This is a genomic window from Chryseobacterium sp. MEBOG06 (assembly GCF_021869765.1).
Taxonomy (GTDB): Bacteria; Bacteroidota; Bacteroidia; order Flavobacteriales; family Weeksellaceae; genus Chryseobacterium.
The window spans coordinates 1-230,686 of record NZ_CP084580.1 but is presented as its reverse complement, the minus strand read 5'-3'; the positions used below and the strand labels follow the sequence as shown (position 1 = coordinate 230,686).

Here is a 230,686-nt window from a genome sequence, read left to right as displayed (position 1 = left end):
GGAGGACATTCTGAAAGTGTAAATATCGAATTCGAAAATGAATTTGAACTTGATGAAGTAAGAAAAATTTTATCCGAAACGCCTGGTATCATCGTAATGGATGATGTAAAGAACAACCACTACCCTATGCCTTTATATTCGGAAGGAAAAGATGAAGTGTTCGTAGGAAGAATAAGACGGGATCTGTCACAGCCAAAAACGCTCAACCTTTGGATCGTAGCAGACAATCTGAGGAAAGGAGCAGCAACAAACGCTGTACAAATCGCAGAATATCTTGTAGCTAGCAACTTAGTATAAACTAACAAAATAAAAAAGAGTCTCAAAATTGAGATTCTTTTTTTTATCAAACTCATTATGAACAGCCAGAAAAATACCCACCAAGATAAAATAGGATTTCAGAAGCTTATTGCCATATTCGGAATCATCCTTTTCATCGGAAAGATTATTGCCTGGAAGCTTACCAACTCAGACGCTGTATTCTCCGATGCAATGGAAAGCATCGTGAATGTCATCAGTGCCTTCATGGGACTTTACTCTCTTCATCTTGCCGCCAAGCCTAAAGATGACGATCACCCATATGGCCATGGAAAAGTAGAATTTGTCACCTCTGGCATAGAAGGAGCCCTGATTGCTATTGCGGGTATTATGATCATCTATGAAGGTATTCACAGTCTTATTGTAGGAAAGACCCTTAGCAAAATTGATCTTGGAATTTGGATTATTGCAGCAACAGCAGTTATTAATTATCTGCTGGGATATATTTCTATTAAAAAAGGAGAAAAGGAAAACTCATTGGTGCTTATTTCCTCCGGAAAACATCTTCAGTCAGACACAGTCACAACACTTGGTGTTGTAGGTAGTTTAGTCATTGTATACTTTACAAAGATCTACTGGCTGGATTCAGTGGTTGCATTATTTTTTGGACTTTATATCATCTTTGTAGGCTATAAAATCGTTCGTAAATCATTAAGCGGTATTATGGATGAGCAGGATCCCGAAATATTAAACCAAGTAATCAGAATCCTTGAAGAAAATAGAAAAGCAGAGTGGATAGATGTACACAATATGAAAATCCAACAGTTTGGTTCTTCCCTTCATATTGATGCCCATATTACACTTCCATGGTACTATGATCTTCGTGATGCTCATGGAGAAATGGAAAAAGTAATCCTACTTCTTGCCAAGAATATAAAACGGACCATTGAGTTTAATTTTCATATGGATGACTGTAAGCCTATATCATGCTCTGTCTGCCAGATTGAAAAATGCCCTGTCCGGGAAAAAGATTTCATTAAACGTGTAGAATGGACTCCTGAAAATGTAACCAGTGTAGATAAACATACTGCAGAATAACTATAATGGCAGCAAATGGATAAAGGAGATTGAAAATAGTCACTCAATAAGATTATATCTTTTCTGAGGGGCCTTTGCTAATCATCTGCTTCCGATAATAAAACATTGGAATAATCAGTAAGAGGATCAAAGGCTGAATCACAAATCTTCTCATATAAAAAGAAAAAAGATATCCTACTTCAAATTTATCATAAACACAATACAGATAGATCGGCAGCGCAATTATAAAAACAATTGCTATCATAATGGCTCCCTGAATTGTCCAATCCTTACTTTTAAATAAGCCATAAATAATCAGGCAGGAGAAAAACAGATTCAAAAAGAATCTAAACAAATGCCCGCCAATTAGCTTCCCCCATTCAAACGGAGGAAATACTATATTTTGATTAGCTTCGTGAAAGTAATTAAGAAAAGGGTCGTAAAATAGGGTATTCTCCAGAATTCTGACCCCAACAAGCCCACAAATTCCGACGATCACCAGAAGCCAACTAAGAGTTTTCATGTTTTAAAGCAAAGAATTTAATCCACAACAGCCAAAGCAGTACAACACTTCCATAGATGATCGCGGGAAAAACAAAATCGTGGAACATTTTCCCATATTCTTTATGGTCTGACATGACAATATTCAATCCCATAATCCTTAGAATGTTCATTATATACAGTAAAATTAATCCTGCTCCTGCAAAAACAAATGTCTTGGCACCCTTATAGAAAGCACAAACAAAAGATACAAATAAAATCATTACAGAAACAGCGTTGCATCCTTCCACCATTCTCGTTACATATTGGGATTTTACATAAAACCAAACCTGTCCATTCTTAGCATCGTCATAAAGTTCTGTCGGATAGCCTATTGTATTTTGAAGTGCAGTTACCTGACTGGCTATCATCCGTGAAAAAGAATCCAGGCCGAAATCCTTCTCATTATTCAGATAAAACTGATACGCAAAAAGCAGAACCAGATAAATGATAATGAAACGAAGTAGAATACCTAAAACAGGTTTAAAATCCTTAAACATATTACAAAGATAAAAATTAGAGTGAAACAAATCTGATTTTGAGACAAGAATGCTTGCTATTAAATCTAAAAACAGGGAAATAATATAGAAGACAAATGCATTTATCTTTTGTTTTCTGTAAAAAACATTCAGTATATCTATTCAGATAATTATAAAAGAACTGATATTTCTAACTCCCGTTAAATTAGTATATTTGTTTTCATATTATGACTTCTGAAAATGCAAAACGATTTTTTGAAAACCAATTGGGTAAAAAATCGACCGAATTCATCACATTAGCTCAAAGCGGCTCTGCGAGGGTCAACTTTATGGCCTCAGCTGATACTGAAAAATACATCATCACCTACAACGAAAATATTCCGGAAAATGAAAGTTTTTTATATTATTCGGAAGTATTCTCTAAGGTAAATCTTAATACTCCAAAAATTCTTGCCGTTTCGGATGACCGAAAAATGTATATACAGGAGTTTCTGGGAGCACAGACACTTTCGGAGGTGATCACCAAAGAAGGCTTCTCTCCTTCTGTTAAATCTTTGGTCCAGCAAACATTAGAAAAGCTTTTTCAACTACAGATACATACACAAGGGAAAATAGATTATTCAAGGACATTTGAATATGAAAGTTATGACGAGCTTCCGGTAATTCATGACCTTTACTATTTTAAAAACTTTGTGGCAGACGTTCTGGAACTGGAATACAATAAATCTACTCTTCTGAAGGAATTCAAAAAAATTGCTGTACACATTGAAAATCTTGAACCTAAAGGAATTATGATCCGTGACTTTCAGGCAAGAAATATTATGGTAAATGAAGAAAATAAAGTTTCATTTATTGATTATCAGTCTGCGATGTATGGGCCTTTGTTATATGATGTGATTTCCTTTTTATTTCAGGCGAAGGCTAATTTTCCTGAAGATTTCAAAAATAAAATGCTTGAATTTTATATCACCCAGTTCGAAAGTACTGAAATGAGAGTTCAGCTAAAAAACTGCATCAAACCTATTCAGATGATGAGATTCTTACAGGTCCTGGGAGCTTATGGATTCAGAGGTTTGATCCAGAGAAAGCAGCATTTCATCGCAAGTTTAGAAAAAGGAATCCAGAATATTACACAGTTTGCTCTTTCCTGGGAAGAAATGAAAAATTATCCGGAACTGAATAAAGTAATTCAACAGCTGGCCGCTGAGAAAACAAAACAGAAAATTGAAAGAATAATAAAAATTTAAACCTTCAGATCTGTTCAGACCCAAACAATCACTTCAATATAATTAAACAGGCCTAAAAAGGTTCAACAAAAAATAAAAGATAAAATGCTGCACATAGACATACACAGTTTTTCATACAAGAAAGGAGGAATTCCTAAAGATCATTCAGGAAATGGCGGAGGTTTCGCTTTTGACTGCAGAGGAATTTTAAATCCCGGAAGAATTGAAGAATATAAAAAACAAACCGGAAATGATATTGGCGTTCAGGAATATCTTGAAACTAAAACAGAAATGCCTCAGTTTTTAGAACTGGTAAAATCTCTTATCTCGATTAATATTAATGATTATTTAGAGAGAGGATTTGAACATCTTCAGATTAATTTCGGATGTACAGGAGGCCAGCACAGGTCGGTATATTCTGCAATAAAAATTGCTGAGTTTATCAAAGAAAAGTATCCTGAAGGAACACAGGTAAGCCTTCACCACGACGAACAACCACAATTAAACACGGCTAATAATTAATAAATCAGTACTTTATTTACTGATCATTTATCAAACTGCCCATTACACACTACTTATTAGTCAACCAATTATGAAGGCTCTTATTTTCGCAGCAGGAAAAGGCACCCGCCTTAAACCATTTACAGACCACCATCCAAAAGCACTGGCAAAAGTAAATGAAATTCCACTTTTGGAAAGAAATATCAATTATCTGAAAAGCTTCGGAATAACAGATTTTGTTATCAATATTCATCATTTTGGAAGTCAAATAGTTGATTTTCTAAATAAAAATGATAATTTCGGTTGTAAGATAGAAATCTCCGATGAATCTAACGAGCTCCTTGAAACCGGAGGAGGCTTGATTTTTGCAAGAAAGTATCTTGATCACGGAGAAGATTTTATAATTATGAATGCTGATATTTTAACAGACCTAAATATCAATGCATTGGTAGAATATCATAAAAAGATAAAAGATTTTGCTACTTTAGCAGTTTCAGATAGGGAAAGTTCTAGAAAACTCCTTTTCAATGATGATTCTGTTTTAAGGGGCTGGCTGAATGTACAGACGGGTGAACAGCGTCTTGCTGAATTCAACAAGGGATTTAAAGCATTGGCATTCAGTGGAGTTCATTGCATCAACCCTATTATCTTTGAAAAAATAAAAAGAACAGGCAAATTTTCTATTATGGAAGAATATCTGGATCTGATGCAGACCGAGCATATACACGGTTTTAAACATGACAGTATTCTCATAGATGTCGGAAGGCCGGCATCCATAATAGAAGCAGAGAAACATTTTAAATAAATTTTGCAATGGAAATTGATGGGACCAGGGATGAAAGTTTAGTAAATCCGGAATTTGATATAAACGAAACAAAACTGCTTAACAGTTTCAGACAGAAGACCTGGGACGAAACGATTACCAAAGACAGCTGGATGGTCTTTAAGATCATGGCTGAATTTGTAGACGGCTACGAAAAACTGGCTAAGATAGGGCCTTGTGTTTCTATATTTGGTTCAGCACGTCTGCAGCCGGAGAATAAGTACTACAAAATGGCAGTAGAAATTGCCGAAAAAATAACAAAATTAGGCTTCGGAATTATTACCGGAGGTGGACCTGGTATTATGGAAGCCGGAAACAAAGGTGCTTTTAATGCAGAAGGGAAATCCATTGGTCTTAATATTGACCTCCCTTTTGAGCAGCACTTTAATCCTTATATCAATAAGTCCTACTCTATGAATTTTGATTACTTCTTCGTAAGAAAAGTAATGTTTGTAAAATATTCTCAGGGTTTTGTAGTAATGCCGGGAGGTTTCGGGACTTTGGATGAGCTGACAGAAGCAATGACCCTGATTCAGACCAACAAAATTGGCAAGTTTCCTATTGTATTGGTAGGAAGTGAATTTTGGGGTGGATTACTGGATTGGTTCAAAGCCACTCTGCTAAAAGAAGGAATGATTGCTGAAGATGATTTGGATCTTTATCGCGTGGTAGACACTGCTGATGAGGCAGTAGCGCATATTAAAGCTTTTTATGATAAGTATTCTGTGAATGTAAATTTCTAATTGGCATATTATTTGTGACTTATAACTAGCAAGTATGATTGTAAATCTATTAATTAAGATGAAAAAACTTTTATATATATCAGGAATTTTAACATTTTTTGTGTTAATGAGTTTTATGTATGCAGACTTTTTCTCTTCAATGACCAAAGTGGACTATATTGATGGAAGCAAGACGTTGAAGTTTACCACAAAAATGAATACAAGCCATATCTCTGATGCTATCAAAATCAACCCTAACACGGCAGGCTTTGAAGCAGAAGTTAAAAAATATGTGAACAATAATTTTGATGTATTTGTCAATGGTGCTCCCAAAACAATTACCTTCACAGGAAGCCAGGTCAGCGGAGAAACTGTATGGGTGTATTTTGAAACCGGTGGTGTTTCAGATATCAGCACCTTAAAAATTAAAAATACGATCCTTTTAAGTGCTTTTCCCAAGCAAATCAATCTGGTCAGCATTGGCTATAAAGGCAGCCAGAAAATGATGAACTTCCAAAGAGGAAAAGAAGTAAATGAGGTTTCTTTTTAAAAGAAAATTAGATTTAACCATTATAAATGGGTACCCTGAGAGCTTAGCTTTTAGGGTATTTTTTTTGCATAAAAGCCAACACTGGCTTAATAGACCAGTTTAAAAGGACCACCGTTTTATTTAAGTAAAAAAACTACTTGCTCTACTTATAGTATACACTCAGAAAAATTTATTCTTATCGTGAAAATGAAAGGTCTTCTTTCATTATAGAATTTACCTCTCAGCTTTTCCATTTGGTTTTAAATTAATTAGGTAAAAACCCGTAATGATACTTTTCAGCATTTACACTCTAATAATTTCATTTTCAGCAATGTACATTTGTATAGTAATTACAACCACAACCGTGAAGCTGAAATCACTACAATCACAGGGCGGAATCTGAAAAGCCAAATGAGTAAGAATATACCAAACTAAAAAACTAAATATCATAGACAACTCACAACTTAAAGCATCCAGCCAGGAAATAGATATCCTGATCGTAATTGACACAGATTATATAAGATCACATTATACTTCTCCAAGTACAGATCCCAATAATCCAACAGGAATTGATCACAATAGCCAGCATATGATTGCTTCAAATGCCAACGCTCTTTCTGGGCAGGGTTCTGCCGACCTAGACTTCAGTGCAAGAGCAGGAGATGTAGTTTCTTTCAGAGGAACTTCAATTTATCAGAATTCTGATGATGCTGTCATTATTTACAATATTAAATATTGGTCCGGAGAACAGGTTTTTAATAATTTTGTATATAATTCTGTGGAAAGAAAGGAGGCTGTTGTACCAGATGTGAAATCTCTAAACGGACTTCCTGCCACTAAAGCTGATATTACTTTCGCCAGTATTGATTCCAAAGTGAGAACTACAGGAAAAGAGAACTTCTATGTACAGTTTGCACTTTATATTTTAGATCCAAAAGATAGTAATAAGCAGATTTTATACGGCTACTTTTACTGGGATCCAACAATTACAGTTAATTAAAAGACGTAAATAATTAAACCACTTCATCAGCAGTGTTTTTTTGTTTTATTAATTTATTTTGAGCCTGACACAGATCTATTAGCCTCATATTCATAATGATATATAAAAATAAGCCGGCTTTATAGAGCCGGCTTATTTTTTTAAATTATCAGAGGTGAAATCCTGTATTACTCAATTTTGATATTATCAATCTGAATATCATAGTTTCCATTTGATCCTGTTTTTAAAGCAAACATAGTTTTTCCAGCGGTTACGTTAAGATCGGCAAGACCTGTAAGCGTAAGTTCTACTAATCTCCACTGTCCGTTTGTATTGATGGATCCAGTATATGAGTTAGCACTTTCTGAAATTAGTGTAGCACCTGTAGCAAATGTTCCTAAGTTGAATGAATAGAAAGTACCATTCGTTTTATATACGTTGAAAGAAAGTGATTTTCCTGTCGCTACACCTTTAATGTACATTGTAATTCTCTTTGGAACAGCAGGTATTCCGGTAGCAGCAACTGATGTAAATACATAGTCATTATTGGCAGGTGTACCTTTAATCTGAAGGGAGTTTGTACCGTTGTACCCCAGATTAATACCTTGAGATGCATAAGGCATAAGCCCAAAGCTATTTAAAGTAGATAGGAAAGATGGCCAGTTTTCAAAATCAGATCCTGCAAAAAGGTTAACGGCAGTAGCTGACGGAGCTTCTGGCTCTCCCGGGTTAAATCTTGCATTAGGGAAGTTCATATCACTAAGATTTCTGATATAAGCCTGCTCTGTAAACGTTGGAGTTGTTGGGTTACTTGGACTCGTATAACGGCTTAAAAGAAGAACGATATCACCACTTTTAGCATACGTAGGAGAAATCGGAGACTTCGCAAATGTTGCATAGTTACTGAAACGAAGATCTAGTCTACCCGCTTTTTTATCCGTAATATAACGGTCTCCTGTAGCACTTTCGTCACCAAAAGTTTTTCCCAGTTCTGCATCTTCGTACTGAACGTTTTTGATTTTTACAAGCTGGTTGATGTGTGCACCATTTTTAAGAGCATCTGCAATACTGTTAAACTCTAACGGCTTCATTACTGCTACTACAGGCTTCTGTCCATCACAAACTCTTGCCATGTAATTTGACACTTTGTTTGGATTGATTCTTCCTACAGAGTAACTAGGGTCATAAGAACCTACTTTGATATTTCCATTAGAAGCCTGAACGATAAGTCCTTTAAGGTTAATTCTAACCAGAGCTCCCGTTGGGAAGTCAAGATACTGGTTTCCACCGTCAATATCAATTTCAATACCTTGGGTAGGATTTTCAGGCTTATCCTGAAGGAACATCATTTTGTAAATGTTTCCTGATTCATCACTTGAAGAAACATAAGCTTCAACGATGAAATCATCTTTAATGATATCAGCTTCAGCTGGTTTTGGCTTAGCAATAGTTGCAAGTTCTGATAACTGGTGATTAGCTGCTGCAAACTTGTTTGTACATTGGATTGCCGGCACTTCATAATCATCGGATTTTACACAAGACGATAATGTCAGCATGGAAATGGCACTAAAAAAGGCCGCTTTAAAATATATATTTTTCATTGTTTTCAATTTTTAAATTTATTTTTTTAGAATCTGAACTGAAGGTTGACAAAATAAGATCTACCCTGATTATACCAATATTTAGGAGCGAATACCATGTTTCCGCTGTCGTAGTCATTAGCATAGTCTTTATAGTTAACGTTTCTTGTCTGCTCGAATCCTCCTGTAATGTAATTTCTATTGTTAAGAATGTTGTTTACAGAAGCAGACACCAATACGTAATACTTACCGATCATCCAGGATTTCCCTGCATTCACATTGAAGAAAAATGCTGAAGGCAGCTTAGTAGGAGTCAGCACTCTTGCTAATTCTTCCTCAGTTACATTATCATAAGGAACTCCAGGGGTGTTAGGATTCGTATAGAATCTTGCTGTTCTGGTTACCGGAGACGGATCTAAGAAAGAGTGCCCGAAGTAGTTCCAGGTTGCACCCACCCACCAGTATTTAGGGCTGCTATATCTAAGACCTAAAGTATACGCCTCCTGAGGAGTTCCTCCTTGTCTGTAATTTTTAAGAGTAGCCTCACCCATGTTGGTGTAAGATCTTGATACAATATTCCCGTTTCCATCCAGTTCTCTGAACGTTCCAACAGCGTCAGAAGCGAAATAAACCGTAGGATTATTAGTATAAGTATACTGTCCTACGCTTAACAATCCACTAGCCGTTAAAGTAGGGGTAACTTTCACCTGAGCTCCAAGTTCAATCCCCATATTTCTTTTGTTTGCTCCTGCAAGTACCTGCGTGATGAAAGCACCATCCTGAATAGGAGTCTGATCTCCGCTTTCAGTGAGTGTCGTCAACTTAACGCCTTGTGCAAAATATCTCTGTACACTTGTTTCATTCTGAGTATTAACAAGGTAACCTGTTAATCTAACTTTAAGAATCGGAGTAGAAATTACATAACTCAGATCATTAGCATCGATCACAACGTTTTTGATACCCGGAGTAGTAACACCACTTACTCTTGTATTGAAATAAATATCATTTAAGAACGGAGACTGTGAAAAGTATGCTCCATTATAAACCAAGAAGTTCCTACCATTGATTTTATAAGTAACCTGCCCTTTGATACCTGCATTCCAGAAGTTTTTGTCTTCTCCTTTTCCATAAGATGAAGGATATAGGTAATGTTGGAACTGCCCTTCTCTGCTGTTATTGGTATATCCGAATAATCCGGAAACAAAGACATCAAATTTCCCTGTTGCAAATTTAAATGCCGGGTTTATTTTAACTTCCTGTCTTCTGAAAATATAGCTATATCCAATTCTGTCACCTTCTCTCTTTGCAACAGAACCAACGTCTTCTTTCGTATTGTACTGCCCCCAAACATTTCCGGCAGTTGTGTTGGATGCAAACGGGTCCATATTCAGAGCAAAATCGGCCCCTAATAAATCGTTTACCTCTCTGTACTGCTCAGATCTGTAATTCTGATAAGATACGTTTAAAATAAAACGTGAAGTATCACTGAAGTTATAAGTATAGTGAGTAGATGCATTCCATACTTTATCATCTTTTACATCATCCACAAGATAGTAGGCAGCTCTTCTTCCGCCAAACACAGAACTGTATTCCACATTTCTGTTGGCATTATAAAGATTATCCCAGTTGATCTGTGTATATTTTTCGTCATTATTAGTCCATTTGTCTCTCCAGAAGCCGATATTTTCTGCCTGTGATGGAGCCGGATTATTATAATTCAACCAATAACTTGGCAAATTACGGTAATAGGTAGGTGATGGGTTATTGGCTCTGTACCAATCTAATCTTGAACTATATTCTTTTCCAAACTGGTAAGAAACTGAAGTCCATAACTGGGAATTTTTATTGATTTTCCAGAAATCCTGCAGCTGAAGCATGGGCTGGAAACCTCTTCTTACCCTTTCATTTCTTTTCTCTCCATCTTGCCATCCCCAATAGGAGTTGTAATGAACTCCTCTGAAATCATATACTTCCTGAGTATTTGGACTGGAAGAACTTCTCGCATATTTAGAACCAATAGCATTAAACGTCATGGTATGGCTGTCGCTGAATTTTTTCTCAACACCGATATAGCCACTGTATGCATCATAAGAAGTTCCATCCTGAATACCTTCCTGGGCCCATCTTCTTGCAATCATCCCAGTAAATGCCCATCCGTTTTTGTTCATCCCGGAAGAGAATCTGTAAGACAATCTGTTATTATAATTTCTGTTTGTCAGAGAGTAAGTCAGCTGACTTCCTTTTCTGTACTCACTTGCTTTAGTATTTTTATAAAACACACCTGTAGTTCCCCCAAAAGCATATTCAGAGGGAGCATGATTAGCAGAAATTTCCGGATAACGGGTAATTTCATTTAATCCACCCCATGTGCTGAAATCAACGTCTCCGTTGTCTGCAGCGGCCATAGAGACTCCATTAATCATATTTTCTCCGGTTCTGCTGTCAATTCCTCTTGGACGGAACCAGTACTGTCCAAGGTCAAAGCTTGCAATTCTGTTGAATATATCCTGAGAAGATTGAAGCAGCCCTACTGTTGCAGTTTGCTGTCCTCCATTATCACTCTCACCAGAGTCTTCTACAATAGCTAAGCCCTGATCTGCATTAGTTAATGCCGAATAAAGAGTAATTACTCCAAGATCTTTCTTTTTCTCATTAGTAATTACATCAAATTCTAAAATTTTAGTTTCAAAATTTGATTTTGTAACCATAATCTGATAATGTCCGGGCATCAAATCAGCAAATTGGAAGTATCCGATTTTGTCCGCCTTTACATCATTTCCTGCTCCTTTTAAATCCACGCTTGCCTGTTCAACAGGTTTCCCATCCGCATCCTTAAGATACGCAAACACTGTCGTCTGCGCAAAATAATAGGACGCAGGCAGCAAAGTGAATAAAGAGATTAATGATAGTTTTTTAATCATGAGTATATTTATTTTTAAATACTTTTCTTGTTAATTGTCAACAGTTTAAAAGTTGGGGGCACAAATTTAGTCAAAATTTACAATTCACAACTTTTTTAACATTATTTTTTCTTAACATTGCAAAATTTTAAGAATCATTATATAAAAAATGTTCAGATTATTGCAGATAAATTTACAAATATTTAAAATGCAGTGAATTAAAAAAAAGTAAATTTGCAAATTAAATAATATTAATAATAACTCTAAGAGATGAAGAGATTTTCGAGTCTGTTTGCCATCGTTTTTTCGATCATGGCATTCTCACAACAACAAGGAAAACTGAGAAAAGTAGCTACAGTTGGTTTTTTAAATGTAGAAAACCTGTGGGATACTATTCGTTCAGCAGATTATATTGACGGAACTAAAGATATCAAAAATCCAGCTTTCCACAGAAGTATTCCATTTGATTCTATCAAATTTCTGGATGCTGAAAAATACGACGGACCATGGAGCGATGGTGCTTTAATAGGGAAAAAAGTAGTTAGAGAACAAGGTGGTTCTGAAGAGTTTACTCCTAAAAGCCCAAAAAACTACGGATCAAAAATTTACAAAGCAAAATTGGCTAACGAAGCTAAAGTGATTTCTGAGATGGGAGCACAATATACCAAAACTGCTCCTGCAATTGTAGGTTTGATAGAGGTGGAAAACAGACAGGTTATTCAGGACCTGATCAACGAACCTGCTCTAAAGAAATATGATTACGGAATCATTCATTACAACTCTTATGACTACAGAGGAATTGATGTTGCCCTGATCTACCAGAAAAGAAGATTCACCCCTACCAATTCATTAAAGAAAGAACTAAAAATCTTTGGTGACAACGGAAGAAGAGAATATACAAGAGATATCCTTGTTGTAACAGGTTTTTTAGATAATGAGAAAGTTGCTTTTTTCATGAATCACTGGCCTTCAAGAAGAGGTGGTGAAGCAATCTCTTTACCAAAAAGAAATGCTGCGGCACTTTTACTTAAACAGCAGATGGACAGCGTAAGAGCAGCCGATCCAACTACAAAATTATTTGCTATGGGTGACTTCAATGATGATCCTATAAGCCCAAGTTTAAAAAATCATCTGAAAGCTCAGGCAAATCCTAAAGATTTAAGTGAAGAAACTCCTTATCTTAACTTAATGTATCCTTTATACAAAAAAGGAGTAGCTTCTTTAGCATACCAGGATGCTCCTAACTTGTTTGACCAGATCATTGTTTCTAAAAACTTAATGTCTGATCAGGTAACAAAAGAGTATTCAGTTTATAAGGCAGAAATTTTTGCTCCTGCTTATTTAGTCAATAAAGAAGGAAATTACAAAGGATACCCTTTCAGATCCTGGAACGGAGATCAGTTTACAGGCGGATACAGTGACCACTTCCCGGCATTTGTAGTTCTGCAGAAAGAACCATAAAAATTTAGGCACTCTTATTGGAGTGCTTTTTTTATGTAAATACATTGATCATGAAAAATATTTTTTTAATCGTATTGTTTGCACTGATCCCCTTAAGTTATTTTTCTCAGGATACTTCCCAGAAAAAAGATCAGGAACAGAACGAAATGAAACCTTCTAAAAACGAAGACGGGGAATGGGATCTTACAGTAATAGATACTCAGTTTGATTATTTCCTGAGCGCAGTTGCAAAACCCATCAGTCAATATTCTGAGTCTTATCTGAAGACAAAAAATGCATTTCTGGTGAACGAATGGAACAGCTATTACCATTCAGGAAGATATAGAAATATTATAGAATCAGGAATTGATTATGACCCCAGGGAAAATTACGGGATCAAATTTGAATACAAACTTTATCAGGTCTTCGCTTATGTAAACTGGAAATATGGTTTGAAAATGGCCGGACTTTCAGGAAGTGACAGCGTAAGATAGCCAATAACTTTAATCAATAAAAAAAGGCTCAGAATAAATCTGAACCTTTTCATTTTATAATAGCTGAAAATTATTTGTTGAATAATTCCTCTACTTTATCCCAGTTTACTACATCGAAGAATGCAGAAACATAGTCAGGTCTTCTGTTTTGGTAATTTAAATAGTAAGCGTGCTCCCAAACGTCTAATCCTAAAACCGGAGTACCTTTAACGTCTGCAACAGGCATTAATGGGTTATCCTGGTTTGGAGTAGAAGAAACAGATACAGAACCGTCCGCATTTTTTACCAACCAAGCCCATCCTGAACCGAATCTTGTTTTAGCAGCCTCAGAAAAATCAGTTTTGAATTTTTCAAGACCACCATAATTTTCGATAGCAGCTTTTACATTTCCTACAGGTTCTTTGCTACCTCCTGGAGTTAAAATATCCCAGAATAAAGAGTGATTGAAGTGACCTCCTCCGTTATTTCTCACTGCTGGCTTATCTGTTCCTGTCTGGCAGATCTCTTCGATCGTTTTCCCAGCAAGCTCAGTTCCTTCGATTGCTTTATTTAAATTGTCAATATACGCTTGGTGATGCTTTGTATAATGGATTTCCATAGTTTTAGCATCGATAGTAGGCTCTAATGCATCATATGCATATCCTAGTTTTGGTAATTCAAATGACATAATCTTTATTTTTAATGTTATACTTCAAAATTAGCCAATATTTAAGGGATTATCAAAGATTGTGGATTACTTTAATAAATCTTTAACATTGATATATTGATTTAGAATGAATTAAATTTTTTAAAATATTCGTATTTAATCTTCATTTAATCTCTGAAAAACTAAAAAGCACGGATCATACAGTATGATCCGTGCTTTTTAGTTAACAATAATTAAATTTATTTATTCATAGACATCAGGAATTCTTCATTATTAAGAGTTCCTTTGATATTCTTATTTACAAATTCCATAGCTTCAACAGGATTCATTTCAGAAAGGTATTTTCTAAAAATCCACATTCTCTGAGAAGTAACTTCATCCAGAAGGAGATCATCTCTACGTGTGCTGGAAGAAATCAGGTCAATAGCAGGATAAATTCTTCTGTTAGCAATTTTTCTGTCTAGCTGAAGTTCCATGTTACCTGTACCTTTGAATTCTTCAAAGATTACTTCATCCATTTTAGATCCGGTATCAATCAATGCAGTTGCAATGATCGTTAAAGATCCTCCACCTTCGATCTTTCTTGCTGCCCCGAAGAATCTTTTCGGCTTGTGAAGTGCATTGGCATCTACTCCACCGGAAAGAACTTTACCTGATGCAGGAGTCACTGTATTGTACGCTCTTGCCAATCTCGTAATAGAGTCTAATAAAATAACGACATCATGACCACATTCTACCATTCTCTGTGCTTTTGCAAGAACAAGGTTGGCAACTTTAACGTGTTTTTCTGCTGCTTCATCAAATGTAGAGGCAATAACCTCTGCATTCACACTTCTTTCCATATCAGTAACCTCTTCCGGACGTTCATCAATCAAAAGAACCATCATATATACTTCCGGGTGGTTGGCCGCAATAGAATTAGCGATGTCTTTAAGCAACATTGTTTTACCTGTTTTAGGCTGGGCAACAATCATTGCTCTTTGTCCTTTACCAATAGGTGCAAATAAATCCACAATTCTTGTAGAGATCGTAGATCCGTTTCCTGTCAAATTAAATTTTTCTTCAGGAAAAAGGGGGGTAAGATACTCAAAAGCAACACGGTCCTTGATGAATGCAAGGTCACGTCCGTTCACTTCTGTAGGTTTTAATAATGAAAAATATTTCTCACCTTCTTTTGGAAGTCTCACAATTCCTTTAACTGTATCTCCGGTTTTCAGACCATAATTTCTGATCTGCGCTGTAGACACATACACGTCATCAGGAGAAGAAATATAGCTAAAATCTGAAGAACGTAAAAATCCGTAGTTGTCCGGTAAGATTTCCAAAACACCTTCAATGCTAACCATTCCGTCGAAATTGAATTCTCTTTTATGGTCCTGGTGCTCCTCTACCTTTTCAGAATGCCTGTTTTGATTCTGGTTCTGATTTTGGTTTTGGTGCTGGTTTTGATGCGGATGCTGATTTTTATGTTGGTTTCCACTGTTCTGTGGATGGTTGTTCCCTTTTTGAGGCCTGTTAGCCTGTTGTTGCGCTTGTGGTTGCTGAGGGGGATTATTAGGCTTTTCTTCGGTCTGAGCAGACTCTTGGGGTTCTGTGTTTTTTGGAGCTTCTGTTCTTTCCTGGGCTACTTCTGTATTAGCTGTGTTGGTAGGAACTCTTTTTCTTTTCTTTTTTGCCTGAGCTGCAGCTGATGTTTCTTCTGCCACTACCACTGCTTCGGCTTTTTGCTCCTCGGGTTTAATTTCTTCAGAAACCGGTATCTTCTCTTCTGCTTTTTCCTCTTCTATAGGTTCTTCTGGAGCTTTTGTATTTGGTTTTGGCTTGGCTGCTGTTTTCTTGGGGGCAGCTTTTCTTGCCGGGGCTTTAGCAGGTTTTTCTGCTGGGGCCTCTTCAGTGGTTATACTGGTGGTTTCTGTGGCGTTGAAATAATCTTTTGCAACTTTAGGGTTAGAAGCCTGAAAGTCAAGAATAGCAAAGATTTTGTCATTTTCATTGCTGGTTCTTGCAACTTTAACGCCCAAATCTTTTAAGATTTTAGTCAGTTCCGTTACGGATTTTGACCTTAACGTTTCTATGTTAAACATATTTATGTAAAAATGTAATTAATTGTGAGTAAGAAAAGTAAGTCCGGTGACTTTGGTTTTCAAGTACATTGTATAATGCAAATCTACACTTATTTTTGAATTGTGCAAAATTTATGTTATTTTTGCCAGGAATTTAATATTCGATGCTACAGAGAATACAAAGTATATGGACCTTATTAGCAGTTTTAGCTGCTGTTTTCCTTTTTATAACGGGACAGGATGTTGTCATTTCCGACAGTATTCCTCTCCTTAATATTGCTTGCATAGTGCTTGTTATCACTGGCGCATTAAGTATTTTTAGTTTTAAAAACAGAAAAAGACAAATTTTGCTGAATACCATCAGCATCATTATAAACGCTTTGTTGATTGGTGTATTGGCGTACTGGTTACTAAACTTATCCGGAGGAATTCAATTTCCTGAGAAGGGTATTGAGCCGATTTTCCCATTGATCGCGATAATATGTCTGCTTATTGCAAACATATACATCCGTAAAGATGAGAGGCTCGTAAAATCTGTAGACAGACTTCGATAACCTTACAACGATTTTTTGAGTAAGAACAGCTTCTTTTTAGGAGCTGTTTTTTATTTTTATATGATCTCTGATTATCCATTTTTGCCGGCATAATCTCCACAGGTTAATTAATTTATGTAATTTCATGCAACTTTTAAACAAAAAGTACGACAGATCGTTCAACTCTTAATTAAAGACAATGAAAAAGCTCACTTACCTTACTTTATCTCTCTTCTCTATAGTATCCTCTGCACAGGAGGTTTCACAGGAAAGGGTAAAAACCATTCTTTCAACTCTGGCATCAGACGAAATGAAAGGCCGTGAAATAGGAACTCAGGAAAATGAAAACGCAGCTAACTATATTGCCAAGCTTTTTAAAGAAAACAAACTGGAATACTGTACGGGAAATTCTTACCTGATTCCCTTTGACTATAATGGAAAAACAGTTTACAATGTCTGTGGCGTAAAAAAAGGAAAAACGGACAAATATCTTGGCTTTTCCGGGCATTTTGATCATATCGGAACCAGCAATAAAACGGGTGATAATATTTATAACGGAGCAGATGACGATGCCAGCGGAATTACAACTTTAGTAGGAATTGCTGATTATTTTAAGAATAAAAAACCTGAATTCTCAATGGTTTTCATGGCATTCAATGGAGAAGAAAAAGGAATGCTGGGATCAAAAGCGATTTCAACAGATACCAATCTGGATCCTATCTATAACAAAATGACTGCTCTTTTCAATTTTGAAATGGTAGCTACAGAATCTCAATGGGGAAAAAACGCTTTGTATATGACAGGAGACGGATTTTCAGATTTGGATGAACTCTTTAACACGTATGCTGTAAACGGATTAAAAATAAACGCTGATCCCTATGCAAAGCAGCAGCTATTTTACCGTTCAGACAATGTAAGTTTTGTAAAAAAGAAAATTATTGCTCATTCATTTTCAACAGTTGACATGACAAAGGCTACTCATTATCACCATGAAAATGATGACATCAACATTGTGGACTTCAATAATATGACTCAGATCATCAATAATTTCGGGCAAACTTTGGATAAACTGAATCCCAAAAATTTCACTCCTAAATATAATGATCAGGTAAAATTTTAATTCATGATTATAGTAGTAAAACCGTCTCAATGGCGGTTTTTCATGCATTTATTATCGCTTAATGAGCCATCCCTTCAGTTATTGATAACAGGCTTATAGATTCCTTTCTGTTTTTATGATCAAAAAAGAATATAGAATTAAAAGAGAGGCATTTGTAACAAAAAAATATGTTTTGAAACATATCAATTAAAGTAAAACAGGATTAAGAACGTCTTATCTTTTAATTTTACGTAATTTTGCTATCCAATTTTTTCATTGAATGAACGAATATAAAAAAATCTTAAAGTTCGCGAGACCGCATCAAAAATACATCTACGGAAGTTTATTTTTCAATATCCTATATTCTGTATTTCAAATTGCCTCCTTAGGAACTATTTTACCCGTATTAGGGATGCTTTTTGGGACCATCAAACCTGAAAAATACGAGACTGCCCCTGTTTATTCAGGAGAGTTTCTTGATTTTTTCAGCTATATAAAAGATTATTTAAATTATTCTATTCAGAATTTAGTAGCTGAATATGGTACCCTGAAGGTTCTTGCATGGCTTTGTATCATAACGGCATTTATGTTTCTTTTAAGAAATATTTTCAGATATCTTGGTGCTTTCCTATTAATCAACTATCGTGTAGGCGTTACAAAGGATCTTCGTGGAGCAATGTATAGAAAAGTACTTTCTTTACCTGTTTCATTTTTTACTGACAGCAGAAAAGGAGATCTGATGTCCCGTATGTCGAATGATGTGGGAGAAGTTGAAGGCAATATTTTAGGAAGTTTAGTGGAGCTTATTAACGCTCCTTTCATGTTGATCAGTACCTTGGTCAGCTTATTCATCCTAAGTCCTGAGATGACCCTTTTCTCTCTATTGGTACTTCCGGTGATGGGAACAATGATTGCCTTAGTGGGGAAAAGCCTTAAAAAAGATTCTCATGAAGCACAAAATGAAATGGGAACCATCTTTTCTATAGTAGATGAAACACTGAAATCGTCGAAAGTCATTAAAATTTTCAATGCTGAAAAGATAATGGACAATCGTTTTATGAAGTCTATGAATAAGTGGATTTCAAGCTCAATCAGCTTAGGAAGAAAGAAGGAATTAGCCTCTCCGATGAGCGAATTTTTAGGTTCTATTACCTTTTTGATTATCGCATGGTATGGAGGAAAACAAATTATTGTTGAACAAAGTATCTCTCCAGCGGATTTCTTAGTGTTCTTAGGATTATTTTTCCAGATCCTGCCTCCGGCAAAAAGCTTATCCACTTCTATTTCCAACGTACAAAAAGGGGAAGCTTCTCTGAAAAGAGTACTGGAAATTCTGGATGCAGATGTAAAAATCGAAGAAATTGCAGAGCCTGTTTCTATTACGACCCTTAAAGATCATATTGAATTTAAAAATATCGGATTCTACTATGACAAATCCAATCTGATTCTTAAAAACTTTAATCTAACGATTCCTAAAGGAAAAACCGTTGCATTAGTTGGACAGAGTGGAAGTGGAAAAACAACTATAGCTAACCTTTTAGCAAGATTCTATGATGTTCCGGAAGGAGAAATTCTGATTGACGGAACAGATATCAAACATTTAAAATTAAAAGAATACCGACAGCTTCTCGGAATGGTGACGCAGGAGTCTGTTTTATTCAATGATTCTGTTTACAATAATATCCTGATGGGTAAACCGGATGCAACCAGGGAGGAAGTTATCACAGCGGCTAAAATTGCCAATGCAGATTCCTTTATTACCGGACTTTCTGAAGGGTATGACACCAATATTGGAGATGATGGAAATAAACTTTCCGGAGGACAAAAACAAAGGGTTTCTATTGCACGGGCAGTATTGAAAAACCCTCCAATCATGATTCTTGATGAAGCTACATCAGCCCTTGATACAGAATCTGAAAGATTTGTACAGGACGCTTTAGAAAAAATGATGGAAAACAGAACTTCTTTAGTAATTGCCCACCGACTTTCAACTATTCAAAAAGCAGACTGGATTGTCGTGATGGAAAAAGGAGATATCGTAGAGCAGGGAACCCATTATGACCTTATTGCTAAAAAAGGAATGTATAACAAGCTTGTTGAGCTTCAAAACTTTGACTAATTTTTTAATTTAATTAAAAATGAATCCTATACAAGAGTACTTCTACAGAATTAAAGAACCTGAAAGAAGTACTCTTTTATTTTTGCGCAAAAAGATCCTGGCATCCGATACTGAAAACATTACAGAAACCTTTAGCTTCGGGCTTCCTTTTATCAAGTATAAAAAGAAAATGCTGTGCTATTTCTATTACAGCAAAAAATACCAAAAGCATTACCTGAGTTTTTATCACGGTGACAAACTCGATTATCCTGAGCTGATCCAGGATGGCAGAAAGAAGTTTAAGATTCTTCTCATTGATATGGAAGAAGATCTTCCAGTAGAATTTATATTAAGCCTTACAGAAGAGATTAAAAGATATGTAAAATAAAAACTCCGGTACGAATAATCGTACCGGAGCCTTCTTTAAAAACCTTTTATCATTGTGTGTTTATTCCGTTGAATTCTGCCTTTTTAATTGCCCAGGCAAGAGCATTTGCGTAGAATATTGAGTTATATACATTCATTTTATAAGCAGTGGCACCATTTCCATAATTGGGTTTAGCAATTGGCTTATAGTTCGTATCTGCATAGAAAGGGCATATAGTATCTGAGGTATTTGGAGAAGCAACTGTTCCACACTGAGAGTTGTATCCGCCATCTCCTGCCCAGATGAAGTTTAGAGTGTTATGCTTAAATGCAGTTACACGGCCTACCGTTCCTGATGGTGAAGCAGTAGAGATATTGGTATCTCCTGAATATACCGTAATTTCGCTTGAAGGCAGGCCAGTTGCATACGTTGTAGAAGAAGCATCTTCTCCCCATTGCAATCCTCTTATATCTCCAAAAGGACCATTCAGGATTTCATCATTTGTCAGCGGTAGTTTATAGACAGCTCCCGCACTGTTTACACTTCCGGTGTTTACAGATCCGTCAAAAACATTTCTGAAAAGATTCTGCATTCCGCTGTTACTTTCAGAATAAGCAATGATGACACCCCCTTTTATCAGATAATTTTTTAGCACCTGTGCTTCCGCAGCATTCATTCCCCACGCATATCCTATTACAATAATATCTACAGGATTGGCTCCCGTTGTCCAACTTGTCAGCTGTGTAGCATTCGGGCTGTCTGTACCGTCTATAATCTGATCCCATCCTTCATATTTTACGATGCTGTTTGCCAATGTTCCAAAATTAGCGGCGGCTTTAGTCAGCATACCTGATGGAGAAGTCCCCGATACATTATATCCACATCCGTTTGGTGCTGTTCCAATGGCTAAAAGCTTTTTCTTTGGAACAACTACAATCACATTTACCGTACATGTGGTGGAAACTCCTCCCTTACTGTCCGAAGTAATGGTCATTGTTTTTAAAGTGGTTGAAGTAGGTGTACCCATCCCCTGCAAAGTGATATTCTGATTTCCCGTAGCAGTAAATGTACCTGAAGCATTAAAGGAAATTCCGTCAACCGTGTTGGTTGTAATGGTATAGCTACCCAATGCTGAAACATTTACAGGTAACGTAATGGTATTAGAAACTGCAAGAGTAGTTCCCACCTTATACACACCATTTACTGTTGCACTTCCGCAGCTCATTGTGTAAGTTGCTGCCGGGCTCAGCACAGAAATAGAAATTGCAGGACTACAGGTAACCACTGTTCCATTAGCTTCAAGTGCAATATTATCTGTCTGAATATTCAGAGGAATCCCCTGTCCTGGTATTTGTATGGTTTGTACTCCTGTATTGAGAAATACTCCTGTTCCGTAAAAGTTATATCCGTTTGTAGTCGTTCCGGAAATAGTATAATTACCAACTTTTGTTATATTGACAGCAATACTAAGGTAATTGGAATTGGTAAGTTCTTTACCTTTCACATAGCTCCCCATTGCTTTGGAAGAAGAACAGTCTACCGTAAAAACAGCCTTACCCATCTGCCCGCAGACACTTTTCCATTCATTATCTGCTAAGCTCCAGTAATTGAAGCAGTCTTCAGTAGTATTGTAAATCGTCAAACCATCATCTTTGGACTGATTGATTGTGATCGCATTTCGCTGCGCTTCGGTAAGCCTGGGAATCAGTACTCCTTTGTTGCTATTTCCTGAAACTACATCCAAAACGGAATTCGAATTGGGGAAAGTGGTATTAATACCTACAGCTCCGTTATTGGCCTGCGAATAAGATTTTCCAAAAGTAAAGAGCAGTGCTATCAGCAAAGCCCTGATCGGGAGGATTGTAAATTTTGTTTCCATCATTTATAAGTTATAATTGTTTAATGATTAAAATTTCAACATAAGTCATTTAACCATCACAAAGTTATCATTCACAGATAATTACAAATCAATTCCACCTACGCAATGCTACTCACGCGTAATAAAACTCACAAATGTTAATAATTACTTATTTAAAAAGGACAAATACAAAGATGGGCTGATCTTCAAATTTTAAAAATAGCTTTCCATTTGGTAACTGTATTTCTACTTATTTTAAAATGGCTGCTCAACTGTAGGTTGGTAAGTTTATTCTTTTTCTGATAGCTGAGAATTTTTAAGATTGATTCTTCATCATAAGAGCGAAGCCTTTGATTATTAAATCCGACTTCATATTCCGGCTGCCCAAAAACCATTTGATTAAAATTCACAACATCAATAGCCGAATGCAATCTTTCCAGCCGATGCTTAATGGTAATATCCATTAATTTCTCAGGAAACTTTTCCTTAAGAATATCCGTATAAATCTGTTTGTAATCCGGAATCATATTATATTTTTTTCATCCATTTGTATAAGGTCGTTTTGGGAATTTTGTACCGTAGAACAACTTCATTGGCCGTCATCTCACCATTTGCTATTTTCTCAAGTATAAAATCTTTTACCTCTTGCGTATAGACATTTTTCCTGAAGACCATTGTGTTTTTCTTTTCGCTGACTGTGTTATCAACTCTTGACGGAGGAGCATACAAAATAAGATGTCCGCTATAAAATCTGAAGAAATCAAATTTTAAAAGTTTACACCATTTCAACAGAATTTCAGTGTCAATGCTTTTCTCATTGTACATTTTTTCCACATCCTCTTCTGCTCTATCTAAAAATCTGCTGATTCTTTCTATCGGGATCTGATACTCTTCCACTTTGGATCTGATCAGACTGCCAATATGGATGTTTTTAATATTCATTGCATTATTTTCAGGTAAAATTATTGACCAACAGGCCAACAAATACCATAAAGCACTACTCAACACTACTTATAAGTATTAAAACTCAAAGTAGCCAAAATCTAAATTTTAATGAGAAAACTATTGATGTTTACTTCAGAAGAAATATTCAGTTTTTTTCGTATTCTGTATTTTTTACTTTCTACAGCACGGATACTGTTATTGGTACATTGTGCTATTTTCTTCGTATCAAAATCAAGTTTCATCAACGCACAGAAATACAGTTCTGAATGAATAAGATTTGGGTTTATTTTTAAAATATCCGGGATAAAGTGAGGAAAAAACACCTGAAATTTTTCAAAAAACATGGAAGAATTAGCTTCTGCAAGGTTCAAAATTTCCTGAATGTTTTCCTCTGAGAGATGATTGATCAGCATCTGATGTTTCATCAGTTCAGCATTCGTCTTTATCAGATCTTTAATGGTGGAATCCTTCTCTTTCCGATCCGTAATCAACCCTTTTATAAGCACATCTTTCTGAGCAATAAAAACGATATCCATCAGGAAAGATGCAATGGAAAACAAGATATTCAACAGCTTTATTGTTTTAAAGTCCTGTTTTTCTATAAATCTGCTTTTAGGCAGAAAGTCAAAATCAAAGTATAGGCAAACAATAAAATTAATGCTGATCATGAAAGTAATGAAGAAGATAGAAAATGCATCTTTTTTATAGTTCAAAAAGAATGGAACAGCAAATAAAAGACAAAAATAAAAATATTCTACCCCGGCATTTTTGTATGTATAAATATTAAAAAAACTCACAATAAAGGTAAGTAAAACAAAGATACTGATAATGGCAGTTTTCAATACTTTTCTGAACCGTTTCGTCTTTCCTTTTATGGCCATTAGAAACAACCAGAAAAAAGTAATCACAGTAAGAAATATGGAAACAAACATATCTCCAAAAAAAGTAATAATAAAGATGGAGTAAAACAGAAATATGAAAAAAAGTAAAAGCAGATAGCGGTTAATAAGATGCAGATAATTACTTTCAAAATCATCTATTGTCTCAGCTTCGTCATTGATCACCTTAAAGAAAAACTTATAAATCATCTTGTTATTGTTTTTTACTCTTTCACAAACTTAAGTTGGCATTTGTACTCCTGAAAGCATAAAGTTCCCAATATTAACAGCCTTTTATGCAAATAAAAACCTACAATAATGAAATATGTCAGTCTTTTTTTAGCATTATCATTATAAAGAATATGATTAAGGTGTTTTTCTAGTTACAATTTACTAAAAATCAATATTAAAATTATCAAATGAAATACAATTTTTGATAAAAATTAATAAGCTTTTACCTCACATCAATTAAAAGCATTAGCTTGTGTTTTTAAGCCGCAAAATTATCGATCCAAACAGGAAAAGCATCAACCTTCCCATACGCAATAGTACTCATGCGTAATTAAACTCAAAACAATCAAATGAACTCATATATCCATCAAACAAAAAAGAGAGCCTTTACAGCTCTCTTTGTACTTTTATCTATAATAAGAATTTTAATTTTCTTTCAATTTGGCAATCACATCCAAACCTCCTTTTGTAATATCTCCGATCTTACAGATGATCTCAGTATCTAAAGGCAGGAATATGTCCATTCTCGAACCGAATTTGATGAATCCGAACTCATGTCCCGCTTTTGCATTATCTCCTTCATTACAATAGAAAACAATCCTTCTTGCCACATATCCTGCAATCTGTCTGAAAACTACCTTATGATTGGTTAAAGTCTGAACAGCCATTGTTGTTCTTTCATTTTCTGTAGAAGACTTTTCGTGCCATGCTACAAGATACTTTCCAGGGTGATACTTTTTATAAATCACTTCACCTGAAACAGGATACCTGCAGATGTGAACATTCAGTGGAGACATGAAAATAGAAACCTGAATAGCTTTCCCTTTTATAAACTCGTCCTCTTCCACTTCTTTGATCATGACTACTTTTCCGTCCACCGGAGCGATCACATTTTCTTTGTGGTCAAGAATAGTACGGTTTGGCACTCTGAAAAACCAGAAGACTAAACAATAAATAACCAGCAAAGGTACGATGATCAACAGGGACCATATTTTAAGGAAATAAATTGCTAATGCTCCCAATATAATAAAAAGTATGGTCGCTACAGTAATAGTTCCTTTTGATTCTCTATGTAATTTCATGAGACTAAATAAATTTTTCTAAAATAAAGTACAAATATACGACAGGAACGCAGATAATAAAACTATCCAGTCTATCTAAAACTCCACCATGCCCCGGAATGATGTTTCCGCTGTCTTTTGCACCGAAATTTCTTTTCAGCTGGCTCTCTACCAAATCGCCTAATGGAGCAAAAGCTGCTACTAAAAACCCGACAAACATCCAGTTTCCTCTAAGCTCCGGCTGATAATGTTCTATGAAATAAGATAAAACCAGCGTTAAAACAACACCTCCAATATATCCTTCCCAGGTTTTTTTAGGCGAAATCTTGGGTGCCATCTTATGTTTACCAAAGAATTTACCTACCAGATAAGCAAAAGTATCACTACTCCATATCAGGATAAACAGAAAAAGAACTTCCAAAGTAAAAGTGTCATTATAACTGGAAAACTTAGGCAGGCCTAATGCAAAACTGAACGGCAGAGCCACGTAAATGACCGTAAAAATCAGCTTCCCGCTGTCGAAGTATAATTCGTTAGGATATTTGAATAAAGTAAGCACAGCAATCCCAATCAGGGCCAATGCTAATATTTCGCTCAACCTGAAGTCAAAAAAGAAATCATGATTGAAGTATCGTTTTGAAAAAATATAAAATATAAAAATAACCAATGGATATACTACCCATTTTTCATATCCGTTTCCGAATTTCATGATCTTTACACACTCCCAGGTACCTACAATAAGCAGAAGGCACATCAGTGCATGATAAAGATACTGCTGTTTGATAAGGCCGGGAGAGATATTATTGATCAGTTGTGCTCCCCAGGGAGTTGAACAAAGAATAATGATAGCAACATAGACTATACCGGAAATGGTTCTTTGAATGAGATTTTTGTCCAAAATTTAAAATTTAGAAGTGGGTGCTTAATCTTCAAGCAGTAATAAAAACAGTTTCACATTAGAATTGGAAGAACTGTCCATTTTAGACTGGCTTCCACTGATGGAAGTAAGGTTCTTGATATTTCCATTTCTTTTTATTTTCCCCATGGCATCGTTCAGATTGTTGACAATCTGAGAAACATTGGCAATGATGATTATTTTCTCCGGCAGCCTTGAAGAGTGATAGTGAAGAATATTGTTATGTGACAGCATGATCCTGCCATCATAAGCAATGAGATACTCACAAGTAATAAATGCAGCATCATTAGATGGCTGCAGTTCTGAAGTATAAGAAGTCTTCACAACGTTCAAAAAGTTCTGAAGTTCTTTATCCCAGCAAAAAAGATTGCCAATATTTTCTATTTTGACAATTTGATTTAAAGTCTGTAGAGCTTCCGCTTCATCTGCACAATAATTAAAAAATCCCCCCGAATGCGTAAATAATTGCGCAAACTTATAGTCAAGATCCGCATTTTTCAGCGAATCCCCAAGCTTCTCCAGGCTCTGTTTGTCTTCTTCCTCAGGCTGGTTGGTAAGTTTGCTTACAATCCTCTTGAATAAATTCAACTTAATCTATTTTTAGTCAACTTTATACAAAAATAGAAAATAAATTACAATAGAGTCCTAAATATCTGTTTAAATATGAAAAAACCTGACAATTTTGAAGTTGTCAGGTTTTATTAAAGTTATTTTTAAGAGTATTAAAGCTGTGTCGGGCTTTCTGGAGCCTGTATTTCGCTTTCTTCTTCTTTCTCTTTGATCTGAGGCATATCCAATGCTCCCGGAATATCTTTTACCGGAATTGTATTGGTAACTGGTCTCTCTGTCAATTCAGGATCCCATGCTCTCTTTCCGAATATTTCCTCCAGGTCTTCACGGAAGATTACTTCTTTTTCTAAAAGCTTATTGGCTAAAGCATCAAGTTTATCTTTATTTTCATCAAGAATTCTTACTGCTCTTTCATACTGATTTTCGATGATTGACTTAATCTCTACATCAATTTTAGTAGCGGTTTCCTCAGAATAAGGTTTTCCAAAAGAATATTCAGACTGGCCTGAGCTGTCGTAATAAGAGATGTTTCCGATATTCGGGCTTAAACCATAAATCGTAACCATTGCCTGTGCTCTCTTAGTAACCGTTTCCAGGTCAGAAAGTGCACCTGTAGAGATATTATTGAAGATCACCTGTTCTGCTGCTCTACCTCCTAAGGTAGCACACATTTCGTCCAGCATCTGTTCTGTCGTAGTAAGCTGTCTTTCTTCCGGAAGATACCATGCTGCACCTAAAGAACGTCCTCTTGGCACAATCGTTACTTTTAAAAGAGGTGATGCATGCTCTACCAACCAGGAGATTGTAGCGTGACCTGCCTCATGATAAGCAACTCTTTTCTTTTCAGATGGCTTGATGGCCATGTTTTTCTTTTCAAGACCTCCGATGATTCTGTCTACAGCATCCAGGAAATCCTGTTTTGTAACAGAGGTATGGTTATATCTTGCAGCAATAAGTGCTGCTTCATTACAAACGTTAGCAATATCTGCTCCACTGAATCCAGGGGTTTGTTTGGCCAAGAAATCTCTGTCAACATTATCGTCCAGCTTAATTTTTTTCAAGTGAACATCAAAAATTTCTTTTCTTTCATGTAATTCCGGAAGGTCTACATAAATGGAACGGTCAAAACGTCCTGCTCTCATCAAAGCCTTATCAAGGATATCTGCTCTGTTGGTGGCTGCCATAACAATTACGTTCACATCTGTTCCGAAGCCATCCATTTCCGTAAGAAGCTGGTTCAGGGTATTTTCTCTTTCGTCGTTTCCGCCTGAGAAGTTATTTTTCCCTCTTGCACGTCCGATAGCGTCTATCTCATCAATAAAGATAATTGCCGGAGATTTTGCTTTTGCCTGTGCAAAAAGGTCTCTTACTCTTGAGGCACCTACTCCTACAAACATCTCTACGAAATCAGAACCTGAAAGTGAGAAGAACGGAACTTTAGCTTCACCTGCAACAGCTTTTGCCAATAGAGTTTTACCTGTTCCCGGAGGGCCTACTAAAAGTACACCTTTAGGAATCTTACCTCCAAGTTTAGTGTATTTTTCAGAGTTTTTCAAGAAATCAACGACTTCCTGAACTTCTTCTTTAGCACCTTCCAGTCCTGCAACATCTTTAAATGTTACCTGAATTCTTTCTTTTTCGTCAAAAAGCTTTGCTTTAGATTTCCCGATAGAGAAGATTTGTCCTCCAGGGCCTCCTCCACCGCCCATCTTTCTGAAAAGAAGGAAGTAGAATAATCCTAAAATGGCGATCCAGATTAACGCAGACACTAAGATATCGGCAAACGGGCTTTTACCTGTTCCATAATCTTTAGAAGTCTTAATCACCGGATTTTCAGCTTTTATCTGCTCAAATTTCTGAAGGAAAAGTTGAAGGTCTCCATATTTTACAGAATAATCTGCTTTAGGAGCCATTTCGAATGCAGAAAGAGGGTTATTTTCTTTAGCGGTTTTGGCAACCGTTGCCGATTTGGCCTCTTTGGTAAGGAAAACATCAGCTTTCTCTATGTCTTTGTATATAATTATATTTTGGACTTTCCCCGCCTGCATTTCTCTAAAGAAACCATCTTCATCAATAGATTTTGCACTGTCACCTCCAAGGAAATTGGAGCCAAAGAATAGCAAAAGAGCTATGATTGCAATAGGAAAGAACCAGTTGAATCCTTTATTATTCATTTATACTTTTTAAAATTTTACAATTCATTTTCAATTTTGGTGATAACTGCGTCACCCCAAAGCTCTTCTATATCATAGTACTCACGTACATCTTTCTGAAATATATGAACTACCACGGAAACGTAATCCACAAGTACCCACATTGCATTTTCCGTTCCTTCAACGTGCCAAGGTCTGTCTTTTAAGTCGTTTCTAACTTTCTTCTCAACGCTTCCCGCTAATGCCGAAACCTGCGTATTTGAGTTACCACTACATATTACGAACGTTTCTGCCACGGAGTTTTCAATGTTGGAAAGATCAAAGATCATGATATCTTCACCTTTTACATCCTGGATAGCTTCAACGATTTTATCTATTAATGCTTGTTTTTCTGCTGTTTTATTCATTAAAAAAATACTATAATCTGCAAATTTATTGTTTTTTCTTTACTTTAACCTTACTTTTACCCCCTTAATGTCTTAAAGTTTTCTTAAATGAGCCAACTCTTCTATCTGAACGAATGTTCTTCTACTAATGACGAAATATCAAAGTTTTTACTTTATGAAAATTCAGATTTTATAGGATTGCATACTTTTAATCAAACTAAAGGCCGTGGTCAGTATGGAAATGTATGGACTCAGACTGCCGGAAAAAACCTAGCTTATACGCTGGCAGTGAATACTCAACACATTCTGTGCTCCGACTTTATATTCAATTATTATACCGCAATTATTGTCCGGGATTTCCTTGCCAAATTGGCTGATTCTGATGTAAGAATTAAATGGCCGAATGATATTATCCTTAAAGGTAAAAAAATCGTTGGAATTTTAATAGAAAAGAAAAAAATTAATCAAAATAATTATTTCATTATCGGAACCGGAATTAATATTTTACAGGATAAATTTGATGAAATATCAAATGCAGGGTCGCTTTTAACTCAAACTGGGGTACAATTTGACCTTGAGGAGGTCGCTTTCAATTTTCATACTTATCTGTCTGAAAAACTTAAAAATATACCATCTGATCAGGAAATACTGGAAGTCTTTAACAAAAGCCTCTTCCGCAAAAATGAAATCTCAGTTTTTGAAATCGGAAAACAAAGACAAAATGGCATCATCCGATATGCAGACGAAAAGGGTGAGCTCTGGATCGAACTCGAAAATGACGGATTACGCCCGTTTTATCATAAAGAAGTAAAACTCCTTTATTGATTATTGATTTGCTCTTTTGATATACAGGTATAGGGTAAGCGGAAGAAATACGAGGTTAGGCAGCCACATCGCTAATGCAGGAGGCAGACTCTTATTTTCTGATACTACTTTTAAGGCTTCAAATGAAAACACGAAGATAAAGGCCAGTGAAATTCCTATCGCCAAATTGACCCCAAGTCCTCCTCTTTTCTTTTGAGAGGATAGTGAAAGGGCTAAAAAGGTCAGTATAATAATAGAAACAGGCATTGACGTTCTTTGATGAAGTTCATTCAGATAAGAATTCAGGTTTCCGTTTCCTCTTGCTCTTTCTCTTTCAATAAATTTTAAAAGTTCGGGAGTGGTTTTATTTTGCCCTAAAAGCTCATTTGGAAAGAGTTCTTCGGGTGAATGTCCATAGTTTTTTCTAAGCTCTATGCCGTTATTCAGCTTTTCAGTATTGTCTTTATTGATTGTTTTTTCGAAAAAGTTATTTAAGACAAACTGTTTTTTAACATTATCCCAATATACATCACCGGCTTTCAGCTCATATACCATTCTTCTGTCTTTATCAAATTTCTGATAGACGAAGCTAGAGCCTCTTTTTTCTCTTTTATTCCATGAGTCAACAAAGATATATTCTGTTCTGCTCAACTGCGAAGAGGCAGGTGCCGTTCCCAAAATCTTTTCTTTATTGGCCGCATTATAGGTATAGGCTTCGAGTTCATTTTTCTTGATATTCGCCCAAGGAAGAACCATATGGTACACCAAAAGGGACATCAATGCAATTAAAATAGAAGTATATAAATAAGGTTTTGAAAACCTGTGAAAACTTGCTCCACTACTGATAATAGCTACAATTTCGGTATTATTCGCCATTCTGGATGTAAAATAAATCACCGAAATAAAGACCAGAATGGAAAGAAATGTCACCACAAGATTCACAATCCAAAAAGGATAGAAATGGATCAGAAAATAGGTGAGGTCAAGTTTTGCATCAATGGCCTTCGCATTTTCTATCCTTGGAATCTTCTGCTGAACATCGATAACAAGTACGACTATAGACAAAAGAACCAACATGAAACTGAAAGTTCCAAGGTACTTTTTGATGATATATTTGTCTACAATTTTAAGCATAATTCTCTTAAAGTCTTTGTCTAAGAACTGGTATTACAGAATTTTTCCACTCATAGAAGTCTCCTGCAAGAATGTGTTCTCTTGCAACTTTTACCAAATCAAGATAAAATGCAAGGTTATGGATTGAAGCAATCTGCTTTGCCAGGTATTCTTTTGATACAAATAAGTGGCGAAGATATGCTTTTGAATATTCACGGTCTACGAAGCTGGTTCCAAATTCGTCCAGAGGCGAAAAGTCGCGCTTCCATTTTTCATTTTTAAGGTTCATCACCCCCTGCCATGTGAAAAGCATTGCATTTCTTGCATTTCTTGTCGGCATTACACAATCCATCATATCGATTCCTAAACCGATGGATTCTAAAATATTCCATGGAGTACCAACTCCCATCAGGTATCTTGGTTTCTCTTTTGGAAGAATATCTGTCACTTCATCAGTGATTCTGTACATTTCTTCCTCAGGCTCTCCAACGGAAAGTCCTCCGATAGCATTTCCTTCAGCACCAGCTTCAGAAATTACTTCTGCAGAAATTTTTCTTAAATCAGAATATGTTGATCCCTGAACAATTGGGAAAAGTCTTTGCTTGTAGCCGTAAAGTTCAGGATTTTCATTCGTCCAGTCGATACATCTTTTCAGCCATCGGTGGGTAAGCTCCATCGATGATTTTGCCTGATTATATTCACACGGATATGGTGTACATTCATCAAAGGCCATGAAAATATCGGCTCCGATCTGTCTTTGGATCTCCATTGATCTTTCCGGAGAAAACATATGATAACTTCCATCGATATGAGATTTGAATCTCGCACCTTCTTCGGTCATTTTTCTGTTGCTTGCCAATGAAAAAACCTGAAAACCTCCGGAATCGGTAAGAATCGGAAGATCCCAGTTCATGAATTTATGTAATCCACCTGCAGCCTCCATCGTTTCCATACCGGGACGAAGGTAAAGGTGATAGGTATTTCCCAGAATAATCTGAGCTTTAATGTCTTCTTTTAATTCTCTCTGATGAACTGTTTTCACACTGGCTACAGTTCCCACAGGCATAAAAATAGGAGTTTGAATCTTCCCGTGATCTGTGGTAATCTCCCCTGCTCTTGCTTTTCCCTCAGAGGTTTTTTCTATATTAAAAAATTTCATCTCTATACTTTTTTAACCAGCTGTTTTACCTGCGTTTTTTGTAGAATAAGAAGTATTCTGCCTGATAATTACCTTACCATAGTTGGCATACTTCCATTCTGTTTTATTTTATCCTTTACGTATTTATCTGCTTTGGGATCTTTCTTCAATAATATTTCCTGTGCATCGTTGGCGATCCCTTCCATTTTTTCTTTAATCACGTAATATTTAAAGCTTTCTATAAAGTCTTCAGATTTCACATGATGAGATGTAAGAACCGCTCTTGTCCCAGCTTCCATATTTTTGTCCTGATACATAAAGATTGCCTGATCATTGATCGCAAGATCTGCCATAATATCAGCCATGGTCCCTTCATCGATCAGATTTTTAGGCTTATCAATATAATCACTGCATGAAACCAGTCCCAGCAAAACGAAAATGAAGATCAGTTTTTTCATCAGTTTATTTTTATATTTTTTAATAGTCTGAAGAGCTTCGCCTATCAATATTCCTCTGTATGAGAAGCATTGCCTATGCTGTGTTTCATAATCTATTGATAATGGATTTCCATTTTAAATTTAAAACTCCAAATACGGCTTCATGAATAATCCCTCCATTCATTTTGCTTTCTCCTAAAATTCTGTTGGTGAATATAATAGGTACTTCTACAATTTTGAAGTTCTTTTTATAAGCTCTGAATTTCATTTCTATCTGAAATCCATATCCTTTCAGCCTTACATTATCAAGGCCTATTTCTTCCAGTACTTTTCTTGAAAAGCATACAAACCCGGCTGTAGTATCATGAATAGGAAGCCCTAAAACAAATCTTACATATTTGGATGCAAAATAAGAAAGTAATACTCTTCCCATAGGCCAGTTGACCACATTCACTCCTTTTGAATATCTGGACCCGATGGCCATATCAGCATTCAGGCAGGCTTCAAAAAGTTTGGGAAGGTCATTAGGATTATGCGAAAAATCGGCATCCATCTCAAAGATGTAATCATAATTGTTTTCCAGCGCCCATTTAAATCCATGAATATATGCTTTCCCCAATCCATCTTTTGTATGTCTTACGGACAGGTGCAGATAGTGCGGATTTCTCTTCTGCAATTCCTTCACCAGCTCTCCCGTTCCATCCGGAGAAGTATCATCTACTACTAAAATATGAAAGTCGTCCTCCAATGCAAAAACCGCGGAAATAATATTTTCAATATTTTCCTTTTCGTTATAAGTTGGGATAATGACTAGTTTTTTCATTTCAGTTTGCAAAGATAGTTTATTTAACCTTTTTATTTTATACAAAATAATCTATAATTTTGCAAAAATATTTCTCACGGATTAAGGGAATGAAACAGAAACTTTTACTGAAAGAATCTGAATAGTACACAAAATCGGCGGGAGCATATATTTAAGTTACAATTTTCACAGATCAGGCAATAAGAAAATCTATGCCAGACTGTGCTTTTGAAATTAAATAAAAATTAAAAAAAAATAAATTTTGCCGTCATCACAAAACTTCATCAACCATGTAAGAATACCTGAGAACAATGACTGGGTAATCTTTATACTCGTAGGCTGTATATTTTTATATGTTTTTATGATGAACATTATAGAAAGGGATGCCAGTCTGAAAGATTTTCTGCTTCAGAAATATTTTGATGCAAGCAACAACCTTCCCAGCTGGATCATCACCTCGTGTGTAACGACTCTTACTTTGTCTGTTTTAGTTTCACAGTACATCCCGATAGTCCCTAAATACATTGCAGACCTCCAGCTTTTTGGATATCAGCTCAATAAATTTGGCTATACCCTTATTGCGATACTGTTCTTTTATCTGACAAAATCTACATTAGGTTTTCTATTTTACCAAAGTATAGGTGACGGAAAAAAATGGTCTATTTTTTATTTTACCTCCACTAAGTTTTATTTTATACTGTCATTTTTGCTGATAATCCTTTGTGTAGCGCACTATTATTTCCCTATAGACAGAAATAGGATCTTTCTATATTATTTCTGCTTTTTTGCTTTTGTGTTCATATTTAAAGTTTTTTTCTATTTATTTCACAAGAACAAGATTCTTCCAGAGAAATGGTATTATAAATTTTTGTATATTTGCACCCTCCAAATCGCACCATTATTATTGCTTTGGAAGTTGTTATTTTTTTAATAAATGTCAATGATGAGAATAAAGTCTATATTGGTTTCTCAACCAGCGCCTAGTGAGTCTTCTCCATATTTGGATATAGCGAAGAAGGAAAAAATAAAGATTGATTTCCGTCCATTTATCCACGTCGAAGGAGTTGACAATAAAGAACTTAGAACACAGAAGATTGATCTAACGCAGTACACAGGTATTATTTTTACCAGCAAGAATGCAATAGACCATTACTTCAGACTTGCAGAGGAACTTCGTTTTGCTGTTCCTGATACGATGAGATATATCTGCCAGTCGGAAGCAATTGCCAACTATCTTCAAAAGCATATTGTCTACAGAAAAAGAAAAATCAGTTTTGGGGAGAAAAACTTCTCGGATCTGCTGCCTCTTTTCAAAAAATTCCCAAGTGAAAAATATCTGTTGCCATCTTCAGATGTTTTAAGCCCGGATATTGTAAAAACTCTGGATTCTTCGAATGTAGAATGGACAAGAGCAATCATGTACCGTACTGTATGCAGTGATCTGACAGATATCAACATTCAGGATTATGATATGCTGATTTTCTTCAGCCCGCAAGGAATCAAGTCTCTACAACAAAACTTCCCAGACTTCAAACAGGATGAAACAAAGATCGGTGTTTTCGGAAACACAACTTTGGCTGCTGCTGAGGAAGCTGGATTAAAAGTAGACTTAATGGCTCCTACGAAGGAAACACCTTCCATGACAATGGCTCTTGAAAAGTTTATTAAAGCACTTCATAAATAGTCTTTACTATAAAAATACGATCAACCGTCTTTTCAATACAGAAAAGATGGTTTTTTTTTACCTAAATTTGAACAAGAATTAACATTGAATGAACTGTCTTTGCAAATCATATTTTTCAAAAGAAATAGACAAAGCATATCCTATTCAATAAAAAATTAAAATATACGGATGAAAGCCCCACAAGCAAAAAAAATAGAAAAAATATTAGAAACCCACGGCGACAGAAGAATTGACAATTACTTTTGGCTCAATGAAAGAGAAAACCCTGAAGTCATCAAATATCTTGAAGAAGAAAATGCTTACGAAGAATTCATCATGAAAGACACAGAAACTCTTCAGGAAAATCTTTTTGAGGAGATGAAGGCCCGCTATAAAAAAGATGACGAATCACTTCCTTACATCTTTAATGAATACTGGTACATCGTAAGATATGAAGAGGGTAAAGAATATCCAATCTTCTGCAGAAAGTATAAAAGCCTGGACAATCAGGAAGAAATTGTTCTTGATGTGAATATCTTAGCCGAGGGAGAGGAGTTCTTTGAAGTAGGAAGTGTGGCTGTAAGCCCTAATAATGAGCTGACGTCTTTTTCTTCAGATAATGTAGGAAGAAGAATTTACACGTTAAACTTTAAAAACTTAAAGACCGGAGAAATTCTTCCTGACACGATTCCGAACACTACAGGAAAAGCTGTATGGGCTAACGATAACAAGCATGTTTTCTATATCAGAAAAGATAAAAACCTTCGTGCATTCCAGGTATACAGACACCTACTGGGGACGGATTCATCTGAAGATATTCTTATTTTCCATGAAGAAGACGAGACTTTTGATGTCAACGTATTCAAAACAAAATCTTTACAGTATATTTTCATCGCAAGTTCAAGTACTATTTCTGATGAGCACCGCTTCATCCCTTCAAATAATGTATTCACAGACTGGACTATTATCCAGCCAAGAATAGATGATCTTGAATATTCTGTTGAACATTACGAGGATGAATTTTACATCATTACAAATGCCGATGATGCTACAAATTTTAAAATTGTAAAAACAAAGATCGCCAACTGCGGTATGGAAAACTGGGTAGATGTTATCCCTCACCGTGCCGAGGTTTTGCTGGAAGGTTTTGAAATTTTCAGAGATTATCTGGTTCTTGAAGAAAGAGAAAAAGGACTTCTTCAGATCAAAATCATTGATGAAAAAACACAGGACTCATATTACCTGCCATTCTCCGATCCTACCTATACCTGCTATATTGGGGTCAATCTTGAATTTGACACAGAAGTTTTACGTTATGGCTATACATCATTGACACAGCCAAGCTCAACTTACGAGTACAACATGAAGGAAAAAACGACAAAGCTCCTGAAACAGCAGGAAGTTTTGGGCGGAAACTTCTTCCCGGAAAACTATATTTCTGAAAGAATTTGGGCAGACTCCAGAGACGGAGAGACTAAAATCCCTATTTCTTTGGTATACCACAAAGACACCAAAAAAACCGCCGATACCCCACTCCTATTATATGGATATGGAAGTTACGGCCATACCGTAGATGCCAGTTTTTCCAATGTAAGATTGTCTATTCTGGACAGAGGATTTATCTACGCTATCGCCCACATACGCGGAGGAGAGTACCTGGGTAGAGAGTGGTATGAAGATGGAAAAATGCTTTATAAGAAAAATACATTCTTTGATTTCATTGATGCAGGAAAATACCTGATAAAGGAAAATTACACTTCGTCCAGACATATATACGCCATGGGCGGAAGTGCAGGAGGACTTTTGGTAGGAGCTGTAGTGAACTATGAGCCACAATTATTCCACGGAATAGTAGCACAGGTTCCTTTTGTAGATGTAGTTACCACAATGCTGGATGATACTATTCCTTTGACTACCGGAGAATATGATGAATGGGGAAATCCAAATGATAAAGAATATTATCATTATATGAAAGAATACTCTCCTTATGACAATGTAGAAGCTAAAGAGTATCCACATATGCTGATCACTACCGGGTTCCATGATTCTCAGGTACAGTATTGGGAACCTGCAAAATGGACAGCAAAGCTAAGAGAGGTAAAGACAGACGATAATATTTTAGTATTTAAAACAGATATGAGCTCCGGGCATGGAGGCGCAAGCGGAAGATTTGAATCTTTGAAAGAAGACGCATTGGAATTCGCATTTTTATTAAAATTAGAAAATCAAAAAGAATGATCAACGAAGCTGAATATTGGAAAAAAGTAGAACAATTCTTTGAAGAAAATTTCCAGACTGAAAAAAATCCGCCCATTGAAACTATATTATTTTTAATTGGACTTCAGGAACTGGGAAGTGGTCAACAAAAATATACGAAAGACGATAAATTAAATATTCTTCATATAGCGGTTTGCAGATTATTGGAACCGTTTGGCTATTATAAATTTACGCATTACGAAGATGGATGGCCACATTTCGAAAAAATAGAGGGCTTGCCTGAATTAAGACCCAATGAGCAGTCATTGCTTATGAAAAAGGCAATCATACAATATTTTCAGGACGAAGAACTGTTATAAAAATAAAGCTTGGATATTTTTCCAAGCTTTTTATATTTAAAAACACAGTTCAATTTGAATATTAAGCTGAACGGTTTAATCAATCTTATGGGTTAGGGTTATTTACTCAGAATCTCCTCCAGCTGATTCAGCCCCATGGTAAAACCTCCTTCAAATCCCATATCAAACAATTTTTTCATGACTTCCTGAGATTGATAATGAATATTGACGGTTACTTTTGTTCCTTCTTCCACCCCAGTAAAACCGACCAGCCACTTTGATGGTGGAAAATCTTCGTTCACAGTTCCTTTTTCATCACAAAAAGCACTCATCCAGTCGATACTCCTGTGCTCCATGATTTCTCCATATCTGAATTGGGCATATCCTCTGTCACCATTTGGTCCGACCATTGAATAAAGCCAGACTCCATCTTCTTTAAAATCCTGATTTATTGTTTCGCATCTCCAGGGTTTAGGGCCCCACCATTGATCCAGCAATTCGGATTTGGTAAAATAGTCCCATACTTTTGAAACATCAGCATCATAAATTTTCATGACATAAGTGCTCTTTGCGTCAAAATCTTTGTTAAAAATGATATTAGATTCCATAAGTAATTATTTTTAATAAAGTTACCATTTTATTTATTGAAAGGACTTTTCATATGACAAGTAAAAGATAATTCATAAATAATTGTTAAAAAACACTCTTTTAAGAGAAAAAAAACATTTATTTGGCTCGTTTTTTGTTTATGTAGTCTTAAAACAATTAATTTTAACATTCATTTTTCCAAAACATATATAATTAACTAATGAATAACAAATTCATCCCAATAATTTCGGTGTTTATGACGATCTCACTGATTGTCTTTGTGACGCTCCAATTTTATTGGTTGAAAGGCTATTACGGTGTCCTCGAGCAGGATTTTTCAAACAAAGTGTATGCTGTTTTGGAAAGTACGTCAAAAAGTGTTGAAGAGATTGAGGCCGATAAATATTTGAATAAGGATATTAAAGATTTCAGAAAAAATATTATTGCCAACAGCAAGCAGCCTTCATTAACGACTATTCAACAGGTAGAAGACTCCGGAACCCAGCGACAGATTATCTATTCTAAAAATATCATATCCAATACACAGCTTCCGATCTCTAAAAAAGGAGATTCTGTGAAGCTTACCACGTTGTATACCGATGAAGCCGCCTATAAAATAAAAAGAGATACCACGAACCGCGAACTTCTCACCACCGATATCAATCAGGATATTGAAACGGGTGATTATTCTATGAAAGAGTTTGTAAAGGTCTATGGTAAAAATCTTCCTATTACGAAAAGAGTAGATTCCCAAACCCTTGATTCCGTAATCACGAAGGAACTGAGAATAAGAGGAATCACTGCAAAGTTCGGATATGGAGTGCTTGATAAGAACAGTAAACTTACCAGCATTGCCAATAAAGCCTACAAAGAAAAAAAGACAGCAACACGTACAGCTACCCTCTTTTTACAGATAAAAAGAATACATTATACAGCCTAGCATTGGTTTTCCCGAAGAAAGAATATTCCCTCGCGATGAACAACTGGCCGATGCTTTTAGGGACCTTTCTTTCACTTCTTACCATTTTGGGTATTTATATCATCTCCATCAACTATATGATGAGACAGAAGAAGCTTGCTGAAGTGAAAACGGACTTCATCAACAATATGTCTCACGAATTCAAAACTCCTCTAGCCACTATTTCAGTAGCCACAGATTCTTTGGCCAATGATAAGATTGCGACCAATCCGGATAAGGTGAAATATTATTCAGAACTGATCAAACAGGAGAACCTAAGGATGAAGAAGCAGGTGGAGAATGTACTTAATATGTCTAAGCTTGAGAGAAATGAAGTTGAACTGTTCTTAAAAGAAACCAACGTAAGAGAACTGATCAAAAGAACAACAGAATCTTTCAATCTTATCGTGGAACAGAGAAAGGGATCGCTTACTCAAAAATTCAATGCGACTCATTATAATTTCAAGATTGATGAATTCCATATCTCAAATATGCTGGTTAACCTGCTGGATAATGCCAATAAATATTCTCCTGATGCACCGGAAATTCATGTAGAGACAAGAAATGAGGAACAATGGTATGTTATCGAAATTTCAGACAAAGGGATGGGAATGGATACTCAGAATAAGACTAAAATTTTCGAAAAATTCTTCAGAGAAGAAACCGGAAATATTCACAATGTAAAAGGACAGGGATTAGGCCTTTCCTACGTAAAGAAAATTGTAGAACTGCACAAAGGACAGATTATAGTAGAATCCAATAAGGGAAATGGAAGTAAGTTTACGATAAAGCTTCCAATGAGCTAGAAACATCAATAAAAGTAAAACCAAATATCAAAATATAAGAAGATAGAGTGAGAATGTTCATTCTTAATTGTAATCATTAATTAGTAAAAGTTATGAGCAACAGAATATTATTAGTAGAGGACGATCAGAGTTTCGGGGCGGTGCTTAAAGATTATTTGACAATCAATAATTTTGAAGTAACTCTTGCCACTGATGGAGAGCAGGGACTTAAAGAATTCACAGAAAATGAATTTGACATCTGCATTTTTGACGTAATGATGCCTAAAAAAGATGGGTTTTCATTGGCTGAAGACGTAAAAAAGATTGACAAAAATACACCAATTATATTCCTTACCGCAAGAAATATGAGGGAGGATATTTTGAAAGGATATCAACTGGGTGCTGATGATTATATCACAAAGCCTTTTGATACTGAACTTCTTTTATACAAGATCAAAGCTATTCTTCAAAGAAGCTCGACACTGGAAAATGAAGAACAGGAACAGTTTAAGATCAGCAATATTTTCTTTGACTCTATGCTGAGACAACTGAAAGTAGGTGATAAAGAATATAAACTGTCTCCGAAGGAAAATGAGCTGCTAAAACTTCTTTGCATCCACAGAAACGACTTTATGCCAAGAGATCTTGCCTTGAGAAAGATCTGGAAAAAAGAAAATTACTTTACCGCTAGAAGTATGGACGTTTATATTGCTAAGCTTCGTAAATTATTAAAAGATGACGAAGGGTTGGAAATTATCAACGTTCACGGAGAAGGATTTAGACTTTTGGTAAAAAATTAAGCCAAAAATCAAATTATAAATATAAAATTAGCAAAACAATTGAAAATGTTTTGCTAATTTTGTTTCATACCAATGGATATGAAGAATACATTTATAGGTTTGATCACCGTATCACTATTAGCAACATCTTGTAAAAAGGATGAAAAAGCAACTTATTTAAAAGAAGAAGCAGGCGTTACACAGCCTAATATAGCTTCAAACAGCACTTCTAAAACAGCATTAATGGAACAGGCCGGAATTCAGACAAATTCCAATCCGGCTCCTATGGCTACTGCACCGGGAATGAATCCTCCACACGGGCAGCCCGGCCACCGATGCGATATTCCAGTAGGACAGCCTCTAAACAGCCAGCCGGCTAATGCCACTCCAGCTGCTCAAAACATCAATGTAGGAGGAGGAACCAATACCATTCAGATTGATCCCAACTCAGTATCACCTGGTAAAATTGCCATTGATAACAACGGAAAACCGGTAAAAACAGCTCCGGGAATGAATCCTCCGCATGGACAGCCGGGACACCGATGTGATATTCCGGTAGGCCAGCCTTTAAACAGTAAACCCGCTCCGGCTCCACAGCCTGTCCAGAATGTGGTACAAACCACTCCAACTCCTTCCCCGGCACCCGCTGCTCAAAATCTTGCAATGGGTGAAAAACCAAAAGCTAACCCTGCACACGGAGAGCCTTGGCACAACTGCTCGGTAAAAGTTGGTGATCCTTTGCCATAAATTTCTTATTTTTGCACATATGAAGTTGTTTCACATACTTGCAATCGTGTTTTGCTTAGGGATTTTCTTGATTCCTAAGGATAGCTTCTATGCGCAAGGGATGCAGGAAACATGCTGTAAAGCAGAGTCTAAAAAGAGTGACTGCTGTAAAAATCATTCTTCCAAAAAAGACAACAGACATGATCAAAAAAAATCATGTAATGACGACTGCTGTTCATCATGTGTTGCCTGTTATACTTTTATTGAGACTCCGTTTTCAAAAAATCTACATCTGGAACTATCTTATTACAAAGCGAATAAGAATCCCCAGTTCCATTATTCAGATCCTTATCTTTCAGACCGTTTAAAGGAAATCTGGCAACCGCCTAAAATAGGTTAATTAAAACATTGTGAGTTCATTATAATGCTTAATGAACCATTTTTTAATTAATCTAAACTTTTAAACAAAATGAAATTACATATTTCCAGGTTGATACTTGGTGCATTATTCCTATTTACACAATTTATCTCTGCTCAAACACTTTCAAAAAACCAGTTCAAGGTAAAAGGGAACTGTGAAATGTGCAAAACAAGAATTGAAAGTGCCGCAAAAAATGCAGGCGCAAAAACAGCAGTTTACTCTATTGATCTTCAGACGTTAACCATAGAAACGGATAAGGTTTCTACTGATGATATTTTGAAGAAAGTAGCTGAAGCCGGGCATGATAATGAAAAATTTAAAGCCTCTGATAAAACCTATGAAGGTCTTCCGGGATGCTGCCATTACAATAGAGACCTACAAGAGTCTGCTCAGACAGAAACTCACCACCATGAGCATCAAATGAATGCGAAAAAAGAGAATGAGTTCTATGTAAGAGGAAACTGTGCTTCATGCAAAGCCAGAATAGAAAAGGCAGCAAAAGGAGCTGGTGCAGATGCAGCAGAATGGAATGCAGAGAAACAAACTGTTGTGTTGAATTTTGACCCGTCAAAAACTTCATCAGATAAAATTTTACGAGCTATCGCTGATGCAGGACACGACAATGAAAAATACAAAGCCTCTGACGCAGTGTATAACGGACTTCCGGGATGTTGCCTGTACGACAGAGACTTTACTTTTGGAGAAGCTAATCCAAAGGTTCATTATGAGGAAGGAACGCAACATGAAGACCACAAAGAGCATCAGACACTATCAGCTAAAGAAGATCACAAAAAGAATGAAAAAAGCATTGATGGTGTAGTAGTGACAGGTTCTAAAGCGGCAACAGCTTTAAGCAAGAAAGAAGCAGGACTTGTTTTTAATATTGATAAAAAAGAACTGCTAAAAGCGGCTTGTTGTAACCTTTCTGAAAGTTTTGAAACAAATGCAACAGTAGATGTTTCTTTCAGTAACGCTGTTACAGGGACTAAGCAGTTAAAAATGCTTGGTTTAGATCAAAAATACACGAGTTTAACCAAGGAACAGCTTCCTGAAATCAGAGGACTGGCTTCTGCATATGGTTTAAACTTTATTCCTGGAAGATGGATTGAAAGTATTCAGCTGACAAAGGGAGGAAGTACGGTAACGAATGGTTATGAAAGTATTACAGGACAGATTAACACGGAGCTTTTGAAAAATGCAAAAGAACCTGAGACTTCTCTGAACCTTTTTTCTGATTTTAACGGAAGAGCAGAAATCAATATTACCAACGTTGCCCCCATCAATGATAAATGGTCTCATACTTTTCTGCTGCACGGGAACGGAACTTTCGGTAATACGGATATGAATCATGATGGTTTTCTGGACAGACCGAAAGGAACCCAGATCAATGCAGCATATTTACTTAATTATAATGATCTTGAAAAATCAGGGTTCGGATCTCACTTTGGAATAAATTTTATCAGAGATGAAAGAACTGCGGGGCAGGTTGATTTTAATAAAAAACTGCCTCAGGATGATCAGACCGCTTATGGTGTAGGGATTGATATTTCAAGATTCCAGGTTTGGAATAAAACAGGCTATGTTTTTAAAGGAAAACCTTACCAGAGTATCGGATGGATGAACCAGTATGTCTACCACCAGCAGGACAGCTTTTTCGGATGGAGAAATTATGCGGGACAACAGCATACTTATTATTCCAATTTAATATTCGAAAGCATCATCGGAAATACCAACAACAAGTATAAAGTTGGTGCAAGTTTTTTATATGATGGTTATAAGGAAACTTATTTAACGGATGATCTGAGAAGGAATGAAATTGTGCCGGGTATTTTTGCGGAATATACTTTAACAGGGTTAAAATACACCTTGGTAGCAGGTTCCAGAGTAGATTTCCATAATCTGGCAGGAACTCAGTTTACACCGAGAGTTAATTTTAAATATGACTTCACACCTCAGACGATTTTAAGACTATCTGCGGGAAGAGGATTCAGAACGGCGAATGTATTTGCAGAAAGCCAGCAGTATTTTGCTTCCAACAGAACGATTACTATTTTACCGAACAATGGAAACATCTATGGATTAAAGCCAGAAATCGCATGGAACTACGGTGCAAGTTTACAGCAGGAATTTAAGCTGTTTGGAAGAAAATCCAGTATTATTGCAGACTTCTTCAGAACAGATTTCCAGGATCAGGTTTTAGTGGATCTGGACAAATCTCCACAACAGTTGACTTTTTACAATCTTGAAGGAAAATCATTTGCCAATTCATTTCAGACGCAATGGGATTTTATGCCTGTGAAAAACCTTGAAGTAAGGTTAGCTTATAAATATTATGATGTACAGGCTGATTATATCGGTGGAAGGAGAGAAGTTCCTTTCATGGCCAAGCACAGAGGTTTCGTTAATCTAGCCTATTCAACCAATAAAAATGATAAAGGCGGATTCTGGAGTTTTGATACTACTTTAAACTGGGTGGGCAAGCAAAGACTTCCTGATACGTCAAGCAACCCTCAGGAGTTTCAGCTTCCGGCATATTCTGAATCTTATGCCATTCTGAATGCACAGATCTCAAGAAACTTCAACAAAAAGATCAGAGCTTATCTGGGTGGAGAAAACCTGACTTCTTACTATCAGAAGAATGCGATTGTAGATTTTAAAAGACCTTTCAGCAATTATTTTGATGGCGGAATGGTATATGCTCCGATTATGAAAGCGAATTTCTATGTGGGTCTTGATGTGACTTTTTAAAAGATAAAAAACGGAAAATTTATATTATCTTTTTCGTTTTAAAGAGTTAGGCCTTATAGGTTTAGAAATATTCTTATTTTAAGCTTGTTTCTGAATACAAAAAAGCAGTATCAACATTGATACTGCTTTTTATTTTTATCTTCCAAAGTCATCCTGTACTCTTACGATATCATCTTCATCCGAAGGGTTAGACGCATCGGTGTGCTGCCAGATCTCTGCTACAATTCCCCACCCTGCAAGACCTATTAATCTGTGTCTTTCTCCTTGCTGAAGTTTCACCTGATCTTTCGGCTTATATTCTCCAACTTCGCCTTCTTCATCTGTATTGCTTCTTTTGATCCCTACAGTTCCTTCCACTACCTGCCAGATTTCTGCTCTTCTGTGGTGATACTGCCAGCTTAATCTTGCTTCCGGAGCTACGATAAGAATTTTCGGACTCAACTTCCCTCCTATTCTCAGATTCTCCACATCAATCCCATCAAAATATTGGTTGGCAAAATCCTGTGCCTGGTTTTCATCAATCACAAAAAAACCACCCCACGGTCTTGTATCATCTTTAGATGCGATTGTAAAACCCTGCTCCTGCAGCCTATTTTCAATTCTGTCGAATATTTCTTTCTTTTCTGTACTCATACAGTTTTGTATTTCTAAATTAAAATTATTTACTTGTTTCTTCTTTTGACATTGAATAAGGAAAATCTTTTTCCTGTGATCCTCTTTCTTTATTGGGCTTGTTATCCATTTTAAAATCCAGAACAGCTCCCTTAATCAGTTCTTTATGGCTAACCCAATTTTTGGAATAAGGCTGTTGGTTTACATTCAATGATTTTACATACAAATTGTCAGCATTATTTTCCGCAGCTTTTATTTCAATTTTCTTACCATTTTCAAGATGAATGGTAGCTTCTTTAAATAATGGCGCTCCTAATACATACTGATCCGTTGCCGGCGTTACCGGATAAAAGCCTAGTGCAGAGAAAATATACCACGCGGAAGTCTGCCCGTTATCTTCATCTCCACAATAACCGTCCGGAGTAGCATGATACAGTTTGTTCATTACTTCTCTTGCCCAGTATTGGGTTTTATAAGGAGCTCCTGCATAATTGTAAAGATAGATCATGTGTTGAATAGGCTGATTCCCGTGAGCATATTGTCCCATATTCATGATCTGCATTTCTCTGATCTCGTGGATCACTCCTCCGTAGTAACTGTCATCAAATACAGGAGGCAGTGAGAATACCTCATCCAGTTTTGCTTCAAATTTCTTTTCACCTCCCATCAGCTCTGCCAAACCGTTGATATCCTGGAACACTGACCATGTATAATGCCAGCTGTTTCCTTCTGTAAAGGCATCGCCCCATTTAAAAGGATTGAAAGGTTTCTGGAAATTACCGTCTTTATTTTTACCACGCATCAAGCCTGTTTCTCTATCGAACATATTTTTATAATTATACGCTCTTTTTTTGTAAATATCAATTTCTGAAGCCGGCTTCCCCAACGCTTTTCCCAATTGATAAATAGAGAAGTCATCGTAAGCATACTCTAATGTTCTGGCAGCATTCTCATTTATTTTTACATCATAAGGAACATAGCCCAGAGTATTGTAATATTCTACACCCTTACGGCCCACTGCTGTTATAGGGCCTTCATTATTGGCTCCATGTTTTACTGCCTGCCAAAGGGTTTCCACATCATATCCGCGAAGTCCTTTGATATAAGCGTCTGCGACTACTGATGCGGAATTGTTTCCAATCATAATATCAGAATATCCCGGGCTGCTCCATTCTGGTAAGAAACCTCCTTCTTTGTAAGCATTGGCCAGGCCTTCCTGCATTTCTACATTGATGCTTGGGTATACGAGGTTCAGGAAAGGATATAAAGCACGGAAAGTATCCCAAAAACCGGTTCCTGCAAACATTTTTCCGTCTGCAATCTTCCCGTTGTAGGGGCTCCAGTGTTTTACTCTGTTGTGAGCATCAATTTCGTATAGCTTTTGAGGGAAGAATAAAGTTCTGTACAGAGAGGAATAAAAGGTTCTCATCTGCTGATCTGTCCCTCCTTTTACTTCTATTTTCCCTAATGTTGTGTTCCAGATATTTCTGGCATCGGTTTTTACCTGTTCAAAATTTCTGTTTCCGATTTCTCTTTTAAGATTCAGCTCAGCTTGCTCAAAGCTGATAAATGAAGAGGCTACTTTTGCATAAACGGCTTCTTTATTTTTAAGCTTAAAACCTACCACAGCTCCTGTATGGTCGCTTGTAATTTCCAGCTGATCATTGATCAATTTATCATCCTTCCAGGTTTTGGTCAACTCGAAATCTTTATCAAACTGAACGATGAAGTAGTTTTTAAAGTTTTCGTATTTCCCTGTGGAATATCTTGTTGTATACCCCAGAATTTTTCTTTCTTTAGGTAAAATCTTAATGTAGGATCCTTTATTCAGGGCATCAATCACCACGTAGGCACTATCCGTTTTCGGAAAGTCGAATTTGAAAAAAGAAGCTCTTTCTGTAGGAGTGAATTCAGTGGTAACATTGATATCTGCCAGATAAACGCTATAGAAATAAGGGGTTGAAACCTCAGCTTTATGGCTGAACCAGCTCGCTCTGTCTTCTTCTTTAAATTTTAATTTCCCTACTCCCGGCATAATGGCAAATGCACCATAATCGTTCATCCAAGGGGAAGGCTGGTGGGTCTGCTTAAACCCTTTTATTTTATCTGCATCATAGGAATAAGCCCATCCGTCACCCATTTTACCGGTTTGCGGAGTCCAGATATTCATTCCCCAGGGAAGCCCAACTGCCGGATAGGTATTTCCGTTGGATAATGAGGGTTTGGACTGGGTTCCCATCAAAGGGTTCACATAATCTACGGGAGATACATTCTGACCGAAGGCCCAGGCCTGTAATAAAAGTAAGCAGGTAGAAAATATAAACTTCATTGTTTCGTTTCGTTTGTTAATTTATAAAAGCTTTTTTTAATGCATAGCTGGCCGCTCCCAGAATGGCGGCATCTTCAAATATGGCAGAAATTTTAACCTGCAAGTTAATATTATTCTTTGTTAAATTTTGAATAAATCTTGGCTCAAAATAAGGATAAGCTTTTGCAATATTACCGCCTATCACCAGAGCTTCGGGTTTATAATGATCAACATATTTTGTAATAAACTCAGAGAACGAATCTGCATATTCGTTGAATATCTGCATCTGTACTGCTTTTGGTTTATCCAATAAATCCTTGGTTCCTGAAATTTCCTCTCCGGTCAGTTCTTTATAACGACTCACAAACCAGCGTGTTGCCAGATAGTCTTCAGCGATGGATTCTTTAAAAGGAGAATCCCATAAATCTTCGTCTGTGGCAAATTCTCCATTGAAGAAAGTGGTTCCCAATCCTGTCCCGAGCGTTACTCCGAAAACGCTTTTGAAATGCTGTGCACAACCGCCAAATACTTCTCCTTCCATAAATGCCGCCGCATCATTCACAAAATGAATCTGATCCTCAGAAACAGCAAGTCTTTTTGCCAGTTCTTCTTTAATATTTACCTGATAGATATCGATGAATTTTCCTTGCTGCATCAGCGATATTCCGCTTTCATAATCGAAAGGTCCGGGCATTGCAATTCCTATTAAAAGATTCTTTTTTTCAAGATCATGGGCTGCTTTTTCAATGGCTGAAACCCAGGCAGAGAAGATAACCTCTTTACCATCAAAGGAATTAACATGCTCCCTTACATACGTTGAAGAAATTATCTCACGTTTTTCAGGATCAACCTGAGCCAGTGTGATGTGTGATCCTCCAATATCGATTCCTACTATATTCTGCATTATTTTATATTTTAAATTCAAGCTATTTTCTGTGACTGTAAAAACAGACCAACAGGAGTTCACTGCCTGTCCGTCTGTTTTGTATATCATCAGTCTTTATTAACGGTTTCGTGATCTGAGTTTTACTTCACAATAATCTTACCCGATGACACTGCTTTTTGATTGGCAGATGTGATTCTGTAAATATAAGTACCACTGATTAAATCCTGTGTATTCATCGTGTTATTATTTTGATTAATCGTTTGTTTTTTTACCAGTTTACCTGAAATATCATACAATAATACTTCAGCTGAAGAATAGATGGTGAAATGAATATCATTTCCTCTTTTCACCGGGTTCGGATAAGCACCATTGTTCTCTTTTCCTGATTCTATGTCTTTCACAGACAGAGAAGTCGTACAAGGTACATCTGTTGCCCAGTTGGCATCTGTCATATTAACCAAAGCTGCAAAATGAGTATTTGAAGTTGCATCCAGGGCTCCGTTACCACTTCCTTCATCCATTTTCCAGTTAGCTTCAAGATTTGGTGAATCAGGAGTTATATTACATTTATTATCAAGAATTTCCTGAGCAGTCAATGCTTTTTTCCATACTCTGAATTCATCCAGAGAACCATTGATGGTGCGTGAGTTATCATAATTTCTTCCCAGATAAAGAATCCCATTTGCTGTAAAGTTACCCGTAACAGGAGTACTTGCATCAAGATTACCGTTGACATAGATTTTCATGGCAGTTCCATCATAAGTTGCAGCAATATGATACCATGTATTCGTATTAAAGGCAGTATTGGTATTAAGTTTCACCTGAGCAGATCCAAAGCTTAAAATAAACTGAAGTTTGTTATTCACCAGGTTACCGTCTCCAAATCTAAGCATAGCCGAGTTGTTGTCTCCTACTTCAATACCCATTACAGATGAAATGTAAGGGAATCCTGATTTAAAGGCATTTACTTTTACCCAGCCTTCAAAAGTTACGGCATTTCCACTCAGGTTAAATTGTCCTGCATTAAGGTAATTGGTACTTCCGTTAAAGGAAAGAGATCTTGGGCCGGGGCTTGTAACAGGTACAAAACCACTATTGAACGCTCCTTCCCCTGAATAGGCACTTGTAGCTCCTCCGGTACAGGCAGCCTGTACTTTCCATACATAATTGGTATTCGGAGCCAGGTTTTGTAACGAGTAAGAGTTCGTGGTAATATTTGGAATTTCAGACCACGTTGTAGCGGCTGTCGTTTTGTATTGCAGAGTATAAGAAGACGCGGTTCCAGCATCCCATGACAATTGAGCGGAGTTTCCAAGATAACTTCCGGAAGTGAGCCCTGAAGGAGTGGTGCAACCATTTCCGGAGTTGAATCTTGGAGCAAAAATATAAGTGCTTGTTAATGTCGGTGAGCAGTTGGACTGTATTCTCCAGTCATAATCCGTATTCAGGGTAAGGTTATTCACAATAATACTATTTCCTGAATAATTGTTGGCTACATTAGTCCAAACCATTGAATTGGCTGGTTTATAATCAATATTATAAGATTGGGAAGCGTTGGAGATCCAATTCAGTTTAGCAGATGCTCCAGTCACATTGGAAACTTCCAACCCTAGTGGCGGATCACAAGCTTGTCCCTGAGACCATGAATAAAGCTGCCCGCTCAGGACTGTATTTTCATTGTAAAGGATATTGGAACCTGTGCTCAGGTAATTGGCAACGTTGGTTCCTCCTAAATCATACCACATAAAAACTCCGTAACCATCATTTTTTGTACTGGTAGCTAAGTTTGCCAAAGTAGTGGCTGACGTAGACCCTGAATTTGAATTTTGTATCCAGGTAGCAGCAGCTGAAATTTTGGTTTTATCTAGAGGGGGAACAACAGGTGCATTATAGGTACTATACATTGCATTCCATGTATAGTCGATATAATTTCCTGCCTGATCACCATTGTAACTTTGTCTTGTTGTTGCCGGGCCATAATAGTAGAATGTAATCAGCTTATCCGGCATTGCTGCTTTCAGTTCTTGTAAAAGCATTACAAAGGAGCTGTTATTAGCCTGACCTGTTCCATTATTGCCATAGCCTGCATATTCGTCATCCAGGTCTACCCCGTCCAATCCATAGGTATAGACGGTATTGGCAACCTGCAAAGCAAAATCTTTTGCTGCTTCACGGTTTGGAAAATTAGAAATTCCTGCCCCCTGGTGATTTCCCAAAAGATCTAATAATACTTTGATCCCTTTTTGCTGTAAAGGTTTCACATAGGTATTCACATCGTTCAGAACTTTAGTAACGTTGTTATTGTTTGAAATATAAGCTCTGCTTTTGGAAACATCATAATTAATATTAGCTGCAAAAATAATAGCTACATCAAAAAGCTGACGATTTGTATTCTGAAGTGTATAAGAACCTGCATTCAGCGGATTATTGTTGTTCACTTCCACATAGCATATTCCTAAAGGATTTAGCTGTTGTGCCTTAAGCAGCGGAGCCGACTGGAGCATCAGGGCCATTAAAGGGATAAAAAAGGATTTTTTTCTCATAGTATATTAATTTTATAGTAGAAAAAATCATTGGGACTACGCCCAATGACTTATTTTTTTATTTTACCATTAATTTTTCTGTTTGTTTCAGGCTTCCATCCTGAGATTCAAACCGAAGAATATAGTTTCCTGATGAAAGTCTGGTCAGTTCAAATGAATTATCACCCGCATTCAGTGCTCTTGTGTCTACTACTCTTCCATTAAAATCATAAACAGTCATTTTTCCTCTGCTATATTCATGTGGTACAGCAACTGTGAGGGATGAGGATTTACTTACCGGATTCGGATATAGCTTTATCTGATTCTTTACATTGATGTCTCCTGAATCGACAGTTTTCTGGCTTCCTGCATTTCTTGCCGATTTTAAAGTTCCGGTTGTACAAGGAAGATCTGTTCCCCAATTAGAAGCATCCACCCCGGTTAATGTTAAGGTTACTCCGTTTCCTGAAGTGTCCTGAACTGTAGAACCATTTCCTTCGTTAAATTTCCAGTACGCAGCAAGAGAGGAAGCCGGAACTGATACATTACAACTATTCTGGCTGATCTCCGCCTGACTTAATGCCCGTTTCCAGACTCTTACTTCATCTACTTTCCCATTGAAGTTTCTGGAAGTATTATACAGATATCCTACATTAAATGCTCCGTTGGAATTGATACTTCCTGTTTGTGCTTTGCTTGCGTCTAAAATACCATTGATATAAAGTTTCATCGCAGATCCATCGTAGGTTGCGGCAACGTGATACCATGTATTGGCATTCAAAGCTGTAGCTGAGGCCAGTTTTTGCTGTACATTGTTAATGCTTACCACAAACTGAAGTTTATTATTAGCCAGACCAGCATCTCCCAATCTTAAAAAGGCAGAATTACTGTCGCTGACCTCCGTTCCCATGATTGAAGAAATATAGGGAGATGCAGATTTAAAAGAAGAAGGTTTGATCCAGCCCTCAAAAGATAATGCCGAACCGCTAAGATTAATATTTCCGGCAGTGCCAGACTCGGTGCTTCCATCAAGAGCGAGTGCATAGGAGCCTGTAGGAGTTGTAGTCCCCAATCCGCTGTTAAATCTTGGAGCAAACATATAAGCACTTTTCACACTGCAGTTGGTTCTTATTCTCCAGTCATATTCCGTATTAGCGGTTAAACCTGAAACGGTTACTGAAGTAGAGTTTAGAGCTGATGCTGCATTTGTCCATGTTGTAGAGGAAGCCGGTTTATAATCGATATCATAAGTACTTGTTCCTACTGCCGACCAGTTTAGTTTTGTACTTGTTCCTGTAAGATTGCTTGTGTAGAGTCCGATTGGAGCATCACAATTTGTGCCCTGTGTCCACGATTGTAAAGTTCCGCTTAACACCGTTGGCTGTCCATATAACGTTTGTGTTCCCGCCGAAAGCTGTGTTGTCTCATTGGTTCCATGAAGATCATACCACATAAATACTCCATACCCGCCATTTTTTGTTTGTGTTGCCAAGCTTGTGGTTGTAGAATTGGAGGTATTTCCCATCCAAACGGCAGCTGGAGAAATCTGTGCTTTAGTGAGCGGAGGTACATTTGGGGCAGAGAACGTTCCATACGTCGCATTCCAGCTGTAATTGACATAATCTCCTACTCGGATTCCATTCCAGGAAAGTCTTGAAGCTGCGGGACCATAATAATAAAAAGATATTATTTTATCCGGCAACAGGGCTTTCAGTTCCTGTACTAGCATTACAAAAGAACTGTCATTAGGCTGCCCGGTCCCATTTTGCCCGTAATCGGAGTACTCATCATCAAAATCAATCCCATCCAAACCATAGGTATTCACTGTATTGGCAAGCTGTAATGCAAAGTCTCTTGCGGCTTCCCGGGTAGGAAAATTACAAATCCCCGCTCCCTGATGATTCCCTAAAATGGTTAGCACTACTTTCATTCCTTTTTGCTGGAGTGGTTTTATGTAGGTATCTGCATTGGTAAGAACCTTGGTTACATTATTATTTGAATAAAGATACGCTCTGCCTCGGCTGACATCATAATTGATATTGGCGGCAAAAATATTCACTACATTAAACAGATAGCTGTTCGATGTCTGCAGTTTGTACGCTCCTGCATTCAGAAGGTTGTTGTTATTCACTTCCACATAGCATATTCCTGTAGGATTAAGCTGTTGTGCGTTAATCAGAGAACCAGACTGAAGCATCATGGCAGTTAGTACAGTAAGGATGGATTTTTTTTTCATTGTATAATATTTTGGTGATGTTTTAGGTGTTAAAATTTCATACAGCAATCCCCTGACATTCTCCTTTTTGAAGAAAAATATCTCAAATAAACGGCGATATAAAAATGTTGACTATGTCAGCAGATCCGGATTTTCATTAAAGGTTTTCCATAATAGTTCTCCAAATAAGGTATTGGACCACGCAAACCATTCTCTGGTGAACTTTTTGTCATTGTCTTTATGGAAGGACTCATGCATAAAGCCTGTTCCGCCATGTGTCTTCTGCAAGGTATCTATGCACCATCTGATCTCACTCCTGTCTTTTGTAGTGAGCGCTTTCATAATGATACTCATTGGCCAGATCATATCAAGTCCAATATGCGGACCTCCTATCCCTTCTGCCAGCTTTCCTTTGAAAAAGAACGGGTTATTTTCTGACCACACAAATTTTCTTGTGTTCTGATAAACAGGGTCATCAGCTTTTACCGCGTCCAGATAAGGCAGTCCCAGCAAACTTGGACAGTTCGCATCATCCATCAGGTTATAGCTTCCGAAACCATTGACTTCAAAAGCATATATTTTTCCAAATTCAGGATGATTGTAAATTCCGTATTTTTTGATGGCTGCATCTACCTCATCAGCAAGGCTGTTGAGTTGCTGAGCCAATGTTTTTTCGTTTTTTATCTGGGAAACCATTTCAGCTGCCTGGCGTAAGCTTACCACTGCAAATAAATTGGAGGGAATCAGGAATCCATAGATTGTGGCATCATCACTTGGCCGGAACATAGAGCTGATCAATCCCACAGGTTTTGTCGGATAGCCATATCCTCCCATCGGAACTCCATCAGTAGCCCAGGCTGTTGTACGTTCAAATTTGTAAGGTCCCAGATCTTTTTTTCTCTGCTGTTCTGTGAAGGTCTGCAAAGTAAGTTTAATTCCCTGCAGCCAGTTGGCATCAAAAGGTTTTGTATCTCCTGTTGTTTTCCAGAAATGGTAGGCCAGGCGGATCGGATAGCACAATGAATCAATTTCCCATTTCCTTTCGTGGGTTCCCGGTTTCATATCCGTGTGGTCGTATTCCTGCCACTTACTTATCTTTTGATCATCATTATAAAATGCATTAGCATAAGGATCTTTCAGGATAAATGTTGTTTGCTTATGAATAACTCCTGAGATCAGTTTGTGAAGTTTCTCGTCTTTTTTGGAGAACTGCAGATAAGGAAAAACCTGCGCAGAACTGTCACGAAGCCACATCGCATCAATATCTCCAGTAATCACATAAGTATCCGGTATTCCATTATTTTCACTATAGAAAACAGTAGTATCCAATGTATTAGGAAAGCAGTTTTCAAAGAGCCAGCTTAGCTCTTTGTTTTTAACTTTCTTTTTAAAAGCTGCAATAGCACTTTCTACGGATTCACTGGCAAAATGTCTTTTGTCTTTTGGAACCCGGACAACTGGAAAATCCTCCAGGATCAGGTTTTTAGCAAAAACATTCTGAGTGAACAGCAGTCCGGCTCCTGCCAATGCACTTGTTTTAATAAAATTTCTCCTTTCCATTGATACTTTTGTTTCGTTTAATTTTTATTAGTCTTATTTCACAGGTTTACTTCCCATTACAAATCTCAGCTCTCCGCCGTTCATGATATCACTGTGGTTCAGTTCCCAGCTTTTGTATTCTTTTCCGTTCAGGAAGATTTTCTGTACATAGATGTTCTTGTCAGATACCTTATCTGCAATGACAGTGAACATTTTTCCGTTTTCCAATGTTAAAGAAGCTTTCGGAAATTGTGGGGCTCCGATGGCGTAAACAGGTTTCCCTGGTGTGACAGGATAGAATCCTAGCGATGAGAAAATATACCATGCTGACATCTGTCCGCAATCTTCGTTATTAACGATTCCGTCCGGCTTGGCTGCATACATATTGTCACGGATATATTTTACCATTTTTTGCGTTTTGTACGGGCTTCCCACATAGTTGTACAGATAAGGAACATGATGCCCCGGCTCGTCTCCGAATCCTAACGACCCGATGAATCCTGAAATATCTACATGCTGTTCTCCTTCCATATGCAATGCCTCTGTGAAGGTTTTATCCAGTTTTTCTTCAAAGCTTTTTTTTCCTCCGTACAGATTCATCATTTCATCAATCTGATGGGGAACAAAGAAATCATAGGCCCAGATATTTCCGGACACCCAGTGTGGCTGCAGTTTTTTCCAGTCGTTAAGGGCGAAATCTGCTAAGAATTTACCGTCTTTCTGTCTCGGCCAGAAGTGTTTATTTTCTTTATTGAAGCTATTCAGGAAGTTCATAGAGCGTTTTTTGTACACTTCAGATTCTTCTTTTTTGCCTAATTTTTCGGCTAACTGCTGAATACACCAGTCATCATATGCATATTCCAATGTTGCGGAAACTGAAGCTCCGTTCTCGGATGGGGTATACCCCAGCTTGATATAGTCATTAAGTCCTCCGCCACCATCACTACTGCTCATTTTATCTGTTAAAGAAGCATCTTTCATTGCCGCAAAGGCTTTTTCAGCATCAATACCGGGAACTCCTTTGGAAATAGCATCCCAGATTACTGAGGCGCTGTGATATCCCAGCATACAGAAATTATCATATCCGCATAGTTCCCAGATCGGCATATGATCTTTACGATCTGTATATCTACTGATCAGAGAATTGGCAAACTCTTTGGTGTGCTTCTGATCCATAATGGTAAGTAATGGATGCGTTGCCCTGAATCCGTCCCAGTAAGAATAGGTACTGTAGTTGGTGAACCATTTGGTATTCATATTTTCCTGAGCGGCTACATAATCACCATTGGCATCCATGTAAAGGTTAGGGGCAATGAAGGTATGGTAAACACCTGTGTAGAATATTTTTCTCTGGCTATCTGTTCCCCCAGTCACCTGGAATCTGCCGATAAGATCTCGCCAGGTTTGCCGTGCTGTTTCTCTGGCTTTTGCAAAATCTATATTTTTCGCTTCTGTATCAAAGTTTTCCTGTGCGTTTTCCGTGCTTACCGGAGATAGAGATACTTTTACTTCAATACTTTCGTTATCTTCTGTAGAAAACCTTACGAAAGCTTTAGCATCTTTAGCAAGAGCAATTTTTTCGTTATTTTTTGTTTTCCCTTCTGCATAAACTCCGTAAGATTTAAATGGCTTTGAAAATTCCATGACGAAGTAGGCAAATCTTTTTCCTCCCCAGCCGCCACTGTAGCAATATCCTTTTATTTTATTATTTCCTTCTATACTTACCAAAGTGTGATAAATATTTCCGAAGATTTTATTGGTAGGATCAATGATGATATTGGCTTCATCTGTTTTCGGGAAAGTATATTTATGAAATCCTACTCTTGGTGAGGCGGTCAATTCTGCTTTAATCCCGTAACTGTCAAGCATTACAGAATAATATCCCGGTGATGCCGTTTCTTTGTCATGAGTAAATTTTGAACGGTACCCTGTTTCCGGATTTTCTTCTGATCCGGGAACCATTTTTACCTGTCCTACCGTTGGCATTACCAGAATATCTCCAAGATCTGCCCATCCCGTTCCACTAAGGTGATTATGGCTGAATCCCATGATCGTTTTACTACTGTAGTGATATCCGGAGCACCAGTCCCAGTCGCCGCTTTTTGTATTCTGATCGGGGCTTAGCTGTATCATCCCAAATGGTGTAGTAGCCCCCGGAAATGTATGGCCATGTCCGCCTGTACCTATAAACGGGTCTACCCAGGATAAAACATCATTTTTATTTTGCTGAGCATTTGTTACCGAAATCAGAGTTGTAAAAAAGCAGATAAACAGGGATTTTTTCATGATAAAAGGTATCGAGGTTCTTTTTTATTTAAAAGTTGGTTTAAAAATATGAAAACCATAACAAAAATCCCAATAAACAGAGAGATTAAGCAGGTTTTCATATTTTTAAAACACTATGATCACATATTTAGATTGAATTCTTTTTCATAAAATCAATAATTTCTGAGATATACCCGAAGGCAATCGCTACTACAGTATCGGCTGCCCCATAATATACGGTTACTTTATCACCCTCCGTCAAGGCTGCGCAGGGGAAAACTACATTAGGAACATCCCCTGTCAGCTCATACAATTCAGCGGGAGCCAATAAGTAAGGTTTCGTTCTGTACAATACTTTTGTAGGATCTTCAAGGTCAAGCAAAGCAGCCCCCATTGAATATCTGAATCCTCTGCAGGTATTGATCACTCCATGATAGAAAAGCAGCCATCCTTCTTCTGTTTTGATAGGAACCGGCCCGCCGCCGATCTTGGTACACTGCCATGCACTGTCTTCAAAAGGTGTTACCTTCATCACACAACGGTGTTCTCCCCAGTACTTCATATCAGGGCTATAGCTGATATAGATATCCCCGAAAGGCGTATGTCCGTTATCACTAGGACGGCTCAGCATCGCATATTTACCATTAATTTTTTCCGGGAAAAGCACTCCGTTTCTGTTGAAAGGTAGAAATGCATTTTCACACTGAAAAAATTCTTTAAAATCAAATGTATACCCAATTCCGATGGTAGGTCCGTTATATCCGTTGCACCATGTAATCCAGTAGCGGTCTTCTATAAAAGTAACACGAGGATCATATTTATAGTCGGATTCAATCATATCGGTATTTCCTGCCTGCATTTCAATAGGATCATGATTGATCTCCCAATTAATTCCATCTGTACTGAAACCTGCGAAAATATTCATCTGCACCGCTTTGTTATCACAACGGAACACACCGGCAAATCCTTCTTCAAAAGGAATCACGGCACTGTTGAATATACTGTTGGATGTAGGTATCGCATATCTGTTAATGATCGGGTTTTCGGAAAACCTCCACATGATATCATTGCAATCTTCCGGGCGATCCTGCCAAGGGATCATTACTGATTGAGCTGTCATAAAGTATTTTTTACTTTTTATTTTAATTATTTACGAATTGATTGATTCTTTTTTCTGATTTTCTGAATAAGGGAAAGGAACTAATAAGGTCACCACAAATGCGGGGATCGTAGCAATCAGCACCCAGATAAAGAACACTTTGTATCCGATCCAGTCACTGATCATTCCACTGAACATTCCGGGAATCATTACCCCAAGATTCATAATTCCTGTTGCAAAGGCATAGTGCGCTGTTTTATGTTTTCCAGGTGCAATCTGCTGCATCATATAGAGCATCAGTCCTACAAAACCAAAACCATAACCGAAGTATTCTACTACCACCGCAATACCTACAGGCAGAAGATCAACAGGCTGATAATGGGCCAATAATGCATATACCACAAATGGAATATTGAATGCACAGCACAGCCATATCAAAGATTTCTTCAATCCTCTGGCCGAAATGAAATATCCAGCAAGAACAGATCCTAAGATAAATGCTGCTGAACCATAAGTACCATATACAAGTCCAATATCAGATGTAGATAGTCCTAATCCTCCTGAAGATCTTGGAGCTTTAAAAAACAAGGGAGCAATTTTGATGGCAAAACCCTCTGCAAAACGGTACAAAATAATAAACAGGACCGACCATAAAATATTCTTTTTAGTAAAAAATGAAGTGATGACCTCCAATAATTCTTTACGAATATTTCCAGCTGTTTTATCTTTTTTCTGATCTTCTTCTTTGTTCTCTTTAGGCAGAATCAGATAGTGGTAAATGGCTAATACAAAAAACAGTAATGCATAAATAATCATAATGATCATCCAGGCATGGGTTACTCCTTTCGTTTTTTCTAAAAAGCCTGCAAAATAGACTAATGCTCCACTACTGATAATCTTCGCCAGATTGTAAAACGCACCCTGCCATCCAATGTATTTTGCCTGTTCTTTATTGGTCAAAAAGCCAATATAAGTACCGTCTGCTACCACATCATGGGTAGCTCCGCAAAATGCCACCACAGCAAAAAGGGCAATACTGTATTTGAAAAAGTCGTTTAAAGGCAGACTTAATGCAATCAGTGCAAACAAAATTCCTATGGCAAACTGGGTAAAAACAACAAAGAATTTCTTGGTTTTATAGATCTCCAGAAAAGGACTCCAAAGGGGTTTTAACGTCCAGGAGAACAAAATAAGAGCGGTCCAGAATGTGATCTGCGAATCCGAAACCCCCATATCTTTATACATAATTCCTGAAACCGCATTAATGGTCACAAAGGGAACTCCCATTGCGAAATATAATGTGGATATCCAGAGAATAGGCTGAATCCGACGGGTTCCGGAGTTATTTTTTCCCATATTTAAAAATAAGATTCTAAAGAAAAAGAGAGCATCTCAAAAAGCTCATATCGGCTAATAAAACGAAACTATAAATTTTGGAGATTTTACGCTCCAGCCTCAATGAGTGAATGCAAATTTGAGATGCCTCTGTATTGTTGAGTGATTTTGATGTATTATTTTTTATCCCACCATAATTTGGTTCCACCGGTATCAGGTCCACTAAGAGTTTGTACAGCCTGTTGATAGTTATACAAGGATGTTTTAGTGTCAATAGTGAAAGGAATCCTTCTGATCATAGCTTCTGTACTGATCAGCCCGCCACTATCATTTTTTCTTACTTTAAAAAGAATAGGGTACCCGGTTCTTCTCTGTTCAGCCCACGCTTCAGGTCCATTTGGATAAAGGGATAACCATTTTTGGGTAATGATTCTTTCCAGTTTTCTTTCGTTAGAATCTCCGTCATTCCATGCAATGGTAATTGTACTTAATTGGGGATTTCCAGCATCTATGTTATTGGCTGCATTTTTTGGATCAACATAAGGAGCTTCCGTAGCTGTTGTATTGGCAAGATAAGTTCCAACCTCTGCACTTTTCCCCCATTCACCAAAAGATTGCTGAACTCCGGTTGTATAATTGATTTTAATATCACCTGCTCCGGTATATCCTCTCAACGCTGCTTCAGCTTTCAGGAACCATGTTTCTGCAGCTGTAAATAATTTCATTTTACCATCGGTTGCTGAAAAATAATCTCCAGCTGCTGATTTCGCCTGCGGTTGCGAGAATGCACCATACGTAGATTTTCCATTTAATAAATCAATTCCCTGGCGTACCCCTATGTATTTTCCCTGAACATCTGTATCTTTTGCGGGGATAGCATAGGCAGAAAGTCTTGGGTCATTATATCCGTTCATATAAGCCATCAAAGGAGCTCCTATCAAACAGTCTCCCCATGAGTAGATGATAAAGCTTAATTCAGACTGCCCTACACTGATCAATGCATTATCAGCATTATCAGTAATCAAACCTGCGGATGAACTCAATGCCTCTTCTGCATATTGTTTTGACTTTGCAGGATCTGCATAACTCATTCTCATAGCTAACCTCAGCTTCAATGAATTGGCCAGTTTTGCCCATTGAGTCATATTTCCTCCATACACCAAGTCAGCACTTTTTAATGAAGTTTTATCTTCTACATTCTGTGTTGCCGGGGTAGCCGCTATTTTCTGTAAATCTGTAATAGCTGAACTAAGATCAGCAATAAAATAATTGTAAGCATCCTGCTGGGAATCGAAATCAGTAACTCCGTTAGGATTAGGCTTTTCATATTTACTGTATACTAGAGGACCATGGTTGTCTGAAACTCTTGCTGCCGTAATCACTTTCAAAATCTTTTTAACGGCAAATGTTCCGGTAAAATCTATTCCCGCATAATTACCTTTAGCAGCATTATCAATGATGATAGAATAATTGAAAATATCCTGTTGTCTGGCAATAATCCTATTATTCCACCCGTCCATCATAGAATAGGTAAGGTTATTTACCCCGCCATTAAACTGAGTTGCCGTACTGAACATTCCACTGTACATATCGGCACTAAGGTTAGGATAAAGCTGATAATCCGACTGCAACCCCCTCTGTATGGATTTCATTGGGTTAACAATAGCGATAAAATCTGCGTAAAAATTTTCTGGTCCACCCAGTTTTTCCTGGTTATATTGTTCAAAGTCATTGGTACATCCTGATGCAGAAAACAGAACAGCAGCTCCGAATACCAATGTTTTAATAGTATTGATTTTCATTTTCTTAGTTGTAAAAGTTAGAAGTTCGCTTTTAATGATAATCCGATAGATCGGGTAACCGGTAGTCCGAATGAATCTACCCCTACTCCTCCAGGCGTGTTTCCTGATACCTGTTCAGGGTCAAACGGTGCTTTTTTATAGAAGAAAAATAAATTAGTCCCCACTAAACTTACCGTTGCATTTCTCATATATTTTGAATTGATATCAAAGGTATATGAAACAGAAGCCTGACGTAAACGTACTGTTGTAGCGCTATACAAATAAACTTCGTCAATTCCTTTTCCAAACCCTTCTGTAGTCCCAACTGCTTTATAGTAGTCTTTTGCGTTAGTAGTCCCGGTATAAGCTTGTCCTGCATTAGGAGTTCCCGGTGCATATACTGCATTTGGAATAGACACTCCTCCAGCATCTCTTGCATCAGCAGTAGCCTGACTTACTCCAAACAAATCATTGGCTTTCTCAGTAAGAGAAAGAACTTTACCTCCAAATTTACCATCAATAAGGAAAGAAATTCCAAGCTTACCAATGTTAAATGAGTTATTGAAACCCATAATAAACTTAGGGTTCGGGTTTCCAAGATAAGAAACAGTAGTTTCGCCTATTGGAGCCCCTTTCTCATTCACTAAAATACGTCCCTGATCATCTCTTTTAAACTTAATTCCGTAAAGATCTCCGAAAGATCCTCCCAATTTAAGTTTGGTATATTCTCCTCCTCCTGTCAATGAGAAAGGAAGTTCTTGAGAAATACTCAACTTTGTTGGGAATAGTTCAACAATCTTATTCTTATTTGCTGAAGCATTCACAGTAGCAGTCCATCCGAATTTTTCCGAATTGAAAACTTTATAAGATAAGGAAGACTCAAAACCTGTATTACGGATTTTCCCTGCATTTAAGTAGTATGACCCAGGAATCAATCCTCCTAAATATGACGGAATTGTAGTTTCCAATAACTGGTTACTTGTATTCGAGTTATAATAAGTGATATCAAAGCTTAATTTGTTATTCAACATTCTTAATTCAGTTCCCGCTTCAAAAGTTTTATTAAGCTCCGGTTTTGGGAGTAAATCTTCAAAGCCGGCACCTGTAGCAAAGGAGCTTTTAGGGTATACAAGCGTTCCTGCATCTACACCATAGGTATATCCTTTGTTGTATTCAACCATTGCATTGGATATATTCGTTGGCAATCCCAATCCTACTGTTGCATAAGATCCTCTTACTTTCCAGAAATTAATAGCTTCCGGAAGTTTGAAGACAGAAGATAATATAGCATTCACCCCTACAGACTCATAGTCAAACCCGGTTCTTCCCGTTAAAGCTAAAGTAGAATCCCAGTCGTTTCTGAAAGTCATATCCACATAGAACATATTCTTGTACCCTATGGAAGCACTTGCAAATACAGACTGCACCTGCTTTTTCATATTGGTATACGTATGATGATACCCGTCTCCCGGTGCTCTGTTTGTACTCCACTGAAGGTTATTCAATGTAAAAAGATTAGGATTTGCCAGATAGGCATTATCAATTTGCGTGATCTTATTTATTGTGGTATTAATACTTCCTCCTACGGTAAAATCTAATGAAATAGATTCACTTATTTTAGGGCTACCAATAAGCAAAACATCTCCATAGGTAGAAGAATTTTCGTAAATATTCTTAAGCATTCTGCCATTAACCCCATTCGCCAGTAAACTAGGGGCTGAAAAAGCAGCAATATCACGCTGGCTATCAGAAGTATTCCAGCTATAGTTCCCTCTCACTCTTGCAGACAACCATGGATTAATCTGATATGAAAGAGCAAGTGCACCATATGCATTCTTATTAGACACTGTAACAGGATTTCGATTTAGGATCCAATAAGGATTTTGTGTTACCGGATTTCCCTTAAAGCTTCCATCCGGATTTACTTCCCACCAATTCTGAGCTGGCAAAAATCTGGTTTTATCTAAATAGGAATAGTTATTAGCTCCATATTGATCAAAATCTACACCTCTAGGTAACCAGTACAAACTTGTCAAAGGAGAAAAAGACGCTCCCGGAGTCTGTCTGTTCTTACTTTCCTGTAAAGATCCAATAAAGTTGGCATCTAACGTTAATTTATCATCCAGAAACTTACTTGAATTTCTGAAAGAGATGTTGTATTGATCAAAGTAAGAAATAGGCACCACTCCTTTGTTGGTTGTATTCCCGATAGAGAAATAGTTGGTAGACTTTTCATTCCCTGACTGAAAAGAAAGGCTGTTTACCCACGTCGTTCCAGTCTGCAGAAAATCTTTAAGATAATCCTTAGATGAGCCTTTCGCTCCCCAGCTGTCTACAGCCTGTCCTGGCTGTGATCCTGCTACAGAGGGATCATAAGACAGATAACTATGTTGTAGCTTTGGAAGGCCATATGCTCTGTCCAGAGTAAGGCTGCTGCTATATGTAATCGAACTTTTTCCCGCACGTCCTTTTTTGGTAGTAATCAAAATTGCTCCATTTCCTCCTGCAGATCCATACAATGCAGAAGCAGAAGCCCCTTTCAGGAAATTCATGCTTTCAATATCATCAGGATTTATTGAGCTTAAGACATCTCCCGGATCCGGCATATTAGAATATTGTCCGATATCTGCTGATTTTCCCGTTCCGTTGATAATAGGAATTCCATCAATCACATAAAGTGGCTGTGTATTGTTTACAGATTTATTCCCTCTCATAATCACCCTTACAGAGCTTCCTACACCATTAGTTCTGTTGATCTGTACATTGGAAACTTTTCCGTTGATTGAATTTAATAGGTTTGGAGTTTTCACTTCTGTCAGCTCATCTCCGCCAATCTGCTGACTGGAGTACGTCAAAGAACGGGCCTGCCTTTTGATCCCCAAAGAGGTGACCACGACCTCCTGAATACTGGTTGTCTTTGCTGTGTCAGCCGTTTTTTTCTCCTGTGCATTAGCAGAAAGTGAAAAAACGAACAGAACCGGTATAACTGCTTTTCTCATAAGGTTTAGATATAGTTAGATTTAATTGAGAATCAATTACATTGCTTTATATTTAAATACGAAATTCTATTGTTTTTTTAGCAATATTTTATCGTTTACGCATTAAAATATTTAAAGTTTTCTTAAGATTTAATTCACATTGACAAATCTAAATTTTGTAACCAGTCTGATATAATACTATTTTATCATAAAACGATATTATTTTTTCAGCAACTTCAGACAAAACCAAACAACAGACTCAATATCAGCAAAATAAAACACCACCTAATCAATTAAAAAAAGAGGATTTATCTTCGTATTTTATCAAAATCAGACAAAATACTTTGCTTTAGATCTTAAAAATTAAAAGAAACCGGTGAAACCGGGATACAAATTGTAAAGAAATACTATTCAATTTTTTTAACCCCTTTAAATTGTTCTTTGAATTCTGTAGGAGTTGTTTTTTTGATAGACTTAAATACCTTATTGAAATTCGCAATATTATTAAAACCGGCCTCAAAAGCGATTTCAAAGACCGTAAGATTCTTTTCCATCAGCCAGCGTGCAGCATAGCTGATCCGAATTTCATTAAGGTAATTGATAAATGTTTTCCCCGTTCTCTTTTTTATAAAGCGGTTAAAGGTCACATTACTCATATTAACCAAAGAAGCAGCATCGTCCAACGTTATTTTATTCTCAAAATTCTTATGAACAAAATCATGAATAATCTTCATTTTATCATTATCACCAAAAGTTTCCAGCTCTATGCTGTAGGATGATAAAAGTGTCTTATTTTCTGCAACGGCCAGTTCATTCAAAATCTTCATAATTTCTATAAAAGATTCAAAACTGTTCATTTTTGACAGATTGAGAAATGAATCTTTTAGTTTTTCGGCCGTTTCTGTGGAAAAAAGAATCCCTCTGATCGAATCTTTCATCAGATTATTAATCGGTTTCAGGATGTTTTTCTGCATCATCGACTGATTAAAAAAATCCTGATTGAACTGAATCGTGATCTCATGGGTTTTTCTGTTCTTGCATTTATAATTGGCCCAGCAATGGGGCAGATTGGGGCCAACCAAGACCAGTTCTATGTTTCCGATCTCTCCCGTATGATCGCCTATCATCCTTCGGTATCCTTTTCCTTTGTAAACAAAATTAATTTCAATTTCAGGATGATAATGGTAAGGGAAATCAAATGATGCTTTGATCCTATCGAACACAAGAAAACTGTCCTCAGCAGATAGTGGAGTTATTTCTCTCAGAATATTTTCTAATTCACTCATGCAGGCAGTTTTGAAAAAGGGTTAAAAATAGAGGTTGCGGTACAAATCTTTGTAAAAATGATAAAATAATATCAATGTAAAAACATATTTTCGCTTTTTTTCATGCTATTTCAATAGGTATAGCATCATAAAATAGGATACCAATAATTTAATCTGTTTGAAATCATGCTTTTTTGTATCTTTATTCTAAAGTTAAAGTATGCCGCCACCTCTTATTTTTGAAGATCATTATAAAAGACTCGGGCTTGAAGTATTTTCAGAAGAAAATCTGGAAAACGTCAACGGAAATAAGTTTAGAACAGACGTTAAAATTTTTTTCATTCCTGCAGGTTACGAACTTACCGTTGATTTTAATCATTACAAAACAAAGAAACCCTCATTATTCTTTCTTACCAACCAGCACCTGAATATAGAAAAAGGAAAAGAAGAGTCAATACTTCTGTATTATAACCGTGATTTTTATTGTATTCAGATTCATGATAGAGAGGTTGCCTGTGACGGACTTCTCTTTCATAATGTATTCGAAATTCCATTTGTGGAACTCGACGATACAGAAACAAAGCTTATAAAAGAGCTTTTTCAAAATATTAAAATCGAACTTCAAGCGAAAGATTCTTCTGTGGAAGAAATGATCAGAACCTATGTAAAGCAGATGATCATCCGGGCAACAAGACAATGGAAAAAACAGAATCTGAACAATAAGATCACTAAAAGTTCAGGCACCGAACCCGATCTTTTCAGAGACTTCAGCAGATATCTGGAAATTCATTTCCGGGAAAAACATAATGTAGCAGATTATGCAGAACTCCTTCATATGGCTCCTAAAACATTAGCCCACAAATTCAGAAATTTAAACATTGATTCTCCGAACCAGCTTATTATTAACAGGATTTTATTAGAAGCTAAAAGATTATTGTTCTATACTGACAAACCTGTCAAAGAAGTAGCCTATGATCTCGGCTATGAGGATCCTGCTTATTTCAACAGGCTTTTCACCAGTAAAACAGGAAGTACTCCTGCTTATTTTAAAAAAAATTACTCTACGGGAAAAAAGTACAATATTTAAGTCTTTTCCTCTATTGAATAAAACCTGCCACAGATCTACCTTTGTATCATCAAAATCAAACAATATTAAAAAACAAACATTATGAGACGTAACGCAACAGCCGTTTGGAACGGAACTATCAAAGAAGGAAAAGGACACCTAACAACGCAAAGTACAACATTAAACCAGACTCAATACTCTTTCAACAGCCGTTTTGCTGACGGAGTGGGAACCAATCCCGAAGAGTTGCTTGCAGCAGCGCACGCAGGATGCTTTACTATGAAACTGGATGCAGAGCTTTCTCAGGCAGGTTATAATCCTGAAGAACTGAAAACAACTTCTGTTATCACTCTGGATCCTAATATTGGAAAAATCACAAAATCTGAATTGACTTTAATGGCTAAAGTTCCGGGAATTTCAGAAGAAGAGTTTCAGAAATTTGCTAAAATAGCAGAAGAAGGATGCCCTGTAAGTGCTGCTTTCAACTTTGAAATCACTCTGAATGCTACTTTAGAGCAATAAGGATTGTAAATAGTACACATTAAATCTGAGCAATAATAACCCTCAGATTTAATTTTCAAACAAAATATACCAATTGGTATATTTTCGTATATTTGCATTATAATTAAACACTTAAAATGTCAAAAGCGGAAAAAACAAAACAGTTCATTATTGAAAAAACAGCTACTTTGTTTAATACAAAGGGCTATATATCTACTTCGCTTTCAGACATTACTCAAGCAACGGGGCTGACGAAAGGAAGCATCTACGGTAATTTCGAAAATAAAGATCAGGTAGCCATTGAGGTGTATAAATACAATGCAAGCCAATTGAGCAAAATTATGAGCCGTTCGTTTGGAGATCAATATCCGGCCTCCGTAGATAAACTTCATGCTTTTGTTGATTTTTACAGAAAGAACTGGCGCTCTGTCTTTTCAAATGGGGGCTGCCCGCTGATGAATGCTGCTACCGAAGCAGATGACTCATTTCCAGTGCTCAAAAACCAGGTTAAAACATCTTTTGAAGCCTGGACTGGAAAAATAACGGCCGTCATTCAACAAGGTCAGCAAAACAAAGAACTGAATGAGAAGGTAAATGCTGATGAATATGCATCATTATTTGTGATGCTTATTGAAGGGGGAATCTTACTTTCCAAAACCATGGATGATGAGAAATTCCTGAATCAGGCTTTAGATAAAATCAGGAGTATGATTAACCAGGAACTCAATATTCTTCCATCATAAAATTCACCTTATGGAAACAAAAAAAGTGGCAATAATAGGATACAACAGAATTCCATTTGCCAGAATGAATACCGCTTATACAGAAAAAGGCAATCAGGATCTTCTACTGGCTGCACTGAATGGATTGATAGACCGCTATCAGCTCAAAGGAAAATTGCTTGGAGAAGTTGCAGGTGGAGCCGTGATTAAACATATTTCTGAAAGCAACCTCATCAGAGAAACGGTTATGAACACTTCTCTTGATTCCGCTACCCCTGCCTGTGATCTTCAACAGGCCTGTGATACAGGGATTGAAGCAGCAATCTATATTGGAAATAAAATTGCTTTGGGACAGATAGAAAGTGGTATAGCCTGCGGAGTAGAAGCCATGAGCAATATTCCTTTTGAGTCTTCACCACAATTAAGAAAGGCTTTATTAAAAGCCAATAAAGAAAAATCAGCCTTTGGAAAACTAAAACAACTCTTAGGCCCCAAACTGAAAGACTGGATGCCGGTCCCTTATAAAGGACAGGAGCCTAAAACAGGTCTGGTAATGGGTGAGCATACAGAGATTACAGCTAAATACTATAAGATTTCCAGAGAGGAACAGGATGAATTAGCTTTAAAAAGTCATCAAAACATGACAAAAGCTTATGATGAAGGATTTTTTGATGATATGATTACCCCTGCTTTCGGTTTGGATAAAGATAATAACCTCCGCCGTGACAGCAGTCTGGAAAAATTATCACAGCTAAAACCTGCCTTTGATAAGCAAAATGGAACTTTAACGGCAGGGAATTCCACTCCATTTACCGATGGAGCTTCAGCAGTTTTATTAGCCAGCGAGGAATGGGCAAAAGCCAACGACCTTCCTGTTTTAGCATATATCACTTTTTCAGAAGTCGCAGGAATAGAGTATGTCGAAAATAAACAAGATTTACTTCTTGCTCCGGTATTTGCGGCAGAAAGAATGTTAAAAAAAGCAGGAATGAATCTGGAAGATTTCGATTATTATGAAATTCATGAAGCATTTGCGGCACAGGTTTTAGCCACTATAAAAATCTGGGAAAATGATGATCTGGCAAAAAAATTCGGCTTGGAAAAAGCATTAGGAAAAATAGACCGGACTAAACTGAATGTAAAAGGAGGAAGCCTGGCAGCAGCCCACCCTTTCGCAGCAACAGGCGGAAGAGTGATTGCAACTCTTGCAAAACTTCTTCATGAAAAAGGAAATGGAAAAGGATTTATCTCCATATGTGCAGCGCGGGGACAGGGTATAACGATGATTTTAGAAAAATAAAAATTGAAAGTATGGATAGATTAACACAATTAAAACAATTCATCGGAAAAGAATTTGACCAGTCACCATCTCCTTTTATGAAATGGCTGAATCCTATTGTGCTTTCTGTAGAAGAAGGGCAGCTTGAGTTTCAATACACTGTAAGAGCTGAGTGGCTGAATCCGATTGGAAATCTTCACGGCGGAGTTACAGCAGCTATTATAGATGACGTTATCGGTGCCACCATGTTTTCTTTAAATGAAAATTCTTTCATCACCACTATAAATAATGTCATTGATTATTTTTCAACTGCAAAAGAAAATGATAATATTGTAGCTGAAACTAAAATCATTAAAAGAGGCAGGCAATTTGTAAACGCGCAATGCGAAATATGGAACGCTGACAAAACGCGCTTAATTGCAAGAGGGACCTCCAATTTATTCAAAATCAATAACTAAGTATGAAACGAGTTGTCATTACAGGTCTGGGCGCAGTGACGCCTTTGGGAAATAATGTCGAAGAATTTTGGCAAAACAGCATCAATGGAATGAGTGGGGCTAATAAAATAACCCATTTCGATACGGAAAAATTTAAAGTTCATTTTGCTTGTGAGGTTAAAAATTTTGATCCAAAAGTTCATTTAACACACAACGAAATCAAAAGAAGTGATCTATTTTCACAATATGCAATGTATTCAACTGCGGAAGCTTTAAAGGATTCCGGACTTGAACTTGAAAATATGGACCCTTTCGATACTGGTGTAATCTGGGGAACAGGACAGGGCGGAATGTGGACTTTCGAAAGCGAGGTAATGAATTTTGCTGCCGGTGACGGAACACCAAGATTCAATCCTTTTTTTGTACCGAAGTTCATCGCCAACATGGCATCAGGAATGATCTCTATGAAATATGGTCTTCAGGGGATCAACTATACAACGGTTTCAGCATGTGCAACCGGGAATACCGCGTTAATGGATGCTTTCAACTACATTCGTCTTGGAAAAGCTAAAGTAATTGTAAGCGGAGGTTCTGAAGCAGCCATTTCTCCGGCATCTATCGGTGGGTTTTCTATTATGAAAGCCATGTCTACGAGAAATGATGATTTTTCAACTGCAAGCCGCCCTTATGATGCCAACAGAGATGGTTTCGTAATGGGTGAAGGTGCAGGAACTTTGATTCTGGAAGAGTACGAACATGCCAGGGCAAGGGGTGCAAAAATCTATGCAGAATTGGTAGGAGCTGCGATGACAGCGGATGCTTATCACATGACAGCACCTCATCCTGACGGAGTGGGAGCAATCAAAGCAATGCAATTAGCGCTTAATGAAGCAGGAATTAACACAGATGATATTGATTATATTAATCCTCATGCTACCTCTACCCCACTTGGAGATCTGGTGGAACTGAACGGTATCAATAAATTATTTAAAGGAAGTAAAAACCTTGACATCAGTGCCACAAAATCCATGACAGGTCACTTACTAGGAGCAGCAGGTGCTGTTGAAGCAATTCTGTCCATCAAAGCCATTCAAAACGGAATTATTCCACCAACCATCAATCTTCATTCTATTGACGAGAATATTCCACAGGATATCAATATTGTATTTGGAGAAGCGAAGGAAAAAGACATTACCTATGCTTTAAGCAATGCCTTTGGGTTCGGAGGTCATAATGCAACCGTAATTTTCAAGAAGTTCAGCTAATCCTGAAATCAAAATAAATTGTAATCCTTGTGTTTTTTGCACAAGGATTTTTTATGTATAAAACTTTTTGTAAGTTAGTTCCATTACAAAATATTTTATGAAGAAACTTCTCTATGCATTATTAATTCTCATTTCAAATTTTATTTATTCTCAGAATAATTTTGAAATTGATCTCAGTTCAGATTCATACATTAATGACAGCCTCATGTTGGGTGCTCCAATGACGAGAAACGGATTTGGAGATCTTTATACATTCAAAATACAAACGAATGATAATATTTCTGATTTTGGTAAAAAGATCAAGATAGCTCATTCAATTTATTATTTTAAAATTCAAAAGAAAAATATTGTCAATGGTTTTATAGAATATCCTCAACCTGTAGCGTTTGGCTATATAGGAAAGAAAGGTGAGCCCATTTATAATACAAAAATATTTTTCTTAGAAAAAGGAAAATATAAAATTAATTTACCTCAACACATTAACAATCTAGAACTTAATATAGATTCACCGGCCAATAAAGAATATAAGGCTTTACAAAGATCATTGGAACAGTTTTATATAAAATCAAAAAGTCCTCACCATCGTGACAGTTTGATCAACATGAACAAGAAACAGGAATTTTTAGGAGAATATATCAGGAAAAAACCAAATTCATATGTCGCATTATGGGAGATTGTGAATGATTATACTCTTGAGGATTATCACCCTGCTTATTTGAAAAACTTAAATTTATTTTCAGCAAAATTTAAACAAAACAAATTATACAAAGGTGTTGAAGCTCGTTTAAAAGCAGAACAATCTACATCCATCGGACAAAAAATACCTGATATTTATTTTGACAAGCAGAATAAATTGACTTCGGAAGACTTTAAGAAATATAAATTAACCTTTATTGACTATTGGTCAACCACATGTGCTCCCTGTATAAAAAGTATGCCTGAACTTGTGAAGCTGTATCATGAATATAAAGATCAAAATGTAAATTTCATCACGATCACAGACGAACAAAAACCCAATAGAATGGAGATTGCAAAGAATATTTTAAAGAAAAACAATGCGAATTGGATGAATTTCTTTGATGCCAACAAAGACTTCCAAAAAAAAGTGAATGCTACAACCTATCCCCTCCACTTTATCATCGATGAAAACGGAAAAATAATTGCCCGAATCAGCAATAGTATTGAGGAAGCCAGAACTGTTATTAAAAAGTATTTAGAATAATTTCTTCAAAAGGAAAAGCAGCCAAAACTGGCTGCTTCAAACATAACGAATCTATATAATTCTCTTTTAAAAGAGAGTTGTATTAAAAATTACTGAGCATCCGGAACGAAAAGATCATCAGCATTTTCTGAAATCGGGATGTAAAGTCTCTCCCATTCTTTACTTTTCACCATATCCCAGCTGTGTCCGGATCCTTTAAGATCTTCGGCAAGAAGTACAACTCCAGGTTTAATCATAAAAGTGGACCCGTCTGTCACTTTGAATTTAATATTCCCTTTGATGGTAATTACATATTGTCTTCTGGGTGCAGGATGGGCGTTTTTCTCCCATTCTTCAGTTTTATTACTCATCCAGAAGGTCGTTGTATTCATGTGCTTAAGTGTTGGTATTTTTCCTTTCTCAAAAGTACATGACCCATCAGGGTTATTAATCAACCTTATAGCCGGAATAAACTCTGTGGAGACTTCCGGAGTTACACTCACATTTTTGTGGTTTTTATGTTGTGCATTCATAAATCCTACAGTACTTACTACTAAAACAAGGCTAAGCCCTTTCATGAAATTTTTCATTATAAATTTAATTCTTTATTTTTAATTATATACAGTATCATAAACCAACATTCTGTCAAAGAATGGTTTATATTTCTGAACCAGTGCCAGATGCTCGGGAAGTTTTCCGTAGGCTTCCAGTTCTTCCAGACTCTCAAATTCCATAGAGGCATTGTAGGTAAATGTGCTGTCTAAAACACTTCTCGGAGTGGATGCTGCTGGTTTTCCGTAGCGAAGATTTTTTTGGTAAGGAAGTTTTTTAAGGCCTTCAAAAAAATTCTCAAATTCTTTTACTTCTGATTCAGAAAGATCTTTTCTCAGCCAGAACAATAAATAATGGAAGTACATTTTTTTCTTTTTTATAGGGTTAAACATGGGTAAAGCAGAGGCCAGCATATTTCCCGAAACCAAAAGCAAGGCAGAAGCCTGAACGGATCGGAATAAAAATTTTCTTCTTTCCATAGTATCTTATTTTAATTAAAATCGATTCTGTATTTAAGGACAAACTGCCATTTTCTGTCAGAGACTACTGCATCATTGGAAGGGCCGTTAGCATAAACAGGTCTGTTCTGCGCATCAAAGGTTAATCTGGAGGACATTCCGTTCAGCAGAAGAGATATTCCCGCATCATAGACTACTGCATTATCATGAAGTCCTTTCAGGTCAGATAATTGTACTCCAACTGCCGGCTGTAACTGGAGATTTTTCTTCTCTTTATTTAAATAAGGAAGGGTTCCTCCCAATTGTACATAATAGGTATTTCCGGTTCCGATGACAGGCATTGCATTTCCTGCTCCGTTAAGGCTGGCCTGAGTAACATCTACAGAAGTTGCAGGGTTATTGGTTCCTACATACCGGATATAGTTTGGACCATAATCATTATGCATTGCCATTCCATAAGCACTTATTGATGTTCCGTTTTCTTTGTTCAGCGGGGCATCATAGAATAAATCTACTGCAAAGCTTTTCATATCATCATTCACCGTATTTTTTCCGGAATCCAGATGCCATAGTGCATTGTGGATATAATCAAATCCGGCTCCTAAACTCAATACATTCTTTTTGCCAACGTATGTTCCCGAATTAAAAGGGGTTGAAATATTCTCTTTATCCAAAAAAGCATATCTGAAATATCCTGAGAAATCTTTCCCCGGAGAATTTTTACTGAAAGCAGCCACATTATATTTAGGATCTGCAGTGGTCATCGTATAAGGATCTGCTACTACCAGACGGTAATCAAATTTTCCCAGCTGGCCCTTGATATAAGCACTGAGCTCTCTCACTGTATAGTCTGTAGCTCCGGCATTGGAAGTGGCATAAGCCGGAAGATCGTACAACAGCGTATTTAAAGGGCCCGTTGTAAACCTTGAAAGACCGCGCCATGTAGAGCGTCCAGCTCCGAAAGCAATTTTATCATTAAAGGAATATTCAGCATAAGCATCCAACAGATCAAAATAATTACTCGCTTTTGCATTGGCATTCACGTTGGTAGTTCCTCCCTGCAATACGAACATTAATTTCTCAGTAGGTTTGTAGGTCATTTTCACACGAACTCTGCGAAGCGAAAGATCAGACAGATCTGATTTAGCTTCATTATTCACAAGACTTCCAGGATTCAGCTGTGTATACCTGGCCCATAGTTCAGCGTACCCGCTCAGGGAAATATATCGTGAATGTTCATCATTGAAATAATGGGTCAATCCGGGATTATTAAAATCATTTTTCTTCTGAGCTTCTAATTTTCCCATGATTCCCAACAGGGAAAATAAAGCAAGTCCGGTTCTGAAAGAGGTAGTCTTCATATTTTTTCTATTCTTATCTTTTTGTTGATTTCAACGGGACAAAATTAGATCGGGAAAGCCTGCACTGGTATTAGAAATCTATTAGAAACCTTATAGAAAACTATTAAAAAGGTTAATCTTTTCTGATAAAATGAAAATATGAAATACCTTTGTACAGGGATTTAAGGCTAGCTGAAAATCAACCTTTTGAAAACAAATTCTGAATAAAAAAAGTCTTTACATCCTTAGTATTTGCTTATGAAAGTTTTAATAGTAGAAGATAATTCACGGGTTTCAAGTCTCTTAAAGAGAGGACTGGAAAGTCAGGAATATCAGGTTTATATTTCCGAAGATGCAGAAGACGCCATTGTTTTGTTGAATAAAATAACATTCGACCTGGCTATTACGGACATCATGCTTCCTAAAATGAATGGGATAGATCTCTGTAAACTGATTAAGCAAAATTACCCTGACTTACCCATTATTATGTTGACCGCTTTGGGAACAATTGATGAAAAAATTGAAGGATTTGATGCCGGAGCAGATGATTATATGGTAAAACCATTCGAAATAAGAGAGCTCTTTGTGAGAATAAAGGCTATTCTCCAGAGAAGGTCTAATAAAAATAAAGAAGCCTATCTGACGGAGCTGGAATATCATGATCTGAGAATTGACAAAAAATTCAACAGGGTTTTCAGGAGCGGAGCAGAGATTGAACTCACCCCCAAAGAGTTTAAGCTTTTGGTATTTCTGGTGAGCAACGCGGAAAGGATTCTTACCCGGGAGGAAATTGCTGAAAATGTCTGGGGAAATCATTTTGACACGGGAACCAATTATATAGATGTTTATATTGCCTATCTGCGAAAAAAAATTGATAAGAATTTTGACCAGAAACTTATTCATACCAAGCCGGGGGTAGGATTTATTTTCACTTCACAATTATGAAAATAGCAACCAGAACTGCATTGATCTACGCTGTACTTACAGCAGGCATCCTTTTTTTGTTTGCCTACGTTCTTTATTTTGTATCCGAAAAAAACCGGGAAGATGAGTTTAATGACCGTCTTGGATATAAAGTCATCTGGCGTTCGGAATTTATTTTTGATGCCCGAATCAACGATGAAAAAATCCGTGAGCTTCATCAGCGTAATCAGAAACTGCTGAATGAGGCAGATATCAGCGTTTATAACAGTAATAAAGAACTTACATTCACAGATATTCCCCCTTCAAAAAGCAATGAAAAGTATCTGGATAAAATGATCAGATCCAATAAAAACAAAATATTCTGGCAGCAGGGCGACCGTCAGTATATTGCTCTTCAGTTTGAATCAAACGGAGAGAAGTTTTACATCATAGGAAGTGCAGAGGATGTAACCGGAAAGGCTCATATTGCAGAGTTTAAAAAAGACATCATCATCATTTATATCAGTTGTATTGTTCTTATTTTTATTATTGGATTTCTGTTCTCCTATTATACCTTAAAACCATTAAAAGATATCATTGTTCAGATCCGTGATATCTCAGAACATAATTTGGATCAGCGACTGGATATTCCAAAAGCTAAGGATGAAATTTATGAACTGACTGAAACCTTCAATTCTACATTCAACAGACTTGAAAAATCTTTTAACAGCCATAAACAGTTTGTGACAACACTTTCTCACGAATTCAGAACTCCGCTCTCCACTTTAATTGCAGAACTTGAACTGGCCAAAGAACTGAATGTAACTCTGGATGATTACAAGCTTTCCATTGACAATGCTTTACAGGATGCCAATGATGCATCTGAGCTTTCATCAGCCCTTCTGGATTTTGCGCGGGCCAGCTATGATGTCTCACAAATCAGTCTTGTCAAGGTTCGTTTGGATGAAATTTTGGCAGAAGCCAAGCTAGCACTGCTTCAGAAAAATATAAATTATAAAATCGGAATCAATTATGTAGGGAATACTACGGATGAGGATGAGAACAATTATGACTTCCATGGAAATCCGTATCTCCTGCAGGTTGCTTTTTCTAATCTTATGGAAAATGCCTGCAAATATTCACGGGATAAAAGCTGTCATGTAGAAATAGAAACCAATGCTCAGTTTATAAAGATCAAGTTTATAGATTATGGGATTGGGATTTCGGAGAAAGACCTTTCCAATATTTTCGACCTCTTTTACCGGGGGGCTAATAAAAACTTTGAAAAAGGAAATGGTATAGGTCTTTCTATTGTAAAAAGAATTGTAGAAATTCATGAAGGAAAGATTTCCGTGCATTCAGAAATTTCAAAAGGGAGCTTATTTACTATAGAATTTTCTTCTAAAAAATAAAAAAAGCAGTCAAATCTGACTGCTCTTTTTTATGCTTTTAGCCATTCCGAGGAGGAAAGATAATTCTGATCAGGATAATAAATGAACAGACAGTTTCTTCCTTTAATTGTATTGATAATGGGCTGCGTAAGTTCTTTTGGTACCGCAGGACATCCCCAGCTTCTTCCGATTCTTTTGTGCATGGCGGCAAAATCATCGCTTACATAGTTGGCTCCATGCAGGACTATTGCCCTTCTGTATGCAGCATCATTAAATCCTTTATCCATTCCCAACAGTTTCAAAGAATATCCGTTGTCTCCCTGATAGGTTGCATCTGTGATATAAAATCCTAAGCTGCTCTGTAACGAACTTTCCCTGTTAGAAAAATTCGTCGCAAATTCTTCGCCTGTATTTTTACCGTGAGCAACCAATGAGTTGAACAGAACTTTTTTATCTTCAAGATCAATTATCCAAAGTCTTTTCATATTCGAAGACATAGAAAAATCGCAGATAGTCAATAAATGCGAATCCTGGTTAAGTAATCCTGCTTTTTTTAAATTTTCGAAACCCGTCAATGCTTTTGAGAACACTTCAAAATTCAATTCATGCTCCGGGTCAAAGGCAATTGATTGGTACAATGCTTCTGATGAAGATACAGCTCCTGCGCTCTTCTCAGATTTCGTGTCGTCAGCTACAGCTACTTTTTCAGTTTTTGTTTTGAAATTTTCATTCTTTACCACCGTTCTTGGAGAAAGATAGAATGAAGTCGTAACCATGTAAACAAGGCCTATTACGCTATAAAATCCTTTCATTCAATAATATATAAATCCAAATTAGTGGGGCAAAATTATAAAAACATAACTACCAGAGGGTTATAACTCTAAAAAGTTTAACGCTATTTAAGAAACTTTAACGGTAGTGCAGGCATCTGCCTGATTATAAATCTATTCCGCCTGTTCCCGATAACTCCTATTTACAGGTTGAAATATCATATAAAAATATTTGATCACAAAAATATTCAGTTCATTTCCGGATTCTTTCCAGTTCATAATATTTTAACTCATCTTTTTCCGCCAAATTCAGGCTATATATTAAGATGATACTTCGAAAGGCCGTTCCGGACAAATTTCCTTTCATCCGGAAATCCAGCTCTTTCAAAGAATATCTTATAAAAAATCTATTTCTGAGAATCAGAAATAAATTCCAGGCTCACAGAATTCATACAATATCTCAATCCTGTAGGTTTCGGGCCATCATCAAAAACGTGTCCCAGATGAGAATCACATCGCTTACAAAGCACTTCTACCCTCTCCATTCCATAAGCCTGATCTCTTTTATAATACACACCGTCTTTATCGGCTTCAAAGAAACTCGGCCATCCACAGCTGCTTGCAAATTTTGACGTTGAACGGAACAGGTGGTTTCCACAAACGGCACAATAATAGTCTCCTACCTCATCATATTCATTATATTTTCCGGTAAAAGCCCTTTCTGTGGCAGCTTCTCGGGCAATGGCGTACAGGTCCGGAGCCAGGATCTTTTTCCATTCTTCATTAGGGATATCCAGCTTGGCTGTATCTGTTCTGGAATAGTATGGATTGTTTTTTGCTTCTGTATTTTCCATAGGAATAGTTTTAATAGGTTAATATTTCTCTACGCAAGCGTCAGAACAATTAATATCGTTGAAACTAAAAATTACATTTCTTATGTAAGCTCCGCAAACCTTAACCCGAAAAGGCTCAAAAGTTTTTGTATCTTTTATGGGTTAAAAGCTCTTGTTAAGAATAACGGGTTTCGTAACCAAATTTAGTAAATTTGAGAATATGAATGACGAAGCAAAAAGAAAACAGCTCAGAAAATATAAAGCATTTGCTACAGGATTATTTGTTCTGATGGCCATTATTTTTATAGTGACCACTATTCTACAGAAGTCTAATAATTCTCATTGGATAGGCTATGTTCGGGCTTTTGCAGAAGCAGCTATGGTAGGTGCATTAGCAGACTGGTTTGCAGTAACCGCCCTATTCCGTCATCCCCTTGGCCTTCCGATCCCTCATACGAATCTGATTGAAAACAGCAAACAGAGATTAGGTGATAATCTTGGCAGTTTTGTAGTGGGCAACTTTCTTTCTCCTCAAAATATACGGCCCTACATTCAGAAGCTTAAGGTTTCCAACTTTGTGGGAGAATGGCTGGGTAAAGAGAAAAGTCAGGATATTTTGATTAAAAACCTTTCTGATATCGTTCTCGACATTCTCAATAAGCTGGACGACTCTACAGTAAGCCAGTTTATCAGCAAAAAAGTAGCTGAAATGACGGATGACATCAAGCTTAATAAAGTGGTAGGAAACGGAATTGGTTATATTCTGGAAAAGAACGACCATCAGAGGATCATTACCAATCTTTCCAAGCAGATCAAAGAATATATCATTGAAAATGATGAGATGATCAAGGACCGTGTAAAGAAGGGCAGTTACACGTTTATCCCTTCATTTGTAGATAACAAAATTGCAGATAAGATTGCAGAAGGTCTTTCTGATTTTTTCAAGGAGGTAGAAGAAGATCCGGAGCATAAAGTAAGAGAACTTATCACACAAAAAATTCATGAATTCTCTGTTGATCTGAAAGAAGATCCAAAATGGGAAGATGAGTTTAAAACCATCAAGAACGGATTTTTAAAAAATGACAAGCTGGACGAGTATTCCAATGACATCTGGGTTTCTATAAAAAAAACACTGATGAAAGAACTTCAGGAAGATCATTCGGCACTGAAAAATTATCTTTCCAAGAACCTGAATGAGTTTGCTCAAAATTTAAAGACCGATGAAAAACTTCAGAATAAAATAGATCATTGGGTTCGGGTAACCGCCTATAAATATATTCTTAAAAATACTCATCAGTTCGGGAATCTCATCAGTACCACTGTAGGAAACTGGCAGGGAAAAGAGCTGAGTGAAAAGCTGGAGCTGGAAGTAGGAAAAGATCTTCAGTTCATCCGGGTCAACGGAACCCTTGTAGGAGGTTTAGTAGGACTTATTATCTATACTGTTTCCCATTTTTTCCTTTGAAAAAGCTAAAACTATCCATCACACAATCATGAAAAAAGTTTTCTCTCTATTCTTTTTTTTAAGCTTTCTATTATTTCTCTGTCAGAAAGTTGAACTGAAAAAGGTAACCGACTCATCACAAGTATTCAAAGGAGAAATTGCAGGAACTCCTGTTACTATGCATCTTTATTTTGCAGGAATTGCAGACTGCAGCCTGTATCAATATTTTGTAGAAGGCTGGTATTACTATGATAAATATCAGAAGAAAATACCCCTGACGGGAGTATATAATTACGGCAATCTGTCATTATATAACTTTGGAACGAAGCAAAAGCAGAATTCCAAAATATTGAAAGAGCAAATCACATCACCACAGAAAGTAGAAAAAACAAACGAGATTTCGCAAGCACTACAGCCTAAAGAATATATACTGTTTGATCAGGATGCGACCAAAAAAAACACCCTTCCCGGTCAGTTTTATATGGATAAAAAAGTTCAGCCTGCTCAATTGTTTACCAGCAATAGTATGATCTACCGTTATAACAATTATATTATTCTCCCGAATAATAAAAAGATCAACACCTATGATTTTATTAATAAAGCAGGTGGAAACCAATTGATTTCTTATACATCAGGAGAAAATGGAAACCGCGTTCTGCTATATTTTGAACACACATCCAACCTGAATGCCTGTGGAAGATGTGGTGCAAGTGAAGGAGAGAAAGGCTACCGGGTTCTTTATTTTACAAAAGACTGGAATTATAAAAATTATCAGGAGTTCTTAACCGAAAGCTGTCTGGAATCTATCTATGACACAACAAAAACAAAATCTAAAGACAGAAAAACAATACAATATAAAGTAGGCAAATCGGATTCTTCTCCTGCCTATGCATTTACTGTAGATATAGAAAATGCATCTATTGTAAAATCAAAATAGATCCAAAGAAATTCCCGGGTTAGGTCAAATAATTTTAAGTCGAAGATTATTAAATGTAAAATGTCCCCCTATTCAGGAGGACAAAAAATGTTGCAGCTAGAGCTCATATTTTTTTGAGCTTCAGAAATATGTATGTATTCTTTTATCTTGGTAATCTGCTTGCTCTTTTCAAAAGTTCCTGATTGATCTCATTGATCAGTTCCGGACCTTCATAGATAAACCCCGTGTACAGCTGAATTAGGCTTGCACCGGCATCCAGTTTTTCAACAGCATCTTTCGCAGAATGTATTCCTCCCACTCCAATGATTGGGAAAGCTCTGTTGCTTTTCTCAGAAAGGTATTTGATCATTCTGGTACTTCTCTCACGGATAGGTTTTCCGCTTAATCCCCCATTTCCTATTTGTTCTAGAACTTCAGGAGAGGTTTTCAGGCCTTCTCTGTTGACAGAAGTATTGGAAACAATTACTCCGTCAATTTTTGTTTCTGCTATCAGATCCACAATTTCGTCTAACTGACTGTCATTAAGATCCGGAGCAATCTTCAGTAATATAGGTTTTTGTAGCGTTTTCGACTGATTTATTTTCTTCACTGCTGTAATCAGTTCACGCAGATATTCCACATCTTCAAGTTTAGCGTGGCTTCCAACATTCGGGCAGCTTACATTCAGTACAAAATAATCTACATGCGGATGAAGACCTTCAAAACAGTCTAAATAATCCTGGGTATAGTTTTCGGGAGTTGTATTGGTATTTTTTCCGATGTTTCCACCGATGATTATTTTTCCTTTGTTGGTTTTCAGTTTTTCAATAGCCGCTTCAAGACCATCGTTGTTGAACCCCATCCTGTTGATAATTCCACCGTCTTCTATTAAGCGGAATAATCTTTTTTTAGGGTTTCCGGCCTGAGCTTTTGGAGTTACCGTCCCGATTTCTACAAATCCGAAACCAAGATCTCCCAATTCGTTAAACAAAACAGCATTTTTATCGAAACCGGCAGCCAATCCTACAGGATTTTTAAATTTCAACCCGAAAACTTCTCTTTCCAGACGCTTGTCTTCAATAGGTTTTGGGAAAAACAATTTGGTAAGAAATCCAAAATTTTTAAGCATTGAAAATGTAAAATGATGAACTTCTTCAGGATCAAATTTGAAAAGAATTGGACGAATTATCGATTTGTACATTGAAAAAAAGTTTTACAAAATTACTCATTTTAAAATTAATCTTCGATTATCCTATGATATTTTAACATTTAATATATGGAAAAGTAATCAAAACCCATCCCGATCATTTAAACTGGTAAAATCAGTGAACTGTTTTTAAAGAAGATTTTATTTTATAGCTTTTCCCGCTTTTTATTACAATCTTTTTTTGCAAAAAAGGATTTTCATTACAATCGGGGCTAGGGTTAAAGTCCTTGATTATAGTATGGTGAAATAAACACAAACTCTGCCATTCTGCAGAAATCCTAACGCAAATCTCACTACCATTTTCTAATCCTACACTTAGACGCTTTCAGGATCATCAACTTTATGGCAAATAGGCACTTAAATCGAGCTTCAAAATATCACCTACTCTTTTGAATTCTTCGTTTACCGTTGCATTAAGCGTCATTTTTTCTTTGGTAACAGGATGATTAAAAACCAATTGGTGGGCATGAAGCATCAATTTACTCATATTAAAAGTCTCCAGCCACAGTTTATTTTGTTTATTACAGCCGTAAGGGCGACACCCCAAAATAGGATGTAAAATATGTTTAAAATGTTTTCTCAGCTGATGCATTCTACCCGTTTCCGGAATGGCCTCTACCAGACAATAGCGGGAAGTCTCATGTTTTCCAAAAGGCAGATCTATTTCCGAAGTCTGCAAACGATGGTAATAAGTAATTGCGTTTTGCTGAATTTCATCCTCGTTAATCAAATCATAGTCGATAGTTTCTTCTTCTTTCGTCCAGCCCCGAAGAATTGCCAAATATTTTTTTTCAACCTGCCGTGTTGCAAACTGATCATTCATGATTCTCAATGTGTCTTTATCTAATGTGAACAACAAAACACCCGAAGTTTTCCGGTCTAAACGATGTGCAGGATAAACATACTGTCCTATCTGGTCTCTCAGTTCCTGAATAGCATAGGTATCAGCTTCTCCCGCATAATAAGATTTATGAACTAATAATCCGCTCGGTTTATTAATGGCAATAATATGCTCATCACGATAAAGAATTTCTAACATGGTGCAAAAGTAGAAATTTTCAACCGATATAGCCCTGATTGAGCGGCATGTTTGAGCTCTTTCCTTGATTTTGGCGGTGGCTTTGCCACCGCCAAAATCAAGGAAAAGCGAGTAGCGAAAGCAGGTTTCCAGCTCCTGATCATTATTCTTTAAATAAATTGTTTATATGAGTATAAGGTCCTACGGTAATTCTAAAAAATTGACAGACTATTTTGATTTTTTTATAAAATTGATATTGATCGCGGCTATCCTAATGATCGCTGTCATTGTTTTGATACGGTCAAAACAATACAAAATAGTAAAAATAGTACTGCTTATTATTGCCGGCATTTTATTGATCATTGGTGCAGGAGGATTCATCTTAATGACAATCTCTAATGTACGATCTTACAGGTATTAATATTTTCCCAATAAAAAACATTATTTTTGTACCTCAGACGTAAAAATTATGGCAAAGCAAGAAGATGTTTTCAAGAAAGTGATTTCTCACGCTAAAGAATATGGTTTTATTTTTCCATCGAGTGAGATCTATGATGGTTTATCCGCTGTTTATGATTATGGGCAGAACGGAGCCGAACTTAAAAATAATATCAAACAATACTGGTGGAAGGCTATGGTACAGCTTAACGAAAATATTGTAGGTATTGATTCGGCGATCCTTATGCACCCTACAACATGGAAGGCATCAGGCCACGTAGACGCTTTCAATGATCCATTGATTGATAATAAAGATTCTAAGAAACGTTTCAGAGCAGACGTTTTGGTGGAAGACTACTGTGCTAAAATTGAAGATAAAGAGAAAAAGGAAATCGAGAAAGCTGCGAAGAGATTCGGAGATTCTTTTGATAAGGCTCAGTTTGAGGCTACTAATCCAAAGATTTTAGAATACAGAGCTAAAAGAGAAGCTATTCTTTCAAGACTGGCAAAATCTTTAGAAAATGAAGATTTGGCTGATGTAAAATCTTTGATTGAGGAGCTTGAAATTGCTGATCCTGATACAGGTTCTAAAAACTGGACGGAAGTGAGACAATTCAACCTAATGTTCGGAACTAAGCTTGGAGCTTCTGCTGACAGTGCTATGGATCTTTACCTCAGACCGGAGACGGCTCAGGGTATCTTCGTTAACTTCTTAAATGTACAGAAAACTTCACGTCATAAGCTTCCTTTCGGTATCGCACAGATTGGTAAAGCATTCCGAAATGAAATTGTTGCAAGACAGTTTATCTTCAGAATGCGTGAGTTTGAACAAATGGAAATGCAGTTCTTCGTAGCTCCGGGAACAGAACTTGAGTTCTACGAGCAGTGGAAACAAAAGCGTCTGAACTGGCACTTAGCTTTAGGATTAGGTAACGATAACTACAGATTCCATGACCATGAGAAACTGGCTCACTACGCTAATGCTGCCGCTGATATTGAATTCAACTTCCCATTCGGGTTTAAAGAGCTGGAAGGTATTCACTCAAGAACAGATTTCGACTTAAAAGCACATGAAGAAGCTTCAGGAAGAAAGCTTCAGTTCTTCGATCCTGAAAGAAATGAAAACTATGTTCCTTACGTTGTAGAAACATCTGTAGGGTTAGACAGATTATTCCTTTCTATTTTCTCTCACTGCCTGAGAGACGAAGTATTGGAAGACGGTTCAGAAAGAACAGTTTTATCTCTACCTCCTGCTATTGCTCCAATAAAAGCAGCTATCCTTCCGTTGATGAAAAAAGACGGTTTAGCAGAATATGCAGAGAAAGTTTTCAATGATCTTAAGTACGATTTCAACTTATTCTATGAAGAAAAAGATGCTATCGGAAAACGATACAGAAGACAGGATGCCATTGGTACTCCTTATTGTATTACTATTGATCACGATTCACTTACGGATCACACAGTAACCATTAGAGACAGAGATACGATGCAACAGGAAAGAGTTCCTGTTTCAGACTTGAGAAGGATCATCGATGAGAAGACCAACTTCAGAAATTTACTTTCTAAATTATAATAAAAGAGGCCCTGAGATCAGGGCCTTTTTCATTTTTACATATTTGTCTAGTCCTGAAAATTGTTAATTTTAACGAATTAAAAACTAAAACTATACTAAAACCATGAAAAAACTCATTTTTTCATCACTGGCCATAGCAGTGATCTCAAGCTGTGTGTCAAATGATAATCCTGCAGATCACAGAGATAATGGTACTACATAAAATACCCCTTATCTTCTAAAGAAATTAACTGAGATTACCCAGGATAGCCAATCTTTTGTCGTAGATTACAAATACAACGGAACTAAAATAACTGAATCCTTTGATGTAGCAAATAAAGAAAAAACAATATATACTTATGATGGGGATAATATCGTAAAAACCGAACTATACGATAAGAATGGTATACTAAAGGTTATGAGAGAATTCACCTACGCTAATGGAAAAATGGTTTCTGAAAAAGTAACGGATACACACCAGCCGGGAACATTGGTTTACACAGAAAACTACCAATACCTGAGCGAAAGCCACATCAAACACAACGATTATCAATCTGTCACTTATAACCCTTCTACAGGAGTTTATTCCAATATACAGTATGTGGATAAAGACATTTATCTCGACGTTAACGGAAATCTGCTTTCCAGCACTTATACGCACAACGGAACTACATATAGTACTACATTTTCTTATGACGGAAACAATCATCCTATGAAAAATGTAAAGGGTTATGTAAAAATGGATATGTGCTCTCTTGGAGATGGCGAAACGGGTTACAACAACCTGATCAATTCAAACGGCAATTATGCAGGCGCATTGAATGGAACAAACAAGACCAAGGGAGTTCATACGTTCAATACAGCCAGCTATCCTACACAATCGGCGATGACTTATACAAGTTCTGGTTTTGGAACGAATGTCCACACGTACCTTTATGAATACAACAAGTAATTAATGTCTTACTAAAAATACTTATAGCTCCGGATTACTTCAGGGCTATTTTAATTTCTGATAAGTCTATACAATTTTACATCAGACTTTATTACAATTCTATATTATCACCTTTATTTTTCGTCAAGATATGTCTTAATTTATTATTTTTATCCCTCAAATTTTAACCATGAAAAAAATAACTTTAGTGGTGTTTGGACTTCTCCAGACATTTGCTTTCGCCCAAACTCAGGATTTGACTACGCTGGCTGCCGGCGATCATGTGGGGATGAATGCCTTATTCGACGATAAAGACAATCTTTACGGTTACGTTTCATTATATTCTTACGGAAAGTCAGGGGATAAAACCAAGAAATTTGAATATGTTATCCTTGACAAAAATCTCAACCCTGTTGCCAATAAAGAGTTTGAAGGAGACATCACAGCAGCTTCTTACAGAGGCTATGTAGACTTCAAGGGGCAGATCATTCTAAAGCCTTCCTACATAGATTATTCTCTGATAAAAAGTAGAGAAGTGTTCACTCCGGTGTCAATGGTCATTGATCCCAAAACAAATACCATTAAAAGGAAAATATATTACGATTATCTGGAAGATGGCACTTTCAAGGAAATCAATGAGCCTAAAAGCTGGAAAGAACAGCGCAAGGAAAACCGTGATGAGAAAAAAGATAAAGGCTATAATTATGTTTCTGCTGTAGGAGAACTGAAGGAGGGAGGTTACTTTGCCGTGGAATACAAAGATTACGGAAAGTATGAAAACAACAACAGCCTTATGAGGTTTGATGATAACAAAAAGGAACTGTGGAGATATAAATACAATACGGATGGCAGCAAGAAGGCATATACAACTTTATCTGTGCTGGAAAGGGATGCCAATTATATGTACTGTATCATGAAGAAAGTGAATGACAAGCAGAAACTATTCAGCCTTGTTGCCATTGATATGAAAACCGGAAAAGAAGCATCCAATAAAAAAATTGAAGGAACTTTATCTGATGAAACCCTCGATAATATTGAATCTTTTTATTCCGATTACAAAAAGCTTGATAATGATAAAACATTTGATGATAAAGTAGTTCTGCTGGGAAGAAACTATGACCGTTTCGAGTCTATAGGCTTTGCGAGAATGATGGTCAACAAATCAAACTTTACCGTAGATACCAAAGTAATTAATTATGAACCGAATATTTCAGCTTTTCTTCCAAAACTTGATAAAAAAGGGAATGTAGAAAGCGGCTATATGCTTCAGATCAAAGATATGTACTTCATGAACGACGGAAGTGTAGGTATTTTATCTGAAAAGTATAAACCGGCAGGTCAATATTCCGCTCCGAAAACCACAGACCTCGTCTATATCTATACTGATAAAGATTTTAAAGTGAAAAACGTACAGGTTTTTGAAAAAGAAAAATCAAAATGGGTCAACAGCGATTATTTGTTCTCACAATACCTCAACGGTGGAAAAGATGTGGTATTCTTCTATCGTGATTATCAAAAAGATGAAGTAACGAGACAGAAAAGATGGAACCTATTCATCAATACAGTCATTGACGGGAAATTCAAACAGGAAATCATCCCTATTTCTGAAAAAGATAACTACACAGTTATCCCTTACGTAGGAAAAGAAGGTTATATTCTTCTACGGGAATATAATGAAAAAGAGAAGTTCAATAAAATCCGTTTAGAGAAACTCAACTATTAAGTATAAACAAAGAATCCTGATGAGTCATCAGGATTCTTCTATTTTTGGGGTATTAAGCAAAGTTTGGGCTTTGATTTCCCCACGGTCTTATCATGTACTGCAAATACCTTTTACTCTGTAAAACCTGCAAGTGATGAAAAAATCAATTCACTTTTGCAACAGTCTCACTTGCTTTATAATAGTCTGCAATATTTTTAATTTCATCCAGACTTAGATTCCACATAAAGTTCAGAAACTGCTGATAACTTTCACTTTGATTTTTAGGCTCTATCCTATCCAGATATCGGTTCAGGTTATAATTTTTCCTTGCTTCATATATTTTAGAGAAGCATTTTCCAAGCCAGCTTTTATAATATTTTTCTTCCTCTCCATCCTGCAGAAACTGCATCGCGGAATAGATGCCCAATCCATAATCCTCAGAGTGGAAATAGTTGGGTAAAGCTTCCATTCGTGCCGTTTTCTTTAAAGCGATAAATAAATCGGAAGGTTTCTCCGGAGTCATCGGAGTTTTAAGCTCCGGAAACGTTTTTTTTAGCATCTCCAATCTTCGGGAAACTTCAGGATGTGAGGCAAGAGAGTCTTTGTTCAGCTTTTCTTTATAAAAATTATAGTTGTAAAGTGAAAAATCTTCCTTTTTCATCCATTTATCATTAAAAGCCTGTTTAGGAAGATCAAAAAGTTTTTTATACGTTTCTGGCTTCAGCTCTCTGGGTGAAATCGTATCAAAATCCTTCAGTTTTTGAAGGGCATTTATATATTCTCCTTTCTTAAAATCACTATTCTTAAAGAGCACATATCCCAGAGAGTCCGCCTGCATTTCAGCCTGTCTTCTTTCCTCCCCTTTTTTATAAATAGTATTTTTAAATATATCAAAAGCTTTCTGATTCTGGCTCTGGCTTCTATTTTCCGTTGTAGATTTTATGTCCTGAACTCTAATTTTATCCAGATTATCCTGCTCTATGATTTTTAAAAATGTTTTCATAGAGTGCTCTTCTATTTTATGTCCCAGCTCATGTGAAATAACAGCAGCAATCTCCTCTTCATTGTTCAGCCAGCCATAGAGCCCCATATTAATCACAAAAGTTCCGTCTGCAAGACAGTATGCATTAGGTGTATTATCCTTGGCCACTAAAATTTTAAGGTCCTGGGGCACTTTTGGATTATTCTTTTTAAGGCGCTGAATCAGAGACTCTATACTCATTTCAAAATCAGACTTGAAGATAAAGTCCTTATTTTTCACCTGCTTTTCAAAATCAGCACCGAATTCTTTGTAAATTTTAGATAATTCCGAACCTGTTTTCCCGGAATATTGCGACTTTATCTTCTTAACAGTCGCTTCATTATTTCCGACAAATTTTGTCAAAAATACTTTTCTCTGTGTATAATCTGCCGTGTCCATTGGTTTATAAATCTGTGCAATTCCCATCACAGAAAGAAAAAGACACCATAATGCGATCAGTTTTCTGGTCATGTTTTTCATCAATAAAAGCAAAAATAACGTATTTGCCAATTCATTTTAATTTTTATAATCAAATTATTCTAAATTTGTTAGACACCGATTCATAAAACATGAGAATATTAAAATATATGATAGGCGGAGCTGTAGCAGGTGCAGCAGCTGCTTACTTTCTGGGATATGATTATTTGTTTAGTGGTATTTCCAAAACCTATCTTAGAGGAAAATCCAGCGCCTATATTGATGATGGATATCTTTTCCCCAGCAATCCTATTGCTACAGAGGAACCTGTACTCTGGGAAGAAGATCCGGGTTACAACAAGACCGAACTACCTAAACATTTAGTTGAAGACTTAATACACTCCAAAACAGCTGCTTTTGTGGTGATAAAAAATGGTAAAATCCTGCATGAACAGTATTGGGAAGGCTATAATCAGCTTTCACAAACTAATTCTTTCTCTATGGCCAAAGCTGTAACGGTTTTGCTTTTAGGAAAAGCTTTAGAAGAAGGGATTATTACATCTATTGATAAAAAACTTTCCGATTTCTATTCGGAGTTTAAAGAGAAACCTTTTGGTAATAAGACTACGCTTAAAAATCTCGCCCAAATGGAAGCCGGACTGGACTGGGATGAAAATTACAACAATCCGTTTCTACCTAACGCCAAAGCCTATTATGGTAAAAGTCTTGTAAAGGCTGTATTCTCAAGAAGGTTTAAAGAAGAACCAGGGATACGATTTGAATACCAAAGCGGAGCAACCCAGCTTCTTGGTTTTGCTCTAAAAAAAGCGCTCAATCAGCCCTTAGCAACTTATTTATCTGAAAAATTCTGGATCCCGCTGGGAATGGAACAAAATGCAAAATGGAGCACAGATGACTACGGCATGGAAAAAACTTATTGCTGTATTCATTCCAATGCAAGAGATTTTGCCAAACTGGGACAGCTATTTTTGGATAACGGAAAATCCGGGGATCAGCAAATTCTTAATTCTGATTTTATCGAACAGATGAGAACTCCTACCGGGAAGTCTGAAAACATATATGGAATGGGACTTTGGATCAATCATGACAATCCCATCAAACATTATTATTTTCTGGGATTGCAGGGACAATATATCATTATGGTTCCGGAGTATAACATGGTTATTGTAAAAACCGGAAGTTATTCCAACAACCCTAAAAATGACAGGGGAAGACCTGATCAGGTAAAATTCCTTGTCAATGAGATTGTACAATTATTCCAATAAATACGATGGAGAAATATAGTCCTAAAATTGATGCATACATTGAAAAATCACAGGATTTTGCAAAACCTATTCTGCATTACATCCGTGAAACCGTTCATGAATTCTGTCCTGATGCCGAAGAAACCATGAAGTGGAGCTTTCCCCATTTTATCTATAAAGGAAAAAATCTTTGTGCAATGGCTTCCTTTAAGCAGCATTGTACCTTTGGATTCTGGCTGGAAAGGGAGATGAAAACCATGCAGGAGATCACGCAGGATATTGAGAAAAACTCGATGTTCAGTTTAGGAAAAATTTCGCTGATCGGGGATCTTCCACCCAAACCTCAGCTGAAAAAGGCGATTAAAGAAGCCATGGAGCTTACGGATATGGGTGTCACCATGAAAAAAGCAGCTCCTTCCAAAACAGAAATGTAAATTCCTGATGATTTTCAAAATGTTTTAAATGCTAATCAGAATGCCCTTGACATATTTTTAAAGGCTTCTCCATCCTTCCGAAAAGAATATATTACCTGGATTGCAGATGCCAAAACAGAAGCTACCCGAAATAAAAGAATGGATCAGGCTCTGGAATGGATCGCTGAGGGTAAAGGAAGAAACTGGAAGTATGAAAGGAGATAAAAAAACAACTATGATCTATTACACTTTATTTATTTTTCTTTTTTAAAAAATGGAGAAGTAAATAAGACATTATTGAAAGAAATCCTGTAATTCCAATTTTAAAATACGTTTGAAACGGAATTGTATGGCTACTTGTCAATATCATTAACAAATAGAATAAAAAAAATAAGAAACTACTGATATAAATAGATTGTAAAACATTCAATAGAATCTTCATATTCTTATTTCTCATATTAATTTTTCAAAAGTACCTACAAAAATATTCATTTCAATAATGCGGAAAACATATACTCTATCATCAAATCATTCTTAGCCTTTCCTCTTCCAAATCAATCTGATACAATTGATGACGTATAATCTCTTCATTAATCGAAATATCTTTATTGAGTTCTGATAGAAACTGCCTCTGGCTTTCCAGCATTTCGAAAAGAACAGTTCGTACATTTTCATCCATCCAATCCGTGTTATTGGCATCGTTCTTTTCTTCCCAGTGTTTCAGGATTCTCTCAATGCCGGCATGACTGTGGAGTGCGTTTTCATGTTTGTTTTTAAGAAAATGATAAACATGCTGCTTTAATTTCTGCTTGACCTCCTGTTTAGCCAGCCTTTCTTTTTCATCATCTATAAAATCATCAAATGCATGTCCATATTTTATAAAATAAGGTAATGTAAGCCCCTGTACCAAAAGAGTGAGCAGAATGACCACAAAAGTAATAAACAGGATCAGGTTTCTATTCGGGAAAGGGGTACCATTCTCCAGAGTAATCGGAATAGCCAAAGCAGCAGCCAACGAAACAACACCTCTCATCCCTGTCCATCCCAGTAAAAGAGGCATCATCAAACTTCTTCTCATCGAAGACGCCCTTGGCGCCACACTGCGCCGGAAAATCAAAGTAGCGACCATTGCAGCATATGAACTTATGATCCGGGAAGCAATAAGAATCACCGTCACCAATACTCCATATTGAATTGCAGTGCCCAGTGGAATTCCTTCCTCCCGTAACCCTCCTACAATCTCAGGAAGTTCCAGGCCAATAAGTAAAAATACGATCCCGTTCAGAATAAATACAAAACTTTCCCACACACTGTAGCCCCTTATACGGCTGGTACTGTTTAAAAAAAACATCCGCTTATTAGACATATATAACCCACCGCAAACAACCGCCAGAACACCGGAACAATGAATTTGTTCTGCAATCCAATACATCAGGTAAGGCTCAATAAGTGTTAGGGCAATATCTGACGATGCATCTGTAGGAAGACGCTTGTGTGCCTGTACAAAAATCCAGGCTAGCAGCAGCCCTATTCCTGCACCACCGATAACCGTCCATAAAAACTCCAATGAAGCTTCCTGCCATATGAATTGCCCTGTTCCCACTGCAATCAGTGCAAAACGGAAAATAATCAGCGAAGAAGCATCATTTAGTAAACTTTCTCCTTCGAGAATAGCAGAAGTGGTGGCGGGTATTTTAACAAACTTCATGATTGCCCCTGTACTCACAGCATCAGGCGGGGATACAATCCCTCCCAAAAGAAACCCCAGCGCAAGAGTAAACCCGGGAATAAAATAATTAGCCGCTACTGCAACCGTAAGTGCGGTAAAAAAGACAACCAGAAAAGCAAAGCTTCCAATAATACGCCACCATTTTTTCATTTCTTTAAAAGAAATAGACCATGCAGCTTCAAATAACAAAGGCGGTAAGAAAATAAAAAAGATAAGATCCGGATTTATCTTCACAACTGGTAAGCCGGGTACAAAACTTACAAGCAGTCCAAATACAACCAGTAAAATCGGATAGGCAATTTTCAATCTGGCAGCCCACATATTCAATAAGACGATGGCCGCAATCATCGCCAGAAAGAAGGGTAAAATCGTATGCATACAGAATTGTGTTTTCTATTAGTCATATTTACTACTTCTATTTGATTTTAAAAAGTTAAAAATCATCTTTTATTATTTTTTGATCGAATACAATAGAAAAAACTTTAAAATTTTAATTAAAACACGTCAAGTTTCGTCGCTTTTCAGCCTTACTTTTGTTTTATAAAAATAACATCATGGATAAAGTAACATCAGAACGAATTCAGAAGCTTCACCCCATTGTAAGAGATGAAGTGATACAAATTATTAAAGAATGTAATGAAGCACTCACCGGAAGAGCAAAAGTCAGAATCACTCAGGGATTGAGATCTTTTGAGGAACAGGAAAAGTTATATGCTATAGGAAGAATTACTTCCGGGAAAAAAGTAACGAATGCTAAAGCCGGGCAAAGTATACACAATTATGGTCTGGCAGTAGATATCTGCCTGATGATTGACGGAAAAACAGCAAGCTGGGACACCGCAAAAGACTGGGATAATGATAAGGTTGCAGACTGGTATGAATGCGTGAAGATTTTCGCAAAACACGGATGGGACTGGGGCGGCAACTGGAAAACCTTCAAAGATCTTCCCCACTTTGAAAAAAAGAATATCCCATCCAAAAAAGGACTTATAAAAACAAGCTGGAGAATGCTTTTGAAAATGCCTCGTGATAAACAGAATTATGTCATTTTTTAATACTCTTTTATTTTTAAATAATTAAAACACGTCAAGTTCTGTCGCTTACGCCATCTATCTTTGCTTTATAAAAGAAACACCACTAGCACTCATTATAACCAGCTAAAACCAATAGCCATTTTTACGGAAATCTATTGGTTTTACTTGTCTAAAGCTGTTACAATATTTCTTTTGAAAAAACAAAACAACATGAAAAAGATAACCATTCTTTCTTTGGACGGGGGTGGAATAAGAGGGATTATTACCTGCATTATTCTACGCTACATAGAAGAGCAGCTTCAGGTTTATGATAAACCAAGTGCCAAACTTGGTGATTATTTTGATCTGGTAGCGGGCAGCAGTACAGGAGGCCTGATTGCATCTATTATTCTATGCCCCGATGAAACCCGAAAAGCAAAATATTCTATCCAGAAAGGATTAGAATTGTATGCAGAAAAGGGCGGTGACATCTTCCAGGTTTCCTTTTGGGAAAAACTGGTTAATCCATTCGGATTATTGAATGAAAGAATTCCCCAGGAAGCCCTTGAAAAAAATTTAAATGACTTTTTTGGGAATTTAGAATTAAAAGAATTAATAAAACCATGTTTAATCACAAGTTACGATATAGGGAACAGAAGAGCAAAACTTTTCAATTCCTGGACAGCCAACCTCAGCACAGATAATTTTTTTGTGAAAGATGTCTGCAGAGCAACTTCAGCAGCACCTACCTACTTCAGTCCTGTACAGGTCAAATCTATGTATGGGCAGATCTTCAGTCTGATAGATGGCGGAATGTTCGCCAATAATCCATCGCTTTGCGCTTATGCAGAAGCCAGAAAAATTCCTTTTGCAGAGGTTTTAAAAACCCATCAGAAGGCCAATCGCCCCAGTGTCAATGATATGATTATTATTTCTATCGGAACCGGAATTGAAGCCAGGCCATATTCTTTCAAAAGATTGGAAAAGGCGGGAAAGATAGGTTGGGTAAGCCCCATTATCGATATCCTGATGTCTGCCAATGCAGAAACAGTGGATTATCAGTTGGGACAAATGTTTCATACCCTGGGATTAAGAAATCAGAAAAATTATTTCCGGTTGAATCCTTCACTGAAAAATGCCTCTCCGGCAATGGATAATGTAAGAAGGTCCAATATTGAAAATCTGATACAGGCCGGATTAAGTTATATTGATGACAACAGGGAAACACTGAATCAAATTGTGCAGAAGCTCATCAAAAACAAAGTATAAGCTTTTCACCTTATAAATAGCAATTATAAGCGCTGAAGATTATATTAAAAAAATAAAAAATATTTTTTTAACACGTCAAGTTTTGACGCATCACTCCACTATCTTTGGAGTATCAAAAAGACACAAAATAACAATCAATAAAAACTTTTAAAAAGCCTTTGAATTCAACATTCACCCATGCTGAACAGCCTGAAATATGTTCAAACTCTAACCAAAACCTCACGACACAAAACATGGAAACACCAGATTACGATACAAATACATTATTCGATAAAGATCTTTATACCATACAATGGAGTGATATCGAAAATGCTGAGATGGATTATGAAAACGATCTCAATGACATAGAAAACTTCTTCAGAGAAGATTTTGAAAAGGATATTCTTGAAGAAGATCAATTATAAAATAATACTTTAAACACGACAAGTTCTGACGCTGTTCATCATTACTTTTGAAGTCTCTATACTTCTATACGATACATTCAGCAGTCTCATTAAACTTTCCCAACTCCTTTGAATTCACCATTCACAAAAATGCTGAACAGCCAGAACTATGTCTTAAAATCTATATAGAAAATAATAAAATATGATTTTGAAAATCAAGAATAACGGTGGAAATCTTTGTCTGAAACCACCTAAAAAAACAAGACCAAATACTGAAGATACTCTATTAAAAAGAAACTTCAAATCTTACCCTTTATAAAACCAACCAAAATTACAAAATGAACAATTCTGAAAATAAAGCAGCTGGTTCATCAGCTGATAATACACCATCACAAACACTCTTCAGGTTTGTAAACTTAAGAAGTCCGCAACTGCCTGATGAAAAGAAAGAATATAAAAAATTCATCAGAATTCCAGACAGCTTAAAAAATGATGACTCTTTCTATAAACCTGTAGTAGCCAATTCTGGTTCCAAACAAAGAGTACTGAAGGAAAGAGCCGAAATTTATAAGCAAAACAGCAGTTTTATTCCAGATGCTAAAACTCTGAAACAATTATATGCAGTAGTATATGACTATGCTTTATGGCTTGCCAAAAACAAAGATAACTGTACTCAGAACCAACTTAATGAAAAAATAAGACAAGTAACAATTTCTTCCTCTTACGCTTTTCCTAATCTTGTCAATTTATGGAATAATTTAATTTATCAGATTGTCACTCAAAAGGATTTCTATGTAAAAGAAGGGTTGATGCAGATTCTACTTGCAGCACACACTCTTCAACCTGATCAAGTAACCTACAATGAAGAAGATGTTAGAGATCTTTTGTCAGCAAGAGTTTTAATTCCAAGAGAACTGATGTTGGACACACCCAATACGAACCCAATTGGTATTGCTTCAAAAATGGCAGAAAAAGAGCTAGGGGAAGAAACCGCACCTTCGGCTTATATGGAAAAGCAACAAAAAATCCAGGAAGCCCAAGCCCTATTGAGCAGATACAATGCATTAACAAAAGAGCTTTCTCTTATTGAAACCCAATACAAGAAAGAATATGAGAAACAATATAAATCTGAAGAAAAAGAGTACAATAACGCCAACCAGAATATTATTGATGATTATTATGCACGTGTAGAAGAAGCAAGAAGAAAATTCTGCGAAATCAGAAAACCTGATCAGCCCTATAACCCAGCAGACCCTTGCCAGAGGCCAGAAGAAATTCCTTATCCAAAACTTGATAAATTCGACTTCTCATTCCGTTCTGAAATTGAAGGAAAAACACTGGCAAACACTTTAAAACCAGACAGTGTTGATACCATGCTATCTCTTTTAGAATATGATTTTTCAGGGAGAGATAAAGGAAGAATTGATAATAGCGGAATGATCGACAGCTTATTGGCAGGCAGAAATACCTTCAATGAGGTAAAAGATCTTATCTCAAATGCCTCTGAAAAGGCCAATAGAATCATCCTGGACAATATGATGGATAATTCTGAAACCTACACCAGCATTGGCGGAGTTCTTCTTCCTGTTTCAAGAGTAGAAACCATTCCTTTTACTTATCAGCTATGTCCGAAATTTATCATGAGATTCACCTCTCTGGATTTATCCATTGACGTCCCTGATGCTTCCTGGAATGTAGCCAGCATGAGTTATACTTTTTACACCAATGCAGGCCCTATTTCCGGAACATATTTTGAAAAAAGCCGTGTCGGAAATAAGATCTTTTTAAGTAAACTATTAGCAAGTCCTACAACAGATGGAGTATACATCACTCAGACAGAAAACTTCACAATGGATGTTAAAATTACATTCACCAATGGTAAAGTAACCGCTTTCCAACCAAGGATTATCACCATGAAGTCCTGCTACTCTTCATCTTTTGAATTAGTAAATGAAGTTAAAGACCCTGTTGAGCAGCAGCCAGATGATTCTTACATCCCTTCAGGATTCGGATTCAAGCAGATTGGTATTGCAGATTATCTTAAGGTGGAGCAAACTACCCACGCCTATGTAGAAGGAGAAGTTGCCCACATTGAAAATGTAATGGCACGTGAATATCGTGAAAAAGCGACAAGAAGGCTAAGAAGAAGCGAAAATACAAGCACGACTTCCTCTGATACTGAAAGAGAAAAGCTTACCGATACAACGACTGCAACAAGATTTGAAATGCAGAGTGAAATCGCCAAAATGCTTCAGGAATCCAGAGATACCAATGTACAGGCACACTTTGATGCCAAATGGGAAATGACTGGCGGAGCATCATTTAGTACTGGAGTTGCGGGAGGATACGCCAATCATTCTTCTAAAGAGGAAAGTACAAGACAGGCAGTAACTCAGGCACAGGATATTACCGCAAGAGCACTAGACAGAGTAGTGACTAAAGTTCATGAAGAAAGAATTGAAAAAATCATTGAAGAATTTGAAGAAAACAATAAACACGGCTTTGACAATACCAAAGGAGACAAACATGTAGTGGGTGTTTTCCGCTGGGTAGACAAGCTTATGAAAAATCAGATCTATAATTACGGAAAACGTCTGATGTTTGAATTTATGATTCCTCAGCCGGCAAAGCTTCATACATTGGGGATGACCCTGGATAATTCAGCTACAAAAAGCGATCTTGTAAAACCTGAAGACCCAAGAAAAGCAAGCACTCTGACCATGGAGAATTATGCTTCTTTAAATAACGATGCTACCTTAAAACACTGGGTAAGTAAATATAATGCCGAAATTGATGAAAGACCAGCAGATGCTTTTGCGATCAGTAAATCATTCAGTGGGCGTGACGGGAACTTCGGAGGAAAAGATGATGACAAAGTTCAGATCGTCAATGGAAACGGAGAAGTAGAAGTTCCGGAAGGATATTTATTAAAAACTGTTGACTATACTTTCCAGACTTATCCACATGGCTTCAAAGGAGCTCATCAGGCATTCATGACTATTGGAGGACAGGGAACCAACTGGATTACTTCACCAAACAGCACTCAGATAAGCGGAGCAACGACAACTCTAAATATCAAAAATAAACTGGAATTTAGTTTTGCAACCGGAGAAAGTCCAATTATGCAGGGAACGTTAAAGCTGAACCTGGAATTAACTACTGAAGCAAGAAACGCGTGGTTACAGAAAACATTCAAAGCGATTATTGACAGCTATGAAAAAGCATTAGCCATCTATGAGCAGAAAATAGCCGAAGAAAAAGCAACAGGTATCCAAATCAAAGGAACCAACCCTGGATTCTACCGTCAAATCGAAAATACAGTGCTTCGTAAAAACTGTATCTCCTATATGATCAACAGAGCAGCCAATTCTACCCACGGATATGGTATGGCAGGATTAACTACAGGAAGTACCTTTACAGACTACGAAACAGACCTGTCTTCAACACTTGATAAATATACAGCCTTCCTGAAATTTATGGAACAGGCCTTCGAATGGGAGAACCTTTCTTACTATTTGTATCCTTACTATTGGGCAAACAAAACAGAATGGGCCAACCTTTATCAGGCTGAAGATGTAGATCCTCTGTTCAGAGCCTTCCTTCAAAGTGGAATGGCAAGAGTTGTAGCTACTGTTCGTCCAGGATTTGAAGATGCAGTGCAGTTCTATATGGCAACCGGAAAAATCTGGAATGGCGGTGAAGTACCCGTAATCGGAGATTCACTTTATATGTCTATTGTGGATGAAATGAAGCAGCCTAAAGGTGTAAAACAAGGAAAAGCATGGATTACAAGACTTCCAACTCCATTAAACATTTTACAGGCAGAGAGCATCGGCTTAAAAGTAGGTCACGCTTTACCTTTCACTGCTGAAGATCCTAACGAATTTGAAGTTCCGGGAGATGTGATCACTGAAAGTAATTTCGTAAAAGATAATTCTTTAATGGGAACTAAATCAAGCACTAAGCAGATCCAGTTTTCACTAAAACAGTTAGATAGTACGGCTTCTTATAAAACCGTTGGTGATCTTGATGATGCAGGTGAATTCCCCAGAAAATATGAATGTATGGGACAAACCATTGAAGTCGTAAGAGATGCAAAATGGTCTAAAACAGATTCTTTGGTGAAGCTTTATGGCGATTTGGCTGGTGGCCTTTCCAGAATAGAGGGAATTGAAGCATTTGCCAATCCTGAAAATGGAGTTACCATTCGAGTGGATATAGACAAAATCAAAAACTTCAAATTTGTAAAACCTCCTTATTCAGAAATGTCAGATACATTATCATTTACAACTGATGGAATTAACTATCTGAAATTCGCTGATGACTTTTTCACCGGTTCTTCAAACAGACTGTTTGACAAAGACGACAAACTTATTGATTTTCAGGAGTATCACGAAAAACTACCTCTATCAAGATTCTTAATTTAATTCTCTAAAAACATAAAACCATGAGTCGAGTAAAACTCGAGGCTATTTGGCAGCACGAAAAAGTGCTGCCTTATATCCTCACAACCTTAAAGGACAAGATTGATGACATTACTGCTGTTGAAAAGATATTTCTATTCGGTAGCAGAGGCAGGGTTCCTTTTGAAGAATGGGATACTCTGGAAGGAAAAGATTGGGATGTTTTGGTTCAGGCTAAATGTAAACTGAAAAACGCTTACGTATTAATTGATCAAGATTATTATCTGGATCTTCTCGTACTGGATGAAGAGACGATAAAGGACCATTACTCAAACAATAAACTTACGATGATCTTTCCGGAGAATGACCTCATCAGTAAGCAAAGAACCTTTGAATAAAGCAATCAATTAAGAGCAAGGAGTAAAATCCTTGTCTTTTTTTAACCTAAAAATCACAAAATGAGTTTAGATATATTAAACAATAAAGGGAGCAGCGATCTATCCATATCTAAGCTACTTTCAGAAGAGAATATTCAAAATGGATTACTTGAACAAAACTTCTTTAACAATAAAAAAAATACTTTTGAGGAAATAAGCGCATTTAAAAATAGTCCATTTGGACAATATTGGGAAAAACAATTACCCTCCTGGGCTATTGCAGATTATGGCCCGGCAAGAATTTTAAATGAATCCAATTTCAGTATTATAGACCTTTCCAAAAAATTTAATTATTCAGCAGCAGCACTTCACAACAACACAATCAGCGAGGATTGGGGGGATATAAAATTTAAAGTCTATGCCAACCCTGACGGTCAGGAAGTTTTAAAGCAATATGCAAATCCCGAAGTTAAACCCGATAATAATGAAATTATATTTTTTATTGAAACCGATGATGGAAAATTTGATTTTGGAAAAATTGTTCGGGTGAAACTAGGAGCAGAAGCAATAAAAAAACTTCACTTTCAATATCCTTTTTTCGGGCAAACAGACGAGGAAGAGTTAGCTGAAGAATTTCTAAAACGGCCCTTTGAAGTAAAAAACAACTCAAATCTTGAATTTGTTCAGGCCAGTAAAGAAGTAAAACTTGATACAAAAGAACTAAAAGATCTTTTAGTAAAAGCTATCAAATATGATTTTAATCAAAAGAAATTTGATGATATGTCATGGTTTCTACTTTTTTTACAAGGAGACAAATATTTAGGTTTAAATATTCCTAAAAAAATATTGGAAGTATCTCACTGGATGAGAACTAAAAAATATGAAGAGGAAAAATACTGGAATGCTTTATTGGATAAAGACTTTACTCCTGCTTTTTTACCCAACGTAATCGTTCCTCAAAATAGAGAAGAAATAAAGGAATTAATAAAAAGTAAATTTAAACAACATATTGACAGCTTATTAAAACCTGATCAAAATGACCTAATCGTAGAAAAAATATTTAAGGAAATTCTGAACAATGTTTTATTATATTTGTTTGAAAAATTTTCTTCTTTATTAGATGATGGCCTAAAGAAACTAGATGAGTTTTTGCCCGAAGGAGAAATTCTTAACGAGATTTACAATCTCAATGCTTTTTTAGTAGGTCTTTGGAATGGATGTTTAGAATTTGTAGCGGGGCTTATAGATTTGGTCTCTTTAGTCATGATGATCGCAAGAGATGGTATCGGCTTTGTACTTACTGATGCCCTAGGGGAAGCTTTTGAGAACCTTTTAAATGAACTTGTTTTTAACTTTGAAGATTTTATAAAGAAGCTTTGGACAAAACTTGTTATAGCATTAAAAGAATTCCCTGATTGGTATTTGAAGTACGGCACCAATCAATATTATTGGTATAAAAAGTTGGGAGAACTTACTCCCGATATACTTACCTTCCTGGTTCCTGCCCTGAAAGCCGGAAGAGCAGCGAAAACAGCTGAAGAGGCTTCCGTATTAAAAAAAGCAGCCACTACAGCTGAAAAAGATTTAGAATATCAAAAATACTTAGATGGCTATTATGAATCACTAAGAAAGCAATCTGATGATTTTACTAAGAAATTAGAAGAGCAGTCTGCAAGACAAGAAACTAAAGAAGCTTTTGAGGCTGCAGAGAAAGAATTAGATGATAAGATTTCAAATAAAAAAGGCGCTGAAAAGGATCCTAGAAAAGTATTGGATGAGAAAATAAAAGAAAGAAAAAAATTCAGGTCTACAGATCCTAATATACGTAAAATAGAAGCTAAATTAAACCAAGCCAGAAAAAGTTTTCAAAGACAAAGAGCCGGATTGGACTTTAGAAAAGTAAAATACGAGTGGTATTATGGAAAACTATCAAATAGGATTGAAAAGGTAGGGTTATCATTTGAAGAAATCAAAATTCTAACAAAATTAAAAAGTGGAAAAGCTCAATTTACAAATATTGCAAATGCCGAATTGGAAATAACTCATAATGGCCGAGTAATTTTTTCTAAGCAAGATTATTGGGCAAGTGCCTCTAAAAAAGATTTGATGAGTAATGGAAAAGGCATTGAAAAAACAGTAGAAAATGTTGAAGGCGAATTTTTTAAAGACAGTGCCCTAAAACCTGCCAGATCAAGAATTGATGATTCAGAAGTAAAAATTACAGCATTAGTCGATGAAGATATTGCTAGAATTGCAACAGAACATAATATTGATATAGAAAAATTAGAAATAAAATTAAGAATTCTCACTACTTATGATCCATGTAATGTCTGTAAAAGAGAAATTCTCAGCCGTGCAATAACTTACCCTAAATCTCAAATTACGATAGCAAGGCCTATGTATAAAAACAGTAAAAATATTATTGAGCCCGTCTACAATAATGAAACTTTTGAAATGTTCTTACAAAAACATAAACACTAAAAATATAATATTATTATGAGCTTACAATATTTTAAAGAACTTAATGAATATCTTATAAAAAATAAATGGAACAATAGCAATGTTTCTCTTGCTTCAATAAATCAATTGGAAATAAAAATTAATAAAGAATTTCCAAAAGCTTATAAAGAATTTTTGGAATTAACGGGAAAGCACTTTTATCCTATTCATAACTCAAATACAGGTTTAGGAGGAACCTTTGATTTTTTGGAATCCGCAAATGAAAATGCCAAAGAACAATTAAAAGATTATGGATTACAAAATATAATTAAGCGAGATTTCTGGACAATTGCAGAGTCTGATGGTTCTATTTACATCCATTATATATTTTTTGATGAAGGAGACAATCCTCCCGTTTATGGGCTTGATATGGAAGGATATACGGATGACAGTATGGACTCGAAAGAATTTCATAGAAAAATAGCTAATAGCTTTACTGAATATATCCAAAATTCTATTAATACATATAATCATAAACTGGATAAATAGAAAGAATAGCACGTTATATTTTGTATCATTAAATCCATATTATAAAATAAGATCATAATGGATTTTCATCTGATAAGGATGCTTTAATTATTAAAAGATAAAAACTTCTCCAGCTACTATTAATAGCTGGAAGAGTTTCTTCTAAATGGCAAAAATTGAAAAGAATATTTTAATGTCACCAATAAAATAAAAAAGAGTAATTAAGTTTCTTGATAGACAATTAAAAAAAATTAGTTTAAAAGAATTATCAATTCTTACGAACATAAAATATCATGTATACAAAAGAACAAGCAAAGGCAAAAATGCAGCGATTTGTAGATTATGAAAATAACCTTCGAATTTGGACGATTTGGGAAAACCCAATATAATTATATATGATAATCTTACACAAGAGCATCCTTTTGGATGGGTATTTTATTGGCAACTAAAAGATGTAAACAATGATTTTTCTAATGCATTGGCCGGAAACGGACCTGTTATTATTGATAAAGAAACACTAAATGTATACTGTATGATGACCGCTATTTCTGTAGAGGAAAATATCGAGCTTTATAAAAGTGATAAAAATAAATTATTGCAATTGGAAGAAGATGAAGATGGTTTTTTTGACCCTGTGAATATGTAAACAAAATCTCTTTTATAGTTATTATTTCTACATGATTATCGGATTTCCATACAGAAGCTCATGAAAAATAAAAAATATCTTATTTATGCTAACAGACAAAGAAATGCTAGAAATAGCAGACCGTTTTATTAGAAAAATAGTGGCAAAGAATATTGAGACGATGATTATTCCTAATGCCATTTTAAACAAGCCATATGGTAATATTTTTTTTTCAATTCTAAAAAATATATTTTAAAAGGAGATCTACTGCAGCTCTTGTCGGCTCAGGGCCTTTTATAGTGGAAAAAGAAACGGAAAGAGTAGTAAGCTTTGGTTCTTTGGGAACTTTAGAGGACAACATAAAATCTTATGAAAATGGAACAATGACACCAAGTTTAGACCTCTACTGGTATCCGGACGAAGACCGTTTTGATTACAAATAACCAAAGTACCTTAAAAATATAAAACACAGAAAGTAAAACTCTTGGACGAAAACAGCAGTAACTTTACTGCTGTTTTTATTATTTTGCTCAGTAGAAAGCATATCTTAGGCTGGCTATATATTATCAACTCATTTTAATGTACTCAACCCGATCATCATGAAACATACAGAAGTCCAGATAAAAAAACCATAGCAAAGGTTTATCAAGATTTAAAATTAGATCATAACGATCAGTACCCTATAAAATTAAATTTTTGGAAGAAAGAAGATAAAGATAATAAATTGAATATGGATTATTGGGATGGATGGTATGATTATTCAAAAGGGTTCCCTCCTAATGAAATGTATGAAAATTACATAATAATGATAAATGATAAAGATGGAAAACCTTTATCCATATTAATCTTTCCTGAGGAATCTTAGATTGAGATTGATAAAAATGGAAATTATGCCTGGGAAAAATAAAACACAACACGTTTTGTCGCATTAAGCCCATATATTCGTCTTATAAATAAGATCATGAAAAACGATTTTAATATTACAGAAATCCGTTAAAACATATGAAATTAAAAAACAGGGTTGAATATATTCATTATAAAAAATTATAAAATGATAACAAAAAAAGATTATGATGTGTTATATTATGTAACACCAAAACAATACAGAGCTATTGTATTAGATCAACAAAAGTATGACCCCAAAGCAATGGAGAATTTAAATAAAGAAGAGATATTGGAAGAATTATTATTAAAATGCTCTCTCTCTGAATTAATTTCTACTTTAATACTAATTTTTAAGGAAAAGTATGCAAATCCTTTACCTATCTGGACAGGAATTGTAGATTATGACATGAAAACAAAAAAAGAATCATCAAAAAGAAAAGATATCAAAAAAATACAATTCGATTTTAAAGATGGTGTAAAAACTGACTTCGGAGGAAATACTGAATATTTGGATAACTTATTTATGGAGTTTCAAACACCTTCTCAGGTTTTCAAAGATATGGTAAAAATTAATTTGCAAGGGAAGCCATTTACAGAAAATGAACAAAATAATAAAACCACTTTTGTTATTTCCAATAGTCCTATTTCAAAGATAGAAGTTACTCCTACTTCATTCCATATGTTCATAAATAAGAGTTCCTTCATAGATTACGGGCAATAAGTTTATAATAAAAAAATAAAACACGACACCTTTTGTCGCATTAAGCACATATATTTGTCTTACAAAACTTTACTATGAAGAAAGACTTTTATCTGACAAGATATGCCTTAATTATTAAAAGATTAGAAAGTTCTCCGGCTACCTATTCTCAGCTGGAGGACTATCTTTTAAACTCTTTTGAATTCCAGGATGCGGACATCAAGAGCTACTCTATCCGTACTCTGCAAAGGGATATTCGTGAAATTTCTGATCTTTTCAATCTTTCTATTCATAATAAAAAAAAGGGGGACAACAGGTATTATATTGAAAGCCGCCCGATCATGGAAGTGGATGAATACAACCAAAAACTACTGGAATCATTCCAGGTGAGCAATGCCATGAATACCCATCCCAATTTTTCCGATTTTATCTTTTTCGAAAGCCGCAAACCTACTGGCGTGGAAAATTTTTATGACCTCTTCTTTGCCATCCGAAATAAAAGAGTTGTGACTTTTGAGCACTATAATTACAAAAACAAACTGATGACCTCCAGAAAGGTACATCCTTTGGCATTGAAAGAATCCAAAGACCGCTGGTACCTCATCGCTATTGATACCAAAGACAAAATTCTGAAGTCATTCGGGCTTGACAGAATCAATTATCTGGATGTGGCTAAGAATCAGTTTAGAGAAAAGTACAAATACAACTTCAGAGAGCATTTCAAAAATGCATTTGGTGTTATGAACCTGACGGAACAAAAACCGGAGAAAATTGTATTAAAATGCAGCCGCCATCAGGGAGAGTATATCAAAAGTTTCCCTCTTCATCAGTCGCAGAAAGAAACCAAAGAAACACCTGAAGAGATCTATTTTGAGTTCTTCCTCCACCCTACCTATGACTTTATGCAGGAAATTTTATCTTATGGAAAAGAAGTTACCGTACTGGAACCTAAATGTTTAGTTGATGATATCCGTACTCATTTGCAGGAGTCGCTGAACCGATATCTGGAGAGTTGATATATACGATCACATCTCATTTTTTTTGTTATATTTACATAAATATAGCCTATTGAGAACTTTATTCATCTGCCTTGCCTGTTTTATTTCTTCCTTTTGTCTGTCACAGCAAAAAGAAGAATTCCGGCTTGTGAAAAACTATTATAATCAGCATAGAAGTATGCTGAATAAAGAGTTTAAGAAAAAATTTGATGAAGAATCCAATACCTTAAAAAAATCTGCTATAAAAGGTGATTTTCTTTTTTTTATGAAAAAAATGGACAGTATTGAAAACAATGCATTAATTGGAGCGTTGGTGAAAGTCCGAAACTTAGAAGATCTTCGTTCCATTAATAGTCTCAAAGCAATCTCATCTGAAAAGCTTCCCGATATAGAAAAAGTTGCCGATTATCCAGGAGGGCTCAATTCTTTGAGACAGGAAGTCGCCAATCTGCTGTATGTTGACGGAGTATATTCTCAGGAAAAAACAATAAAGACAGATGTTGCTTTTATGGTAGAAAAAGATGGAAGCGTCAGCAATGTTCATGCGCAGGGTGATAACTTCACGTTCAACAGACAAGCGGAAATTGCATTATATTCTCTGGCAGAAAAATTTTCTCCTGCAGTCATAAAAGGTGATCCTGCCATTTATCGCTTTACACTTCCCTTAACTTTAACAATAACAGATTAAATGTTTACCGACGAGTACTATATGAAAATGGCACTGCAGGAAGCAGAAGCCGCTTTAGAAAAAGATGAAGTCCCCATCGGATGTGTAGTGGTTTCTAACAACCGCATTATTGCAAGGGCTCACAACCTTACCGAAACATTAAACGATGTGACTGCTCATGCAGAAATGCAGGCTATCACTGCTGCTGCCAATTTCCTTGGAGGCAAATACCTAAAAGACTGCACTCTATATGTAACAATGGAACCCTGTGTAATGTGTTCCGGAGCTTTATCCTGGTCTCAAATTTCAAAAGTAGTGATTGGAGCGAGAGATGAACAAAGAGGGTTTATCAACAAACACCTTACTTTACATCCAAAGACTGAAATGATAACCGGAATCATGGAAAAAGAATGTTCTACGATTGTTAAAGATTTTTTTAAAAGTAAGAGATAACGCGGCTCCCCTTAAAGAGAATTATTTTTCATAAAAACTTGAAAAACCAATAAAATAAATATGATTTATTGAATAATTAAGTATATTTGATCACAATCAAATTAAAATATTATGAAAAAATTATCAAGAAAAGAAACAGCAAAAATTAACGGAGGTATCCGCCCTGACCAATGTTTTTACACAGACAGCAATGGCGTAAGAAAAATCGGATGCAGAAATCAGCCTTTCCAGGATTCTAATGGTACATGGGTTTATCCATTGGTAGAATGCGATTCTTGTACAGGAGATCTTTAAGAATACATAAAGTCATTTAGATAATAAAAGAGTCAGAGAATGTAGAAATATTCTCTGACTTTTATTTTTATCGCATTGAAATATTTAACGTACTCAGTCTCTATGATTAAAAATAGCATACATGACAAGATCATGATATTCTCCGTCCTTTTTGACATGCTGTCTTAAAACAGCTTCCTGTTCCATTCCTATTTTCTCCATGATTTTTCCAGAGGCAGGATTGTGTGGAAAATGAGTAGCAAAAATTTTATTGAGTCCCATCTCTTTAAAACCAAAATCCACAATTGCTTTTGCTGCTTCCGTTACATATCCTTTATTCCAGTAAGGAATTGCCATCCAGTATCCTAATTCCGCTTTATCATCTTCCCTGTCATGAAGGCCGATAGCCCCTATAATCTGACCTTCTTTATTACGGATAGCAAAAGTATATCCTATCTGCTCATCAAAAGCTTCCTGAGATATTGTCAGCCAAAATCTGGCATCATTCTCTGTGTAAGGATAAGGGATATTAGACGTAAGATCGGAATAAATTCTATGCTGAAGATATTCAACAATAAAAGGAATATCTTTCTCCTCCAATTGTGAGAGAATGAGCCTTTCTGTTTCTAAGGTCGGAAATCTGTTCATTATATTACAGTTGAAACTAAGACAACGGATCTGCTTATGCTCAACCCGGATCTTAATATGATAAATTTATAAATCTTTTCCCAGAAAATAAAGTCCTTTTAACGTATGGAGCCTGTCCATTAAATGAATTTTATTCGTCAAAGGCTTATAGACATGAGATACACCCCCTGTTGCAATGACAAAACAATCGTCATTTACCTCATCATTTATTCTGTCAATAAAGCCCTCTACCATTCCTAAAAATCCGTATACCATACCGCTTTGCATACAGCTTACCGTATCCAATCCTAAAACAGTTTTAGGCTTCTTCAGCTCAATTTCCGGAAGCTGGGCAGTCTGGCTGATTAAAGAATTCAGAGAAGTAATAATGCCCGGGGCAATAATAACACCCAAAGATTCTCCGGTTTCCGAAATACAACTTGCCGTAAGTGCTGTTCCGAAGTCTAAAACAATCTTCTTTCTTCCAGGATAAAGCATATGAGCCGCTACAAGATTGGCATAAATATCCGTTCCTCTTGATTTAGATTTTGCCTGAACAATTGACGGCGTTGTACTGTCAACAATTACAGGACTTACTTTGTGAATCTTTTTTATGGCAGCACTCATCACTTTGGTGAGCTGGGGTACCACAGAACCAATAATTACTTTTTGGATTTCTTTTGGTTCTATTTTATACGTCTGGTAAAGCATCAGCATCTGAACGTATAATTCGTCCGCCGTTCTGTATGGTTTTGTATTGATTACCCAAGAAATATCACAATTATCATCATCAAAAAGACCAAATCTGATATTACTGTTTCCTACGTTGATTACGATTGAATTCATTGACATATTTTTCAAAAGAAATTTCTGGTCATTCTGTAATAGAAAGAGAAGAAATCCTATGTTAATTTTGCAGCCCTAAAATTAATCATTTTAGGAAAAACAACCTTTGGATTATCCACTAAATTATGATGCCCTTCTTATTTCTTTTTTCAGTTCTGGAACAAATGAGTATATTTAAGCGGAAAACATTTGAACCGCTCTATGAAAAATCTGATTCTGGCTATTTTCTTATGCTTCAGCTTGACCGCTTTTGCACAATCAAGTCTACAAATAAAAGAAACATTTCAGAAAATAAAAAGTCAGTCAAGTATTGACTCTAATGATCAAACAGTCTATGATCTTATGGATGAGTTTTATCAGAAGAGCCTTCAGGCTGATGATGATGAGATCACCCCCGAAACCATACATAAGATTGAAAAAGCGGCTTCTGATCCCAATACCAAAAACCTTCATTTGCTTTTTCTTTTCCTGATGTATCAACAGCATATCAGCCAGACTGTAATGGCAGGAAAAGCAGCTAATCCTGAATTCCAGATGGAAACAATGAACCTGCTGGAAAATGAAACCAAAAATGTTTATGGAAAAATCCCGGCTATCATTTATATCTATAAAGCTGAGGCTCTGGACAGCGGTCAAAAGAAAGAAGAAGCAAAAATTACGGTAGCTAACGGATTAAAGGAGTATCCTGATTCCATTCCTTTAAAAGTATACAGCTACTTAAATACCAAAGATGAGGTTCTGAAAAAAGACCTTATTAAAAACCATGCTAATCACTGGATGGTACAGCAGTTTGGCATTCAGTAATCTTTACAAAAAATCATAGAAAAGCCCTTTATATTTCTTCCTTATTCAAAACAACATTGCACGGAACCAGACGAGCTTTATTTCTATTAATCTCACCTCAATAAATCAATACAAATTATTTAAACTTTTTAATCAGGTGCAATTTTAGAAAATGATGTAGGAAAATCCATCATTAGACTTGTGCCGGAATGGCCAAGTGAATGGAAATATTCTTGAAACAACAAATCCCGCGGAATCATCTGCGGGATTTATTTTTATATGTTGTTATACGTTATTTCACTTCTACAAAGTTGTCTTCCATATTTACATCAGCAAGTCTCTGGCTAAAGTCTATTCCCAGCACAGATAATTGCGATTTTGTGTAAGGAACCGTAATGGTATACTGTTTCTGAGTCCATGGCCAGTAAGGCATTGTTTTGAACTCACCATACGCATCTTTTTCTTTCCAGGTGTGTGTCATATTCAACGGAATCTGATAAGTAACCACCTTCTTATCTTTTGTCATCACACTAAAGTCTATCGGCATAGGAACCTGACCGTTATTAACTAAGGTAATGGTAGTAGATTTTGCTTCATACTTTACATCCTTAATTCCATAATCAATGGTTTTCGTTGTATTGATCCAATAATTGTGAAACCACTTCAGATCCATTCCGGAAACTTTTTGTGCAATATGAAGGAAATCCCTGTCTGAAGGATGCTTCATGCTCCACTGATCATAATATTGCTTTAAAGTTTCAGCAAGATTTTGCTCTCCCATAATGTAAGCTAGTTCTACCAGATAAAGCTCGCCTTTCACATAAGAAGCATAGGTATACGCCGTTCCGTTGTCATGATGATCTCCCAGCCATACTGCAGGTTCTTCAATCCCTTTTTTAACAAATTTTCTGTACGCATCCAGTCTTTCCACAAAAGGATTAGGCAATTGTTCAGGGAACAGCTGATACATAGTATAGCCTTCTGCATAACTTGTAAATCCTTCGTCCATCCATGGTCTTACAGACTCATTGGTAGCCAGCATCTGCTGATACCAAGAGTGAGATCCTTCGTGAGCCATTAAGCCCATCAGGTCTTTAATACTTTTAGCTTCACCCAGAATCATCGTACACATCCCGTACTCCATTCCACCATCGCCTCCCTGGATGAATGCATAGCTTGGATATACATATTTTCCGAAATGGGAATTCATGATCTGGAAATATTTTGTAAGGTAAGGCTGTGCTTCACCCCATGCTTTCGTTTTATCATTTTTCTGATAAACTAAATAAACTTTTGGACCTTCCGGAACGTTAAAGCTCTCTACTGAATAATCTCTGTCTGCACTCCATGCGAAGTCTAGAATATTCTTAGCAGTCCACCTCCAGCTTACTTTTTTATCTTTTTCTGCTTTTATTTTAGCATTTGCATCATACCCCTTCACATCTGCAGGGTTCTCCAGAATACCTCCTGCCCCGATAACGTAGTCTTTATTAATTTTAATTGTAACATCAAAATCTGAGAACGGTGCATGGAACTCTCTTCCCATATAATCAAATGTTGCCCAGCCGTCATAATCGTACTCTGCAATCTTTGGATACCATTGCGTCATGGTCATATCTACGCCTTCTCTGTTGTTTCTTCCGCTTCTTCTGATCTGTTGAGGAATCACCGAATCCCAATCCATTGTAAAGACTGTTGTAGTATTAGGCTTGATCGGCTCTGCCAGATAGACCTTCATAATGGTTTCCTGAACTTCAAATTTCAGGTCTTTACCATTTTGCTTGATCCAGTGAATATTTTGAACACCTTCCTGATCTTTCGGAATAGAGGCCAGCCTTGAAATTCCATCTTTCTGCAACCTTGAGTCACCGTTTTTACCCTGGGAAGCTACTCTCTGATCCATCATAGAACCAGGCTTAAAAGCATTCCAGTACAGATGAAAATAAACCACATTCAGCTCATCCGGTGAATTGTTGGTATATTCCAAGGTCTGTTTTCCCTGATAGGTAAATTTTTCAGCATTGACATCAATATCCATCTTGTACTTTGCAGCCTGCTGATAATAAGCTCCTTGCTGAGCTTGAAATTGTGAAATGATAAACGCAAAAATGATTGCAGCCGATTTTCTCATTTAAAATTTATTTTTTTTTAAAGGTAGGTATTTTAAATAACACCCTCAAAACAGGAGTTATCCGGAGGTTTTATTCTGTTTAATATGGTTTTAGATGAATGGTAATTCAATTTGTTAAAAGACTAATATAATCTGACAATTACCTTATTTTAAATTCTTGCAGATTGTGATTTATCATAAAGTACCGGCTTGCTTTGCTAACCTGTGAAAAATAGTATTTGCGACTAGAAAAAAGCCTCAAATGCAAAACACATTTGAGGCTGGTATTATCATTTAAGATTACAATTATTTTTTAGAAGAAGCTTCTTTCTTTCCGCTTCTTAAGATCTTTTCAAGGATTCTTAAAGTGATCAGATAAGTTGGTTTTACTCCCGTAAGACCTAACCCTCCTGAAGATAATGTACTTCCTGTTTCCAAAGGATTATCAGAAGCATAATACGCATAGCATACAAAGAGATCCGGTGAAATGTGATGTCTGATTTTAGAAGCAACCTGAATAGCCTTCTGATAATGTGCCCCTTCCATTTCAAGACCAATAGCCCTCCATGAAGTATTCATAAAATAAGAAAGAATATCTCTGTTTTGAAGCGAAGTTCCTAAAACTGTGATCATCGGGCCTTCAAAAGCTTTTAATTCATCATCTTTAAAATCATCAAGTTTCAATGCATTTTCAAAAGGATAGTTATCTGCTGTTCCTTCAAAAATATGAGAGGTAGGAATCATAATATCCCCTTTCTCTCCTGTAAGAATTCCTGCTTTCCCCATAATGGAAACAGATTTCACATGCATCATATATACTTCTCCCTTATGCTCAAAAGGTTTTAGTAATTCATCCATTACTTCAAAAGCCTGCTCTCCGAATGCATAATCGAATACCATTACCACATCATCTCCGGAAAACTTAATATCGCTGAAAGGAGTATTTTTCAAATCTGTTTTGCTCAAATCAATGATCTGAACATCAATATTACTTCCACTCTTATCAGCAATATGAATCATTCCTCCATCTAAAGCATATTTTGATACTTTATCACGAAGTTCCTTTTTATTTGAAATCTCTTCATACAACTTGTAGTCTACTTCATGATGCTGCTTCTTTTTAAGCGCCTCATTCGCATAAAGCATATTCTTAACAGAGTGCATATTGGCAGAGATAATATGCAGCGGACGCATATGAAGATTGTTTTCAAATAAAACCTCCTTTACCTTATCCGCCCACTTTTCTCCAAAGTAATGGTGTCCTACTCTTTCCTTTAATATTGCACTGAAATGAATTTCTCTTTCTGTGGTTTCTTTAGCATCTTCAAGACTTACTTTTCCTAAGTTATAGATGATTTTAAATAATCGGTCCGGATTGTCATCATCTCCAAAAGTGTTATAAGCTCTTAAAGTTTCTTCAAAAGTTCTTCCTATTAAAGATGAAAGATGAATAAGAGCAACCTCTTTTTCTTTTCTGCTGTATTTCTTTTCACCCTTCACGACCTCTTCAATAATTTTAAAGGCGCGTGTCGGCTTCCAGTTTTCATCCCGAATGAAAGCCTGGTTACGAATTTTATCAGCTTCTATAAATAGGAATGTAAGGTGGGTAAGAATGTCATAAATTTCGGAACGGCCCAAAAGAACCTCAATATTCATCTGGTGTTCATCAATTCTATAACAGTTTCTTCTTCTTTTCTTAGGAACAATGGGTTCGAAACTTCCTTTATCAAAACCTTCATCAGATGTAAGATGAATAAAAGCACACTCCTCAATCCCTTCCGGAAGTCTGTCCAAAACATACATCAAGCCGTCAAGCTCCAATTTGTTCGGAATATTCATGGTCCCATAAATTTCCGGATTGATGGTTTTCAACAAACTTCTTATACTTTCTCCTGAAACCCCTCCTGGCTTGAAAAATCCTCTATAAAATAAGTGTCTCATAGAGATGTATAGTCTTTCGATAGCCTCGGTGGTTTCTCTTGCTCTAGAATTTGTCATAAAATAAATTTCACACAAATATACAAAATCTCCTCTCAACTTATTTTAACTATCTTTTAATAAGTTGTTTAAAACCCATAGATAAGCCGCTTTATTTTGATAATATACTGGTCTTCTTATCTATTTTAACAGGAAATGAATATTTATATTTTAATGTTATATTTATACTGGCATAAATTTTTAAAGGTTGAGACTAAAGCTCCCCTTAGTAAACGTTGTCCATTCTAAAATCTGAAACGTTATATTCTAAATGTTAACACCCCCTGTTAAAAAACAAAACCATTGTTTAAATTTTAGTTAAAATTAAACAACACCCCTTATTTTTTTAGGGTTAAATTATTTTTGATTCATTTTTTTTGTAAATTTGCCCTGTAAAAAATCACCCAAATATGTCAACCTTAAGATTCAAAGCATTAGAAACACTTCCGTTTAAGGATTTCAGAAAAGATAATTCTGTTGAAATCCCTGCAAAATTATCAGAACTCTTCTGTAAAAATGTTTTCTCTGAAGAAACGATGAGAGAGTATTTAACAAAAGAAGCATTCGGTTCTATTATGGATGCCATTAAAAAAGGCACTAAAATCCAGAGGCATATTGCAGATCAGGTAGCAGTAGCGATGAAAGACTGGGCAATGAGCAAAGGAGCAACTCACTACACGCACTGGTTTCAGCCTTTGACAGGTACTACAGCGGAAAAGCACGATTCTTTCTTTACCCCTATTGAAGGAGGCAGAGCAATCGAAAGATTCAGTGGAAGCATGCTGATTCAGCAGGAGCCTGATGCATCTTCTTTCCCAAACGGAGGGATCAGAAATACTTTTGAAGCAAGAGGTTATACAGCCTGGGATCCTACATCTCCGGCATTTATCATGGGAACTACATTATGTATTCCTTCTATCTTTATTTCTTACACAGGAGAAACTTTAGATTATAAAGCGCCACTTTTAAGAGCTTTGAACGCTGTGGATGAAGCTGCAACGAATGTAATGCAGTATTTTGACAAAAATGTAACGAAAGTAACTCCTACTTTGGGTTGGGAGCAGGAATATTTCCTTGTAGATTCGGCACTATACCAATCACGTCCGGACCTTGTTTTAACAGGTAAAACGTTATTAGGGCATTCTCCTGCAAAAGGACAGCAGCTGGATGACCACTATTTCGGTTCTATTCCTACGAGGGTAATGAACTTCATGAAGGAGCTGGAAATTGAATGTATGAAACTTGGTATTCCTGCAACAACAAGACATAATGAAGTAGCTCCAAACCAATTTGAACTAGCGCCAATGTTTGAAGAGGTAAACGTCGCTGTAGACCACAACTCTTTATTGATGGACATCATGGCAAGGGTAGCCCACAAGCACCACTTCCACATTCTATTCCATGAAAAACCTTTCGCAGGAGTAAACGGAAGCGGAAAACACAACAACTGGTCTTTAGCTACAGACACTGGAGAAAACTTATTAAGTCCAGGAAAAAATCCAAAGAAAAACTTACAGTTCTTAACATTCTTCGTTAACGCAATAAAGGCGGTTCATGAGTATGCGGATCTTCTGAGAGCAAGTATTGCTTCTGCAAGCAATGACCACAGACTTGGAGCGAACGAAGCTCCTCCTGCAATTATCTCCGTATTTATCGGAAGCCAATTGTTCAGTGTTTTGGAAGAACTTGAAAAAGTAACAAGCGGAAAATTATCTCCGGAAGAAAAAACAGAATTAAAATTAAATGTAGTTGGAAAAATTCCTGAAATCCTGTTAGACAATACAGACCGAAACAGAACTTCTCCATTTGCATTTACAGGAAATAAATTTGAAATCAGAGCCGTAGGTTCTTCTGCTAACTGTGCAGAGTCTATGACGGTAATGAATACTATTGCAGCAAAGCAGCTTAACGACTTCAAAAAAGAAGTGGACAGCCTTATAGAAGGAGGTCTGAAGAAAGACGAAGCCATCTTCAACGTATTAAGAGAATACATCAAGCAATCCAAGAGCATCATGTTCGAAGGTGACGGATACTCTGATGACTGGGCAAAAGAAGCTGAAAAAAGAGGGTTAAACAACCTTAAAACAACTCCTGAAGCTCTTAAGCAGGAAATGGACAAAAAATTCTTAGATCTATATGAGGAGATGGGAATTTTCAACCACAGAGAAGTTGAGGCAAGAAACGAAATCAAACTGGAGAAATACTCTACAGTAATCGATATTGAAGCTAGAGTATTGAGTGATATCGCAAGAAACCACATTATTCCTTCTGCTTTAAATTATCAGAACAGATTAATTGAAAACGTAAAAGGTCTTAAAGAAATTTTTGGAGACAAAGACTTCAAGCCATTGGCAAAAGAACAAATGAGTTTGATTACAGACATTTCCGAAAATGTCTCTAAAATCAAACTTGGAGTTGAAGCCCTTCTTAAAGCCAGAGAAGCTGCAAAAGATGTTTCAGACAGCCAAAAACAGGCAGAAGAATACTGTAACAAAGTAAAACCTTTATTTGACCCTATTCGTGACGCATCTGATGCACTAGAAATGATGGTAGACGATGAGCTTTGGCCTATGACAAAATACAGAGAAATGTTGTTTACCAAATAACAGCTGTACAGTTCCATATTAGTTTAAATTCCTCGGTTTTCCGGGGAATTTTTTTGATTTATTAACAGCCTTGAAAATTAGAGTTTTAAATCAAAGAATCCGATTTATAGAAGAAAATCGATATTGTTTGTTAAAGAATCTTAATAAAAAAAACCGCATACTCGCCAAAAATAGGCGGTTGCGGTTTATTTTTCTTTAACATATGTAAACAATATGTTAAATAGTGTTAAAATAAGATCCTGATAATTATCATAAGAGGAGTCTTTTGCTCGGAATCTCTACTTTTGTAATGCTTTTGAAAATAAATATCCCTTTTTAACACGGTTAATCAAATATATATGAAGAAAAGAGTTTTGTCTTATTTAGTCGCTATAGTTACTACAGTCTCATTGCAATCGTGTGCTACTAATTATGTAGTTTCAAAACCAGCAACTTACACAAAAGAATACAAAACAGATGCCAAACTAGCTTCTATAGATAACAAAAAAATAGAGCAGGATAAGCAGAAATTGATAGATTCATTTCTAGCTGAAAAGGCAGCATCTATAGCTAATGCTAAAAAAACAATTAAGAATTCTGAGATTGCAAAAGCAATCAAACATAATAAAACCATTGACGGTATCCTTACTGAAGCTGAAACATACCTTGGAACTCCTTACAGATATGGAGGAACTACAAGAAACGGTATAGATTGTTCAGCTTTTGTTCTTTCTGTATTCGGAGCGGCAGCAGGTCTTAGCTTACCAAGAGTAGCAGCATCTCAGGCTCAGGAAGGTGAAAAAATTGAAAAAGGAGACCTTCAGAAAGGAGATTTAATCTTCTTTTCTCATGGAAGAAGAATTTCTCACGTAGGTATTGTAGAAAGTGTTAGTGAAGAAGGTGAGATCAAGTTTATCCACGCAGCAACATCCAAAGGAGTAATGATATCTTCTCTGAATGATTCTTACTGGGGACCTAAGTTCAGATTCGCAAAAAGAGTAATCAATGAAGAAGGAGAATCTTATAATAACTTAGCGGCTATTACTCCAGCTACACCAGCAAATTTTTAGTTTTATAAATAATTGATTTAAATAATGAAGCCATCAGAATACTGATGGCTTTTTTATTGGTATTGTTTTAATATGTTTTTGGTAAGCCAACGGAATATATCCTTAAAGAGAAAGCGGATCTAAAGCCCGCTCCTATTAATGATAAACAGTATCAATTTTCTTTTTTATATATTAAACTTTTGACTTCTAACTCTTATCAATTTCAATATCCAGCTTGTACAGTAAGCCATAGATTTCAGAAAGCGAGAATTTAGCCTTTCTAAGCCTGTTTAAAGAAGGATCTATTGAATAGTGGAACGAAGTCCTGAAATCCGCTTTTTCCAGGTTTGTATTGTCGAAAACGGCACCTGACAGGTCACAGTTACCAAAGACAGCATTTGACAGATCAGCCTCAGTAAAATCAACCTCTATCAGCTTAGAATTTTTGAAAACCGTTTTCTTTATTGAAGTTTGATAGAATACAGAATTGTTCAAAGCGCTATCTTCAAATTTAAAAGATAATCCAAATCCGTTGCAATCATTAAACTGAAGTCCGAACATTTTACATTCTCTGAACACCACATCACGAAAGGCTGTTTTCATAAGCTTTGCCATGCTGAGGTTACATCCTATAAACTCGCAGTCTGTAAAACTAAAGCCCGACAGATCTACATATTCAAAATTACAGTTTCTGAACGTGCAGTTTTCGTACTCTCCTTTTTCCAGCTGTGAAAAATCTATGTTTTCAAAATTTTGATCTACAATATAAGCTTCTTTCATAAAGATGATATTTGATAACAGTAATTCTCCCGCAGATTTCACGGGCTATAAACATTGTTGAATAAAATAAGCGGTTAAATATTAACTTCAGGGAATAATCTTTAAGCTTATACCAAACTATTCTTGTCTGAATAATTAAGTTTAAAGAAGATAAAAGTCATCATAGAGAATGCCAGCAAAGAACTTCCTCCATAACTAAAGTATGGCAAAGGAATACCTACTGTTGGGAAAAGCCCCATAACCATCCCTAAATTGATTGAAAAGTGCATCAGCAAAATAGAGGCAAAACAATATCCAAATACGCGGTTAAAGGTAGACTTCTGCTTTTCTGCCAGATAGTAAATACGGCCAATATAAACCATGTAACATAAAATCAGAATAGCACTTCCTAAGAATCCCCACTCCTCTCCTACAGTACAGAAAATATAATCGGTTTCCTGCTCCGGAACAAATTTCCCCTGAGTAACGGATCCTTCACGATATCCTTTCCCCAAAAGCCCACCTGATCCGATGGCTGTTTTTGAATAGAGCAAGTTATAACCAGAGGTATCTCTAAATGCTTTTTCTCCTTTATAAAGAACTTCAACTCTCTCTCTCTGGTGCTTTGGAAGCTTTTCTAAGATATAGGGAGATCCAAATGCAAGTCCGCATAATAAAAGAATAGATCCTGCAATTCCTGATATAGAGATGACGTCCCAGGACATTCTATGATAATTCATGGCAATAAGAACACCGGCAATCACCAAAACAGCTACAGCAACATATACCGGAGGTACAGCCAGCGCAACTAAAAAGACTCCTGCAAAAATAAATCCTATTCCAAACAAAAGACCACTCAATCCCTCTCTATATAAAGCGATGAAAAACGCGATAAATACAAGCATGGAACCCACATCCGGAATTGCCAGAACTACTGCTGCCGGAATACCTATAATAGCTAAAGTAGTCCACAGAGATTTCCTGTTTTTCAGATTAAAATCAGGCCCGGAAACATAATTGGCCAGCATCAGTGCTGTTCCTATTTTTGCAAACTCTACAGGCTGCATGGTAAAACTTCCGAATTTATACCAGTTCTTCTGGCCCAGAATCTCCTTTCCAAAGGGAAAAAGTCCAATCAGTAAAAGAACTCCCCCAATGTAGATGATACCCGCCATATTCTCAAAGAACTTGCTTCGGCTAAAGAATATCATAAGTCCTACGAACAAAGAAATACAGAAAAACATCAATTGCTTTTCACCCAGCTTCTGATCCACACTGTAAATATTTGCAATAGCAAAGATGCAAAGCAGGAAATACAGCCCAAGGCCCAGTTTATCTATTCCTTCAGTCCATTTCATTACTTCACAGGTTTTTTAGCAGGGTTATTATTTTTCGTTTCCTCTCCTATATTCTTTTGCAGCACGGCTTTTTGCTGCTTTACAAATTCCAGACTATCTTTTATTCTTTTTCGTCTGATGGAGTCAGGTTTAGGGTCTATATACCAGCCTTTACGTTTAAGATCTGCTATCCACTGCCTTTTATATTCAGGCATAAAACTGGCACCGATCATTTTTTTATAGAGATTTTCTCTCTTAAGATCACCGGTAATATATTTTTCAGCGATCACAGTACAAGCTGGACCTGCCCAGGTTGCCCCGAATCCGGCGTGTTCCATGACTGCAACCACCACAATTTTAGGTTTATCAGCAGGAGCAATCAGTACAAAAATAGAGTTATCTTTTCCTTGCGGAACCTGAGCTGTACCTGTTTTGGCCAGCTGAGTGAAATCATTTGATTTCAGACTTCTCGCGGTTCCTCTTAAGACCACAGCCTCCATTCCCTTTAAAACAGGTTCAAAATGCTTGGGATCTACAAGGGTTTTATGTTTTACTTTAAATCTCGGATCAGGATTGGCTTTACCGTCAATTGCTTTTACAATATGCGGAGTATAATACCACCCTTTGTTGGCAATAGCAGAAACATAGTTAGCTAACTGAATAGGAGTTACCAGAACATCTCCCTGCCCCATCCCGTTGTAAATAGCCCCAGTTGACATCTCATCCCAGTTTTTAAAATCAGTTCTCTTAGAGCCGCTCGCTTTCATGATGGCTTTAAATCTTTTCTCATAGAAATCTCCGGAAGGGATTCTTCCTTTTGCTCCTACGGCAAAATCATTATTTAAAAACTCACCTACTCCAAAGCTGCTCATGATTTTTTTCCATTCATCAACACCTTTTGAAGGATTTCCAGGATATTTTTTGATGATTGCAATAAATGCATAGGTAAAAAAGCAGTTACTGGAAACCTGAATAGAAGGAATCAACGGCTCGGCTCCCCCGTGGCCTTTAATTCTCTTACCTTTATAGAAAAATCCACCACCACAAGGGAAAATTGTATTTTCATCCATTACTCCCATCTGCATTGCGGCCAAAGCAGTCAATAGTTTAAAAGTAGATCCCGGAGGATACCCCGCCTGTAATGATCTATCGAATGTAGGTTTATTTTCGTAAAGTGTATCTTTAGATAAAGCGTATAAATTTTTTGATTTATTAGGTCCGGTGAAAAGGTTAGGATCAATGTCCGGTCCGGTAGCAGCAACTAATACTTCCCCATTATTAGGATCGATTGCAACAATTGCTCCGTGTTTATTCACCAGCATTTCTTCAGCCGTTCTCTGAAGGTCATAATCAATAGTTAATGTAATATCTTTACCGGTAATAACATCTCTATCCAGAGAACCGTTTTTATAAGAACCAATATTTCGCAGTCTTATATCTTTTTGGATATATTTTATTCCTTTTATTCCTCGAAGTTCTTTTTCGTAAGATTTTTCAACCCCTGTTTTTCCGATAAAATCCCCCGGTAAGTAATAAGTAGAATCTTTTTTAATCTCTCTTTCGTTTACTTCACTGGTATATCCCAGAAGGTTTCCTGATGTGGACACTTCATATTGACGCTGTGGTCTTTGCACAATGGTAAAGGCCGGATATTTAAAAATAATCTCCTGAACTCTTGCAATATCCTCCCTGCTCAGATCCTTCAGAAAGGTCATCGGGGTCAGTTTAGAGTAGTATTTTTCTTTTTTAATCAGATTAATCCTGTTAATAAAATCGGGCTTACTGATTTTCATCAGGCTACAGAACCCAAGAGTATCAAAGTCTGACTTCATTAAAGCCTGCGTAAAAGAAACTTCATATGCCGGCTGATTCCCTACCATGATCTTTCCATTTCTGTCAAAAATTACCCCTCGCTGCGGAATAACGTATTCTGTTTTAATGGATGTATTGGCTGCGTTCAGCGCATAACGGTCGGTAAACAACTGTAAATATGCAAGCCTCGCCACAAAAATAATGGCGATAGCAACAAGAATGGAAAAGATTTTTAAATAACGTGTGTTCAAACTTTTTGTTTGATTTTAAATATTAATGCGTAAACAACGATAAATATAAAGGAAATTACACTTGTTACCAACACATTAAATAATATTTCAAAAAATCTGCTAAACTTAAAGAACTCGATATACTGTACTAAAAGCTGATGCAGAAAGATACTTGAAAATAAAAACAGCAAAAACTGCGCCCATTGAAGGGACTGAAAAGAGAAAAAGTCCGTAGATGTGTCTGTGGAGGTTCTGAAAATCAACGTTCTGAAATAAGCAATCAACGTTGTAGCAAATGCATTAATCCCCCATGAATAAAGAAAACCGTCAATAGACAGTCCTATTAAAAAGCTCAATGCCAGAAACTGAAATTTATTCCTGAAAAAAGGATAGAACATGACAAATACAGGATATAATACCGGAGTATATTTCCCGAAAAGCGTAATCCTGTTCAATACAAATATCTGTAATGCAACAAGAAAAATCATGATCAATATATCTGTAAATAAAGTTCTGCTAATCATTTTCCTTTTTTATTACAGCCTGCATAGTATCCTGAATCTTCTGCACTTCTGCTTTCTTAAGATTCTTTACTACATACACTTTATTCAACGCTCCCATTTTTTCACTCAGCTCAACGGTGATATCCCAAAAGCCGGTTTTATTGTCTACAGAATAACCTGCGATAGTACCAATCGTTAGTCCTTTAGGGAAAATTGCAGATTTCCCGTCTGTCACAACGGTGTCTCCAACTTTTAATGCGACATATTTTGGAATATCCGCAAGATGCATTACCCTGGAGTTATCTCCATTCCATGTTAAAGTACCAAAGTATCCTGAATTTTTCAGTGCGGCATTAATTCTGATCTTATTTACACTTAAGACTGACTGAACCAATGCATAACTGTCTGTAGAGTTTATAACAATCCCCGCAATACCTCTTGGCGCCATCACTCCCATTTGAGGAAAGACTCCATCTCTACGGCCACGGTTGATTGTGAAATAATTATTTCTTCGGTTGATACTGTTGAAGACGATTTCACCATCTACAAAAGTATAGATCTGCCCTCCGCCTATGGTATCATGAACTCTTTTGAAAACAGGATTCTTAGATCCGTCTTTTCCGTAAAGTTCAGCCATAAGGGCCTTGTTCTGAACTACAAGATCATCATTGATCTGTTTTAACTTCAGATAAGAAACTCCTTCATCAATATATCCGGACACCCAGGAATTGAACGCAGCCGTTTGGCCTGCCACCCAGGATCTCTGCATTGCATTTCTAGAGAATATCAAAACCAGAGCAATAATTTGCAGGAATATAAAGAAGACAAAAAGAGTATTCTTCGAAAATAATCTCAGCAAAAATCCCATTCAGATATATAGTCGTAAAAAGTTAAAATTATTTAATTAAGAAATTGAATTTATCCATATTCTTAAGGGCAATACCAGTTCCGCGAACAACAGCTCTCAACGGATCTTCAGCAACAAATACAGGAAGACCTGTTTTTTTGTGAATTCTGTCTGCAAGACCTCTTAACAAAGCCCCTCCTCCAGCAAGATAAATACCTGTTTTGTAAATATCAGCTGCCAATTCCGGCGGAGTAAGAGAAAGAGTTTCCATTACCGCATCTTCGATTCTGATAATCGATTTATCCAATGCACGTGCAATCTCTTTATATCCAACCATAATTTCTTTAGGCTTCCCTGTAATAAGGTCTCTACCTTGTACCGGAATATCCTCGATATCTACATCCAGATCTTCTACTGCAGAACCTACTTCAATTTTGATTCGCTCAGCTGTTCTTTCTCCGATATAAAGGTTATGGTGAGTTCTTAAGTAATACGCAATATCATTAGTAAATACATCTCCAGCAATTTTCACAGATTTATCACATACGATACCTCCTAAAGCTACTACAGCAATTTCAGTAGTTCCTCCGCCTATATCGATAATCATATTCCCTTCAGGTTTCTGAACGTCAATCCCAACCCCAATTGCTGCTGCCATTGGCTCATAGATTAACCTTACTTCTTTTGCGTTGACTTTCTGAGCAGAGTCTCTTACCGCTCTTTTTTCAACTTCAGTAATACCAGAAGGAATACAGATTACAATACGTAATGCCGGTTGTATGAATTTACCTTTGATCCCAGGAATTTTTTTGATAAATTCTTTAATCATATGTTCAGAAGCGTGGAAATCTGCAATAACTCCATCCTTCAAAGGACGGATTGTTTTGATATCCTCATGAGTTTTACCTTGCATATGTTTAGCCTGCTCACCTACAGCAATGGGTTTACCCGAAGAACGTTCAATTGCAACAATTGACGGTTGATCTATAACAATTTTATTATTATGGATGATAAGGGTATTAGCAGTTCCTAGGTCTATCGCAATTTCTTGCGTAAACATATCAAATAAACTCATATTTTTCTTCTGATTTTAAGATTACAAAGATATAAATTTAACACTACTAAAGAAATTTCCCGCCAACTTAATTTGGTTAAAATTTTATTAAAATTTATAATTCTTTATTAACTTTCAGTCTAGATGTTTACAGAGTTTGAGTTCAACTAAAATTAACGGGGAAAATAAAGCCGTGAAAAGGTAAAATTATGAAAGGGCAAAAACACGAAAAAACAGAAAAACAAATACATCAACAATACTTGCATTGATTAAACCTCAATCTTCTTCCTCCGCTCCTAATGCCTTGCAAAGCCAACCCATTTACGAAAACCGAAACTTTAAGTAATAAATTCCGATCTGTACTATAGTTTTTTACGATAATTATCATATACACTATCAGAGAATGATTAATTAAAAAAAACGTAAATTTGCGACTGCTTATGTTACAGTATTCCCACATCCATCAAACATCAAATTTTGCCGTGCTTTCCATAAGCTACGAGAAAGCCGATGTAGAAACGAGAGGAAAATTTGCATTTTTTGATGAGAACATCAAAAATTTTGTTTCCAGGGTCCATCAGGAAGATCTTGGTGATGCATTTGTGGTTTCCACCTGTAACAGGACCGAAATTTATACTACTTCGTCCAATTATCTGCTGGTAGCAGAAGAGTATTGCAAAACTATTGGAGTACATCTTACTGATTTTCTTCAGTTTGCTAATATCCTTACAAAAGAGGAAGCTTTAATTCATCTTTTCAGAGTAGCAGCAGGTCTTGAAAGTCAGATTATCGGAGATTTTGAAATTATCGGACAGATTAAAAAAGCATATAACCGCTTCAAAAAAGAGAGACAAAATTCTAACCCGTATCTGGAAAGAGCAATCAATGCTGCCATTCAGATTTCCAAGAAGATTAAAAATGAGACAGGTATTTCCAATGGAGCTGCCTCAGTTTCTTATGCTGCGGTTCATTATATCCTGAACAGCCAAAAGAGAATCACCGAAAAAAACATCCTTCTTTTGGGAGTAGGTGAAATAGGGCAAAATACGGTTGAAAACCTGGTAAAGCATGTTTATCAGCCTAAAATAAAAATTGCCAACAGGACTCAGGAGAAAGCTGAAAAAATTTCACAGAAATATAATATTCCGCATGTTGATTATTCTGATTTTGACAAGGAATTAAAAAATACAGACATTCTTATTGTAGCAACGGGAGCCAAGCATCCTATTGTGAACCAGTCTCACTTTCCGAATGGAAAAGAAACATTGGTTATTGACCTTTCCATTCCGCATAACGTTGAAAAGAACGTCACTGAGAACGAAAATGTGACGCTGATTGATGTGGATGAACTTTCAAAACAAATCCAGGAGACTATCCAACAGCGGGAAAAGGAAATCCCAAAAGCTGAAAAGATCATCAAAGAAATGATGAAGGATTTCATTGAATGGGAGAAAAAGAGAAAAATGGCACCCAATATTCATCATTTCAAAGCCGTTTTAAAGAATATGGAACGCAATGAGATGCATAATTTTTATAAAAAGAATAAATACATAAACATCACGGACATGGAACTTTCTGATAAAATGATCCAGAAAATCACCAACCGTTTTGCAAAATATATCATCGACAATCCTTTAAAAGCCGAAGAAATCAGTAAATTAATGCACGAAATATTAGTTGAACAACCAAACAACGAATTCAATGAAAAGCATTAGAATTGGAACCAGAAATTCCGCACTTGCACTTTGGCAGGCTAGAGAGGTTGCGAGGCACCTTCAAAACAATAATTATTTAACGGAGATTGTTCCTATCGTCTCTTCCGGCGATAAGAATCTTAATCAGCCTTTATATTCTTTAGGAATCACAGGGGTTTTCACAAGAGACCTTGATATTGCCCTATTGAATGATGAAATTGATATTGCGGTGCATTCTTTAAAAGACGTACCTACTCAATTGCCTCATAATATTGAGATGATTGCCTATCTTGAAAGAGATTATCCACAAGACATCCTGATCAGGAAAGAAGCTTCAAGAAATAAAGAATTTCATGAACTGAAACTGGCAACAAGCAGTTTAAGAAGAAGAGCATTCTGGCTAAGAAATTATCCAACCGCGGAATTCTCGGATATCCGTGGAAATATCCAAACCAGACTTCAAAAGCTGGAAGACGAAAACTTTGATGCCACCATCTTATCTTTGGCAGGAATCAAAAGAATGAAAATGGAGATCGATTATGAGATGCTCCCAGTAATGATTTCAGCTCCTTCTCAGGGAGTGATTTCTGTAGCAGGACATTCTGAAAAACCGGAAATCAATGAAATTATAAGCCAGATCAACCACCAGCCTACGCAGATCTGTGTAGAAATTGAAAGAAATTTCTTAAGCACTTTAGAAGGAGGCTGCACTGCGCCTATCGGAGCTTTTGCAGAAATCATCGGAGACCAAATCCGATTCAAAGCAGCACTGTGCTCTTTGGATGGCAAAAACTGCATTGCTGTTGATGAAAACTTCGAATACAATTCTACAGAAAACTTTGGAGAAAAATTCGCAAAAGTAATTCTGGAAAACGGAGGAAAAGAATTAATGGCGGAAATCAAAAGCCAGATCTAAATTTTAGATATTCAATTCTTTTAACGATACTTTTTCATCTTCTTAACTTATACAGGCATGAAAATCTTATTTACCAAAAATATAGACCAGAATATTATATCCAAAGAATTAGGAGAGGATATACTGGTTGACTGTATTGAGGTAATTAAGACTAAACCTATTATCATCAATCCTTTTGATCTGAAAAACTATTCTCTGATTTTCACCAGTGTAAATGGAGTGGCTTCTTTTTTTAAAAACAGATTTAAGCCCAACGAAAATTTTACAGCAAAGAATTACAATAAAATTTATTGTGTAGGTGAAAAGACAAAGAGGGCATTGAGAAAGTTTGGATTCGGGACATTCAAGGTTTTGAAAAATGCTGATACGCTTTCCAGATTTATCATTGGAAACTGCCAGCACGAGCAATTTCTTCACTTCTGTGGCAATCTTGCCATTAATGTTCTGGATAAGGATCTTCCTTTGCAAAACATAAAATATAAAAAGATCACGATATATAATACGGAGGAGATCAACCCTTTAATACCTGAAAAATATCATGCTGCAGTATTTTTTAGTCCGAGCGGAGTTCGTAGTTTTGCAAGGCGAAATTCTATGGAGGGCATGAAGATTTTTTCAATTGGGGAAACCACATCCTCCGAGTTGAGAAATTATACTCAGGAAAGGATTTTTACTTCCGAAGAAAATACGCTTACTTCCATCTTTGAATTGATAAGAAGGGAAACCGGAAGAACCAAATAGAATATTTTTTACCGAATTGGAACGGTAATATTAGTTTAAAATAGATTATGATTAAAAACGACCTATATTTAAAAGCACTTCGCGGAGAAACCGTTGAAAGACCTCCTGTCTGGATGATGAGGCAGGCTGGAAGATATCTGCCGGAATTCATTGCTCTAAGAGACCAGTATGATTTCTTCACAAGATGTCAGACCCCTGAACTTGCTGCTGAAATTACATTACAGCCTATCCGCAGATTCCCACTTGATGCTGCGATTCTGTTTTCTGATATTCTGGTAGTTCCTCAGGCAATGGGAATTGATTTCAAAATGAAGGAATCCGTTGGGCCATGGTTAGATACTCCTATCAGAACAATGGAACAGGTTCAAAATATTGAAACTCCGGATGTGAATGATACTTTAGGCTACGTTTTTGATGCTATTGAACTGACACTTCAGAAACTGGACAACGATATTCCATTGATCGGTTTCGCTGGCTCTCCTTGGACAATCCTATGTTATTGCGTAGAAGGAAAAGGAAGCAAAGCGTTTGATATTGCAAAATCTTTCTGCTTCCAACAGCCTGAAGCTGCACACTTATTACTACAGAAAATTACAGATACTACGATTGCTTATTTAAAGAGAAAAGTAGAAAAGGGAGTTTCTGCTGTGCAGGTATTCGATTCTTGGGGAGGAATGCTTTCTCCTACTGATTATCAGGAATTCTCATGGCAGTATATCAATCAGATTGTTGAAGCACTGAGCCCTCTTACTCATGTAGTAGTATTTGGAAAAGGATGCTGGTTTGCACTGGAAGACATGACGATGTCTAAGGCTTCCGCTCTTGGGGTAGACTGGACAATCAAACCGGAATTCGCAAGAACATTGACCAATCATACAATGACGTTACAGGGGAATTTTGATCCTGCAAGACTTCATTCAACACCTGAAACAATTAAGAAAATGGTGAATGAAATGATCAACCGTTTTGGAAAAGACAGATACATTGCCAACTTGGGACATGGAATTTTACCTAATGTTCCTGTAGAGAATGCTGAAGCATTCATCAGAGCGGTGGTAGACTGGAAACCAAACCTTTAAACAATATAGGATTTTAAATCCTTCAGTTTTACAATATAGCAAAAACCCTGACCGCCAAGGTCAGGGCTTTTCATTTTTATATCATTATACTTAAAAGCGTAATTGATTCGTCCTTTAAAATATATTCTTATCTCAGCACTTTGTTTTAGATTTATCTTTACCTTTGATTATTAACACTTTAAATCATTATCATGAAAAAATTAAACAAAGATGCCCTGAAAAGCATAATGGGCGGAAGAGAGATCTGCCTTGAATGTGCTGACGATTATCATCAGGTTATTATTAACGGACGATGCTATTGTGTTCCGTGGAACTCATAAAAAAAGCAGCTTTTAAGCTGCTTTTTCTCTATTTTTTAGCCAAGCATTTTCTTGGCTTTCTTTACTCCTTCTACCAGAATATCAATTTCTTCAAAAGTGTTATAAACTGCAAAACTTGCTCTTACCGTTCCTGCAATATTAAAGAAGTTCATAATAGGCTGTGTACAGTGATGTCCTGTTCTTACAGCAACTCCCATTTTATCAAGAATCATTCCTACATCTGAAGAAATACCTACTCCCTCAAGGTTAAAAGAAACAACACCTGTTCTATGAGCTTTTTCGCCATAGATTTTAATGCCTTCTATTTCTAAAAGCTGTCTCTGAGCATATTCCAATAAAGCATTTTCATGTCTTTGAATATTTTCGTGTCCAATTCTGTTCATAAAATCAACAGCTGCACCTAAAGCAATATTCCCTCCTACATTTGGCGTTCCTGCTTCATATTTAAACGGAAGTCCGGCGTAAGTAGTTCCGTCGAAAGAACACGTTGCAATCATCTCCCCTCCTCCATGAAACGGCGGTAAAGCTTCTAATATTTCACGCTTACCATATAAAACACCTGTTCCCATAGGAGCATACATTTTATGACCCGAAAAAACAAAGAAATCACAATCCATCTTCTGAACGTCTATATTGAAATGCGGTGCAGACTGAGCCCCGTCAATAACGATATAGGCCTCTGTATTTTTTCTTGTTTTTGCGATGATCTCTTCAATAGGATTTACAATTCCTAATGCATTAGAAACCTGATTTACAGAAACTACCTTCGTTTTTTCACTTAATAACTGATCAAACTGGTCTAACTGAAGAATACCGTTTTCATCAATAGGAATAACACGAAGTTTTGCTCCTGTTCTTTCACAAAGCATCTGCCAAGGAACGATATTGGAGTGGTGCTCAAGATATGAGATAATGATCTCATCATCCTTCTGCAGTTTCTGTGTTAAAATATAAGCGATAAGGTTTAACCCTTCTGTAGTTCCTTTAGTAAAAATAACTTCAAAGTCATGTTCAGCATTAATGAATTTCTGGATCTTTCTTCTTGAAAGTTCCATTTCTTCCGTTGCTAATTGGCTCAAAGTATGAATTCCTCTGTGTACATTAGCATTAAGCTCTGTATAATATGCGTGACAGACTTCTAAAACCGAATTTGGCTTTTGCGACGTTGCGGCATTGTCCAGGTAAACCAGAGGCTTACCATTCACTTCTCTGTCCAATATAGAAAACTGGCTTCTTATTTCCTGAATGTCAAACATTTATTTTATTTTTAATTAAAACGTTCTTATTTAGAACTCTTCAAATTTACGGCTTTTTTTCCGAAAGGATGCATGAGGATGAAGCCTGATAGTTATCAGCTGATAGAAATATTCAATAGTGTATGTTGAAAATATACAATAAGTTTCAAAGCTCATCTCAATATCCATGAAACATGACCAGGCTTTTTGGTTTCTTTACTTCCATGATTGTCCGAGCTTTTTTCTACCATTATTTAATAAAAAAACCTGTCAAAAAATTGACAGGTTTCATATTATTGTTTAAATAAGCAATCTTATTCTGCTGCAGTTTCAGCTGCGTCAGTAGCTGCTCCTTCTTCAGTTGCAACTTCTTCATCCTCATCATCATCCTGTGCCGCTGCACCTTTAATTGCATTTCTAGACATTTTAACAGCAACTACTACTGCATTATCCGGGTGCACGAAAGAATATCCTTCTGTTTTGATGCTACCGATGTAAAGTTTGTTACCAATTCTTAATGGAGTAACATCTACAACGATCTCATCAGGTAAGTTAGCAGGAATAGCTTTTACTTTTAGCTTTCTGAAAGACTGACGTAAAACACCACCAGCAACAACACCTTTTGAACGTCCAGTAATTCTTACAGGAACTTCCATAACAACTGGCTTATCATCAGATAATTGATAGAAGTCAATGTGAAGAATTTTGTCTGTGATCGGGTGAAACTGAATATCCTGAAGAACTGCTGGAATTGTTTGACCATCAACTTCAATAGATACCGTGTGTGCTTCAGGAGTGTATACTAACCCTTTGAAAGCTCTCTCTTCAGCAGAGAAGTTCAAAGGTGCGCCACCTCCATAAACAACACAAGGAACTAATTCAGCATCACGTAAAGCTTTTGTAGACTTTTTGCCCACGCTTTCTCTTTTTGTACCTTGAATTGTAATAGATTTCATTTATAAAAATTTAAAAAATTGTTCTAATTTAATTTTGCAAACTGCTAAAAATCACTTAAATAATAAACTTACTGCTAATTGATTTGTGCTCATGAACCATTGCCATAACATCTGCAAATAATGGGGCGCAAGATAGCACTTTTATTTTAGATGACAAATTATTTTTAACAGGAATTGAGTCAGTTACAATAACTTCCAAGAGTTGTGACTTCTCAATATTCTCGTAAGCTTTTCCTGAAAGCACTCCGTGAGTCGCCATCGCTCTTACTGTTTTTGCTCCTTTTTCAATTAAGATATCTGCAGCTTTGCAAAGAGTTCCTGCAGTATCAATCATATCATCGATAAGAACAACATTCTTTCCTGTAACATCACCAATAAGGAACATTTCTTCTACAACGTTTGCTTTTTTTCTTTCTTTGTAAGCAATTACTACTTCAGCACCTAAGTGACCTGCATAGTTTTTAGCTCTTTTTGCACCTCCCATATCCGGAGAAGCAATGGTAAGATTATCAAGATTCAGAGATCTGATATAATCTACGAAAATAGAAGATGCATACAGATGATCAACCGGGATTTCGAAGAATCCCTGAATCTGATCTGCATGAAGATCCATTGTCATTACTCTTGTTGCTCCCGCTGCAGTCAGAAGGTTTGCAACTAACTTGGCACCGATCGGCGCTCTTGGCTTGTCTTTTCTGTCCTGTCTGGCAAGTCCGAAGTAAGGAATTACTACGGTAATGCTCTTTGCAGAAGCTCTTTTCGCTGCATCAATCATTAGAAGAAGTTCTAAAAGATTGTCTGCAGGCGGGAATGTAGATCCGATTAGGAAAACTCTCCCTCCTCTTACAGATTCATCCAAAACAGGCTCAAATTCCCCGTCGCTGAATTCCTGAAAGTTGATTTTTCCTAATTCTTTCCCATAATTGTGGGCAATTTTCTCTGCCAAGTCCCTGCTGGTTCTTGTACAAAATAGATAACTTAACTGATCGGCCATTTTTACTTTTTAAAAGATTCTGCAAATTTAAAAAAAAACCACAAGATATACTCTTGTGGTTTCTAAGTTTTTATTTTATCAATTATTAAGGGAATTTAACTCCTGAATATTTATTAGGATCTACCTGCGGTAAAGTAGAGCCATATCTAGCATTAATTGTCTTGATAAATTCATTGGCAACGATACCATATCCTCTACCTGTAAGGTGAACACCATCAAGAGAGAAAGCTCCTCCCGTAACGAATGTTGCAGTGTATCTCACACCATCCCAAAGAATTCCTGATGTAGAGCTCAACTCTTTCATTTTAGCATCCATATCTACATATGCCAGACCTTTATCTGTTGCTGCTTTTTTAATAGCGGTATTATATCCTGTTGTAGCAGCTATTACTTTTGCTGTTTCAGCTTCCGTAAGCACCAATTTATCTTCTAAAGGAACTGAAGTACCACCTCCTGCATCCGGAGTAAGAACTTTACTTGCCGGTAAAAGAATTAAATCTTTAGCTGTAGTTTGTCTGTATTTTGGAAGTCCTGGAACTGTAGACAAATCCTTGTCAATAATAACAGCACCATTAGCAACCGCACCTGCAGTGAATTTGATTAATCTTCTCTGATATTCAGCATCGTTGATTGCTCCTAATGTTTTAGCCTGAAGTAATCCTGCATTGTACTGAGCATATCCCGTATTCAGCTGAGTTACCTGAGCTCCTGTAAGTCCTGTAAGCGGCATAGCCGGAACTCTTGTAAAATAAGGAACATTAGTAACCGACGGAATATTGGCAATGATTCCTTTTCTTTTTGTTCCTGCCGGGAATAATTGATCTACTAAATAAGCATAGGTATTGCTGAAACCTATTCCTACTGCACCATCTACCGGTGTAATCGGAACGTTTGGATCTGCACCTCCTGAAGTTGCATATAATAAAACATCATTATTTCCTATCCATAAAGAGATAAAAGTAGGATCCTGCTTCAGCGCATCTCCCACTACAGAAGCTGATACCGAAGAGGCAAATCTTACGAAATATGGATTAGCAGTGGCGGGTGCAGAAACTAACCCCGCTGGGTTTCCATATCCTGGTGCTAATAAATGAGCTACTCTTGCACCCGGAACTCCCATATTCTGGTAAGGCCCACCTGCTGAGATATTATCCAAAGGTCCACCGGGAGCCGTTGGGCCCGGAGTTAATGCTCCATTCACAAGACTTAGCACATATTTACCAGCAAAATCTCCTGTAGCAGGATTAAACAAGTTTGTAAATCCACCGATATCATTAGGCATCATAGGTTGTTTAAATGCTCCTCCTCCTGCTAACTGCATTTGGCCCGCAATCATGCTTGGATAAGATTCACTCTGTCCGCTGCTGTAAAGTGCACCGTCTCTGTAGCCGGAAGTAAGGGAGTTTCCTAAAGAAATATATCTTGTAAAGTCTGCGTCTCCTTTTGTTACCTGGATATCTTTCACATCAGTATCGAAATCCGTCTTACAGCTTGTTACTGTAAAAAGAAGTGCAGAAACAGCAATTGTCGATATTATAATTTTTTTCATAGTTTTCTAAAGTTAAAAAGGATTATAAGTTACTCCTAGACCAAAGTAGAATGCTTTTGCTTTTGCCTGTCCGTAGAATCCAAGAGCCGCATTATTTACATTTCTGTATTGAGGCATTGCATATCCTCCAGCAAGATCAACTCCAAATTTCTTCAGCTTGAATCCTACCCCACCCGTAACTACAAAGGTATCAAATGAAGGCGTTTCCGCGATAAAGTTTTCATTACTATAAGGAGATTCATCATAATAAGCTCCTAAACGCCCGTAAATCATATTTGTGAACGCATATTGAGTTCCCAATCTGAATGTTTTTGAGTTTCTAAAATTCTTAGGACTTACAAGAACTGTTGGATCTGCCTGGTTTCCGATAGGTGCATTCTGGAAATCCAATACAAGTTTACTGTATCTTTCCCACCCATGGTAGTTAAAGTCTGCAGAAACCTGCCATTTTGGGGTCACTTTATAGGTTAAACCAATGGTATATTCTTCAACCAGCGGAAGCGTTGCTGAAAAGCCATCCTGTCCTGCTGCGTTAAGTTTCAACTGAGAATAAATAGATTGTGATGGGAACTGAAATGTAGCTGTTCCGTTTTTAGCCTTCATATCTACTGGCGAGCGGTAGGCAATACTCACGTCCAACTTAGGATCAGGTCTGAAATAGAAACCAAAACCATATCCGTGTCCACTCGCTTTTGTATCTTTAATATTAACCTGTCCTCCGAATTGTGTCACGCCTTTGTCCCAGTCCACGATTCCTCTTGCGTAGATGTAGCTGGCACCAAAAGCCAACCAAGGAGCAAGTTTCACAGAAACCATTGGCTGGAAGTAAAAACTCTTCAGTTCCAGCTTCTGTACCATTTCCTTACCTTCCCAGTTATCCGGCCATTGAATTGTGCTTCCAAAAGGTGTTGTTACACTAAGACCTACGGACAGTTTTTCTATTGGTCTATAAGTAATAGCAGCATAGAAAGGAGTTCCCAAAGGGTTATCCGTAGATGTACTTTGTAAAGTATTAAGGTTTTGGAAAGTCACCTTATTACTTGCACCAAACCCTCCTGCCGCTATACTCAGCTTGGAAGGGATAAATGACATACCCGCAGGGTTAAAGAATGCCACACTCGCATCTTCGGCATGAGCACTAGTATGCGCCATTGCCAATTGTTTTACCCCTTGCAGGGAAACTCTGAAGCCTCCTGCGTAAGATAGAACTCCCGCCAATAAAGCAGTTGATACTAATATTTTTTTCATAGACTGTTATTATATAACCCAAATATAAAATTATTTTACATAGGTCTGTTAATATTTGCTAATATTTTAAACAATATCCTAAAAGAAAATTATGTTTAAAATAATACTTTAAATAAAAAGAACTACAAAACAAAGATTATTAAACATTTAAATTCATTTTAAAACAAATACAAATCAAGCGTTTAATATTAAACAAATGTTTAACGAAATAATTACAATAGGTATAAAAAGGAAGATTCACCACTCAGAAATGTTAATTTTTGGTATTTTATTTAATAAAAATTATCACAACAAAATCCATTAAAGAAAAAGAAGGACTACCGTGCTCCCCACCTCCTTTCTGAGTTAAAATGCAAAATGTTTTATTCTGAATTCAGGTTATTTAAGTATTTTAGAATTGGATAAAGATAAAAATACATAAATTTGCAAGATTATAAATAATAGTAATATGAGTTGTGGATGCAAAACATCCGGCGATTCTGCACATTCTTGTGGTCCTAAAAAAACCGCAAATGGCTGTGAAAATGTAAATACCTGCGGGAATAGTTATAAATTAAGTGTTTTTGACTGGCTTTCTAACATCAACAATCCATCTGCCAACAGGTGTGATTATGTAGAAGTTAGATTCAAAAATGACAGAAAATCGTTTTATAAGAATGTAAATAATATTCCTTTACATATCGGTAGTGTAGTTACAGTAGAATCTAGTCCGGGACACGATGTAGGCGTTATAAGCCTTACGGGAGAATTAGTAAAAATTCAGATGAAAAAGAAAAAGTTTTCTGAAGAATTAGCACTTAAAATATACAGACAGGCCAACCAAAAAGATCTTGAGGTATGGCAGGAAGTTAGAAAAAAAGAAGACGGAGTAAAACTTGAAGCAAGAAAAATTGCACAGCGATTAGGCCTTGAAATGAAAGTAACTGATGTAGAATATCAGGGAGACTCTTCAAAAATCACTTTTTACTATACTGCTGAGACTCGTGTGGATTTCAGACAGTTAATCAAAGATTATGCTGGCGCTTTCAGAACAAAAATCGACATGAAACAGATCGGTTTCAGACAGGAAGCTGCAAAAGTAGGAGGAATTGGATCATGCGGGCGTGAGCTTTGCTGTTCAACCTGGCTTACAGATTTCAGATCGGTAAATACCAACGTAGCAAGATATCAGCAACTGAGTATCAACCCACAAAAGCTTGCAGGACAATGCGGAAAGCTTAAATGTTGTCTTAACTATGAGCTGGACAGTTATCTGGATGCATTAAGCAACTTCCCTTCTTCTTCAACAACATTAGACACAGAGAGAGGAAAAGCATTCTGTATTAAAATTGATGTTTTCAAAAAGAAAATGTGGTTTGCTTATGTAGACAGTTCTATTGCATGGTACGATTTTGATATTGATCTAGTAAAAAAACTGATTTCAAAAAATAAAAGAGGTGAGAAAATACTTCCTTTAGAGGATCTAAAAGAGCCTGATATCCCTGTTCAAAGCATTGATCTTATTCAGGAGAACAGCGTAGACCGTTTCGAAAAGAAAAACAGAGGAAACAGAAACAACAGACCTAATCAGAATCAGAACAGGCAAAATCAAAACAACAGCCAACAGACACAAGGGCAAGGAGCGAAAAAGAACAGACCGGAAAAACCGGAAAGATCTGAAAACTCTAATGCTCAGTCCGCCAATCAGCCTAGACCACAGAAACAAAATCCACAGCAGAAAGCTCCTGTAGAAAAAGCCGAGGTAACTTCTGATGCTGAACAAAAGCCACAAAGCAATCCGAACAAGAAGAAATTTAAAAAGAAATTTCCTCCAAAAAAAGATAAAAATGCGTAAAATTTTAGGATTATTTTCCCTTATTCTTTTCTTTAGCTGCAACTCTTCCCCAGGTGAAGATGTTATCATGAATTCCGTTGATAATAAATGGAATAAGAAAAGTGAACAAAAATTTAATCTTGAAATTTCAGATCCGCAGAATCCTAAAAATATTATATTTGTTGTAAGAAACAATAACGATTATCCTTATAGCAACATAAGGTTTATTGTTAATTTCACCAATCTTCAAAATAAGAAAAAGGAAACCGATACGCTGAATTATGTATTGGCAAAACCAAATGGAGAATGGCTTGGTACGGGCTTTGGTGACACAAAAGAAACATTGTTTCAATATAAATTAAATTACAAATTTCCAGGGAAGGGTAAATATGAAATAGGTCTTACTCAGGCAATGAGAAATGACAATCTTCCCGGAATTGAGGATGTTGGGGTAAAAATAGAAACGGCTAAACCGTAACCATAAATGGAAGAAAACAAAAAAAATGCAGGAAATAGAGGAAAAACATTTCCTCTGCCTCCCAAAAAAAAGAAAGACACCTCCTGGAGAAAATGGGTTTCATTTATTTGGATCGGACTCATTGCGGTAGTACTTGGTATTTCAGGTCTGTTCTTTGCTGTTTCTCAAGGATTCCTTGGGGAAATGCCGGATGTAAAAGAACTTGAAAACCCGGATATATTTGTCGCTTCTGAGATCATTTCTTCAGATGGAATTACTTTAGGTAAATTTGAAAAAGAAAAAACGCAGCCTATTGTTTATAAGGACCTTCCTCCTTATCTCATCTATGCCCTTCAGGCTAAAGAAGACGAGCGATTCAAAGAACACTCCGGGATCGACCTATACTCTATCGCCAGAGCAGTAGCTTATGGTGGTAAACGTGGTGGTGGTTCTACAATCACCCAGCAGCTTGCTAAACTTCTTTTCACCGGAAATGCCTCCCAGAATAAGTTTGAAAGGGGGTTCCAAAAGTTAAAAGAATGGGTTGTAGCGGTAAGTCTTGAGAAAAGATATACTAAAGAAGAGATTATTACTCTTTACTTCAACAAATTTGATTTCCTTTTCAATGCCAATGGTATAGAAATGGCTTCACGAGTTTATTTCAACAAAAAAACTTCGGAACTTACTTTGCCTGAAGCTGCAACATTTGTGGCAATGCTTGAAAATCCAAGAAAAAACAACCCTTACAGATATCCTGAAAAAGCAAAGGAAAGAAGAAATGTTGTATTGGATCAGATGCAGAAAACCGGATATATTGACGCCGCAACTTATGAAAAAGCAGCCAATACCCCTATAGAAGTAGACTTCCACCCTATCAAAAGCATTACGGATGGGTATTCTGCATATTACAAATTTTATCTTAGAAAAGAGATCGACAAATATCTTGAAGCTAATGAAAAAGAAACGGGCAAGAAGCTTAACCTCTACAAAGACGGTTTAAAAATATATGTTACTCTTGATTCTAAAATGCAGAAATACGCAGAAGAAGCAATCAAAGAACACTTAACTGACCTTCAGAAGAGATTTGATGCTGAACAGAGAGGAAGAAAGAACAGACCTTTCTACTATCTTACAGACAAACAAATCAATAGTGTAATGGTTCAGGCAATGAAAAGAACCGGCCGGTACAAACTGCTAAAAGCGGACGGAATGCCTGAAGATTCCATCATGATGGAATTCAAGAAGCCTATTAAGACTTCACGATTTACCTGGGGAGGTGAAGAAGAGGTTGAAATGTCCCCTTGGGATTCTATCAGATACCACAAGCAGATTGCACAGGCAGGTTTAATGTCTATGGTTCCCGGAACCGGAGAGATCAAAGCCTGGGTAGGTGGTATAGATTGGCAGCACTTCCAGTATGACCACATCAAGCAAGGAAAGAGACAGGTAGGATCTACCTTCAAACCTTTTGTATACGCAACAGCTATTATGAAACTGGGAATGACTCCTTGTTCCACAGTATCTAACGGAACTTATGATCATAACGGATGGCATGTACCTGGACGAGGGGGAATGCTTACATTAAAAGATGCCTTAGCCAATTCTCAAAACCCCGTAGCAGCCAGACTTATTGAAATGACTGGTGTAGATGCGGTTATTCAGACAGCAAGAGACCTGGGGGTAACGGAAGATATTCCTAGAAACAATACGATTGCATTAGGTTCATCAGATATTACCATTTATGAAATGCTAGGTGCCTACAGTACTTTTGCTAATTATGGAAACTACAACAAACCGGAAATGATCTGGAGAATTGAAGATGCCAACGGAAGAGTTATCAAGGAAGTAAATGTAGAGCCTAAAGAAGTAATGAATCCAATGTACGCTTACACCATGATTGAACTCATGAAAGGTGTTGCTCAATATGGAACTGCTTCCGGTGAGCTTGGAAGAAGAGGAATCTCAAAAGCAGTAGAAATTGCCGCTAAAACGGGTACTACTCAGAACAACTCCGATGGTTGGTTTATGGGAATCACACCAAAACTGGCAACAGGAGCATGGGTTGGATGGGAAGACAGAGCAACTCACTTTCTTGGAACAGGAGAAGGTCAGGGTGCAAGAATGGCATTACCTATCTGGGCAATCTTCATGAAGAAAGTATGGGCAGACAAGAGTTTAGGAGTTACTCCTGACGACAAGTTTGTTAAACCTTCAGACTGGAAAGACGGCTGTTCAAACCTTAAAGGACTAAGCGGAGGATATGGAGATGACGGAAGTCTTCAGACGATTGATGAAATCAAGAATCCAAGACCTGCGGATCCTAATCCTAAGAAGCCTACAGAGAAGAAAGAGGATAATATCAATGAAAACCTTCATTCTAACGATGAGGTAGATTTTAATAAATAATTTCTCTTTTAGAAATACATAAGACCTTTCAATTATTTGGAAGGTCTTTTCTTTTATAATTTATACCTTTGAAGGATGAATATTGAACGTATAAGCCAGCCTTTTATTGAGAAATTTCCAGGTGACTTTTCTAACAATCCTATGCAGAGAAATACACCAAAGGTTTTATTTTCCACCATTCAGCCAGCAGGTTTTGACAAGCCTAAACTGATCGCTTTCAACGAAGCTCTTTCGGAAGAAATAGGCCTTGGAAAATTTGAAGATAAAGATCTGGACTTCCTGGTAGGAAGTAATCTTCCCAAGAACGTTCGAACTTATGCCACCGCTTATGCAGGACATCAATTTGGAAACTGGGCAGGCCAGCTGGGAGACGGAAGAGCTATTCTGGCAGGAGAAATTGTGGATGCTAACGGGAAAAAGACCGAAATCCAATGGAAAGGCCCGGGAGCAACTCCTTACTCCAGACATGCAGATGGAAGAGCTGTATTACGATCCTCTTTAAGAGAATATCTGATGAGCGAAGCAATGCATCACTTAGGAATTCCTACAACAAGAGCATTAAGCCTCGCCTTTACCGGTGAAGATGTGGTTCGTGATATCATGTATAGCGGAAATCCACAGCTTGAAAAAGGAGCCGTTATTATAAGAACGGCCGAAAGCTTCATTCGTTTCGGACATTTTGAACTGATATCATCCCAAAGAGAATACAATACCCTACAGGAGCTTGCAGATTTTACGATTGAAAACTATTTCCCAGAAATTACATCTTCAGAACCTCAGAAATATAAAGATTTTTTTGAAAATATCTGCACCCGTACCGCAGACCTTATGGTAGAATGGTTTAGGGTTGGCTTTGTACATGGCGTTATGAACACCGATAACATGTCTGTTCTGGGACTTACCATTGACTATGGTCCTTATTCTATGATGGATGAATATGATCTCAATTTCACCCCAAATACTACTGATCTTCCCGGCAGAAGATATGCTTTCGGAAAACAGGGACAGATCTCCCAATGGAATCTTTGGCAGCTGGCTAATGCACTTCACCCGTTAATCAAAGATGAAAAGTTCTTAGAGGATACCCTCAACCGCTATGGAACCTATTTCTGGGAAGCTCATGATACGATGCTATGCAAAAAATTCGGATTTGATCAATTGTTAAAAACCGATGAAGACTTTTTTACCAATTGGCAGGGCTTAATGCAGGAGCTAGAGTTTGATTACACTTTATTTTTTAATCAACTTGAAAGACTAACCCCGGAATCGGATGCACAAGAACATTTTAAAGATGTTTCATATGGTCTTTTAAATGACGAAAAAGTAACTAAGCTTAAAGACTTCATCAAAAAATATGAGTCCAGGTTAAGCTTAAACTCCATTTCAAGAGAAACCTCTTTAAAAATGATGGAAGAAACAAATCCAAAATTCATCCTAAGAAACTATCTCCTTTACGAATGCATTGAAGAGATCAATAATGGCGGATCAGAAATGCTGGATAAGCTAACCCAAGCTTTAAAATCACCCTATCAGGAACTGTTTCCAGAGTTTTCAGCCAAACGCCCGTCCAGCTATGACGACACTGCGGGATGTTCTACACTTTCCTGCAGTTCTTGATAAAACAAATAAAAAATTAAACATTTGATTGAATAATTCATATTATATTAATTATTTTCACTAATTTTAGAAAAATCTTTAACATGAAAAGAATTATACTCTCTTTAAGTTTATTACTGGGAACAATTGCACACTCCCAAACAGTTTTGCTTGATGAAGGCTTTGAGTCGTACACAAACTTTGCCATAACAGGTTTTGGCAGCTGGTTAACGCTTGACCTGGATGGATTAAGCACTTTCTACGGTGGTGGCCCGTCATTAGGGGGCGTACCATCTGCCACCTGGAATCCAAACTGGCTTAATGCCGGCTCTCCTATGGCTTTTCAGATTTTCAACCCTTCTGCTACTAATGCCACTAACAACTTAACAGTGACAGCTACTGATGATGAGATAAGAAACTTCACCCCTCACGGAGGCCAAAAATATGCAGCAGCATGGGCAGGATCCCCAACACCTTCAGTACCCGGCAACAATGACTGGTTAATTACTCCGGCAGTAACTTTGGGCGCAACGTCCAACAGTTTAACATTTTGGGTAAAAGCACTTTCTCCTGATTACGTAGAAAGCTACAAAGTAGGGGTTTATACGGGAAGTGGTACTCCAACAGCTGCCAGTAATTTCACTATCATTTCAGGAGCAAGTGCCAGAACGGCTCCTTATGCTGGATGGCAGCAGGTTACTTTAAGTCTGGATGCCTATGCAGGGCAGACTGTAAGAGTAGGATTCCAGTATATGTCTTCAAACGAATATATGTTTATGCTGGATGATGTAAAGATTACTACAGCAGCAGTACTTTCTACAAACGAGATTTCAAAAACAAAATCTAATGTAGCTCTTTATCCTAATCCTACCCAAGGAGAAGTATCTATTAAAACCGATAAAAAGATAAAGTCTACCTCTATTGTTGACATGACAGGAAAAACAGTTAACAGCACCAATTCAGAAAAAGCAGATCTTTCCTCACTGCCAAAAGGAAACTATTTATTGAAAGTAGATTTCTCTGACGGAACTACTACTACTGAAAAAGTGATAAAACAATAACACCCATTTATACAATCTTCACAAAAACCACCTCCTTTGGTGGTTTTTTTATTTTACTTTTGCAAAAAAAAGGAACGTGTCTTTTATCAAAACTAAATTGATCGATTTTTTAAGGTTGGTATTTCCTTCATCCTATACTGAACTGGCAGTTTTTCTGTTTTTCATTATTTGTTACGGAATACTGGGGTCCTATATCGCTGTTAATTATAGAATAATATTCGATAGCAGGATTCCCTGGGATGCTTACTTCAGTTTTGACAACAAATCTATTCTTATGACTGGAGGAAGTTTTGAAAGACACCCTCTCTCCTATTATTTTTTTAACTGGATCAGAGAGTTTTCTTTATTAATCTCAGGTGGAAAAATGGATACCAATTTCAGGCTGACATTAGCATGGCTCAGCAATATTGTTATTTCACTGAATGTTCTTCAGGTTTTTAAATATCTAAAGAATATTATCAGACTTCCGTTCAGGTTCAGCTTTTTCACTGTATTATTTTTCGGTTTGTTTTCCACCAATATCTTACTGTCTTTTACGCCCGAGAATTTCACTTACACTTTATTCCTTCTTACGTTATACAATCATTACGCAGCCATAAAGCTAAGAAAACAAGAAAAAATACCTGCCTTAGCATTATCATTGGCAGGAATTACTATTGGCGGCCTTACAATCACCAATTTTGTAAAAGTCTTTATACCCGTCCTTTTTGAAAAAAATCTTTTTAAAAGCTGGAAAAAGTTTGGAAACGCAGCACTAAGAGTTTTAATTGCAGCAATATGTTTCACCCTACTCTATCTGAACAGAATTGATTTTAACTATCAGAATATTTTTTCCAAAACCAATCAACAGTATGAAAAATTCTCAAATGTAGAATCTATGCCTACATGGGATATGATCAGCTCATTCTTTTTCGGAGGTAACATCCTTTTCCCGGGATTCATTCTTTCAGACAAACACAATATGAAGGGTTTCGAGTTTAAAGGGCTTTATATGGATTTGTATTCATCTGCCTTCTCTTATCTATTTGTAGCAGCCTTACTCCTATTAATTAGTTGGAGTTATGTTAAAAATTTTAAAAATAAATGGGTTCAGGTTATTATGATTTCATTTCTCTTTGATATCATCATCCACTGTATCATGAGATTTGGGCTGCATACTTCGTACATTTATGGCGGACATTTCGTCTTTGTCTATCCATTGTTGATAGGATGGCTTTTTCAAGCTTACAGATCATCACCAAAAATGATGTTTTTTCTAAGCTTAGTAACGTCTTTACTACTATTTTATCTATTATGTAATAATATATTCCGTATGTCAGAATTCTTCTGGTTTATGGATACTTATTATCAATAAAAAAAGCTGAGATTTCTCTCAGCTTTTTGCTTATGTTTAAAAATAATATGTGCTATTTTGCTTCTGAACAGAAGATTCTATACTGCACGGGCATTGCAGACTTGAAATATTCTCTAATTTTTGCAACGTCACTTGCAGCACTTTGTTTAGTGAAATAACTTCCGGCTAAAATCTTATAATTAGGCCTTAAGGACGCATCCGTTTCCACCTTTAGATTAGGAAATCTTTTTCTGAAATAAGCTTTTACTTCGTTAGCTTCTTCGTTACTTTTCACTGTTGTAATTTGAATTTTAAATCCTAAAATTCTAGGATTTTTATTACAAATTTCAGCGTTGGTAAGTGCCCTGTTTGGCACATAAATTTTAGAAGGTTTTGTTCCTGTACCAGAAGATACACCACTATCATTATTATTACTGAAATCCTTAGACGAATTATTAGCAATAACTTTAGAACATTTATCTTCAACTCCTTCCAAAGCAGTATTTATTTTGGAATCCATTGAGATAACAAGCTCTGTTCCTGAAAGCGTATCTCTTTTAACAACCTGCTGTGCTTCAATATTATAAAAACCAAATAATGACAATATCGAAAATATTTTTATCAAATTTCTCATTTAAACTTGTTTGTGCAAATTTATACAAATTAAAAAACTATACCAAACAGGTTATTTAGAATCAATACAAATTAAACGTAAATGATATTTTCCCCTTTCCATATACCGTTAAATTCCTGTTAAAAATATTATTTTTGCGGAATTGATATGTTCAATATTTTACTAACATAAGATAATTTAAATGATTAGTTGGAGAAAGCATTATAAAAAAACGTTGATCGCAATAGGCTTATTGCTATCAACCAGTGCTTCATTTTACGGGCAAGACGGCGATCCTAAAAACGGAGAGAAACTTTTCAAAGCGAATTGTACTGCATGTCACGCGCTGGACAAACAAGTTGTAGGACCACCGTTAAAGGGGGTTGTAGATCGTGTAAAGACAGAAGGCGGTGTAGACAAAGATTGGCTTCACAAGTGGATCAAAGACAACAAAGCTCTGAGGGCTTCTGGGGATAAATACGCTAATGAGATTTTTGAGAAGTTTAACAAGACTGAAATGCAGGTCTTTCCAAATCTTACAGATAAGGATATAGACGACATTTTAGCTTTCACTACTAATCCTCCGGCTCCGGAAGAGAAAAAACCGGAAGCAACTCCTGTACCTGGCGCTGAGGCGGCAGCTCCTGCAGACAAAACCACTACAAACATTGTTATTATTTCCCTTTTAGCGATTGCAGGTTTACTAGTTTGGATCTTGGTTAAACTAAGACAATTGGTAACCTTAGGTCAGTCTGAAGAGTTAGCAGGACTTAATGAAACAAGAGTTCGTTCCTTCAGGGAAATGTATGAGAAGTTCCACTATGTAGGCAAAGCAGTACTGGCCATCTTGGCTATTCTGGCGGCGTACGGAGTATGGAACTGGTTGATGTGGATTGGGGTTTACAAAGGTTACAAACCAGAGCAGCCTATCTACTTCTCTCACAAAATCCACGCTGGGGAGCAGAAAATTGACTGTCAGCTATGTCACTCTAGTGCTAAATATGGAAAAGTATCTGAGATTCCTTCTATGAACGTTTGTATGAACTGTCACAGAACAATTTCTGAATACAACCAGGATCACTACATGGAGCCAGGAAAAGACAAGGCATTCTATGATGGAGAAATCCAGAAGATCTATGCTGCAACAGGTTGGGATCCTGCAAAACAACAGTACACAGGAAAAACACAGCCGGTTGAATGGACGAGAATCCACAACATGCCAGATTTCGTTTACTTCAACCACTCTCAGCACGTAATTGCTGGTGAACAAGCGATCATCAATTCTTTCAACAAAAAGAATCCTAACAACAAAATTGATGTTGTATGTAAAGCCTGCCACGGAAAAATTGATACAATGAATGTTGTACAGATGGCTAACGACTTTACTATGGGATGGTGTATCGAGTGCCACAGAACGACTGAGGTTGATATGAACAACGGTTATAATAAAGAGTACTTCAAAAATCTACATGACAAGTTGAAAAAACAATATCCACAAGATGGAGGTAAGATCACTGTAGATGCAATTGGAGGTCTTGAGTGTGGTAAATGTCATTATTAATAACTAAAAAATTAGAAGTATAAATGGCTTCAAACAAAATACAATTCAGAAGTATTCATGAACTTAAAGATCCAGCTTTGAATAATAAGCTGGCTCAGAAAGAGTTTCTGGAAGAAATTCCGGTAGAAGATTTCCTTGGAGATGCTGAGAAAAACGGATCAAGTACTTCAAGAAGAGATTTCCTGAAATTACTAGGATTCTCAACTGCAGCAGTTACATTAGCTGCCTGCGAAGCTCCGGTAATCAAAACGATTCCTTATGTGGTAAAGCCACATGACATTATTCCGGGAGTCCCTAATTATTACGCTTCAACATATTTTGATGGTTTCGACTTTGCTAGTGTTTTAGTAAAAACCCGTGAAGGTAGACCAATCAAAATTGAACCGAACCCGGCTGGTGGTGATTTAGGTAAAACTAATGCAAGAGCCCAGGCAAGTGTACTTTCTCTTTACGACAATGATAAAGTAAAGCAGCCTAAACTGGACGGTAAAGACGAAACTTTCGACAAAGTAGACAGCTTCGTTCTTAAAGGTTTGGAAGAAGCTAAAGCGTCAGGCAAAAAGATTGTGGTTTTATCACACTCTTTTGCTTCACCAACTTTCAAGAAATTATTTGCTGAATTCAAAGCTAAATATCCTACAGCTGAATTAGTAACTTATGATGCTTTCCCTTATTCTGCAGGATTAGATGCTGCACAGGAGGTATTTGGACAAAGAGCACTCCCTGTTTATGACCTTAAAGGTTCTGAGCTTGTAGTGGCTTTCCACGCTGACTTCTTAGGAGATTATAACGCTTCAAGCTTAGAGTCTTCTTATGCATCAGCTAGAAAGCCAGGTCCAAACATGCTAAGACACATCCAGGTGGAGTCTAACATGTCATTAACAGGTGCTAACTCTGATACAAGACATCTATTAAAGCCAAGTGCTGTAAACAAAACTTTAGTTGAAGTTTATAATGTAGTTGTAGGAGGAGGAAATACTAACGATAAGATTGCTGCTGAAATAGCTAAAGAGCTTACTGCAAAAGGAAGCAAAGCTGTTGTTTTTGCTGATGGTTCTAAAGGAGCTCAGGTTTTAGCACACTTAATCAACAAGAAATTAGCTTCTGTTGCTTTCACAGGAAAAGCAAACTTCCTTAAAGAATTTGACAAGGCAAGATATCAGGAATTCTTAGGATGGGTAAATAGCGGACAGGTTGGCGTATTGATCGCAAACAATGTAGACCCTATCTACTCTCATCCAAAAGGTGAAGATTTCAAAAAATCTTTATCAAAGGTTCCTTATGTAATTGCTGTTGCTGATAAGAAAAATGAAATGTACAAAGCAGCGAAAGCTGTAATTCCGGTAGCAAACTGGTTAGAGTCTTGGGGAGATATCGAACCACAGACAGGAGTATATTCATTGATGCAGCCTACGATCCAGAAGATCTACAAATCAAGACAGATTGAAGAATCTCTATTAGTTTGGAAAAATGGTAAGAATAATGCTGCAAACAATTACTATGATTATTTAAAATCTAGTGCAGGTTCTATCTTAGGAGCTACTTCTTTCAACAAAGCATTATATAATGGTATCAATACATCCAATAATGCAACAACATTAGCGTATGCAGGTGGAGACGCAGGCCAGGCTATTGCTGAACTAGGAAACTTTAAAGCTTCTGAATTAGAATTAGTATTATACACTAAGACTTCAATGGGAGACGGAACTCAGGCAAACAACCCTTGGTTACAAGAGTTACCTGATCCATTGACAAGAATGTCTTGGGATAACTATTTAACGATTTCTCCTAAAGATGCAGAGAAGTTTGCAATTGATAACGATCTTAATGCAAGAATGCAGTTAGATGGTTCTATTGTAAACCTTACTGTAAACGGAGTAACAATAAAAGATGTTCCTGTATTCGTACAACCAGGTCAGGCAGAAGGATCAGTAGGTCTAGCGCTTGGTTATGGTAAGAAAGATTCAGGAGCTACTGCAGATACAGGGGTAAATGCTTATCCTTTATTTGATGGTTCTAACCTTGCTGTTTCAGGGGTGAAAATCGAGAAAACAGGAGAAGATCACGAATTTGCAGGTATCCAGCTTCAAAATACATTGATGGGCCGTTATGAGATTGCTAAGGAAGTTCCTTTAGCAGAATTCATCAACGTTGCTTTCGATGACGAACACAAAGGATGGAATAAGCCTTTGGAATACCACACAATCAGCGGAGCGCTTCCGGCGAGAAAAATTGACCTTTGGGACGCTTTCGATGATACAGATGGACCTCACTTCAACTTATCTATCGACTTGAACTCTTGTACAGGATGTGGAGCATGTATTATTGCTTGTCAGGCTGAGAACAACGTTCCTGTAGTAGGTAAAGAAGAGGTAAGAATGTCTAGAGATATGTATTGGTTAAGAATAGACCGTTATTATTCTTCAAGACAAAAGGTAGAAGTATACGAAGGATTGAAAGAAGGAATGGCTGTACCAGAATTATACGGTACTGCTTTCGGAGACGGAGGTGCATTAAACCACCCTGCAGATAATCCTGACGTTATCTTCCAACCGGTAATGTGTCAGCACTGTAACCATGCTCCTTGTGAAACTGTATGTCCGGTAGCGGCTACTTCACACGGTAAGCAAGGTCAAAACCATATGGCTTACAACAGATGTATCGGTACAAGATATTGTGCAAACAACTGTCCGTACAAAGTAAGACGTTTCAACTGGTTTACTTATAACCTAAACGACAAGTTCGATTTCAACATGAACAATGATTTAGGAAGAATGGTACTTAACCCGGATGTAGTTGTAAGAACTAGAGGGGTAATGGAGAAATGTTCAATGTGTATCCAAATGACTCAGAATACTATTCTTGAGGCTAAGAAAGAGGGAAGAAAAGTGAAGGATGGTGAATTCCAGACTGCTTGTTCTAAAGCTTGTTCTACCGGAGCAATGACATTTGGAGACATGAATGATAAAGAGTCTGAAATTAGAGAGCACTATGCTTCTAACAGAAGATATTATTTACTAGAGGAGATCGGAACAAAACCAAACGTGTTCTATCACACTAAAGTAAGAAACAGAGTAGAAAAATAAAGTTTAAATAATAAATAGGTAAAAAATGTCAGGACATTACGAAGCTCCGATAAGGGAACCTCTAATTATTGGTCACAAAACTTATCACGATATCACAGAAGATATTGCACGACCTATCGAAGAAAGAGCAGGTAAATTATGGTGGATCTCATTATATGCAGCCTTAATTCTTTTCATCTATGGATTCGGCTGTATCGCTTATACTATCGGAACAGGTATTGGAGCATGGGGGCTTAACAGAACTATTAACTGGGGTTGGGATATTACCAACTTCGTATGGTGGGTAGGTATCGGTCACGCCGGAACCTTAATCTCAGCAGTATTATTATTATTTAGACAGAGATGGAGAATGTCTGTAAACAGATCTGCAGAGGCGATGACGATCTTTGCGGTTGTACAGGCAGCAATCTTCCCTGTAATCCACATGGGTAGAGTTTGGGTTGGATACTGGGTATTCCCATTACCAAACCAATTCGGTTCTCTTTGGGGGAACTTCAACTCTCCTCTACTTTGGGACGTATTTGCAATCTCTACGTATTTCTCAGTATCAACTGTATTCTGGTTTATGGGATTAATCCCTGACTTTGCAATGATCAGAGATAGAGCGAAAACTCCTTGGACAAAGAAAATTTATACATTCCTTGCTTTCGGTTGGGGTGGTAAAGCAAAACACTGGCAAAGATTCGAAGAACTTTCTTTGGTTCTTGCAGGTTTAGCAACTCCACTTGTATTCTCGGTACACACTACCGTATCTTTTGACTTCGCGACTTCAGTAATTAAAGGATGGCACTCTACGATCTATCCTCCTTACTTCGTTGCTGGTGCAATCTTCTCAGGATTTGCAATGGTACAGACGCTATTGCTAGTTGCAAGAAAGGTATGTCACTTAGAAGAATACATTACAATGTATCATATCGAAATTATGAACATCGTAATCATCCTAACTGGTGGTATGGTAACTGTAGCTTATGCTACTGAATATTTCATCGGATGGTACTCTGGATCTAGATTTGAAGACTTTACATATCTTTCTCCAGGTGCTGCAGTAGGACCTTACTGGTGGGCTTTCTGGGCGTTGATTACTTGTAACTTGATTATTCCGGCTTCTTTCTGGTTCAAAAGACTTAGAACGAACATTATCTGGACTTTCATCGTTGCTTTGATCATCAACATCGGTATGTGGTTTGAGCGTTTTGATATCATCGTTATCAACCTTTCTAGAGACTACTTACCAGGATCATGGACAATGTTTAAGCCAACGATCATTGATGTGGGTGTATACTTAGGAACTATCGGATTCTTCTCTGTATTATTCTTATTATACGCAAGAACGTTCCCTGTAATTGCACAGGCTGAATTAAAATCGATTTTGAAAATCTCAGGTGAAACTTATAAAGCAAAAGAAGGAGATGAGCACCACTAAAATTGTATACGGACTTTATGCTGACGACGACGATTTAATGAACGGCGTTAAGGCATTCAACGATAAAGGAATCAAAATAAACGAAGTTTATACTCCGTTTCCGGTTCACGGGCTAGATAAAGCTTTAGGGTTAAAGAAAACCAGAATCTCTGATGCTGCTTTTCTATACGCTCTTTATGGTGTTACTATCGGTGCTACTTTAACCTGGTATGTAATGAACCATGACTGGCCTCAGAATATCGGTGGTAAACCAGCTTTTGACTGGGGACACAATATGCCGGCATTCGTAGTTCCAATGTTCGAATTAATGGTATTCTGTGCTGCTCACATGATGTCTTTAACTTTCCTAGTTAGAAACAAAATGTATCCAGGAGCTCCGGCTCAGAATCCAGATCCAAGAACTACTGATGATAAATTCATGATGGAATTTGTAACTGAAGATGTAGAATCTGTAAAGCAGTTGCTTATTGAAACTGGAGTTGAAGAAATAACTGTTAAAGATGCTTAAAATGAAAAAGAATGTATTAAAAATTACAGCAGTTTTAGGTTTAACTACAGTTTTGCTTAACTCTTGCGGACCAAAAGAAAATACACCATTGGTATATTTCCCGGATATGTATTTTCCGGTAGCTTATGATCCATTGATGAAAGCTCAGGATGCTTATTCAGATCATGAAAATGAAATCCCTGCTTTCGTGAAAAATAATGGTGCAACAGGTCTTTCTCCGGTAGAAGGATCGGTTGCTCAGAATAAAGACGGAGTTTTTGAAGAAAGCTTATTACCTAAGAATGTTGACGAGTACAATGCAGGGTATGATGCTTCTAAAAAGATGACTGCTTCTCCTTTGAACCCAGCTAATGCAGCTAAGGATCTTGAAAGAGGAAAAGTATTGTTTGATCACACTTGTGCTGCATGTCACGGAACAGGAGGTGATGGACAAGGACCTATCGTACAAAGTGGAGCATTCTCTGGGGTACCTAATTATGCTGACAGAGAAATTACTGTAGGATCTGTTCATTATGTATTAACAAACGGTAGAAATGCAATGGGATCTTATGCGGGACAATTGAACGCAGGAGATAGATGGAGAGTAGCAATGTATGTGATGAGTGCCTTCAAAAAAGGAGCAGCACCGGCAGCAGCTACAGCGGCGGCACCAGCAACTGAAACGACTACCGAAACTAAAAAATAAGAAAAGAAATGTATAGTTTTTCACCAAAATTAAAATCAACTTCTATAATACTTCTTGTTGTAGGTTTAGTTCTGTTTGGTATTGGCTTCTTTATGAATAAAGGACTTTCTACTGAGAAAATAGAACAAATGATGGAAGCTGTTCATGCTTCTGGTCATACTGCTCCTACACACTCAAGTGAAATGGTTGGGCCACAGGATCACGCTGCTCACCTAGAGCATACTGAACTTCAGGTTCACAACCAGCCGTTGGCATCACTACACTTTGTGGCTGTCTTTTTCTTTGGAGTAAGTTGTGCTGTACTGTTTTTCTACTGTATTCAGCACGCAGCTCACGCAGGGTGGCCAATTATCATTACAAGAGTAATGGAAGCTATTGCTTCATTTATTCCTTATGGAGGAGCTATCTTGATTATCATGATGATCTTGAATATCACTCACAATGGTCACTTATTCCACTGGATGGACCCCGAGTTGACAAACCCGGATTCTCCTCATTTTGATGTGATCTTATTCGAAAAGAAAAAATTCTTAAATATTCCTTTCTATGCAATCAGAACTTTAATCTATGTGATTGGTGCTTCTTTCTTTGCTTGGAAATTAAAGGCTCAGTCTAAAAAAGTAGACGAAACTAAATCTAAAGTTGAGTATCAAATGCTTTACAGATGGGCAGTGGGGTATATTGCATTCTTCGGATTTGCTTCTGCTGCTTGGGCTTGGGACTGGTTGATGTCTATTGACCCTCACTGGTATTCTACAATGTATATCTGGTATTCAATGGTTAGCTGTCTTTCAAGTGGTATTGCTGTTATCATTTTATTAAGTGTTTATCTTAAGAAAAATGGTTTCTTACCACAGTTCAATGACAATCACTTACACGATTTAGGAGTATTCCTTTTCGCTACAAGTATGCTTTGGACATATACATGGTTTGCTCAGTTCATGCTTTACTGGTATGCAAACGTTCCTGAAGAGGTTAATTACTTCTTCGGAAGATTCCAGCACTACTCTCCTACTTTCTTACCAATGCTGATCGTAAACTTCTTATTACCACTATTGGTATTAGTAAGCAGCAGCATCAAGAGAAACTATAAAGTAGTAACAGTAATGGCGGTTGTAGTTATCTTAGGACACCTTTTAGACTACTTCAACATGGTAATGCCGGGAACGGTAGGACCATACTGGAAAACTCCTGAAGTATTCTTGTTAGTATTAGGTTCTGTTCTATTCGTAGCTGGATTGTTTATGTTTACTGTACTTTCAGCTCTATCTAAACTGAAGCTGATTCCTACAGGAAACCCATTCTTACACGAATCTGAAATTTATGAGTATCCTTTCTAAGGACTTGTAACAAAATAAAACTATAAAAGACTGATTGTTAAACAATCAGTCTTTTTTTATGCCCAAAAGCGATTGATTCATACTTTTTCATTTATTAAGTGTAACAGAAAGCTGGTCAATATTACCCAAAAACCAATACTATTATGAAAAAATTTCATCTGCTCTACTTACTATTTACCCTGCTTTCTATTTTTACCCATGCTCAGACCATTACTTTTGTTTCTGAAAAAACGGGTACTCCACTTCCTAAAGTTTCTGTATTGGGAAAAAATGGAAATATACTTGCCTTCTCTGACATTAATGGTAAAATAGACAAGCAAACTTTAACTCCTGACCAGGAAAAATTTCAGCTGGTCTATAATAATTTTCCGGTTGCCACACTCTCCTATTCAGACCTGGATCAACCAGTAATTAAAATTAATGATCAGGTAAAAGAAATTGAAACGGTAATCATCAAAAATAACAAGCCTGCAAAATATATTTTTATAAAAGGTAATTTCAATTCTTATGTTACCGTAAACAATAAGCTGAATGCTTATGCTGACGGAATAATTACGTACGTTTTTGATAATAAGACTAAAAAACTGAAAAGCAGTTATGTGGAACAATACCGAGCCTACAGACTAACAGATCCCCAAAAAGAAAAAAAACAGGTTGCAAGTTGGGACTATGGCAATTCATTGGATATTCCAAATATGAAAAAAGTGGGAAATCCAGATGAATATAAAAAGAAAAACATAAAGATCAGAGAACTTAAAGGAGCTTCTAAAGATGAAATTGAAGTCACCGGAGAATATCTGCAGCAAAATGAATTTGCAATTTTTGGATTCCGGTTTTTTGATTTGAAAGGAATTCAGAATATCGCTTTTGAAAAAAATTCACAAAAAACACTTAAAGACTTGCTAGAATTCAATGAGCTGCTTTATCTTAAACTAAAACATAAAAGCGAAGAAAAATTCAATCAAATTATTAATTATCAGAACTTTTATACGACAGAAATCAGCTTTGGTAATGAGAATAATCTTGACGGAGTAAAATTCAATAAAGACTACAGCAATTACACAACTCACTATTGGAAAGAGCCATCCTTCCCAAATATGCAGACTATTTTCAGCAGCTTTTTCAAGGATGATCTTAAAGAACAACAAAACAAAAAATAAAATCCACTATTAATAAAGGTTTTATTAAATTTGCAACAAACCAAATAAAAATGAAAAAGTTTTCTTTTCTACTTGTTTTCAGTCTGTTGCTTTTTATGGCATGTAAGAAAGATCATGTAGATGCTACGAATACTAAAACACTACAGTCTAGTATCAATGATATGACTGCCAGTTTATCAACCATTAAGCAGATTAAGTTTAATGAAGCTCTTTATATCCTTAAGACATTTGGTGTAGAAGCTGACGGTGATGTGAATGAGCTAAAAGCACTGGGACAGCTGATCAATGGAAAAAAAGTTCCTGAGATTTTGGCCCTGGCTGACGAAGTTGCACAGAAAAACGGAATAGAATGGGCCAGTACTGCCCCACCATCACTCGGAGAAATGAATATCTTTGGGGATGATAAAGCTAAAGAAAGCGATCCTAACGATGTAAAAGCAGGCTCATTGAGCATTGTAACAACACCTACAGGTAATGATGGTGCAGGAGCTCCTACCGCCATTCAGGTTGTTCCAAGACTTGTAGATGCGGCAGGAAACCCAGTATCCTTTACCGGAGCAGGTCTGGAAGCTACATTGGAGGTTTTCAGCAACGGAGTTCGACTTGCTACTGCTAAAAATCTAATGCAGGATAATAACTTTAAAGGATTCAACTTAAAGTTCTCTTCCATCCCTGCATCAAAAGTAGTAGATAACAAAATTGATATCACAGTTTCTGTAAAGACAACTGCCAAAACTTTCAAAATGTCAAAAATAGGACTTGATGTTAACGCAGCTGCCCTGAAAGTTCCTGCAGTCCCTAAAACGGATACTACAGCTATAGACCAGCAGCCAAGTGCCGTTATAGACCCTAATAACCCTACAGCAACTCCACCAACTACTACTGATCCTGCTACAGCGGCCCCGGCAGCTCCCGCAGCGCCAAAACAACCGACTGCAGATCCTAAAAATACAGTCAGTAAGTTTTTGAACAGCGTAAGCTCTCAAAATCTGAAAGCAGCCTATGAAACATCCAACAATCCAAGCTGGGGAAGCTATGAGTCTTTCTCAAATCCAACGTCAGGATTTGGATCAGTAAAAAATGTTAGCGTAAAAAATATTACTACCAATGGAACCAATCCTAATGGAGCAAGTGTAAATGCTACTTATGACGTAACTGATAAAAGTGGTAAAACAACCTCTTTAAAGGTAACATTCGGGCTTAAAAACGTAAACGGAGACTGGAAAATTTCCAGCTATAAAATCAATCCATAAATGGCTTCAGCAGAACTGATCAAAAAACTAGAAAGCACAATAGAAAATGTTCCTGATTTTCCTATTCCGGGAATACAATTCAAGGATATTTCACCTATATTTCTAGATCCTAAACTCTACGAAGAAGTCATTGCAGATCTTGTAACCTTCAGTAAGGGAAAAGTAGATGCTGTCTGCGGGATAGAAAGCCGCGGATATCTTTTCGGAATTGCCATTGCTGTAGCTTTGGAAGTTCCTTTCATTTTAATTAGAAAGGCCGGAAAACTTCCTCCCCCAATAATTTCTGAAAGCTATGATCTGGAATATGGAAGTGCCGTTATAGAAACCCGCGAAGGACAGATAAAGCCCGGACAAAGGATTCTTATCCACGATGATCTTCTTGCAACAGGAGGAACTACAGAAGCAGCCGCCAAATTGGTAGAAAAACAAGGAGCTACAGTTTCCCAATTCAGTTTCCTCATTGGATTAACGGGCCTAAATGGAGATGAGAAGCTGAAGAAATTTGAAGCAGAAGTCTATCATATTTTAGAATATTAAGAAATACACCAATATATTCTCCGGCTCCGCTCAGCGTGACAGTCACTGCGAAACAACCCGTTTCAGAAATGTCATACTAAGCAGAGCCGAAGTCTTTTTAGTATAAATAACAGCAAATTCTCAACATTTACATAATAATACCAATAAAGTATTTTGTAAATCATTCAGAAACAATTAAATTTGCATTTCAATTTTTAAAAACTTATGGCAAAATTGGGAAAGAGTGCTCAGAATGAGCAAGAAGGTAAAGAAACAGTTGAGTTCTTTAAAGACCTTGACAGAGAAGCTTTAAACACTGAGAGATTCATTGAAAAATATTCAAAACCGTTAGGTCTTGTATTTGGAGTTTTACTTTTAGGAGTTTTAGGATTTTTCGCTTACAAACAATTTGTAGTGGCTCCTCAAAACACTGAAGCTGTAAAAAGTTTCCTTGCTGCTCAAAAAAACCTTGCAGAAGGCAAAGATAAGGAAGCATTGGGCGGTAAATCAGCTGCTAACCCAGGTTTTGTAGGAACATATAACGAATATTCTTCTACCGAAATAGGTAAACTTTCTTCTTACAATGCTGGTTTATTGAAATTCAAAGAAGGAAAATTTCAGGAAGCTTACGATCTTTTAGATAAGTTTTCTTCAAAAAACAAAACTTTAATGGCAATGAAGTATGGTGCTATGGCAGATGCAAAGTCAGGACTTAATAAGAATGACGAAGCTCTTTCTTTGTTAGACCAGGCATCTACAGCTTCTGATGATCCTTATACTACTTATTTTTTCACTAGAAAAGCAGGTATTGTAGCTTTAGGATTAAACAAGAAAACAGACGCTAAAAAATACTTCTCTGCAATTGACGAGAAATATCAGGACTACGACAACGGAATGTCTGATTCTTACATTGAAATGACTAAATATTATTAAAAAATGGCAACAGTTAATCTTTCCGATTACAAGCCACTTCATATAACTAATGCCGAAGATTTTTCTATCGGCATTGTTTTTTCTGAGTGGAATGACTTTGTAACGTACAATCTTCGTGATGCAGCATTGGAAATCCTTGAAAAAGAAGGTGTAAAACCTGAAAATATCAAGCTTTTCCCTGTTCCCGGAGCTTTTGAATTGAACTATGCAAGCATGCAGCTTTGCAAAGAGAGAAAATATGATGCAGTAATCTCTATAGGCTGTGTAATCCGTGGAGAAACTCCTCATTTTGACTATGTATGTTCTGCAGTAGCACAGGGAATAAAAGACTGCAATATCATGACAGATACTCCCACAATCTTCTGTGTTTTAACAGATGATACCAAAGAGCAGTCTATTGCAAGAAGCGGAGGTGACCTTGGAAACAAAGGTGTTGAAGCTGCGGTAACAGCTTTAAGAATGATTGATTTCAAAAAGAAATTATCTGATAAAAAAGGGAATATCGGTTTCGGTCACTCTTAATTTTTGATCAATCCAAACAATCATATATAGGCTGTCTCACAAATGAGATAGCTTTTTTATTTTAGCTACCACTACATTCATCCTTTTTCACAGTCTTTATAGCCAGAAAAGAAGTAACTTTATTCTTCATTTTACTTTTTATCACAGTGTTTTTAAAATTTCAATTCATTAAATAAGTTCCAGTTTCCATTTAACTTTTAAAGATTCATAAAATCTTATAACAAAGCTTATGTTTTCATTTTTTTATGTTAAAAGTTGTACACAAAAACTATCTTTGTGAAAACCAATATAGACAGTAAATACATGTTTTTAAGAAAAATAAAACCTTTCCTATATTTAGGAGTTTTCTATCTTGTTATTTCGTTGATAATAAGAACAGTATTCTTTTTTCATCCTATTACTACCGCTAGTTTTGGATTTTTTGAGGTCGTAAAGGTACTGTTGGTAGGTCTTGTGAATGATATTTTCGTTTTCATACTTGCCAGCTCTATTCTCGCCCTGTACTTCCTGTTCCTTTCCAATTCAAAATATAAAAATCCTTATGGATACATTATTTTTGGAGCTTTAGCACTATTCTTTCTCTATATATGGCTTATTCCTAATAATATTTTCAAACAATACGGTGGCTCTGTAACGGAAGTAGCCCTCGCTTTTGTAGGAATAAAAACACTTTTCTTCGGACTGATGCTTTTCCTGCCCACCCAAAGACTCAAAATCCGTAATGTACTATATTTTACTACCTTGCTATTATACGTCCTTGTGATTATTTTCAATGGCGTGAGTGAATATTTCTTTTATAATGAATTCGGGGTACGCTATAATTTCATTGCCGTAGATTATCTGATCTATACCAATGAAGTAATAGGGAATATCATGGAAAGCTACCCTGTTATTCCTTTATTTTCAGGAATAATGATTGTAACGCTTACTATTACCTGGTTTATTTATAAGAAAACAAAAGATGAATTGCTGGAATTACCTGATTTTAAGCAAAAGATGGTGCTGCTGGTATCATTTGTTGTTCTTTGCTTTATCAGTACACTGACCTTGCCATCGTTAATGCAAATTAAATCTGACAATGTTTTTGCTGATGAAATTGAAGCCAATGGGCTCCCTAAATTTTATTGGGCTTTCACTCATAATGAACTGGATTATTTTCAGTTTTATTCACAGCTTAATCAGCAGCAGGCTGAAAAGAACTTCCTAAGCCAATATCCACAGCATACATTATCAAGAAATATTGTTGCTGAACAGCCGGAAGTAAAGAAAAATGTAGTATTGATCTCTATTGAAAGTCTTTCAGCAGACTTTATGGAACATTATGGAAATACCCAGAAGATTACTCCGTTCCTGGATAGTTTAGCAGATAAATCATTACTATTTACCAACCTTTATGCTACAGGAAACAGAACTGTACGCGGACTGGAAGCATTAACGCTGTGTATTCCTCCTACAGCCGGAGAAAGTATTATCAAAAGAAATGACAATAAAAATAAATTCACAACAGGAAATGTCTTCAAATCCAAAGGATATGATGTAAAATTCCTGTATGGCGGATACAGTTATTTTGACAATATGCAGGACTTTTTTGCTGGCAATGGTTATGGAATTGTAGACAGAAACAACTTTAAACCTGAAGAAATTACGTTTGCCAATGTATGGGGAGTTGCTGACGAAGATATGGCAAGAAAGGCTATTCAGGTGATGAATGCTGAAGCAAAATCGGGGAAACCTTTCTTCAATCACTGGATGACTGTTTCCAATCACAGACCGTTCACCTATCCGGATGGAAGAATTGATATCCCGGGAACATCAAAATCACGTGAAGGAGGGGTAAAGTATACAGACTACTCTCTTAAGCTGTTCTTTGAAATGGCTAAAAAACAGGAGTGGTATAAAAATACAGTCTTTGTAATCATTGCAGACCACTGTGCATCCAGCGCCGGAAAAACAGAACTTCCGATGGATAAATACAGAATTCCTGCTTTAGTTTTTTCAGAAGGTTTTATTCAGCCTCAGAAGTTTGATAAACTTATGTCTCAGATAGACCTTATGCCTACTGTTTTCGGATTATTGAATTTCAGCTATCAGTCTAAATTTTTAGGTCAGGATGTCTTTACAAAAGAATTCCAGCCTAAAGCTTATATTGCAACTTATCAGGATCTTGGTTTTGTAAAGGATAACCGTCTTACGATCATCTCGCCGGTAAAAAAGACAAAACAGTATTCTCTGGAGCTGGAAAAAAGCACTCTTGCCCCTGAATTTAAATTGTATTACAACGAGAAGCTATTAAAAAATACAGATCAAAAGCTGGTAGATGATGCTATTTCAGCCTATCAGTCAACATCATACTGGCTGAAAACAAAACAACTTAACAAATAAAGATTTAAATATTTTAAAATGAAGATATACATAAATTTTCACTTAAAATATTTAAATTAACCAATAAAAATAATTGATATGAAATGGACAGACGACAGAGGCGGAAACGTTGATGACCGCCGTGGTTCAGGTGGTGGCAGCGGTGGTATGATTGTAGGTGGGGGCTCGGCACTTTGATTATAGCCGCAATAGTCTTCTTTTTGGGAGGTGATCCTTCCGGTATTCTGAACTCGGGGAGTATGCCAGCTTCCGGAAATTCCGCTGAAACCAGAGAACTTACTGTAGAAGAAAAAAATATAGGGGAAATGGTCAAAATGATGGCAGCATGGAATACCCAGACCTGGAACCAGATCTTTACAGAAAATGGAATGAAATATAGCGACCCTGAAATCGTTCTTTTTAAAAGCACAACAAATTCTGCATGTGGTACTGCCCAGGCAGCCATGGGCCCATTCTACTGTCCTGCTGATCAAAAGATATATATGGATATGAGCTTCTTCAATGAGCTTCAGCAAAGATTTGGCGCCAAAGTCACTGAATTTACGGTAGCATATGTTCTTGCTCATGAAATGGGACATCACATACAGACCCTGCTCGGTACCACTCAAAAAGTGGATGCTTTAAGGAGAAGTGGCAGATATTCCGAAGCACAAATGAATCAGGTATCAGTAGCTACAGAGCTTCAGGCAGATTTTTATGCGGGAGTGTGGGCCAAAAGAACAGATGATACCAAACATATTCTGGAACCTGGAGATATTCAGTCTGCAATAGACGCAGCACAGGCTGTAGGAGACGATAATATTCAGAAAAGATCACAGGGATATGTTAATCAGGAAAGCTTTACTCATGGATCATCAGCACAGCGTAAGGAATGGTTTATGAAAGGGTATAACACCGGAGACATCAGACAAGGAGATACTTTCAATCAGCTTTTGAAATAAATAAATATCATCAAAATAGAAAACCCCTGAGGAATATTCCTCAGGGGTTTTCTATTAATTTGCTGTCATCAGTAAACAATTTTTTATGTACAACAATGTGTACAATAGAAAATAGTACAATATATTAAAGTATTTTGGGTCCTAATTTTTTAAATTTAGTTGTAATCAACATATTTTTTTTCGAATATTCCAATTTTCACAAAAAAAATATTCCTTGACTTTTACCTGAAAATTACCATAAAAATGCACATTTTCATGCAAAATTCAAATATTTTTATTTATAATTTTGAAATATTCAACGTTGAAAAGTATTGATAATATTGAACTTATGATTGCAACATAGGCTCGATAACAATACGAAAGTCTATGCCAGTTGAACTGGTAAAAAATTTATTAACTAAAAATTTCAAAACAATGAAAACATTAAATGTTACGCAAATGGAAAATTTGCATGGTAATGGCCGTTGGTCAGATTGTATGGTCGCAGGCTATAGTTCGGTTGGAGGAATTGCCCTGAATGTTGTAGGGTCCTTTTTCACAGGAGGGGCTGCTGCTATATTTGTTGGTGCTTCTCTTGGATGCCTTTAAATTCAGTAAAAATTAATCGAATTATGAAAAAGAAAATATTTTGGTGTACATTACTTATTATAGGGTTTTTAATAACTTTTTATCTGGAAAGAAAATTTCAATCTAAATACTCCTTTGGTTATTATTATATCTATATTTTTCTTGTACTTACTCCAGTAATACAAAGCCTTTTCCCAAATTTAAGAAAATATGGGCTGGGACGTTTTTTCAATAATAAATAAAATTTGATTAATAATAGAGAGGTGTAAAAGCCTCTCTTATCTAAATATTTTCAATTCTTTTTTATCGTACAATAATTAAAAGCTTGCGATAATTAGTATGAGAAGCGAGAAGGAAAACCTCAGTAAAACCCGGGATTATTAGCTCTAAGGATAATGCAAATGTATAATTTCATTTGAAAGAAACATTTTTTATAAAGCAAAAACTTTCACATCAGGATTTTCATTCGCTTAATATTACCAAAAATTGAAATAAGTGATGCTAAACTTAACCTGAGTCTAATTTTATTCAAAAAAAATATAAACAACTGAATAACAGTTATTAACGATTTTTCAGTTCCATTTTATTTCATATTTTAGGGAAAACAAACAAATGAGAAAAGCTACTTATCTTGACCGGAAACATATCGTTGATATATTGTGTCAATCATTCATCGATGTCCTCATTCCTAATTCCATCAACTTTGTAGTTAAAAAATCCGGTAACCGATCAAAAAGGCTGAAAGCCCTTATGGAATTTCAATTTGATTTGTCTATGATGGATGGTAATGTATTCTTAAGTGATGATGGCAAAGGATGTATTCTTTATCTTGACAAAACAAAGTTTAGTTTTAGAAAACTGCTGCTCGAACTTAAATTATTATTTACCTGTATAGGCTTAGAAAATATGTTTAAAGTCCTAAAGAGAGAGAAACTTTTAAAAAATTTTCATCCTGAAAAAGAATTTATCCATCTCTGGCTTATGGCTGTCATTCCACAAGAACAGGGAAAAGGAATCGGAAGCCAGCTTTTAAAAGAATCACTTGAAATTTATAATAACCAGCTTATTTATATAGAAACAACAACTCCTGAAAACCGAGCCTTCTATACACGAAACGGCTTTATTATCTTCCATGAAACATTTGAATTAGATTATCCTCTTTATTTTTTAAAATATGTTTAATACTGAAATTTGTTTTAGCACATTTATTTATATCATCATATTCATATTGATGATCATTGTGGTGTGCATCCAACTGATTTTCAAATGGAATACTCGGGATGTAAATTACTATCTTAAATTTTTAGGAATCCTTTTATCAGGGTTGCTTTATAATATCGTTGAAGGGCTTCTTCCTGATAAGAATTTTGAAATTAATCTTGTCTCACAGAATATCTTCGCATGGATTGTCGGATTGGCTGTAGTGTTTCACTATTTTGTTTTTATAAAAAATGAGTATAATTTAACTTTTAAAGGCAAGCTATCTTTACAATTAATTGGAATATTTACTCTGCTGTCTTTTATCATCTTATTTATCCTTCCCTATACCATTACTGGCTCATTAGAAACTTCGAGAACTTATTTTCTAGGTTTCTTTTTGGCATTATTGTCATTTGCTGCTATACTCGTAATACACAAACAATATATAAAAATAATAAACCGGAAAAACATCCTATTCAAGATCTATGATTTTAATGGAATACTAGCCTTCTTAGCATTATTATCTCTTCCTGTTACGATATTAATATTTGGTGATAACCAATGGATAGAACAGACTTTTTTCAGTCTCGGATTTTTTGTTTTAACCGTTGACCACTTCTTTTACGGTTTACGTAGGAAAGAAATGAAAAAAGATATCTCTTTTGAAACCCTTACTATAAGAGAAACCCAAATACTAAATATACTTCTCAAAGATCCTAATTTGAAATATGCTGAATTAAGTAAAGCATTGAACATTTCTGAAGGAGCCCTTTCGTCTCACCTGTCTAATATTTATAAGAAGCTAGGTATAAAAAGTAAAGATGAAATTAGAAAAATAAGCGAGTTCTATAAAAACACACTGGATGTCTAACAGAACCTTTAATTTGCAAAAATCTAATAATCAAATCTTAAAACCCTTAGGGATTACCTTTAGAAATTTAAGGATAAAATCTTTTGAAACTTTTCCTCATCAATATAAGTTAAAAAACACATTTTTATCTTTTGTATGTGCAAGCTATAAAAAATAAATGCCAGTGATCAGCTAAAGCCCTAAAGATTCTTTTCATTAATTCTTTTTATTAGTTCTTTTTTACTTTTAACATCTACTTTCTTATATATATTGGATAAATGAGTTGATACAGTTTTCTCTGAAATATTAAGTTTAGTACTTATCTCTGCATATTTAATTTTCTCATCATTTATAATCAAGTTCAAAATTTCTGATTCCCTATCAGTAAGATCATATGAATAAACTTGTTGTATAGAATTTTTGTATAAAAAATATTCTATACAGATAAAAAAATACCCCAAAGTAAATAGAGTTTGTTCAACTGTCTGATCATCTCCTAATAATAGCATAGTAATAGGCACTGAAACAACACTAATAATACCGGTTAATCCCGCTAAAGAATGAAATTCCTCATACTTATTTTTAAATCCAAAATAGTAACTAAATTGACTTTTGTAAATAATATATAATAGCAAAAAAATCAATAAAACTGGGAATACTAGAAATATTCTACGTGAAATCTGTAGGTTATCAGTAATAGTATATGGAATTATAAAACCTACTACCAGATTTACTGATAGAAAAATAATTATATAATTAAACTTTAAATAACTCCTGAATGTCAAATTATAATATAAGGAAAGATAATAGGCATAATATGCAATTGTTACTAAACCAATCGTATACGCAATAATATTTTGGGAAAGAATATTTATTTTAAGGTTTTTATCAGGAAATAATCCTGAACTAATATTATTCAATAAAACAGACAATGTTAAAAGGAAAAACTTATAATTAAAATTTTTATTGCCTTTAGTCTTTAAAATCCCTACGAATACAATCACCAAAATAAATAGCAACGTACATATATATATAAATGTGACAAATTTTATCTCTGAGCCAAACATCTTATTTCAAGTATTTTATTAAAAAATAGAAGTCAAACCCAAAATCTTCAACATGATAAATCTCAAAGCCTAGTTTCTCATAAAAAGGGATATTAATTAATGTAGAAGTTTCTAAACAAATAGCATCTGTCTTACCTATATAATAACTTATTATTTGTTTTAAAAAATCGCTTCCCAATCCCTGCCCTTGCACTGTACATTCAACTCCTATAAACCAAAGATGTACAAAATCTATATTCTTGGGAAGATACTTATTTGTTAGATTCTCTTTTTTAAATACTTTGCCAACATTGTTTACACCAACAACAGTAAAAACTAATTTGATATCTAAACATATAGAGTAGAGAGTCATTTTCTTTGCTTTTAAAGGATCTAAAATGATACAACACGCATTATTTTGATCATTTACCCAGACCCATCCATATCTTTTAGCCTTATTGATAGAATAATCCATAAGTCGTAATATTAATGACATGTCATGCTTCCTCTTAAGAATATAATTAACAGATTTATTATTGATAAAAGCCCTGGCTAAAATTGATTTTAGGTGAAACCTCTCTGTCTCATTTAAATTTTTCATATTCTAGTGATGTATAAAGTAAAAAATTACATATTTAGTATCTTTCAAGAAAAAAAATACAATACAAAATACTGACTAACAATATATTATACGCCATTATTTAAAGTTCTAAATTACATATATATTCTAATAATCTAAAAGAAAATCTAATCTTTTTTTCTCACTCTTGGACATTATCAGAATTTAAGAATGATTGCTAAAATGTAATAAATTACTGATTATCAAATGTTGAAAAAACCTGAGATAAACCCTGAGATAATCTAAGTGCTTTTTAAGTGCTTTTTTTTCCACAAAACTTGATTCAACCTCTTATGTTTGCTTCAGGTAAAAACACAAATGTTTATTTTTTGTATGTGCACAATACAAAGTATAAATATCGCTGATCAGCAAAAAAACCATGCCAGGGATTGTATGGCAAATAATTATTTATTAACTTATAAATTCAAAAAGATGAAAACATTAAATGTTTCGCAAATGGAAAATTTGCAAGGTGGCAGCATCCATCAGTGTAATATAACAGCTATTGTTGCTGGCGGAGTTGGTGCACTTATTCCTGCTATTGGTGTGGGTGCAGCAATTTGGGGTCTCGGTTGCTATCTTTATTCAATGTAATAATATATATATATATATTATGAAAAAGTTAGAGAATAAAAATATGGAGATCATCAAAGGAGGAAAACCGAAAGATTGTTGGAATACAGCAGTTGTTACAACTTTAATCAATCCTATTTTCGGTTATAACCTAGCGTGGTCGTGCTGGGTAACATCTTGGTAATGTAAATTTTAATATTATGGCAGTTTCATTAATTAAAGAAAAAAGGAATTTAATAATTCTTGTATACATTCCTATTTTATACATGGCATATAACATGTCAGTATTATCTTTCAAGGCTTATACATTTTTTTTTATTGTAGGAATGTCATGTGTTTTAGCTATACATGTTAGTACGAATACCAAATTTAAAGACATTCTGTTTTCACTTATTTGTGGGATTTCATTGTTTTTGGTTGGTTTTTTACTGTATGAAATGTAATTTTCAGATTATATTTCTAGATTTTTATCGCCCTTTTAAAGGGAAATAAAGTTTTACTTTTTAAATTAATATGATATTAAAAACCTCTCTCTTAATATCAAAATACTCTGATTTACAGCACAACTTGGCTCTTCGCAATTCCGAAAAAATTACATTTTAAACTTTTTAATAAAAACACAAAAATAAAATTCATATTATATATGAGAAAGAATATTCATATCCTATAACTCGCATTTTGCTCAATTATGAGCATTTATTTATTATTTATCAGGAAACCTATTGAAACAGACAGGATTATCAGTTATTCTCTTTTTTTGCTTGTAGAGATATTAGGGTATAACAAATAACTGAAAAATAAGTTTTATTCCGAAAATTTATTTTTTAATATATCATTTTTAAACATTTTTGCCTGCTGAATTAACAGTTTGAAAAACTTTAAAATAAAAGAGCGTTCCAATTCTTTTTTTATAGTTTATGCTGCATCACGAATGTATACTTCATATACAAAACACAAATAATCAACAACTTAAAAATCCTTATTTCCTACCCTTAGTAATTTAAGGATCAATTTAAGGGTAAAATCTTTTGAAACTTTTATCCGGCAACATAAGTTTGCTACAGATAAAACACAAATGTTTATTTTTTGTATGTGTACAGTACAAAGTATAAATAGGCTGATCAGCAAAAAGCCCATGTCAGGGTATGTATGACAAACAAATTATTTAACAACTACAAAAATTCAAAAAAATGAAAAAGTTAAACGTTTCGCAAAAGGAAAATTTGCAAGGTAATGGAAAAGGAAGAGACTGCGCACTCATGGGTGCAGCAACACCTGTTGCTGGCGGGATAGGTGCTTTTATGGGCCCAGCAGGTGCTGCAATGGGATTGTGGACAGGAGCTATCGGTGCTATTTCAATGGGTTGTTTTTCATAATAACTTAAAATATACAAAATGAATAAGAAGGTATTAAGATATATTATATTTACTTTAATGGTTATTATTTCATTAGTGGTAGTAGTAAACTATTTTTATCCCTTTATAGATGAAGCAAAAAATAAGTATATCACAGTACTGGTTATATTTACAGGTATGCTTTTAACAATCTTAAATTACAAAAAAAATGACCAAACTAAATTTTGAACAATTAGAAAACATTCATGGACATGGAGTCGGAACCCCGTGTTACTTCTCATCAATGATGGCCGTAGGAGGTCTAATGACAATGAATTTTGCGCTCGAACATATAGGTTCCGCCCTATTTTATGGTTGTGTACGATATTTATAAGAAGAGTATTTTTCATCTAAAAAAGAAACTCAGATTGATATTTTTTTAGAGATCATAGAGCTCAACAGTATAAAAGAATCTGTTCAAAGTGATCTTTGAAAGAGATTGAATGTCATGCAATTGAAAAGTTTGCAAGGTTTCACAATTCGTTAAAAAAAATTGGACATTCATATTACCGGAAATATGATCGTAAATAAATAGATGAGCTGTTAAATAGAAGGTGTAAAAGCCTCTCTTTTTAAGTTAAGATCATATTGTTTACAAAACGTTCCATCTCTTCGCAATTATGCTGAATTAAATTTTTAATAAAAACACAGAAAATAAAATTTCTATTATTTATGATGAAAAATTTCTTCCTTTTCATAGGGATTGTCGTGTGCTATTGTTTGCTCACCTATCTCGATAAAACTTACATTACCACCAGCTCCAAAATATTTGATTTTCTTGCTAAAGACTATCCTAATGAGATGGTACAAAACTATATGGATAATCAGAAAAAATGGTGGTGGCTTAGCTACACATTACTCCCATTTCTTATTGGAATCAAAGTTTTATTGGTGGCTTTCTGCCTCAATTTCATTAAGGTTCTGGATTTACCAGGTTTAGAGAACATAAAATTTTCACAATTAATAAGTCTCGTTTTAATAGCAGAATCTGTTTTTATTATAGCAGGAATCTACAAGTTTGTCAATTTCTATTGGATTGATACAGAATATACCATGGAAACCCTTCAAACCTACTATCCGATTTCTTTATTAAACATTAAAGAATATATTTCTACAGAAAAGTGGCTTGCTTATCCTTTACAATTGGCCAATCTGTTTGAGCTATTTTACTGGGGAATTCTTGCGTGGGGAATTTGGGAGCTTTCAGAACAAAAAATCAGTTTCCTAAAATCTTTAGCCTTAGCAAGTCTAACCTATGGTATGGCTCTCCTGTTCTGGGCAGGGGTTGTTTCGTTTTTTATTTTAAATGCACAATACTAAAAGAATGAAGAAAAAAAAATTTTTAAGATTATTAGCAGTTGTTATTCCTATTGTAGCAATAGGAATAGTCTTCTATTTATTTTTAAATTTTCAGGAAAAAAAACAAAAAGCAGAGGCCCTGAAAGACATTCCCTCATTTCATCTTTCAACTATTGATGGAAACACTTTTACACAGGAAAATCTGGCACATGGTCAAACTAAAATCATTATATATTTCAGCCCCGGTTGTCATTTTTGCCATGCAGAGGCAAAAGAGTTATCTAAAAATAAACATACAGCTAAAGATATACAATGGATTTGGGTCGCCAGTGAACCTTTGAACGAGATTAAAGAGTTTGCTGTCAAATATAAGCTTGATCAACAGACTGATATTTTCTGGTGTCATGATGAAATGGCAATTCTTTATCAAAAATTAGCAATCAGTAGTGTTCCTTATTTCCTGATATATGATAAGAAGAATCATCTTATTAAAAGAAATCCAGGAGCTATAAAATTAGATAAACTCATAAACAGTTTTGATGAAAGAAAATAAACACATAAAAAAAACATTCTCCCTTCAAAAAGATTTAACAGATTGCGGTATTGGATGCCTGCAGTCCTTAGTGCGATATTATGAAGGAGACATCTCACTGGAAATGCTCCGTGAAAAAAGCGGAACAGGTAAAACAGGAACTACACTTCTTGGGCTACATCAATGTGCCAATTCAATTGGCTTTTACGCAGAGGGATGTGAGGCCGATACACAGGCATTAATAGAACACTCAGAACCCGTTATTTTACATACCGTTATAGATCAAAAATTTGAACATTATGTTATATGCTATTCTTATGATTCTACTGGAAATAATAAATTTCTTATCGGAGATCCTGCCAAAGGATTAGAATACTGGACGAGAGAATATCTGGAAAAAGTATGGCAGTCCGGAACCTGCCTTACCTTAAAACCCAATGATCAATTCCAGAAAAAGCAGAAAATCCAGAAAGATAAAAAAGCATGGTTTAGAAGCCTTATCAAAGAAGATCAGGAATCTATTTATTATATTATTATATTAGGATTCATTTTTACTCTATTAGGAATGTCCATGTCTGTTTTTTCACAAAAATTAATAGATGACATTTTACCTGAGAAAAAAATACAACTTCTTATATTAAGTATCTCTTTTCTTGGATTCCTGCTTCTGGCAAGAGTTATTATTCAGGCATTAAAAGAATTATATACCATAAGGCAGAACAAAGCTTTTAATGAACGAATCAATAAAAAATTTTATTCATCTTTACTCTATCTTCCGAAAGTATTTTTTGACAGCAGAAAAATTGGAGATTTTGTAGCAAGACTTAATGATACGCAGAGAATACAGGCTGTTATAAAACAATTAATAACCAATACAGCAGTAGATATTTTAGGCGTTCTCATTGCAATAAGCTTCCTTTTCTTCTATTCATGGAAAATTGCCTTAGTCTGTATTATTATTTCACCTGTTATTTTTTATATCATTTTTAGTTTCAATAAAAAAATTATTGAATCCCAAAGAAATGTGATGCAGTCTTACAGTATCAATGAGGCCAATTATATAGATAGTATCAGGGGAATAGAAGTTATCAAAGGATTTTCTAAGCAGCAATTGTTTATAAAAAAAAATGAAACCATATTCGGATTTTTTCAGACAAAAATTTTTGAGTTGGGAAAGCTTAATTTAACCATCTCTCTTTATTCAGGATTGGTTTTAATTATTTTTCTATTACTTATTCTTAGCTATTCTTCTTACCATGTTTTAAACGGTGAAATAAAGCTTGGAGAATTAATGGCTATTATCGGAATTTCTGGCTCATTACTTACTTCAACTACTAATTTAGCATTAGTAATGATTCCGATACAGGAAGCAAAAGTAGCCTTTGACAGAATGTTTGAGTATTCTTCTCTGGAAAAAGAAAAGATAGAGGGGATCAACATAACAGATATCCAATCTATTGATCTTAAAAATATTGACTTCAGATTTAATGGAAGAAAACGGTTACTGAATGGAGTTTCTTTTTCTTTACAAAAAGGCTCCATAACCGGCCTACTTGGAGAAAGCGGCAGTGGTAAAACAACATTAACTGAAGTTTTACAGAAGAATTATCTGCCTGAAAATGGCAAAATTATTATCAATGATAGTATAGATTTAAATGATATTTCCATCAACAGCTGGCGTAATATGATCGGTATTGTTCCACAAAACATCCAGTTATTCAATGGTACTATTTTAGAAAATATCATTCTTGATGAGAAGGTAAATGATGAGAAGTTAGAGAAATTGGGTATTCTGGGTTTTGACAAATTTATTAATTCTTTGCCACAGGGCTTTTTAACATTAGCGGGAGAGGAGGGTATTAATTTATCCGGAGGCCAAAAACAATTAATAGGATGGATGAGAACGTTGTATCATGATCCCCTGTTTTTGATCTTAGACGAGCCTACATCTTCTTTAGATAAAGACAACAGAAGATTTATTTACAAATTGATACAAAAATTAAAATCTGAAAAAGTCATTTTCATTGTCAGTCATTATCAGGAAGAATTAAGAGAAATTTCTGATAAAATACTGATACTGGATCAAACCTTTGTTTCAGAATTGAATTTTCAGCTATAAAGTGCAGTATATTACAATTATAAAGAGGTGATTATAAGTAAACCCCGGAAAATTTTCCGGGGTTTACATTTATTGTAGTTCAATCGGGTTAGAATTTTTCTTAGCATCCTCTTTTACTCTCTCCTCCATTCTTTTTCTCATATCGGCAGGATTCTGATTTCCGCCACCGGCTCCTCTTCCACCTCCTATTCTCATTGGAGCAGAAACACCTCCCCCACTTTGGCTCATGAATGACATTGGATCAGTTTTAAACTTATTCTGTTGCTTTAAAAAATCTGTTCTTTTTACTTTCAGCGTATTTCCAAATTGGTTTAATGTCGGAAGCTCAGCAATTTTAAAGTTCTTCATCAGATCAAAAGAATAATCTCCTTTATCATCTTCCACTTTTACAACAAGCCCCGGAAGCCCTCCGAATTTGTAAGGCCCATCCTGATAAGGAAGATCAGTCGTAAACCATGCAGTCCATTTTCTTCCTGCAAAATCTGTTTCAGCTTTCTGAACTTTATACTCTCCTATCTTTCTTGTCTCAGAAGAAATCTTCCAGTTTATTGGCCGGTCTTCTTCATAAGAATAAATATCTCTCCCTATTCTGTCTTTAAAATACGTTTTTTGATTCTTCTTATCTTTTTCAACAGTATAGTTGATGTTGGTTCTTAATCCTTCCATCTGATCTCTATTGATGCTTCCTCTTCCTCCGCCTCCCTGAAATGCTTTTTGCATAATGGAGTCTCTCTTAATTCTGTTTTCAGAGTAGAAAACTGATTTTTCCGGAGAAATATCCAAATAAGCATTTTCTGTTTTGATATCCGTTTTATTTTCAGCATCCGGTTTCATGGTAACCTGATATACAAACCTGTTCGTTTGGGCGGAAATATTCTGTATAAAAATCGCAAGGGCGATAATTCCTATTTTTTTCATTTCTATTTTTTCTTTATTTAATTCAACTCAATCGGATTCTGGCTTATACCAGCTTTCATAGAACCGCCTCCCATGGTTGGACTTCCTCCCATCGGAATCCCTTCGCCACCCATTCCTCTGTACATTCCGCCACCGGAACGGCCTCCGCCTCTCATGCCTCCGCCTCTCATGCCTCCGCCTCCATTCATTCCTCCCTGATGTCTTCCTCCTCCCTGACTCATCATTTCAGCAGCATTTCCATTTCCAGCAGCACTTTTCCTGTTTTTACCAAATTCCATTTCCAGAGCAGCTTTATCACCATGGAAATTAACTCTTGTACTTTGCTTCACATCAGAACTGATGGGTTCTTCAAATGCATTTTTTAGCACTATCTTTTTTACAAGATCAAATTTATAATCCCCGTTATCATCTTCCAGTTTAACGATCAGTCCAGGTAATCCGGAAAACTTATAGGGCCCGTCAGAAACTGCAATATCTTTCGTAAACCAGGCAGTCCAGGTTCGACCTCCAAAATTTGTAACTGCTTTTTGAGCAGCATATCCATTTTGTTTCTCGATATCTTTTGTAATTTCCCAACGGATGGGTCTGTCCTCCTGATAATAAATCTGTTTGCCCGCTGCACGGTCATAAAAATATATTTTTTGCTCAGGAATATTTTTGATGATAAAATATTCAAAAAAGGTGGGTTCATTATATTTCTTTCCCTCCAGTTTTGAAAATTCTTTCTCTTCTTTCTTATTATTTTCTTTTACTTCAGATTTAAAAGAGGTAAAAATAGAATCTCTCACCAGCTTATTTTCACTGATAAATAAGGAACGGTCATTTTTAACATCCAGGAAAGTCCGTTCACTTTTCATGGTCACCAAATTGATTGAATCCGGGTTGACCAAAGTTTCATAAATATATCTCGTAGTCTGTCCATAGGACATCACTGCTAGAAACAATACAAAAAAGCCAAGTAATTTTTGTTTCATTGCTTATTTTCTTTATAGATTAAAAAGATCATTTAAGGTTAAATCAAACCCAAAGATTCTCAGGTTGATGAGAGTAAAATTACACAATTCCGGAACGCATCTCGTTTTTAAAATTTCCTATTAAGATCAGAATCATTAAAATAGATAGCTTCGATTTGAGATTGCGGAAATTAGTTTGTACTTTTGCATCATTAAATCATTCTAAATAAATACAATGATAAAAGTATCAGACTATGCAAAGGAGAAAGCCATTCAGTTAATGACTGAAGATGGTTTTAACCCTGCTGAAGATTATATAAGAGTGGGAGTGAAAAGCGGCGGATGCTCTGGTTTAGAGTATGTTTTAAAGTTTGACAACCAAAAAACAGACACAGATCAGATTTTTGAAGATAATAACATTAAAATTATTATAGATAAAAAATCCATCCTTTATTTAGCAGGAACGACTCTTGAGTACTCAGGAGGATTGAACGGAAAAGGGTTTGTTTTTAATAACCCGAATGCATCCCGAACTTGTGGATGTGGAGAATCATTTAGTCTTTAGAGAAAAGACATTAGATACTAGAGAACAGACCTCAGGCTTAATTCTGAAATCTGAAATCTAAAATCTGAAATCTAAAAAATAATAATGAGTAAATATACTGAAGACGATTTAAGGGTCGATCTAGAAAATAAAAAATACGAATTCGGTTGGGAAACGAAGATAGATTATGAAGACTTCCCAATTGGTTTAAATGAGGATATCATCCGTGCCATCTCTGCTAAAAAAGAAGAGCCGGAATGGATGACTGAATGGCGTTTGGAATCTTTCAAAATCTGGCAGAAAATGGTGGAGCCTGACTGGGCTAATATCAAATATGAAAAACCAGATTTCCAGGCAATCCGTTACTACGCGGCTCCCAAGGTAAAACCTGAATTGGCCAGCCTTGATGAAGTAGATCCTGAGTTATTGAAAACTTTCGCAAAGCTAGGGATTAACATCGAAGAGCAGAAAAGACTTTCAGGAGTTGCTGTAGATATCGTAATGGACTCAATTTCTGTGAAAACAACTTTCCAGGATACACTGGCGGAAAAAGGAGTTATTTTCTGTTCAATTTCTGAGGCGATTAAAAATCACCCTGATCTGGTAAGAAAATATCTTGGAAAAGTAGTTCCAAGAGGAGATAACTTTTATGCAGCTCTAAATTCTGCAGTATTCTCTGACGGAAGTTTCTGCTACATTCCTAAGGGCGTAAGATGTCCGATGGAACTTTCCACTTACTTCCGTATCAACCAGGCGGGAACAGGGCAGTTTGAAAGAACACTTCTTGTGGCAGACGAAGGAAGCTATGTTTCTTACCTTGAAGGATGTACAGCACCATCAAGAGATGAAAACCAGCTTCATGCAGCTGTAGTAGAGCTTATTGCATTAGATGATGCAGAGATCAAATATTCAACGGTTCAGAACTGGTACCCAGGTAATGAAGAAGGAAAAGGAGGTGTATTCAACTTTGTAACGAAAAGAGGACTTTGCGAAAGAAATGCAAAAATCTCATGGACACAGGTGGAAACAGGATCTGCTGTAACATGGAAATACCCTTCTTGTATATTGAAAGGTGATGGATCTATCGGAGAGTTCTACTCTATCGCGGTAACCAACAACCACCAATATGCAGATACCGGTACAAAAATGATCCACATTGGGAAAAATACCAAATCTACGATCATTTCAAAAGGTATTTCAGCAGGAAAATCCCAAAATTCATACAGAGGTCTGGTAAAAGTAATGCCTTCTGCAAAAGGAGCGAGAAACTTCTCCCAATGTGACTCTCTGTTAATGGGTAACGAATGTGGAGCCCACACGTTCCCTTATATTGAGATCAAAGATCCTACTGCACAATTGGAGCACGAGGCAACTACTTCAAAAATTGGAGAAGATCAGATTTTCTACTGCAACCAGAGAGGAATTGATACAGAAAGAGCAATTGCCCTTATTGTAAACGGATTCAGTAAAGAGGTTTTAAATAAACTTCCAATGGAATTTGCAATAGAAGCTCAGAAGTTATTGGAAATTTCATTAGAAGGATCAGTTGGATAGTCAATTGATAAAATATTCTCTATGAAAAAATTCTTACTGGCCTTTTTTGGATTAATTTTTCTAAGCTTTTCAGCTCAGGAAAAGACAGGATTTCAACTTTCAAGTCATATTCTTGATATTTCACAGGGACAACCTGCCGGAAGGGTAGAAATAGAACTGGAAAAATATAATGAAACTACTCAAAAGTGGGTTTCTATAGGTAAAAAGCAAACTGATAATAATGGCAGGGTTTCAGATTTTTTACCTTATCAAAAAGCCGGTAATAATGGGAAATACAAGCTTGTATTTTTCATAGAAGATTATTACAAACATAAAAATATAGAAAGCTTCTATCCATCAATTGAGGTAATATTCCGGATAAAAGACAACGAGCATTATCATGTTCCGATTACTTTATCACCTTTCGGATATTCCACATATAGGGGAAGCTAAACAATTATAAAAAGAAAAAGTTAGCAAGAATGTTACAAATTAAAGACCTTCACGCCAAAATTGAAGATGGCGCAGAAATATTAAAAGGGATTAATCTTGAAATAAAACCAGGTGAAGTTCACGCTATCATGGGGCCAAACGGAGCTGGTAAATCTACCCTTTCTTCTGTAATCGCTGGAAAAGAGGATTACGAAGTGACTGGCGGAGAGATTCTTTTCGAAGGAGAAAACATCATTGAGGACGCTCCTGAAGACAGAGCTCATAAAGGGATCTTCCTTTCTTTCCAGTATCCAGTGGAAATTCCGGGAGTTTCTGTAACGAACTTTATCAAAGCTGCTTTAAATGAAACAAGAAAAGCAAACGGATTAGGAGAAATGCCTGCAAAAGAAATGCTTGCAATGATCCGTGACAAATCTGAAAAATTAGGAATCAAGAAAGATTTCCTTTCAAGATCATTGAACGAGGGATTCTCAGGAGGTGAAAAGAAAAGAAATGAGATCTTCCAGATGATGATGCTTAATCCCAAGTTGGCAATTCTTGATGAAACAGATTCAGGATTAGATATTGATGCATTAAGAATCGTTGCAGATGGTGTAAACCACTTTAAAAATGAAGGAAATGCAGTTCTTTTGATTACCCACTATCAGAGATTGCTTAACTATATTCAACCTGACTTCGTTCACGTTTTAGCAGATGGAAAAATCATCAAAACAGGTGACAAATCTTTAGCGTTAGAACTTGAAGAGAAAGGTTACGACTGGCTGCTTAACTAAGGAGAAAATCGATTATTTCGGAGATTAAAATTTTCGCCGTCATTCTATGAAGAATAGTAAAACATAGAATCTCTATTGTTAAAAATTGATTCAGTTTTCCTCGGAATGACAATATTTTAGTTCAAATAAAAAGAAAAAATGGTGCAAACCACAGATATACCAGTAATGGCATTAAAAGAACAAATTATAGAGAACCATAATGAATTTTTGGAGAGTCTTCGTCACAGATTTCTGGATGATGATAGAAAAGCGGCTCTTCAAAGGTTTGAAAGCCTTGGTTTTCCAACAAAAAAAGACGAAGAATATAAATACACCAATCTAAAGGAAATCTCGGAAAAAAGCTACAACTTCTTCCCGAAAGAAAGCCACAATCTTACGAAAGAGCAGTTTGATGAACTGCATCTGGGAGAGGAAAATTTTGATTGGATTGTTTTTGTAAACGGTAAGCTTCACAAAGAACTATCAAAAGTTTCAATTGAAAATGTAGAGTTCCTTTCATTCAATTATGCATTGAATGACGATAAGCATAAAGAAGTTTTTGAAAAATATTTCAACAGCATTGCTGTTCAGGATCAGGCTTTCACGAACTTAAACCTTGCTTACTGTAAATACGGTTTCTTTTTGAAGGTTCCTAAAAATGTAGTGATTGAAAAGCCGATCCACATTTTCTATATTTCTCAAAATCAGGAAGAAAACACCTTCTACAATACAAGAAACTTATTGATCGTAGAAGAAGGAGCAAAAGTAGAAGTCATTGAAAGCCATCACAATTTTGACAGTACTTATGTATTGACAAACTCGGTGACGGAAATCTTCACCTCTCCAAATGCAAAAGCAGACTGGCATAAACTTCAGAATGATAATAATACATCATATCTTATTGACAGCACTTTTGCCAAGCAGGAGAGAGACAGCTTAACAACTGTAAACACGTTCTCTTTCGGAGGTAAACTGGTAAGAAATAACCTGGATTTTATCCATAATGGTTCAAACATTAATTCTTTTATGAACGGAATTACCATTATTGGAAAAGATCAGCTGGTAGACCACCATACAGCTGTTCACCATAAATTCCCTAACTGTGAAAGTTATCAGAACTACAAAGGTATTTTTGACGGGAATGCACACGGAGTTTTCAACGGAAAAGTTTTTGTTGATAAAATTGCTCAGAAAACAAATGCTTATCAGCAGAACAACAACGTATTGCTGAGCGAAGGAGCCAGTATTGACACAAAACCTCAGTTGGAGATCTTTGCTGATGACGTAAAATGTTCTCACGGATGTACAGTAGGCCAGCTGAATGAAGATGCCCTGTTCTATCTGAGAGCAAGAGGAATCTCTAAAAAAGAAGCTCAGGCATTGCTTTTATATGCTTTTGCAAATGACGCTATGCAAAATATCGACATAGAGCCTCTAAAAGAAAAAATTTCAAAGCTATTGGCTGAGAAACTGCAAGTAGATATAGAATTTTAAGATTTATATATTTGATAATAAAAAAGCACTTTCTTTTGGAAAGTGCTTTTTATTATGTTTTTTTCCGGCTTATTTCTTTAACCAGTTTTGATTGTCTTTGTTCTCAGAACGTTTCTTTCCATTGTCAATATTATAGGCAAAGCCGACTCCCAATGTCTGTTTCAGCTGAGTTTTCCAAATCTGATTATGGTCATAGAGTAGGTCCAGTGTAATATTGGAAGAAATATACTTATTGATTTTCATATTTAAGATAGCACCGTAGGCAAGAACCAATCTATCCGGATGATCCAGATAATTTGAAAATACAGACGCTGTATTGGTCAGGTTAATATTTTCCATGATTTTGATCTTATACATAGCCGTTCCCAGAAAACCGAACTGGAAAAGAGAAGAATCACCATCATTTTTAAGACCATAGGTTCCCGCTGTCTGAAGATCCTTATCCAGAACAAAAGTCCACCTTGCGTTAGCCGGACGTAAAGTCACTGTCAAATTATCATTAGGTCGGTAAGTAACACCAGCACCTACATTTAGATATCCCGGAGCAAAGAAATTGGAGATCTTTTTTGCATCAGGATTATTACCATCCTCATATCCTGGCGCAAACTGAGTCTGAAGACCCATTCCAGCTGAGATATACCAATTTTTAGCAAATTCTCTACCATAGTTGGTCGAAAGATTGATAACATCCTGGGTTTTTCTTACACCAGTACCCTGGGTATTATTTTGCCCATAGCCCATAATAATAATATTTTCCCAAAGATCTTTACCTCTTTCATAAGTAAGGTTGTAATTGACACCGGCAAGCCATCCTACGTTGTTGGCTCCCCCTCCTACCCAATTTGAAAAGGCAGCCTGGTTAAGCATTAATGTATTTTGTCCCTGAATAGACCATGCTTTTATGGTATCTGTTTTAGTTTCCTGTGCAGTGGCTAACGCCCCCAAGAGAACAGGAGCGATTAATAAAAGTTTTTTCATATTTAACGATTTATTACAAATGTATAAATAATAATTCACCCTCAAATAAAATTCACCATAAATTGAATTTAACACATATAAAATAAACCTGATAACACAATGACATTAAAATACTTATACATTTATACAAACACCAACAACGTAATCCAACTAAAAAAAACACTCCATTAAAACAAAAAAGCACTCCATTTCGGAAGTGCTTCTATTTTAAATTCTATATCTGATTTATTTCTTAATCCACCATTGGCTGTCTTTACGTTCAGAACGTTTTACACCATTCGCCAATGTATAGGCAAAACCAACTCCCAGCGTTTGTTTTAACTGAGTTTTTTCAATCTGGTTATGATCATACAATAAATCAAGTGTTATATTGGATGAAATATATTTATTGACTTTAAGGTTTAAGATAGCACCGTAGGCAAGAACCAATCTATCCGGATGATCCAGATAATTTGAAAAGACAGATGCGGTATTCATCAGGTAAATATCCTGCATAATTTTCAATTTATAAGCTGCTGTTCCCAGAAAACCGAACTGCAGTAAAGAGGTATCGCCATCACTTTTCAGACCATAGCTACCTGCCAGCTGAAGGCTTTTATCCAGCACAAAGGTCCATCTCGCGTTGGTAGGACGTAAGGTAACAGTAAGATCATCATTTGGTCTGTAGGTAATACCCATACCGACGTTCAGATAACCCGGAGCCATAAAACTTGAGATTTTCTTTGCTTCAGGATTGTTCCCATCCTCATATCCCGGAGCGAACTGAGACTGAAAGCCAACCCCTGTAGAGAAATACCAGCTCTTCAAAAATTTCCGCCCGTAGTTGGTTGATACATTGATTACATCCTGGGTTTTTCTTATTCCCTGTCCTTTGGTATCGTTCTGTCCGTAGCCCATCACAATAATATTCTCCCAGAGGTCTTTGTCTTTTTCATATGTCAGGTTGTAATTGATACCGGCAAGCCATCCTACGTTGTTGGCTCCTCCTCCTACCCAATTCGAAAAGGCTGCCTGATTGATCATTAAGGTGTTTTTCCCCAGTACCGACCAATATTTTATGGTGTCTACTACTACGGAATCTTTTTTTAATTCTTGTTGGGCACTTACATACATCCCCGTAAAAAAGGAAAGAATCAATAAAAACTTCTTCATTACTCTAAATAATTTTCAATGCAAAAATATTAATATAATTTTTTTTAAAGGTAAATTTACCTTTAAAGACTATATTTTTCTCTGATTTTAAGTACTAAATAATATGATATCATAATAAAATCAGTGCCAAAATAATAAGTTTAAACGTTAAAATTGATACTTTTTGTCTTAAAATCAGTTCAGTAGGGAAAATTCATCGACAAATTTTCCGAAATTTATCATTGGCTTTTGATTTGACGTAGAACCTTCATGTTTAAAAATGTAATTTCCAAAAGAGCGATTATATACCCCCTGCTGATGCTTTCTGCAATGTGGCTCGGGTATTTTTTACAAACTCTGGGCTTTTTTGCAAGTTGCTTTGGAGCCATTATTCCTCTGCTCCCAGAAGGGTTGCTTGGTATTATAACATCTCCCCTTTTACACGGAAATATTGATCATATTATAGGTAACTCCATTCCAATTGCTGCTCTCATGTTTCTGCTTTATCAATTCTACCCTGTGGTGGCCAATAAGGTTTTTATTATTGGCTGGCTGGCTACCGGACTTTTGGTTTGGCTACTTCCTCCTGTTGATATCCTTACCGGTGAATATATGTATACCTGTACCATTGGTGCGAGTGGTGTAGTATATGTTCTTGCTTTTTTCCTTTTCTTCAGTGGGGTATTCAAATGGAACACAAAACTTCTTACCATATCCATGTTAGTTGTTCTCTATTATGGAAGTTTGATTTGGGGAATGCTTCCTGAGGAGCTATTTTATAATATGGAAGAGCCAAGTAAAATTTCATGGCAGGCACACCTCTCTGGAGCTGTAGTAGGCAGTATTATAGCTTTTGCGTTTAAAAATGTTGGAGAGAAAAAGAAAAAATATATTTGGGAATTCCCTAATTATTATAGTGAAAAAGACGATAAACTGTGGCAGGAATATAAAGAAAATCACCCTGAAGATTTCTTAGAACTTCCTTACAAAAAAAGAGATGATATCTGGGATCATTTGGATGAATTAAGGAAAAAGTAAAGACTTATTTCATTACATTTGAAAAAAAACACACATGATCTCCGAAGAATACCTATACGCAATAGCTCTCCGCGAGTGCAGCCAGATTGGTGACATCAATTTCCATAAACTTGTCCGTACTTTTGGAAGTGCCCAGGAAGCATGGAAGAGTGCAAAGAAAGAATATAAAAAACTGGAGGGAATGGGCCCCAAAACCGTTTCAGATATCGGAAATCAGGATTATTTGAAATTCGCAGAAGAAGAACTGAAATTTTGCGAAAAGAATAATATCATTGTCAGATTGAGATATCTGAACGAAATCCCACAACTTCTTAAAGAATGCGCCGACGCTCCGGCCGTACTCTACCAAAAAGGACATCTTGATGATTCACTGCAAAAAGTAAGCATTGTGGGTACGAGAAATATGACGGTGTATGGTAAAAAGTTTATTGAAGACTTTTTTGAAACCTCCCAGTCTTATCACTATATATCGGTAAGCGGTCTGGCACTCGGAATAGACAAAGAAGTCCATGAGCAGTCCATCCGAAATGGAAAACCTACAATAGCCGTTCTTGCTCATGGTTTTCAGTTTTTATATCCGGCAAAAAACAGAAACCTTTCAGAAAAGATTCTTCAGGAAGGAGGGGCATTACTTACGGAGTTCAGCTCTTCCAGAAAACCTGATCGGGAAAATTTTATTCAGCGAAACAGAATTGTGGCGGGAATCTCTCCTGCAACTATAGTAGTGGAAACCGGTTTTGGTGGCGGATCTGTAAGTACGGCAGCCTTTGCCAATGACTATAATCGGGATGTTTTTGCTCTTCCCGGGAAAATTACTGATCCTTACAGCCAAGGTTGTAATCAGTTGATTTTCCATAATAAAGCAACCGCTATTTCAACCATAAAAGATCTTCTCAGCACCCTTGGCTTTAACAAAGATCAGGGAAAAATAGAAGAGCTTTTCCCACATAGTGAAACTATAATACAATTAACTGAAAATCAAAATATAATATATCAGTTTATAAAAGAAAATCCACGGATTTCTCTGGACGATCTTGCCCACACAATTTCAATTCCTTCCCACAAAATATTACCGATTATTTTAGAATTAGAACTTTTCGGGAAAGTAAAATCATTTTCCGGGAGGCAATTTATTGCAATTTAAGAATTAATGATTTCTTAATATTGCATTATTTCACAGATAACATTTCATTTTTAACAAAATTTGCACACTAATTATCAATTTAATAATATTATGACACATTTTTATTTAATTTTCAACAATGTTAAAATAGAGTATTGTGAATCTTGAAAAAAAAATTAAATTTGTTGACAATAATATTCAACCTTAATATATGGAACAATATAATATTGACCAGAAAATCCAAGAGTTTATTGCAAAAATTGAAGCAAAAAATCCTAACGAACCGGAGTTCTTACAGGCTGTAAAAGAAGTTGCCGTAACTGTAATTCCATTCATTGCTACCAAAAAAGAATATACCGGAATGAAGCTGCTTGAAAGAATGGCTGAAGCTGAAAGAATTATTATTTTCAGAGTTCCATGGGTTGATGATAAAGGAGAGATTCAGGTTAACAGAGGGTTTAGAATTCAAATGAACTCTGCTATTGGTCCTTACAAAGGAGGAATCCGCTTCCATCCTACTGTAAACTTATCTGTTCTTAAGTTCCTAGCTTTCGAGCAGGTATTCAAAAACTCTTTAACAACGCTTCCAATGGGAGGAGGTAAAGGAGGTTCAGATTTTGATCCACAAGGAAAATCTGATATGGAAGTAATGCGTTTCTGCCAGGCTTTCATGACAGAACTATGCAAGCATATTGGTCCTGAAACGGATGTACCTGCAGGAGATATTGGTGTAGGAGCAAGAGAGATCGGATACCTTTTTGGACAATATAAGAAAATCAGAAACGAATTTACCGGAGTTCTTACAGGAAAAGGACTTGCTTACGGAGGTTCATTGATCCGTCCTGAAGCTACAGGATACGGTGTTGTATATTTCGCTGAGCAGATGCTTAAAACGATTGGTGAGAACTTCCAAGGAAAAACAGTAACAGTATCAGGCTTCGGAAACGTGGCTTGGGGAGTTATCAAAAAAGCAACTGAGCTTGGAGCAAAAGTTGTAACCCTTTCTGGTCCTGATGGATACATCTATGACAAAGATGGTATAAGCGGAGAAAAGATTGATTATTTATTAGAACTTAGAGCCTCAGGAAACAACAGAGCTGAGGACTATGCTAAAAAATATCCATCTGCTGAATTCCATGCAGGAAAACGTCCTTGGGAAGTGAAGTGTGATGTAGCATTCCCATCTGCGACGCAGAACGAATTAGATTTAGATGATGCAAGAAAATTAGTTGAAAACGGATGTATGTGTGTAACTGAAGCTGCAAATATGCCTTCTACACTAGATGCAATCAACTATTTCTTAGACAATAAAGTATTATTCTCTCCTGGTAAAGCTTCCAATGCTGGAGGTGTTGCAACATCAGGATTAGAGATGACTCAAAACTCTATCCGTCTTAACTGGACTTCTGAAGAGGTAGACGCAAGATTAAAGGAAATCATGATTGGTATCCATAAAGCTTGTAGAGACTACGGAAAAGACGAAGACGGTTATGTAAACTACGTAAAGGGCGCAAATATTGCCGGCTTCGTAAAAGTAGCAGAAGCAATGCTGGCTCAAGGAGTTGTGTAACAAAAAATAACAAAGGTTGGGAAAAACTCCCGACCTTTTTTCATACAGCCTGTTCCCGGGATAATGGGAAAAAAGTAAAAAGTGAAAGGAGAAAGTGCTGCATATTGCAGCACTTTTTTTATTTTTATGAGTATGAAAAATACTTTTTCCAATATTAATGAGTATATCCTTCTGTTTCCAATAGAGGTACAGAAAAAACTTACTGAATTGCGCGAATTCATTCATTCTATACATCCGCAACTGGAAGAATATATTGGATATCAGATGCCTGCTTTTAGATATACAGGAAAACCTTTGATTTATTTTGCAGGATACAAAAAACATATCGGCTTTTATCCCGGAGCGGAAGGAATCAAGAATTTTGAAAAAAATTTTGAAGAAAGAAAATACAAATACTCTAAAGGTGCAGTACAGTTTCCAATGGACGAGGACTTTCCTTTAGATCTGGTTGATGAAATTGTACAATTCAGGATAAAAGAAATTGACCAAAAAAAATCCTGAAATACAAGATTTCAGGACTCCGACTAGCGTCTATTACGGTACTATCACTTTTTCTTTTTAGATTTCTTTTCTTCTTTTGCAGCATCAGCAGGCTTTGCAGCTTCTATTGTGGCAGCCGGACTTGCTGCCGTATCTACTGTAGTTGTATTTCTCTGCGGTTTGTTGGGATCCGAAGTATTGTTTGTCTTCGAAACCGGTTGCCGTGTTTGGTTTGTCGATGGATTATTTGCAGGGTTTTCTGCTGGTTTCGTTTGTTCTGTCTGTGCTGACACCGCGACTATTCCTGCTAATGTAAACGCTGCCGTTAAAAATAACTTTTTCATGATGTAATATTTTAAATGATTGTTTAACTAAAACGAGAGGTCATTTAAAAAATTATGCATAACTATTCTATTTAACGAACTTTATAAATATTTAAGAGGATTTTACAAAAAATAATTTAGACAGAAAAAAATCAAATAAAAGAAAAAGTCTTTCTTATCTATAAAATCTGGCTTTTAAAATAGCCTGAAAGAGATCTATTTCCCTACATTCTTCATCATTCGTTCTACAAATTCAAAAGCTGCAGGACAGATCACTGTATTTTTAAGCATCAAATTATTAATCTGATAGATCTTCTTACGATCAGTATGAGGATATTCTCTACAGGCTTTGGGCCTTACTTCATAGATAGAGCAGGTATTATCGGTATTCAGGAAAAAGCAAGGCAAATTTTGGAGTACTTTATCATTATCTTCATCTACTCTTAAAAATTTGGCTTCAAAATCAGCCTGCTTCATTCGAAGATGTTTAGCAATTCGTTCAATATCTTTCTCAGTATAGAGCGGACCTGTTGTCTTACAGCAGTTAGCACATTGTAAACAGTCTATTTTTTCAAAAACTTCTTCATGGGTTTCCTGCACTGCATAATCAAGATTCTTTGGTGGTTTCTTTTTCAGTCCGTCCAGAAATTTTTTATGATCTTTTTGTTTTTGTAAAGCCTGTTTTTTATAAAAATCTAAATTCATTTATTCATTATTTCTCACCCAAGGCGGTAACTCTTCTTTTTGATAGTCATTAATTTTATCCAGATCCAAAACGGTGGTTAGATTATCTTTATTGGGGTAGTACATCGGAACAAACCTGGCCCCGTAAATAATTTCTCCCGTCACATAAGACGACCTCTGAACAACGGTATTTGAAAAGACTTCGTCAAATGCGCGAACCTGAACAATGAGCTCAATATCCGTATTTTTAAAATCATCCTCAGAAAACCCGTAAAATGGTGAATTTTCATCAATTTTATGAACAACAGTCCAATTAAGTGCCAAGGTATTAATCTTACCCAGATGGGTTTCCAGTCTGTAGAAGTTACTTTTGGCAGCACCATTTTCTATCACTTCAATGGCTGCTGAGAGAATAACATCAGCATCAGTAAGCGCATTATTTTTATAAGGCGCCAGCCTAAACATCAATGCTGAAGCCCCATGAAAAGGCGCAATAACTGCTATATCAGAAAACCTCAGATAAGCTCTCGGTCTCGAAAATCTCCCGTAAAAAAGACCGGTAGCAATTGCAAAGGTAAGCAATCCTAAAAAAGCTTCAAAAGTAGCAACCAGGCTTGCCAAAAATCCTACCGGAGCAATTCTCCCATATCCAACAGTGGTAAACGTCTGGGAACTGAAGAAAAACACATCAATAAACTCATTAAGCGGATCACTTTTATCAATTCCCGTCAAATGCCCTACTCCAATAAGATAATAGATCAGAGCAAAAAGAATATTGATCAGAATGTAGGCAATTACCAGATAGGAAATAAACTGAAATGAAGATAGATTCAGCATAGTATGATACCAGCTGAGCCTGTTGAAGACATTCACTCCTCTTCGCTGAACATTCGGAAGGCCGTCTTTATTGATGAATCTTCCGGATGCACTGCTTCCGAATCCGCTGTTTTCAGAATTTATCTGACGGATTTTTTTTCTGAATCCTCGTGTCATAATGATCTCATTTGTTTGTGAACAGTTTAGCCTACGATAGCAAATTCTCTCTTCCGTGGATTTGCTTTTTTCTGTTTCCTTTGCAAAGATAAAATATTGTTTTCATGAATTTTATCAATTGAATCATTTGATTTTTAATTTGAATTTGAAGTACATTTGAAGTATGAAAAAACTCGAATCAAGAGAAGACATTGAGTACCTTGTCAACTCATTTTATGCAAAAGTTGTAAAGGATGAGACTATTGGATTCTTTTTTAATGATATTGCTAAAGTAGATTGGGACAAACATCTTCCTAAAATGTATTCTTTCTGGGAATCTATTCTTTTTGGACAAATGACTTATAAAGGAAATCCTATGGGAGTACATTTTCCCATCAATGAAATAGAAGCAATGGAACAGAAACACTTCGATAAGTGGCTGGAACTCTGGAGAACCGCTATTGAAGAAAATTTTGCAGGAGAAAATGCAGATATGGCTATTTACAAATCTGAGAATATTGCAAAATTAATGGCTTTCAAAATGGAACTGGCCAGAAGACTTTAACATCTACCCTATTCATGTTTATTTTTTTGATCTCGTCTTTTTACGTTTCTTAAGGAACGATGACAGTGAAAATATAGGCTGCTAAATTCACCAGAAGAACGGTTCCGTAAAGGACATTTGTTTTTCCTCTGCTCAGTGACAGCATTACAATAAATACGGACAGAGAAAGAAGAATCACATCTTTTTTATCTAATCCCAGCACCAATGGGATATCATACAAAATACATACAGCTGAAACCGCAGGGATTGTAAGCCCGATACTTGCCAGCGCTGAACCTAATGCGAGGTTTAAGCTGGATTGGATCTGATTGCTTCTTGCAGCCCGTATAGCAGCCACTCCTTCCGGAAGAAGAACAACAGCCGCAATGATTACTCCCACCAGGGATTTGGGAGCTCCCACGCTCTGCACCATCCCTTCAATTGTATTGGACAGTCCTTTTGCCATAAGAACTACTATTACCAGGCAGATTACCAGAAAGCCAAAACTGATAAGGGTTTTAGTGAGTGATGGAATATAATGTTCTTCCGGATGCTCATCCGGAACGATGAAATAACTTCTGTGACGTACCGTCTGCACCATCAGAAAAATCCCATAGATGACAAGACATGCAATTGATATAAAGATAAGCTGCGCTTCGTTATAAAAAGGGCCGTTAACGCTTGATGTGAAATTGGGAAGAACAAGGGTAAGTACCAGAATAGAAACAATACTTACAAGATAAGTGGTAGCGGAAGTTCTAGCAAAAAACTGCTCGTGATATTTAACACCACCCACTAGAATACAGATTCCCAAAATCCCGTTGAGAATAAGCATTACAGCAGCAAAAACCGTGTCTCTGGCCAGCGTGATCGCCTGATCTCCGCCGGCAACCATCAGTGAGATGATTAACGCGACTTCTATGATTGTAATACAAAGAGCCAGGATAATAGTTCCGAAAGGCTCCCCTACTTTATGAGCCACCACTTCTGCATGATGCACTGCCGATAAAACGCTTCCAATGAGTAAAATACCAGCGATGATATCGTAAATAACCCCTGCTCCCATCAACCCTGAAAAGTAGTATCCTACCGCAAGGAGAGGAAAAATATAAGTATAGTGTAAAAATTCTTTTGGCTTCATATAGTGACTACAAAATACAAAAAATCTATAATATTTTCATTATCAAAAGAAAATATTAATGTTATTTTAATGAGGCCAGAAGTTAAAGTCCTGAAAATCCGTCAACATATGAAAAAGGAGCCCAATTCCTATAATTCTGATATTACCCTTAAAGAACAGCATTAAAAAGTACACCGCAATAGCATAATAAGAATGCAGAAAATGAAAACCAACACTCCCTCTCGACGGATCAAAAATAGGATTGGCAAAAAGATGGTCCAGATCTACAAGCATTGTTGCCAATAGAATAAGATACACTTTCTTCCAATTTTGAGGATAGAAAATAAGTGCAATAAAGACCGGAAAAACAAAATGCAAAAAATAGTGCGTGATTGTTTTAAGCAGCATAACTTCTGACGGAGCCATTAATACGTATTCATTTTTAAGGATTAAATAATTTTTACCATCTTAAAAGCAAGGGCAGCTCCCCTTTTTTCGCTTTTATTATCAACGAGTGATCCCTTGTTTTATTTCTATACAAGAGATAATCAATGTCTGAAAGAATTCTTTTTTCTTCTCCGCTTAGCATTTTCAGTGAAGAAAGCAATAAAGCACTGTTTCTGATAAAAATATAATTTTCTTTGGTTTCAGATGACAGAGATATTGATTTTTTCGTAGACTGTATAACAGCGCCCACCTCATTTTTGATGACAGTATTGGGTTGAAAAGGAATAGCTGTAAACTCATTCTTTTCATTCACCCATTTTTTAGCCTGAAAATATTCCCATGTTTTTTCAGGAGCCAGACTCTGAAGAGCAATGGTATAATCAGGCTGAATAATCTTTTGAACCGATTTTTTTTCAATTTCATTAAAGTTATCATCATACCCATAGCTGATAATGGTATCATTGACCTGTTCAAGATCTACACGTGCCTTAACGTAATTGATATGCGAAGAATCTGCATTACCTTTATTGAAAAACCGGGTGTATTTTTTTATATTATCCGCATCCAGCTCCATTTCCAGAAAATGGGTTCCGTTTTGAAACCTTGAAACAAAAGCGTTTGAAATCTCAGGTTTTGAATTGTTCTTGATTTTAATTTCATCGTCTTTGAGCTCAATAGAAAAATTCTGAAATTTTTGTCCTGAAATAAAAGAAACACTTCCTAAAGTCCCATCAATAAAAAGTTCTGCATCCCTGTCATATTTTCCGGGAGCTACAAAAAGCTGCTGACCTATTGATTCAAAAGCTTTATCTGAAGTCCCCACAATAAAGTGTCCTTTTTCAACTCTGAGATAAATCTGATCTTTCTGAAAATGACCTTTCCCTTTATCGGTAAATTGACGGGATTTCAAAAATGTGATAAACTTCTGCTGGTCTTTCAGCTCCATAATGGCATACCACTCTGAAAATCCGGAATCTTTAATATGGAATATCTGCAAAAAATCCGGAATTCTGATTCCTGAATCTTTGAGAGAAGCTGAATGTTTATCATTGGTCTTACCTCCCGACCAATGAGAAGGATGCGTCACCAAACTGAATATATATTGCCTCGTTAATTTTTTTACATCAACCAAAACTACCACATCTGCGCTTTCAGGTATATACCGCAGGTTTTTATCTTTATGGAAAAACACAAAGTATATGGCAGCAGCAACGAATGACAGAATTAACGGGGCAATAATTTTCTTTTTGCTCATTTATAATATCTGAGGTTTCTTTTCTGACTCTTTGTTTTTAAAAATCTCGTTAAACAGATCGAAGAAATACATCAGGCTATTTTCAGAGGAACCTTTGATATTATAATTCATTTCAGTCTGAATGCTTTCCCCTTTTACCTCTGTCTTATAATACATTTCTCCTATGTTTTTTCTTAGAAAATCAAAAGTCTTTCTCTGTGAAGGGCTCTTGAATTCCTTATCCAGACCAGCCAGAAGCTTCTGCAGATCCAACCTTCCGGACAAAGGATATTTGGAAGAGTCTTTTGCCCATTTTTTTGATGCATCAGACTGAGCGGCAGGCAGAATATTTTCCGTAGAGCTCATCAGATAAACGATGCCGTCTTTTACTGTAAAGAATAACTGATCAAGATATCCGCCCGATTTCTCGTCCTTGAATACATAAAAATCTCCTTTTTTCGAGAATTTCTTAGCTAGTTTTTTATTTGTAGTCAACAGGTTAAAGATCCGTTTCCAGTACCCTTCATTCTCCGTTGCAAAAGCAAAAGTAAAGTTCGGAACTGCAATATCTTTCGTTTTCTTTACCTCTTTTTCGTTGAAGTCAGCATCATATTCATAATCTGTGTAGTCTACTTTCTTGGATTTCAATTCGTTTAATACAAAAATACCGTTGCCCGGAGCTATTTTAGCGATGGCTTCTTCATCCAGAACGATTTTCATGATTTCCATGATCAGCCCCATCTCTTTTTTATATTCACTTTCTCCTGAATCCTGAAGAAGGCTGTACATCAGGTCAAAAGATTTTCCTCCATTGACATTAACAGCATAGTACCCAATGCTTTTGTCATTGATAAGCTCCAGCAGTTTTTTATTTTTCTTTCCTTTATAAATAGAAGATATATTTTTCTGAATTTCAGCATTTTTGTGCTGATAATTATTCACAAGTCTTACTTTATCTTTATCAAAATACAGATTGTAAGCAGTGCTTGAATTGTACATATTCTGAAAGATCTGTCCAAAGTCATAGCGCTTCATCATTTTGCCATAGATTCCATCGTTAACTATTCTTCCATAGTCTGTATAAATAAAAACATCAGAATCAGCATCTCTGAAGGTCTGCATTTCTTTAGAAGCCTCAATATTCAGATTTGAATTGAAATACACATCAAAATGTGCTTCCGCCTCTTTTTTAACGATCTTGAAATTTTCCCTGCGGATAGAATCCTGCTCTTTTTGGTAGGCTTTATCAGCTTCCGCTTCATCATAGTCTGCCCCTTCTTCTTGCTGTTCAGGACTTTCCGGCTGTTCTTTTTCTTTAGGGTACTGATGATGTTTTTGCAGGTATTTGATATCCTTCTGGATTCTTGCTATTTCCAGATTGTTATCTTTAATGCTTTCTTTAAGGTATTTAACATCTTCCTTCAGGCTCTTTATTTCTTCTTTATAATCAAAAGGCTTGTCCGGCTCTTCAGCATAAGTACTGTCTGAAGTATCTACAGCAACGCTATCTATTGCTACAGCAGCAGCACTGTCCACAACAACTTCTTCTTTCCACAGATCTTTATAAGGTTTCGTATAGCTTATGAAGCTAAGAACAGCACGGCTTTCGTTCCATGCAACAAAGACATCATCATCTATATCAACGTAAGAATACTTGTTTTTTTTAGAAATTTCCAATCCTTTTTTCTTGACAGAATTGATGAATTCCTGAAACTTTTCTTTGTTATCAATGATAAAATGAGTGTTATACGTCTTAATGGAGTCATTAAAGCTTGCATAGTGATACTGAACAGCATCGTATTTGATTCCTGTCTTAGAATAGTCAGTCCAGGAGAGCTTTTCTTTACTCTTTTTGCTCAGCTCGTGCAACAAAGGATTCAGTTTCTCCCAGTTTATTTTATTATTGAGCTGCTTCCCGTTGACTTCCATATAAAATACGGCATCATTGGGGATTTTCATGCTATTTTGGGCAAAAACCAGAGTAAAGCCAAAGAGTAATAAAATCGTTTTTTGTGTTTTTAATAAGATAGATTTCATGATTATAGGGGTAGAAATTTATTGAAAAAGGATTGTATTTTGTATTTGTTTTTTCTGAAGGATTACATCCAGAACATCAGCCTCCAGCTTGAGTGCTTTTTTGTTCGGGGAAAGCAGATAGGCGTTATTTGTCTGGGATTTCACTGTGTTTTCAAACTGCATAATGGAAGTATATTTGGCATCATTAAAGACTTCCCTGTCTGCTTTGCTCATCTTGTCGTAATCTGCTTTAAAGGTACTGACTTTGTTTCTGGTCAGTAATTTTTTCTCAAGGTTTTGACTGTAGACTTGCGTAGGGACCATTTTGCCTAATATATTCTGAGCTTTAAGCTTTTCTAATCCGGCATTGATATTTTCGATCTTTTTGAAATTACAGCTCAGTTTGAGGATATAATTATCAAAATCCATGGAAGTTTTTACATTGCTGATCCCCGGAGTTCCTTTGAAAATCTGAGCAGCTTCATTGATTTTATTTTCAATTTCGGATTTTTTTGGAACTTTTTTACCATTTATGGTTTCCATTTTAGAAATCGATGCCAGCCTTGTTTTACTTTTACTGGCATTGAGAATAATAGTGTACTCTCCTGTGCCGTCCGCCTTTAGATTCACCTTATCTAAAATATCGAAACAACTCGTCAGAAGCAATAAGGGAATAAAAAGCAGGAATAATTTAATAAGATTTTTCATGATTGGGCTTAAAACGACAAAATTACTCAATTCCGTCTTTAAATCCTTACAATCTTTGATTTTCTGAACATAAATAGCGGTTTTCAGGTACTTTTTGAGGATAGAAAATGATACTGCTATTGTATTTTATGTTTTTTAAATATGCCCCTTCAGATAATCCTGACGAAGATCTTCATCCAGTTTTTCAATGGCATACCGTAAACAGGTTCTCGGCATTTCCTTATAATACAGATTCAGGTAGCTGATTAATTCTGCTTCATTTTTATTCCCCATTTCTCTTAGCAGCCAGCCGTTTGCCTTATGCATAAGATCATGCGGATGCTTCAGGTTTCTTGTCACGAATTCCTTTGTAAGGTCAAATGAGCCTTTTTTCACATAATGCATAGTTCCTACAACAGCCATTCTTTTATGCCACATCTCTTCGGACTCTGAAAGTTCTCTCAGAAGATGTTCTTTCTGGTTTTCAAAAGCATATCTACCCAGAATTTTGTAGCAGCTTGAATCTACAAGATCCCAGTTATTGACATTAGGAAGGTGATTCAGATAAAATGCCACTACCTCTTCTTTTACAGTTTTATCTTTTGTTTTTTCAAACTTAGAAATCAGCATAAAAAGTGCGGTCAGCCTATGTTCATGATATTTTGAAGAAACCAGTATACTAAGCTCCTCTAAGCTTATTTTCGAATAATATTCTTTCGCTACAGACCGCTGGTCCGGAACCTTTACACCCAGAAACAAATCACCTTCACCATATTCTCCTTTTCCGGTTTTGAAGAATCTTGGAAAGAATTCGGCCTTTTCAGGAATGGATAAAACAGCTAAGGCTTCTTCTATTTCTTTGACTATACTTTTCATTGGAAACTGCTGTCAATTTTGCAATTAAACTTTTTCTTCCAGAACGCTATTTTCCTGCTCCTCCTCTTCTATTGCAATCTTTTTGGGATTGGCCACTTTAGCAATGGTAAGCCCCTGTACAATAATTGAGAATACTACTACACAATAGGTTATACTTAAAATAATTTCACTGTATTCACTTTTGGGAATAGACATTGCCAAAGCAATGGAAACCCCTCCCCGGATTCCTCCCCAGACCAATACTTTTACCGTTTGCGGACTAAAGCTCCTCCTTAGAGAGGTAAACTTGGTAGGCCCCCAAATAGAAATAAATCTTGCCAGCAGAACAACAATGATCGCCAATACACCCGGAATCATATAATGCTTCAGATCTTTAATCATCAAAAGTTCAAATCCGATGAACAGGAACAAAACGGCATTCAGAATTTCATCAATAAGTTCCCAGAATTTGATAAGATAATCCTGAGTAACGGATTTCATTTTGAAACTCCTGTTAAAGTTCCCCATAAACAATCCTGCTGCCACCATGGTCAATGGGCCTGAAATATGCATTTGTCTGGCGATAAGATAACCTCCCATCACTACGGAAAGCGTTACCAGTACAGAGATAATATAGTCATCCACTTCACGCATAAGCCTTGAAGTAACCCATCCAAGCAAAACCCCAAGCAAAAGCCCCCCACCGGCTTCTTTAAGCAAAAGCAATCCGATTGTTTCAACTCCCAGATCTACTTCCTTCCCTACCGCAAGCTGTAAGATCACAGTAAATACCACAACCGCCATACCATCATTGAAAAGGGACTCTCCGGCCACTTTCGTTTCCAGAGACTTTGATACGTTAGCCTGTTTCAGTACGCTTAAAACCGCTACCGGATCGGTAGGAGAAATTAATGCTCCAAATACAAGACAGTAGATAAAAGGAAGCTGTACACCTACATATGGTAATAAATAAAACATTCCGAACCCTACTACAAAGGTGGAAATGACAACTCCCACCGTGGAAAAAATCACTACAGGCCTGAACTGTTCCTTGAGATCATTAATGTTAATATGAATTCCTCCAGCAAAAAGCAGAAAATTAAGCATAGCGCCCATCAAAACTTCCGTAAAGTCGATACCGTTCATAAGGTTGTGAAGATGTCCGAAAGTTCTCGGAAGAACCGTTTCTCCAAACATCACAAGAAAAATAGAAACCACAATGGCAATTACCATGATCCCAATGGTACTTGGAAGTTTTAAAAATCTGTAATTAAGATAGGCGAATATAGATGCTAATACGATTAATGCTGAAAATGAATAATATAACTCCACTAAGTGTTTTTTTTAAAAGATTAATTAGTTAGTCTAAATAAAGTATTTTGATATAAGTTTGCCGGCCCTCTTTTTCCCAGATATCATACATCCCGTCTTTAGCAACTTTTGAATTTCTGGTATAATCCTGTCCTATATTCAGGATATTCAGCAGAATATATTCGTCACCCACAGAATTAACGAGATAAGCTGTTTTCTCAGATTTACCGTCTCCTGAGCTCTTTATTCCGTCTGTAAGGGAACGGAACTGATTGAGATGGTGTATGAAATTATTCCCATCTTTCATTGAATCATAGGCCCTTAGAAGGATCAGAAGGATATCCAGATTGGTAGGATCTTTATCATACAATGTTTTCCCCTGTTTGATACATTCTTCAAAGCGGCCTTGCTTAAAAGCCTCTGCCAGACTTTTGAAATCATCTCCGGTAGTTAACACCTTCCCGCTTCGAAAGTTTCTCCCATAGTACAGATATTGTGATTCTATACTGTCTAAAGACTTTGGATAGCCTTTATATTTGAAAATAAGTTTCTCGTAATTGTATGGAGAATCAGGATTTTTGAGGCTTTTCTCAATGGCTTTTAAATCAACTTTTGATTTCTGGCTGAAGCCAAAAACCGAAAACATAATGAATAAAAGGAAAAAATGATATTTCATTAATTGTTGCTTTCTTCTTCGTCGTTATCGAAATATTCGAAAAGGAAATCATTGTACGGAAATCTTGAAATATGAATCTTCATTACTTCATCATAGATCATTTTTTTCATTTCCGGAAAGTTTTCCTTCGTCAAAGCGGAGATGAAAACGGTTGGATGTTTAGATTTTGCCATCCATGTTCTTTTCCACTCATCCAAAGAAACATTTCTGCGGGTTGAAGGAGTAAGATCATCGTCGTCTTTTTTATCGTAGCTGAAATCATCAATCTTATTAAAAACCATAATCATTGGTTTCTGATGAGCATTGATTTCCATTAAAATATGATTTACAGATTCTATGTGATCTTCAAAACTTTCGTGCGAAATATCCACAACGTGAATCAAAAGATCTGCTTCACGAACTTCATCCAGAGTAGATTTGAATGACTCCACCAGCTGAGTTGGTAATTTTCTGATAAACCCTACCGTATCAGTAAGCAGAAATGGTAAATTACCAATTACTACTTTTCTTACTGTGGTATCTAGTGTTGCAAATAATTTATTTTCCGCGAAAACCTCAGATTTCGAAATAGAATTCATCAGGGTAGATTTCCCTACATTGGTATATCCTACCAGCGCTGCACGCACTACCTTTCCACGGTTATTACGTTGTGTAGCCATCTGCCTGTCAATCGTCTTCAGCTTCTCTTTCAATAAAGATATTCTGTCACGGATAATACGACGGTCAGTCTCAATTTCCGTTTCACCGGGACCTCTCATTCCGATTCCCCCTTTCTGGCGCTCCAAGTGAGTCCACATCCTGGTCAATCGAGGTAAAAGATATTGATATTGTGCCAGTTCCACCTGAGTTCTTGCATAAGAAGTCTGTGCTCTTTGGGCAAAAATGTCAAGAATAAGATTCGTTCTGTCCAAAATTTTCACCTCCATTTCCCTTTCCAGGTTTTTAAGCTGCGAAGGAGAGAGTTCATCATCGAAAATGACTGTTCCGATCCCGTTTTCTTTTACATATTCTTTTATCTCAATTGCCTTTCCGCTTCCAATAAAGGTTTTAGAATCCGGCTGAGTTAATTTTTGAGTGAAACGCTTTTCTATAGTTGCGCCTGCTGTGAAAGCTAAAAATTCCAGTTCATCCAAATACTCCGTCAATTTTTCTTCATCCTGATTTTGTGTAATAACACCTACCAGGACAGCTTTCTCATAATTATGTTCTTTCTTTTCTAACATTAAGTTCTATCTATGTTTATGATTTTTACAAGTTAATATTTTTCCGAAAAAAAACAAAATCAATTTTTATTTAATAACATATTTTAATATAAATTTAAGTTTGCATCCGCAGAATTTGGTGAAAAAGCAGTAACTTTAATTAATATTTCTCTAGTTTTTAGACATTTACGTTAAAAATTAATATCCGGACAATCATGATTACCCATATTAAATGTATGATTATTGATAATGATGAACTGGACAGGCTGGTTCTTCAGCATTATATCAGGCAGTATGAAAACATACAGATTGTCGGCTCTTTTGATTCGGCAGAAAAAGCAATTCCCTATCTCGACTCCTCTATTGATCTTCTGATCACAGAAACCCATTTAAAAGGAATGAGCGGACTGGAATTCCGCCAACTGGCTCAAAAGATTCCTGCCTGTATTTTTGTAAGTTCCCATCCGGAGCTGGCAGCCAGTGTTTTCGAGACCGATACGTTGGATTTTATTACCAAACCTTTACTATCAGAGCGTTTTCATCTTTCTATGCAGCGGCTTTTTAATTTTTTTGAAATCAAAGAAAAGTGCAAATGTTATGATGCTATGGTAGGTGAAAACTGTATCAACATCAAAGAGGGCGGCAATATTCTTCAACTTAAAATGAAAGATATCCTATACCTGGAAGCTCTAAAAGATTATACAAGAATCATAACTCTTGAAAAAAATCACTGTATTTTAAATTCTCTCGGAAATCTCCTCCAAAAGAATTTTTTTGACACTTTTGTAAGGATACACAGAAGTTATGCTGTTCCCCGCCACCTTATCCGTGGAAAAAGCTGTCATGAAATAGAACTGGCACATAAGATCAGACTTCCCATCGGCAGAGCTTACAAGGATAACCTATCGTTCTTTCACCCTTAAAACAAACTCATTGCGACCGGATTCACAAAATGCTATTGGTCTATTATTTCTGCCGTTGGTCTATTTTCTTATTATCTGATCTGGATAGGTGGTAATTTAGTCTTCCCAAAATTCCCTCTTAATTAAGTTCGTTATCAATGAATTATAAACTGTCAGCCATGGAAAAAACATTTATTTTTTATACCATTCCCCGCTCTTCTGACTTCATCCTCTATGCTCAATCAGCAAGTTCAGCAGCAGAAACAGATATATCGCGAGATATTGCCCTCATTTACTGCAGTGTAGGGAAAGCCAATAAAAGCTTCTCCAATATGGCAGGCTTCGATGAGATCAGAAAAAAACAATAAGACAGGCAGATCACAACATTATAAATTCTAGGAACACAAAGACGACATGTACCGGATTTCTCAATACTATAAATCCGGAGGAAATAAAAAACTAATACCTCTAAAAACTGATAACCAACTAAAAGCTGATAACCGAACTAGATTTTTCAAACAAAAAGAAGTCCGCGACACCGCGGACTTTTAGTATAGTATTATAATATTGTTTTTAATCCCAATCTGCTGCTACAAACTTCATTGTATTTCCTTTACCATCTGATAAGGTAAGAAAATGTCCTTCTACCAAATACGATGTCATGGTTTCAAATTTCTTCAGAAAAGAAGTTTCCAGCTTCATATCCTGACACTCCATCATTGTACTGATGCCTGAAGATATTTTTACCTTACCTCCTTTTTTAAACTCCGAAATAAAAGACATTCTGTTACATCCCATGTAAGCACTTCCCTGAATTTTACCATCAACAATACTGGATGTCAAATTGATTTCAGCTTTCTTGGCGATCAGCTGATCTTTAGAAAAGCCATCGAAAGTGATCAGCATCCACTGTCTTTGTAGGTTAGGATTTTTACCCGGTATTGTGGAACAATTCACAACCACTCCTAATAACAAAACCGTAAAAAGTGATAATAGTATTTTTTTCATGTGAATTATCATCCCATTTTCATACCAATCCGGGACAGAATCTCGTAAAAATTAGTAAATTAGCGACACAAAAATTATTTTATAAAATGAAAAGACTATTTCTACTATTCACTTTCTTACTGGGCTTTGCTCAGATGAGGGCGGATGAGGGGATGTGGCTGCTTATGCTCATCAAAAGACTTAACGGTGTTGATATGCAAAAAGAGGGCCTACATCTGACGCCTGAAGAAATTTATTCTGTAAACAATTCAAGCTTAAAGGATGCTATCGTAAGTTTCGGTGGTTTCTGTACAGGTGAAATTGTTTCTGATAAAGGACTTATATTTACCAACCACCACTGTGGTTATGGTGCTGTTGCCGCTGCTTCTACTCCGGAAAAAGACTATTTAAAGAATGGTTTCTGGGCAATGAAACAGAAAGACGAATTCAATGCAAAGGATCTTTATGTAAGATTTTTAGTGAGAATGGATGATGCTACAAAAAGAATCACTTCCAAACTGAACGATAATATGACCGGAGCAGAGAGAAAAGCTGTGATTGACGCTGAAACTAAAGCGATCCAAACAGAAAACTCTGCAAATGGAAAATATACTGTAGTAGTAAGAGATTTCTTTAACGGAAATGAGTTCTATTATTTCGTATACCAGGATTATAAAGATATCAGATTGGTAGGTGCTCCACCTTCATCATTAGGAAAATTCGGAGGAGATACAGACAACTGGGAATGGCCAAGACATACTGCTGACTTTACGGTTTTCAGAGTATACGCTGATGCTGCAGGAAACCCTGCTGAATATTCTCCAAGCAACACTCCTTTGAAGCCTAAGCATTTCCTGCCGGTTTCTCTTAAAGGAATTAAGCCTGGTGATTTCTCTATGATCTTAGGATATCCCGGTAGAACAAACCGTTACCTTACTTCTTACGGAATTGAGCAAATGGTAAGCAAAGATTACCCGGCATGGGTTGAAGCTTCCAAATTAGCTATGGACGTAATGAAGAAATATATGGATAAGGATAAAGCTACTCAGCTTAATTATGCTTCTCAATATGCTTCTGTAGCCAACTACTGGAAGAACAGACAAGGAACGATTGATGCGGTAGAGAAAAACGGAACGATTGCTGATAAGCAAAAAACCGAAGACATCTTCAGAAAATGGTCTATGATGTCTGGAAATGAATCTTATGACGGTATTTTGGAAGACATCCAGGCTTATTATAAGCAGGTTTCTGAAAGAAATGTTGAAAGAAACTATGCTTCTCAATTCTCAAAAAATGCAAAATACATGTCTCTTGCTATGCAGGTAGGATCTGCTCTTAAGGCTTATGCTGCTCAGGATATGCAGGGAAGATTGGCTATGAAAGCTAAAACTGAAGCTGCCATTAAAGCGGCTTATGAAAATATCAATACTAGTTTGGAAGGAGAAATGCTTACTTCTATGGTAAACCTGTACCAAACAAAAGTAACCAATAAAGAAATTGCTTCTGCTACTATTTTAGGACTGGATGCTAAAACAGTTTCTAATCTGGCCTACTCTTCAATTTTTGCAAACAAAACTTCTGCAACAAACTTCTTACTGAATCCAGATCCATTGAAGCTTGATGCTGATCCACTTTGGAAAGCTGCTAACGGAATTGTTGCTGACCAAAAAATGAGCACCGAAAGATACGTTCAGGTAGATGACAATTTTGCAAAAAAGAACCGTCTGTTCTTAGCAGGATTAATGAAGGCAATGCCTGAGAAGAAATTCTATCCTGATGCTAACTCTACAATGAGATTAACTTATGGTACTGTAGATAAGCTTCCTATCAGAAATGACAGAAACTATTTCGGTATTACGGATAACTATTATACTGACATGACTGGTCTTGTTGGAAAATACAAGAAAGGTGATGAAGAGTTTGACCTTCCTCAACGAGTGATCGATCTTTATAACCTTAAGGATTTCGGACAGTATGCTGATGCTGCTGGTTATATGCCGGTAAACTTCCTTTCTAACAATGATATTACAGGTGGGAACTCTGGTTCTCCGGTAATTGATGGAGATGGAAACCTTATTGGTATCGCATTCGATGGAAACAGCGAAGCATTAAGCGGTGATATCGTATTCGAGCCTGAGTTTCAGAAAACAATCAACGTAGACGTTCGTTTCGTTCTTTGGACAATCGATAAATATGCGGGTGCAAGAAGAATAGTTGATGAATTAAAGCTTGTAAGAGATGCCAATACTCCGGCTGATACAAAATCTAAAAATTCAGGAACTACTGTAACTCCCAAGAAAATAAAGAAAAAATAATCTTTTTTGATCTATTTTTGAAACCGTGAAATTTACTTTCACGGTTTTTTTATTTTGAAGATTAAAATGACTCGGGTGATTCTGGAAGGGACAAATGGAATATAAAGATTCTTCATCACACTTGTAATTCCACTTCCAAATGCTGACTTCCACCTCCATTGGTAACGGTGATAAAACCTTTATAATGGCTTACTTTTACCCCTAGATCATTCATTATCTCTTTAAAATAGCCTGTCCTTTTTTCACCGTAAGGAGTCTCATCTCTCTGCCAAGAAAATTGAGCTGCCTTTCCTGTTTGATTTTCAAATATTAATGTTCCGAACCTATTTATAAGTCCTAAAGATCTGATATCTATGACAGCACTTTCATTAGCTGAAAAATCTTTAGTTAATACCCTAAAATTATTCATTGAATGTTCTTTGCTTTGGGATTAATTAAAATCACAGAGAAATTATTTTCCTTTAACTTACTACAAATATCTTCCTGTACTGCGACAAAACCTGACGCATCTTTTATTCAGTAAGAAATTATTTTTATCTTTTTTGTCAGGATTAAAAAAAGGGCTCGACTATACTTTTAATAATCAATAATAATTATTAAAAATTTATTCTTATGAAAAAGACCTTTTTTAAAATCGTGGCTCCAGCGGCCGGTATTCTTGCTGCATTGGTACTTGCATCATGTGATAATTCGGAAAACAATATGATGGATACGCCATCTCAAAGGACAATTACTTTTGAAAATATAGTTACCCCAAAAGATTTTGTACAAAGCGGAAACTTCCAGGGAACAGGAACTGCTCCGGTTATTCTGCCAGGACAGTCTGTTTCTATTAAGTTCAGTGCAGGAAAAACACAGGCTTTAATGTTGGCAACGATGTATGGAGCGTCCAAAGACTGGTTTTTCGCTTCTCAACAACCTGGAATTAAACTTTTTGACATGAATGGAAATGCCATCACCGGAGATGTCTCTTCAAGTGTATTATTATGGGACAACGGAACGAAAGACAACATGACAGGGCAGCCGGAAAGTAAACCCATCATGCAGGTTTCTAATGTAAATGCCTCCCAGCTGATGAAACTAAACCTTGCTTATAATGATGTAACCTCTGAGTTTACACTGACCATTACCAATACCTCAGGCGGAACAGCCAATGAAACTCCTTTTTCACCCGGAGTATGGGCCGTTTCTAATTACAATGGATCTCAGCTGCTAAACAGTGCTCCATTTTTTACTCCTAATGCTCTTTCAAATCCTGAAATTACAGATATTGCCCAAATGGGAAATATTGATAAAATGAAGTTGAAGTTAAATGCCAATACTGGAATTATGACAGGTCTTTCTCCTGCAATTGTTGTTGTTTACCACGGGGATAAAAATCCAATTTATGAACTGGGGAAAAGTGACAGCGGAATGGGACTAAAAGAGATTGCTCAGTCTGGAAATGTAACAAAACTTCAAAACAGTCTGAAAGCTTTATCCAATGTAAAAGCAGTATATATTGCCGGAAACGCACCAGTGACACCAGGAAATAAGGTTATGGCTGCTTTCACTGCAGACCCGGGGGATAAAATTGCTTATGCAACCATGTTTGGTTTTTCAAATGACTGGTTCTACGCCAATGAACAAAGTATCGAAGCCAATGCTAAAGGAGATCTTACTTCAAAAACTACACTATTTGATTCGGGAACCGGGATTGATCAGTATCCTGGAGCCGGAAATCATCAGGCACTGTTCGGGGGGACTCCACAGCCTGAAAACATGAACATTTCTAAAGTAGGGAGCCAATATCCGGTTCCTGCGGTGCAGAATGTGATCAAAGTAACTGTGAATTAATTTAATATTTTGCTGGATCACACCGCTCAGGCAATATGTCCGGGCGGTGTTTTTAATAGTTAACTTATATTCCGAGATATTTTAGCAAAAAAAAGCAATTTAAAAACATAAATACCAACCTCTTAAAAGTTTAAAACACAGAGTTAACTTATCAATTTCTCAGTTGAGAATCAATGATATCAGAATATTATTTAAATTTGCAAAAACAAAATACGCCTCATTTTTAATATGGACCAAAAACTGAGAGATCATGGATTTATACATATTCCATGCAATGAACTGGATATTTTTATACTTTCTGACGGCTATTTTGGTATAGGTTATCATCAGCCGATTTTAGCTCCCGGAATCCCTCAAAGTCTTGTAAAAAATGAACTCCGTAATCTTTATTTATCGGAGTCTTATTATGAAGCGCCTATTAACGTAATGCTTGTCAAAAAAGATGAACGTATCATTTTAGTAGATACCGGAGAGGGATTTTATGATGAAGAGCATGCAGGGCAGCTATTATATAGTCTTGCAGCGGCAGGATTTACCCCTGAGTCTATAACGGATGTTCTGATTACCCATGCTCACAGAGACCATATAGGAGGAATCCTTTCTAAGAACGGTGATTTTGTATTCCCTCATGCACATTACTACATTTCGCGCCAGGAATTTGAATTCTGGATGACTGATACACCAGATTTTCAAAAAAGTAAAAATCCTGAAGGCGGGAAACCCAGTATTCCTCTGGTCAGAAAAATCCTTTCTTCTATTGATAATCTACTTACAAAATTTGAAATGGGAGACAATCTTTTCTCATGTATTCAAACACAGCCTACTCCAGGGCATATTATATATACGGTGTATAATGGAAATCTGTCACTCACCAATGTGGTAGATATCTTTCATTCTCCTTTACTTATTGCGAAGCCGGACTGGGGAACGCAATGGGATATAGACTTTGAAACAGGAATTGAAACCCGTAAGAAAGTTCTGGAAACTTGTTACAAAAACAGAACACTTATCTGCTCTGCTCACCTTCCATGGCCGGGTATAGGGTATATAAATAAGGTAAATAATGGGTTTCAATGGGTTCCTAAAGCCTACAACAATCCATTTTTTATCAATCTTAAATTAGACCCAGAAATAAACGGGGTATAAAATACAACCTAACCTATTTGCTATAAAAAAGAGGTCCACATTATCCATTCCAAAACTCTCTGTCCAAGCTTCTGTATTGTATGGCTTCAGAAATATGTTGGGAAAGAATATTTTCTGAGCCATCAAGATCAGCAATGGTTCTGGCAACTTTAAGAATTCTATCGTAGGCTCTTGCGGAAAGATTCAGTTTTTCCATAGCTATCTTTATAAGATTAAAAGAACTTTCGTCCAGCTCACAAAAAGCTTCAATTTCCCTGGGACCAATCTGAGCATTACTACTGATGTTAAGATTTTTATATCTCTCATTTTGAATTTCTCTTGCTTTCTGCACCCGTTCCCTTATATCCTTACTTTTTTCACCTTTCCTTTTTTCGGAGAGCTGTTCAAATTCCACTTTCTGAACTTCAATATGAATATCTATTCTATCCAGAAGCGGTCCGGAAAGCTTATTCATGTACCGCTGCATTTCATATACTGAAGAGGTATTGCTGGGATCATCCGGAAAAAAACCACTTGGACTCGGATTCATTGAGGCTACCAGCATGAAGCTTGCAGGATAATTTACGGTAAAACGCGCTCTTGAAATGGTCACCTCACGGTCTTCTAAAGGCTGACGCATTACTTCCAATACGGTTCGTTTAAATTCCGGCATTTCATCCAGAAACAGGACTCCGTTGTGGGCAAGAGAAATTTCTCCAGGCTGCGGATAGCTTCCTCCACCAACGAGTGCTACGTCTGAGATTGTATGGTGAGGAGCTCTGAAGGGCCGAACAGTCATGAGGGATGATTCGGTTCCCATTTTACCTGCCACGGAATGTATCTTTGTGGTTTCCAGCGCTTCTTTTAAGGTAAGTGGAGGCAAGATACTTGGAACTCTTTTGGCAAGCATTGTTTTTCCACTTCCCGGAGGTCCGATCAGGATAATATTGTGCCCACCGGCTGCGGCAACTTCCATAGCTCTTTTGGCTGTTTCCTGACCTTTAACTTCAGAAAAATCAAAGGGGAAATTATTAATCTTTTCATGAAATTCTTTTCTGGTATCCAGCACTACTTTCTCAAGAACCTTTCCTTCGTTAAAAAAGTCAATCACCTCTTTAATATTTTCCACTCCATATACGTCAAGATCACTCACAATAGCTGCTTCTCTCGCATTTTGAACAGGAAGAATAATTCCTTTAAAGCCTTCTTCTTTTGCCTGAATAGCGATGGGTAAGACTCCTTTGATGGGCTGTAAACTTCCGTCCAGCGAAAGCTCTCCCATAATGATATAGTTTTGAATTTCTTCAGCTAGAATTTGATCTGATGCCGCTAAAATTCCAATAGCGATACTCAAGTCATAAGCAGAACCTTCTTTTCTAAGGTCTGCCGGAGCCATATTAATAGTAATCTTTTTCCCCGGAATCTTGTAGTTTACATTCTTCAATGCAGCAGAAATCCTGTAACTGCTTTCTTTAATAGCATTATCAGGGAGTCCAACCAAGTGATACCCTACTCCTCCGGTATCTACATTTACTTCAATAGTTATGGTCTGAGCGGAAACACCATGAATGGCACTTCCATAAATTTTGATCAACATAAGTACTTTTTGAAGTAAATATAAATAATATACTATTTTGAAAATCTGTAAGATAAGCTGCTTATTTTCTACAAAAACAAGTAAATTAAAAAAGATATTAATAAAAGGAGTCTTAAAATTTTACCATCAGCGCTATTTAGGCTTGCATGTAATTAAGATAAGCTCGCTCCTTAAGTACGCTAAAAATTTTAGGATAAAATAGGCTTTACGAAGCTTTTTAAAGTCTCAAACTCCGGGGAATTTGTTCAACGGATCTATTTCTCTTTGGAGAGATCACTTTGCCAAGTAATACTCTAGATCACTTATCATAGTTGCTTCTCTATCTTTTGTTCAGGAAAAATCATTCCATTAACGTCTACAATTATTACTATCATGCCAGAACTTACCTTAAAAACGGCATCTTTTTGCCGGTCTCTCTTTTATCCTGAAATAAATATCAAATCTCATAAATCCTAATAAAAGTCAGGTTTTGAAGGTAAAATAAAGCATCACGTTGTTTAGAATTATTATAAATAAAACTATATTTGTATTTTATTTATTTTTAATAAGACTAAATAGTAATAATAACCGTATAAATGCAGCAAGTCGTTAAAAAGAAGTCTAAGGGAACCTTCAAAAAATATATTTTGAAAGCCCACCTCTGGCTGGGACTTCTTTCAGGTATCATTGTTTTAATCGTTTCTTTATCAGGTGCATTTTTTGTTTTCAATGAAGACATTACTTCTGCATTGCGCAAAGAACATTCATATCATGGAGAGAAAGATATCCAGCATAAAAAGCCTATTCCTATACGCGAGCTAAGAGACCTCGTCAATGATCAACTGAAAAACGAAATCGTCAAAACAGATGATGTCACCATCCCTATGGACCCTTCCCGCTCCTACCAGTTCGGACTGATTAAAATCAATCCTGATGGGTGGAACCACTTTAACACCTTTATTGTTTATAAAAACGTTTACGTAAACCAATATACCGGAAAGGTACTCGCAATCTATGATGTAAAAAACAATCCATTCTTTATCAGTATGATCCTACACCGCTCATTGCTCCTGAGCAATAAAATTGGAGGTACTATTGTGGGAGTATCTACCATTATCTTTGTGGTAATGCTGATTACAGGGATTATCCTATGGTGGCCGAAGAACAAAAAGATGCGCAAACAGCGTCTATGGTTTCGCTGGGAGAAGGTAAAAGGCTGGCGCCGCAAGAACTACGATGTACATAATATACTGGGCTTTTATGCCTCCTTTCTAGCCATTATTGTTGCTATTACAGGGATTATGTATTCCTTCCGTATTACCCAAATATGGTTATATGCATTACTCAATGGCTTTTCCACTGCGACACCAGATTACAGTAAGTACAAAACAACTGCTCCGGAATCTGTGGAAACAGCAACAACTATAGACCGCATCATAGAACAGGTAAAAATCCACTACCCAAAGGCATATTCCTTTGGAATTGACCTGGAAGATCATGCTGACGCTGATCACCAACATGATAACCTAAGTGTCTGGATCAAAGAAAAAGAATTCACTTATGCCGAGTCTTCAATGATGATTTTTGATGAGCATTCGGGGAAACTTCTGTTTAGCCGCCCGCATCAAGACAAGCCCATGGCAGAAAGAGCTACAGATGCCACCTATGATCTGCACGTGGGTGCTTTCTTTGGAATGCCGGGAAAAATACTGGCGTTCATAATGAGCTTATTCTGCGCTTCATTGCCGATAACCGGGTTTATGATCTGGTGGGGCCGGAGAAATAAAAAGAAAACAACAACCTAAATCCATTAACATGAAGAAACACTATATATGGTTACCTCTAATGGCGAGCCTGAATGCCTACGGACAAACGGAAGAAAGCCTGAAAGATTCTTTGCAGACAGAAAAAACTTCAGAAATTAGTGGCATTGTTATAAAAGGCAGCAAAGCAATTTTTCAGCAAAAGGCTGATAAAATGATTTTTAATGTTGAAAACAGTGTATTGTCTGATGGTACAACTGTCCTGGAATTACTGGGTAAAACACCCGGTGTGGTGGTTTCGCAGGAGGGCGAGCTGTCCTTACGTGGTAAGAAAGGGGTAAGTGTAATGATTAATGGTAAGCTGAGCTCCCTATCAACTAAGGAATTGGCCAACTTATTACGCTCTACCAATTCTACACTGGTAAAGAATATTGAAATTATCGCAAATCCATCCTCCAAATACGATGCTGCGGGAAATGCAGGTATCATTAATATTATTCTTAAAAAGAGCTCACTGGAAGGCTTTAGCGGCAACTATTACCTGAATGGCGGAAGAGGCCGTAAAAATAGAATTAATACCGGACTGAGCCTGAGCTATACTCATAAGAAGCTTTCTCTGAATGGAGATTATAGTTATACTTTCCGTGGTGAGGAGGAACGACGGGTCTTTAGCCAGGTTTTCTTTGATGAAAAACAACCTCAGCAAATCACAAGGAAAACAGATCAAAATTCAATAACCAGCGAGCCTTTAACCTCCAATAATTTTAAATTTGGTGCAGATTATGCTTTCAGTGATAAAACGACTATTGGTGCTTTATTTGATGCTAAAATAGGAAGATATGAAGATTTTTCGGGGGGTGAAAACAGAATATTTCAGCCTGCAGATAATCTTTTTGCTCATGTCCTTTCGGATAACAAAAGCAAAGAAAACTGGTACGACTATACGTATAATCTAAAGGGTACGCACATCTTCAATGATAAGGACTATAAGGTAGATGTGGATCTGGAATACGAAACTTCACGTTTCAATTCCCGCCAGAATCAGCTTTCTGATGCATTGGTGAATCAGGGAACAGAGAAGTTTAACAATAGAAGAGGCAGCATTGCTTCCCGCTTAAAGGTCTTCAATGCCAAGGTCGATTTTACACTCCCTTTTAGCGATAGACATAATCTGGAAGCAGGTCTGAAGTCTACTGTAAAGTCTAACAACAATCCTTCAGAGTATTTTATACAACAGGGTGAAGACTGGATAAATGACGATAAAGCAAGTAATGAATATGTCTATAAAGAGCAAATTCATGCATTATACACCAATTACAAATTAAATCTGACGAAATGGAACTTCCAGCTGGGATTGAGAACGGAAATGACCCATACAGACATCAACCAGAAAACATCCCGGGAGCAAAGAAAAAGGAATTATACCAATCTTTTCCCAAGCGCATCCATCAAATACCAGATGAATGATCAGCATGGATTTTATGCTTCATACAGTAAAAGGATCAACAGGCCGAGTCATTTCGACCTGAACCCGTTTCGTTTTTATGATGATCCATTCAACTATTGGCAAGGAAATCCAAATCTGAATCCGGAGTTTACCCATGCAACAGAATTGGGGTATACCTGGGGAAAATATATCATAGCATCAGCTTACTTTAGTGTAACAAATGATGTAATGACAGAAGTCTACAACTACCAGCCGGACACAGGAATCCTGGTAAAGACTCAGGACAACCTGAACAGGTCTTATGTATATGGTGCCAACATCACAGCAACAACAAAGCTTTTCAAGTTCTGGTCGCTTACCTCCATGCTTAATGTATTCAACAATGAGTATAAAGGTGATTACCAGAATTATTCAGTAAACAGCTCACAACTGGCATTTACATTAAATGCACAAAACAGCTTCAGCATTGCAAAAGGTGTAAAAGCAGAGGTTAACGCACAGTATTTCTCGAAATCAAATATTGGCTTGTTTATCCGCGATGCTTATTTTGATCTGACACTGGGGATTTCGAAAACATTATTGAAGGATAAAGCAACTTTAAAACTTGCAGTGACAGATTTGTTAAAAACAAATAATTACCGTGTAACCGGAAATAACTTCAGTTCTACAATCCGACAAAAATACAATCTGGACAGCCGGGTGGTAACGCTCTCGTTTAATTACAAACTTTAAACATTAAATCATTTATATAAAAGCTATCGAAAAGCTTAGAATGGCCGGATATTTTCCCGGTCATTTTTTTGTTAAACCTGGGAACCGCCTCAGAGTTATTAAGCGGAAACAAAAAACTGTTCTCAAAATTATTGAGAACAGTTTTTTTTACCAATTAAATATTCAATATTTTCTACCAAATTGATAGCCTGTGATTAGTCATATAATTTATCGAAGCGGGCAAAGCCAGAAATACCATCCGGAAGCTTCATGCCCTTAGTTACTTTGTCAGTTTGAACATCATAAATCCATACATAATTGCCTCCTTTATTTGTGTTTACCGCGATGTATAACTTTTTATCCTGAAAAAACATTCCTTGTTCATAGGGTTCATCTCCCGGCAGTTCATCCAGTATCCGAATCAATTGTTTGGTTTCGATATCTATGATGGCATAACGACCATTATAGGTACTCCCTAATGCAGGATCGCGGTACAGAACCACCATCTTATTGTTGCCAATATAATCTATCACTGTTTCCAGAGATTTACCTCCTACCAGATCGGTAAGATTTATCTGATACCCTGCATCGGGTGAAGTAGCACCTTTAAGCGCCCTGAAAAGATAAATATTACTTGATCCTGCTCCTGCACGTGGAAAACAAGTGTAGTAAAAAGCTTCTTTATCCTTCGTAAAAGTCGTTTTGAAATAGGGGGAACCATTAGCAACCCCAGGGCTCCGGCTATCAGTTATTGAATTTTTCACTTTGAAAGTGGTATAATCTATTACAGCAAAGTTATAATATTCCGGCGTAAGCCATTTACCATCGCGGAAGTTGTACTGCAAATAGATCTGTCCATCCATATAACTCATAGCACCCAGTGCGTAGAAATTATAAGCATTCGGGAAAGGCTGAAATCCTTCAATCTCGCCCTGACGGATAATACTAAGATCAGCAACATTGAAAATGGTATAGCGTATGTGCTGGCCATCTCCTGTTTCTCCCACAACTACCAAAGTGTTATCATTTACCCATACATAGCTGGAAATATCCGTAATATAGGTATAAGGAACTTCTTTTATGGTGGTGAGCCTATCCTGTGTGTATTTAAACTTTTTGAGTACCCCCTGATCGGTTTTGTAATTATAAATAAAACCGTTTTTTACAATATAGGAATAGGTTCCTTTAGAGTTTATCTCGTCTCCTTCTTTGGTAATATCCATTTCACCTTTTGTAAGGTCATTGGTAGCCGTCATATAATGTACAGTGTTGGGCCAGCTTCCTAAAGCGGAAAGCAGAAAGTATTTATAGTCTTTTTCGCCGCTATTGGAACTGTCGGAGCCTGGTTCACGTTCACAGCCAATTACGGATAAACATATTAGTATTAAAAATATACTATTTCTTAAATATTGTGTCATGATTTTTTACTTAAGGAGATATCTGAATTTTACATAAAAAGCGCGTCCCTGCTTCTGAAGTTTAAAGTTGTCATATGCCAGTGCATCACTAAGGTTGGTTACATCGAACGCCAAATTATACCTTCCGTTCTTCATGGAATAACTTATACCTATGTTGTGCAGAGTTTGTCTTGGAACAATCGGAATATTTCTAGGATTTCCGTAGGATTTCCAGTTTTTGTAGAACCACTCTGTCATCTGTAGTCCGTAGTAAAGCTCTACCCTGCTTTCTTTCTGAAACCAGTCATCTTTTCCGATGCTTACATTCACATTCCCAAATAACCATGGTTGGTTTGGAACATCTTTTTTGTAAGTTGCTGAAACTACATCCTCGCTGTTGTTGGCAAATTTTGTATTGTCATAAGCTTTGTTATAGCTTACATTCGCTAAAACGTTCAGGAGTCTTTTGTATTGATAGCTCAGCTCTCCTTCCAGTCCGCGGGTAAGGATATTGGACAGGTTTTCATATTTGAAGGTGCTGTTGTACAGATTAGGAACCGTATAGATAAAATCCTTTGTGTCACGTATATACCCTGAACCTTCTATCCGGAAAGCATGTGATCCCCACTGGTGATTATAGTATAGGCCCACGTTTACATTATTACTGGTTTCAGGCTTCAGATCCATATTACTCGTTACAGCAACACCATCACCAAATATTTCCTGTGGCTCTATCAAACGATAGGCATGTTCAAATGATCCTTTTATCCCCATTCCTCTCGTAATCTTTACAGTTGTAGCAAATCCGTAACCCCAGTTACTAAAATTATCTTTTGCAGGATAATCAGTTCTGGTCACCGGATCGAAAACCGTTTTCTGAAGTCCTACGCGATAATATTTACTAAAGAAAATATTAGTCCAGTGCTTATTGAAAAAGTCCTGCTGATAAGCCATAGACAAGATCTGCTTGGTCATCTTCGCAGGAAACACATTTTCTTTCTGCTCTTCAAGTTTATTGAATGTGGTATTTTTAATATAATCGAGTACATAATTAAAAATAAGCTTATGATGTTCAGCTATTCTGTAAGTAGCCCCAGCTTGTGAATAAAAGCGGTCTTCGTACTGCATTATGATACTACTGCCTCCTTTTTCACTTGAAGCAGCAGGCTCGAAAGTACCATCCCAGCTATATTTACGCATAAGGGTATCGGTTGCTTTCTGGGTACTTTTAGAAAAACCTGCATAAACATTCACATCCAGACGGTCATTGAAGAGATTAGTCTTTTTATACTTCATAAAGTAATTATAAGCTTCTCCGTTTTGCTTTACTCCACCATAAACTACTTCCTGGTTGGATCCTGTCTGTATCTGTTTGTCGAAAAGCGACTGTGACATTCCTACAAAGAAAGAATCCGCCCAGCTTTTATTTTCAAATCCAACTTCAGCCATACCAAAAACAGATTGATATCTGTCGTTAAAGCGTTTTACATTTCTTAGTTCATATTCGTTTTTGGCTGCATTCCAGATTTTCATATCCTTCATCAGGTAGTTGTTATCAGAATGGTTATAAAAACTGTTGATGCGAAGGATTATTCCCGTTTTATCATCTTTAACCTGTCCATTCAGATTGATCCGTTGTGTATTAAAAGATCCTACACTTATCCCGGCATCCAGGTAGTTCTTGCTGCTCCCGGGAGTAATAATATTTACAGCACCTCCCATAGCATCAGTACTTAAATGAATAGGAACAACACCTTTATAAATCTCCACACGCTCGGCCATATTTACAGGTAATGTACTCAGGTCTACCCCTTTCCCAAGCATTTCCAAAGGAACGCCGTCTATAAAGAATTTCACAGCTTTTCCGGACATTCCGTTGATAGAGAAGTTATAATCTGAACCCACACCACCCTGCTGGCGAACTTTGATCCCTGTAGTTCTGTTCAGAACCTGATTAAGATCCGCCGTAGTATTGGCCAATTTGGCAACATCTATAGCATTAACGGTAAAAGCACCGTCTTGCAGTGCTTTCACTTTACCTTTTCCGTGTACTATAATTTCTTCTACAACTGCCTTATCCTCGGATAGCTGAATACTTACCGAAGATACCTCGCTGCCGAAGTTCATTTTCTTTCTGAGCTTTTTGTAGCCATCCAGACTGAAAACCAATGTGGCCTCTCCTTTCTTGTAATGAATAGTAAAATTTCCATTTTGATCGGTTTGTGTTTTGATTTTTGCATTTTCAACAAAAATGGACACTCCACTTAATCCCTTTTTTGTATGGTCCTGCACCACTCCTTGAATGGTAAAACCAGCATCTTGTGCATTGATGAGGGAAATTGAAAGGGTAAAAATGAGAAAGATAAAAATACGCTGATACAATTTCATTATTTATAATTATTATAAATAGCAAAATTAAAGGATACCTATGAATCTCCAAAGGAAAAAGTCTTTTTATTTTTATTTATTCTAATTATAATTAATGAATAATATTAGATACATAGTGTAATTAGCTTATAATCATGAATAAGCATTAACAACATCGAATTGAAATTTGAGAGCTCCTCTTGTACGTGAGGCTAGCTATTTTTAACAAAAAATCGGCACAAAATCAATTTGTACCGATCCCAACCATTATTAAAACTAACAAATAGATTATCAGTAAAGAAGTCAGATGCCGAAAAGAAGAATTTCCATTGGATTTAATTATGATCATTATTTAACAAGGATTAATAAAACACTCTTCATCTGCCGCACTTAAAGTATTAAAAAAAAGTGCTTTGCTCTTCTTCTATTGAACAAGGAACGTTCTTCTTCCGGCACCCGTACTTCCTACCACAATCAAACTTTAAACTTTTCTGAGTTCTGATCTTAATCTTATTTCTTTATAAATCTGTTTTTATATTCAATTCCCTTAGTACTTTTGGAAAGAACAATATAATTTCCCGGTACCAGGTGGCTTACATCAATTGCCTGCTTATACTGATGATCATTTTTTGTCAGAATCAGCTTTCCAGACATATCCATGATCTTAATTTCTTTATATTCTTCATTTTCTTTACCAATGTACAGGAACTGTGCTGTAGGATTTGGATATATTCTCAGTTGATTATCTTTAGCCTTTACTTCTCCTGTTGCCAGATTGCTGCAAAATTCCCAATTTCCGAAGTTGAGCTCTAAAAATGCAAATGGGTCTAACATCTGGCATTGATCCTGACAGTATTCTGTGCAGGCATAAAATCCATATTTTCCAGAAGCTACAGCATTATAGGTGGAGCCTACTACGCCAGGGATTATACAAGGATCATTTCCGGCCGGAGGATTGGCTCCCGGAACACACTTGAACCAAATGTGCTTGCCATATACTGCAGGAAAAATATTTTCAAGTTTTACGGTAGCTCCGTTACATACATTCACCGCTCCCGTGTCTGTCTGTTCATAGGTTCCCGGTGTGAAAGTAGACATCATAGCAGGGAGACCATAGACAAATCCGTCTGCAAAAACGGCAGAACTTTCTGCTGTACAGTCACCTTCTTTAACTATGACTTTAAAATAATTCAGCTGTTCACTGCCATTGACAGTCAGTTGCTGTGATGTGGCTCCCGGAATGGCTACCCAAGGATTGGTATTGGGGGTCTGCCAGGTCCATTCCTGCTTATACCATTGATAGCTTCCATAGCTCTGCGTCGTAGAAAGTATCTCATCTTCCGTATCACAGAACAGGATGGTGGCAGGATATTTCAAACCTAGCCTCGGACTGCTTATTGTCGGGTTACACTGCGCCTTTATATTCAGAAAGCTGAATAATACAAACGCTAAAAGAATTAGTTTTGTTTTCATATATAGATATTTAAGTTGATTTTTATTTAAACATCCTCTACATTCAATCCAGCAGCAATCTGACTCCGAATTTTATATTAAAATGGAGTGGTTTTTCTTTATAAATAGTATTGGGAGCATTGTCTCCTTTGAAGTGATATCCTATTCCCGGCTCTGCATAAATTCCAAATTTATCAATGACTTTCAGCTGAAATCCAATAGCTGTATTCACAGAAAACTGCAGTGGCTTATGCTCCAGTCTTTCCTTGGAAGTTTCTTTTATTTCATCATTAACGATATAATTTGTTGTAATGCTTCCTGACACGGGCTTCTCCAGAAGGGCTCCTCCTGTTACATATCCTGTAAATTGACCCTTTTGCACCACATTATAATTGACCTGAACCGGAATTCCGATATAATGAACAATCTGATCGCCTTTGATATAATTAGCCTCGGTCCCTGAATGGAGTTCGGAAGCAAGCTTTGTATAATTCAGTCCCGTTCCTATCCCCCAATTTTTTCCTAAGTTATAATAAAGGGATAACCCAAAAGTGACCGGTATTTTATGCCTGATCCGTGCTTCTACCGGCTGACTCTGATTGGCAAAAAATATTGCAGTAAGAGGATCATCTGTATATTCAGAGGCGCTCCAAACCTGTTCTGTATTCATTGGTTTACCATCCATAGAGGCATACCCCGGAAACTGCTGTACCGCAGAATTGGAAGAAACATTTCCTGTAAGCATACTCAGCATCCATGATTTTTTCTCCTGAGACTTTTCCGCCTTATTTTTCGAATTTTCAGCATATACTTCTTTTGGCAACTCTTTAAAAAGAACCTCATCTTTTGTCTTTTCTTTGACGGAGTCACTTATATTTTCATTGGCTGAAGCTATTTTCCGAGACTCCGGATATTCATAGGATAACATCGCTATTGTCTCCGGGCTTTTTTCTAATTTTCTTAAGAGTTCATTATTATTAACCTTGTCCTGTCCTTGTTTTTTAAAATTAAGAGCCTTCAAACTGTTTTCCCGGCCCTCTATATTAAAACTGTTTTGCACTAAAGGAAAATCTGAGCTTAAAGGAATAGCTTCCTCTCTATTTGAGTTATTTTGATTTTCTGATTTTCCAGGGGCTGCAATCTTTTCTTCTTCTTTTCTACTATTGGCAGACTTTTGAGAAAGAGTTTTCTGGCTGCTATTGACGGGCAGCATTTTTATAATCAAAAAAAGCAATGCTACTGCTGCAGCAATTCCTCCAACACGATAAAGCCAAGGTTTTTTTCTGCTTTCTATGTTTGCCAACTTTGATTCCACTTCAGTATCATGTTGATTTTCAGAAAATAAACCTACAACTATTGCATTCTTATCTTCTTCGGAAAATAATTCATCTCGGATGTCATCCCACAAACCATCAGGAATATCTTCTTCATGGTCTTCCATTCTGCTTCGCAGGCTATTTAACCATTCATTATTCATATTGTGCTTTTTTTGACATTTTAAACTCTTTTATTTTCAGAACAAGCAATCCTTTTGCCCTGTGAAATTGGGAAGCGGAAGAGTTTTCTGCAATACCAAGGATTCCGGCAATTTCTTTATGGCTCTTTTTCTCAAATACATACAGATTAAAAACAGTTCTATACCCATCCGGCAGTAACCTGATCATTTTCATAATTTCATCCTTGGGAATCTCTTCAAAATCCGGCTCTTCTTCATTGGGGATATCAGGAATATCTTCTACTTCAACTGCTGATTTAAAGTCACCTTTCTGCTGGATATGTTTCAAAGCTTCATTTACAACAATACGGGTGATCCAGGCCTTTAATGAACCATTCCCCCTGTACTCAAAAGACTCTATAGAGCGGAACATCTTGATAAAGCTGTTTTGAAGTACATCATGAACATCCTCTCTTTCAGTGACGTAACGGGAACAGACATAAGTCAGATTTCCGGAATAAGCTCCAAAAAGCTCTTTCCAGGCAGCCTCTTCCTTGTTCAGAAGGTGCTTTACCAAAATCTGTTCTTTAGTTTCTTCCATATACTGCTCCCGTGGCTGTTTGAATACTGATTAAAATTTTCAGGCAAAAATAGATTGCATCTTATAAAGTGCAATCCATTTAGAACCAGATCTATTAATTAATTTTTTATGCAGAATGGAAAATTATAATTAATAATTTCATAAGGTGCTAGTAACGTTCCATCTACCGTTATTTTCTGTGCCGTAAAAGCAAACCTCAGCGAACGGTCCATTCCTACATAAAATCCTTTCTCCTTAGCTTCCAATGTGACCACCGTTTTTTTATTCACTCCGTCCACAGGAATCTGAAACTCGAGTGTTTTAGGGGAAAAAACCAATTCTACAGCATTATTGCCTTTGTTTACTGAAGCGGTGTAGGTAAGGTTATATTTCACTTTTCCTATTGCTTTTATAGCAGCTTCTGTTTTTACCGGATCTTTCACTACCGTTTTTACAATTTCATTGATTGGAAATTCTGCAAAACTTATGGTATCTTTTTTTACTTTAAAATCTTTAACACTCTCTGTTTTGGTGGTTCCCTGTACGATAATAAGCTTTCCTTTGTAATTGCCAAGCATCTCTTCCAGCCTTACCGGCGGAATATCTGGCCCGTCATCATTGCAAGAGTATAAAGTGAATCCTGTAAATATCAGTAGTACGGCTATAAAAAATTGGGGTACTGTAAAGTTTTTCATTGCATTATTTTTTTCGTTAAACATTATTTATTTTAGAGTACTCATCTATATAAATCTCATTTTCCGGAAATCTTGCATGTTTATTAAATAAAAATTCTCATTTTTCCGTAAATAACTGATTTACTGAATGTATTTTTTCATCATTCTTCTGTTACCTTTTTCTTAAATCCAAAAAAGGAAGCTACAATCGTAACTTCCTTTGTGCATTTATTTATTATTTATATTTATTCAACTCCACCGCCAAGCGCGCGATAGAGGTCAACCTCAGCATTCAATCTTTCAAGGGTAACATTTACTGCTTCCAGATCATTCTGAAGCTTATTGTTTTGGGCTGTTATCACTTCCAGATAGGTTGCCATACCGCTCTTATAAAGCTTAAGAGCATCATTGATTCCTTTATCTAAAATGGTTGTTCTCTGTTCCAAAAGCTGTAGTCTTTCGATAGAACCTTTAGATTTTGCCATTGCATCGGATACTTCTCCTACAGCTGTCATCACTGATTGCTTAAAGTTGACAGCCGCTTTTTCCTGCTCAATCAATGCTGTTTCATAAGCTGTCTTCAACTGCTTTTTCTGAAAAATAGGAGCAGCCAGATTGGCGGCAACTGCTTTGGTAATGGATCCCGGAATGTCAAACCATGAGCTGAATTTATTAGAGTTTACTCCAATCTGCGGGCTCAGGCTAATACTTGGATACATCGCCGCTTTTGCCAATCCTGTTTTTGAATTAAGGCTGATGACGTTGAATTCTGCAACTTTCAAATCAGGTCTGCGGCTCAGCAGCTGCGCAGGAAGTCCTTCAGAAAGTTTGTTTTCAGGAATCATCGTTTTCAGGTTTCCTTCTCTTTTTACTTTATCTGGATATTCCCCACAAAGAATACTCAATGCATTCTCCTGAATGGAAATATTCTGTTTTGCCAATGGGATCAGCAATTCGGCAGTTTTCTTCTGTGCCTCGGATTGCTGCACTGCCAATGAGTTGATCTGCCCTGCTTTAAACTGAAGATTCATCATCTTAAGGGTATTATCACTCAGATCAATATTTTGCTCAGCTATTTTTAACTGTTCATCCAGACTTATTAAATTATAGTACGCCTGAGCTACCTGAACAATGATTCTGCTTTTTATAGCATTCAAATTTTCTTTTTGAGCAAAATATTCCGCTGCCGCAGATTCTTTCTGCATTTTAGCTTTCCCCCAGATGTCTACCTCCCAGGAAAGTCTTAGGGCTCCGCTAAAATCATCAATATATTTAGTGCCTACAAACTGCTCATTAAGAGAACCGTTCAACGTATTGGTAGAAGCCCAGCTTCTGGTCGCACCGGCACTGAAATCCAGAGTGGGCATTAGGGAAAGCTTAGCTTGTCTGTAGGCCAGATCCAGCTGTTCTATATTTTTCAGGGCAACATTCACTTCACTATTTCTGGCAAGTGCTTTATCTATTAATCCTATCAATTTAGGATCTTTGAAAAAGGTCTTCCATGGAAGTACTATAGTGTCTCCTGTAACCTGTACCGGTTCTCTATAGGTTTCGGGAACCTGAAGCTCGGTTCTCGTATAAGGTTTCCCCACGGTGCAAGACACCAGAACTGATGCCATTGCGCCTGAAATAAGGAAATTATTTATATTAAATATTCTCATTGGTCAATTGATTTTGTATGACAGGATACTTCTTTTTGGATGAAAATTTCTCATCCAGATACTGGAAGAACATATACAGCACGGGGATTACAAATACTCCTAAAACAACTCCGCTCAACATTCCTATCGCAGCACTTACACTGATTGATTTGTTCCCTGAGGCCATTCCACCTGTAGAAATCATCAGCGGAATCATTCCTACAATGAAGGCAAGAGAGGTCATGATAATGGGACGTAATCTTGCTTTGGCCCCCTCCAGCGCTGAATCCAGAATAGAAAGTCCTGATTTTCTACGTTGTACGGCAAACTCCACAATAAGAATTGCATTTTTGGCCAATAGACCAATAAGCATGATCAATCCTACCTGTACATAGATGTTATTATCTAGTCCAATCGCTTTAATTCCTAAAAATGCTCCTACTATTCCTGTCGGAATGGACAGCATCACCGCCAAAGGAAGGATATAGCTTTCATACTGTGCGGCAAGAAGCAGATAAACAAAAAGCAGACATAATCCAAGGATCACAATGGTCTGGCTTCCTGCTGATTTTTCCTCTAAGCTTAATCCTGTCCATTCATAGCTGTAATCAGAAGGAAGTTTATTGAAGACAGGCTCAATTTTATCCATTAAGGCTCCGTTACTTATTCCCGGTTTAGGTACTACATTGATGTTTAATGAATTATAAAGATTATATCGTTGTACAGATTCTGGTCCGTATACTTTTTTCAATGTAATCAGCGTACTGGCAGGAACCATTTCTCCTTTATCATTCTTCACAAAAATATCGTTGAATGCCTGTTCATCCATTCTGAAAACACCGTCGGCTTTTATATTGACTCTATAGAATTTTCCAAATCTTGAGAAATTCTGAGACTGATCACCGGAAAAATAAGTCTGTATAGATCCTAAAAGACTGGAAATGCTAACTCCCAACTGCTTTGCTTTATCTTCATTCACTTCCAGCTCAAGCTGAGGATAATCTGCTCTAAACATGGTATAAGCATAGGCTACTTCCGGAACTTTCATCAGCTGTCCGATTACATCATCAGCCTTCGCTTTAAGAACCTGAGGATCTCTACCCATACGGTCCTGAAGCACTATTTCTGCATCATTGGTCACTCCATATCCTTCTACCGGAGGCATTCTGAAGCTCATTACACTTCCTTCTTTGATCACGGAGAGTTTTCCATTCACAATCTCCATGATTTCATCAATATTCTGAACGGCTCCTCTTTCTTTTTTAGGTTTCAATTTTACAAACCCCATCGCATATGCAGGCCCTGCACTATTACTCAACAGGTTGAATCCTGTAATGGATGTATTTTCCTGAACAGCGTCTACCGTTTTTAAAATCTCATTGATCTTGTTAGACACCTCAGTTGTTTTTGTTAATCCTGTTCCAGGTGGCATACTTAATGAGTAGATGAAGAATCCATCATCTTCCATAGGAACAAAACTTTTGGTGGTGCTTGACATTAACCATGCTGAAAGCCCTATAATTCCTACGACTAACCCTGCGGCGATCCATTTTCGTCCAATTAAAAATCTTACTCCTTTCGCATAACGCTCGGTCATATTATTGAAACCCGCATTGAAAGCAACAGAGAATCGTTTTCCGAATCCTTTAGGTTTTCCTCCTTCTTCTGCATGGTGATTTTTCAAAAATACAGCACACAAAGCTGGTGTTAAAGTAAGAGCGTTCACCGCAGAAATAATAATTGCAATAGCCAATGTATAGGCAAACTGCTTGTAGAAAAGGCCTGCGGAACCTGACATAAATCCGATAGGAATAAATACGGCAGACATTACCAGAGTAATGGATATAACGGCTCCTGTGATTTCGCTCATCGCTTTATGGGTAGCCTCTCTTCCGGAAAGATCTGTCCCTTCCATGTTGCTATGCACAGCCTCTACAACCACAATGGCATCATCGACAACAATACCGATTGCCAATACCAGGGCAAAAAGGGTTAGTACATTAATAGTAAATCCAAGCACCAGCAGGAAGAAGAAGGTTCCAATAATCGCTACCGGAACTGCAATTGCCGGAATGATAGTAGACCTGAAATCCTGCAAAAAGATAAATACTACAATAAATACAAGGATAAAGGCTTCTATCAGGGTAGATTTCACCTGTCCTGTAGCTTCATCCAGTCTTTCTTTGGTACTCATCACTTTGGTATATTTAATACCGGGAGGGAAGGATTTCGACAACTGATCAATGGCTTTATTGACTCCTATTTCAATTTCGTTGGCATTGGAGCCTGTAGTCTGCATAATGGCCACCGTAACCGCATTCTTACCATTGGAAAGGTTATCTCCACTGTTATTGATGGATCCGAATTCTACACGGGCCACATCTTTAAGTCTTATCACATTGGTTCCGTCATTTTTAACAACTATATTTTCATATTGTTCCGGTTTATTCTTTTTTCCTTTATATCTTATTACATACTCCAGCGCTGCATTAGATTCCTCTCCTAATTTTCCTGGTGCGGATTCTAAACTGTGGTCTGCAATGGCATTGGAAACATCTGATGGCTCAAGTCCATAGGAAGACATCTTCTGCGGATTCAGCCAGATTCTCATTGAGTAATCTTTCACCCCGAAAATCTGTGCCTGCCCTACTCCTTTTACCCTTTTGATTTGCGGAATAAGGTTGATGTTGGCATAGTTCTGCAGAAAGGTTTCATCATACTGTTTATTATCTTCGGTATAAATATTGAAAATCAGCACCATACTGTTCTGCTGCTTGGAGGTTGTGAGCCCCATCCTTACCACTTCCTGAGGAAGAATAGGAGTAGCCTGCTGTACACGGTTTTGTACGTTTACTGCAGCCTGGTCAGCATTCACTCCCTGTTTGAATATCACAGAGATAGTAAATGTCCCATCATTACTCGCTGTGGATTTCATATAGCTCATGTCTTCCACCCCATTGATCTGCTCTTCTAAGGGCGTTACTACAGAACGGATCACTGTCTCACTGTTTCCTCCCGGATAAGACCCTGAAACGGTTATCGTAGGTGGAGAAATGTCGGGAAATCTTGTTACCGCCAGCTGGTTTAATCCTATAATTCCCAAAATGACAATGATAAGGGATATTACCGTTGCCAGTACCGGGCGGTCTATTATCTTTTTTAACATTTTTAAATTTTCTTAAGAATGATTATAAAACTATTTTGAAGGCACCACTTTGGCCACAACCAGAGCTCCGTCTGTAAGTGCATCAATTCTATTGACCGCAATCTTATCTCCGGCATTCACGCCTTCTTTTACAAAGTAATCTTCGGATGTACTTCCTGAGATTTTAATCTGAGCCATCTTCACCTTATCCTTTCCTTCCAGCTTATATACAAAAAATTTATCCTGAATATCTTTCACGGAAGTCTTCGGAAGTTTGATCACTCCGTTCAAAGCATTATGAATCATTACTCTGGCCGTTCCTCCTGCTCTCAACAGTTTATCCGGATTCTGGAAAACCGCTTTCATCTGAATACTTCCTGTACTTCTGTCAAAGTTTCCACTGGCATTTTCAAGTTTTCCATTTAAAGAATACGTGGAACCGTCTGCCAGGATCAATTCTACATTTTCTGCATTATTTCCTGACACGGCTGCTCTTCTATGTGCAATAAAGTCGGCTTCATTCATGGAGAAATAAACATTCACCGTGTTTATGCTTGAGAGGATCGTCAACGGAGAAGTATCAGTAGGGCTGATGAGGTTTCCGATTCTATTGGGAATTCTCCCGATATATCCGCTTACAGGTGCTTTGATATAGGTAAAGTTAGCATTAATCTTTGAGGAACCTAATGAAGATTGTGCCTGTGCAACCTGTGCAGAAGCCGATTTATAACTAGCCTGTGCTGTTTTCAGCTGCATATCAGACACTACTTTTCCTTCTACAAGAGGTTTAAGTTTTTCAACTTCCAGTCTCGCTGTTTCCTGAGCGGCCTGAGCAGCTTTCAGTCCTGCTTCATTGGTATTCACCTGTTCATTGTATACTGAAGGATTAATTCTGAATAGCGTCTGTCCTTTATTAACATATTGTCCTTCTTTAATATATACTGCTTCCAGATATCCTGTTACCTGAGCTTTGATATTCACATTATCCTGGCCTTCAATACTTCCCGGATAACCCGTAGCTACATCTGCGTCTCCTGATTTCATCTGGATGAAGTCTGTAGGAAGTGCCTGCATCTGCTGGGCATTTTCCTGGCCGTTTCCGGAACCGCAAGAATAAAGTATTGCTGCTGCGGTGAGTGAAAGAACCCAATATCCCTTTCTGTAGTTCATAACATTTGCTTTTAAATTTTACACTGCAAAATAACTTCATCTATTAAGGATATTCATCCGGAAATCTGGTGAAGCGTAATTAATCGCAGGTGAAGCGTATGACAGGAAAAATGAAAGGAAAAGGGAATTTTAGTCTGAAATTTTACTGATTTTTGTTTTTTTGACAGGGCTAAAAATGGAAAGAGGACGGCGAAAATCGCAGAGCAGCAAAGTATCTTATTTATATGATGTTTAAGACACAAGAAAATCAGAGATTTCAAGTAGTCTCTTTTTTGGTCGTGGATGTACGAATAATAAAGGTTTTGTACATCTCTGGCAAATGTAGTTTTATCTTCCGTGTTCTTATTTATCTCATTAATAATCCATCCAGGATTTGAATGTGGAAGCTTTTTCACGACTTACAATAACCTCCATTTCAGGCTGTTTACGAAGTTCCAGTTTAAGTTTTCCGTTAAAATGGTTAGAAATCTGTTTTACAGAGTCAATATGAATGATAAACTGCCTGTTCGCCCTAAAAAAAGATTTAGGATCTAACTGTTTTTCAAGTTCTTCAAGAGTTTGCGGAACATTTTCAACAATTCCGGTGGCCAGCATTGCTTTGCTCATTCCAAGTTCTGTATAGAAGTATAAAATGTCTTCAGCCAGAACGGTTTTATAACCATCCCGATGGGCAATAAGAAATCGCTTTCTGTAATCTTTAGGCTGGATATAATTCAGAAGTCCTTCAATCGCTGTTCCTACGAATGGCACTGTTTCTATAAAGGTTTCGTAGCGTCTGAGGGCAATATCAAGCTCTTCTTCTTCCACGGGTTTCAGGAGATAATCTATGCTGTTGTATTTAAATGCCTGAACTGCATATTCATCATATGCGGTTGTGAAAATCACAGGACTTCTTACCTCAAACTTATTAAAAATTTCGAAGCTTAAGCCATCTGCCAAACGTACATCCATCATGATCATATCAGGTGCCGGATTATTTTCAAGCCAATTAACGGATGAGGTAATGGAGTCTTCTACAGCTACAATTTCTGCGTTGGGTCTCAGTTTTAGCAAAAGTCTTTTCAGCCTGTCTGCATTGGGCTTTTCGTCTTCGATGATTAAAATTTTATTAAGCTTCATATCAGGGGAAGTTTTACGATAAATTGATTTTCAGTTTGTTCTATGATGGGTTTTGTGTATCCGAGGATCTCATAACGTGTAATAATATTGGTGAGCCCTACTCCTGAGGAATCAGGTTTATTAATCAGTGGTAAAACGCTGTTGGAAACAACCAGTTCTTTAGTGGGAAGTGTGTATACTTTTATTTTTAATGGATTTGCTTTTGAGGTCTGATTGTGTTTAATGGCATTTTCCACCAGTAGCTGCAGTGATAAGGGAAGGGTATACATTGGTTTGTATTCTTCTTCAATGTCAATGGTAAAGATAACTCCCTCTCCTATTCTTTTTTCGATTAAAAAAATATAAGAATCTAAAAATTTGAGCTCTTCCTCTAAAGCGATGATGTCTTTTTTGGAATTAACGAGAAGATAGCGATACACTCTGGCAAATTTTTCTGAGTATTCATATCCTAGCTGCTGGTCCTCCAGGATAAGCTCAGATAAAACACTGAGGTTGTTAAAAATAAAATGGGGATCTATCTGTAATTTAAGAGCCTGAAGTTCTGCTGCCATTGCTGCCTGTTTGTGTTTTGACGCTCTCAGTTTATGCTGAGCCGCTTCTACTGCTGTTTTTTTCCAGTTAGCCAAAAGGTAATCTACGGTATTAAAAGCACTGATAATAAGAGATATAATAATATTAGTTGCCACCCACTGTCCCAATAAAGTATATTCTTTCCGGGAATCCATCTCCGGCAGGCTTTCAGATGTACTTTCGATAATGAAATTAATAACAATTACCATAAGGATACTCCCAATGATCTGAAGACTTCCCTGGATCAATAGCCTTTTTATGGTTCTGTTTCTCCAGGGAAGCAGCCTGTTGAGGATTCCATCAATAGAAATACTGACCTCGGAAATGATAACTGAGAAGAAAAACACCCACAATAAATCTTCTACAATGGTTTGCCAGGGCGACTCAAAATAGCCTTCCCAATGGGGATCAAACGGATTGATCAGATAGGAAAAAACACAGAAAGTGATGATGGCCACCGTCCAGATCACCAGTCTTCTCTTCATGGTAGAGAGTATTTTTTTATTCCGTACTATTTTTTTCCTGATTTTCGAAATCCTGTTCATATCCGGGGATTTATGATTGTAAATATAGAAATAGATTTTATATGGCACTCCCGCCTTTTAAACGAGACCGCTAAAACCATGTTTGAAACGTTAAATAGAAGACTTAAAATGAATTCTAACGTTTCATCACCTGAAAACGACATTTCATCATCGTTTTATGCAATATCACATTGTTTTTTACAGAAGATAAACCCTTCTATGATAGTTTTGCAGTATCAAATCCGGTACAATGAAAGTAATAATTGTCTGCACAGATTTTTCCCGGGAAGCTGAAAATGCCATTCATTATGCAGCGTCTCTGGCTAAGGAAAATAAATATAGTATCCTTCTTTTCAACCTACAAACGATTTCTATTCATGCTCTGAATGCTCAGGCGTCTGCAGATTTTTTCTACTCTCAGACGATTAAAAATCAAAAGAAAATGGAAGATAAAGTGACCGAGATCAATACCGTATATGCTATTAAAGCAGAATATTACCTGGCTTCCGGTAATTTTATAGAAGAACTGGAAAAATGTATTGGTACCCACGACTGTAGTTTTATAGTGATGGGAATGGCAGATAAAACTCTTGAACAAAGACTTTTAGGAAATACTGTTACGAAGGCTGTTCATCAAATCAAAAAACCTGTCTTAATTGTTCCTTCCCATATAGAATACACTGGAATAAGCAAAATCCTTTTTGCTTATGAAACCCACAAAAGCATGACCTGGTCAGCCATGAATGATCTCTATTATTTCGTAAAGGAGTTTAATTCTGATATTGAGATCTTCAATGTAAGTGAGAATCTGGAAGACTTTGCAGAGGTAATTCATGATACTGATCTCAACTCCGTATATGATATGAATGATATTAAATACAGTTTTAAAATGGTTAAAGCCATAGAGATAATCAAAGCTATTGAAGAGGAAATCAGGTTAACCAATCCGGATCTCCTGACAATGGTTCCTTTTCAGTACAATCTTCTGGAGTCTATTTTTCACAGAAGTAAAACCTCTATTATGACTTATAAAAATAAAATTCCTTTATTGTCAATTCCCCTAAACACAGATTAAGAATCAATAAAAATCTTTATCATTTGAATTATCCTTTTTGCCCATAAAGACTAAATTTTACACTTAATCTTGTTTAACATGACCGGGAAATATTTCCTGGTCATGTTTTTTATTACTAATATTCTAGAAAACCTTTCTGTATGTTTTCGAACAATGAAAAACTACCTGAAGATGGTTAAAAATATCAGCGAAATCTTTTTGACATTTTCATGTTTGCCCTACTTTAACAAAGTCAGAAGTTGCTTCAATGTATTCTATTCCACTATCAGAATTTACTACATACTTATCTCCGTTTTTCGAATAGTGTTTCCCCATCAGAGACTTCTCAACAAGATCATCTATTTGTGTAAAAGGGCTCATTACACCAAATTCCAGTGATTCGAAATAGTCATCTTCATTATATTTAAACTTAAGAGATTCTAAATCTTTTCTAGATAGAAATTTTTTAACATACGATAAATATCCCATCACTAAGAAAAAATTTCCATAAAATCGGGAATTTAGAGTTAAAAAACAGAACTAAAATTCCAAAAATCATAAACAAAGATAAACTGGGAAAATGGATTTTCCACAAGATTTGAGCTGAGGAAAATATTTAGCCTCATTATAAAATGATGACCGTAACAAAAAAATAACAAACATCTTGTGAAATATTTTTCCTGAATTAATAATTTTGATTAATTTTGCCCCCGTTAAGGGAAGGAAAACGATTAAGAGTTTATTAAAGTTAAACCGAAAGAACAGGCCTATTATTCAGTAGTAGCAACCTACCTTCCCTTTTCTTTTAAAAAAAACACTAATTTCCACGAACTTTATGGTTTCTAGAAAACGATTTTTGCAACTTTCAGCGTTGAGTGCTGGTTCGTTGCTTATTCCTTCCTTCTTTTTTTCAAAAAGCACCTTAAGTCCGCAAAATTTCCTGACAAATGACGACATCAATACTCTTCTCAAGAGTGCTAAGACGTTTTGCAAGGAGAAAAAATGGGCAAAGGCAAAAGGAAAGTATGAACAGATAATATCCAGCCGTCCTCAGGAGGTAAGAGCTTATGATGGGTTACGGCGATGTATTTTTCAAAAACCCAAACAGGAATCCGCTTATCTCCAGATTTTGGAAACAGCGGTTCAACAGTATCCTGAGAATAAAGAACTGAAGCAAAGGCTATATAGCCAGTATATAAAAATAGCTACAGGAAATAAAAAGGTCAGTAGGTTGAAGAATAAAAATCTTCTTTCTGTAGCACAAAATAAACTTTCCGAACTTGCTTTGCAGCACCCTGATGATAAATGTTTACAGCATCAACTTGCAAAGGTAAATAAGCTGATTTCTTTCAATGCCGGTGATCTTCATCATAAAAAGAACACCAATATAAAACAGCTTCACAAACAAAATCAAAAACTTTTCAAGGCACGGTTTGATCTTTTAACCAATGATCAGCTCTCTACGAAACTTACTCAGCTTAAGAATAAGCCCTATAAAAAGGAAAGAGAGAATCATATCAGGGAACTCTATCTTATTCTTATCAAAAGAAATATAAAAAGCAATGGCTCCGATCAGGCAATTGTACTTGCCAAAGAGTATCATAGTCTATATCCTAAAGATCGGTCAGCGGTTTATTGGATCAGAAGACTTGGTAAACAAAAGAGAGATTTCCAAACGCTGCTGGCCATGGAGGAAAAAAATCACACTGTAAGACAGAATTTCTGGAGTGCCGCTTCATATTATAATGCCGCTAAAAAATCTCAGCCTTCGAATTCATCAAAACTTCAGCTACTTCTTTCTGATATGGAACAAAAGAAAACGGATGAGAATCAAGAGTTTATTCTACAATGTAAAAAAATAGATTTCTACCTGCTGCAAAATCAAACCACGGAGGCTGAAAACAAACTTAATGTTTTGCTGAAGACAAAAGCAGGAATTAAAAACACTTCTATTATAGATTCAGTTAATACTTTAGTGATAAGATACTTGAAGAAAACTAGTCAGGAAAATATAACACAGAAATACCTCTATCTGGTAATAAATGCAAAGGATCTCACAACAAGTTCAGATTCCTGGGAGCAAAAAATTGCACAGCTTAACCAAAACAGAAATTTTTCCAAATCCATTTATATTGAGAAACTTCAAAAGTATTTAAATAAAGTATAATTTCTCCTAACTAACCATGAAAAAACAATTATTTGGAGGGATATTTCTATTATTACCTCTTTTATCATCTGCTCAGCTAATCATCACTGAGGTCTACAGAGATACGCCTTATTCGGAATACATAGATATCAACTATGGTCCATATCAAAATCCTAGCCCTGATTTGTTTGAAAAGCTAAGAAAAAGACATCGTGGGGAATTCATTGAAATTTTTAATGCCAGCGACACCGATTTAAATCTTAAAGACTGGAAGTTAAGGGATAATGAAGGAAGTTTTGATCTGCCGGACAAAATAATAAAGTCCGGACAATTTATGGTTGTGGTTGCAAACAATAATTCCGGAGGGGACTATTTTCCAACTTTTTTTTCAACGACACAAGGTAAGGAGGACCAAATTATCTATCAGAATGTCATTAAGTTAAGTAATACAGACGAAAGTATTGCTCTGATAGCCAAAACAGTTGCTGGTCACAATATAAGCCAGGAATATGTTGCTTCCGGAGTTTCTTTCCAACAGGAAGGCAACAATATGGGGATTTCTGCAGGATTTGATGCTGTCGCCAACCCAAGTATATTTTATGAGGTAAAAGACTGGCAGTATGATTTTAATACACCTCAATTCCCTAACCCATTGGTAGCTACTATTAAACCTCCCATTAAACCGCTGGAGGACTATGTAGGAAATATTTTAGCTCAGAATTATGATATTCTCACATGGGATTCAAACGCCGGAGATCTGATAGATAATAAATGTAATATTGATATTCCTTATATTTCTCAATCTTTTAATGTGGGGCCAACTTCAGGAAGTAAAAAGTTCAATTTTGATGAAGCCGGTAACAGCTCAGCTTTAAACACGGGTGTCTTAAAGACCATTTCAGAATTATCTGACCAATCTGCAGAAAATAAAAATACGGGAGATCATCTGGAACAAATCAAAATGGCAATCCAGCTGTCTCCAAACCCTACTTCAGATATTGTGAACGTAAGTATTACAGGTATTGCCCAAGGAAAAGTAACTTCTGTTCAGGTATTCAGTGGTACAGGAGCTCTTCTTTTTACCAAAAATAATTTACAGGATTCTTCAAATTTTAACTTCAGTTTCAGCTTAGGAAACCAGATAACGGGAGTATATGTAGCCAACTTTACATTGAACACCGGACAACTTGTAGGTAAAAACATTTTGAAACGCTAATAAAAAAATCATAATGCGCCATAGCATACCCGCTCATGGCCTTTACTATCATAATAATATCTATAAGATCATAATCAGTTTCGTATGATAAAAAATATAAAATTTCTTGGAGTTGTTACGCTTCTATTTTTAGCACAATTTGTGCGGGCTCAGCAGGCAACTTCCGTATCTCTTGAATATAATACTTCAGGATATAAAGAAAATCAATCTAATTCTTCAAAGAACATTCCGGCAGACTACAGTCTTATTCCTTCTGTAAAATCAGAAATGTCTGTCAGCGAAGGAGGATCACTTACTTACACCGTTCCTGTGGAAACCTTAAAAGGGCTGAATAATTTTCAACCTAATGTAGCCTTGGCTTACAGCAGCCAGGGAGGAAACGGAAATGCCGGATGGGGATGGAACTTAGCAGGCCTGTCTATCATAAGCAGAGGAGGAAAAAGTAAGTATCTGGATGGAATTACAATAGGACCGCAATTTAATGAAAATGATCCTTTTTACCTGGATGGACAAAGATTATTAAAAAAATCTGATACAGAATACATTACCCAAAATTCTTCTAAGATAAAGATCACTAAATCTTCCGGAAGTTCTAGTTTTACTGTTCAATACACTGATGGGAAAATAGCCTGGTATCAAGAGCTTTCCCCGGGACAGCATTATGTGGTGAAAATCTCAGACTCATTTGACAATGAGATCCACTATACCTATACTGTTACGAATAACACTCCTAAGCTGGATAAAATTTCCTACGGAGGCACCAATGCAAATACGGACAAATTTTATCTAAAGGTTCTATACAAAGACCGTAAAAAGATTGCAATAATCTATAGAAACGGACAACAATACATTAACAGCAAACTTATTTCTGAAATCATTACCGGATCTACCTATGCCGGAGATTACAGAAAATATACTTTTAATTATGACTTTATAGATTCTGACAGTAATGAAAGATTACGTACAATTAATGTATACAATGAAGCAGGAGAAAGCCTTAGACCACTGAATTTCAACTATAATTCTCCCAATTCCACAGGTATTGCTGAGGTAACGAAACGTCAGCTTGCTACTACTCCAGCAAGTACACACAGATTAGGAGATGTTACTGCCGGAAATATTTACAACAACAGCGGAAATGATGTTTTTTATGTTTCAGCTACGGTTACAGATTTTAGAAGCGGACCTTCTGGTGGGTTTGGCGGGCCTCCTCCCCCTCCTCCAGAGCCGGGAAGCATCAGAAATCCTATATTTTACCTTAACAGTCCATATGGTCCTATAACTCCGGCCACTTATGTCAATGCTCATACGAGAATCTTTACGGGAAAAACATTAATTAATGATAGTAAGATTACAACCAACGATCAGCTAATCATTGTCAATACACTTTCCAAAACAAATGAATCTCAACAGGGGTTAATAGAAATCAAAGATTTAAAAACCGGAAAAACTAAAGTATTAACAGGGGGACCATCTATTCCTTGGGTGACTGGTGGGTTTCAGGGGCAGCCAACCCATACTACACCTCCTAGAATAGCACAAAAAATGTTTATTTCGGGAGATTTTAATAATGACGGGCTTTTCGATCTTATATACATCAGCGGAACTACCCAGGCTAATCAAAAACTATACTTATATGAGGTAGGTAAAGAAACCGGAGATATCATTACAAGAAAAGAGTTTGCTGTAACTTCTTTACTGCTTACAGAAGACAATTACAGACTTTTGGAAATGGACGGCGACGGGGTTCCGGAAATCATGATTATCTCCGGAAACCAATACGGCATTTACAAGATCAATACAACCGATATGACTATAAAGCCTTTTGGAGATATCGCCGGACAGTCTTCTGCCAACATTTTAAATGACCTTAGCTACGACAGTAGCGGAAATCTTATTACTCCAATTCTGTTGGGGGACTTTAACGGAGATGGACTTACCGACTTTGTAACTCCTAAGATTGTATTCAATACCGTGAGTCCTTTCTCAAAATTACGGCCTAT

General features: G+C 36.5%; 199 protein-coding genes and 3 pseudogenes (1 of these 202 cut by a window edge). 112 read left to right on the top strand and 90 right to left on the bottom strand.

From position 1 onward, the window contains the following. Both LF887_RS01010 and LF887_RS01005 read left to right on the top strand, forming a co-directional pair. Positions 1–297: the 3' portion of an aspartate-semialdehyde dehydrogenase gene (locus LF887_RS01010; RefSeq protein ID WP_236856979.1), read on the top strand. 726 nt of this gene lie to the left of the window's left edge; the window shows 297 of its 1,023 coding nt (coding positions 727–1,023); its start codon lies off the left edge, out of view; it ends in the stop codon at positions 295–297. A gap of 57 nt (positions 298–354) precedes the next feature. After that, entirely contained in the window at positions 355–1,353 is a 999-nt protein-coding gene (locus LF887_RS01005) for a cation diffusion facilitator family transporter (RefSeq protein ID WP_236856978.1), read from the top strand. Positions 1,354–1,405: 52 nt separating this feature from the next. Here LF887_RS01005 and LF887_RS01000 read toward each other — a convergent pair whose 3' ends face one another. Then, positions 1,406–1,855 (bottom strand): exosortase F system-associated membrane protein, encoded by a 450-nt coding sequence (locus tag LF887_RS01000; protein ID WP_236856977.1) that lies wholly within the window; start codon positions 1,853–1,855, stop codon positions 1,406–1,408. Continuing rightward, entirely contained in the window at positions 1,842–2,372 is a 531-nt protein-coding gene (gene xrtF / locus LF887_RS00995) for an exosortase family protein XrtF (protein WP_236856976.1), read from the bottom strand. The genes LF887_RS01000 and xrtF overlap by 14 nt, the downstream gene beginning before the upstream one ends. Positions 2,373–2,578: 206 nt before the next feature. Between xrtF and LF887_RS00990 the strand changes: the two genes are divergently transcribed. The 6 genes from LF887_RS00990 to LF887_RS00965 all read left to right on the top strand — a co-directional run bounded on the left by LF887_RS00990 (position 2,579) and on the right by LF887_RS00965 (position 7,152). Next, positions 2,579–3,598, top strand: a complete 1,020-nt coding sequence (locus tag LF887_RS00990) for an aminoglycoside phosphotransferase family protein (RefSeq protein WP_236856975.1) — start codon at positions 2,579–2,581, stop codon at positions 3,596–3,598. A gap of 84 nt (positions 3,599–3,682) precedes the next feature. Beyond that, complete coding sequence (locus tag LF887_RS00985) at positions 3,683–4,099, top strand: RNase adapter RapZ (RefSeq protein WP_236856974.1); 417 nt, start codon at positions 3,683–3,685, stop codon at positions 4,097–4,099. A 70-nt stretch (positions 4,100–4,169) separates the two neighbouring features. Then, positions 4,170–4,883 (top strand): NDP-sugar synthase, encoded by a 714-nt coding sequence (locus tag LF887_RS00980; RefSeq protein ID WP_236856973.1) that lies wholly within the window; start codon positions 4,170–4,172, stop codon positions 4,881–4,883. Positions 4,884–4,891: 8 nt separating this feature from the next. Beyond that, a complete protein-coding gene (locus tag LF887_RS00975; protein ID WP_236856972.1) occupies positions 4,892–5,644 on the top strand; it encodes a TIGR00730 family Rossman fold protein in 753 nt (250 codons plus the stop codon). 58 nt (positions 5,645–5,702) lie between these two features. Further along, a complete protein-coding gene (locus LF887_RS00970; protein ID WP_236856971.1) occupies positions 5,703–6,173 on the top strand; it encodes a DUF6702 family protein in 471 nt (156 codons plus the stop codon). 400 nt (positions 6,174–6,573) lie between these two features. Next, the gene (locus LF887_RS00965) at positions 6,574–7,152 is read left to right on the top strand and encodes an inclusion body family protein (protein ID WP_317207820.1); all 579 of its coding nucleotides are present in this window, start codon (positions 6,574–6,576) and stop codon (positions 7,150–7,152) included. A gap of 167 nt (positions 7,153–7,319) precedes the next feature. Here LF887_RS00965 and LF887_RS00960 read toward each other — a convergent pair whose 3' ends face one another. Together LF887_RS00960 and LF887_RS00955 are read right to left on the bottom strand one after the other, a co-directional pair. Next, positions 7,320–8,732, bottom strand: coding sequence for a DUF5689 domain-containing protein (locus LF887_RS00960; protein ID WP_236856970.1), 1,413 nt, complete (start codon positions 8,730–8,732; stop codon positions 7,320–7,322). A 26-nt stretch (positions 8,733–8,758) separates the two neighbouring features. Next, positions 8,759–11,632 (bottom strand): carboxypeptidase-like regulatory domain-containing protein, encoded by a 2,874-nt coding sequence (locus LF887_RS00955; protein ID WP_236856969.1) that lies wholly within the window; start codon positions 11,630–11,632, stop codon positions 8,759–8,761. A 249-nt stretch (positions 11,633–11,881) separates the two neighbouring features. Here LF887_RS00955 and LF887_RS00950 point away from each other — a divergent pair, with 249 nt between their 5' ends. Then, complete coding sequence (locus tag LF887_RS00950) at positions 11,882–13,072, top strand: endonuclease (RefSeq protein ID WP_236856968.1); 1,191 nt, start codon at positions 11,882–11,884, stop codon at positions 13,070–13,072. Between the two features lie 50 nt (positions 13,073–13,122). Further along, the gene (locus LF887_RS00945) at positions 13,123–13,545 is read left to right on the top strand and encodes a DUF6146 family protein (protein ID WP_236856967.1); all 423 of its coding nucleotides are present in this window, start codon (positions 13,123–13,125) and stop codon (positions 13,543–13,545) included. A gap of 70 nt (positions 13,546–13,615) precedes the next feature. On the opposite strand, the gene LF887_RS00940 is transcribed toward LF887_RS00945, so the two are convergent. Both LF887_RS00940 and rho read right to left on the bottom strand, forming a co-directional pair. Then, positions 13,616–14,212: a superoxide dismutase gene (locus LF887_RS00940; RefSeq protein WP_236856966.1), complete on the bottom strand. Its 597-nt coding sequence runs from the start codon at positions 14,210–14,212 to the stop codon at positions 13,616–13,618. Positions 14,213–14,430: 218 nt separating this feature from the next. Next, the gene (rho, locus tag LF887_RS00935; protein ID WP_236856965.1) at positions 14,431–16,275 is read right to left on the bottom strand and encodes a transcription termination factor Rho; all 1,845 of its coding nucleotides are present in this window, start codon (positions 16,273–16,275) and stop codon (positions 14,431–14,433) included. A 143-nt stretch (positions 16,276–16,418) separates the two neighbouring features. Between rho and LF887_RS00930 the strand changes: the two genes are divergently transcribed. From LF887_RS00930 to LF887_RS00915, 4 genes are all read left to right on the top strand, one after another. Then, positions 16,419–16,808: a DUF4293 family protein gene (locus LF887_RS00930; RefSeq protein WP_236856964.1), complete on the top strand. Its 390-nt coding sequence runs from the start codon at positions 16,419–16,421 to the stop codon at positions 16,806–16,808. A gap of 178 nt (positions 16,809–16,986) precedes the next feature. Then, positions 16,987–17,907 (top strand): M28 family peptidase, encoded by a 921-nt coding sequence (locus LF887_RS00925; protein ID WP_236856963.1) that lies wholly within the window; start codon positions 16,987–16,989, stop codon positions 17,905–17,907. Between the two features lie 259 nt (positions 17,908–18,166). Further along, positions 18,167–20,005 (top strand): ABC transporter ATP-binding protein, encoded by a 1,839-nt coding sequence (locus LF887_RS00920; RefSeq protein ID WP_236856962.1) that lies wholly within the window; start codon positions 18,167–18,169, stop codon positions 20,003–20,005. Between the two features lie 19 nt (positions 20,006–20,024). After that, positions 20,025–20,372 carry a DUF1801 domain-containing protein gene (locus tag LF887_RS00915; protein ID WP_236856961.1) on the top strand — a complete coding sequence of 116 codons (348 nt, stop codon included), beginning with the start codon at positions 20,025–20,027 and terminating at the stop codon, positions 20,370–20,372. Positions 20,373–20,421: 49 nt separating this feature from the next. On the opposite strand, the gene LF887_RS00910 is transcribed toward LF887_RS00915, so the two are convergent. The 9 genes from LF887_RS00910 to rsfS form a co-directional block, all read right to left on the bottom strand. Next, on the bottom strand, positions 20,422–22,233 hold the full coding sequence (locus LF887_RS00910) for a hypothetical protein (RefSeq protein WP_236856960.1): 1,812 nt from the start codon (positions 22,231–22,233) through the stop codon (positions 20,422–20,424). A 182-nt stretch (positions 22,234–22,415) separates the two neighbouring features. Next, positions 22,416–22,736: a helix-turn-helix domain-containing protein gene (locus LF887_RS00905; protein WP_236856959.1), complete on the bottom strand. Its 321-nt coding sequence runs from the start codon at positions 22,734–22,736 to the stop codon at positions 22,416–22,418. A gap of 1 nt (position 22,737) precedes the next feature. After that, positions 22,738–23,151 carry a transposase gene (locus LF887_RS00900; protein WP_236856958.1) on the bottom strand — a complete coding sequence of 138 codons (414 nt, stop codon included), beginning with the start codon at positions 23,149–23,151 and terminating at the stop codon, positions 22,738–22,740. Between the two features lie 101 nt (positions 23,152–23,252). Continuing rightward, on the bottom strand, positions 23,253–24,242 hold the full coding sequence (locus LF887_RS00895; protein WP_236856957.1) for a helix-turn-helix transcriptional regulator: 990 nt from the start codon (positions 24,240–24,242) through the stop codon (positions 23,253–23,255). A gap of 446 nt (positions 24,243–24,688) precedes the next feature. Then, positions 24,689–25,345, bottom strand: coding sequence for a phosphatidylserine decarboxylase family protein (locus LF887_RS00890; protein ID WP_236856956.1), 657 nt, complete (start codon positions 25,343–25,345; stop codon positions 24,689–24,691). 4 nt (positions 25,346–25,349) lie between these two features. Beyond that, entirely contained in the window at positions 25,350–26,222 is an 873-nt protein-coding gene (locus LF887_RS00885; RefSeq protein ID WP_236856955.1) for a phosphatidate cytidylyltransferase, read from the bottom strand. Positions 26,223–26,246: 24 nt separating this feature from the next. Then, entirely contained in the window at positions 26,247–26,828 is a 582-nt protein-coding gene (locus LF887_RS00880) for an LUD domain-containing protein (protein WP_236856954.1), read from the bottom strand. Positions 26,829–26,962: 134 nt separating this feature from the next. Then, positions 26,963–28,984 carry an ATP-dependent zinc metalloprotease FtsH gene (gene ftsH, locus LF887_RS00875; RefSeq protein ID WP_236856953.1) on the bottom strand — a complete coding sequence of 674 codons (2,022 nt, stop codon included), beginning with the start codon at positions 28,982–28,984 and terminating at the stop codon, positions 26,963–26,965. 17 nt (positions 28,985–29,001) lie between these two features. Further along, positions 29,002–29,370, bottom strand: a complete 369-nt coding sequence (gene rsfS / locus LF887_RS00870) for a ribosome silencing factor (protein ID WP_236856952.1) — start codon at positions 29,368–29,370, stop codon at positions 29,002–29,004. An 87-nt stretch (positions 29,371–29,457) separates the two neighbouring features. Between rsfS and LF887_RS00865 the strand changes: the two genes are divergently transcribed. Beyond that, positions 29,458–30,174, top strand: coding sequence for a biotin--[acetyl-CoA-carboxylase] ligase (locus tag LF887_RS00865; RefSeq protein ID WP_236856951.1), 717 nt, complete (start codon positions 29,458–29,460; stop codon positions 30,172–30,174). On the opposite strand, the gene LF887_RS00860 is transcribed toward LF887_RS00865, so the two are convergent. From LF887_RS00860 to LF887_RS00845, 4 genes are all read right to left on the bottom strand, one after another. After that, entirely contained in the window at positions 30,175–31,287 is a 1,113-nt protein-coding gene (locus LF887_RS00860) for an LptF/LptG family permease (RefSeq protein ID WP_236856950.1), read from the bottom strand. It lies immediately after the preceding gene. 7 nt (positions 31,288–31,294) lie between these two features. Next, entirely contained in the window at positions 31,295–32,425 is a 1,131-nt protein-coding gene (gene tgt, locus LF887_RS00855) for a tRNA guanosine(34) transglycosylase Tgt (RefSeq protein WP_236856949.1), read from the bottom strand. 68 nt (positions 32,426–32,493) lie between these two features. Continuing rightward, positions 32,494–32,862, bottom strand: coding sequence for a DUF4296 domain-containing protein (locus LF887_RS00850; protein ID WP_236856948.1), 369 nt, complete (start codon positions 32,860–32,862; stop codon positions 32,494–32,496). An 85-nt stretch (positions 32,863–32,947) separates the two neighbouring features. Next, a complete protein-coding gene (locus LF887_RS00845) occupies positions 32,948–33,664 on the bottom strand; it encodes a polyprenol monophosphomannose synthase (protein WP_236856947.1) in 717 nt (238 codons plus the stop codon). Between the two features lie 241 nt (positions 33,665–33,905). Here LF887_RS00845 and LF887_RS00840 point away from each other — a divergent pair, with 241 nt between their 5' ends. The 4 genes from LF887_RS00840 (at position 33,906) to LF887_RS00825 (ending at position 37,882) form a co-directional block, all read left to right on the top strand. Then, positions 33,906–34,574: a DUF4271 domain-containing protein gene (locus LF887_RS00840; protein WP_262912501.1), complete on the top strand. Its 669-nt coding sequence runs from the start codon at positions 33,906–33,908 to the stop codon at positions 34,572–34,574. A 12-nt stretch (positions 34,575–34,586) separates the two neighbouring features. Beyond that, the gene (locus LF887_RS00835; RefSeq protein WP_236859546.1) at positions 34,587–35,327 is read left to right on the top strand and encodes a uroporphyrinogen-III synthase; all 741 of its coding nucleotides are present in this window, start codon (positions 34,587–34,589) and stop codon (positions 35,325–35,327) included. A 168-nt stretch (positions 35,328–35,495) separates the two neighbouring features. Continuing rightward, positions 35,496–37,544, top strand: coding sequence for a S9 family peptidase (locus LF887_RS00830; protein WP_236856946.1), 2,049 nt, complete (start codon positions 35,496–35,498; stop codon positions 37,542–37,544). Next, complete coding sequence (locus LF887_RS00825; RefSeq protein ID WP_236856945.1) at positions 37,541–37,882, top strand: hypothetical protein; 342 nt, start codon at positions 37,541–37,543, stop codon at positions 37,880–37,882. Before LF887_RS00830 ends, LF887_RS00825 begins: the two co-directional genes overlap by 4 nt. 98 nt (positions 37,883–37,980) lie before the next feature. On the opposite strand, the gene LF887_RS00820 is transcribed toward LF887_RS00825, so the two are convergent. After that, positions 37,981–38,469 carry an SRPBCC domain-containing protein gene (locus tag LF887_RS00820; RefSeq protein WP_236856944.1) on the bottom strand — a complete coding sequence of 163 codons (489 nt, stop codon included), beginning with the start codon at positions 38,467–38,469 and terminating at the stop codon, positions 37,981–37,983. A 200-nt stretch (positions 38,470–38,669) separates the two neighbouring features. Between LF887_RS00820 and LF887_RS00815 the strand changes: the two are divergent. The 5 genes and pseudogenes from LF887_RS00815 (at position 38,670) to LF887_RS00795 (ending at position 44,866) form a co-directional block, all read left to right on the top strand. Beyond that, positions 38,670–40,213 (top strand): annotated as a pseudogene (locus tag LF887_RS00815) (sensor histidine kinase). A 92-nt stretch (positions 40,214–40,305) separates the two neighbouring features. Then, a complete protein-coding gene (locus LF887_RS00810; RefSeq protein WP_002982671.1) occupies positions 40,306–40,992 on the top strand; it encodes a response regulator transcription factor in 687 nt (228 codons plus the stop codon). A gap of 78 nt (positions 40,993–41,070) precedes the next feature. Continuing rightward, positions 41,071–41,718 carry a hypothetical protein gene (locus LF887_RS00805; protein WP_236856943.1) on the top strand — a complete coding sequence of 216 codons (648 nt, stop codon included), beginning with the start codon at positions 41,071–41,073 and terminating at the stop codon, positions 41,716–41,718. Positions 41,719–41,737: 19 nt separating this feature from the next. Further along, positions 41,738–42,097, top strand: a complete 360-nt coding sequence (locus LF887_RS00800; RefSeq protein WP_236856942.1) for a hypothetical protein — start codon at positions 41,738–41,740, stop codon at positions 42,095–42,097. Positions 42,098–42,166: 69 nt separating this feature from the next. Next, complete coding sequence (locus LF887_RS00795; protein ID WP_236856941.1) at positions 42,167–44,866, top strand: TonB-dependent receptor domain-containing protein; 2,700 nt, start codon at positions 42,167–42,169, stop codon at positions 44,864–44,866. A gap of 135 nt (positions 44,867–45,001) precedes the next feature. Here LF887_RS00795 and LF887_RS00790 read toward each other — a convergent pair whose 3' ends face one another. The 12 genes from LF887_RS00790 to LF887_RS00735 all read right to left on the bottom strand — a co-directional run bounded on the left by LF887_RS00790 (position 45,002) and on the right by LF887_RS00735 (position 65,692). After that, positions 45,002–45,499, bottom strand: coding sequence for a phosphoheptose isomerase (locus tag LF887_RS00790; protein ID WP_236856940.1), 498 nt, complete (start codon positions 45,497–45,499; stop codon positions 45,002–45,004). 25 nt (positions 45,500–45,524) lie between these two features. Continuing rightward, the gene (locus LF887_RS00785) at positions 45,525–47,807 is read right to left on the bottom strand and encodes a GH92 family glycosyl hydrolase (RefSeq protein WP_236856939.1); all 2,283 of its coding nucleotides are present in this window, start codon (positions 47,805–47,807) and stop codon (positions 45,525–45,527) included. Positions 47,808–47,823: 16 nt separating this feature from the next. Next, positions 47,824–48,690 carry an ROK family protein gene (locus LF887_RS00780; RefSeq protein ID WP_236856938.1) on the bottom strand — a complete coding sequence of 289 codons (867 nt, stop codon included), beginning with the start codon at positions 48,688–48,690 and terminating at the stop codon, positions 47,824–47,826. Between the two features lie 122 nt (positions 48,691–48,812). Beyond that, a complete protein-coding gene (locus LF887_RS00775; protein WP_236856937.1) occupies positions 48,813–51,215 on the bottom strand; it encodes an endo-beta-N-acetylglucosaminidase H in 2,403 nt (800 codons plus the stop codon). A gap of 58 nt (positions 51,216–51,273) precedes the next feature. Further along, the gene (locus LF887_RS00770) at positions 51,274–53,430 is read right to left on the bottom strand and encodes an endo-beta-N-acetylglucosaminidase H (protein WP_236856936.1); all 2,157 of its coding nucleotides are present in this window, start codon (positions 53,428–53,430) and stop codon (positions 51,274–51,276) included. 111 nt (positions 53,431–53,541) lie between these two features. After that, on the bottom strand, positions 53,542–54,969 hold the full coding sequence (locus tag LF887_RS00765; protein WP_236856935.1) for a glycoside hydrolase family 125 protein: 1,428 nt from the start codon (positions 54,967–54,969) through the stop codon (positions 53,542–53,544). Between the two features lie 33 nt (positions 54,970–55,002). Beyond that, positions 55,003–57,234, bottom strand: coding sequence for a GH92 family glycosyl hydrolase (locus LF887_RS00760; RefSeq protein ID WP_236856934.1), 2,232 nt, complete (start codon positions 57,232–57,234; stop codon positions 55,003–55,005). 127 nt (positions 57,235–57,361) lie between these two features. Beyond that, entirely contained in the window at positions 57,362–58,333 is a 972-nt protein-coding gene (locus LF887_RS00755) for a glycoside hydrolase family 130 protein (RefSeq protein WP_236856933.1), read from the bottom strand. Positions 58,334–58,363: 30 nt separating this feature from the next. Further along, a complete protein-coding gene (locus LF887_RS00750) occupies positions 58,364–59,668 on the bottom strand; it encodes an MFS transporter (RefSeq protein WP_236856932.1) in 1,305 nt (434 codons plus the stop codon). A 155-nt stretch (positions 59,669–59,823) separates the two neighbouring features. Further along, the gene (locus tag LF887_RS00745; protein ID WP_236856931.1) at positions 59,824–61,449 is read right to left on the bottom strand and encodes a SusD/RagB family nutrient-binding outer membrane lipoprotein; all 1,626 of its coding nucleotides are present in this window, start codon (positions 61,447–61,449) and stop codon (positions 59,824–59,826) included. Positions 61,450–61,466: 17 nt separating this feature from the next. Then, positions 61,467–64,427 (bottom strand): SusC/RagA family TonB-linked outer membrane protein, encoded by a 2,961-nt coding sequence (locus LF887_RS00740; RefSeq protein WP_236856930.1) that lies wholly within the window; start codon positions 64,425–64,427, stop codon positions 61,467–61,469. Positions 64,428–64,813: 386 nt separating this feature from the next. Further along, complete coding sequence (locus LF887_RS00735) at positions 64,814–65,692, bottom strand: AraC family transcriptional regulator (RefSeq protein WP_236856929.1); 879 nt, start codon at positions 65,690–65,692, stop codon at positions 64,814–64,816. A 199-nt stretch (positions 65,693–65,891) separates the two neighbouring features. Here LF887_RS00735 and LF887_RS00730 point away from each other — a divergent pair, with 199 nt between their 5' ends. The 7 genes from LF887_RS00730 (at position 65,892) to LF887_RS00700 (ending at position 72,163) form a co-directional block, all read left to right on the top strand. Then, a complete protein-coding gene (locus tag LF887_RS00730) occupies positions 65,892–66,758 on the top strand; it encodes a helix-turn-helix domain-containing protein (protein ID WP_236856928.1) in 867 nt (288 codons plus the stop codon). An 81-nt stretch (positions 66,759–66,839) separates the two neighbouring features. After that, positions 66,840–67,259, top strand: coding sequence for an OsmC family protein (locus tag LF887_RS00725; protein ID WP_236856927.1), 420 nt, complete (start codon positions 66,840–66,842; stop codon positions 67,257–67,259). 116 nt (positions 67,260–67,375) lie between these two features. Further along, positions 67,376–67,981: a TetR/AcrR family transcriptional regulator gene (locus tag LF887_RS00720; protein ID WP_236856926.1), complete on the top strand. Its 606-nt coding sequence runs from the start codon at positions 67,376–67,378 to the stop codon at positions 67,979–67,981. 10 nt (positions 67,982–67,991) lie between these two features. Then, positions 67,992–69,260 carry an acetyl-CoA C-acetyltransferase gene (locus LF887_RS00715; protein WP_236856925.1) on the top strand — a complete coding sequence of 423 codons (1,269 nt, stop codon included), beginning with the start codon at positions 67,992–67,994 and terminating at the stop codon, positions 69,258–69,260. Positions 69,261–69,271: 11 nt separating this feature from the next. Next, positions 69,272–69,697, top strand: a complete 426-nt coding sequence (locus LF887_RS00710) for a PaaI family thioesterase (protein ID WP_236856924.1) — start codon at positions 69,272–69,274, stop codon at positions 69,695–69,697. A gap of 2 nt (positions 69,698–69,699) precedes the next feature. Beyond that, entirely contained in the window at positions 69,700–70,941 is a 1,242-nt protein-coding gene (fabF, locus tag LF887_RS00705; protein ID WP_236856923.1) for a beta-ketoacyl-ACP synthase II, read from the top strand. Between the two features lie 97 nt (positions 70,942–71,038). Continuing rightward, entirely contained in the window at positions 71,039–72,163 is a 1,125-nt protein-coding gene (locus LF887_RS00700; RefSeq protein WP_236856922.1) for a TlpA family protein disulfide reductase, read from the top strand. Between the two features lie 89 nt (positions 72,164–72,252). Here LF887_RS00700 and LF887_RS00695 read toward each other — a convergent pair whose 3' ends face one another. Genes LF887_RS00695 through LF887_RS00685 form a run of 3 tightly spaced genes read right to left on the bottom strand, consistent with a single transcriptional unit; the run spans position 72,253 to position 74,513 of the window. Next, positions 72,253–72,732 (bottom strand): hypothetical protein, encoded by a 480-nt coding sequence (locus LF887_RS00695; RefSeq protein WP_236856921.1) that lies wholly within the window; start codon positions 72,730–72,732, stop codon positions 72,253–72,255. Between the two features lie 21 nt (positions 72,733–72,753). Then, positions 72,754–73,173 carry a Dabb family protein gene (locus LF887_RS00690; RefSeq protein ID WP_236856920.1) on the bottom strand — a complete coding sequence of 140 codons (420 nt, stop codon included), beginning with the start codon at positions 73,171–73,173 and terminating at the stop codon, positions 72,754–72,756. A gap of 11 nt (positions 73,174–73,184) precedes the next feature. Then, on the bottom strand, positions 73,185–74,513 hold the full coding sequence (locus tag LF887_RS00685) for a hypothetical protein (RefSeq protein WP_236856919.1): 1,329 nt from the start codon (positions 74,511–74,513) through the stop codon (positions 73,185–73,187). Positions 74,514–74,750: 237 nt separating this feature from the next. On the opposite strand from LF887_RS00685, the gene LF887_RS00680 reads away from it, so the two are divergent. Both LF887_RS00680 and LF887_RS00675 read left to right on the top strand, forming a co-directional pair. Beyond that, a complete protein-coding gene (locus LF887_RS00680; protein WP_236856918.1) occupies positions 74,751–75,437 on the top strand; it encodes a response regulator transcription factor in 687 nt (228 codons plus the stop codon). After that, positions 75,434–76,807, top strand: coding sequence for an ATP-binding protein (locus LF887_RS00675; protein ID WP_236856917.1), 1,374 nt, complete (start codon positions 75,434–75,436; stop codon positions 76,805–76,807). The genes LF887_RS00680 and LF887_RS00675 overlap by 4 nt, the downstream gene beginning before the upstream one ends. Before the next feature lie 29 nt (positions 76,808–76,836). Here the strand turns inward: LF887_RS00675 and LF887_RS00670 are convergent, their stop codons facing one another. Together LF887_RS00670 and msrB are read right to left on the bottom strand one after the other, a co-directional pair. Further along, positions 76,837–77,598, bottom strand: coding sequence for a murein L,D-transpeptidase catalytic domain family protein (locus tag LF887_RS00670; RefSeq protein ID WP_236856916.1), 762 nt, complete (start codon positions 77,596–77,598; stop codon positions 76,837–76,839). Between the two features lie 365 nt (positions 77,599–77,963). Further along, positions 77,964–78,410: a peptide-methionine (R)-S-oxide reductase MsrB gene (gene msrB, locus LF887_RS00665; protein ID WP_236856915.1), complete on the bottom strand. Its 447-nt coding sequence runs from the start codon at positions 78,408–78,410 to the stop codon at positions 77,964–77,966. Positions 78,411–78,609: 199 nt separating this feature from the next. Between msrB and LF887_RS00660 the strand changes: the two genes are divergently transcribed. After that, the gene (locus LF887_RS00660; protein ID WP_236856914.1) at positions 78,610–79,854 is read left to right on the top strand and encodes a DUF445 domain-containing protein; all 1,245 of its coding nucleotides are present in this window, start codon (positions 78,610–78,612) and stop codon (positions 79,852–79,854) included. Positions 79,855–79,882: 28 nt separating this feature from the next. After that, positions 79,883–80,770 carry a hypothetical protein gene (locus tag LF887_RS00655; RefSeq protein ID WP_236856913.1) on the top strand — a complete coding sequence of 296 codons (888 nt, stop codon included), beginning with the start codon at positions 79,883–79,885 and terminating at the stop codon, positions 80,768–80,770. Between the two features lie 142 nt (positions 80,771–80,912). On the opposite strand, the gene LF887_RS00650 is transcribed toward LF887_RS00655, so the two are convergent. Then, positions 80,913–81,950 carry a quinone-dependent dihydroorotate dehydrogenase gene (locus LF887_RS00650; RefSeq protein WP_236856912.1) on the bottom strand — a complete coding sequence of 346 codons (1,038 nt, stop codon included), beginning with the start codon at positions 81,948–81,950 and terminating at the stop codon, positions 80,913–80,915. Between the two features lie 346 nt (positions 81,951–82,296). Continuing rightward, positions 82,297–82,995: a pseudouridine synthase gene (locus tag LF887_RS00645; RefSeq protein WP_236856911.1), complete on the bottom strand. Its 699-nt coding sequence runs from the start codon at positions 82,993–82,995 to the stop codon at positions 82,297–82,299. 448 nt (positions 82,996–83,443) lie between these two features. Here LF887_RS00645 and LF887_RS00640 point away from each other — a divergent pair, with 448 nt between their 5' ends. From LF887_RS00640 to LF887_RS00630, 3 genes are all read left to right on the top strand, one after another. After that, on the top strand, positions 83,444–84,985 hold the full coding sequence (locus LF887_RS00640; RefSeq protein ID WP_236856910.1) for a glycine--tRNA ligase: 1,542 nt from the start codon (positions 83,444–83,446) through the stop codon (positions 84,983–84,985). A gap of 397 nt (positions 84,986–85,382) precedes the next feature. Next, complete coding sequence (locus LF887_RS00635; protein ID WP_236856909.1) at positions 85,383–85,916, top strand: hypothetical protein; 534 nt, start codon at positions 85,383–85,385, stop codon at positions 85,914–85,916. Positions 85,917–86,085: 169 nt separating this feature from the next. Further along, entirely contained in the window at positions 86,086–87,618 is a 1,533-nt protein-coding gene (locus LF887_RS00630; protein ID WP_236856908.1) for a hypothetical protein, read from the top strand. Positions 87,619–87,760: 142 nt separating this feature from the next. Here LF887_RS00630 and LF887_RS00625 read toward each other — a convergent pair whose 3' ends face one another. After that, on the bottom strand, positions 87,761–89,089 hold the full coding sequence (locus tag LF887_RS00625; RefSeq protein WP_236856907.1) for a M48 family metalloprotease: 1,329 nt from the start codon (positions 89,087–89,089) through the stop codon (positions 87,761–87,763). Positions 89,090–89,187: 98 nt separating this feature from the next. Between LF887_RS00625 and LF887_RS00620 the strand changes: the two genes are divergently transcribed. From LF887_RS00620 to LF887_RS00610, 3 genes are read left to right on the top strand one after another with little or no spacing between them, the layout of a single operon-like run. Beyond that, positions 89,188–90,321 carry a serine hydrolase domain-containing protein gene (locus LF887_RS00620; protein WP_236856906.1) on the top strand — a complete coding sequence of 378 codons (1,134 nt, stop codon included), beginning with the start codon at positions 89,188–89,190 and terminating at the stop codon, positions 90,319–90,321. A gap of 5 nt (positions 90,322–90,326) precedes the next feature. Then, positions 90,327–90,734: a DUF1801 domain-containing protein gene (locus tag LF887_RS00615; protein WP_236856905.1), complete on the top strand. Its 408-nt coding sequence runs from the start codon at positions 90,327–90,329 to the stop codon at positions 90,732–90,734. Beyond that, positions 90,735–90,938 (top strand): YdeI/OmpD-associated family protein, encoded by a 204-nt coding sequence (locus tag LF887_RS00610; RefSeq protein ID WP_262912560.1) that lies wholly within the window; start codon positions 90,735–90,737, stop codon positions 90,936–90,938. A gap of 298 nt (positions 90,939–91,236) precedes the next feature. Here LF887_RS00610 and LF887_RS00605 read toward each other — a convergent pair whose 3' ends face one another. Then, positions 91,237–92,820 carry a Na+/H+ antiporter gene (locus LF887_RS00605; RefSeq protein ID WP_236856904.1) on the bottom strand — a complete coding sequence of 528 codons (1,584 nt, stop codon included), beginning with the start codon at positions 92,818–92,820 and terminating at the stop codon, positions 91,237–91,239. Between the two features lie 176 nt (positions 92,821–92,996). Between LF887_RS00605 and LF887_RS00600 the strand changes: the two genes are divergently transcribed. From LF887_RS00600 to LF887_RS00535, 14 genes are all read left to right on the top strand, one after another. Further along, on the top strand, positions 92,997–93,497 hold the full coding sequence (locus LF887_RS00600; protein WP_236856903.1) for a M15 family metallopeptidase: 501 nt from the start codon (positions 92,997–92,999) through the stop codon (positions 93,495–93,497). A gap of 189 nt (positions 93,498–93,686) precedes the next feature. Then, entirely contained in the window at positions 93,687–94,724 is a 1,038-nt protein-coding gene (locus tag LF887_RS00595) for a patatin-like phospholipase family protein (RefSeq protein WP_236856902.1), read from the top strand. Between the two features lie 158 nt (positions 94,725–94,882). Further along, entirely contained in the window at positions 94,883–95,128 is a 246-nt protein-coding gene (locus tag LF887_RS00590; protein ID WP_236856901.1) for a hypothetical protein, read from the top strand. A 317-nt stretch (positions 95,129–95,445) separates the two neighbouring features. Further along, positions 95,446–99,534, top strand: coding sequence for a hypothetical protein (locus LF887_RS00585; protein ID WP_236856900.1), 4,089 nt, complete (start codon positions 95,446–95,448; stop codon positions 99,532–99,534). Positions 99,535–99,554: 20 nt separating this feature from the next. Next, complete coding sequence (locus LF887_RS00580; protein WP_236856899.1) at positions 99,555–99,908, top strand: hypothetical protein; 354 nt, start codon at positions 99,555–99,557, stop codon at positions 99,906–99,908. 60 nt (positions 99,909–99,968) lie between these two features. Next, complete coding sequence (locus LF887_RS00575) at positions 99,969–102,368, top strand: hypothetical protein (RefSeq protein ID WP_236856898.1); 2,400 nt, start codon at positions 99,969–99,971, stop codon at positions 102,366–102,368. 15 nt (positions 102,369–102,383) lie between these two features. After that, on the top strand, positions 102,384–102,875 hold the full coding sequence (locus LF887_RS00570; protein ID WP_236856897.1) for an SMI1/KNR4 family protein: 492 nt from the start codon (positions 102,384–102,386) through the stop codon (positions 102,873–102,875). 340 nt (positions 102,876–103,215) lie between these two features. After that, positions 103,216–103,500, top strand: coding sequence for a hypothetical protein (locus tag LF887_RS00565; protein WP_236856896.1), 285 nt, complete (start codon positions 103,216–103,218; stop codon positions 103,498–103,500). A 278-nt stretch (positions 103,501–103,778) separates the two neighbouring features. Further along, positions 103,779–103,922 (top strand): hypothetical protein, encoded by a 144-nt coding sequence (locus tag LF887_RS00560; RefSeq protein ID WP_236856895.1) that lies wholly within the window; start codon positions 103,779–103,781, stop codon positions 103,920–103,922. A gap of 608 nt (positions 103,923–104,530) precedes the next feature. After that, positions 104,531–105,085 (top strand): hypothetical protein, encoded by a 555-nt coding sequence (locus LF887_RS00555; protein ID WP_236856894.1) that lies wholly within the window; start codon positions 104,531–104,533, stop codon positions 105,083–105,085. A 74-nt stretch (positions 105,086–105,159) separates the two neighbouring features. Beyond that, a complete protein-coding gene (locus LF887_RS00550) occupies positions 105,160–106,080 on the top strand; it encodes a helix-turn-helix transcriptional regulator (RefSeq protein ID WP_236856893.1) in 921 nt (306 codons plus the stop codon). A 130-nt stretch (positions 106,081–106,210) separates the two neighbouring features. Then, positions 106,211–106,750: a hypothetical protein gene (locus LF887_RS00545; protein ID WP_236856892.1), complete on the top strand. Its 540-nt coding sequence runs from the start codon at positions 106,211–106,213 to the stop codon at positions 106,748–106,750. Then, a complete protein-coding gene (locus tag LF887_RS00540; protein WP_236856891.1) occupies positions 106,751–107,182 on the top strand; it encodes a nucleoside deaminase in 432 nt (143 codons plus the stop codon). 111 nt (positions 107,183–107,293) lie between these two features. Further along, positions 107,294–107,476, top strand: coding sequence for a hypothetical protein (locus tag LF887_RS00535; protein ID WP_236856890.1), 183 nt, complete (start codon positions 107,294–107,296; stop codon positions 107,474–107,476). 93 nt (positions 107,477–107,569) lie between these two features. Here LF887_RS00535 and LF887_RS00530 read toward each other — a convergent pair whose 3' ends face one another. Both LF887_RS00530 and LF887_RS00525 read right to left on the bottom strand, forming a co-directional pair. Next, positions 107,570–108,103, bottom strand: a complete 534-nt coding sequence (locus tag LF887_RS00530) for a GNAT family N-acetyltransferase (protein WP_236856889.1) — start codon at positions 108,101–108,103, stop codon at positions 107,570–107,572. A 66-nt stretch (positions 108,104–108,169) separates the two neighbouring features. Beyond that, positions 108,170–108,928, bottom strand: coding sequence for a type III pantothenate kinase (locus LF887_RS00525; RefSeq protein WP_236856888.1), 759 nt, complete (start codon positions 108,926–108,928; stop codon positions 108,170–108,172). A gap of 201 nt (positions 108,929–109,129) precedes the next feature. On the opposite strand from LF887_RS00525, the gene LF887_RS00520 reads away from it, so the two are divergent. After that, positions 109,130–109,732, top strand: a complete 603-nt coding sequence (locus LF887_RS00520) for a hypothetical protein (protein ID WP_236856887.1) — start codon at positions 109,130–109,132, stop codon at positions 109,730–109,732. Between the two features lie 271 nt (positions 109,733–110,003). Here the strand turns inward: LF887_RS00520 and LF887_RS00515 are convergent, their stop codons facing one another. Both LF887_RS00515 and LF887_RS00510 read right to left on the bottom strand, forming a co-directional pair. Continuing rightward, positions 110,004–111,842, bottom strand: a complete 1,839-nt coding sequence (locus tag LF887_RS00515; protein ID WP_236856886.1) for a M1 family metallopeptidase — start codon at positions 111,840–111,842, stop codon at positions 110,004–110,006. Between the two features lie 285 nt (positions 111,843–112,127). Continuing rightward, complete coding sequence (locus tag LF887_RS00510) at positions 112,128–113,819, bottom strand: DUF6909 family protein (protein ID WP_236856885.1); 1,692 nt, start codon at positions 113,817–113,819, stop codon at positions 112,128–112,130. Between the two features lie 389 nt (positions 113,820–114,208). On the opposite strand from LF887_RS00510, the gene LF887_RS00505 reads away from it, so the two are divergent. Together LF887_RS00505 and LF887_RS00500 are read left to right on the top strand one after the other, a co-directional pair. Then, positions 114,209–116,404 (top strand): glutamine synthetase III, encoded by a 2,196-nt coding sequence (locus LF887_RS00505; RefSeq protein WP_236856884.1) that lies wholly within the window; start codon positions 114,209–114,211, stop codon positions 116,402–116,404. Positions 116,405–116,742: 338 nt separating this feature from the next. Next, positions 116,743–117,453 (top strand): C40 family peptidase, encoded by a 711-nt coding sequence (locus tag LF887_RS00500; protein WP_236856883.1) that lies wholly within the window; start codon positions 116,743–116,745, stop codon positions 117,451–117,453. 186 nt (positions 117,454–117,639) lie between these two features. Here LF887_RS00500 and LF887_RS00495 read toward each other — a convergent pair whose 3' ends face one another. From LF887_RS00495 to LF887_RS00470, 6 genes are all read right to left on the bottom strand, one after another. Beyond that, entirely contained in the window at positions 117,640–118,212 is a 573-nt protein-coding gene (locus LF887_RS00495; protein ID WP_236856882.1) for a pentapeptide repeat-containing protein, read from the bottom strand. Between the two features lie 107 nt (positions 118,213–118,319). Further along, positions 118,320–119,549, bottom strand: coding sequence for a rod shape-determining protein RodA (rodA, locus tag LF887_RS00490; protein WP_236856881.1), 1,230 nt, complete (start codon positions 119,547–119,549; stop codon positions 118,320–118,322). Next, positions 119,549–121,591, bottom strand: a complete 2,043-nt coding sequence (locus LF887_RS00485) for a peptidoglycan D,D-transpeptidase FtsI family protein (protein ID WP_236856880.1) — start codon at positions 121,589–121,591, stop codon at positions 119,549–119,551. Before LF887_RS00485 ends, rodA begins: the two co-directional genes overlap by 1 nt. Next, entirely contained in the window at positions 121,588–122,094 is a 507-nt protein-coding gene (locus tag LF887_RS00480) for a rod shape-determining protein MreD (RefSeq protein WP_236856879.1), read from the bottom strand. Before LF887_RS00480 ends, LF887_RS00485 begins: the two co-directional genes overlap by 4 nt. Continuing rightward, positions 122,087–122,941: a rod shape-determining protein MreC gene (gene mreC, locus LF887_RS00475; RefSeq protein ID WP_236856878.1), complete on the bottom strand. Its 855-nt coding sequence runs from the start codon at positions 122,939–122,941 to the stop codon at positions 122,087–122,089. Before mreC ends, LF887_RS00480 begins: the two co-directional genes overlap by 8 nt. Before the next feature lie 28 nt (positions 122,942–122,969). Continuing rightward, entirely contained in the window at positions 122,970–123,995 is a 1,026-nt protein-coding gene (locus LF887_RS00470) for a rod shape-determining protein (RefSeq protein ID WP_002982450.1), read from the bottom strand. 419 nt (positions 123,996–124,414) lie between these two features. On the opposite strand from LF887_RS00470, the gene hemA reads away from it, so the two are divergent. The 5 genes from hemA to LF887_RS00445 all read left to right on the top strand — a co-directional run bounded on the left by hemA (position 124,415) and on the right by LF887_RS00445 (position 128,724). Continuing rightward, positions 124,415–125,689 carry a glutamyl-tRNA reductase gene (hemA, locus tag LF887_RS00465; RefSeq protein WP_236856877.1) on the top strand — a complete coding sequence of 425 codons (1,275 nt, stop codon included), beginning with the start codon at positions 124,415–124,417 and terminating at the stop codon, positions 125,687–125,689. Continuing rightward, on the top strand, positions 125,676–126,584 hold the full coding sequence (gene hemC, locus LF887_RS00460; protein ID WP_236856876.1) for a hydroxymethylbilane synthase: 909 nt from the start codon (positions 125,676–125,678) through the stop codon (positions 126,582–126,584). Before hemA ends, hemC begins: the two co-directional genes overlap by 14 nt. Before the next feature lie 57 nt (positions 126,585–126,641). Beyond that, complete coding sequence (locus LF887_RS00455; protein ID WP_236856875.1) at positions 126,642–127,325, top strand: uroporphyrinogen-III synthase; 684 nt, start codon at positions 126,642–126,644, stop codon at positions 127,323–127,325. 47 nt (positions 127,326–127,372) lie between these two features. Then, positions 127,373–128,404 carry a uroporphyrinogen decarboxylase gene (gene hemE / locus LF887_RS00450; protein ID WP_047376227.1) on the top strand — a complete coding sequence of 344 codons (1,032 nt, stop codon included), beginning with the start codon at positions 127,373–127,375 and terminating at the stop codon, positions 128,402–128,404. A gap of 191 nt (positions 128,405–128,595) precedes the next feature. Beyond that, entirely contained in the window at positions 128,596–128,724 is a 129-nt protein-coding gene (locus LF887_RS00445; RefSeq protein WP_236856874.1) for a bacteriocin, read from the top strand. Positions 128,725–128,759: 35 nt separating this feature from the next. Here LF887_RS00445 and LF887_RS00440 read toward each other — a convergent pair whose 3' ends face one another. The 5 genes from LF887_RS00440 to LF887_RS00420 form a co-directional block, all read right to left on the bottom strand. Continuing rightward, positions 128,760–129,980: an aminotransferase class V-fold PLP-dependent enzyme gene (locus LF887_RS00440; protein ID WP_236856873.1), complete on the bottom strand. Its 1,221-nt coding sequence runs from the start codon at positions 129,978–129,980 to the stop codon at positions 128,760–128,762. 293 nt (positions 129,981–130,273) lie between these two features. After that, entirely contained in the window at positions 130,274–130,915 is a 642-nt protein-coding gene (locus LF887_RS00435) for a 50S ribosomal protein L25/general stress protein Ctc (RefSeq protein ID WP_236856872.1), read from the bottom strand. 55 nt (positions 130,916–130,970) lie between these two features. Continuing rightward, positions 130,971–131,909, bottom strand: coding sequence for a ribose-phosphate pyrophosphokinase (locus LF887_RS00430; protein ID WP_236856871.1), 939 nt, complete (start codon positions 131,907–131,909; stop codon positions 130,971–130,973). Between the two features lie 85 nt (positions 131,910–131,994). Then, positions 131,995–133,458, bottom strand: coding sequence for a G-D-S-L family lipolytic protein (locus LF887_RS00425; protein WP_236856870.1), 1,464 nt, complete (start codon positions 133,456–133,458; stop codon positions 131,995–131,997). A 12-nt stretch (positions 133,459–133,470) separates the two neighbouring features. Further along, positions 133,471–134,706: an OmpP1/FadL family transporter gene (locus LF887_RS00420; RefSeq protein WP_236856869.1), complete on the bottom strand. Its 1,236-nt coding sequence runs from the start codon at positions 134,704–134,706 to the stop codon at positions 133,471–133,473. A 448-nt stretch (positions 134,707–135,154) separates the two neighbouring features. On the opposite strand from LF887_RS00420, the gene LF887_RS00415 reads away from it, so the two are divergent. The 6 genes from LF887_RS00415 to LF887_RS00390 all read left to right on the top strand — a co-directional run bounded on the left by LF887_RS00415 (position 135,155) and on the right by LF887_RS00390 (position 143,393). Continuing rightward, complete coding sequence (locus LF887_RS00415) at positions 135,155–136,540, top strand: stage 0 sporulation family protein (RefSeq protein WP_236856868.1); 1,386 nt, start codon at positions 135,155–135,157, stop codon at positions 136,538–136,540. Then, positions 136,533–136,997, top strand: a complete 465-nt coding sequence (locus LF887_RS00410; RefSeq protein WP_236856867.1) for a gliding motility lipoprotein GldH — start codon at positions 136,533–136,535, stop codon at positions 136,995–136,997. The genes LF887_RS00415 and LF887_RS00410 overlap by 8 nt, the downstream gene beginning before the upstream one ends. 6 nt (positions 136,998–137,003) lie before the next feature. Continuing rightward, a complete protein-coding gene (locus LF887_RS00405; RefSeq protein WP_236856866.1) occupies positions 137,004–139,382 on the top strand; it encodes a penicillin-binding protein 1A in 2,379 nt (792 codons plus the stop codon). 75 nt (positions 139,383–139,457) lie between these two features. Further along, on the top strand, positions 139,458–140,999 hold the full coding sequence (locus LF887_RS00400; RefSeq protein ID WP_236856865.1) for a protein adenylyltransferase SelO: 1,542 nt from the start codon (positions 139,458–139,460) through the stop codon (positions 140,997–140,999). A gap of 83 nt (positions 141,000–141,082) precedes the next feature. Next, positions 141,083–142,039 (top strand): T9SS-dependent choice-of-anchor J family protein, encoded by a 957-nt coding sequence (locus LF887_RS00395; protein ID WP_236856864.1) that lies wholly within the window; start codon positions 141,083–141,085, stop codon positions 142,037–142,039. 76 nt (positions 142,040–142,115) lie between these two features. Beyond that, positions 142,116–143,393 carry a DUF6080 domain-containing protein gene (locus LF887_RS00390; protein WP_236856863.1) on the top strand — a complete coding sequence of 426 codons (1,278 nt, stop codon included), beginning with the start codon at positions 142,116–142,118 and terminating at the stop codon, positions 143,391–143,393. Positions 143,394–143,445: 52 nt separating this feature from the next. Here LF887_RS00390 and LF887_RS00385 read toward each other — a convergent pair whose 3' ends face one another. After that, positions 143,446–144,006 carry an SPOR domain-containing protein gene (locus tag LF887_RS00385; protein WP_236856862.1) on the bottom strand — a complete coding sequence of 187 codons (561 nt, stop codon included), beginning with the start codon at positions 144,004–144,006 and terminating at the stop codon, positions 143,446–143,448. Between the two features lie 181 nt (positions 144,007–144,187). Here LF887_RS00385 and LF887_RS00380 point away from each other — a divergent pair, with 181 nt between their 5' ends. From LF887_RS00380 to LF887_RS00305, 16 genes and pseudogenes are all read left to right on the top strand, one after another. Next, on the top strand, positions 144,188–145,546 hold the full coding sequence (locus LF887_RS00380) for a c-type cytochrome (protein ID WP_236856861.1): 1,359 nt from the start codon (positions 144,188–144,190) through the stop codon (positions 145,544–145,546). A gap of 23 nt (positions 145,547–145,569) precedes the next feature. Next, entirely contained in the window at positions 145,570–148,632 is a 3,063-nt protein-coding gene (locus tag LF887_RS00375; RefSeq protein ID WP_236856860.1) for a TAT-variant-translocated molybdopterin oxidoreductase, read from the top strand. 25 nt (positions 148,633–148,657) lie between these two features. After that, a complete protein-coding gene (gene nrfD, locus LF887_RS00370; protein ID WP_236856859.1) occupies positions 148,658–150,055 on the top strand; it encodes an NrfD/PsrC family molybdoenzyme membrane anchor subunit in 1,398 nt (465 codons plus the stop codon). Further along, positions 150,042–150,563: a DUF3341 domain-containing protein gene (locus tag LF887_RS00365; RefSeq protein WP_236856858.1), complete on the top strand. Its 522-nt coding sequence runs from the start codon at positions 150,042–150,044 to the stop codon at positions 150,561–150,563. The genes nrfD and LF887_RS00365 overlap by 14 nt, the downstream gene beginning before the upstream one ends. Next, a complete protein-coding gene (locus tag LF887_RS00360; protein ID WP_236856857.1) occupies positions 150,556–151,248 on the top strand; it encodes a c-type cytochrome in 693 nt (230 codons plus the stop codon). Before LF887_RS00365 ends, LF887_RS00360 begins: the two co-directional genes overlap by 8 nt. Positions 151,249–151,256: 8 nt before the next feature. After that, the gene (locus LF887_RS00355) at positions 151,257–152,588 is read left to right on the top strand and encodes a quinol:cytochrome C oxidoreductase (protein ID WP_236856856.1); all 1,332 of its coding nucleotides are present in this window, start codon (positions 151,257–151,259) and stop codon (positions 152,586–152,588) included. 143 nt (positions 152,589–152,731) lie between these two features. Beyond that, positions 152,732–153,748, top strand: coding sequence for a hypothetical protein (locus tag LF887_RS00350; RefSeq protein ID WP_236856855.1), 1,017 nt, complete (start codon positions 152,732–152,734; stop codon positions 153,746–153,748). A 50-nt stretch (positions 153,749–153,798) separates the two neighbouring features. Continuing rightward, positions 153,799–155,001: a hypothetical protein gene (locus tag LF887_RS00345; RefSeq protein ID WP_236856854.1), complete on the top strand. Its 1,203-nt coding sequence runs from the start codon at positions 153,799–153,801 to the stop codon at positions 154,999–155,001. Next, the gene (locus LF887_RS00340; RefSeq protein WP_236856853.1) at positions 155,002–155,538 is read left to right on the top strand and encodes an adenine phosphoribosyltransferase; all 537 of its coding nucleotides are present in this window, start codon (positions 155,002–155,004) and stop codon (positions 155,536–155,538) included. A gap of 204 nt (positions 155,539–155,742) precedes the next feature. Then, positions 155,743–156,450, top strand: a complete 708-nt coding sequence (locus LF887_RS00335; RefSeq protein ID WP_236856852.1) for a tetratricopeptide repeat protein — start codon at positions 155,743–155,745, stop codon at positions 156,448–156,450. Positions 156,451–156,453: 3 nt separating this feature from the next. Further along, positions 156,454–156,972, top strand: a complete 519-nt coding sequence (gene ribH / locus LF887_RS00330; RefSeq protein WP_034734563.1) for a 6,7-dimethyl-8-ribityllumazine synthase — start codon at positions 156,454–156,456, stop codon at positions 156,970–156,972. Positions 156,973–157,275: 303 nt separating this feature from the next. After that, on the top strand, positions 157,276–159,354 hold the full coding sequence (locus tag LF887_RS00325) for an LTA synthase family protein (RefSeq protein WP_236859544.1): 2,079 nt from the start codon (positions 157,276–157,278) through the stop codon (positions 159,352–159,354). A 78-nt stretch (positions 159,355–159,432) separates the two neighbouring features. Beyond that, a pseudogene (locus LF887_RS00320) lies at positions 159,433–160,295 on the top strand (neutral zinc metallopeptidase). Positions 160,296–160,733: 438 nt separating this feature from the next. Continuing rightward, complete coding sequence (locus LF887_RS00315) at positions 160,734–160,883, top strand: hypothetical protein (RefSeq protein WP_236856851.1); 150 nt, start codon at positions 160,734–160,736, stop codon at positions 160,881–160,883. A gap of 591 nt (positions 160,884–161,474) precedes the next feature. Then, positions 161,475–162,044 carry a GNAT family N-acetyltransferase gene (locus tag LF887_RS00310; RefSeq protein ID WP_236856850.1) on the top strand — a complete coding sequence of 190 codons (570 nt, stop codon included), beginning with the start codon at positions 161,475–161,477 and terminating at the stop codon, positions 162,042–162,044. Between the two features lie 142 nt (positions 162,045–162,186). Further along, a complete protein-coding gene (locus LF887_RS00305) occupies positions 162,187–162,933 on the top strand; it encodes a helix-turn-helix transcriptional regulator (RefSeq protein ID WP_236856849.1) in 747 nt (248 codons plus the stop codon). 179 nt (positions 162,934–163,112) lie between these two features. Here LF887_RS00305 and LF887_RS00300 read toward each other — a convergent pair whose 3' ends face one another. Together LF887_RS00300 and LF887_RS00295 are read right to left on the bottom strand one after the other, a co-directional pair. Beyond that, the gene (locus LF887_RS00300) at positions 163,113–163,979 is read right to left on the bottom strand and encodes a response regulator transcription factor (protein WP_236856848.1); all 867 of its coding nucleotides are present in this window, start codon (positions 163,977–163,979) and stop codon (positions 163,113–163,115) included. Position 163,980: 1 nt separating this feature from the next. Next, positions 163,981–164,559 (bottom strand): GNAT family N-acetyltransferase, encoded by a 579-nt coding sequence (locus LF887_RS00295; RefSeq protein ID WP_236856847.1) that lies wholly within the window; start codon positions 164,557–164,559, stop codon positions 163,981–163,983. 411 nt (positions 164,560–164,970) lie between these two features. On the opposite strand from LF887_RS00295, the gene LF887_RS00290 reads away from it, so the two are divergent. The 6 genes from LF887_RS00290 to LF887_RS00265 all read left to right on the top strand — a co-directional run bounded on the left by LF887_RS00290 (position 164,971) and on the right by LF887_RS00265 (position 170,494). Continuing rightward, entirely contained in the window at positions 164,971–165,171 is a 201-nt protein-coding gene (locus tag LF887_RS00290; protein WP_236856846.1) for a hypothetical protein, read from the top strand. Positions 165,172–165,190: 19 nt separating this feature from the next. After that, positions 165,191–165,334: a hypothetical protein gene (locus tag LF887_RS00285; RefSeq protein ID WP_236856845.1), complete on the top strand. Its 144-nt coding sequence runs from the start codon at positions 165,191–165,193 to the stop codon at positions 165,332–165,334. 1,006 nt (positions 165,335–166,340) lie between these two features. Next, the gene (locus LF887_RS00280) at positions 166,341–166,526 is read left to right on the top strand and encodes a hypothetical protein (protein WP_236856844.1); all 186 of its coding nucleotides are present in this window, start codon (positions 166,341–166,343) and stop codon (positions 166,524–166,526) included. A 690-nt stretch (positions 166,527–167,216) separates the two neighbouring features. Beyond that, entirely contained in the window at positions 167,217–167,864 is a 648-nt protein-coding gene (locus tag LF887_RS00275) for a hypothetical protein (protein WP_236856843.1), read from the top strand. Between the two features lie 4 nt (positions 167,865–167,868). Further along, on the top strand, positions 167,869–168,396 hold the full coding sequence (locus LF887_RS00270; RefSeq protein ID WP_236856842.1) for a TlpA family protein disulfide reductase: 528 nt from the start codon (positions 167,869–167,871) through the stop codon (positions 168,394–168,396). Next, complete coding sequence (locus tag LF887_RS00265) at positions 168,383–170,494, top strand: peptidase domain-containing ABC transporter (protein WP_236856841.1); 2,112 nt, start codon at positions 168,383–168,385, stop codon at positions 170,492–170,494. Before LF887_RS00270 ends, LF887_RS00265 begins: the two co-directional genes overlap by 14 nt. Positions 170,495–170,563: 69 nt before the next feature. Here the strand turns inward: LF887_RS00265 and LF887_RS00260 are convergent, their stop codons facing one another. Together LF887_RS00260 and LF887_RS00255 are read right to left on the bottom strand one after the other, a co-directional pair. Further along, entirely contained in the window at positions 170,564–171,412 is an 849-nt protein-coding gene (locus LF887_RS00260; protein WP_236856840.1) for a GLPGLI family protein, read from the bottom strand. Between the two features lie 17 nt (positions 171,413–171,429). Continuing rightward, the gene (locus LF887_RS00255) at positions 171,430–172,386 is read right to left on the bottom strand and encodes a GLPGLI family protein (protein ID WP_236856839.1); all 957 of its coding nucleotides are present in this window, start codon (positions 172,384–172,386) and stop codon (positions 171,430–171,432) included. Between the two features lie 214 nt (positions 172,387–172,600). On the opposite strand from LF887_RS00255, the gene LF887_RS00250 reads away from it, so the two are divergent. The 5 genes from LF887_RS00250 (at position 172,601) to sufD (ending at position 177,141) form a co-directional block, all read left to right on the top strand. After that, entirely contained in the window at positions 172,601–172,930 is a 330-nt protein-coding gene (locus LF887_RS00250) for a HesB/IscA family protein (RefSeq protein WP_027372006.1), read from the top strand. Between the two features lie 84 nt (positions 172,931–173,014). Continuing rightward, positions 173,015–174,463, top strand: coding sequence for a Fe-S cluster assembly protein SufB (gene sufB, locus LF887_RS00245; RefSeq protein WP_236856838.1), 1,449 nt, complete (start codon positions 173,015–173,017; stop codon positions 174,461–174,463). A gap of 21 nt (positions 174,464–174,484) precedes the next feature. Continuing rightward, complete coding sequence (uraH, locus tag LF887_RS00240; RefSeq protein WP_236856837.1) at positions 174,485–174,895, top strand: hydroxyisourate hydrolase; 411 nt, start codon at positions 174,485–174,487, stop codon at positions 174,893–174,895. A gap of 29 nt (positions 174,896–174,924) precedes the next feature. After that, positions 174,925–175,668 (top strand): Fe-S cluster assembly ATPase SufC, encoded by a 744-nt coding sequence (gene sufC, locus LF887_RS00235; RefSeq protein WP_236856836.1) that lies wholly within the window; start codon positions 174,925–174,927, stop codon positions 175,666–175,668. A gap of 165 nt (positions 175,669–175,833) precedes the next feature. Beyond that, entirely contained in the window at positions 175,834–177,141 is a 1,308-nt protein-coding gene (gene sufD, locus LF887_RS00230; protein ID WP_236859543.1) for a Fe-S cluster assembly protein SufD, read from the top strand. Positions 177,142–177,210: 69 nt separating this feature from the next. Here the strand turns inward: sufD and LF887_RS00225 are convergent, their stop codons facing one another. Both LF887_RS00225 and LF887_RS00220 read right to left on the bottom strand, forming a co-directional pair. Next, positions 177,211–178,119 carry a DUF3078 domain-containing protein gene (locus tag LF887_RS00225; RefSeq protein WP_236856835.1) on the bottom strand — a complete coding sequence of 303 codons (909 nt, stop codon included), beginning with the start codon at positions 178,117–178,119 and terminating at the stop codon, positions 177,211–177,213. Positions 178,120–178,344: 225 nt separating this feature from the next. Further along, positions 178,345–179,271, bottom strand: coding sequence for a DUF3078 domain-containing protein (locus LF887_RS00220; protein WP_236856834.1), 927 nt, complete (start codon positions 179,269–179,271; stop codon positions 178,345–178,347). 249 nt (positions 179,272–179,520) lie between these two features. Between LF887_RS00220 and LF887_RS00215 the strand changes: the two genes are divergently transcribed. From LF887_RS00215 to LF887_RS00200, 4 genes are all read left to right on the top strand, one after another. Beyond that, positions 179,521–180,288 carry a rhomboid family intramembrane serine protease gene (locus LF887_RS00215; protein ID WP_236856833.1) on the top strand — a complete coding sequence of 256 codons (768 nt, stop codon included), beginning with the start codon at positions 179,521–179,523 and terminating at the stop codon, positions 180,286–180,288. A gap of 34 nt (positions 180,289–180,322) precedes the next feature. Next, complete coding sequence (gene dprA, locus LF887_RS00210; protein WP_236856832.1) at positions 180,323–181,432, top strand: DNA-processing protein DprA; 1,110 nt, start codon at positions 180,323–180,325, stop codon at positions 181,430–181,432. Positions 181,433–181,622: 190 nt separating this feature from the next. Further along, positions 181,623–182,981 (top strand): NADP-specific glutamate dehydrogenase, encoded by a 1,359-nt coding sequence (gene gdhA, locus LF887_RS00205; protein ID WP_236856831.1) that lies wholly within the window; start codon positions 181,623–181,625, stop codon positions 182,979–182,981. Between the two features lie 132 nt (positions 182,982–183,113). Continuing rightward, positions 183,114–183,482, top strand: a complete 369-nt coding sequence (locus tag LF887_RS00200) for an iron chaperone (RefSeq protein ID WP_236856830.1) — start codon at positions 183,114–183,116, stop codon at positions 183,480–183,482. 44 nt (positions 183,483–183,526) lie between these two features. On the opposite strand, the gene LF887_RS00195 is transcribed toward LF887_RS00200, so the two are convergent. The 3 genes from LF887_RS00195 to LF887_RS00185 form a co-directional block, all read right to left on the bottom strand. Continuing rightward, positions 183,527–183,805, bottom strand: coding sequence for a hypothetical protein (locus LF887_RS00195; RefSeq protein WP_236856829.1), 279 nt, complete (start codon positions 183,803–183,805; stop codon positions 183,527–183,529). A 195-nt stretch (positions 183,806–184,000) separates the two neighbouring features. Beyond that, a complete protein-coding gene (locus tag LF887_RS00190) occupies positions 184,001–184,489 on the bottom strand; it encodes a YkgJ family cysteine cluster protein (RefSeq protein ID WP_236856828.1) in 489 nt (162 codons plus the stop codon). Then, positions 184,490–185,461: an ion channel gene (locus LF887_RS00185; protein WP_236856827.1), complete on the bottom strand. Its 972-nt coding sequence runs from the start codon at positions 185,459–185,461 to the stop codon at positions 184,490–184,492. Between the two features lie 163 nt (positions 185,462–185,624). Here LF887_RS00185 and LF887_RS00180 point away from each other — a divergent pair, with 163 nt between their 5' ends. Next, complete coding sequence (locus LF887_RS00180) at positions 185,625–186,005, top strand: group III truncated hemoglobin (protein ID WP_236856826.1); 381 nt, start codon at positions 185,625–185,627, stop codon at positions 186,003–186,005. Between the two features lie 49 nt (positions 186,006–186,054). On the opposite strand, the gene LF887_RS00175 is transcribed toward LF887_RS00180, so the two are convergent. The 9 genes from LF887_RS00175 to hflX all read right to left on the bottom strand — a co-directional run bounded on the left by LF887_RS00175 (position 186,055) and on the right by hflX (position 195,553). Continuing rightward, positions 186,055–187,125 carry a calcium:proton antiporter gene (locus LF887_RS00175; RefSeq protein WP_236856825.1) on the bottom strand — a complete coding sequence of 357 codons (1,071 nt, stop codon included), beginning with the start codon at positions 187,123–187,125 and terminating at the stop codon, positions 186,055–186,057. A gap of 66 nt (positions 187,126–187,191) precedes the next feature. Next, a complete protein-coding gene (locus LF887_RS00170; protein ID WP_236856824.1) occupies positions 187,192–187,530 on the bottom strand; it encodes a DUF6122 family protein in 339 nt (112 codons plus the stop codon). Positions 187,531–187,564: 34 nt separating this feature from the next. Then, entirely contained in the window at positions 187,565–188,806 is a 1,242-nt protein-coding gene (locus LF887_RS00165; RefSeq protein ID WP_236856823.1) for a hypothetical protein, read from the bottom strand. Next, complete coding sequence (locus LF887_RS00160) at positions 188,807–190,822, bottom strand: hypothetical protein (protein WP_236856822.1); 2,016 nt, start codon at positions 190,820–190,822, stop codon at positions 188,807–188,809. Between the two features lie 18 nt (positions 190,823–190,840). Then, positions 190,841–191,509, bottom strand: coding sequence for a hypothetical protein (locus LF887_RS00155; protein WP_236856821.1), 669 nt, complete (start codon positions 191,507–191,509; stop codon positions 190,841–190,843). 135 nt (positions 191,510–191,644) lie between these two features. Beyond that, the gene (locus LF887_RS00150; RefSeq protein ID WP_236856820.1) at positions 191,645–192,364 is read right to left on the bottom strand and encodes a DNA alkylation repair protein; all 720 of its coding nucleotides are present in this window, start codon (positions 192,362–192,364) and stop codon (positions 191,645–191,647) included. Positions 192,365–192,388: 24 nt separating this feature from the next. Further along, positions 192,389–193,675 (bottom strand): cation:proton antiporter, encoded by a 1,287-nt coding sequence (locus tag LF887_RS00145; protein WP_236856819.1) that lies wholly within the window; start codon positions 193,673–193,675, stop codon positions 192,389–192,391. 28 nt (positions 193,676–193,703) lie between these two features. After that, positions 193,704–194,330 (bottom strand): DUF4919 domain-containing protein, encoded by a 627-nt coding sequence (locus LF887_RS00140; RefSeq protein ID WP_236856818.1) that lies wholly within the window; start codon positions 194,328–194,330, stop codon positions 193,704–193,706. Then, positions 194,330–195,553, bottom strand: coding sequence for a GTPase HflX (hflX, locus tag LF887_RS00135; protein WP_236856817.1), 1,224 nt, complete (start codon positions 195,551–195,553; stop codon positions 194,330–194,332). Before hflX ends, LF887_RS00140 begins: the two co-directional genes overlap by 1 nt. A gap of 194 nt (positions 195,554–195,747) precedes the next feature. Here hflX and LF887_RS00130 point away from each other — a divergent pair, with 194 nt between their 5' ends. Both LF887_RS00130 and LF887_RS00125 read left to right on the top strand, forming a co-directional pair. Further along, entirely contained in the window at positions 195,748–196,455 is a 708-nt protein-coding gene (locus tag LF887_RS00130; RefSeq protein WP_236856816.1) for a LytR/AlgR family response regulator transcription factor, read from the top strand. Positions 196,456–196,613: 158 nt separating this feature from the next. Further along, on the top strand, positions 196,614–196,802 hold the full coding sequence (locus tag LF887_RS00125) for a hypothetical protein (RefSeq protein WP_236856815.1): 189 nt from the start codon (positions 196,614–196,616) through the stop codon (positions 196,800–196,802). Positions 196,803–197,007: 205 nt separating this feature from the next. Here the strand turns inward: LF887_RS00125 and LF887_RS00120 are convergent, their stop codons facing one another. Continuing rightward, complete coding sequence (locus LF887_RS00120; protein ID WP_236856814.1) at positions 197,008–197,442, bottom strand: META domain-containing protein; 435 nt, start codon at positions 197,440–197,442, stop codon at positions 197,008–197,010. Positions 197,443–197,528: 86 nt separating this feature from the next. On the opposite strand from LF887_RS00120, the gene LF887_RS00115 reads away from it, so the two are divergent. Continuing rightward, entirely contained in the window at positions 197,529–199,736 is a 2,208-nt protein-coding gene (locus LF887_RS00115; protein WP_236856813.1) for a S46 family peptidase, read from the top strand. A gap of 115 nt (positions 199,737–199,851) precedes the next feature. On the opposite strand, the gene LF887_RS00110 is transcribed toward LF887_RS00115, so the two are convergent. Continuing rightward, a complete protein-coding gene (locus LF887_RS00110; protein ID WP_236856812.1) occupies positions 199,852–200,145 on the bottom strand; it encodes a hypothetical protein in 294 nt (97 codons plus the stop codon). Between the two features lie 203 nt (positions 200,146–200,348). On the opposite strand from LF887_RS00110, the gene LF887_RS00105 reads away from it, so the two are divergent. Both LF887_RS00105 and LF887_RS00100 read left to right on the top strand, forming a co-directional pair. Then, positions 200,349–201,572 (top strand): spondin domain-containing protein, encoded by a 1,224-nt coding sequence (locus LF887_RS00105; protein ID WP_236856811.1) that lies wholly within the window; start codon positions 200,349–200,351, stop codon positions 201,570–201,572. 228 nt (positions 201,573–201,800) lie between these two features. Continuing rightward, positions 201,801–202,718 (top strand): MBL fold metallo-hydrolase, encoded by a 918-nt coding sequence (locus LF887_RS00100; RefSeq protein WP_236856810.1) that lies wholly within the window; start codon positions 201,801–201,803, stop codon positions 202,716–202,718. 40 nt (positions 202,719–202,758) lie between these two features. Here LF887_RS00100 and LF887_RS00095 read toward each other — a convergent pair whose 3' ends face one another. Next, positions 202,759–204,294, bottom strand: coding sequence for a YifB family Mg chelatase-like AAA ATPase (locus LF887_RS00095; RefSeq protein ID WP_236856809.1), 1,536 nt, complete (start codon positions 204,292–204,294; stop codon positions 202,759–202,761). 575 nt (positions 204,295–204,869) lie between these two features. On the opposite strand from LF887_RS00095, the gene LF887_RS00090 reads away from it, so the two are divergent. Next, positions 204,870–206,078 (top strand): PepSY-associated TM helix domain-containing protein, encoded by a 1,209-nt coding sequence (locus LF887_RS00090; RefSeq protein WP_236856808.1) that lies wholly within the window; start codon positions 204,870–204,872, stop codon positions 206,076–206,078. A gap of 10 nt (positions 206,079–206,088) precedes the next feature. Beyond that, on the top strand, positions 206,089–208,215 hold the full coding sequence (locus tag LF887_RS00085; RefSeq protein WP_236856807.1) for a TonB-dependent receptor domain-containing protein: 2,127 nt from the start codon (positions 206,089–206,091) through the stop codon (positions 208,213–208,215). 194 nt (positions 208,216–208,409) lie between these two features. Here the strand turns inward: LF887_RS00085 and LF887_RS00080 are convergent, their stop codons facing one another. The 11 genes from LF887_RS00080 to LF887_RS00030 form a co-directional block, all read right to left on the bottom strand. Beyond that, a complete protein-coding gene (locus tag LF887_RS00080) occupies positions 208,410–209,612 on the bottom strand; it encodes a DUF4374 domain-containing protein (protein ID WP_236856806.1) in 1,203 nt (400 codons plus the stop codon). A gap of 6 nt (positions 209,613–209,618) precedes the next feature. Then, complete coding sequence (locus LF887_RS00075) at positions 209,619–211,979, bottom strand: TonB-dependent receptor (RefSeq protein ID WP_236856805.1); 2,361 nt, start codon at positions 211,977–211,979, stop codon at positions 209,619–209,621. Between the two features lie 489 nt (positions 211,980–212,468). Further along, entirely contained in the window at positions 212,469–213,431 is a 963-nt protein-coding gene (locus LF887_RS00070) for a T9SS type A sorting domain-containing protein (protein WP_236856804.1), read from the bottom strand. Positions 213,432–213,474: 43 nt separating this feature from the next. Further along, positions 213,475–214,887, bottom strand: a complete 1,413-nt coding sequence (locus tag LF887_RS00065; RefSeq protein WP_236856803.1) for an outer membrane beta-barrel protein — start codon at positions 214,885–214,887, stop codon at positions 213,475–213,477. After that, positions 214,880–215,446: an RNA polymerase sigma factor gene (locus LF887_RS00060; protein ID WP_236856802.1), complete on the bottom strand. Its 567-nt coding sequence runs from the start codon at positions 215,444–215,446 to the stop codon at positions 214,880–214,882. The genes LF887_RS00065 and LF887_RS00060 overlap by 8 nt, the downstream gene beginning before the upstream one ends. Positions 215,447–215,544: 98 nt before the next feature. Beyond that, the gene (locus LF887_RS00055) at positions 215,545–216,120 is read right to left on the bottom strand and encodes a DUF4840 domain-containing protein (protein ID WP_236856801.1); all 576 of its coding nucleotides are present in this window, start codon (positions 216,118–216,120) and stop codon (positions 215,545–215,547) included. A gap of 224 nt (positions 216,121–216,344) precedes the next feature. Then, a complete protein-coding gene (locus LF887_RS00050; protein WP_236856800.1) occupies positions 216,345–217,760 on the bottom strand; it encodes an efflux transporter outer membrane subunit in 1,416 nt (471 codons plus the stop codon). After that, the gene (locus tag LF887_RS00045) at positions 217,747–220,905 is read right to left on the bottom strand and encodes an efflux RND transporter permease subunit (RefSeq protein ID WP_236856799.1); all 3,159 of its coding nucleotides are present in this window, start codon (positions 220,903–220,905) and stop codon (positions 217,747–217,749) included. The genes LF887_RS00050 and LF887_RS00045 overlap by 14 nt, the downstream gene beginning before the upstream one ends. 30 nt (positions 220,906–220,935) lie before the next feature. Beyond that, positions 220,936–222,054: an efflux RND transporter periplasmic adaptor subunit gene (locus LF887_RS00040; RefSeq protein WP_236856798.1), complete on the bottom strand. Its 1,119-nt coding sequence runs from the start codon at positions 222,052–222,054 to the stop codon at positions 220,936–220,938. Between the two features lie 354 nt (positions 222,055–222,408). After that, positions 222,409–223,173: a LytR/AlgR family response regulator transcription factor gene (locus LF887_RS00035; protein ID WP_236856797.1), complete on the bottom strand. Its 765-nt coding sequence runs from the start codon at positions 223,171–223,173 to the stop codon at positions 222,409–222,411. Beyond that, positions 223,170–224,228, bottom strand: coding sequence for a sensor histidine kinase (locus tag LF887_RS00030; protein WP_236856796.1), 1,059 nt, complete (start codon positions 224,226–224,228; stop codon positions 223,170–223,172). The genes LF887_RS00035 and LF887_RS00030 overlap by 4 nt, the downstream gene beginning before the upstream one ends. 289 nt (positions 224,229–224,517) lie before the next feature. Between LF887_RS00030 and LF887_RS00025 the strand changes: the two genes are divergently transcribed. Next, complete coding sequence (locus LF887_RS00025) at positions 224,518–225,342, top strand: universal stress protein (protein WP_236856795.1); 825 nt, start codon at positions 224,518–224,520, stop codon at positions 225,340–225,342. 207 nt (positions 225,343–225,549) lie between these two features. Here the strand turns inward: LF887_RS00025 and LF887_RS00020 are convergent, their stop codons facing one another. Beyond that, positions 225,550–225,810 (bottom strand): hypothetical protein, encoded by a 261-nt coding sequence (locus LF887_RS00020; RefSeq protein ID WP_236856794.1) that lies wholly within the window; start codon positions 225,808–225,810, stop codon positions 225,550–225,552. Positions 225,811–226,156: 346 nt separating this feature from the next. Between LF887_RS00020 and LF887_RS00015 the strand changes: the two genes are divergently transcribed. The 3 genes and pseudogenes from LF887_RS00015 to LF887_RS24300 all read left to right on the top strand — a co-directional run. After that, a complete protein-coding gene (locus tag LF887_RS00015; RefSeq protein ID WP_236856793.1) occupies positions 226,157–227,488 on the top strand; it encodes a hypothetical protein in 1,332 nt (443 codons plus the stop codon). Between the two features lie 16 nt (positions 227,489–227,504). Beyond that, positions 227,505–228,683 carry a lamin tail domain-containing protein gene (locus LF887_RS00010; protein WP_236856792.1) on the top strand — a complete coding sequence of 393 codons (1,179 nt, stop codon included), beginning with the start codon at positions 227,505–227,507 and terminating at the stop codon, positions 228,681–228,683. 84 nt (positions 228,684–228,767) lie between these two features. Further along, a pseudogene (locus LF887_RS24300) lies at positions 228,768–229,232 on the top strand (SpvB/TcaC N-terminal domain-containing protein); the annotation flags it as partial. Positions 229,233–230,686: the final 1,454 nt, after the last annotated feature.

Coding starts and splice junctions, on each gene's coding strand:
- LF887_RS00335 (WP_236856852.1), top strand. CDS start 155,743: ATGGCAAAATTGGGAAAGAGTGCTCAGAATGAGCAAGAAGGTAAAGAA.
- LF887_RS00760 (WP_236856934.1), bottom strand. CDS start 57,234: ATGAAAAAATCCCTGTTTATCTGCTTTTTTACAACTCTGATTTCGGTA.
- LF887_RS00905 (WP_236856959.1), bottom strand. CDS start 22,736: ATGATTCCGGATTACAAACAGATTTATACGGATATTCTTAAGGAAAAG.
- LF887_RS00055 (WP_236856801.1), bottom strand. CDS start 216,120: ATGAAAAACTTTACAGTACCCCAATTTTTTATAGCCGTACTACTGATA.
- LF887_RS00720 (WP_236856926.1), top strand. CDS start 67,376: ATGTCAAAAGCGGAAAAAACAAAACAGTTCATTATTGAAAAAACAGCT.
- LF887_RS00955 (WP_236856969.1), bottom strand. CDS start 11,632: ATGATTAAAAAACTATCATTAATCTCTTTATTCACTTTGCTGCCTGCG.
- LF887_RS00540 (WP_236856891.1), top strand. CDS start 106,751: ATGTTTACCGACGAGTACTATATGAAAATGGCACTGCAGGAAGCAGAA.
- LF887_RS00835 (WP_236859546.1), top strand. CDS start 34,587: ATGAGAATAAAGTCTATATTGGTTTCTCAACCAGCGCCTAGTGAGTCT.
- dprA (WP_236856832.1), top strand. CDS start 180,323: ATGATCTCCGAAGAATACCTATACGCAATAGCTCTCCGCGAGTGCAGC.
- LF887_RS00185 (WP_236856827.1), bottom strand. CDS start 185,461: ATGACACGAGGATTCAGAAAAAAAATCCGTCAGATAAATTCTGAAAAC.
- LF887_RS00165 (WP_236856823.1), bottom strand. CDS start 188,806: ATGAGCAAAAAGAAAATTATTGCCCCGTTAATTCTGTCATTCGTTGCT.
- LF887_RS00300 (WP_236856848.1), bottom strand. CDS start 163,979: ATGTTTGGCTCAGAGATAAAATTTGTCACATTTATATATATATGTACG.
- LF887_RS00470 (WP_002982450.1), bottom strand. CDS start 123,995: ATGAGTTTATTTGATATGTTTACGCAAGAAATTGCGATAGACCTAGGA.
- hflX (WP_236856817.1), bottom strand. CDS start 195,553: ATGTTAGAAAAGAAAGAACATAATTATGAGAAAGCTGTCCTGGTAGGT.
- hemA (WP_236856877.1), top strand. CDS start 124,415: ATGTTACAGTATTCCCACATCCATCAAACATCAAATTTTGCCGTGCTT.
- hemE (WP_047376227.1), top strand. CDS start 127,373: ATGATTAAAAACGACCTATATTTAAAAGCACTTCGCGGAGAAACCGTT.
- LF887_RS00115 (WP_236856813.1), top strand. CDS start 197,529: ATGAAAAGACTATTTCTACTATTCACTTTCTTACTGGGCTTTGCTCAG.
- LF887_RS00365 (WP_236856858.1), top strand. CDS start 150,042: ATGAGCACCACTAAAATTGTATACGGACTTTATGCTGACGACGACGAT.
- LF887_RS00160 (WP_236856822.1), bottom strand. CDS start 190,822: ATGAAATCTATCTTATTAAAAACACAAAAAACGATTTTATTACTCTTT.
- LF887_RS00785 (WP_236856939.1), bottom strand. CDS start 47,807: ATGAAGTTTATATTTTCTACCTGCTTACTTTTATTACAGGCCTGGGCC.
- LF887_RS00140 (WP_236856818.1), bottom strand. CDS start 194,330: ATGAAATATCATTTTTTCCTTTTATTCATTATGTTTTCGGTTTTTGGC.
- LF887_RS00850 (WP_236856948.1), bottom strand. CDS start 32,862: ATGAAAAAACTGATCTTCATTTTCGTTTTGCTGGGACTGGTTTCATGC.
- LF887_RS00380 (WP_236856861.1), top strand. CDS start 144,188: ATGATTAGTTGGAGAAAGCATTATAAAAAAACGTTGATCGCAATAGGC.
- LF887_RS00510 (WP_236856885.1), bottom strand. CDS start 113,819: ATGACAAATTCTAGAGCAAGAGAAACCACCGAGGCTATCGAAAGACTA.
- LF887_RS00975 (WP_236856972.1), top strand. CDS start 4,892: ATGGAAATTGATGGGACCAGGGATGAAAGTTTAGTAAATCCGGAATTT.
- LF887_RS00770 (WP_236856936.1), bottom strand. CDS start 53,430: ATGAAAAAAAAATCCATCCTTACTGTACTAACTGCCATGATGCTTCAG.
- uraH (WP_236856837.1), top strand. CDS start 174,485: ATGAAAAAATTCTTACTGGCCTTTTTTGGATTAATTTTTCTAAGCTTT.
- LF887_RS00270 (WP_236856842.1), top strand. CDS start 167,869: ATGAAGAAAAAAAAATTTTTAAGATTATTAGCAGTTGTTATTCCTATT.
- LF887_RS00570 (WP_236856897.1), top strand. CDS start 102,384: ATGAGCTTACAATATTTTAAAGAACTTAATGAATATCTTATAAAAAAT.
- LF887_RS00900 (WP_236856958.1), bottom strand. CDS start 23,151: ATGAATATTAAAAACATCCATATTGGCAGTCTGATCAGATCCAAAGTG.
- sufD (WP_236859543.1), top strand. CDS start 175,834: ATGGCATTAAAAGAACAAATTATAGAGAACCATAATGAATTTTTGGAG.
- LF887_RS00095 (WP_236856809.1), bottom strand. CDS start 204,294: ATGTTGATCAAAATTTATGGAAGTGCCATTCATGGTGTTTCCGCTCAG.
- LF887_RS00420 (WP_236856869.1), bottom strand. CDS start 134,706: ATGAAAAAAATATTAGTATCAACTGCTTTATTGGCGGGAGTTCTATCT.
- LF887_RS00910 (WP_236856960.1), bottom strand. CDS start 22,233: ATGATGGAAACAAAATTTACAATCCTCCCGATCAGGGCTTTGCTGATA.
- LF887_RS00750 (WP_236856932.1), bottom strand. CDS start 59,668: ATGGGAAAAAATAACTCCGGAACCCGTCGGATTCAGCCTATTCTCTGG.
- LF887_RS00020 (WP_236856794.1), bottom strand. CDS start 225,810: ATGGGATATTTATCGTATGTTAAAAAATTTCTATCTAGAAAAGATTTA.
- LF887_RS00350 (WP_236856855.1), top strand. CDS start 152,732: ATGAAAAAATTTCATCTGCTCTACTTACTATTTACCCTGCTTTCTATT.
- LF887_RS00195 (WP_236856829.1), bottom strand. CDS start 183,805: ATGAAAAAGTTATTTTTAACGGCAGCGTTTACATTAGCAGGAATAGTC.
- LF887_RS00375 (WP_236856860.1), top strand. CDS start 145,570: ATGGCTTCAAACAAAATACAATTCAGAAGTATTCATGAACTTAAAGAT.
- LF887_RS00050 (WP_236856800.1), bottom strand. CDS start 217,760: ATGAGAATATTTAATATAAATAATTTCCTTATTTCAGGCGCAATGGCA.
- LF887_RS00645 (WP_236856911.1), bottom strand. CDS start 82,995: ATGTTAGAAATTCTTTATCGTGATGAGCATATTATTGCCATTAATAAA.
- LF887_RS00030 (WP_236856796.1), bottom strand. CDS start 224,228: ATGAAGAGAAGACTGGTGATCTGGACGGTGGCCATCATCACTTTCTGT.
- LF887_RS00385 (WP_236856862.1), bottom strand. CDS start 144,006: ATGAGAAATTTGATAAAAATATTTTCGATATTGTCATTATTTGGTTTT.
- LF887_RS00345 (WP_236856854.1), top strand. CDS start 153,799: ATGAAAAAGTTTTCTTTTCTACTTGTTTTCAGTCTGTTGCTTTTTATG.
- LF887_RS00255 (WP_236856839.1), bottom strand. CDS start 172,386: ATGAAACAAAAATTACTTGGCTTTTTTGTATTGTTTCTAGCAGTGATG.
- nrfD (WP_236856859.1), top strand. CDS start 148,658: ATGTCAGGACATTACGAAGCTCCGATAAGGGAACCTCTAATTATTGGT.
- LF887_RS00700 (WP_236856922.1), top strand. CDS start 71,039: ATGAAGAAACTTCTCTATGCATTATTAATTCTCATTTCAAATTTTATT.
- LF887_RS00505 (WP_236856884.1), top strand. CDS start 114,209: ATGTCAACCTTAAGATTCAAAGCATTAGAAACACTTCCGTTTAAGGAT.
- LF887_RS01005 (WP_236856978.1), top strand. CDS start 355: ATGAACAGCCAGAAAAATACCCACCAAGATAAAATAGGATTTCAGAAG.
- sufB (WP_236856838.1), top strand. CDS start 173,015: ATGAGTAAATATACTGAAGACGATTTAAGGGTCGATCTAGAAAATAAA.
- LF887_RS00585 (WP_236856900.1), top strand. CDS start 95,446: ATGAACAATTCTGAAAATAAAGCAGCTGGTTCATCAGCTGATAATACA.
- LF887_RS00755 (WP_236856933.1), bottom strand. CDS start 58,333: ATGACAGCTCAATCAGTAATGATCCCTTGGCAGGATCGCCCGGAAGAT.
- LF887_RS00680 (WP_236856918.1), top strand. CDS start 74,751: ATGAAAGTTTTAATAGTAGAAGATAATTCACGGGTTTCAAGTCTCTTA.
- LF887_RS00180 (WP_236856826.1), top strand. CDS start 185,625: ATGAAAAAACTCGAATCAAGAGAAGACATTGAGTACCTTGTCAACTCA.
- LF887_RS00355 (WP_236856856.1), top strand. CDS start 151,257: ATGTATAGTTTTTCACCAAAATTAAAATCAACTTCTATAATACTTCTT.
- mreC (WP_236856878.1), bottom strand. CDS start 122,941: ATGGGATTTTTGCTGAGATTATTTTCGAAGAATACTCTTTTTGTCTTC.
- LF887_RS00660 (WP_236856914.1), top strand. CDS start 78,610: ATGAATGACGAAGCAAAAAGAAAACAGCTCAGAAAATATAAAGCATTT.
- LF887_RS00555 (WP_236856894.1), top strand. CDS start 104,531: ATGATAACAAAAAAAGATTATGATGTGTTATATTATGTAACACCAAAA.
- LF887_RS00990 (WP_236856975.1), top strand. CDS start 2,579: ATGACTTCTGAAAATGCAAAACGATTTTTTGAAAACCAATTGGGTAAA.
- LF887_RS00480 (WP_236856879.1), bottom strand. CDS start 122,094: ATGATTAGCAGAACTTTATTTACAGATATATTGATCATGATTTTTCTT.
- LF887_RS00395 (WP_236856864.1), top strand. CDS start 141,083: ATGAAAAGAATTATACTCTCTTTAAGTTTATTACTGGGAACAATTGCA.
- LF887_RS00360 (WP_236856857.1), top strand. CDS start 150,556: ATGCTTAAAATGAAAAAGAATGTATTAAAAATTACAGCAGTTTTAGGT.
- LF887_RS00735 (WP_236856929.1), bottom strand. CDS start 65,692: ATGAGTGAATTAGAAAATATTCTGAGAGAAATAACTCCACTATCTGCT.
- LF887_RS00655 (WP_236856913.1), top strand. CDS start 79,883: ATGAAAAAAGTTTTCTCTCTATTCTTTTTTTTAAGCTTTCTATTATTT.
- LF887_RS00830 (WP_236856946.1), top strand. CDS start 35,496: ATGAAAGCCCCACAAGCAAAAAAAATAGAAAAAATATTAGAAACCCAC.
- LF887_RS00805 (WP_236856943.1), top strand. CDS start 41,071: ATGAAGAATACATTTATAGGTTTGATCACCGTATCACTATTAGCAACA.
- LF887_RS00535 (WP_236856890.1), top strand. CDS start 107,294: ATGAAAAAATTATCAAGAAAAGAAACAGCAAAAATTAACGGAGGTATC.
- LF887_RS00985 (WP_236856974.1), top strand. CDS start 3,683: ATGCTGCACATAGACATACACAGTTTTTCATACAAGAAAGGAGGAATT.
- LF887_RS00015 (WP_236856793.1), top strand. CDS start 226,157: ATGGTTTCTAGAAAACGATTTTTGCAACTTTCAGCGTTGAGTGCTGGT.
- hemC (WP_236856876.1), top strand. CDS start 125,676: ATGAAAAGCATTAGAATTGGAACCAGAAATTCCGCACTTGCACTTTGG.
- LF887_RS00950 (WP_236856968.1), top strand. CDS start 11,882: ATGAAGAGATTTTCGAGTCTGTTTGCCATCGTTTTTTCGATCATGGCA.
- LF887_RS00105 (WP_236856811.1), top strand. CDS start 200,349: ATGAAAAAGACCTTTTTTAAAATCGTGGCTCCAGCGGCCGGTATTCTT.
- LF887_RS00970 (WP_236856971.1), top strand. CDS start 5,703: ATGAAAAAACTTTTATATATATCAGGAATTTTAACATTTTTTGTGTTA.
- tgt (WP_236856949.1), bottom strand. CDS start 32,425: ATGAAATTTTTTAATATAGAAAAAACCTCTGAGGGAAAAGCAAGAGCA.
- LF887_RS00615 (WP_236856905.1), top strand. CDS start 90,327: ATGGAGAAATATAGTCCTAAAATTGATGCATACATTGAAAAATCACAG.
- LF887_RS00860 (WP_236856950.1), bottom strand. CDS start 31,287: ATGCTTAAAATTGTAGACAAATATATCATCAAAAAGTACCTTGGAACT.
- LF887_RS00400 (WP_236856865.1), top strand. CDS start 139,458: ATGAATATTGAACGTATAAGCCAGCCTTTTATTGAGAAATTTCCAGGT.
- LF887_RS00915 (WP_236856961.1), top strand. CDS start 20,025: ATGAATCCTATACAAGAGTACTTCTACAGAATTAAAGAACCTGAAAGA.
- LF887_RS00630 (WP_236856908.1), top strand. CDS start 86,086: ATGAAAAAAATAACTTTAGTGGTGTTTGGACTTCTCCAGACATTTGCT.
- LF887_RS00435 (WP_236856872.1), bottom strand. CDS start 130,915: ATGAAATCTATTACAATTCAAGGTACAAAAAGAGAAAGCGTGGGCAAA.
- LF887_RS00890 (WP_236856956.1), bottom strand. CDS start 25,345: ATGAAATTACATAGAGAATCAAAAGGAACTATTACTGTAGCGACCATA.
- LF887_RS00670 (WP_236856916.1), bottom strand. CDS start 77,598: ATGAAAGGATTTTATAGCGTAATAGGCCTTGTTTACATGGTTACGACT.
- LF887_RS00410 (WP_236856867.1), top strand. CDS start 136,533: ATGCGTAAAATTTTAGGATTATTTTCCCTTATTCTTTTCTTTAGCTGC.
- LF887_RS00120 (WP_236856814.1), bottom strand. CDS start 197,442: ATGAAAAAAATACTATTATCACTTTTTACGGTTTTGTTATTAGGAGTG.
- LF887_RS00635 (WP_236856909.1), top strand. CDS start 85,383: ATGAGAGAATTCACCTACGCTAATGGAAAAATGGTTTCTGAAAAAGTA.
- LF887_RS00275 (WP_236856843.1), top strand. CDS start 167,217: ATGATGAAAAATTTCTTCCTTTTCATAGGGATTGTCGTGTGCTATTGT.
- LF887_RS00100 (WP_236856810.1), top strand. CDS start 201,801: ATGGACCAAAAACTGAGAGATCATGGATTTATACATATTCCATGCAAT.
- LF887_RS00725 (WP_236856927.1), top strand. CDS start 66,840: ATGAGACGTAACGCAACAGCCGTTTGGAACGGAACTATCAAAGAAGGA.
- LF887_RS00640 (WP_236856910.1), top strand. CDS start 83,444: ATGGCAAAGCAAGAAGATGTTTTCAAGAAAGTGATTTCTCACGCTAAA.
- LF887_RS00080 (WP_236856806.1), bottom strand. CDS start 209,612: ATGACACAATATTTAAGAAATAGTATATTTTTAATACTAATATGTTTA.
- LF887_RS00405 (WP_236856866.1), top strand. CDS start 137,004: ATGGAAGAAAACAAAAAAAATGCAGGAAATAGAGGAAAAACATTTCCT.
- LF887_RS00325 (WP_236859544.1), top strand. CDS start 157,276: ATGTTTTTAAGAAAAATAAAACCTTTCCTATATTTAGGAGTTTTCTAT.
- LF887_RS00110 (WP_236856812.1), bottom strand. CDS start 200,145: ATGAATAATTTTAGGGTATTAACTAAAGATTTTTCAGCTAATGAAAGT.
- LF887_RS00200 (WP_236856830.1), top strand. CDS start 183,114: ATGAAAAATACTTTTTCCAATATTAATGAGTATATCCTTCTGTTTCCA.
- LF887_RS00430 (WP_236856871.1), bottom strand. CDS start 131,909: ATGGCCGATCAGTTAAGTTATCTATTTTGTACAAGAACCAGCAGGGAC.
- LF887_RS00495 (WP_236856882.1), bottom strand. CDS start 118,212: ATGAAAGAAGCTTATATTGTAGATCAAAATTTTGAAAACATAGATTTT.
- LF887_RS00940 (WP_236856966.1), bottom strand. CDS start 14,212: ATGTCATTTGAATTACCAAAACTAGGATATGCATATGATGCATTAGAG.
- LF887_RS00800 (WP_236856942.1), top strand. CDS start 41,738: ATGAAGTTGTTTCACATACTTGCAATCGTGTTTTGCTTAGGGATTTTC.
- LF887_RS00600 (WP_236856903.1), top strand. CDS start 92,997: ATGGATAAAGTAACATCAGAACGAATTCAGAAGCTTCACCCCATTGTA.
- msrB (WP_236856915.1), bottom strand. CDS start 78,410: ATGGAAAATACAGAAGCAAAAAACAATCCATACTATTCCAGAACAGAT.
- LF887_RS00580 (WP_236856899.1), top strand. CDS start 99,555: ATGAGTCGAGTAAAACTCGAGGCTATTTGGCAGCACGAAAAAGTGCTG.
- LF887_RS00155 (WP_236856821.1), bottom strand. CDS start 191,509: ATGAAAAATCTTATTAAATTATTCCTGCTTTTTATTCCCTTATTGCTT.
- LF887_RS00525 (WP_236856888.1), bottom strand. CDS start 108,928: ATGAATTCAATCGTAATCAACGTAGGAAACAGTAATATCAGATTTGGT.
- LF887_RS00930 (WP_236856964.1), top strand. CDS start 16,419: ATGCTACAGAGAATACAAAGTATATGGACCTTATTAGCAGTTTTAGCT.
- LF887_RS00550 (WP_236856893.1), top strand. CDS start 105,160: ATGAAGAAAGACTTTTATCTGACAAGATATGCCTTAATTATTAAAAGA.
- LF887_RS00575 (WP_236856898.1), top strand. CDS start 99,969: ATGAGTTTAGATATATTAAACAATAAAGGGAGCAGCGATCTATCCATA.
- LF887_RS00500 (WP_236856883.1), top strand. CDS start 116,743: ATGAAGAAAAGAGTTTTGTCTTATTTAGTCGCTATAGTTACTACAGTC.
- LF887_RS00810 (WP_002982671.1), top strand. CDS start 40,306: ATGAGCAACAGAATATTATTAGTAGAGGACGATCAGAGTTTCGGGGCG.
- LF887_RS00060 (WP_236856802.1), bottom strand. CDS start 215,446: ATGGAAGAAACTAAAGAACAGATTTTGGTAAAGCACCTTCTGAACAAG.
- LF887_RS00150 (WP_236856820.1), bottom strand. CDS start 192,364: ATGAAAAGTATAGTCAAAGAAATAGAAGAAGCCTTAGCTGTTTTATCC.
- LF887_RS00795 (WP_236856941.1), top strand. CDS start 42,167: ATGAAATTACATATTTCCAGGTTGATACTTGGTGCATTATTCCTATTT.
- LF887_RS00070 (WP_236856804.1), bottom strand. CDS start 213,431: ATGAAAACAAAACTAATTCTTTTAGCGTTTGTATTATTCAGCTTTCTG.
- LF887_RS00625 (WP_236856907.1), bottom strand. CDS start 89,089: ATGACCAGAAAACTGATCGCATTATGGTGTCTTTTTCTTTCTGTGATG.
- sufC (WP_236856836.1), top strand. CDS start 174,925: ATGTTACAAATTAAAGACCTTCACGCCAAAATTGAAGATGGCGCAGAA.
- ftsH (WP_236856953.1), bottom strand. CDS start 28,984: ATGAATAATAAAGGATTCAACTGGTTCTTTCCTATTGCAATCATAGCT.
- LF887_RS00790 (WP_236856940.1), bottom strand. CDS start 45,499: ATGAGTACAGAAAAGAAAGAAATATTCGACAGAATTGAAAATAGGCTG.
- ribH (WP_034734563.1), top strand. CDS start 156,454: ATGGCAACAGTTAATCTTTCCGATTACAAGCCACTTCATATAACTAAT.
- LF887_RS00865 (WP_236856951.1), top strand. CDS start 29,458: ATGAGCCAACTCTTCTATCTGAACGAATGTTCTTCTACTAATGACGAA.
- LF887_RS00170 (WP_236856824.1), bottom strand. CDS start 187,530: ATGGCTCCGTCAGAAGTTATGCTGCTTAAAACAATCACGCACTATTTT.
- LF887_RS00455 (WP_236856875.1), top strand. CDS start 126,642: ATGAAAATCTTATTTACCAAAAATATAGACCAGAATATTATATCCAAA.
- LF887_RS01000 (WP_236856977.1), bottom strand. CDS start 1,855: ATGAAAACTCTTAGTTGGCTTCTGGTGATCGTCGGAATTTGTGGGCTT.
- LF887_RS00045 (WP_236856799.1), bottom strand. CDS start 220,905: ATGTTAAAAAAGATAATAGACCGCCCGGTACTGGCAACGGTAATATCC.
- LF887_RS00765 (WP_236856935.1), bottom strand. CDS start 54,969: ATGGAAAGGAGAAATTTTATTAAAACAAGTGCATTGGCAGGAGCCGGA.
- LF887_RS00175 (WP_236856825.1), bottom strand. CDS start 187,125: ATGAAGCCAAAAGAATTTTTACACTATACTTATATTTTTCCTCTCCTT.
- LF887_RS00280 (WP_236856844.1), top strand. CDS start 166,341: ATGAAAAAGTTAAACGTTTCGCAAAAGGAAAATTTGCAAGGTAATGGA.
- LF887_RS00090 (WP_236856808.1), top strand. CDS start 204,870: ATGCAGCAAGTCGTTAAAAAGAAGTCTAAGGGAACCTTCAAAAAATAT.
- LF887_RS00925 (WP_236856963.1), top strand. CDS start 16,987: ATGAAAAAGCTCACTTACCTTACTTTATCTCTCTTCTCTATAGTATCC.
- LF887_RS00820 (WP_236856944.1), bottom strand. CDS start 38,469: ATGGAATCTAATATCATTTTTAACAAAGATTTTGACGCAAAGAGCACT.
- LF887_RS00945 (WP_236856967.1), top strand. CDS start 13,123: ATGAAAAATATTTTTTTAATCGTATTGTTTGCACTGATCCCCTTAAGT.
- LF887_RS00340 (WP_236856853.1), top strand. CDS start 155,002: ATGGCTTCAGCAGAACTGATCAAAAAACTAGAAAGCACAATAGAAAAT.
- LF887_RS00515 (WP_236856886.1), bottom strand. CDS start 111,842: ATGAGAAAATCGGCTGCAATCATTTTTGCGTTTATCATTTCACAATTT.
- LF887_RS00710 (WP_236856924.1), top strand. CDS start 69,272: ATGGATAGATTAACACAATTAAAACAATTCATCGGAAAAGAATTTGAC.
- LF887_RS00690 (WP_236856920.1), bottom strand. CDS start 73,173: ATGGAAAGAAGAAAATTTTTATTCCGATCCGTTCAGGCTTCTGCCTTG.
- LF887_RS00220 (WP_236856834.1), bottom strand. CDS start 179,271: ATGAAGAAGTTTTTATTGATTCTTTCCTTTTTTACGGGGATGTATGTA.
- fabF (WP_236856923.1), top strand. CDS start 69,700: ATGAAACGAGTTGTCATTACAGGTCTGGGCGCAGTGACGCCTTTGGGA.
- LF887_RS00620 (WP_236856906.1), top strand. CDS start 89,188: ATGAGAATATTAAAATATATGATAGGCGGAGCTGTAGCAGGTGCAGCA.
- LF887_RS00215 (WP_236856833.1), top strand. CDS start 179,521: ATGTTTAAAAATGTAATTTCCAAAAGAGCGATTATATACCCCCTGCTG.
- LF887_RS00190 (WP_236856828.1), bottom strand. CDS start 184,489: ATGAATTTAGATTTTTATAAAAAACAGGCTTTACAAAAACAAAAAGAT.
- LF887_RS00845 (WP_236856947.1), bottom strand. CDS start 33,664: ATGAAAAAACTAGTCATTATCCCAACTTATAACGAAAAGGAAAATATT.
- LF887_RS00265 (WP_236856841.1), top strand. CDS start 168,383: ATGAAAGAAAATAAACACATAAAAAAAACATTCTCCCTTCAAAAAGAT.
- LF887_RS00605 (WP_236856904.1), bottom strand. CDS start 92,820: ATGCATACGATTTTACCCTTCTTTCTGGCGATGATTGCGGCCATCGTC.
- LF887_RS00315 (WP_236856851.1), top strand. CDS start 160,734: ATGGAAAATTTGCATGGTAATGGCCGTTGGTCAGATTGTATGGTCGCA.
- LF887_RS00685 (WP_236856919.1), bottom strand. CDS start 74,513: ATGAAGACTACCTCTTTCAGAACCGGACTTGCTTTATTTTCCCTGTTG.
- LF887_RS00960 (WP_236856970.1), bottom strand. CDS start 8,732: ATGAAAAATATATATTTTAAAGCGGCCTTTTTTAGTGCCATTTCCATG.
- LF887_RS00895 (WP_236856957.1), bottom strand. CDS start 24,242: ATGATTTATAAGTTTTTCTTTAAGGTGATCAATGACGAAGCTGAGACA.
- LF887_RS00065 (WP_236856803.1), bottom strand. CDS start 214,887: ATGAATAATGAATGGTTAAATAGCCTGCGAAGCAGAATGGAAGACCAT.
- LF887_RS00715 (WP_236856925.1), top strand. CDS start 67,992: ATGGAAACAAAAAAAGTGGCAATAATAGGATACAACAGAATTCCATTT.
- LF887_RS00595 (WP_236856902.1), top strand. CDS start 93,687: ATGAAAAAGATAACCATTCTTTCTTTGGACGGGGGTGGAATAAGAGGG.
- LF887_RS00920 (WP_236856962.1), top strand. CDS start 18,167: ATGAACGAATATAAAAAAATCTTAAAGTTCGCGAGACCGCATCAAAAA.
- xrtF (WP_236856976.1), bottom strand. CDS start 2,372: ATGTTTAAGGATTTTAAACCTGTTTTAGGTATTCTACTTCGTTTCATT.
- LF887_RS00775 (WP_236856937.1), bottom strand. CDS start 51,215: ATGAGAAAAAAATCCTTTTTTATCCCTTTAATGGCCCTGATGCTCCAG.
- LF887_RS00310 (WP_236856850.1), top strand. CDS start 161,475: ATGAGAAAAGCTACTTATCTTGACCGGAAACATATCGTTGATATATTG.
- rsfS (WP_236856952.1), bottom strand. CDS start 29,370: ATGAATAAAACAGCAGAAAAACAAGCATTAATAGATAAAATCGTTGAA.
- LF887_RS00825 (WP_236856945.1), top strand. CDS start 37,541: ATGATCAACGAAGCTGAATATTGGAAAAAAGTAGAACAATTCTTTGAA.
- LF887_RS00040 (WP_236856798.1), bottom strand. CDS start 222,054: ATGAACTACAGAAAGGGATATTGGGTTCTTTCACTCACCGCAGCAGCA.
- LF887_RS00740 (WP_236856930.1), bottom strand. CDS start 64,427: ATGAGAAAAGCAGTTATACCGGTTCTGTTCGTTTTTTCACTTTCTGCT.
- LF887_RS00980 (WP_236856973.1), top strand. CDS start 4,170: ATGAAGGCTCTTATTTTCGCAGCAGGAAAAGGCACCCGCCTTAAACCA.
- LF887_RS00415 (WP_236856868.1), top strand. CDS start 135,155: ATGAGTTGTGGATGCAAAACATCCGGCGATTCTGCACATTCTTGTGGT.
- LF887_RS00225 (WP_236856835.1), bottom strand. CDS start 178,119: ATGAAAAAACTTTTATTAATCGCTCCTGTTCTCTTGGGGGCGTTAGCC.
- LF887_RS00675 (WP_236856917.1), top strand. CDS start 75,434: ATGAAAATAGCAACCAGAACTGCATTGATCTACGCTGTACTTACAGCA.
- gdhA (WP_236856831.1), top strand. CDS start 181,623: ATGGAACAATATAATATTGACCAGAAAATCCAAGAGTTTATTGCAAAA.
- LF887_RS00260 (WP_236856840.1), bottom strand. CDS start 171,412: ATGAAAAAAATAGGAATTATCGCCCTTGCGATTTTTATACAGAATATT.
- rho (WP_236856965.1), bottom strand. CDS start 16,275: ATGTTTAACATAGAAACGTTAAGGTCAAAATCCGTAACGGAACTGACT.
- LF887_RS00780 (WP_236856938.1), bottom strand. CDS start 48,690: ATGCAGAATATAGTAGGAATCGATATTGGAGGATCACACATCACACTG.
- LF887_RS00425 (WP_236856870.1), bottom strand. CDS start 133,458: ATGAAAAAAATTATAATATCGACAATTGCTGTTTCTGCACTTCTTTTT.
- LF887_RS00085 (WP_236856807.1), top strand. CDS start 206,089: ATGAAGAAACACTATATATGGTTACCTCTAATGGCGAGCCTGAATGCC.
- LF887_RS00285 (WP_236856845.1), top strand. CDS start 165,191: ATGAAAAAGTTAGAGAATAAAAATATGGAGATCATCAAAGGAGGAAAA.
- LF887_RS00035 (WP_236856797.1), bottom strand. CDS start 223,173: ATGAAGCTTAATAAAATTTTAATCATCGAAGACGAAAAGCCCAATGCA.
- LF887_RS00530 (WP_236856889.1), bottom strand. CDS start 108,103: ATGAACAGATTTCCGACCTTAGAAACAGAAAGGCTCATTCTCTCACAA.
- LF887_RS00075 (WP_236856805.1), bottom strand. CDS start 211,979: ATGAAATTGTATCAGCGTATTTTTATCTTTCTCATTTTTACCCTTTCA.
- LF887_RS00695 (WP_236856921.1), bottom strand. CDS start 72,732: ATGAAAAATTTCATGAAAGGGCTTAGCCTTGTTTTAGTAGTAAGTACT.
- LF887_RS00130 (WP_236856816.1), top strand. CDS start 195,748: ATGATTACCCATATTAAATGTATGATTATTGATAATGATGAACTGGAC.
- LF887_RS00730 (WP_236856928.1), top strand. CDS start 65,892: ATGCCGCCACCTCTTATTTTTGAAGATCATTATAAAAGACTCGGGCTT.
- LF887_RS00440 (WP_236856873.1), bottom strand. CDS start 129,980: ATGTTTGACATTCAGGAAATAAGAAGCCAGTTTTCTATATTGGACAGA.
- LF887_RS00445 (WP_236856874.1), top strand. CDS start 128,596: ATGAAAAAATTAAACAAAGATGCCCTGAAAAGCATAATGGGCGGAAGA.
- LF887_RS00025 (WP_236856795.1), top strand. CDS start 224,518: ATGAAAGTAATAATTGTCTGCACAGATTTTTCCCGGGAAGCTGAAAAT.
- LF887_RS00295 (WP_236856847.1), bottom strand. CDS start 164,559: ATGAAAAATTTAAATGAGACAGAGAGGTTTCACCTAAAATCAATTTTA.
- LF887_RS00010 (WP_236856792.1), top strand. CDS start 227,505: ATGAAAAAACAATTATTTGGAGGGATATTTCTATTATTACCTCTTTTA.
- LF887_RS00650 (WP_236856912.1), bottom strand. CDS start 81,950: ATGTACAAATCGATAATTCGTCCAATTCTTTTCAAATTTGATCCTGAA.
- rodA (WP_236856881.1), bottom strand. CDS start 119,549: ATGAAATGGACTGAAGGAATAGATAAACTGGGCCTTGGGCTGTATTTC.
- LF887_RS00520 (WP_236856887.1), top strand. CDS start 109,130: ATGAAAAATCTGATTCTGGCTATTTTCTTATGCTTCAGCTTGACCGCT.
- LF887_RS00290 (WP_236856846.1), top strand. CDS start 164,971: ATGGCAAATAATTATTTATTAACTTATAAATTCAAAAAGATGAAAACA.
- LF887_RS00125 (WP_236856815.1), top strand. CDS start 196,614: ATGGAAAAAACATTTATTTTTTATACCATTCCCCGCTCTTCTGACTTC.
- LF887_RS00250 (WP_027372006.1), top strand. CDS start 172,601: ATGATAAAAGTATCAGACTATGCAAAGGAGAAAGCCATTCAGTTAATG.
- LF887_RS00745 (WP_236856931.1), bottom strand. CDS start 61,449: ATGAAAATCAATACTATTAAAACATTGGTATTCGGAGCTGCTGTTCTG.